The 188,851-nt window shown below is 28.9% G+C and carries 169 protein-coding genes, 1 tRNA gene, 2 rRNA genes, 1 other RNA gene and 1 other annotated feature (1 of these 174 running past the window's edge); of the genes, 138 read left to right on the top strand and 35 right to left on the bottom strand.

Going from position 1 to position 188,851, the window contains the following annotated elements:
- The 6 genes from I4U66_RS06120 to I4U66_RS06095 form a co-directional block, all read left to right on the top strand.
- Positions 1-79: ribosomal RNA gene (locus tag I4U66_RS06120) — 23S ribosomal RNA — on the top strand; the annotation flags it as partial.
- A 59-nt stretch (positions 80-138) separates the two neighbouring features.
- A tRNA-Gly gene (locus I4U66_RS06115) sits at positions 139-212 on the top strand.
- 11 nt (positions 213-223) lie between these two features.
- Positions 224-340, top strand: a 5S ribosomal RNA gene (gene rrf / locus I4U66_RS06110).
- 641 nt (positions 341-981) lie between these two features.
- Positions 982-2,961, top strand: a complete 1,980-nt coding sequence (uvrB, locus tag I4U66_RS06105; RefSeq protein ID WP_092922272.1) for an excinuclease ABC subunit UvrB — start codon at positions 982-984, stop codon at positions 2,959-2,961.
- Complete coding sequence (uvrA, locus tag I4U66_RS06100) at positions 2,951-5,776, top strand: excinuclease ABC subunit UvrA (RefSeq protein ID WP_195928600.1); 2,826 nt, start codon at positions 2,951-2,953, stop codon at positions 5,774-5,776. Before uvrB ends, uvrA begins: the two co-directional genes overlap by 11 nt.
- Positions 5,777-6,009: 233 nt before the next feature.
- On the top strand, positions 6,010-7,539 hold the full coding sequence (locus I4U66_RS06095; protein ID WP_092922278.1) for a YfcC family protein: 1,530 nt from the start codon (positions 6,010-6,012) through the stop codon (positions 7,537-7,539).
- A 178-nt stretch (positions 7,540-7,717) separates the two neighbouring features.
- Here I4U66_RS06095 and I4U66_RS06090 read toward each other — a convergent pair whose 3' ends face one another.
- The 5 genes from I4U66_RS06090 to I4U66_RS06070 form a co-directional block, all read right to left on the bottom strand.
- Positions 7,718-8,674, bottom strand: coding sequence for an ABC transporter ATP-binding protein (locus I4U66_RS06090; protein ID WP_166504685.1), 957 nt, complete (start codon positions 8,672-8,674; stop codon positions 7,718-7,720).
- Positions 8,667-9,692 carry an ABC transporter ATP-binding protein gene (locus tag I4U66_RS06085; protein ID WP_092922284.1) on the bottom strand — a complete coding sequence of 342 codons (1,026 nt, stop codon included), beginning with the start codon at positions 9,690-9,692 and terminating at the stop codon, positions 8,667-8,669. The genes I4U66_RS06090 and I4U66_RS06085 overlap by 8 nt, the downstream gene beginning before the upstream one ends.
- A gap of 21 nt (positions 9,693-9,713) precedes the next feature.
- Complete coding sequence (gene opp3C, locus I4U66_RS06080; protein WP_092922287.1) at positions 9,714-10,745, bottom strand: oligopeptide ABC transporter permease; 1,032 nt, start codon at positions 10,743-10,745, stop codon at positions 9,714-9,716.
- Between the two features lies 1 nt (position 10,746).
- Positions 10,747-11,688: an ABC transporter permease gene (locus tag I4U66_RS06075; protein ID WP_092922290.1), complete on the bottom strand. Its 942-nt coding sequence runs from the start codon at positions 11,686-11,688 to the stop codon at positions 10,747-10,749.
- A 91-nt stretch (positions 11,689-11,779) separates the two neighbouring features.
- A complete protein-coding gene (locus tag I4U66_RS06070) occupies positions 11,780-12,142 on the bottom strand; it encodes a DUF3899 domain-containing protein (RefSeq protein WP_195928599.1) in 363 nt (120 codons plus the stop codon).
- 215 nt (positions 12,143-12,357) lie between these two features.
- Here I4U66_RS06070 and I4U66_RS06065 point away from each other — a divergent pair, with 215 nt between their 5' ends.
- From I4U66_RS06065 to hprK, 3 genes are all read left to right on the top strand, one after another.
- Positions 12,358-14,010 carry an ABC transporter substrate-binding protein gene (locus I4U66_RS06065; RefSeq protein WP_176698630.1) on the top strand — a complete coding sequence of 551 codons (1,653 nt, stop codon included), beginning with the start codon at positions 12,358-12,360 and terminating at the stop codon, positions 14,008-14,010.
- Between the two features lie 218 nt (positions 14,011-14,228).
- Positions 14,229-16,040, top strand: coding sequence for an excinuclease ABC subunit UvrC (uvrC, locus tag I4U66_RS06060; protein ID WP_092922299.1), 1,812 nt, complete (start codon positions 14,229-14,231; stop codon positions 16,038-16,040).
- Between the two features lie 4 nt (positions 16,041-16,044).
- Positions 16,045-16,980, top strand: a complete 936-nt coding sequence (hprK, locus tag I4U66_RS06055; protein WP_092922302.1) for an HPr(Ser) kinase/phosphatase — start codon at positions 16,045-16,047, stop codon at positions 16,978-16,980.
- 156 nt (positions 16,981-17,136) lie between these two features.
- Here hprK and I4U66_RS06050 read toward each other — a convergent pair whose 3' ends face one another.
- From I4U66_RS06050 to I4U66_RS06030, 5 genes are all read right to left on the bottom strand, one after another.
- On the bottom strand, positions 17,137-18,930 hold the full coding sequence (locus I4U66_RS06050) for an NADH-dependent [FeFe] hydrogenase, group A6 (protein WP_195581452.1): 1,794 nt from the start codon (positions 18,928-18,930) through the stop codon (positions 17,137-17,139).
- 25 nt (positions 18,931-18,955) lie between these two features.
- Positions 18,956-20,836: an NADH-quinone oxidoreductase subunit NuoF gene (locus I4U66_RS06045; protein WP_195581453.1), complete on the bottom strand. Its 1,881-nt coding sequence runs from the start codon at positions 20,834-20,836 to the stop codon at positions 18,956-18,958.
- Positions 20,837-20,848: 12 nt separating this feature from the next.
- Positions 20,849-21,346 carry an NADH-quinone oxidoreductase subunit NuoE family protein gene (locus tag I4U66_RS06040; protein ID WP_195581454.1) on the bottom strand — a complete coding sequence of 166 codons (498 nt, stop codon included), beginning with the start codon at positions 21,344-21,346 and terminating at the stop codon, positions 20,849-20,851.
- A gap of 379 nt (positions 21,347-21,725) precedes the next feature.
- Positions 21,726-23,210, bottom strand: a complete 1,485-nt coding sequence (gene cls / locus I4U66_RS06035; protein ID WP_207733567.1) for a cardiolipin synthase — start codon at positions 23,208-23,210, stop codon at positions 21,726-21,728.
- Between the two features lie 201 nt (positions 23,211-23,411).
- The gene (locus I4U66_RS06030) at positions 23,412-24,278 is read right to left on the bottom strand and encodes a formate/nitrite transporter family protein (protein ID WP_092922317.1); all 867 of its coding nucleotides are present in this window, start codon (positions 24,276-24,278) and stop codon (positions 23,412-23,414) included.
- A gap of 303 nt (positions 24,279-24,581) precedes the next feature.
- Here I4U66_RS06030 and I4U66_RS06025 point away from each other — a divergent pair, with 303 nt between their 5' ends.
- From I4U66_RS06025 to htrA, 32 genes are all read left to right on the top strand, one after another.
- On the top strand, positions 24,582-25,370 hold the full coding sequence (locus tag I4U66_RS06025; protein ID WP_195238087.1) for a formate/nitrite transporter family protein: 789 nt from the start codon (positions 24,582-24,584) through the stop codon (positions 25,368-25,370).
- Between the two features lie 186 nt (positions 25,371-25,556).
- The gene (gene murB, locus I4U66_RS06020; protein ID WP_092922322.1) at positions 25,557-26,480 is read left to right on the top strand and encodes a UDP-N-acetylmuramate dehydrogenase; all 924 of its coding nucleotides are present in this window, start codon (positions 25,557-25,559) and stop codon (positions 26,478-26,480) included.
- Positions 26,481-26,483: 3 nt separating this feature from the next.
- Positions 26,484-27,197 carry a PHP domain-containing protein gene (locus I4U66_RS06015; protein WP_092922324.1) on the top strand — a complete coding sequence of 238 codons (714 nt, stop codon included), beginning with the start codon at positions 26,484-26,486 and terminating at the stop codon, positions 27,195-27,197.
- Between the two features lie 21 nt (positions 27,198-27,218).
- Positions 27,219-28,076: an RNase adapter RapZ gene (rapZ, locus tag I4U66_RS06010; RefSeq protein WP_092922327.1), complete on the top strand. Its 858-nt coding sequence runs from the start codon at positions 27,219-27,221 to the stop codon at positions 28,074-28,076.
- Positions 28,077-28,089: 13 nt separating this feature from the next.
- On the top strand, positions 28,090-29,199 hold the full coding sequence (locus I4U66_RS06005; protein WP_166504690.1) for a gluconeogenesis factor YvcK family protein: 1,110 nt from the start codon (positions 28,090-28,092) through the stop codon (positions 29,197-29,199).
- Positions 29,200-29,264: 65 nt separating this feature from the next.
- Positions 29,265-29,693 carry an NUDIX hydrolase gene (locus I4U66_RS06000; protein WP_092922332.1) on the top strand — a complete coding sequence of 143 codons (429 nt, stop codon included), beginning with the start codon at positions 29,265-29,267 and terminating at the stop codon, positions 29,691-29,693.
- A gap of 12 nt (positions 29,694-29,705) precedes the next feature.
- Positions 29,706-30,650, top strand: a complete 945-nt coding sequence (whiA, locus tag I4U66_RS05995; protein ID WP_166504691.1) for a DNA-binding protein WhiA — start codon at positions 29,706-29,708, stop codon at positions 30,648-30,650.
- A gap of 191 nt (positions 30,651-30,841) precedes the next feature.
- Positions 30,842-34,390: a DNA polymerase III subunit alpha gene (locus tag I4U66_RS05990; protein ID WP_195581455.1), complete on the top strand. Its 3,549-nt coding sequence runs from the start codon at positions 30,842-30,844 to the stop codon at positions 34,388-34,390.
- 309 nt (positions 34,391-34,699) lie between these two features.
- Entirely contained in the window at positions 34,700-35,659 is a 960-nt protein-coding gene (gene pfkA, locus I4U66_RS05985; RefSeq protein WP_092922341.1) for a 6-phosphofructokinase, read from the top strand.
- Positions 35,660-35,677: 18 nt separating this feature from the next.
- Complete coding sequence (pyk, locus tag I4U66_RS05980; protein ID WP_092922344.1) at positions 35,678-37,438, top strand: pyruvate kinase; 1,761 nt, start codon at positions 35,678-35,680, stop codon at positions 37,436-37,438.
- 224 nt (positions 37,439-37,662) lie between these two features.
- On the top strand, positions 37,663-39,228 hold the full coding sequence (locus I4U66_RS05975) for a sodium-dependent transporter (RefSeq protein ID WP_195928598.1): 1,566 nt from the start codon (positions 37,663-37,665) through the stop codon (positions 39,226-39,228).
- Between the two features lie 232 nt (positions 39,229-39,460).
- Positions 39,461-40,153 (top strand): hypothetical protein, encoded by a 693-nt coding sequence (locus tag I4U66_RS05970; protein ID WP_092922350.1) that lies wholly within the window; start codon positions 39,461-39,463, stop codon positions 40,151-40,153.
- Positions 40,154-40,228: 75 nt separating this feature from the next.
- On the top strand, positions 40,229-41,587 hold the full coding sequence (gene rlmD, locus I4U66_RS05965) for a 23S rRNA (uracil(1939)-C(5))-methyltransferase RlmD (protein WP_092922353.1): 1,359 nt from the start codon (positions 40,229-40,231) through the stop codon (positions 41,585-41,587).
- Between the two features lie 269 nt (positions 41,588-41,856).
- Entirely contained in the window at positions 41,857-43,878 is a 2,022-nt protein-coding gene (ligA, locus tag I4U66_RS05960) for an NAD-dependent DNA ligase LigA (RefSeq protein ID WP_195581457.1), read from the top strand.
- A gap of 127 nt (positions 43,879-44,005) precedes the next feature.
- On the top strand, positions 44,006-45,355 hold the full coding sequence (rph, locus tag I4U66_RS05955; protein ID WP_092922359.1) for a ribonuclease PH: 1,350 nt from the start codon (positions 44,006-44,008) through the stop codon (positions 45,353-45,355).
- Entirely contained in the window at positions 45,355-45,825 is a 471-nt protein-coding gene (locus tag I4U66_RS05950; protein ID WP_092922362.1) for a metallophosphoesterase family protein, read from the top strand. Before rph ends, I4U66_RS05950 begins: the two co-directional genes overlap by 1 nt.
- A 144-nt stretch (positions 45,826-45,969) precedes the next feature.
- Positions 45,970-47,256 (top strand): trigger factor, encoded by a 1,287-nt coding sequence (tig, locus tag I4U66_RS05945; RefSeq protein WP_166504695.1) that lies wholly within the window; start codon positions 45,970-45,972, stop codon positions 47,254-47,256.
- A gap of 79 nt (positions 47,257-47,335) precedes the next feature.
- Complete coding sequence (gene clpP / locus I4U66_RS05940) at positions 47,336-47,926, top strand: ATP-dependent Clp endopeptidase proteolytic subunit ClpP (protein WP_092922368.1); 591 nt, start codon at positions 47,336-47,338, stop codon at positions 47,924-47,926.
- 15 nt (positions 47,927-47,941) lie between these two features.
- A complete protein-coding gene (clpX, locus tag I4U66_RS05935; RefSeq protein WP_092922371.1) occupies positions 47,942-49,189 on the top strand; it encodes an ATP-dependent Clp protease ATP-binding subunit ClpX in 1,248 nt (415 codons plus the stop codon).
- A gap of 462 nt (positions 49,190-49,651) precedes the next feature.
- Positions 49,652-52,000 carry an endopeptidase La gene (gene lon / locus I4U66_RS05930; protein WP_166504696.1) on the top strand — a complete coding sequence of 783 codons (2,349 nt, stop codon included), beginning with the start codon at positions 49,652-49,654 and terminating at the stop codon, positions 51,998-52,000.
- Positions 52,000-52,611, top strand: a complete 612-nt coding sequence (gene yihA / locus I4U66_RS05925; protein WP_166504697.1) for a ribosome biogenesis GTP-binding protein YihA/YsxC — start codon at positions 52,000-52,002, stop codon at positions 52,609-52,611. The genes lon and yihA overlap by 1 nt, the downstream gene beginning before the upstream one ends.
- A 213-nt stretch (positions 52,612-52,824) precedes the next feature.
- On the top strand, positions 52,825-54,180 hold the full coding sequence (locus I4U66_RS05920) for an APC family permease (protein ID WP_092922377.1): 1,356 nt from the start codon (positions 52,825-52,827) through the stop codon (positions 54,178-54,180).
- A gap of 258 nt (positions 54,181-54,438) precedes the next feature.
- Positions 54,439-55,512, top strand: a complete 1,074-nt coding sequence (locus I4U66_RS05915; RefSeq protein WP_195928597.1) for a PRK06851 family protein — start codon at positions 54,439-54,441, stop codon at positions 55,510-55,512.
- Between the two features lie 366 nt (positions 55,513-55,878).
- Positions 55,879-57,102 (top strand): GspE/PulE family protein, encoded by a 1,224-nt coding sequence (locus I4U66_RS05910; RefSeq protein ID WP_092922383.1) that lies wholly within the window; start codon positions 55,879-55,881, stop codon positions 57,100-57,102.
- A 31-nt stretch (positions 57,103-57,133) separates the two neighbouring features.
- Entirely contained in the window at positions 57,134-58,243 is a 1,110-nt protein-coding gene (locus tag I4U66_RS05905; protein ID WP_092922386.1) for a type II secretion system F family protein, read from the top strand.
- An 11-nt stretch (positions 58,244-58,254) separates the two neighbouring features.
- Positions 58,255-58,641, top strand: a complete 387-nt coding sequence (locus I4U66_RS05900; RefSeq protein ID WP_092922389.1) for a prepilin-type N-terminal cleavage/methylation domain-containing protein — start codon at positions 58,255-58,257, stop codon at positions 58,639-58,641.
- 357 nt (positions 58,642-58,998) lie between these two features.
- The gene (locus I4U66_RS05895; RefSeq protein ID WP_166504698.1) at positions 58,999-60,051 is read left to right on the top strand and encodes a YecA family protein; all 1,053 of its coding nucleotides are present in this window, start codon (positions 58,999-59,001) and stop codon (positions 60,049-60,051) included.
- 173 nt (positions 60,052-60,224) lie between these two features.
- Positions 60,225-60,605 carry a hypothetical protein gene (locus I4U66_RS05890; protein ID WP_092922396.1) on the top strand — a complete coding sequence of 127 codons (381 nt, stop codon included), beginning with the start codon at positions 60,225-60,227 and terminating at the stop codon, positions 60,603-60,605.
- A gap of 4 nt (positions 60,606-60,609) precedes the next feature.
- The gene (locus tag I4U66_RS05885; protein ID WP_092922399.1) at positions 60,610-60,927 is read left to right on the top strand and encodes a hypothetical protein; all 318 of its coding nucleotides are present in this window, start codon (positions 60,610-60,612) and stop codon (positions 60,925-60,927) included.
- A gap of 87 nt (positions 60,928-61,014) precedes the next feature.
- Entirely contained in the window at positions 61,015-62,607 is a 1,593-nt protein-coding gene (locus tag I4U66_RS05880) for an NAD(P)/FAD-dependent oxidoreductase (RefSeq protein ID WP_195928596.1), read from the top strand.
- Between the two features lie 298 nt (positions 62,608-62,905).
- The gene (locus tag I4U66_RS05875; RefSeq protein WP_092922405.1) at positions 62,906-64,252 is read left to right on the top strand and encodes a glucose-6-phosphate isomerase; all 1,347 of its coding nucleotides are present in this window, start codon (positions 62,906-62,908) and stop codon (positions 64,250-64,252) included.
- A gap of 193 nt (positions 64,253-64,445) precedes the next feature.
- A complete protein-coding gene (htrA, locus tag I4U66_RS05870) occupies positions 64,446-65,522 on the top strand; it encodes a serine protease HtrA (RefSeq protein WP_092922408.1) in 1,077 nt (358 codons plus the stop codon).
- A gap of 61 nt (positions 65,523-65,583) precedes the next feature.
- Here htrA and feoB read toward each other — a convergent pair whose 3' ends face one another.
- Together feoB and I4U66_RS05860 are read right to left on the bottom strand one after the other, a co-directional pair.
- A complete protein-coding gene (gene feoB / locus I4U66_RS05865) occupies positions 65,584-67,518 on the bottom strand; it encodes a ferrous iron transport protein B (protein ID WP_195928595.1) in 1,935 nt (644 codons plus the stop codon).
- Between the two features lie 12 nt (positions 67,519-67,530).
- A complete protein-coding gene (locus I4U66_RS05860; protein ID WP_092922414.1) occupies positions 67,531-67,749 on the bottom strand; it encodes a FeoA family protein in 219 nt (72 codons plus the stop codon).
- 231 nt (positions 67,750-67,980) lie between these two features.
- Between I4U66_RS05860 and I4U66_RS05855 the strand changes: the two genes are divergently transcribed.
- The 19 genes from I4U66_RS05855 (at position 67,981) to I4U66_RS05765 (ending at position 89,337) form a co-directional block, all read left to right on the top strand.
- Positions 67,981-68,145 (top strand): aspartyl-phosphate phosphatase Spo0E family protein, encoded by a 165-nt coding sequence (locus I4U66_RS05855; protein ID WP_092922417.1) that lies wholly within the window; start codon positions 67,981-67,983, stop codon positions 68,143-68,145.
- 137 nt (positions 68,146-68,282) lie between these two features.
- Positions 68,283-69,128, top strand: a complete 846-nt coding sequence (locus I4U66_RS05850) for a mechanosensitive ion channel family protein (protein ID WP_166504701.1) — start codon at positions 68,283-68,285, stop codon at positions 69,126-69,128.
- 50 nt (positions 69,129-69,178) lie between these two features.
- On the top strand, positions 69,179-69,838 hold the full coding sequence (locus I4U66_RS05845; protein WP_092922423.1) for an MgtC/SapB family protein: 660 nt from the start codon (positions 69,179-69,181) through the stop codon (positions 69,836-69,838).
- 48 nt (positions 69,839-69,886) lie between these two features.
- Positions 69,887-70,732 carry a DegV family protein gene (locus tag I4U66_RS05840; RefSeq protein ID WP_166504702.1) on the top strand — a complete coding sequence of 282 codons (846 nt, stop codon included), beginning with the start codon at positions 69,887-69,889 and terminating at the stop codon, positions 70,730-70,732.
- A 126-nt stretch (positions 70,733-70,858) separates the two neighbouring features.
- Positions 70,859-72,649 (top strand): oligoendopeptidase F, encoded by a 1,791-nt coding sequence (gene pepF, locus I4U66_RS05835; RefSeq protein ID WP_092922429.1) that lies wholly within the window; start codon positions 70,859-70,861, stop codon positions 72,647-72,649.
- Positions 72,650-72,958: 309 nt separating this feature from the next.
- A complete protein-coding gene (locus I4U66_RS05830) occupies positions 72,959-73,783 on the top strand; it encodes a phosphate ABC transporter substrate-binding protein (protein WP_195238060.1) in 825 nt (274 codons plus the stop codon).
- Between the two features lie 362 nt (positions 73,784-74,145).
- On the top strand, positions 74,146-75,069 hold the full coding sequence (pstC, locus tag I4U66_RS05825; protein ID WP_166504705.1) for a phosphate ABC transporter permease subunit PstC: 924 nt from the start codon (positions 74,146-74,148) through the stop codon (positions 75,067-75,069).
- A gap of 1 nt (position 75,070) precedes the next feature.
- Complete coding sequence (gene pstA, locus I4U66_RS05820; RefSeq protein WP_092922438.1) at positions 75,071-75,895, top strand: phosphate ABC transporter permease PstA; 825 nt, start codon at positions 75,071-75,073, stop codon at positions 75,893-75,895.
- 22 nt (positions 75,896-75,917) lie between these two features.
- Complete coding sequence (gene pstB / locus I4U66_RS05815) at positions 75,918-76,679, top strand: phosphate ABC transporter ATP-binding protein PstB (protein WP_166504706.1); 762 nt, start codon at positions 75,918-75,920, stop codon at positions 76,677-76,679.
- A 25-nt stretch (positions 76,680-76,704) separates the two neighbouring features.
- Positions 76,705-77,358: a phosphate signaling complex protein PhoU gene (gene phoU / locus I4U66_RS05810; RefSeq protein WP_092922444.1), complete on the top strand. Its 654-nt coding sequence runs from the start codon at positions 76,705-76,707 to the stop codon at positions 77,356-77,358.
- Positions 77,359-77,630: 272 nt separating this feature from the next.
- Positions 77,631-78,983 (top strand): NADP-specific glutamate dehydrogenase, encoded by a 1,353-nt coding sequence (gdhA, locus tag I4U66_RS05805; RefSeq protein ID WP_092922447.1) that lies wholly within the window; start codon positions 77,631-77,633, stop codon positions 78,981-78,983.
- A gap of 213 nt (positions 78,984-79,196) precedes the next feature.
- Positions 79,197-79,751, top strand: a complete 555-nt coding sequence (locus I4U66_RS05800) for a nucleotidyltransferase domain-containing protein (RefSeq protein ID WP_195928594.1) — start codon at positions 79,197-79,199, stop codon at positions 79,749-79,751.
- 18 nt (positions 79,752-79,769) lie between these two features.
- The gene (locus tag I4U66_RS05795) at positions 79,770-80,657 is read left to right on the top strand and encodes an FUSC family protein (protein ID WP_092922452.1); all 888 of its coding nucleotides are present in this window, start codon (positions 79,770-79,772) and stop codon (positions 80,655-80,657) included.
- A gap of 113 nt (positions 80,658-80,770) precedes the next feature.
- On the top strand, positions 80,771-82,153 hold the full coding sequence (locus tag I4U66_RS05790; protein ID WP_092922455.1) for a [Fe-Fe] hydrogenase large subunit C-terminal domain-containing protein: 1,383 nt from the start codon (positions 80,771-80,773) through the stop codon (positions 82,151-82,153).
- A 26-nt stretch (positions 82,154-82,179) separates the two neighbouring features.
- A complete protein-coding gene (locus I4U66_RS05785; protein ID WP_195928593.1) occupies positions 82,180-82,983 on the top strand; it encodes a polysaccharide deacetylase family protein in 804 nt (267 codons plus the stop codon).
- A gap of 87 nt (positions 82,984-83,070) precedes the next feature.
- Positions 83,071-83,377 (top strand) — a binding site (T-box leader).
- A 157-nt stretch (positions 83,378-83,534) separates the two neighbouring features.
- Positions 83,535-86,201: a valine--tRNA ligase gene (locus I4U66_RS05780; RefSeq protein ID WP_271933036.1), complete on the top strand. Its 2,667-nt coding sequence runs from the start codon at positions 83,535-83,537 to the stop codon at positions 86,199-86,201.
- A gap of 138 nt (positions 86,202-86,339) precedes the next feature.
- A complete protein-coding gene (locus I4U66_RS05775; protein ID WP_092922464.1) occupies positions 86,340-86,963 on the top strand; it encodes a PH domain-containing protein in 624 nt (207 codons plus the stop codon).
- 166 nt (positions 86,964-87,129) lie between these two features.
- Complete coding sequence (locus I4U66_RS05770; RefSeq protein WP_092922467.1) at positions 87,130-87,915, top strand: GNAT family N-acetyltransferase; 786 nt, start codon at positions 87,130-87,132, stop codon at positions 87,913-87,915.
- 114 nt (positions 87,916-88,029) lie between these two features.
- Positions 88,030-89,337 (top strand): bifunctional folylpolyglutamate synthase/dihydrofolate synthase, encoded by a 1,308-nt coding sequence (locus I4U66_RS05765; RefSeq protein WP_092922470.1) that lies wholly within the window; start codon positions 88,030-88,032, stop codon positions 89,335-89,337.
- A gap of 190 nt (positions 89,338-89,527) precedes the next feature.
- On the opposite strand, the gene I4U66_RS05760 is transcribed toward I4U66_RS05765, so the two are convergent.
- A complete protein-coding gene (locus I4U66_RS05760) occupies positions 89,528-89,773 on the bottom strand; it encodes a TIGR03905 family TSCPD domain-containing protein (protein ID WP_092922473.1) in 246 nt (81 codons plus the stop codon).
- A 148-nt stretch (positions 89,774-89,921) separates the two neighbouring features.
- Here I4U66_RS05760 and I4U66_RS05755 point away from each other — a divergent pair, with 148 nt between their 5' ends.
- A complete protein-coding gene (locus I4U66_RS05755; RefSeq protein ID WP_092922476.1) occupies positions 89,922-90,785 on the top strand; it encodes a YncE family protein in 864 nt (287 codons plus the stop codon).
- Between the two features lie 2 nt (positions 90,786-90,787).
- On the opposite strand, the gene I4U66_RS05750 is transcribed toward I4U66_RS05755, so the two are convergent.
- The 3 genes from I4U66_RS05750 to I4U66_RS05740 form a co-directional block, all read right to left on the bottom strand.
- Positions 90,788-91,324, bottom strand: coding sequence for a DUF4364 family protein (locus I4U66_RS05750; protein ID WP_092922479.1), 537 nt, complete (start codon positions 91,322-91,324; stop codon positions 90,788-90,790).
- Positions 91,325-91,495: 171 nt separating this feature from the next.
- The gene (locus I4U66_RS05745; RefSeq protein WP_092922482.1) at positions 91,496-91,699 is read right to left on the bottom strand and encodes an alpha/beta-type small acid-soluble spore protein; all 204 of its coding nucleotides are present in this window, start codon (positions 91,697-91,699) and stop codon (positions 91,496-91,498) included.
- Positions 91,700-91,817: 118 nt separating this feature from the next.
- Positions 91,818-91,985, bottom strand: a complete 168-nt coding sequence (locus I4U66_RS05740; protein ID WP_166504717.1) for a hypothetical protein — start codon at positions 91,983-91,985, stop codon at positions 91,818-91,820.
- Positions 91,986-92,110: 125 nt separating this feature from the next.
- Between I4U66_RS05740 and I4U66_RS05735 the strand changes: the two genes are divergently transcribed.
- The 10 genes from I4U66_RS05735 to srtB all read left to right on the top strand — a co-directional run bounded on the left by I4U66_RS05735 (position 92,111) and on the right by srtB (position 100,787).
- Entirely contained in the window at positions 92,111-92,878 is a 768-nt protein-coding gene (locus I4U66_RS05735; RefSeq protein ID WP_092922485.1) for a polysaccharide deacetylase family protein, read from the top strand.
- A 79-nt stretch (positions 92,879-92,957) separates the two neighbouring features.
- Entirely contained in the window at positions 92,958-93,593 is a 636-nt protein-coding gene (locus tag I4U66_RS05730) for a single-stranded DNA-binding protein (protein ID WP_092922488.1), read from the top strand.
- 109 nt (positions 93,594-93,702) lie between these two features.
- Positions 93,703-94,272: a class I SAM-dependent methyltransferase gene (locus I4U66_RS05725; protein ID WP_240276208.1), complete on the top strand. Its 570-nt coding sequence runs from the start codon at positions 93,703-93,705 to the stop codon at positions 94,270-94,272.
- Between the two features lie 77 nt (positions 94,273-94,349).
- Entirely contained in the window at positions 94,350-94,490 is a 141-nt protein-coding gene (locus I4U66_RS05720) for a hypothetical protein (protein ID WP_166504718.1), read from the top strand.
- Between the two features lies 1 nt (position 94,491).
- A complete protein-coding gene (locus tag I4U66_RS05715) occupies positions 94,492-96,261 on the top strand; it encodes a sigma-54 interaction domain-containing protein (RefSeq protein WP_195581467.1) in 1,770 nt (589 codons plus the stop codon).
- A 280-nt stretch (positions 96,262-96,541) separates the two neighbouring features.
- Complete coding sequence (locus I4U66_RS05710; protein ID WP_092922497.1) at positions 96,542-97,846, top strand: L-cysteine desulfidase family protein; 1,305 nt, start codon at positions 96,542-96,544, stop codon at positions 97,844-97,846.
- Positions 97,847-97,916: 70 nt separating this feature from the next.
- Complete coding sequence (hpt, locus tag I4U66_RS05705) at positions 97,917-98,456, top strand: hypoxanthine phosphoribosyltransferase (RefSeq protein ID WP_092922501.1); 540 nt, start codon at positions 97,917-97,919, stop codon at positions 98,454-98,456.
- A gap of 164 nt (positions 98,457-98,620) precedes the next feature.
- Entirely contained in the window at positions 98,621-99,028 is a 408-nt protein-coding gene (locus I4U66_RS05700; protein ID WP_092922504.1) for a VOC family protein, read from the top strand.
- A gap of 67 nt (positions 99,029-99,095) precedes the next feature.
- Positions 99,096-99,698, top strand: coding sequence for a DUF4397 domain-containing protein (locus I4U66_RS05695; RefSeq protein WP_176698632.1), 603 nt, complete (start codon positions 99,096-99,098; stop codon positions 99,696-99,698).
- 297 nt (positions 99,699-99,995) lie between these two features.
- On the top strand, positions 99,996-100,787 hold the full coding sequence (srtB, locus tag I4U66_RS05690) for a class B sortase (RefSeq protein WP_092922510.1): 792 nt from the start codon (positions 99,996-99,998) through the stop codon (positions 100,785-100,787).
- 40 nt (positions 100,788-100,827) lie between these two features.
- On the opposite strand, the gene dapD is transcribed toward srtB, so the two are convergent.
- The 7 genes from dapD to I4U66_RS05655 all read right to left on the bottom strand — a co-directional run bounded on the left by dapD (position 100,828) and on the right by I4U66_RS05655 (position 108,365).
- A complete protein-coding gene (dapD, locus tag I4U66_RS05685; RefSeq protein WP_092922513.1) occupies positions 100,828-101,544 on the bottom strand; it encodes a 2,3,4,5-tetrahydropyridine-2,6-dicarboxylate N-acetyltransferase in 717 nt (238 codons plus the stop codon).
- Between the two features lie 16 nt (positions 101,545-101,560).
- The gene (gene dapB / locus I4U66_RS05680; protein WP_166504723.1) at positions 101,561-102,307 is read right to left on the bottom strand and encodes a 4-hydroxy-tetrahydrodipicolinate reductase; all 747 of its coding nucleotides are present in this window, start codon (positions 102,305-102,307) and stop codon (positions 101,561-101,563) included.
- On the bottom strand, positions 102,301-103,194 hold the full coding sequence (gene dapA / locus I4U66_RS05675; RefSeq protein WP_092922519.1) for a 4-hydroxy-tetrahydrodipicolinate synthase: 894 nt from the start codon (positions 103,192-103,194) through the stop codon (positions 102,301-102,303). The genes dapB and dapA overlap by 7 nt, the downstream gene beginning before the upstream one ends.
- A 48-nt stretch (positions 103,195-103,242) precedes the next feature.
- Entirely contained in the window at positions 103,243-104,241 is a 999-nt protein-coding gene (locus I4U66_RS05670) for an aspartate-semialdehyde dehydrogenase (RefSeq protein ID WP_092922522.1), read from the bottom strand.
- A 312-nt stretch (positions 104,242-104,553) separates the two neighbouring features.
- Complete coding sequence (gene baiCD / locus I4U66_RS05665; RefSeq protein WP_092922525.1) at positions 104,554-106,482, bottom strand: bile acid Fe-S flavoenzyme BaiCD; 1,929 nt, start codon at positions 106,480-106,482, stop codon at positions 104,554-104,556.
- 59 nt (positions 106,483-106,541) lie between these two features.
- A complete protein-coding gene (locus I4U66_RS05660) occupies positions 106,542-107,288 on the bottom strand; it encodes an SDR family NAD(P)-dependent oxidoreductase (protein WP_092922528.1) in 747 nt (248 codons plus the stop codon).
- Between the two features lie 303 nt (positions 107,289-107,591).
- Positions 107,592-108,365: an IclR family transcriptional regulator gene (locus tag I4U66_RS05655; RefSeq protein ID WP_166504727.1), complete on the bottom strand. Its 774-nt coding sequence runs from the start codon at positions 108,363-108,365 to the stop codon at positions 107,592-107,594.
- A gap of 438 nt (positions 108,366-108,803) precedes the next feature.
- Here I4U66_RS05655 and I4U66_RS05650 point away from each other — a divergent pair, with 438 nt between their 5' ends.
- The 14 genes from I4U66_RS05650 to secG all read left to right on the top strand — a co-directional run bounded on the left by I4U66_RS05650 (position 108,804) and on the right by secG (position 124,095).
- Positions 108,804-110,789, top strand: a complete 1,986-nt coding sequence (locus I4U66_RS05650; protein ID WP_092922535.1) for an FAD-dependent oxidoreductase — start codon at positions 108,804-108,806, stop codon at positions 110,787-110,789.
- A gap of 22 nt (positions 110,790-110,811) precedes the next feature.
- Entirely contained in the window at positions 110,812-111,327 is a 516-nt protein-coding gene (locus tag I4U66_RS05645; protein WP_092922538.1) for a nuclear transport factor 2 family protein, read from the top strand.
- A gap of 178 nt (positions 111,328-111,505) precedes the next feature.
- The gene (locus tag I4U66_RS05640; protein WP_092922541.1) at positions 111,506-112,624 is read left to right on the top strand and encodes an amidohydrolase; all 1,119 of its coding nucleotides are present in this window, start codon (positions 111,506-111,508) and stop codon (positions 112,622-112,624) included.
- 156 nt (positions 112,625-112,780) lie between these two features.
- Positions 112,781-113,023: a small, acid-soluble spore protein, alpha/beta type gene (locus tag I4U66_RS05635; protein WP_092922544.1), complete on the top strand. Its 243-nt coding sequence runs from the start codon at positions 112,781-112,783 to the stop codon at positions 113,021-113,023.
- Positions 113,010-113,756: a class I SAM-dependent methyltransferase gene (locus tag I4U66_RS05630; RefSeq protein ID WP_092922547.1), complete on the top strand. Its 747-nt coding sequence runs from the start codon at positions 113,010-113,012 to the stop codon at positions 113,754-113,756. Before I4U66_RS05635 ends, I4U66_RS05630 begins: the two co-directional genes overlap by 14 nt.
- Before the next feature lie 22 nt (positions 113,757-113,778).
- Entirely contained in the window at positions 113,779-114,660 is an 882-nt protein-coding gene (gene hslO / locus I4U66_RS05625; protein WP_195928592.1) for an Hsp33 family molecular chaperone HslO, read from the top strand.
- Between the two features lie 106 nt (positions 114,661-114,766).
- Positions 114,767-116,113, top strand: a complete 1,347-nt coding sequence (rpoN, locus tag I4U66_RS05620; protein WP_092922553.1) for an RNA polymerase factor sigma-54 — start codon at positions 114,767-114,769, stop codon at positions 116,111-116,113.
- Positions 116,114-116,254: 141 nt separating this feature from the next.
- On the top strand, positions 116,255-117,280 hold the full coding sequence (locus I4U66_RS05615) for a sugar-binding transcriptional regulator (protein WP_092922556.1): 1,026 nt from the start codon (positions 116,255-116,257) through the stop codon (positions 117,278-117,280).
- A gap of 59 nt (positions 117,281-117,339) precedes the next feature.
- Positions 117,340-118,347 (top strand): type I glyceraldehyde-3-phosphate dehydrogenase, encoded by a 1,008-nt coding sequence (gene gap, locus I4U66_RS05610; protein WP_092922559.1) that lies wholly within the window; start codon positions 117,340-117,342, stop codon positions 118,345-118,347.
- 166 nt (positions 118,348-118,513) lie between these two features.
- Positions 118,514-119,713: a phosphoglycerate kinase gene (locus tag I4U66_RS05605; protein WP_166504735.1), complete on the top strand. Its 1,200-nt coding sequence runs from the start codon at positions 118,514-118,516 to the stop codon at positions 119,711-119,713.
- A gap of 164 nt (positions 119,714-119,877) precedes the next feature.
- A complete protein-coding gene (gene tpiA / locus I4U66_RS05600; protein WP_166504736.1) occupies positions 119,878-120,621 on the top strand; it encodes a triose-phosphate isomerase in 744 nt (247 codons plus the stop codon).
- A gap of 12 nt (positions 120,622-120,633) precedes the next feature.
- Positions 120,634-122,163 carry a 2,3-bisphosphoglycerate-independent phosphoglycerate mutase gene (gene gpmI, locus I4U66_RS05595; RefSeq protein ID WP_166504737.1) on the top strand — a complete coding sequence of 510 codons (1,530 nt, stop codon included), beginning with the start codon at positions 120,634-120,636 and terminating at the stop codon, positions 122,161-122,163.
- Between the two features lie 179 nt (positions 122,164-122,342).
- Positions 122,343-123,635 (top strand): phosphopyruvate hydratase, encoded by a 1,293-nt coding sequence (gene eno / locus I4U66_RS05590; RefSeq protein ID WP_166504738.1) that lies wholly within the window; start codon positions 122,343-122,345, stop codon positions 123,633-123,635.
- A 232-nt stretch (positions 123,636-123,867) separates the two neighbouring features.
- Positions 123,868-124,095 carry a preprotein translocase subunit SecG gene (gene secG / locus I4U66_RS05585; RefSeq protein ID WP_166504739.1) on the top strand — a complete coding sequence of 76 codons (228 nt, stop codon included), beginning with the start codon at positions 123,868-123,870 and terminating at the stop codon, positions 124,093-124,095.
- A gap of 89 nt (positions 124,096-124,184) precedes the next feature.
- Here secG and I4U66_RS05580 read toward each other — a convergent pair whose 3' ends face one another.
- Complete coding sequence (locus I4U66_RS05580; protein ID WP_195928591.1) at positions 124,185-124,541, bottom strand: hypothetical protein; 357 nt, start codon at positions 124,539-124,541, stop codon at positions 124,185-124,187.
- Positions 124,542-124,844: 303 nt separating this feature from the next.
- Here I4U66_RS05580 and I4U66_RS05575 point away from each other — a divergent pair, with 303 nt between their 5' ends.
- From I4U66_RS05575 to I4U66_RS05550, 6 genes are all read left to right on the top strand, one after another.
- Positions 124,845-125,156: a DNA-binding protein gene (locus I4U66_RS05575; RefSeq protein ID WP_092922577.1), complete on the top strand. Its 312-nt coding sequence runs from the start codon at positions 124,845-124,847 to the stop codon at positions 125,154-125,156.
- A gap of 359 nt (positions 125,157-125,515) precedes the next feature.
- Positions 125,516-127,687: a ribonuclease R gene (gene rnr / locus I4U66_RS05570; RefSeq protein WP_195928590.1), complete on the top strand. Its 2,172-nt coding sequence runs from the start codon at positions 125,516-125,518 to the stop codon at positions 127,685-127,687.
- 134 nt (positions 127,688-127,821) lie between these two features.
- Entirely contained in the window at positions 127,822-128,277 is a 456-nt protein-coding gene (smpB, locus tag I4U66_RS05565; protein ID WP_092922583.1) for an SsrA-binding protein SmpB, read from the top strand.
- Between the two features lie 150 nt (positions 128,278-128,427).
- Positions 128,428-128,776, top strand: a transfer-messenger RNA (tmRNA) gene (ssrA, locus tag I4U66_RS05560).
- A gap of 78 nt (positions 128,777-128,854) precedes the next feature.
- Positions 128,855-129,550: a hypothetical protein gene (locus tag I4U66_RS05555; protein WP_092922586.1), complete on the top strand. Its 696-nt coding sequence runs from the start codon at positions 128,855-128,857 to the stop codon at positions 129,548-129,550.
- Between the two features lie 106 nt (positions 129,551-129,656).
- Positions 129,657-130,739, top strand: coding sequence for a ComEC/Rec2 family competence protein (locus I4U66_RS05550; protein WP_092922589.1), 1,083 nt, complete (start codon positions 129,657-129,659; stop codon positions 130,737-130,739).
- Positions 130,740-131,336: 597 nt separating this feature from the next.
- Here I4U66_RS05550 and I4U66_RS05545 read toward each other — a convergent pair.
- Both I4U66_RS05545 and I4U66_RS05540 read right to left on the bottom strand, forming a co-directional pair.
- Positions 131,337-132,638, bottom strand: a complete 1,302-nt coding sequence (locus I4U66_RS05545; protein ID WP_092922592.1) for a conjugated bile salt MFS transporter — start codon at positions 132,636-132,638, stop codon at positions 131,337-131,339.
- Positions 132,639-132,748: 110 nt separating this feature from the next.
- Positions 132,749-133,777, bottom strand: coding sequence for a YeiH family protein (locus tag I4U66_RS05540; protein WP_092922595.1), 1,029 nt, complete (start codon positions 133,775-133,777; stop codon positions 132,749-132,751).
- A 217-nt stretch (positions 133,778-133,994) separates the two neighbouring features.
- On the opposite strand from I4U66_RS05540, the gene I4U66_RS05535 reads away from it, so the two are divergent.
- The 4 genes from I4U66_RS05535 to I4U66_RS05520 all read left to right on the top strand — a co-directional run bounded on the left by I4U66_RS05535 (position 133,995) and on the right by I4U66_RS05520 (position 138,273).
- Complete coding sequence (locus I4U66_RS05535) at positions 133,995-135,236, top strand: MFS transporter (protein WP_176698633.1); 1,242 nt, start codon at positions 133,995-133,997, stop codon at positions 135,234-135,236.
- 179 nt (positions 135,237-135,415) lie between these two features.
- Entirely contained in the window at positions 135,416-135,610 is a 195-nt protein-coding gene (locus I4U66_RS05530; protein ID WP_092922601.1) for a hypothetical protein, read from the top strand.
- Positions 135,611-135,679: 69 nt separating this feature from the next.
- Entirely contained in the window at positions 135,680-137,299 is a 1,620-nt protein-coding gene (locus tag I4U66_RS05525) for an amidohydrolase (RefSeq protein WP_195928589.1), read from the top strand.
- An 80-nt stretch (positions 137,300-137,379) separates the two neighbouring features.
- A complete protein-coding gene (locus I4U66_RS05520; protein ID WP_195928588.1) occupies positions 137,380-138,273 on the top strand; it encodes a LysR family transcriptional regulator in 894 nt (297 codons plus the stop codon).
- 177 nt (positions 138,274-138,450) lie between these two features.
- On the opposite strand, the gene I4U66_RS05515 is transcribed toward I4U66_RS05520, so the two are convergent.
- Complete coding sequence (locus tag I4U66_RS05515; protein ID WP_195928587.1) at positions 138,451-138,819, bottom strand: hypothetical protein; 369 nt, start codon at positions 138,817-138,819, stop codon at positions 138,451-138,453.
- A gap of 380 nt (positions 138,820-139,199) precedes the next feature.
- Between I4U66_RS05515 and I4U66_RS05510 the strand changes: the two genes are divergently transcribed.
- The 9 genes from I4U66_RS05510 to I4U66_RS05470 all read left to right on the top strand — a co-directional run bounded on the left by I4U66_RS05510 (position 139,200) and on the right by I4U66_RS05470 (position 146,360).
- Entirely contained in the window at positions 139,200-139,826 is a 627-nt protein-coding gene (locus tag I4U66_RS05510; RefSeq protein ID WP_166504748.1) for a hypothetical protein, read from the top strand.
- Positions 139,819-140,583 (top strand): ABC transporter permease, encoded by a 765-nt coding sequence (locus I4U66_RS05505; protein WP_092922615.1) that lies wholly within the window; start codon positions 139,819-139,821, stop codon positions 140,581-140,583. Before I4U66_RS05510 ends, I4U66_RS05505 begins: the two co-directional genes overlap by 8 nt.
- Positions 140,570-141,283 carry an ABC transporter ATP-binding protein gene (locus tag I4U66_RS05500; RefSeq protein ID WP_195928586.1) on the top strand — a complete coding sequence of 238 codons (714 nt, stop codon included), beginning with the start codon at positions 140,570-140,572 and terminating at the stop codon, positions 141,281-141,283. The genes I4U66_RS05505 and I4U66_RS05500 overlap by 14 nt, the downstream gene beginning before the upstream one ends.
- A 32-nt stretch (positions 141,284-141,315) precedes the next feature.
- A complete protein-coding gene (locus I4U66_RS05495) occupies positions 141,316-142,284 on the top strand; it encodes an ABC transporter substrate-binding protein (RefSeq protein WP_092922621.1) in 969 nt (322 codons plus the stop codon).
- Positions 142,285-142,297: 13 nt separating this feature from the next.
- On the top strand, positions 142,298-142,843 hold the full coding sequence (locus tag I4U66_RS05490) for a hypothetical protein (protein WP_092922624.1): 546 nt from the start codon (positions 142,298-142,300) through the stop codon (positions 142,841-142,843).
- Between the two features lie 295 nt (positions 142,844-143,138).
- Positions 143,139-143,801, top strand: coding sequence for a response regulator transcription factor (locus I4U66_RS05485; RefSeq protein WP_195928585.1), 663 nt, complete (start codon positions 143,139-143,141; stop codon positions 143,799-143,801).
- Positions 143,802-143,860: 59 nt separating this feature from the next.
- Positions 143,861-144,784, top strand: coding sequence for an ATP-binding cassette domain-containing protein (locus I4U66_RS05480; RefSeq protein WP_092922630.1), 924 nt, complete (start codon positions 143,861-143,863; stop codon positions 144,782-144,784).
- On the top strand, positions 144,777-145,466 hold the full coding sequence (locus I4U66_RS05475) for an ABC transporter permease subunit (RefSeq protein ID WP_195928584.1): 690 nt from the start codon (positions 144,777-144,779) through the stop codon (positions 145,464-145,466). Before I4U66_RS05480 ends, I4U66_RS05475 begins: the two co-directional genes overlap by 8 nt.
- Positions 145,467-145,487: 21 nt before the next feature.
- Positions 145,488-146,360, top strand: coding sequence for a sensor histidine kinase (locus tag I4U66_RS05470; protein WP_195581488.1), 873 nt, complete (start codon positions 145,488-145,490; stop codon positions 146,358-146,360).
- A gap of 256 nt (positions 146,361-146,616) precedes the next feature.
- On the opposite strand, the gene I4U66_RS05465 is transcribed toward I4U66_RS05470, so the two are convergent.
- A complete protein-coding gene (locus I4U66_RS05465) occupies positions 146,617-147,102 on the bottom strand; it encodes a DUF2798 domain-containing protein (RefSeq protein WP_195928583.1) in 486 nt (161 codons plus the stop codon).
- A 157-nt stretch (positions 147,103-147,259) separates the two neighbouring features.
- On the opposite strand from I4U66_RS05465, the gene I4U66_RS05460 reads away from it, so the two are divergent.
- Both I4U66_RS05460 and I4U66_RS05455 read left to right on the top strand, forming a co-directional pair.
- A complete protein-coding gene (locus tag I4U66_RS05460) occupies positions 147,260-147,691 on the top strand; it encodes a MarR family winged helix-turn-helix transcriptional regulator (RefSeq protein ID WP_092922642.1) in 432 nt (143 codons plus the stop codon).
- A 602-nt stretch (positions 147,692-148,293) separates the two neighbouring features.
- Entirely contained in the window at positions 148,294-149,469 is a 1,176-nt protein-coding gene (locus tag I4U66_RS05455; protein WP_166504751.1) for an amidohydrolase, read from the top strand.
- A 371-nt stretch (positions 149,470-149,840) separates the two neighbouring features.
- On the opposite strand, the gene I4U66_RS05450 is transcribed toward I4U66_RS05455, so the two are convergent.
- Positions 149,841-150,002 (bottom strand): hypothetical protein, encoded by a 162-nt coding sequence (locus tag I4U66_RS05450; RefSeq protein WP_166504752.1) that lies wholly within the window; start codon positions 150,000-150,002, stop codon positions 149,841-149,843.
- Between the two features lie 650 nt (positions 150,003-150,652).
- Between I4U66_RS05450 and I4U66_RS05445 the strand changes: the two genes are divergently transcribed.
- The 21 genes from I4U66_RS05445 to I4U66_RS05340 all read left to right on the top strand — a co-directional run bounded on the left by I4U66_RS05445 (position 150,653) and on the right by I4U66_RS05340 (position 172,652).
- The gene (locus I4U66_RS05445; RefSeq protein WP_195928582.1) at positions 150,653-151,612 is read left to right on the top strand and encodes a DUF4474 domain-containing protein; all 960 of its coding nucleotides are present in this window, start codon (positions 150,653-150,655) and stop codon (positions 151,610-151,612) included.
- Positions 151,599-152,516 carry a metallophosphoesterase gene (locus tag I4U66_RS05440; RefSeq protein WP_195928581.1) on the top strand — a complete coding sequence of 306 codons (918 nt, stop codon included), beginning with the start codon at positions 151,599-151,601 and terminating at the stop codon, positions 152,514-152,516. Before I4U66_RS05445 ends, I4U66_RS05440 begins: the two co-directional genes overlap by 14 nt.
- Before the next feature lie 358 nt (positions 152,517-152,874).
- The gene (locus I4U66_RS05435; protein ID WP_166504754.1) at positions 152,875-153,360 is read left to right on the top strand and encodes a hypothetical protein; all 486 of its coding nucleotides are present in this window, start codon (positions 152,875-152,877) and stop codon (positions 153,358-153,360) included.
- 244 nt (positions 153,361-153,604) lie between these two features.
- Positions 153,605-154,300 carry a response regulator transcription factor gene (locus I4U66_RS05430; RefSeq protein ID WP_092922657.1) on the top strand — a complete coding sequence of 232 codons (696 nt, stop codon included), beginning with the start codon at positions 153,605-153,607 and terminating at the stop codon, positions 154,298-154,300.
- 124 nt (positions 154,301-154,424) lie between these two features.
- Positions 154,425-155,345: an ATP-binding cassette domain-containing protein gene (locus I4U66_RS05425; RefSeq protein WP_092922660.1), complete on the top strand. Its 921-nt coding sequence runs from the start codon at positions 154,425-154,427 to the stop codon at positions 155,343-155,345.
- Complete coding sequence (locus I4U66_RS05420; protein ID WP_092922663.1) at positions 155,338-156,117, top strand: ABC transporter permease; 780 nt, start codon at positions 155,338-155,340, stop codon at positions 156,115-156,117. The genes I4U66_RS05425 and I4U66_RS05420 overlap by 8 nt, the downstream gene beginning before the upstream one ends.
- Before the next feature lie 30 nt (positions 156,118-156,147).
- Positions 156,148-157,047 carry a sensor histidine kinase gene (locus I4U66_RS05415; RefSeq protein WP_092922666.1) on the top strand — a complete coding sequence of 300 codons (900 nt, stop codon included), beginning with the start codon at positions 156,148-156,150 and terminating at the stop codon, positions 157,045-157,047.
- 196 nt (positions 157,048-157,243) lie between these two features.
- On the top strand, positions 157,244-157,912 hold the full coding sequence (locus tag I4U66_RS05410; protein WP_092922669.1) for a response regulator transcription factor: 669 nt from the start codon (positions 157,244-157,246) through the stop codon (positions 157,910-157,912).
- Positions 157,909-158,919: a sensor histidine kinase gene (locus I4U66_RS05405; RefSeq protein ID WP_092922672.1), complete on the top strand. Its 1,011-nt coding sequence runs from the start codon at positions 157,909-157,911 to the stop codon at positions 158,917-158,919. The genes I4U66_RS05410 and I4U66_RS05405 overlap by 4 nt, the downstream gene beginning before the upstream one ends.
- A 98-nt stretch (positions 158,920-159,017) precedes the next feature.
- Positions 159,018-159,785: an ABC transporter ATP-binding protein gene (locus I4U66_RS05400; protein WP_092922675.1), complete on the top strand. Its 768-nt coding sequence runs from the start codon at positions 159,018-159,020 to the stop codon at positions 159,783-159,785.
- Positions 159,775-161,856 (top strand): ABC transporter permease, encoded by a 2,082-nt coding sequence (locus I4U66_RS05395; RefSeq protein ID WP_195928580.1) that lies wholly within the window; start codon positions 159,775-159,777, stop codon positions 161,854-161,856. Before I4U66_RS05400 ends, I4U66_RS05395 begins: the two co-directional genes overlap by 11 nt.
- Positions 161,857-162,102: 246 nt before the next feature.
- The gene (locus I4U66_RS05390) at positions 162,103-162,453 is read left to right on the top strand and encodes a GIY-YIG nuclease family protein (RefSeq protein WP_092922681.1); all 351 of its coding nucleotides are present in this window, start codon (positions 162,103-162,105) and stop codon (positions 162,451-162,453) included.
- A 798-nt stretch (positions 162,454-163,251) separates the two neighbouring features.
- On the top strand, positions 163,252-163,683 hold the full coding sequence (locus I4U66_RS05380; RefSeq protein WP_271893384.1) for a peptide deformylase: 432 nt from the start codon (positions 163,252-163,254) through the stop codon (positions 163,681-163,683).
- 210 nt (positions 163,684-163,893) lie between these two features.
- On the top strand, positions 163,894-164,334 hold the full coding sequence (locus tag I4U66_RS05375; RefSeq protein WP_092922687.1) for a MarR family winged helix-turn-helix transcriptional regulator: 441 nt from the start codon (positions 163,894-163,896) through the stop codon (positions 164,332-164,334).
- Positions 164,335-164,414: 80 nt separating this feature from the next.
- Entirely contained in the window at positions 164,415-165,794 is a 1,380-nt protein-coding gene (locus I4U66_RS05370) for an MATE family efflux transporter (protein ID WP_195928579.1), read from the top strand.
- Positions 165,795-165,987: 193 nt separating this feature from the next.
- Entirely contained in the window at positions 165,988-166,386 is a 399-nt protein-coding gene (locus I4U66_RS05365) for a YbaN family protein (protein ID WP_092922693.1), read from the top strand.
- A 26-nt stretch (positions 166,387-166,412) separates the two neighbouring features.
- Positions 166,413-166,727, top strand: a complete 315-nt coding sequence (locus tag I4U66_RS05360) for a hypothetical protein (RefSeq protein WP_092922696.1) — start codon at positions 166,413-166,415, stop codon at positions 166,725-166,727.
- An 18-nt stretch (positions 166,728-166,745) separates the two neighbouring features.
- Positions 166,746-168,515: an ABC transporter ATP-binding protein/permease gene (locus I4U66_RS05355; RefSeq protein ID WP_195928578.1), complete on the top strand. Its 1,770-nt coding sequence runs from the start codon at positions 166,746-166,748 to the stop codon at positions 168,513-168,515.
- Positions 168,508-170,190, top strand: coding sequence for an amino acid ABC transporter ATP-binding/permease protein (locus tag I4U66_RS05350; protein ID WP_330617297.1), 1,683 nt, complete (start codon positions 168,508-168,510; stop codon positions 170,188-170,190). Before I4U66_RS05355 ends, I4U66_RS05350 begins: the two co-directional genes overlap by 8 nt.
- 54 nt (positions 170,191-170,244) lie before the next feature.
- Complete coding sequence (locus tag I4U66_RS05345) at positions 170,245-170,544, top strand: nitrous oxide-stimulated promoter family protein (protein WP_195581500.1); 300 nt, start codon at positions 170,245-170,247, stop codon at positions 170,542-170,544.
- Between the two features lie 164 nt (positions 170,545-170,708).
- Positions 170,709-172,652: a carbohydrate-binding domain-containing protein gene (locus I4U66_RS05340; RefSeq protein WP_195581501.1), complete on the top strand. Its 1,944-nt coding sequence runs from the start codon at positions 170,709-170,711 to the stop codon at positions 172,650-172,652.
- 52 nt (positions 172,653-172,704) lie between these two features.
- Here I4U66_RS05340 and I4U66_RS05335 read toward each other — a convergent pair whose 3' ends face one another.
- The 4 genes from I4U66_RS05335 to I4U66_RS05320 all read right to left on the bottom strand — a co-directional run bounded on the left by I4U66_RS05335 (position 172,705) and on the right by I4U66_RS05320 (position 176,123).
- The gene (locus I4U66_RS05335) at positions 172,705-173,901 is read right to left on the bottom strand and encodes a sensor histidine kinase (protein WP_195581502.1); all 1,197 of its coding nucleotides are present in this window, start codon (positions 173,899-173,901) and stop codon (positions 172,705-172,707) included.
- Positions 173,894-174,574: a response regulator transcription factor gene (locus I4U66_RS05330; protein WP_195237964.1), complete on the bottom strand. Its 681-nt coding sequence runs from the start codon at positions 174,572-174,574 to the stop codon at positions 173,894-173,896. Before I4U66_RS05330 ends, I4U66_RS05335 begins: the two co-directional genes overlap by 8 nt.
- Before the next feature lie 116 nt (positions 174,575-174,690).
- Positions 174,691-175,377, bottom strand: coding sequence for a DUF4956 domain-containing protein (locus I4U66_RS05325; protein WP_195237962.1), 687 nt, complete (start codon positions 175,375-175,377; stop codon positions 174,691-174,693).
- Entirely contained in the window at positions 175,371-176,123 is a 753-nt protein-coding gene (locus I4U66_RS05320) for a polyphosphate polymerase domain-containing protein (protein WP_195237960.1), read from the bottom strand. The genes I4U66_RS05325 and I4U66_RS05320 overlap by 7 nt, the downstream gene beginning before the upstream one ends.
- Positions 176,124-176,458: 335 nt before the next feature.
- On the opposite strand from I4U66_RS05320, the gene I4U66_RS05315 reads away from it, so the two are divergent.
- The gene (locus tag I4U66_RS05315; RefSeq protein WP_195581504.1) at positions 176,459-176,683 is read left to right on the top strand and encodes a helix-turn-helix transcriptional regulator; all 225 of its coding nucleotides are present in this window, start codon (positions 176,459-176,461) and stop codon (positions 176,681-176,683) included.
- 106 nt (positions 176,684-176,789) lie between these two features.
- Positions 176,790-177,452 carry a B3/B4 domain-containing protein gene (locus I4U66_RS05310; RefSeq protein ID WP_195581505.1) on the top strand — a complete coding sequence of 221 codons (663 nt, stop codon included), beginning with the start codon at positions 176,790-176,792 and terminating at the stop codon, positions 177,450-177,452.
- Between the two features lie 171 nt (positions 177,453-177,623).
- On the opposite strand, the gene nagA is transcribed toward I4U66_RS05310, so the two are convergent.
- Together nagA and I4U66_RS05300 are read right to left on the bottom strand one after the other, a co-directional pair.
- Entirely contained in the window at positions 177,624-178,778 is a 1,155-nt protein-coding gene (gene nagA / locus I4U66_RS05305) for an N-acetylglucosamine-6-phosphate deacetylase (RefSeq protein WP_195581506.1), read from the bottom strand.
- Between the two features lie 38 nt (positions 178,779-178,816).
- The gene (locus I4U66_RS05300) at positions 178,817-179,542 is read right to left on the bottom strand and encodes a GntR family transcriptional regulator (RefSeq protein WP_166504776.1); all 726 of its coding nucleotides are present in this window, start codon (positions 179,540-179,542) and stop codon (positions 178,817-178,819) included.
- 231 nt (positions 179,543-179,773) lie between these two features.
- Between I4U66_RS05300 and pfkB the strand changes: the two genes are divergently transcribed.
- From pfkB to I4U66_RS05255, 9 genes are all read left to right on the top strand, one after another.
- Entirely contained in the window at positions 179,774-180,703 is a 930-nt protein-coding gene (pfkB, locus tag I4U66_RS05295) for a 1-phosphofructokinase (RefSeq protein WP_195581507.1), read from the top strand.
- Between the two features lie 274 nt (positions 180,704-180,977).
- Entirely contained in the window at positions 180,978-182,147 is a 1,170-nt protein-coding gene (gene agaS / locus I4U66_RS05290; protein WP_092922732.1) for an SIS domain-containing protein, read from the top strand.
- 48 nt (positions 182,148-182,195) lie between these two features.
- Positions 182,196-183,047: a class II fructose-1,6-bisphosphate aldolase gene (gene fba, locus I4U66_RS05285; protein ID WP_092922735.1), complete on the top strand. Its 852-nt coding sequence runs from the start codon at positions 182,196-182,198 to the stop codon at positions 183,045-183,047.
- Positions 183,048-183,375: 328 nt separating this feature from the next.
- On the top strand, positions 183,376-185,277 hold the full coding sequence (locus I4U66_RS05280) for a BglG family transcription antiterminator (protein WP_195928577.1): 1,902 nt from the start codon (positions 183,376-183,378) through the stop codon (positions 185,275-185,277).
- A 2-nt stretch (positions 185,278-185,279) separates the two neighbouring features.
- Entirely contained in the window at positions 185,280-186,323 is a 1,044-nt protein-coding gene (gene ypdE, locus I4U66_RS05275) for an aminopeptidase (RefSeq protein WP_092922741.1), read from the top strand.
- A gap of 15 nt (positions 186,324-186,338) precedes the next feature.
- On the top strand, positions 186,339-186,644 hold the full coding sequence (locus I4U66_RS05270) for a PTS lactose/cellobiose transporter subunit IIA (protein ID WP_092922744.1): 306 nt from the start codon (positions 186,339-186,341) through the stop codon (positions 186,642-186,644).
- Positions 186,645-186,734: 90 nt separating this feature from the next.
- Complete coding sequence (locus tag I4U66_RS05265) at positions 186,735-187,070, top strand: PTS sugar transporter subunit IIB (RefSeq protein ID WP_092922747.1); 336 nt, start codon at positions 186,735-186,737, stop codon at positions 187,068-187,070.
- Positions 187,071-187,101: 31 nt separating this feature from the next.
- A complete protein-coding gene (locus I4U66_RS05260) occupies positions 187,102-188,433 on the top strand; it encodes a PTS sugar transporter subunit IIC (RefSeq protein ID WP_092922750.1) in 1,332 nt (443 codons plus the stop codon).
- A 9-nt stretch (positions 188,434-188,442) separates the two neighbouring features.
- Positions 188,443-188,851, top strand: partial view of a M24 family metallopeptidase gene (locus I4U66_RS05255; RefSeq protein WP_195928576.1) — the 5' end (the start) only. The gene runs 662 nt beyond the window's last position; only the first 409 of its 1,071 coding nucleotides appear in the window; it begins with the start codon at positions 188,443-188,445; the stop codon falls past the right edge of the window.

Genomic DNA, 188,851 nt, shown 5'->3' with positions numbered 1-188,851 from the left:
TACCTGGTTGATAGGTCGAAGGTGTAAGTGCAGTAATGTATTTAGCTTATCGATACTAATAGGTCGAGGACTTGACCAAAATAAAATGATTAACTCTAGATGGTATACAGTTTTGAAAGTACTAATAAAATTAAATATGCGGGTGTAGCTCAATGGTAGAGTTCCGGCCTTCCAAGCCGGCTGTGAGGGTTCGATCCCCTTCACCCGCTCCAAATAAAGATTATGTGGTTATTATAGCAAAGAGGATACACCTGTTCCCATACCGAACACAGAAGTTAAGCTCTTTAGCGCTGATGGTACTTGGGGGGTGACCCCCTGGGAGAGTAAGACGTAGCCACGTAATCTTTTTTATTGATAAAGACACACAAAAATGTAAAAAGAGATATGAATTTAATTCATATCTCTTTTTATTTATAATGAAATTATAAATGATTATTATTATATATTTAATTAAAATAGTAAGTGACTTATAAGAGTAAATAAAAACAATCATTTTAATCCTTTTACAACATGAAAAATATTTATAAAAATATCTAAGTATTTATGAATATTTTTTGTAAAGCAGGAGATAATTATAATGTAAAACTTAATATAAATAAATTACTCAATCTCCCCCATTTTAAAAAGGTCTCTATCCCCCATAGAGGCCTTTATTTTTTTATAAAATATAGTGAATTAAAGCAGATTACATATACATTCATTAACAATATCATAAATAGTTAAGCAAGCAGATTCAAATTAACACTACTGCTATATAATGACATTATATAATTCTTCATTAAATAAAAGTTGAATTTCATATCGTTAAAAGACTTATATAAATAAGGTTGAAATCGTAGGATAGTGGGTAATATATAAAGAATATATTACGACAAATGGATGATTTATGTAAATTTTATTAAATAAAGCACAAGATATATATAGATATATGTTATAATTAAATGGTAAAGAACGAATGTTCGTGAGAGAGGAGTGATATTGTTGGAATTTAAATTAAAATCGGAATTTAAGCCTACGGGAGATCAGCCTGAGGCTATAAAGTCAATAGTAGATGCTATAAATAACAATGAAAAGTTTTCTACTCTTCTAGGGGTAACAGGATCTGGTAAAACCTTTACTATGGCTAATATTATAAAAAACGTAAATAAGCCAACATTGATATTAGCTCATAATAAAACATTAGCAGCTCAATTATACAGTGAATTTAAAGAGTTTTTCCCGGAGAATGCAGTAGAATACTTTGTAAGTTACTACGATTACTATCAGCCAGAAGCATACGTAGCTCATAGTGATACATATATAGAAAAAGATGCAAGTATAAATGATGAAATAGATAAGCTTAGACACTCTGCAACAGCAGCAATATTAGAAAGAAGAGATGTTATAATAATTTCATCTGTATCCTGTATATATGGATTAGGGGATCCAGAAGACTATAGACAACTTATGGTATCTCTAAGACCAGGAATGGAAAAGGATAGGGATGAAGTTATAAAGAGATTAATAGATATACAGTATGAAAGAAATGATGTTAACTTTGTTAGGGGTACTTTTAGAGTTAGAGGAGATATTTTAGAAATATTCCCTGCAAGTAATGATGAAAAGGCTATAAGAATAGAATTTTTTGGTGATGAAATTGATAGAATAACAGAAATAGATTATGTTACAGGTAAAATGGTAGGGGTGAGAAATCATGTAGTAATATTCCCGGCATCTCACTATGTAACAACACCAGAAAGAATAGAAAAAGCTATAGTTGAAATAGAAAAAGAGCTTGAAGAAAGAATAAATGAATTTAAAGACAATGATAAATTACTAGAGGCTCAAAGAATTGACCAAAGAACTAGATATGATATAGAAATGTTAAAAGAAATAGGATTCTGCCAGGGTATAGAAAATTACTCAAGACATATAACAGGCAGAAAGCCAGGAGAGAAGCCATATACATTAATGGATTTTTTCCCAGATGATTATTTAATAATAGTTGATGAATCTCATGTTACAGTACCACAAGTAAGAGGTATGTATGCCGGAGATAGATCTAGAAAAGGTTCGCTTATAGATAATGGATTTAGATTACCATCAGCTTATGATAATAGACCTTTAAATTTTGAAGAATTTGAAGAAAATATTAATCAAATACTATTTGTAACTGCAACACCAGGACCATATGAGATACAACATTCAACAACTATAGCAGAACAAATAATAAGACCAACAGGTTTACTTGATCCTATAATAGAAGTTAGACCTATAGACAATCAGATAGATAATTTAGTAGGTGAAATAAATAAGGTAATTGAAAAGAATGAAAGAGTTTTAATAACAACTCTTACTAAGAAAATGAGTGAAGATTTAACCAACTACCTTAAAGAAATTGGTATAAAGGTCAAGTATTTGCATTCAGATATAGATACTCTTGAAAGAGTAGAGATTATAAGGGATCTAAGATTAGGTAAGTTTGATGTATTAGTTGGTATAAACTTACTTAGAGAAGGATTAGATATTCCAGAAGTTTCCTTGGTGGCGATATTAGACGCAGATAAAGAAGGATTCTTGCGTTCTGAAACATCATTAATACAAACTATAGGACGTGCAGCTAGAAACTCAGAAGGTAAAGTTATAATGTATGCAGATAGAATAACTAGGTCTATGCAAAGTGCTATAGAAGAAACAAAAAGAAGAAGAGAAATACAATCACTATATAATAAAGAGAATAATATAACTCCTACAACTATTAAAAAGAGTATTAGAGATGCTATAGAAGCTACGAAAGTCGCTGATGAAGAAGTTATATACGGAGTTAAAGAAACTGATGATATAGATGAAATAAAAGCTAATATAGCTAAATTACAATCAGAGATGATGGAAGCAGCTCAAAATTTACAATTTGAAAGAGCAGCAGAACTTAGGGATAAGGTAAAAGAATTAGAAGAAAGGATAGAAATTAATGGAAGATAAAATCATAATAAAAGGCGCAAAAGAGCATAACTTAAAAAATGTTAATATAGAACTTCCGAGAAATAAATTTATAGTATTTACTGGATTATCAGGATCTGGTAAATCTTCTTTAGCTTTTGATACTATATATGCAGAAGGTCAAAGAAGATACGTTGAGAGTTTGTCAGCTTATGCTAGACAATTCTTAGGTCAAATGGAAAAACCAAATGTAGAATATATAGAAGGATTATCACCAGCTATATCTATAGATCAAAAAACAACATCTAAAAATCCTCGTTCTACTGTGGGTACAGTAACAGAAATATATGATTATTTAAGATTATTATTTGCTAGAGTAGGAGAAGTACATTGTCCTACTTGTGGTAAATTAATTAGTCAAATGACAGTCCAAGAAATTGTTGATAAAATGATGGAATTTGAAGAAAGAACTAAACTTCAAATATTATCACCAGTAGTAAGAGGTCAAAAGGGAACTCATAAAAAGATACTAGAGAATATAAAAAAAGAAGGATTTGTCAGAGTTAGAGTTGACGGAGAAAACTATGAAGTTACAGATGAAATAGAATTAAATAAAAATCAAAAACATAATATAGAGGTTGTGATTGACAGAATAGTTATAAAAGATGGAATAGAGGCTAGACTAGCAGATTCAATAGAAACAGCTATAAAATTATCTGATGGTCTTGTTATTGCTCAAATAATAGGTGGAGATGAAATACTTTACTCAACTAAATTTGCATGCCCAGAGCATGGAGTAGGTATAGAAGAACTATCTCCAAGAATGTTCTCATTTAACAGTCCATTTGGAGCATGTGATGCTTGTAATGGTTTAGGAGAAAGTAGAGAAGTAGACCCAGATTTAGTTATACCGAATAAAGATTTATCTATAAAACAAGGTGCTATAGCAGCGTGGGGTTCTGTAAGCACAAGTGATGATACATATTATAGTAAAATGGTTAGAAGTTTAGCAGAACATTTTAACGTATCACTTGATACACCATTTAAAGATTTGCCTGAGGAGTTTGTTCAAGAGTTACTTTATGGAAAAGACAATGTGATAGTTGAATTTATATTTGAATCAAAGTTTGGAGGAAGAAGAGAATATAGAGCGCCATTTGAAGGAGTGATAGTTAATTTAGAGAGAAGATATAGAGAAACTAACTCAGAATATTCAAGAGAAAAAATAGAAGAATTTATGGCTGAAACTCCTTGTCCAAAATGTAAAGGAGCAAGACTTAAAAAAGAAGTATTATCAGTATTAGTAGACAACAAAAATATAATGGATGTAACTAATTTTTCAGTAAATGAGCTTATAGATTATATAGAAAATATCAATTTAAGTGAAAAGCAAAAGTTTATAGCAAATGAAATACTAAAAGAAATAAGAGGAAGAGCAGCTTTCTTAAGAGATGTTGGTTTAGATTACTTAAACCTATCAAGAAAAGCAGGAACTTTATCAGGAGGGGAAGCACAACGTATAAGACTTGCTACTCAAATAGGTTCAGCTTTAGTTGGAGTTTTATACGTACTAGACGAGCCAAGCATAGGGCTTCATCAAAGAGATAACGATAGATTAATAGGAACATTAAGACATCTTACAGATATAGGTAATACTCTTATAGTAGTAGAACATGATGAAGATACAATGAGAGAAAGTGATTATATAGTAGATATTGGTCCAGGAGCTGGGGTACATGGAGGTAATATCGTTGCACAAGGTACTTTAGATGAAATATTAGACAATGAAAATTCTATAACAGGACAATATTTAAGCGGTAAAAAACAAATTACTATACCAGAAGAGACTAGAGAAGGAAATGGTAAATACTTAGAAATAGTTAAAGCTACTGAAAATAACTTAAAGAATATAAATGTAAAGTTCCCTTTAGGTAAATTTACTTGTATAACAGGAGTTTCAGGTTCTGGTAAAAGTACATTAATCAACGATATACTTTACAAAGGAATAGCTGGAAAGATAAATAGATTAAGAGAAAGACCAGGAAAGCATAAAGAAATAAAAGGGATAGAAAATATAGACAAAATAATAAATATAGACCAAAGTCCAATAGGAAGAACACCTCGTTCAAATCCTGCAACCTATACGGGTGTATTTGATATGATAAGAGATTTATTCGCATCAACTAATGAAGCTAAAGCTAGAGGATATCAAAAAGGAAGATTTAGTTTCAATGTGAAAGGTGGAAGATGTGAAGCTTGTAAAGGTGATGGTATTATAAAAATAGAGATGCACTTCTTACCAGATGTGTATGTACCTTGTGAAGTATGTAAGGGCGAAAGATATAATAGAGAAACACTACAAGTTAAATATAAAGATAAAACAATAGCTGATGTATTAGATATGAATGTTGAGGAAGCTCTTAAATTCTTTGAAAACATACCTAATATAAAAAGAAAATTAGAAACATTAATGGATGTTGGACTTTCATATATAAAATTAGGACAACCATCTACACAATTATCAGGTGGAGAGGCTCAAAGAATAAAACTTGCTACAGAATTAAGTAAAAGACCAACAGGTAAGACTTTATATATATTAGATGAACCTACAACAGGACTTCATATGGCAGATGTAGACAAGTTAATACAAGTACTTCAAAGATTAGCAGACACAGGTAATTCAATAGTAGTTATAGAGCATAACTTAGATGTTATAAAAACTTGTGACTACATAATAGATTTAGGACCTGAAGGTGGAGATAAAGGTGGTCAAATAGTTGCCACAGGGACACCAAAAGAAGTATCTAAAGTTGAAGGGTCTTACACAGGGATGTTCTTAAAGAAATATTTTGAATAAATAAGTGAAATGAACTCAGTGAATTTTAAGTAACAGACGTGGATGAGTGAATTTAAAAGAATATATAATAATTTTAATAAAATTAATTTTTTATTTAGCCAATTTTGTAATTTTAATTGCAATATTGGCTAAAACTATATAAGTAATATTTAGAATTGTAAGAAATTTAACATATATGTAAAAATATGTTAAAATATAAATGAGAAACTTAGACAAAAAAGGAGATGATTTATATGTCAGCAAAAAAGAAATCTAAATTCTCATTTCCAACAGCCTACACTGTAATACTTATAGTAATGCTATTAGTGTTAGGACTTACTTATGTAATACCTTCAGGAAAGTATTCAAAATTACTTTATGATGCTGAAGCAAACGTATTCGTAATAGAATCGCCTACAGGTCAAGTATCAGAAAAAAAAGCAACTCAAAAAACACTGGATGAACTAGGGGTAAAAACTAATCTAAGTAAATTTACAGATGGTTCTATAAGTAAACCAGTGGCAATACCAGGGACTTATGAACAACTACCAAAAGAAAAACCAACAGTATTTAAAGCATTAACAACATTTTTAAATGCACCTATACAAGGTTTATATGATTCAATAGATATAATTGCTTTCGTTCTTGTAATAGGTGGTATAGTAGGAGTAATAAATAAAACAGGAGCATTTACAGCGGGTATAAGTGCTTTATCAAGAAATCTAAAAGGAAAAGAAGCTTGGTTAATAGTAATAATAACAGTAATAATAGGAATAGGTGGAACAAGCTTTGGATTAGCAGAAGAAACAATAGCATTTTATCCAATAGTAGTGCCGATATTCTTGGCAGCAGGATATGATGCATTAGTAGCAATTGCAGCAATATATCTTGGTTCTTGTATGGGAACAATGGCATCAACAGTAAATCCTTTTTCTACAGTTATAGCATCAAATACAGCAGGAATTGATTTTACAAGTGGAATGCCTTTAAGAATATTTATGTTAGTTGCAGGTCTTGCAGTTTGTATATTCTACACAGTTAAGTATGCAGAAAAAGTAAAAAAAGACCCAAGTCAATCATTAATATATTCACAAAAGAAAGAATTAGAAGATCACTTCCTAAAAGGTCATAATGAAGAAAATGTACCTGAGTTTACATGGGGAAGAAAATTAATGTTATTAATATTTGCATTATCATTTGTTGTAATGGTATATGGTGTAAAAGAATTAAAATGGTCATTTAAAGAAATGACATCATTATTCTTATTTGTAACATTCATACTAGCTATATTTGCAAAACTTAGTGAAAAAGAATTTGTTTCTGAATTTGTTGCAGGAGCAGCAGATTTACTAGGAGTTGCACTAATAATTGGTCTTGCGCGTGGTATCACTATAATAATGGATGGTGGTATGATAAGTGATACTATATTATATGGATTAAGTAATGTAGTATCAAATATGAGTGGTATAGTATTCTCAACAGTAATGTTCTTTGTTTATATATTACTAGGATTCTTTATATCTTCATCTTCAGGACTTGCAGTTTTATCAATGCCTATAATGGCACCTCTTGCAGATGTTGTTGGAGTAAACAGAGACGTAATAGTAAGTGCATATCAATTTGGACAAGGACTTATAAGTTTTATAACTCCTACAGGATTAATACTTGCATCACTTGCTATGGTAAATGTAACTTATGATAAATGGCTAAAATTTGTAACACCATTAATTATAATGATATCAGTACTTGCAATAGTAGTACTTGGTATAGGTGTAATTATATAGATTAATACTAAAGGAGTGTTTTAAAATAATTTTTGAGATTTATTTTAAACACTCCTTTTTAATAAATTCTAATAACTGATTTTAATAGAAGAGTGTATATTATAACATACATTACATAGTCTAAAAGTATCAAAATGAGCTATCTCTTTTGGAGATAGCTCTATATGAAAAAGAGGAATTAATTACTAGTAATTTCTTTTGCAGAAAGTTCTTTTTCGTAACCTGCTATTTCAGATTTTGATGCATATATAAAATGTCCAGGTCTTATTTCTACCCATTCAGGATTTTCAGTAGAATAGTCATGAATACTTGGATCATATTTTATACGGACTCTGTTTTTTTCATAATCAGGGTCTGGTAAAGGTATAGCAGATAGTAAAGATTTAGTATAAGGATGAAGTGGATTTTCATACAATTCATCAGCAGTAGTAAGTTCAACTAACTTACCTTTATGCATAACCCCTATTCTATCGCTTATATATTTAACCATTGAAAGGTCATGGGCGATAAATAGATAAGTTAAGCCATTTTCTTTTTGAAGCTTTCTAAGTAAGTTAACAACTTGTGCTTGGATAGAAACATCTAGTGCAGATATAGGCTCATCAGCAATTATAAATTTTGGTTGTATAGCTAGAGCACGAGCAATACCTATACGTTGTCTTTGCCCACCAGAGAATTCATGAGGATATCTACTAGCATGTTGTTCATTAAGCCCTACAGTTCTTAACAACTCATAAACTTTATCTCTTCTTTCTTCTTTAGTTTTACATAGGCCATGTACATCTAAACCTTCGGCAATTATATCAGTAACAGTCATACGAGGATTTAGACATGCCATAGGATCTTGGAATATCATTTGCATATTTTTATTTACATGATTTTTCTCATCTTTTTTCAATTTTTTAGAAGAGATATTTTTACCATCAAATTCTATTTCTCCACTAGTTGGATCATAAAGTCTTATTATAGCTCTACCAGTAGTAGATTTACCAGAGCCAGACTCCCCAACCAAACCAAATGTTTCACCTTCATATATTTCAAAAGAAACATCATCAACAGCTTTAACAGTAGTATTTCTATCTATTCTAAAGTGTTGTTTTAAGTTTTTAACTTTTAATAGAACTTTTTTACTCATCTGCTTTCACCTTCTTTCTACCTACGTTATTAGGTCTTTCAATCTTTGGAGCCAATGGATGTAATAACCATGTAGCTGCATAGTGTGTATCGCTAACTTTAAACATAGGTGGTTCAGCTAAGTGATCTATTTTAAGAGCGTAATCACTACGAAGAGCAAATGCATCTCCTTTAGGAGGGTGCATTAAATCTGGAGGAGTTCCAGGTATATTATATAAATCATTATCTCCTATATCTAAAGTTGGCATAGAACCTAAAAGTCCCCAAGTATACGGATGCTGAGGATTATAGAATATATCATTAGTTGTTCCATGTTCTATGATTTTACCAGCATACATAACTGCAACTCTATCAGCCATATTAGCAACAACTCCAAGGTCATGAGTTATAAATATAAGGGCAGCTCCGGTTTTTTCCTGAAGAGCTTTCATAAGCTCTAATATTTGAGCCTGTATAGTAACGTCTAATGCAGTTGTTGGTTCATCTGCTATTAGAACTTTAGGATTACAAGCTAAAGATATAGCTATTACTATACGCTGTCTCATACCACCTGAAAATTGATGAGGATATTGTTTAAACCTTTTTTCAGGTTCAGATATACCAACTAAATCTATAAGTTCTATAGCTTTAGCCTTAGCTTCTTCCTTACTAAGACCTTGATGCTTAATAATACCTTCCATTATTTGTTTTCCTATGGTCATAGTAGGATTTAAAGAAGTCATAGGGTCTTGGAATATCATTGCAATATCTTTACCTCTTAATTTTTCCATCTCAGGTTCACTAAGTTTAGTTAAATCTTTACCGTTAAATAATATTTCACCATCTTTTATATAACCATTTGCAGATAGTATTCTCATTATAGTTTTACAAGCAACGGATTTACCAGAACCAGACTCACCAACTATAGCAAGTGTTTCACCTTTATGTAAGTCGAATGTAACGCCTCTAACAGCTTGAACTTCTCCACCATATGTATTGAAACTAACGCACAGGTTTTTAACTTCTAATAATTTTTCCAATCAACTCATCTCCCTTACTAATTATTGATTACGCATTTTAGGGTCAACAGCATCTCTTAGACCATCAGCTAATAAATTAAGAGCAAATATCAAAGAACAAACTACTATTGATGGGATAAACATCATATATGGGTAGCTTTGTAATGATTTAAATCCTTCATTTATTAATACACCAAGTGATGCTTGAGGTGGTTGAAGACCTAACCCTATAAAACTTAAAAATGCTTCATAAAATATTGCTTGAGGTAGTGAGAACATGATCATTACCACAATAGGACCAATAACATTAGGGAAAAGATGTTTAAAAATAACTCTAAAATCAGAAGAACCTAAAGTTTTAGAAGCTAATACAAACTCTTGATTTTTAAGTCTAAGTACATGAGAACGAACAACTCTAGCCATACCAGTCCACCCAGATACAGCCATTGCTAAAGAAATTGATAATATACCTGGATTAAATACCATTATGAAAAGTGTAACAATAACCAACTGAGGAATACCTGTAATTATCTCTATTATACGTTGCATTACAAGGTCTACTTTACCTCCATAGTAAGCAGATATACCACCATAAGCAACACCTATAAGCAAATCAAAAATAGCTGCTAAGACTGCTATGAATAAAGAAACCCTAGCACCAGTCCACGTACGAGTCCAGATATCACGTCCAAGTGCATCTGTACCAAATAAATAGTTTTCTTTTATATTTTTCTCAGCATAAACGTCAACACCATTTGAATCTTTACCATCCATTATACCTAAAGAAGATACTATAGGCATTTTAGGTGGAATCTTAACGTTTCTTATGTTTTGAGATTTATAATCATATTTAGAAAAAATAGGTGCGAATATAGCCATTAACACTATAGTAAAAAGTATTATTAATCCAACTACAGCCCCTTTATTTTTAAATAATCTTTTTCGAGCATCTTGCCAAAAAGTTAGACTTTCTCTAGTAATAGCTTCATTATCTCCTGACTGTATAGGAGTAGGTTCAAATAAATCAGCTGTTAACTCTACTTCTTGACCATCAATTATTACTTTATCAACCATTTTATTTACCTCCTGCCAAACGGATTCTTGGATCTATTACACCGTAAAGTATATCTACTATTAATATAACTGCTATGTAGAATGCACTATAAAGTATAGCAACCCCTGAAATTATGAATAAGTCATTTATAGATATAGCATTAACTAATAAGTCACCTATACCAGGTACAGCAAAAACTTTTTCTACAACTAAAGAACCTGTAAGAAGTCCTGCAGCTAAAGGACCTAATATAGTTATAACAGGAATTAATGCATTTCTAAGAGCGTGCTTTAAGATAACTGTGGATTTTTTTAAACCTTTTGCTTTAGCAGTAATTATATAATCAGAGTTTAGAACTTCAACAAGTTCTGTTCTAGTAAAACGAGCAACGTTTGATATTGTAAAAAATGAAAGTGCAATTGATGGAAGAATAGTCCAAACATATCTAAAATCTGAACCTAAAGGAACTCCCCAAGCTATAGGTAGTATTTTTAATTTACTTGCAATATACAATTGGAGTGAAGCTGCAAATACAAATGATGGAACAGAAACTCCTATTACTGAAAGTATAGTACAAGTATAGTCCCAAATAGTATTTCTCTTAAGTGCAGCGACAATTCCAAGTGCTAAACCTATGAAGGTACCTAAAACTAAAGATTGAGCACCTAACATAGCAGAAGGGCCTATACGACTGGCAATGATATCTTCGACTTTCTTATTAGATTGTTTAAATGAAATGCCAAGGTCACCTTTGAACACACCTGTAAGATATCTTACATATTGGACTGGAACAGGATCATCTAATCCATAAGTAGCTTCCAGTCTAGCAATTTGTTGAGGATTTAACTTTTGTTCATTAAATGGACTGCCTGGAAGAAGTCTTACCAAGAAAAATGTAACTGATATGACTATAAATAAAGTTATAAACATATATGCAATACGTTTTAATACATAGCGAAACATCGCTACCCCCCCTTTTTTGAATTTTTAATTAAAATCACTAGTTTTAAGTGATATAGAATCTAAGTATAATAATTAATTTAGTTTTATATAATTATGATATAAACATAAAACTTATACCAATAGTAATTGTTGATATTAACAAACCAGATATTAATAAACTATTTGTAAGATAAAAGCTATTTTCTCTATTAACGTAATCTTCAATTGTCATGTTAATATCTTCTGTTAATACGCCTTTTCTTCTTTGAAATTCTTGACTTAATTTATTAAAAGAGAAAAGTGTGATATTAAAAAATCCTTTTTCCCAAACGAAACATAATAGTCCGAAAAGGAAATAAATCATACCAACAATAAATGCACAATTTAAAAATGAATATGCACTAAATTTGTTGATAATTGAATATAATAAACTGATAATAGCATTAATTGCAAGAAGTTGCAAAGTATTTTTCATATTTGAACCGCCTTTCGAGCTTGTTTATTATTTTAATTGTAGTAGCATAATAAAGTATTTTCAAGTTAAAATTAATATTTTCATATAAAAAAATTTTTTTAATTAAAAAATCAGAAAATTTAAAAAAACAAATGATTTTTATTATAACATGTTATATAATAAACTTTAAATATATGAGTTTATTTGTAAATTGGATATAGGGGAGGATGTTTACTATGTTTTTAAAAAGAAAAATATCAGTATTAGCAACAATAGCATTAGTAAGTTCAAGTTTACTTGTTGGATGCAGTAGCACAGGAGGATCTAGCTCTAGTGGTGGAGGAGAAGCTACTTCAGAAGAAGTTCTTGCAAATAAAAATGCAAGAAATGCTATAGCTATGGCTATAGATAAGCAAGCCTTATGTGATGTTATATTAAATAATGGATCAATTGCATCTGATACATTTACACCATCTAACTTAGCATTTGACAACGGAAAAGATTACGCAGAGTACACAAAAGATAAAGGTGTAACTTATGATGAAGAAAAAGCTAAAGAAGCATGGGCAAAAGCTAAAGAAGAAGTTGGATTTGATACTGTTACACTTGAGTTATTAACTTTCGACCATGACTCAGGAAAAAGAACAGGTGAATTTATCCAAGCAGAATTATCTGATGCATTAGAAGGATTAAATGTAGAAGTTAAAAATCTTCCTTTCAAGCAAAAGTTAGCAGAGGAGACAGCTGGAAACTTTGACTTAGCTTACTCAGGATGGGGAGCTGACTATCCAGATCCATTAACATTCCTACAAACAATGCAAACTGGAAACCAATTCTCTAAGCAAGTTGGATATAAAAGTGATGAATTTAATAAATTAGTAGATGAAGCTACAAAAGCAGAAACTACAACTGAAGCATATGAAAAATACGCACAAGCAGAAGAATTAATGTTATCTGATGGATTCTTAGCTCCAATTCAACAAAAAGGAAGAACTTATTTAGAGAAGCCTTATGTTTCAGGAATAATAAATTATTCTTGGGGAGCTGACTATGATTATAGATATGCAGATGTAGATAAACCAGAAAAAGTTCTTAATATAGATATAAGTTCAGATATACCTACAATGGACCCAAGTAAAGCAACAGACGTTTCATCTTTCACAGTTATGAATAATACTATGGAAGGATTAACTAGAATAGATAAAGATGGTAAAGTTGAGCCAGGTGTGGCTGAATCTTGGGAAGTTTCTGAAGATGGATTAACTTGGACTTTCAAGTTAAGAAAAGATTCTAAGTGGTCAAATGGAGACCCTGTAACAGCTAAAGATTTTGAGTATTCTTGGAAAAGAACTTTAAACCCTGATACAGCATCTGAGTATGGATACATAATGAATGATATAGCAGGGGCAGCAGAAGCAGCTGATAAAGGTTCAGAAAATGTAGGGGTTAAGGCTGTTGATGATTATACATTAGAAGTTAAATTAAACAGAAAAGTTTCTTACTTCCCTGAATTAGTATCATTCCAAGTATTCTTCCCACAAAATCAAAAATTTGTTGAAGCTCAGGGAGATAAATATGGTACTACAGCAGATACTCAAATATATAATGGACCATTTACTTTAACAAATTGGAAAGTAGAAGATCAATATACTATGGAAAAAAATCCTAACTATTGGAATAAAGATATAATCAAATTAGATACTATAAATACTAAAGTAGTTAAGGAAACTAGTGCTTCAGTTAACTTATATGAAGATGGTCAAATAGATAGATGTCTATTAGATTCTGACTTTGTTGATAAATATAAAGATAGTAAGGAAGTTCACAACTACGGTCAAGCGTCTACATTCTTCTTACAAGTAAATGGTGGGAGAGGAGCTTCTAAATAAAATAAATTAAAAGCTTTATAATGTAGCCTAAGTACTTTAATAATAAATAATTTTAAAAAATTTAAAAGTAAATATATTGATTTTGCTAAAGCGTAGGTATAAATTAGTTTTGACTGTTTTATATCTACGCTTTTAATTTTAATAAAATAATCTATGGGAATAATTTATTTTTTTAGGGTATAATTCTAATATGAAAATATAAAAGTGGAGGTAATAAATTGTTTGACATACAGGATCATTTAAAGAAACTTCCAGCACAACCTGGTGTATATTTAATGAAAGATAAGTTTGATAATATTATATATGTAGGAAAGGCTGTATCCTTAAAAAATAGAGTAAGACAATATTTTCAATCATCTAAAAATCATCCTTCAAAAGTAAAGTCTATGGTTAAAAATATATATAAATTTGAGTATATTATTACAGATTCAGAATTAGAAGCACTTATATTAGAATGTAATCTGATTAAGCAATATAGACCTAAATATAATGTTTTATTAAGGGATGATAAAACATACCCATATATTAAGGTAACAACTAATGAAGATTTTCCTAGAGTATTAAAAGTTAGAAGAGTACTAAAGGATAAGGCAAGGTATTTTGGTCCATATACTAATACAACAGCAGTGAATGATACATTAGAGATAATAAGAAATACTTATCCAATAAGAACTTGTAATATAGATATAGATAAAGCTATAAAGAACAAAATGAGACCATGCTTAAATATGCATATAAAAAAGTGTGTAGGCCCATGTACAGGAAATGTAAGCAAGGAAGATTACAATAAAATGATAGAAGAAATAATACTTTTCTTATCAGGTAAAGAAGAAAAATTAATTGAAATACTGACTGAGAAAATGAATAAATGTGCTATGGAATTTAATTTTGAAGATGCAGCTATGTACAGAGATAAAATTAGAAGTTTAGAAGAAATGATGCAAAAGCAAAAAATAGATGCCACTACATCAGACTTAAATCAAGATGTTATAGCAATGGCAAGAGCACATGATGAAGCTTGTGTTCAAGTATTCTTTATTAGAAATGGTAAAATAGTAGGTAGAGAACATTTTATATTAGAAGGGGTTATGGAAAGTGAGAGAGCATCTATATTATCATCCTTTGTTAAGCAGTTTTACATGGAACAAGAGTATATACCAAAGGAATTAATAATAGAAGATGAAATAGAAGACAGTTTTATACTAGAAGAATGGTTATCTGCTAAAAAAGGGCAAAAAGTTACTATAAGGGTTCCTCAAAAAGGAGAAAAGAAAAATCTAGTAGAAATGGTAAGAAAAAATGCTGTAGAATATCTTGAGAAATTTTCCGATATGAACAAGAGAAAGTACGAAAAAAGTATTGGAGCTTTAGATGAGTTAAAAAATATATTAGGATTAGACAAAAGACCAAAAAGAATAGAGTCCTTTGATATATCAAATATACAAGGTGTAGACTCTATTGGTTCTATGGTAGTATTTACTGATGGAAAAAAAGATAAAAAGGAATATCGTAGATATAAAATAAAAACAGTTATAGGTCCTAATGATTTTGATTCTATGGCAGAAATAGTAGAAAGAAGATTGAAGTATGGAGATTTACCAGATTTAATTCTTTTAGATGGAGGAAAAGGACAAGTTAGTGCAGTAAAAAAAGTTTTAGAAAGATATAATGTAGAAATACCTCTATGGGGAATGTATAAAGACGATAAACATAGAACAAAGGGACTTATTTCCCAGGAAAAAGAGATTGAACTAGATAAAACATCTAACTTGTATAGATTTGTCGCAAGTATTCAAGAAGAAGTTCATAACTATGCTATAACATATCACAGAAGTTTAAGAAATAAATCTTTGACAAAATCAGTTCTAGATGATATACAAGGAATAGGGGAAAAAAGAAAAAAAGCTCTATTAAATCACTTTAAAGATATAGAATCTATAAAAAAAGCTAACATTGAAGAATTATTAGAAGTGGAAGGAATGAATAGAGCAGCCTGTGAGAATGTTTACAATTATTTCAGAAAGGGATAATAATATGAATTTCATCGATAAGGTTTCAATCAAAGAAATTATAAAGGATTTAGAATTAGAAGTAGTATATATGCCTGATAATAAAGAGTACTATGTATATTCTCAGGATGTAAATAGGCCAGGATTACAATATGCTGGATATTTTGAACATTTTGCTTATGATAGAATTCAAATAATAGGAAGAGCAGAATATAATTACTTTAGTTATTTAGATGCAGAAAGAAGAGAAAATGTACTAGATAAATTATTTTCTTATGAAATTCCTGCACTTATAGTAACAAGAGGATTGGAAGTTAATTCTGATGTCATAAAATATGCTAAGAAGTATGGAAGAATAATTTTAAGCACAAAGAGAAATACAACTAGATTTATAAACAGATTATCAAATTATTTAGATGATAGAATGGCACCTCATACTACATTGCATGGTGTATTAGTGGATGTATATGGTATAGGAGTATTAATAAAGGGAGAAAGTAGCATTGGTAAATCAGAAACAGCTTTAGAATTAGTTCAAAGAGGTCATAGATTAGTTGCCGATGATGCAGTAGAAATAAGAAGATTAGATGAAAGTGTACTTTTAGGGCAATCCCCAGAGTTACTTAGACATTTTTTAGAAATAAGAGGGATTGGTATAATAGATGTGAGAAGCTTGTATGGTGCTGGCGCTGTAAAAAATAGTAAAACTATTGATTTAGTAGTGCACTTAGAGGCTTGGAATGAAGATAAATATTATGATAGATTAGGATTAGACAAAGAATTTGAAGAAATTTTAGAAGTAAGTGTCGAGAAGTTAGTTGTACCAGTTAAACCTGGTAGAAATACAGCTATGATAATAGAAGTTGCAGCCATGAACTTTAGGCAAAAGGGAATGGGATATGATGCAGCACAAGAATTTACTAAAAAATTATCTCAACTTATAGATACTAAGAAGTGCTAAGTAAAAATATTTAAAAAGATGGTGTAGGTAGGAATAAATAATAAGCTTATCTACACTTTTTATTTGTAAAATATTATAGTATGTAAATAAAAAGTGAATTGACCAATATTATTTAATTAGCTCAATTCACTTATATTAAAATTTTACTAATTTAGGTTAAACTGTTGCATCAGACTCTTTTATACAAGTGCATTCTCCATTATTTACATTGTAAACTAAGCTCTTATCAAAATAGTGAGTATGAAGGAATTTATGAGCAACTTTTCCATGAGGTTCTCCTAAGAATTCATCATATAATGCTACTATAGCAGGATTTTCATGAGATTTACGAAGTTTTTTATTTCTATCTATATTATATAACCCTAAAGCCCTTTTCTTAACAATATCATAATCACCATGATGATATGGTTGACCAGCACCAGCAATACATCCACCAGGACAAGCCATTACCTCTATTATATGGTACTTAGAGTTTCCGTTTTTAACTTCATCCATGACTTTTCTAGCATTTCCAAGGCTACTAGCTATACATACATTTACAATAGTACCATCTATATCTATACTAGCTTCCTTTATACCTTCCATCCCTCTAACTTGAGTGAAGTTTACATCAGCAAGTTCTTTATCAGTTACCCATTCATAAGCAGTACGAAGAGCAGCCTCTAAAACACCGCCAGTAGTACCGAATATATCAGCAGCCCCAGAAGATTTACCTAGTGGGTTATCAAAATCTTTTTCATCTAATGTTAAGAAATCTATACCTGCTTCTTTTATCATTTTAGCAAGTTCTCTTGTAGTTATAGAAACATCAACATCGAGAACCTCTTCTTGACCTAATTCAGTTCTAGAACATTCATATTTCTTAGCTACACAAGGCATCACTGAAACAATATACATATCTTTTGGTTTTATATTTATAACTTTAGGAGCAAAATAATTCTTAGCTATAGCTCCAAACATTTCTTGTGGTGATTTACAACTTGAAGGAAGATTTAGAAATTCTGGATAGTTTTTTTCAACAAAGTTTATCCAAGCAGGGCAACAACTTGTTAAGATAGGAAGATTTTTACCTTTTTTAAGTCTGTGTAAGAACTCAGAAGCTTCCTCTAATATAGTAAGGTCAGCAGAGAAGTTAGTATCAAATACATATTTAAAGCCAAGAGCTTTTAACGCAGATACCATTTTTCCTGTAGTTATAGTACCTGGCTCTAATCCAAATTCTTCTCCTAAAGCAACTCTTACAGCAGGAGCAACTTGAACGGCTACAGTCTTTTCTTTTTGATTTAAGGCATTCCATACAGTAGGTATATTATTTACCTCTGTTAAAGCTCCTGTTGGACATACTGCTATACATTGACCACAGAAAGTACATTCAGTTTCACATAAATAAGAATTGAAGAAGGTGCTAACTTCTGTGCCAAATCCACGATTTATGCCAGATAAAACGCCTACACTTTGTATATCATTACACATTGTTTCACATCTTCTACATAAGATGCATTTGTCATGGTCTTTTACTATTGATTCTGTTGAAGTGTCTTTTGGAGAAGTTGATTGTTCGCCTTTATATCTGATTTTTCTTATACCTAAATCAGCGGCTATACTTTGTAATTCGCAGTTTCCATTTTTCTCACAAACTAAACAATCTTGAGGATGGTCTGATAATAATAATTCAACAACATTTTTACGAGCCTTTAAAGCTTCTTTAGTATTGGTTTGAACATCCATACCTTCTTTAACTAAAGTACCGCAAGCAGGAACTAAACCTCTTCCAGCACTAACCATACATACACGGCAAGATGCGCATTGGTTAATCATATTTATTTCTTTCATTTTTAGGTGACAAAGATTAGGTATTTGAACATTTACTTCTTTTGCAGCTTCTAAAATAGTACTGCCTTTAGGAACTGAAACAGACTTGCCATTTATAGTTAAGTTAACTAAACTCATTTTTATCCCCCCAATAAAGCTAAATTTATTGTTTTATGATAGCATTAAATTTACAATTATCCATACAAGCACCACACTTTAAGCACTTAGAAACATCTATTACGTGTTTTTCTTTAGGTTTACCAGATATACATCCAGCAGGGCATATTCTGCTACACTTAGTACATCCCTTACAGTCATCAGTTATGATGTAATCAAGAAGTGCTTGACACTTTCCAGATGGACATTTTTTATCTACAACGTGAGCAACATACTCATCATAGAAGTTATCAAGTGTACTTAAAACTGGGTTAGGAGCACATTTACCAAGGCCACATAAAGAAGTAGTCTTTATAGTTGTTGCCAACTCTTTTAAATCAGCTAAATCTTGTAAAGTACCTTTACCTTCTGTTATTTTTGTAAGCATTTCAAGTAATCTCTTATTACCTATACGGCAAGGAGTACATTTACCACAAGATTCTTCTACAGTAAATTCTAAGAAGAATTTACATATATCTACCATACAATCGGAATCATCAAGAACGAGCATACCACCTGAACCCATCATAGAACCTATAGAGCTTAATGATTTAAAATCTATAGGAGTATCAAGGTTGTTAGATGCAATACATCCACCAGATGGTCCTCCAGTTTGAACAGCTTTAAACTCTCTTTCATTAGGTATACCGCCACCTATTTCATATACTATTTCTCTTAAAGTAGTGCCCATAGGAACTTCAACAAGACCTACGTTATTTATTTTTCCGCCAAGTGCGAAAACTTTAGTTCCTGGAGAATTTTCAGTACCGTACTTAGTAAACCATTCGGCACCTTCATTTATTATTGCAGGGATATTAGCGAAAGTTTCAACGTTGTTTAAGCAAGTTGGTTTATCCCATAAACCACGCTTAGAAGAACTATAAGTCTTCATTCTAGGCTCTCCACGTTTACCTTCTATTGAATTAATGAGGGCAGTACCTTCACCACAAACGAATGCTCCAGCACCATACTTTAAGTCTATATTAAAGTTAAAATCTGTACCTAATATATTGTCTCCAAGAAGACCAATTTCTTGGGCTTGAGATATAGCAACTTTTAACCTTTCTATTGCAAGAGGGTACTCAGCCCTTATGTATATGTGACCTGTATCAGCACCTACAGCATAGCCACATATAGCCATAGCTTCTAATACGCTGTGAGGGTCACCTTCAAGTATAGATCTATCCATGAATGCACCTGGATCACCTTCATCGGCATTACATACAACATATTTTTGACCTGGAGGAGTTTGAGCAGTAGATTCCCATTTAACTCCTGTAGGGAAACCGGCACCACCCCTGCCTCTAAGGCCAGAAGCTTTTATTTCTTCAATAACTTGTTCTGGTGTTAATTCATTTATACATTTACCAAGTGCAACGTATCCTTGACATCCTAGATATTCGTTTATACTTTCAGGATTTATATGACCACAATTTCTAAGGGCAACACGAGATTGCTTTTTATAGAAGGACATATCGTCATGTTTTTCAACTTTTCTATGACCAAGAGCAGGTTCTTCAAATAATAGTCTTTCAACAACTTCATGCTTAACTAGATGTGTATCAACTATCTCCTTAGCATCGTCTGGAGTTACTTGAACATAGAAAACATTATCAGGGAAGACCTTAACTATTGGACCCTTAGCACAGAATCCAAAACATCCTGTAAGATGAACTTCAGCTTGACTTTCAAGACCTGCATTTTTTATTTCATTTCTCAAATTTTTTATTATAAGATTACTATCTGCAGAAGTACATCCAGTACCTCCACAGACTAATAATTCTCTTTTTGTTAAGTTCCCTTTAGAATGATTTTCTCTCATATCAAGGGCTGGTTTATACTTTGCAACCAGGCTTTTTAATTCTTCAAAAGATTTTATCTTACTCATTTATTTCCCCCCTTAGCAATTTATTTCTGTTTCTCTATAATTGTCTAAGATACTAGTAACATCTTCAGGCTTAACTTGTCCATAAACTTTACCATTTACCACAACAACCGGAGCAAGGCCACATGCACCAACACATCTTAATCCCTCAAGAGAGAATTTAAGATCCTTTGTAGTTTCTCCAGATTTTATACCAAGTTCTTTTTCAAATTGTGCTAATATTTTATCTGCACCTTTAACGAAGCAAACAGTACCTAAACATACACTTATTTTATATTCACCTCTTGGCTCAGTGGTAAAGTAAGAATAGAAACTAACAACACCGTACACTTTAGATGGAGCAACATCTAAAGCTTTAGCTATATAAAGTTGTACTTCTTTAGGCAAGAAGCCAAATATACCTTGAGCATGGTGTAGTACTTGGATTAAAGCGCCCTTTCTAGTTTCAAGAGAATCAATGAAGTTGTCTAATTGGTCAAATAAATGCTTGTTACGTGAATAAAAGTCACACATACAAATCCCCCTTATCGTATAAAAAATTTAAACTAATAAAACTTTAAGGTATAATAAGAGTTTTATTAAAAATTAACTTCATAAAATAATACTTATCTTATAATAGTAGATTTTATATTATTTTATGCCAAAAAGTTAACTAAAATTAAGATATACCCATTGGAAATATGTTAAATCAGTAAATCTAAGATGAAAAATTAGATGAGTATTACGATGTTAGTAAAGATGTGATAGTTTAAATGATAATTATATTATAATATATAAAATAGTTAAAAAGTTAAAATTTAAAGAATTAGTGAAAGAATATTTTGAATTGTCTAAAAATATACAATAAATAAAAGTATGCATCAAGTTAAAACTCAATACATACTTTTATTTATTACAATACAGGAGATAAAAGTCTAGAAATAGACTGCTTTATTCTCACTATATTTGATCTTGAATTATATATATCTAAGGTAATTTCTTTAGATTTTAGAATGTCATTTTCAAATATTTTCTTTTGTTTCTTAGCAACTTCAGGAGAGTACATAAATGCATTAACCTCAAAGTTTAACTCGAAACTTCTTATATCCATATTAGCTGTACCAATAGAGCAGATAGTATCATCAATAACTATGGTCTTAGCATGTAAAAATGCATTCTCGTCATAAGTATACAGTTTTGCACCGAATTTTAATAACTCACCTGCATAAGAGTAAGATGCCCAATATACAAATGGGTGGTCAGGTTTAGATGGTATCATTATTCTAACATCAACACCAGATAGACATGCTACCCTTAGTATATCTACTAAAGTTTTATCTAAGATAAAATAAGGGCTTTGTATATAAAGGTACTTCTTAGCTCCCTGAATCATTTTCATATACCCATATTTTATTTCATCTAATTCTGTTATATCAGGACCACTAGATACAATTTGAACACCAACATTGTCACAAGAAGTCTCAGTTGGAACCATAGTATTTTTTTGAATGAAATACTTATCCATATCTAAATTTTCCTGAGTTGTAAATCTCCAATCAAGCATAAATCTAATATTTAAATCTCTTACACATTCTCCTGTAAGTTTAAGGTGAGTATCTCTCCAGTAACCAAATTTAGGGTCTTTACCTAAATATTCATCACCAACATTATTCCCGCCAACGAAACCAACATTACCATCTATAACAACAATTTTACGATGATTTCTATAGTTTAGGTTGAAGTTTACTATTTTCATAAAAGAAGGGAAGAAGCAACCAACTTTAACTCCGGCTTTTTTTAACTTAGCTATAGATTTATCTGAGAAGAGTCTACTTCCTACAGCATCATATAGAAGCCTTACTTCTACACCCTCATCTAATTTTTCTAATAGAATATCTATTACTTTATTTCCGATGTCATCATCTTTAAATATATAAAACTGTATATTTATATACTCCTTAGCCTTTTTTAATTCATCTAATAGAGAATCAAAAAATTCCTTAGGTTTTTCATATATATCAACAGAGTTATTAGTTGAATAATGTGCATAGTTAGAATTAGCTAGAGCATAAATAATATCCTTATTAGCTAATAAGCTAGGATCTAGACTGTTATCACATTCTAATTTAGCGTGAGTGTTAACTATATTATCTTTTAAAATCCTATCTTCTTCTTCTTTAATCTTAAACATATTATCTTTGGAGATTCCATGTCCAAAAGTAATATATAATACAAAACCTACAGCAGGAATGGTTAAAAGTATAAGAATCCATGCCATTGTAGTTTGAGTATCTCTTTTTTCTCTAAATATAAGATGTATAACTGCAGAAAAGTTTAATATATAGATTAGTGTCACAAACATTTCATAGGCCGAATCTTTAATAAAAGATAAGTTCATCACAAAACCCCCTTCTAGAATAAGTACGAATAAATATATATTTTAATACTATTTATAGCACATAGTCAATAAATAAGGTATAAATTTAACGTAAATACAAAAGAATGTCGAAAAAATAAGGATTAGCTAACAGAATGTATTAATAATAAAAAAAGAGATTATACTGTGATTATAGTATAATCTCTTGAATATTTATATTAATTAAGCTGCTTTCTTAGCTTCTGAAGATTCTTCTTTATTAGCATATAAGAAGAAGTATATACCAGCAACGAATATTGCCCCTCCTAATATGTTACCTATTGTAACTGGTATTAAGTTATTCATGAATATGCTTGGTACGTTTATAGCAGCTGCATCAGCGGCAGTTTTGTGAGCTGCTTCTAAGAATGCAGTATTTCCTTTAGCGAATAAACCTGCGAATAAGTATCCCATGTTAGCAACACTATGCTCAAATCCAGCACAAACAAATAAGAATATACCGATGAATCCAGTTAAAACTTTACCAGATATATCCTTAGCTCCGTAGCTCATCCATACAGTAACACAAACTATCCAGTTACATAATATACCTGATATCATAGCAGATATCCAAGGGAAACCTAATTTACCGATAGCATTTTTAACAACAACACCACCATATAGTCCGTTACTCCAATCGAATACACCAGACATACTAACCATCCATGCAACTAATACTGCACCCAATAAGTTACCTATCCAAACTAAAGCCCAGTTCTTGAAAGCTTGTCCCCAAGTAACTTTTTTCTTGAAAGCTGCTAAAGCTACAAGTATATTTCCTGTGAATAAGTCCGCACCAGCTATTAAAACAAATATAAGTCCAGCAGGGAACATAAGTCCAGCTACCATTTTACCTAATCCGTAAGTAGCAGGGTTTGCTAATAAGTTGTAAGCAGCTGCAACTGATCCTAAAGCACCGAATGCTATGTAAGCACCAGCTAAGAATGCAGAAGCTAAAACTTTTTTAGTTGGCGTAGTAGCCTTTTTTATACCAGTGTTGATAGTGTACTCTGCTATTTCAGCTGGCATAAGCATTTTCTTATCTGACATATAAAGTCCTCCTCTAAAATATATAAATATTATTAAATAATAAATTTCAAACTTGTTATGAAATTTTAATTTTTCTGTCGAAAAACACAACAGTAGTAATTATACAATAAAAATTTAACTTTGTATACATAAAACATTCAACTTAATAAAATGTGAAATTAATCTACAAAAACGTCTTTTATAATGTGAGTAACTATATTCAAAAATATATATTTAGTATACATGGTTTGTATTTGTAGATAAATTAACTACGATGGTGCTATAATCTTTTTAAGTGCTTATATAAAAATAGGGGGTGGATTTATGGACAAAAGATTCTTAACACCCAGGGAAGTAGCAAATGCTACTGTAAATGTAGGTATAAATAAAGCTAACTTATCTACTAGCTCATGTATTAGGTTAGGTATACTTGCAGGTATTTTTATAGGCTTTGGAGGATTAGGAAACATACTATTCGGTCAAACTATATCTAATATAGACCCAGGGCTAGGTAGATTTGTTGGAGCGATGGTGTTCCCTGTTGGACTTATGTTAGTTGTAATATGCGGAGCAGAACTTTTTACAGGAAACAATTTAATGACCTTAGCAGTTTTAGAAAAGAAAATAACTATAGGTCAAATGTTTAGGAATTGGAGCTTTGTATATTTGGCAAACTTTGTAGGATCTGTAGTTCTAGCTTTAATTGTATTTTATTCAGGTACATTATCTGGTGATGCAGCTACTAAAGCAATAGCTATAGCAGAATCTAAAGCAAATCTTGATATTTTGCAGATGTTCTTAAGAGCTATAATGTGTAATATTTTAGTTGTTTTAGCAGTATGGATGGCTACAGCTTCTCAAGATATAGCATCAAAAATATTTTCATGTTGGTTCCCAATAATGCTATTTGTATTATGTGGATTTGAACATAGTATTGCGAATATGTTCTTCATACCTATGGGAATGTTATTAGGTGCACAAGTTAGTATAGTAGGATTACTAATAAATCTAGTTTTTGTAACATTAGGAAATATTGTAGGAGGGGCTATAATTATTCCCTTTGCATATCATAGATGTTACCTTAAAAAAACAACATCAAAAAATACTAATTAGGAACATTGCGTTGATATAGCTATATCAACGCTTTTTTAATTTACTTTAGACCTTTATATATTGTTATTTTTTTTTTAATACATTATTATATATAAGATAGATGAAATTAATAAAATACAAGTAAATGAATATAAATAAGTATATAAATATGTATAATTAGTATAAACTAGGAGGAAATATAGATATATGAATAAGGAATTTATATATAACAGTTTATTAGATATATTAGGCGAAGAAAATAAAGGAAATATAATGGTAGATGAGCCGATGAAAAAACACATATCATTTAGAGTTGGTGGACCTGCCGATATATTAGTAAAGCCAAATACAGAAGAACAGATAAGAGATATTATAAAACTATTAAAGGAAGAAAACGTTCCATATATTGTAATAGGAAATGGTTCAAACTTATTAGTTAAAGATGGTGGAATAAGAGGAGTTGTTATTGAAATATCAAATAATTTCAATGACTTCGAAATAGAAGGAACTACTGTAAAAATTAAATCAGGAGCAATGCTTTCTGTAGTTGGGAAAGCTGTAATGAGGGAAGAGTTAAAAGGCTTTGAATTTGCGGCTGGAATACCAGGTACATTAGGTGGGGCATTAGCTATGAATGCAGGTGCTTATGGCGGAGAAATGAAGGATATAGTTAAATCTGTAAGACTTATGGATACAGATGGTAATATATTTGAGTTTACAAATGAACAAATGGAATTTGAATATAGAAAAAGTATTTTAACTAGAACAAACTATATAGTATTATCAGCAGTAATAGAATTAGAAAAAGGAAACTATGAAGAAATAAAAGAAACAATGAAAGACTTTACTCAAAGAAGAGTTACAAAGCAACCTTTAAGTTTACCAAGTGCGGGAAGTACTTTTAAAAGACCAGAAGGACACTTTGCAGGTAAATTAATAGAGGACTGTGGATTAAAAGGTCTTACATTAGGTGGAGCACAAGTTTCTGAAAAGCACAGTGGATTTGTTGTTAATATAGGCAATGCTAAAGCTAAAGATTTATTGGATTTAATGTATGTAGTAAAAAGTACTGTTAATGCTAAGTTCAATGTTTTACTTGAAGAAGAGGTTAAGATACTTGGAGAGGACTAAAATATGCAAATATTAGCAGATTATCATACACACACTATATATAGTCATGGAAAAGGTACAATAGAAGAGAATGTTAAGGTGGCTATGTCTAAGGGTATAAAAAAAATCGGAATATCAGACCATGGATATAGACATATGACATATGGTGTTAAACTAAAAGATATACAAAAAATGAGAGAAGAAATTGATAAATTGAACCAAAAATACCCTAATATAGATATCCTTTTAGGAATGGAATGTAATATACTAGATAAAAATGGTAACATAGATATAAATGAAAATATTATACATTTTTTCGATTACGTAATGGCAGGGTATCATTTTGGATCAGCTCCAACATCATTAAAAAGTATGATGAATCATTTTAATAATTACATTATAAAAAATGAAAAGGCAAAAGAGTATAATACTCAAGGCATAATAAATGCTATGAGAAACAATGATATTTTTATTATAACGCATCCTGGAGATAAAGGAGATGTGTATATAGAGGAAATAGCTAAGGTGGCAAAAGAGACTAATACAAGACTTGAAATTAATAGTAGTCATGGATATTTAAATGTAGAACAGCTAAAAAAAATAAAACATTTAGGAAATACATTTATAATAGGATCTGATGCACACATACCTAATAACGTAGGAAATTTTGACAAAGCTATGAAGACTATTAAAGAAGCTAAATTAGATTTATCATTTGTTGAAAATATAAGAGTATAAAGATTTAAGGGGGTAAGTTAGATGAAATTTGTAATAGTTACTGGACTTTCTGGGTCAGGAAAAAGTGAAACTATGAGAGCTTTAGAAGATATGGGATTTTATTGTGTAGATAACTTACCACCTGCTTTAATAACAAAATTTGCAGAGTTATGTTATCAACCAAATTCAAGTATTGATAAAGTTGCTTTAGGTATAGATATTAGAGGAAGAAGATTTTTCAAGGAACTTCATGAGAGTTTAGAGTATTTAAAAAAAGAAAACTATAAATATGAAATGTTATATTTAGATTGTTCAGATAGAGTATTATTAAATAGATATAAAATGACAAGAAGAAATCATCCTCTTTCTATGAACGTATCTTTAACAGAAGGTATAAAAATGGAAAGAGAGATAATGGAACCCTTAAAAGAAGTATCTGATTCTATTATAGATACGACTAATATGAAGCCTAAGGATTTAAAGGAAGAGATAAGCAAGATATACTCTCAAGGAGAAGAAAATAATAAATTAACTATATCTGTATTATCATTTGGATTTAAACATGGTATACCAGCAGATTGTGATTTAGTATTTGATGTAAGATTCTTGCCAAATCCATACTATCTAGAAGAATTAAGACCTAAAACAGGTGACGAACAAGATGTAAGAGATTATGTTATGAATTCTAAGATAAGTCAAGAATTTTTTTACAAATTAAATGATATGATACAATTTTTAGTACCACAGTATATAGAAGAAGGAAAGCAACATTTAGTTATTGGTATAGGTTGTACTGGAGGTAGACATAGATCTGTAACTATAGCGAATCTTATATATGATGAGCTGATGAAAAAAGGATATAGGGTCGTAAAGAAACACAGAGACTCTATGATTAGATAATCTGGAGGAAAAAATGAGTACTATATTTTTTATAGTAGGGGTAACAGGGTGGGTTTCTTTATTAATATCATTTTATTTATATAGAAGAATTGTAAATGAAAGAATCAAGCCAAGATATCTTAGAAGTAAGGAAAGTGTAGAACCAAAAGTTGTTGTTATAGGAGGAGGTACAGGTCAATCAATTTTCTTGAGAGGTCTAAAATACCATACTAAAAATATAACTGCAATAGTTACTGTTGCAGATGATGGTGGAGGATCTGGAGTATTAAGAGAAGACTTAGGGATGTTGCCTCCAGGGGATATAAGAAATTGTCTGTTAGCTCTTGCCAATATAGAGCCTACTATGGATGAAGTTATGAAGTATAGATTCACAGAAGGTGGCTTAAAAGGTCAAAGTTTTGGCAATCTGTTTTTGGCAGCAATGAATGGTTTATATGGAAATTTTGAAGTTGCTGTATATAAAATGAGTCAAATATTTGCAATAACTGGAAAGGTATTGCCAGTAACATTAGAAGATATAAATCTTGTAGCAAAGCTAAAAGATAAAAGCATAGTAAAAGGGGAATCGAATATTCCAAAGGAAGTAAAATCTAAAAATACATCTATAGAAAAAGTATTTTTAGAACCATCTAATGCAAAACCGTTGGACGAAGTTATTAACTCTATAGAAAATGCTGATATAATAGTTATAGGTCCAGGAAGTTTATATACAAGTATAATTCCAAATCTTTTAGTTGATGGAGTAGTCGATGCAATTAAAGCGTCAAAAGCCCCAAAGGTATATATATCTAACATAATGACCCAACCAGGGGAAACAGACGAATACAATGTTTTGCAACATGTAAATGCAATAATAAAACATTCAAGTGAAAATATTATTGATTATGTGATATCAAATAATGAAATATTACCAGAATATATATATGAAAGATACCAAAAAGATGGTGCTAGTCAAGTTTTACTAGACAAAGGGCAAAAAAATACCCTTAAAGGTATGGGGGTAAAATCGATAGAAGAAAACCTAATTGAGATAAAAAATAATTATATTAGACATGATGCAGATTGCATTTCTAGTATAATAGTTGATTTGGCACTAAGTCATAAAAATGACACTATGAAGTAAAAAAGGATTTTAAGTATTTATGTAGAAATCCTTATTATTATGTTAGTTTTAAGGAGTGAACATCTATGAGAGAAGAGGTTAGTGCCGGAGGTGTAGTACTATTTGGCAATGCCATACTTTTACTTAGAAAATTCAATGGAGATTGGGTTTTACCGAAAGGAAAGGTAGAAGAAGGCGAAAATAGGCAAGAGGCAGCGTTACGAGAAGTTTTAGAAGAAACTGGGGTAAAAGCTGAAATACTGAAATATTTAGGTGAAATTCATTATACATTCAAAGAAAACTGGGATGAAAACAAAGCGGTTCATAAAACTGTATTTTGGTATTTAATGCATGCAAGAAATATGGATACAATACCTCAAAAAGAAGAAGGGTTTATAGATGCTAAGTTTATACATTTAGATAGGGTAGTAGACTTGGCTAGATATGATGATGAAAAGGAAATCATCAAAGTTGCTTTACAAGAAATAAAAAAACGATTAAAAAAGAACAGTTAATAGGTGATAATTATGTCTTTTTCAGCTGAAACGAAAAATGAGTTAGCAAGAATTACGTCAGATAATGATAATTGCAACATAGCTGAATTAGCTGCTCTAGTAAGATTATCAGGAAGTATACAAATTGTAGGATATAAAAAATTAAATTTAAAGATAACTACGGAGCTAAACTCTATAGCTCGTAAGGTATTTAGACTACTAAAACAAAATTTTGGTATAAACACAACTATATCGGTAAATAAGAATCAAATGCTAAAGAGAAATAATAGCTATGTTCTTATGGTTACTAGTGAAATGGGAGCACAAAAACTTATAAAGGATTTAGGGATATTAGAGCCAGGAGATGGATTTTATCCTTTAAATAAAGTACCAAGTCATCTTTTAAAAGATGATGAATGTATAAGAGCTTTTATAAGAGGTGCATTTCTTGGAGGAGGATCTATAAGTGATCCGGGGAAAAATTATCATATGGAGTTTGTAACTAACAATGAGGAATTTGCAGAATCCCTACAGAACCTTATAAATTCATTAGGATTTAATTGTAAAATAGTTCTTAGAAAGAATAACTATGTAGTGTACTTAAAGGAAAGTGAACAAATATCGGATTTATTAAGTATAATAGGAGCTCACAATGCACTTTTAAGTCTTCAGAACACAAAAATTGTAAAAGCAATGAGAAATAATGTAAATCGTATAGTTAACTGCGAAACTGCGAATCTTTCAAAAACTGTTAATGCAGCAGTTAGACAGGTGGAAAATATTAAGTTTATACAAGAAACTATCGGAATAAATAGTTTACCTGAAAACTTGCAAGAAATAGCTAAAGTTAGGCTAGAATGTGAAGACTTAACATTAAAGGAATTAGGAGAAATACTAAATCCTCCAATAGGTAAGTCTGGTGTAAATCATAGATTAAGAAAAATAGAAGAGATAGCTAACAATCTTAGGAATAAGTAATATAGGGGTTATATTTATATAACCTCTTTTTGTATATAAAAATACGGTATATATTAACTAATAGTTCGTTATTTTAAGGATATATACTGATTAAAGGTATAAATATGATAGCTCAATAGATAAGTGTTAAAATTAAAGTTTTATCACCTTATTTTATGGTAATATAAGAAGATAAGACAGGAGGTGGTTTAGTGAGCAAAGATTTCGCACATCTTCATGTTCACACGGAGTATAGTTTACTTGATGGTTTTTCAAGAGTAAAGAAGCTTGTGAGTAAAGCAAAAGAATTGAATATGAGTTCTATTGCCATAACAGACCATGGTTGTATGTTTGGAGTAATAGATTTTTATAAAACAGCTAAAAAAGAAGGAATAAAACCTATAATAGGTTGTGAGGTATATACAGCACCTCGTAGATTAAGAGATAAAGACCCTAATTATGATAAAAATCAAGGACATTTAGTTTTATTAGCAAAGGATATGGAAGGATATCAAAATCTTATAAAACTAGTATCTACTTCTTATGTAGAAGGATTTTATTATAAACCAAGAATAGATATGGATGAACTTAGAAAATATAGTAAGGGAATTATAGCTTTATCAGCATGTTTAGCAGGAGATATAGCACAATCTCTTATGGATAGAAATTATGAAAAAGCAAAAAAATACGCTTTAGAATATGAAAGTATATTTGGAAAGGGTAATTATTATTTAGAAATACAAGACCAAAACATAGAAGAGCAAAGGTCTGTAAATGAAGAAATAATAAAACTTTCAAGAGAAACAGGTATACCATTAGTTGCTACAAATGATGTACATTATGTTAATAAAGAAGATGCAAAGATTCATGATGCACTTATGTGTATTCAGATGGGTAAAACTTTAAACGATCCAAATAGAATGAGGTTTGGTAGTGATGAATTTTATCTAAAATCAAGAGAAGAAATGGAAAGGGTATTTCCAGACGTCATAGAGGCATTAGATAATACTGTAAAGATAGCAGAACAATGTAATGTAGAATTTGACTTTAATACAATACATTTACCACAATATGAAGTTCCTAAAGGTTATACACCAGATAGCTATCTTAGAGAACTTTGCTTTAAGGGATTAGAAGAAAGATATGGTACCGCAAGTCAAGAAGTTATAGATAGACTTAATTATGAATTAAGTGTCATTGAAAAAATGGGATACGTAGAGTATTTCTTAATCACATGGGATTTTATAAACTTCTCTAAAGAAAATAATATAATGGTAGGTCCAGGTAGAGGTAGTGCGGCAGGTTCTATTGTTGCATATACCCTTAAAATAACAGATATAGACCCTATAAAATACTCACTGTTATTTGAAAGATTTTTAAATCCAGAGCGTGTATCCATGCCCGATATAGATATTGACTTCTGTTATGAAAGAAGAGAAGAAGTTATAGATTATGTAAAAAGAAAATATGGTGAAGATCACGTTGCACAGATAATAACTTTTGGAACAATGGGAGCTAAAGCTGCTATAAGAGATGTTGGTAGAGTTTTAGATGTACCATATAACAAAGTAGACAAAATAGCAAAAGAAATTCCATTTGCTTTAGGGATGACAATAGATAAAGCTCTAGAAACCAATCCAAATCTAAGAGCATTATATGAACAAGATAAAGAAACAAAAGAAATCATAGATATATCAAAGCAAATAGAGGGAATGCTTAGACATGCATCTACCCATGCAGCAGGTGTAGTTATATCTAAAAATCCAGTAGATGAATATGTACCACTATATAAACACCAAGATGCTATAACAACTCAATTTACTATGACTACATTAGAAGAGCTTGGTCTTTTAAAGATGGATTTCTTAGGACTGAGAACTTTAACTGTAATAAGAGATGCACTTGAATTGATAGAAAAAAATCATGGTGTAAAAATAGACTTTTCTAAAATGGATTATGATGATAAAAAAGTATATGAACTTTTATCATCAGGTAATACGCTAGGTGTATTCCAATTAGAAAGTGCTGGGATGAGAAGTTTCATGAAACAATTAAGACCTGATAATTTCGAGGATATAGTGGCAGGAATATCTTTATACAGACCGGGTCCAATGGATTCTATACCTACTTATATAGAAAACAAGAATAATCCAGATAAAGTTAAATACCTACATGAGTCTTTAAGACCTATAATGGATGTTACCTATGGATGTTTAGTATATCAAGAGCAGGTTATGCAGGTTGTTAGAGATTTAGGTGGATATACTTATGGCCGTAGTGACTTAGTTAGAAGAGCTATGGGTAAAAAGAAGATGGATGTAATGGAAGAAGAAAGAAGATACTTTGTCCATGGTAAAGAAGATGAAGACGGAAATATAGAAATAGCTGGGTGTGTAAGGAATGGTGTTCCAGAAGAAATCGCTGAAAAAATATTTGATGATATGATAGACTTTGCAAAATATGCTTTTAATAAATCGCATGCTGCTGCATATGGTGTATTATCATATGAAACAGCCTACTTAAAAGCACACTATCCAGTAGAATTTATGGCAGCTTTAATAACAAGTGTAATGGGTAATACTGATAAAGTTGTTGAATATATAAGAGAATGTAACGCATTAGGAATTGAAATATTAAGGCCAGATATAAATAGTAGTTTTTCTAAATTCTCAGTTGAGGGAACTAACATAAGATTTGGACTAGCAGCTGTCAAAAATGTCGGTGTGAATATTATAAATAATATAATAAGAGAAAGAGAAGCTAATGGCAGATTTACAGATATATCAGATCTTCTAAAAAGATTAGATTCAAAAGATATAAACAAAAGGGTCATAGAGAGTTTAATAAAGTGTGGGGCTTTTGATGAAATATCTGAAAATAGAGCAAGTCTAATGGCAGGGTATGAAGGCTTAATCGATAGTGTCTCTATGGACAGAAAGAAAAATCTTCAAGGTCAAATATCTTTATTTGATGCATTTGGATCTCAAGGCGAGTCTACTCAATTACAAGAAGTTAGTAAGTTACCAAGTTTAAAAGAATATGAGGAAAGAGAAAAGCTAAACTTAGAAAAAGAAGTCCTAGGAATGTATGTAAGTGGACACCCTCTTTCACAATTTGAAGAAGAAATAAGTAGAAGAACTTCTATTGATAATGGAAAACTAAATGCTTTAAAAGACGATGTTGAAAATTATTTAGCACTAGATGAAAAAGAAGTTATAATGGGTGGTATGGTAGTTAATAAAATAATAAAAACTACAAAAAGAAATGATATTATGGCATTTATAGAACTTGAGGATTTGTATGGAACAATAGAAATAATAGTATTTCCTCAATTACTGCAAAAATACAATCATATACTAAATGAAGATAATATTATATATGTAAAAGGTACTCTAAGTATAAAAGAGGATGAAAATGCAAAACTTATAGCTAGAGAGATAAAAGATATAAGTGACACTTCTAAGTTTGAAGAGTCTAGATATAAAAATAGAGTAGATAGCAATCAAAGACAAAGATCACAGGTAGGCAACAATTCTAAACTTGGTTTATACCTAAAGGTAGATAGTCATAAAAATCAAGATATTATAAACCGTATAGGTGATGTATTTAAAAATCACTTAGGAAAAGAAAATGTATTTTTATATGCAGAAGATACAAAACAATTATACAAGTGGAATGGTCTAAGTGTAGATATATGTGAAGAGTTGATGTATAGCTTAGAAAAAATACTACCTAAGAGTTGTATCAAGATAAAGAAATAAAGATAAAGAAATAAAGATAATAATGAAGTTTTATAATAAAACGTTAGATAAAATATTTTAATAAAGTACATTTTAGGAGATTATATTTACTATAAAGTTAAAATAGGAATATAATTTCCTATGTACTATAAAGAATAAAAATAAAATAGAAGAATATTAATAATATTATTAAAAAAGTAATGTATATTATGGTATAATATCAGAAAAGAATATATTAGCATGTTTAATTTTTTTAACTTTGATGGGATAAAAAAAAGATACAGGGACGATTAATGTCCCTGTATGTAATATATACTAGGAGGTATCATTATGAAAACTATAGGTATATTAACAAGTGGAGGAGATGCTCCAGGAATGAACGCAGCTATAAGAGCTGTTGTCAGATCTGCTATTTATTACGGATGCAAAGTATATGGAATTAACAGAGGATATAAAGGGTTAATAGAAGAAGACCTAGAAGAAATGAACTTATCTTCTGTAGGTGACATTATACATAGAGGTGGAACAATATTAAAGTCTTCTAGATGTGAAGAGTTTAAAACTGAAGAAGGAAGAAAAGTAGCAGTTAAAGTTTTAAAAAAATATGGTATAGATTGTTTAGTTGTTATAGGTGGAGATGGATCATTTAATGGTGCATTAAAATTAACAGAGTTAGGTTTCCCTGCAATAGGATTACCAGGAACTATAGACAATGACTTAGCGTATACAGACTATACTATAGGATTTGATACAACAATTAATACTATAATAGATGCCATAGGTAAAATAAGAGATACTTCTTCATCTCATGAAAGGGTTAACATAATTGAAGTTATGGGAAGACACTGTGGAGACTTAGCTTTATATGCTGGTCTTGCAGGAGGAGCGGAAACTATAATAGTTCCAGAAATTAACTATAATGTAGATGATGTATGTAATAAGTTAGATACAACAAAGAAAAGGGGTAAAAGACACAGTATAATAATTTTAGCAGAGGGTGTTGGAAATGCCCAAGACCTTGGAAAAGAAATAGTGGCTAGAACAAATGCAGATTTAAGAGTTACAATACTAGGACATGTCCAAAGAGGAGGAAGTCCAACGGCATTTGATAGAATATTAGCTAGTAAGATGGGCGTTAGAGCGGTAGAATTGCTTCTAGATGGTAAAGCTGGAAGAGTTGTAGGTACTAGAGCAAATGAAATAATTGACATGGATATAACTGAAGCTTTATCAATGACTAGGGATTTTGATAAGGAAACTTATGAGATGGCAAAAATACTATCTATATAATTTAGGAGGAGCATATATATGTTAAATAATATGAAGAGAACAAAAATAGTTTGTACATTAGGACCAGCATCAAGTACGGAAGAAGTATTAACACAACTTGTTGAGAGTGGGTTAAACGTTTGTAGATTTAACTTTTCTCATGGATCTCATGAAGAGCACAAAGAAAGATTTGATGTTGCTAAAGGGGTAAGAGAAAAATTAGGAAAGCCAGTAGCGCTTTTATTAGATACTAAGGGACCAGAAATAAGAACAGGAAACTTTGCTGACCCAGAAGTATTATTAGAAGAAGGGCAAACATTTACTATAACGATGAAAGATGTTATAGGAACAAAAGAAATTTGTACAGTAAGTTACAAAGATTTAGCTAAAGATGTTGTTTCAGGAGATACTATACTAATAGATGATGGATTAGTAGGACTTAGAGTTAAAGAAGTTAATGGAGATGATATCGTTTGTGTAGTTGAAAACTCTGGAGTAGTTAAAAATCACAAAGGTGTAAATGTTCCGGGTGTTAAGATAAACTTACCAGCTATAACTGAAAAAGATGCAAGTGATATAGAATTTGGTATATCTCAAGGTATAGATTACATAGCAGCTTCATTTGTAAGAAAAGCATCAGACGTATTAGCTATAAGAGAATTATTAGAAAAAAATAATGCTACAGATATACAAATAATATCTAAAATAGAAAATCAAGAAGGTGTAGATAATATAGATGAAATATTAAAAGTTTCTGATGGTATAATGGTTGCAAGAGGGGATCTTGGAGTTGAAATACCAACAGAAGATATACCTGTAGTTCAAAAGATGATAATAAGAAAATGTAACGAATTAGCTAAGCCAGTAATAACAGCTACTCAAATGCTTGATTCTATGATAAGAAATCCAAGACCAACAAGAGCAGAAGTTACAGATGTTGCAAATGCTATATACGATGGAACAGATGCTATAATGCTATCAGGAGAAACTGCTGCTGGTAAATATCCAGTTGAAGCTGTTAAGACTATGGCTACAATAGCTAAAAGAACTGAAGAAACATTAGATTACGATAACTTATTAAAGCAAAATACTAATAATAACTCAACAGTAACAGATGCAATAAGTCATGCTACTTGTACAACTGCAATAGATTTAAATGCATCAGCTATAATAACTTCTACATCTACAGGATACACTGCTAGAATGGTATCTAAATTTAGACCTAAGTGTCCAATAATAGCTACTACTGATGATGAAAAAGTTATGAGAAGATTAGCTCTTACTTGGGGAGTATATAGTGTTAAAGCATCTAATGCTCACAATACAGATGAAGTTATAGAAAACTCTATAGAAGCAGCTAAAAATGCTAAATACATAAACAATGGAGAATTAGTTGTTATAACAGCTGGAGTACCTGTTGGAGTAAGCGGAACTACTAACTTAATAAAAGTTCATGTTATAAGTGAAGAAATAGCAAATGGTATAGGTGTTGGAAGTAAGACTGCTGAAGGTAATGTACGTATAGTTAGAAATGTAGGGGAATGTGTAGAGTTTAACGAAGGAGATATATTAGTTACAACCATGACTGATATAGAAATGAATCCATATATAGAAAAAGCAGGAGCTATAGTAACAGAAGAAGGCGGAATGACTTCACATGCAGCAATAGTTGGACTAAACTTAGATAAACCAGTTATAGTTTCAGCTAGAGATATATTAAGTATAGTAAAAGATGGAGAGGTTATAACTGTTGATGCATCAAGAGGAGTAATATATAGAGGATCAAGTAGAGTTCTGTAGTAAAAAGAATTAAAAAATAATTTTAAATTTTCTAAAAACTTAAAAATAACAACTTTAAAATGCCTAAAGTCAGTTATACTATATTTTTGAGTTATATATTAGCCACTAAGTTTAATAATTAAACTTAGTGGCTATTTTTTGTATTCATATTCTGTAACAAATTGATATGTAACAGTAATATGCACCTCATTTAGAGCATAACTATAAAAAAAGGGGGGATACAAATGTCAGAGAGTAGAGAGAATTGGGGTTCTAAGGTTGGCCTTATATTGGCTATGGCGGGTAATGCTATTGGGCTAGGGAACTTCTGGAGATTTCCATATGTAGCCGCTTCAAATGGTGGAGGAGCATTTATGATACCATACTTCTTCGCACTAATAGTTATAGGTATACCTATAATGTTAGTTGAATGGAGTATTGGACGCCATGGAGGTAAATATGGGCATGGTACAATAGGTCCTATGATGTATTTACAGGCTAAGCAAGCAATGGCTCCGAAAAAAGCAATTATAGTTGGAGCTTTATGTGGAATGATAGCTTTTGGAGTTACTATATTAGTTAACTCTTACTACAATCACATAATAGGATGGTCATTAGGGTTTGCATTCAACTCATTAACAGGAGGATACAATTCAGATCCAAGAGCTTTCTTTGGAAGTTATATACAAGATCCGAAGAATTTAATATTCTGGGTTATTTCATTACTCTGTCTAGCATTTGCTGTAATGAAAGGTATACAAAAAGGTATAGAATCATGGGCCAAAGTTATGATGCCTACGCTTTATGTATTTGGTATTATACTAGGTATAAGAGCGTTGACACTAGGGGCACCAGTCAATCCAGATTGGAGTTCATTAGCAGGTCTTAACTTTATATGGAATCCAGACTTTAGTCAATTATCATGGTCATCTGCAATAGCAGCAGCAGGTCAAATATTCTTCACATTATCTTTAGGTATGGGTATAATACACAATTATGCATCTTACTTAAAGCCAGATGAAGATATAGTAACAGCTTCTGTAGCTACAGTATCATTAAATGAATTTGCAGAAGTTATATTAGGTGGTACAGCTGTTATACCTATAGCTTATGCATTTTTAGGACCAGAAGGTATAAAAGGAAGTATAGGTCTTGCATTTATGGTATTACCAAATGTATTTAGCACTATGACTGGTGGAGGAATATTTGGAGCTCTGTGGTTCTTATTGTTATTCTTTGCTGGTATAACATCTGCAATAGCAATGTACAATTATTTAGTTGCATTACTAGAAGAAGATGCAGGTATAGATAGAAAGAAAGGTGCTTGGATAGTATTTGTTGGATATCTAATAGTTGGGGCACCAATAGCATTAGAGTCAATACTAACTCAAAGTGCTAACTTAGTTTACTTTACAGAAATTGACAACTGGATAGGTAACTACTTACTGATAGTTCTTGGGTTAATAGAGATAATAGTAATAGGTTGGTGTGTTAAAGATAAGGCTTTACAAGAAATGAATAGAGGCGGATTATGGAAAGTCCCTAAGTGGTTCTTTAGATTGTTCCATCAGTTCTTAACACCAATAACTATAATAACTTTCCTAGTATTCTTCACAAGAGATTACTGGATGGCTGGTAACTTTAAAATAACACCAAGCTATATAGAAGGTATACCAGAGTTTGCCGTTTGGGTAAATTTAGGTAGAGCAGTTGTTTTTGGAGTATTATTGATTGGCTTTATTCAATCATATAAATCTATCAAATCTAAATATAAAGAGGAAATAGAATCAAATAAAGTAACAACTTCATAAAATAAAGGAGGTTGAACTTATGACAGGCGCTGCATGGGTATTTATGGGGACAATATGGACTACAATATTTGTTTGTATAGGAGTATCTATGAAAACTATAATTAAAGATCAAAAGTAAGATAAAATATAAAAACCCTACTTAATTTTACTGTAGGGTTTTTTGAATAAAACACATATATAATAAGGTAAAAATAGATTAAGTATATTAATATATATTTAAGGGGGGATTTTAATGGGCGGAAAATTAGTTATGACAACTATAAATCAAATAAGAATAGAGGTTGAGAAATCTAAGAGGATAAAGGATAATAAAAAGGAAAAATACATAAAACAGCTTAAAACATTATATACAAAGTATGAGGACATAGAAATAAATGAAAATTTTAAAAAGCAGTATCAGCAACTAAATTCAAAAGGAACAGAGCTTTTAAAAGAAATTAAAGGATCTAAAGATGAAAACAAAATAGAAGGAAGTATAGAAGTTTACATAAGATATTTAAAAGCATCTTTATGTGACTTTGAGGGAAAGACAAGTTACTTAAGAAAGTATATTACGAGTTTTTTATTTAGTTCCATATTGTTTTTAGCACTATCTCCACAGTTTTATGGATTTATATTGCCAGTGATATTTTTCTTACCTATATACATGGGTCTAAAAGGTGTTAAACAAAGAACCATGACGGGATTTTATATGACTATGAGTGTTGTACCTGTAGCTATAATGACTTCTTTTACATGGATAAGATATGGAATTAATGCCAAGGCAGACTACACAGGCGCAGTTAAGGCTATTGTAGATAGTGGGGTAGCAGAACGTTTAGCAGAAAAATTAGTATATATAGGCCCTATATTTGGTTTTATATTATTATTATTTGCTTGCTTACAAATGTATAGGGGCTATAAAAGTAGAGATTTATTTATATAAGGGCTTTATAAGGCTCTATTTTTTTGGTAAAATAAATTCTTGTAGCTTTAAAATATACGGACGGAGGATACTTTGATGTTGACAAAAAATAAAGAATATATTGTAGATATAGTTGATATAGGTCAAGGTGGAGTAGGAATAGGAAAACATGATGGATTTACAGTCTTCGTAGAGGGCGGATTAGTAGAAGACAAGGTAAAAGTTAAAATAAACAAATCTAAGAAAAACTATGCAGTTGGAGATATAGTTGAAATAATAGAAAAATCACCATTTAGAGTTGATAGAAAATGTAGTGATTCACTTAAAGATTGCGGTGGATGTCAGGTACAAGAATTAGAATATCAAAAGCAATTAGATATAAAAACAAATGAAGTAAAACAAGTTATAACGAGAATCGGAAAATTAGATAACGTAGAAATACACAATACTATAGGAATGGAAAATCCTTTTAGGTATAGAAACAAAGCACAATTTCCTATACAAAAGAGTGGAAATAATCCAGTAATAGGTTTTTATAAGAAAAAAAGCCATGATATAATTCCAATGGACAAGTGTATAATACAACATGACATAAATGATAAAATAGTGAAAATAATAAAGACTTATATAAATGCATATAATGTAAGTGTTTATGATGAAAAAACACACACTGGAGTATTAAGACATTTAGTAACTAAAATAGGATTTACGACTAATGAAGTAATGGTTGTATTAGTAGCTAATGGCAAAAAGTTGCCATATTTAAAGGAGTTAGCATCAGTACTAGAAGAAAATATACCAGGATTTAAAACTTTAGTGGTTAATGTAAATAGAGAAAAAACTAATGTTATATTAGGAAAAGAAAATAGAGTTATATATGGAAATGGAAAAATAAATGATTATATAGGAAATTTAGTATTTGAAATATCTCCATTATCATTCTTCCAAGTAAATCCAGTTCAAACAGAGGTTTTATACAATAAAGCTTTAGAATATGCTGATTTAAAAGAAAATGATACTGTATTTGATATATACTGTGGAATAGGGACTATATCATTATTCTTAGCTCAAAAGGCAAAAAAGGTTTATGGAATAGAAATAGTGGAAGATGCTATAAAAGATGCTAAAATAAATGCTCAGATAAATAAATTAGACAATGTTGAATTCTATGTAGGTAAGGCTGAAGAAGTTGTTCCTAAGATGTATAGCGAAGGAAAAACAGCTAATGTAGTTGTAGTAGACCCTCCTAGAAAAGGATGTGATGAGAAAGTATTAGATACAATAATATCAATGCAACCGGATAGAGTGGTATATGTATCTTGTAATCCATCTACATTAGCAAGAGACCTAAATTACCTAGATGAAAGAGGGTATAGATGTACTGAAATACAACCAGTAGATATGTTCCCTCATACTATGCACGTAGAATGTGTAGCAAAATTAGAAAAGAAATAAAAATGCAAATAAATATAGTGGAATTTGGTTAGAATAGTATTAAATAAATGTATATAGCACCTCAGAACTTATCATCGCAGTCATATATACATTTATTTTTAAATAGATTGGTCCTTCAAGCAATTGAAGGACTTTTATTTTTTTATTATAGAGAAATTATAATATGAAATAATTAAACAAATGATAAGGTTATAGTGATATACTAAAATATATTAAAGTTATAAAATGGCAATAATAAAAAATAAGATTTTACATAAGAGGTGATAATAGTGAATGTAGAGAATAGAATAAGTGAATTAATAGATTTAATAAATTATCACAATGATAAATACTATAATGAAGATACTCCTGAAATATCTGATTATGAATATGATAATCTAATGAAGGAGCTAATAAAGTTAGAAGAAGAAAATCCTAAGTTAAAAAGAGTAGATTCTCCATCAAGTAGGGTTGGAGGAAAACCATTAGATAAGTTTGAACAAGTAGTTCATAAAATACCAATGTTAAGCTTAGCAAATGCATACTCTGCACAAGACTTAAGAGATTTTGACAAAAGAGTAAGAGACATGGTAGAGGGTGAAGTAGAATATGTTGTAGAGTTTAAGATAGATGGTTTATCTGTAGGACTTACATACAATAATGGATTATTTGAAAAGGGAGCAACTAGGGGAGATGGTATTGTAGGAGAAGATATTTCTCAAAATCTTAAAACAGTAAAAAGTATACCTTTAAGAATAAAAGACCAAGAAGAAGTTGGTGTAAGAGGCGAAGTATTTATATCTAAAGATGATTTTAAAAAGGTTAATGAACAACAAGAAAAACAAGGATTACAATTATTTGCTAATCCTAGAAACTTAGCTGCAGGCTCATTAAGACAATTAGATCCTAAGCTAACAGCAAAAAGACCTTTAGATATATTTATATTTAATTTAGAGTATGTACAAAACACAGATTTTAAGAATCACAGCGAAGCCTTAGATTATCTTAAAGAGTTAGGATTTAAGGTAAGTCCAAATTATAAAGTATATAATAATATACAAGATGTAATTGATCATATAAAATATTGGACAGATAATAGGGGTGAGCTAGGATTTGAAATAGATGGTATGGTTATAAAAGTAAATAATTTAGCTCAAAGAGAAACTATGGGGTATACTGCTAAAAGCCCAAGATGGGCAATAGCATATAAATTCCCAGCAGAACAAAAGAAAACCAAAATATTAGATATAATAGTCGAAGTAGGTAGAACTGGAACAATAACCCCTACAGCAGTATTAGAACCTGTAAGACTAGCAGGAACTAGTGTAAGCAGAGCTACACTTCATAATGAAGATTATATAAGAGAAAAAGACATAAAAATAAATGATACAGTATTGGTTCAAAAGGCTGGTGATATAATTCCTCAAGTTGTAGAAGTTATAAAAGAAGAGCGTACTGGAGATGAAATAGATTTTGAAATGCCGAAAAAATGTCCTGTATGTTCTGAACCAACAGTAAGATTAGAAGGGGAGTCTGCTGTTAAGTGTATTAATATATCTTGTCCAGCTCAAATTAGAAGAGGGATAATTCACTTTGTATCTAGAGATGCTATGAATATTGATGGATTGGGAGAATCTATAATAACACTTTTACTAGATAAAGGGTTAATTAAAGATATAGCTGATTTATATACATTAAATAAAGATGAAGTTGTAAAACTAGATAGAATGGGAGAAAAATCAGCAAATAACTTATTAAACTCAATTGAAAAGTCTAAATCAAATGATTTATGGAGGCTTATAAATGGATTAGGAATAAAATTTGTTGGAACTAAGGGAGCTAAAATACTAGCTAACAACTTTAAGGATTTAGATTTAATAATGTCTGCATCAAATGAAGAGTTAGTTAACTTAGAAGAGTTTGGGGGAATAATGGCAAATAGTGTTGTGAAATTCTTCCAAGAAGAAAAGAATATAAAATTAATAGAAAAATTAAAGAGCTGTGGTGTAAATACAAAGTCAATACAAGATGAAAGTTCTGATATTGCTAAAATATTTGAGGGGATGAAAATTGTACTTACAGGGACATTGCCAACTCTTAAAAGAAATGACGCAAAAGAGATGATAGAGTCTAGGGGAGGAAAGGCTACTTCAAGTGTAAGTAAGTCTACAACATTTGTATTAGCTGGAGAAGAAGCAGGTTCAAAATTAACTAAAGCCAATGATTTGGGTGTAAAAGTAATTGATGAAGATAAATTTATACAACTAACAGGCTTACAGTCTAAAGAAGAAGTAGAAAATGAATTAAAGTAATAAATAAACTATTGTAGAAAGAATATTTCATCTACAATATTACGAATGTAGAAAGCTATTAACAATATATGCTAATATTATTAGTATATATAAAAGCTAAGCATACAAGGTTAAGAGAGGTATTTATATGGCGAGAATTAATAATAGAAAAAATGATGAAATAAGAGATATAAAAATAACTAGAAATTATACTAAATATGCAGAAGGTTCTGTGCTTATAGAAATGGGAGAAACAAAAGTAATATGTACAGCTTCAATAGAAGATAAAGTACCACCATTTTTAAGACACACTGGCACAGGATGGATAAATGCTGAGTATTCTATGTTACCAAGATCTACTCATCAAAGAAAAATAAGAGAAGCATCAAGAGGAAAGCTAGACGGGAGAACTCAAGAAATACAAAGACTAATAGGAAGAACTATAAGATCTGTTGTAGATTTATCTAAAATAGGCGAAAGAACTATATGGGTAGACTGTGATGTTATTCAAGCTGATGGTGGAACTAGAACAGCATCAATAACAGGGGCATTTGTAGCGGTTGTAGATGCTTTAAATAAATTACATAAATCAAAAGCAATAAAAGAAATGCCAATAACAAACTTTGTATCTGCAATAAGTGTTGGTATAGTTGGCCAAGAACATATGCTTGACTTATGTTATGAAGAGGACTCAAATGCACATGTAGATATGAATGTAATAATGACTGATAAAGGTGAATTTGTTGAAGTTCAGGGAACTGGAGAAGAAAGACCTTTCTCAAGAAATGATTTAAATAAATTATTAGAACTTGGTGAAAAAGGAAATAAAGAATTAATAAAAGCGCAAAGAGCTGCTTTAGGTGAAATAGCAGATGAAATATTAGGTATGGAGTATGGAAATGAAGTTGTTATAGCAACAAATAATGCTCATAAATTAGAAGAAATAGGTGCTATACTAGAAGACTTTGAATACAATGTATATTCATTAAAAGATGTAGATTTAGCGGGAATAGAAATAGTTGAAGATGGAAAAACATTTGAACATAATGCACTTATAAAGGCAAGAACTATAGCAAAGAAAACAAATATGATAACAATAGCTGATGATTCAGGATTAGAGGTAGATGCTATAGGGAAAAAACCAGGAATTTATTCTGCTAGATTTGCAGGAGAAAATGCAACTGATGAAGAAAATAGACAAAAGTTAATGAAATCTTTAAATAATGTGGCTGCAAGTCAAAGAACTGCAAGATTTGTATCAGCTATAGCTGTAGTATTCCCAGATGGAAAAGAGTTTGTAGTTAGAGGAACTTGTGAAGGGGCTATAGGATTTGAAGAAAAAGGTAAAAATGGATTTGGATATGACCCATTATTTATAGTAAGTGGATATAATAAAACATTTGCAGAAATGCCAAGTTCTGTAAAAAATAGTATAAGCCATAGAGCTAATGCATTAAAATTAATGAAAAGTGAGTTTTCTAAAAGGGTAGTGAGATAATGAAAATAGGTATAGTAAGTGATACACACATGATAACTAAGTTTATAGATAAAGCTATACCCTACTTAAAAGATTGTGATTTACTAATTCATGCAGGAGATAATTTTTCTGATTCTAAGTATATACACAATATGACTAATGTTCCTATTATGGCTGTAAAAGGAAATTGTGATTTTGAAAATGTAGAAGATGAATTGGTATTTGATATAGAGGATAAAACTATATTCTTGTGTCATGGGGATAAGTATGGGGTAAAGTATGGATTAGATGAACTAGAAATAAAAGCAAAGTCTGTAAATGCAGATATAGTTGTATTTGGTCATACTCATACACCTTTATGTAAAGAAAAAGGTGAAATTTTATATATTAATCCTGGAAGTGTATCTTTTCCAAGGGGAGTCGCATATAAAAGTTTTGTAATATTAGATATAGATAATGGAAAAATAAATATGACAGAAATTAAGATATAAACAAGTATTCAAAAGTTTTATAAACTAAGTGAATACTTGTAAATAAAAAAACTTATGTGATATAATTAAAGAGTTAAACTATAATATTGTAAATTAAAATCAATATAAATTAATTACATAACAATAACTAGGAGGATTAAGTTAATGAAAGCAGAATTATTAAAAAAAGAAGGTACTAAAGTATCTTTAAAAATAACTGTAGAAAATGATAAATTTGAAGCAGCAGTAACAAAAGCATACAATAAAAATAAAGGAAAGTTCAATATACCAGGATTCAGAAAAGGTAAAGCTCCAAGAGTTGTAATAGAATCTCAATACGGTAAAGGGGTATTCTACAACGATGCTATAGAATTATTATTCCCTGAAGTTTATCCAGAAGCTATAAAAGAATTAGATATAGATCCAATAGATAGACCAGACTTAGATGTAGAAGAAATAAGCAAAGACAACGGATTAGTTATGGTTGTTACTGTTGAGGTTAAACCAGAGTTTGAATTAGGAGCTTACAAAGGTATAGAAATAGCTAAAGTTGATAATAATGTAACTGAAGCAGAAGTTGAAGTAAGCCTACAAGAAATGCAAAACAAGCACGCTAGATTAGTAAGTGCAGAAGATAAAGCATTAGAAAAAGGATTCACAGCTATAATAGACTTCGAAGGATTCGTTGATGGTGTAGCATTTGAAGGTGGAAAAGGTGAAAACTATAGCTTAGTTATAGGATCAAACACTTTCATACCAGGATTTGAAGATCAATTAGTAGGAAAGAAAGCTGGAGAAGAAGTAGAAGTAAACGTTGAGTTCCCAGCAGAATACCATGCTGAAAACTTAGCTGGAAAGCCTGCAGTATTCAAAGTTAAAGTAAATGATGTTAAGGTAAAAGAATTACCAGAATTAGATGATGAATTTGCTAAAGATTCAAGTGAGTTTGATACATTAGCTGAATTAAAATCTGACTTAAGAGCTAAGTTAGAAGAAAACGCAAAAGCTTCAGCTGAAGCTGAAATGAGAAATGCTATAGTTGAAAAAGTTTCTGCAAATACAGAAGTAGAAATACCAGAAGCTATGATACAACATCAAATAGACAATATGTTAATGGAACTTAACATGCAATTACAATACCAAGGATTAAACTTACAACAGTTATTACAAATGACTGGAAGAAGCATAGAAGAGTTAAGAGAAGAAAGAAGAGAAGATGCTGCTAGATTAGTAAAATCTTCATTAGTATTAGAAGCAATAGCTAAAGCTGAAGCTATAGAAGTTTCAGAAGAAGAAATGAACGAAGAATTAGAAAAAATGGCTAAAATGTACAACATGGAATCTGATAAAATAAAAGCATCTTTAAGAGAAACTGATATAGAAGATATAAAAGGTCAAATAAAGATAAGAAAAACTATAGATTTATTAGTTGATAATGCAGTAATAGCTTAATTTTTTACAGTAGCCTTTTAGGCTACTGTAAATTATATATAAACAAAATAAATATAAACATATAGAGGGGGTATGATCTATGGCATTAGTACCTGTAGTTGTTGAACAAACAGGAAGAGGAGAAAGATCTTACGATATATATTCTAGATTACTAAAAGATAGAATAATATTCTTAGGAGACGAAGTAAATGATGCTACAGCAGGTCTTGTAGTGGCACAATTACTTTTCCTAGAAGCAGATGACCCAGATAAAGATATACATTTATATATAAATTCACCAGGTGGAAGTATAACTGCTGGAATGGCAATATATGATACAATGCAATATATCAAACCAGATGTAAGCACTATCTGTATAGGTATGGCAGCGTCTATGGGAGCATTCTTATTAGCAGCAGGAGAAAAAGGAAAGAGATTTGCATTACCAAATAGTGAGATAATGATACATCAACCATTAGGTGGGACTAGAGGGCAAGCAACTGATATAGAAATACACGCAAAAAGAATATTAAAAATGAAAGACACTTTAAATAAAATATTATCTGAAAGAACAGGTCAGCCATTAGAAACTATTCAAATGGATACTGAACGTGATAACTTCATGAGCGCACAAGAAGCTAAGGAATATGGTTTAATAGATGAAGTAATCACACAAAAAGACCGTAGATAGGAAGAGGTGCTTAATATGTCAAAAAATGAAGACAAAAGACAGTTAAAATGTTCATTCTGCGGCAAAAACCAAGAGCAAGTAAGAAGGTTAATTGCAGGTCCAAGTGTTTATATATGTGATGAGTGTGTTGAACTTTGTGATGAAATAATCCAAGAAGAAATAGAAGACACTGTTGAAGAGGATACAACATCTCTACCTAAGCCAAAAGAGATGATGGATATCTTAAATGGTTATGTAATTGGTCAAGAAACAGCTAAAAAAGCTTTATCAGTAGCAGTTTATAATCATTATAAAAGAATATACAGTAAAAAGGCAAGCAATAAAGATGTAGAAATACAAAAGAGTAATATACTTTTACTTGGGCCTACAGGTTCAGGGAAGACATTATTAGCTCAAACACTAGCAAAAACTCTAAATGTTCCTTTTGCAATGGCTGATGCAACATCTTTAACAGAAGCTGGATACGTTGGAGAAGACGTAGAAAACATACTACTAAAGCTTATCCAAGCGGCTGACTTTGATGTAGAAAAGGCTGAGAGAGGAATAATATATATAGATGAGATAGATAAGATAGCTAGAAAATCAGAAAATCCATCTATAACTAGAGATGTTAGTGGAGAAGGTGTTCAACAAGCTCTTTTAAAAATATTAGAAGGAACAACAGCTAACGTTCCACCACAAGGTGGTAGAAAGCATCCACATCAAGAATTCTTAAAAATAGATACAACTAATATATTATTTATATTAGGTGGAGCTTTTGATGGTATTGAAAAAATAATACAAGGCCGTGGTAAAGAAAAAACTCTAGGATTTGGAGCTAAAATTGAAAGTAAAAAAGAAATGGATTTAGGAAAGGTATATGCCCAAGTACTTCCAGAAGATTTACTTAAATTTGGTTTAATACCAGAGTTTATAGGAAGGATTCCTGTTGTTGCAACTCTAGAATTATTAGATGAAAATGCTTTAGTTCAAATATTAAAAGAACCTAAAAATGCTTTAGTAAAACAATACAAAAAGCTTTTAGAAATAGATGACGTTGAACTAGAATTCGAAGATGACGCACTTCGTGCAATAGCTAATAAAGCTATAGAAAGAAACACAGGTGCAAGAGGTCTTAGAAGTATAGTTGAAGGAATCATGATGGAGAGCATGTTTGAAGTTCCATCAAGAGATGACGTTAAAAAAGTTGTAGTTACAAAGGAATGTGTAACTAAAGGAGAACAACCAGTATTTATATTAAAAGATCAAGAAGAAAGTGCATAATAAAAAAGAGGAGCCTTAAAAGCTCCTTTTTAAATGTAAGGATTTTATAACTATAATTAATGGGTATTAATAGATTAATAAACTTTAAAAAGTATAAAATATCATTAATTAGATAAAAGAGGATCATTACATATAATAGTCAAAACTTGTTTATTATTAAAATATCATATAAACTATTCATATAAAACCTATTTAAAGTTTATCATAAAAATTATATAAGAGTATATTTATAAATATATATTATCTTAAAATAGAAAATATAAAGTTTATTCATTAGTATATTACATTCAATATTACAACATAATAAAATAAGAGAAAAATGATAAAAGATTTTATCAAATCAATAAATTTGTTTATACATTCTTTAAGAAAAGTGAATTTTTCTATAAATGTTGAAAATTAGGGATTGTAAATATATAATATATAAAGCAATAAAATCTAGCACTTTAAGGAGTGATATTAGTGGAACAGAATTATACGAAGATAGAACATGAATTACCGCTAATTCCACTGAGGGGATTAGCGATATTCCCATATATGATACTAAACTTTGACATAGGAAGAGAAATATCTTTAAAAGCTTTAGACCAAGCTATGTTAGCTGATGAGTTAGTATTCTTAACTTCTCAGAAAGCAGCAGAAGTTGATGAGCCAACAGAAGATGATTTTTATCATGTAGGAACTATATGTAAAGTTAAACAAATGATAAAACTTCCTGGGGATACAGTACGTGTATTAGTAGAAGGAATTTCAAGAGGTAAAATAAAAGAAGTAAGCAATGAAGAAGGGTATTTTAAAGCAACAATAGAGGAAATAGCATACGATGATGAAAATGCAGAAGAAGATATTGAGGTAGAAGCACTTGTAAGAAATGTGTTTGATGCATTTGAAGAGTACATAAACATAGGAAATAGAGTATCACCAGAAATATTAATATCTCTAGGTGAAATAGAAAATGTAGATCGTTTTATAGACACTATAGCTGCTAATATCTATCTAAAACCAGAACAAAAGCAAGAAGTTTTAGAAGAGTTTGATATTAAGAAAAGATTAGAATTAATATACAAAACTCTTTTAGAAGAGATAGATATACTTAAAATAGAAAAGAAAATAACTCTAAGAGTTAAAAAGCAAATGAATAAGGTTCAAAAGGAATATTACCTAAGAGAACAATTAAAAGCTATACAAAAAGAATTAGGAGAAGAAGAAGACATAAATTCTGAAGCTGACGAGTATAGAGCAAAGCTTAAGAAAATAAAAGCTCCTAAAGAAACAAAAGAAAAGATATCTAAAGAAATAGATAAGTTTTCTAGAATATCACCAATGTCTCCAGATGTATCAGTTTTAAGAGGGTATTTAGATAATATATTCTCATTACCTTGGAACAATGAAACTAGAGACAAGCTTGATATAGAAAAAGCTAAAGAAATATTAGATAATGAACATTATGGATTAGAAAAAGTAAAAGAAAGAATACTTGAGTATTTAGCTATAAGAACATTATCAAAATCACTAAAAGGACCTATCATATGTTTAGTAGGACCTCCAGGTGTTGGTAAAACATCTATAGCAAAATCGATAGCGAACTCATTAGGAAGAAAATTCGTTAGAATATCTTTAGGTGGAGTTAGAGATGAAGCTGAAATAAGAGGTCATAGAAGAACTTATGTAGGAGCTATACCAGGAAGAATAATAAATGGAATAAAAGAAGCCAAAACTAAAAATCCAGTATTCTTACTAGACGAGATAGATAAAATGTCAGCAGATTATAAGGGAGATCCATCTGCTGCAATGTTAGAAGTTTTAGATCCAGAGCAAAACAAAGATTTTGTGGATCACTACATGGAAGTTCCTTTTGATTTATCAAAAATATTATTTGTTACAACTGCAAATAGCTTAGGAACTATTCCAAGACCTTTATTAGATAGAATGGAAATAATAGAGGTATCTGGATATATAGAAGAGGAAAAGCTTAATATAGCTAATAAATATTTATTACCTAAACAAATAAAAGAACATGGTTTAGCACCTGGTTTTGTTAAAATAAATGAAGAAACTATGAGAGAGATAATAGGATCTTATACTAGAGAAGCAGGGGTAAGAAACCTTGAAAGAACTATAGGTAAAATATGCAGAAAAGCAGCTAAAAAGTATGTAGAAGATAAATCTTTAGAAGAAATAGTTATAAATAAATCTGACCTAGATGATTACTTAGGTAAGAATAAATATAGACATCAATTAGCAGGAACTAAACCAGAAGTAGGTGTTGTAACAGGTCTTGCATGGACGTCTGTTGGAGGAGAAACTCTAACTGTAGAAGTAAATGTTGTAAAAGGTAAAGGCCAAATAGTATTAACTGGTAAACTAGGTGATGTAATGAAAGAATCAGCTAGAACAGGTATATCTTATATAAGATCAATTGCTGACAAATTTGATATAGATCCTGATTTTTACCAAAATAAAGATATACACATACATTTACCAGAAGGTGCAGTACCTAAAGATGGTCCATCAGCAGGTATAACAATGGCTTTAGCTGTTTTATCAGCATTAACAAATATACCAGTAAGAAATGATGTTGCTATGACAGGAGAAATAACTCTTAGAGGAAGAGTTTTAGCTGTAGGTGGAGTTAGAGAAAAACTATTGGCTGCACATAGATCTGGAATAACAAAGGTATTACTTCCAAAAGAGTGTGAAGCTGATTTAGATGAAATACCTGAAAATGTAAAAGAAAAAATGGAATTTGTACTTGTAGACCATATGGACCAAGTATTAGAGCAGGCATTAGTAAGGAATGGTGAAAAGTAATGAAAATTAGAAGTGCAGAAATAACAATGAGTGCAGTAAACAGAGCTCAATACCCAGACGAAGGTATACCAGAAATAGCTTTAGTTGGTAGATCTAACGTTGGAAAATCATCAACAGTAAACACATTATTAAATAGAAGAAATTTTGCTAGAACAAGTCAGACGCCTGGTAAAACTAGAACAATAAACTTCTATCTTATAAACCAAGAATTTTTCTTTGTTGACCTTCCAGGTTACGGATATGCAAAGGTTGCAAAATCTGAAAAAGAAAAATGGGGAACTATAATGGAAAGATATCTAGCTGATAGAGAAGAATTATGTGCAATATTCTTATTAGTAGATATAAGACATGAACCTACAAGTGATGACGTTATGATGTATGAATGGATAAAGCACTTTGGATATAAATGCGTAGTAATAGCTACTAAAGCAGATAAAATAGCTAAAGGTAAATACCAAAAGCATTTTAGTATGATAAGAAAGAAATTACAATTAGATAAAGATGAAAAGATACTTCCTATATCTTCTCTTAAGAAAACTGGAGTAGAAGAAATATGGAAAGAAATAATAAGCCAATACAATGAAGCTGGTTATGAAATAACTGTTGACTAGTATGAAATAGACTATCTCAAAACTGAGATAGTCTATTTTTTTATATTATTTATAGAAAAATAATTTATAAATTTATATTAATTAAAGTAAATATTTTAAAATTAAAAAAATTTAAAAAATTAAAACTAAAATGTCAATTTATATTGATATTTATTAAATTAAATAGTAAAATATGTAAAATAACACGAAATAGAGCAACTTGGGGGTGAAACAATGAGTAACAATAATCAAAAAGGATTAAGAAAGACATTAGGCTTAAGTGCAGCACTTTCTACGGTAGTAGGAATGCTAATAGGTTCGGGAGTATTCTTTAAACCACAAGCCATATATGAATCTACAAATGGAGGAGCAGGTCTAGGACTTTTAGCATGGTTAATAGGGGGACTTATAACTATAGCTGCTGGGCTTACAGCAGCTGAAATATCTTCTAGTATAGTAAAACCAGGTGGATTAATAGTTTATTTAGAAGAAATTTACGGTGAAAAAGTAGGATTTTTAACAGGATGGATGCAATCTATACTATTTATACCTGCAATAACAGCAGCGCTAGGAATTATATTTGCACAAGAAGCAGTGAGCTTATTGAGTTTACAAAGTGACATATATGTAATTTTAATTGCAATAGGAGTAATAGTGCTTATAGCTTTATTAAATTCTCTAGGTGCCAAATTTGGAGGAGGAATACAAACTGTATCTACAATATGTAAGTTAATACCTTTAGCACTTATAGTTATATTTGGATTTATAAAAGGAGAACCATCAACAGATATAATGACACCTCTGGTAGGTGAAAATACGAATATGGTTAGCGCCATATCTCAAGTACTTATAGCAACTTTATTTGCATACGATGGATGGATATATGTGGGAGCATTAGCAGGTGAGATGAAAGATCCAGCTAAGCATTTACCTAAAGCTATAGTAGGCGGAATTTCTTTAGTAATGGGAGTATACATAATTATAAATGTAGCATACTTATGTGTTGTTCCAGCATCAGAGATGGCAGCAGTAAGTGCACCAGCTACACTTGTAGCAAGTAAATTATTTGGAGAATCAGGAGCTAAGGTGATAAGTGTAGGTATATTAATATCGGTATTTGGAACATTAAATGGTTTCTTGATGACCGGAGGAAGAATACCTTATATAATGGGATGTGACGGGAGAATACCTTTTTCAAAAACTTTTGCTAAGTTAAATAATAATGGTGTTCCATTAAATGGAATGTGGTTAATAGCTGGGTTAGCAATAATATATTCTTTATCAGGTCAGTTCAATTTCCTATCTGATTTAGCAATATTTACAATATGGATATTCTACACAATGTTATTTGTAGGAGTTATAAAACTTAGAAAAGATAAGCCAAATATGAAGAGATCATATAAAGTACCGTTATATCCAGTAATACCTATAATAGCAATAATAGGAGGAGTATTTATTGTTGTTAGTACATTTATCACTCAAACACAAAATGCTATATTAGGACTTATAATAACATTAGCTGGCTTGCCAATTTATAATATAATTAAAAATAAGAAGATAAAACAAGAAATACAAAATAATGTAGCGTAGTATAAGGAGCCGTCTCAAAATTGAGACGGTTCTATTTTTATTTAAGATTATTTAGTTAGATATAGCTATATTACAAAATTATTAAATAGATATTATAAGTAAATAAGAATATAACTATAAAAAGCATTCATTGAATTTTAATATTAAAAAATGTATTAAAATAATTAGTTATAGACAAAATAATTTTTAAGATAGTAACAAAATAAAATGCAAATTAATATTTTATAAAGTAGAAGAAAAATATGAGGGGGCTAAATCATGGCAGGTAGAGTTAGGAAGTTATTCCCAGGTGGAAATACGGCAAATGGATCATTTAATTTTTTTGATAATATAATACCTCAAAATGTTAATAGAATCTTTTGCTTAAAAGGTGGACCAGGAGTTGGAAAATCATCATTTATGAAAAAAATAGCAAAAGAATTTATTGAAAAAGGGTATGATGTAGAGCTACACTACTGTCCATCAGATCCAAGCTCTTTAGATGGGGTTGTGATACTTAAATTAGGAGTAGTTCTGCTAGATGCAACTGCACCGCATATTGTAGACCCAAAAGACCCTGGTGCTATAGATGAAATATTAAATTTTGGTGAATATTGGGATGTAGAAAAATTAGAAAAAAATAAAGATACTATTGTAGAATGTGGAAAAGATATAAGTAACTCATTTAAAAGAGCATATAAGTATTTAAAAGCTGCTGAGTCAATTTATTATGATATAGAAGAAAAGTATAGAGATTGCATGGACTTTGGTCAAGTAAATCTAAAAATAGAGCATTTTATACACGATATATTTAAAGATTCTAGTAGTACTGGTATTTATAAATCACCAAGACATTTATTTGGAACAGCTATAACACCAGTCGGACATTTAGATTATGCAGATAGTATATTAAGTCAAGTTAATAAGGTATATCACTTGAAAGGTAATATAGGAACAGGTAAAACTACGTTTTTACGAAATATATGTGATAAAGCCATTCAAAAGGGAATGAATGTGGAAATTTTTCATTATCCACTTATTAAGGATAAGATTGAAACTGTAATAATAAAAGATTTAGATATAGGTATAACCGTAAGTAGTTTATTTGAAGGTAAGAATACTATAAATTTAAATGCTTACCTAGATGAAGAAAAATTAGAAAAATATATAGAAGAAATTAAGTTTGATAAAAAAGTATTTGATGAGCTATTAAATTATGCTATATCAAACTTAAAAAAGGCTAAGGCAAAGCATGATATTATAGAAGCATACTATGTGCCTAATATGAACTTTGATAAAATGGAAGAGTTAAAAGAAGAGATAATAAATAGAATTTTGAAGTATGAAGAATAATAAAAAAAGAGAAAGGCACAACGTGTCTTTCTCTTTTTTTATTAGAATTAAACTACATATTATTTAATATACTTAGAACTCTAAAGAGTTATTAAAAATATGGATGATATTATTAGAAATTAAATAACATAAAAATTAATTTATAGGGAGTATAGTTGTATGAAAGACAAATATATGTTGATAATATTAACTAGTATATATTAATAAGTAGCATGATGGCGATACTAATTAGAGAGTATCAAATTGGAAAAATTAATTATCAAGGTAAATTTGAGTATATAGGAGGTAAATAAAATAAAACTAAATAAAATTGAGAGTATATCTTTAAAAAATAAAATAATTAGAAACAAATACAAAGTGTTTAATATGAAACATAAACACATACAAAATGATGTAAAAGAAGAAGTTCTAAAAAGACCAGAAGAAGAATTGTACATAGGAAATAATATAAATTTAAATGAAACTTATGCAAGAGACATTTTTAAAAGTATATTAGACAAAGCTATAATAAAAAATGCTAGTGATATACACATAGAACCATTTAAAGAGCATATAATAGTTAGGTTAAGGATAGATGGATTCTTAGTAGAAGATATAAAAATAGAATATGAAGTATATCAACAACTATTAGTAGTAATAAAATTAGATACATTTATGAATATAACTGAAAAAAGATTACCTCAAGATGGTAGACTTGCCATTGAGGTAAAAGGTCAAGTGATTGATATTAGAGCATCAACTCTACCAACTGTTTATGGTGAAAAAATTGTTTTAAGAATATTAAATAGAAAGTCATTTCTAAAAAGAAAAGAAGAACTTGGATTTTCTAATAAAGCTATAGATAAGATAGAAAGTATTATAAATAAAAAGTCAGGGATATTATTAGTAACAGGATCAACAGGAAGTGGAAAAACCACAACAGTATACTCTATAATAAATGATTTAAAATGCACAAGTAAAAACATAGTGACTATAGAGGATCCTGTAGAGTACAAAATAGAAGGAGTAAACCAGATACAAGTAAATAATAAAGTAGGCTTGAGTTTTGAAAATGGATTAAGGTCTATATTAAGACAAGACCCAGATATAATTATAGTTGGAGAAATAAGAGATATAGAAACAGCAAAAATAGCAATAAAAGCAGCTACTACAGGCCATTTAGTGATAAGTACTATACATACTAAAGATGCAGTATCTGCCATATCTAGATTATTAGATATGGAAATACCACAATATTTGATAAGTGCATCTCTAATAGGAATTATATCTCAAAAGCTCATAAGAAAAGTATGTACCACTTGTATTATGCAGAAGGAAGTAAATGAATTAAACCAAACTAATGAGAAACATACAAATAGGGAGTGCGAAGAATGTAATGGATTGGGCTATAAAGGAAGAACTGCTATTTATGAAATACTAGAAATAGATAATGATATAAGAAAAGATATACAAAATATGCAAGATTATAACACCATAAAAGATACTGCAATAAAAAATGGCATGATAACATTTGAAGAAAGTGCAAAAGATTTAATCGATAATAATATAACTACTGAAGAAGAATACATAAGTTTAGAAATAGGTATTTAAAATTATAATTTATACAATAAACGAGGATAAAATGGATTCTAATATATATGAGGATTTTACTGAAAGTAAAGTAGTAAATAATAAAAATAAAAAGTTAAAAGAGAAATCATACAAATTAAAAGATAGAGAATTAAAAGATTTATGCAATGAAATGGGTATATTATTAGATTCAGGATGTCATATAATAAATGCATTTGAATTAATAAGAAATCAATCAAGCCCAAAGATAAGAAGAGTCATAAATAAAATAATACAAGATATACAAAAAGGTAATTCTATAAGTCAATCATTTCAAAATACAAATTCATTTTCAATGTTTTTTATAAGTACTATAAGAGCAGGTGAAGTTACTGGAAAGTTAGAATATGCTATGAATAATCTAGCTAAGTATTATGACAATCAATATAAGTCCAAGTCTAGGATAAAAAATATGTTGATATACCCAGCATTTGTTTGTATATCATTTTTAATCTCTGTAATAGTTGCAATAACTATGATAATACCAAATTTTGAATCTATTTTCATAGTAAATGATATAGATATTCCAGTATTAACAAAGGTACTTATAAATTTAGGAAAATTCTTCAGAAATAACTTTAGTACAATAATATTTGGTTTATTATCAATAGTATCTGGGATATTTTATTTATATAAATATACTTACACATTTAAAGCTATACTATATATAGTAGCATTAAGATTGCCAATAATAAGAGGTATAATAGAATTATTAGTGGCTAGTAGATTTTGTTCAACACTAAGGCTATTAATAGAAAGTGGTATACAGATAACTGAGGCAGTAGAAATATCTGCAAGAGTTATTGATAATAAATATATTTATAAAAAAATTTTAATTTCAATAGATCATATCAACAAAGGGAATAGTATTTCATATTCAATAAGCTTATCAAATATATTTCCAAAATCGCTCATAAGTATAATAAAAATAGGAGAAGAAAGTGGGCGATTAGATAGATGTTTAAAATCTAGCGAAGATCTATACACAAGCAAACTAAGTACAAAAATAGAGAAAGTAATCAAATCTATAGAACCTACAATAATAGTCATAATAGGTATTTTTGTGGGGGTATTTGCTATAGCAATGATAACTCCTATGTTTGATTTATCAAGTTCATTTTAAGAGGTGAAATTATGATTAATAAAAAAAGCAAAAAGAAGCAAGGATTCACACTAGTAGAAATGGTTATAGTTATAACTATTTTAGGAATATTATCTGGGATAGGATTTCTGAAGTTTGGAGAAGTTCAGCAGACGGCAAAAATTAATGCCGATAAGGTAGCAGCATCAGGTTTAGTTACGGCTACAAATTTAGCCATACAAAGTGGAGAAATTGAAATAAATAAAATAAATAATGAGACCGACATTATCCAAGAGTTAGTAACAAAAGGATTTATTACAGTAGCTCCAAGACCACAGAGCAAAGATAAAGAATCTAGTTTTAAGGTTGAAATATCTGAGAAGGGAGACGTATCAGTTTTAATTGATAAAGAACCTTTTTATCCAGAAAAAGAATCTTAAAAAATAGAATACAAAATAAAAAATAAGAACTATCTATAAATTTAGATAGTTTTTTTGTATATTAGGATAGATTTTGAAAAGAAAAACATATTTTAAGAAAGGATAGTGTATATATACAAAGTCTTATAAGATATTTAATAGTATTAAGTATAAAAATGACAAAATAAATATGAAGGAATATTTAAAAAATCTGTAGAAACACTATATATATCCAAAGGTCAATTTTATATACCAAAACTTAACAGTATACATAAATTTAATAAAATAATATGATATTTATAGAATCATTTAATAAAAAATGGTATAATAATAAATTGTACTTTAATCTAATATAAAAATGAAGGAGTGACAGTCACATTGTTAGGGAGAAATGAGTTATGCCCTTGTGGAAGTGGCAAAAAATATAAAAAATGCTGTTTAAATAAAGATGTTGTTATGGAGAGAGCTGAGAGAAAAGTTAGTTCTACACAAAAACAATATTCACAATTATATACAAGAATACAGGAATTTGCTAAACAAGATAAATTTAAAGAAGAATGTGAAAAAGCTAAGGAAATGTTCTATATAGTTGAGGATGAAGCAACTAATGAAAAATTCGAAAGATTCTTCAACACTTATTTTATCCAAGACCACATAATGGAAAATAAGAAAGTAATGACAGTTGAATTTTATGAAGAAAATAGAGATAACTTAACAACTCAAGATGTTGAAGTGTTAAGAAGCTTATTTGAATCTTACGTAAGCGTATATGAAGTTACAGAAATATTAGAAGGTAAAATAGTATTAAAAGACTGTTTAACTGAGAGAGAAATTTCAACAGAAGACATCAACTTATTAAAAGACTTTAAAGTTGGAAGTTGCATGATAGCTAGAATAGTTGAAATAGAAGGAACTAGTATACTAATAGATGTAACTATAAGCATATCTAATGCAGTTAAGGATGTAATATGCAATGATGTTAGATATCTATTCAATCAATATGAAGATCTATATAAAGATATGAAGACATTCTTAATACATCATACACACATATTATATAAGTATATGCAACAATTACTTGATCCAAGTATAGCAGAATATTTAAAAGAACAAAAAGAATCAAAAATGAAAAAAGTACAAGAAGAAGTAGCTTTAACTTCTGAAGATGGACAAGAAGATGATTGTAAAGTATGTTCTGTTCTTAGACAAAATGTTGAAGCTGAGCATATAGATGCTTGTGTATCATTCTGGAAAGAGTATACAAAAACAAACTCAGATGTTAAAGGATCTGAAAACGGATGGGCAGCTGCTGTTGAATACCACATAAAGAAAAATGCTGGTGAAAGTATAACACAAGCTCAAATATCTAAGAAGTATGAAATAAGCCCTAGTACATTAGGAAAAAGATATAAAGACCTTAAAGTATCTTAATAAAAAGCATAAACTAAAATTTTAGGAATTATATTTAAATATAATTCCTAAAATTTTATCCAAAAATATAAAAATATCTGTATAAATTTTATATTTTTTATTAAAAAAAGGTTTTAATATGTTCAAATAATGTATAAAATAAAGATATAAAATATACAGAAAGAGGTACATGTATGAGTCTTAAGTTAGGAAGCGCAATTGCCGTATCAACAAATTACATAAAATCTAATCCAGCAGTTCCTGTGTATAATGGAGAAGAAAATCCAAATAACCTTTATGCGGTTATTTATCATATAGAAATAGGATATAATGAATCTAGTGTTCAAAAAACTAAACAATATATAATAATAGATTATAAGGAATTTGACTTATCTCAAGATAAGAAAAATGAATTAATAGAAATAGGAAAAGAATACTGTAAAAATAAAGGTATATCTGAAAATGATGAATTACAAATAGCTCTTTTAGATGATAATGAAGAAGCTGAAATATTCTTAGAAAAAATATTCAACAATATGAAGGTTATAAGAGGACTTATAACTAAAAAGGACTAACAATATGAATTTAGCAGGTATAGAAGAAATAACACCTTTTGAAGGTGTAACAGAATTTAAAATTTATAAATACGACGATAGAATAGACTTAAGTGATAAAGAACAATTTATATGTGATCTAAAATTAGTTAGTATTAAAGTTAATCCTATTTATGTAGAGAAAATAGGTAAATCAATGGATATGTTAGCTTTAGTGAAAAATGTAAACCCCAAATTAGATAAATCAAGTATAAAAGAAGATATTAAAGCGTTTATATTAGATGAAATTTGGGAAGAAAGTCTAAAAAAAGAGAATATAGATGTAATATTTATAGAAAGCTAGGTATATACCCTAGCTTTTATATTGTTTAATGTATTTTTAGATATAAAGAAAAATACAAAATATTAAAACTTAAATAGGAGGAAAGTTATGTTAAGAGTATCTAATTTAAAAATAAGCATAAATGAAGATATATTAGTATTAAAGAAACTTATATTAAAAAAATTGAAAATAAAAGAAAAAGACCTTATAAAGTACACTATATATAAAGAATCTATAGATGCAAGAAGAGGGAAGATTGATTTTGTGTACACTGTAGATGTAGAGGTTAAAAATGAAGATAAATTAATAAAAGCTAATATAAAAGATGTAATAAAATTAAAAGAGACAAGATATATAGGAGTTCAAACAGGAGAAGTAAAATTAAAGCATAGACCTGTAATAATAGGTAGCGGTCCAGCTGGATTATTTGCAGCACTTTTATTAGCACAAAGAGGATATAATCCACTTCTTTTAGAAAGAGGGTTAGACGTAGACCAAAGAACTAAAGATATATATAATTTTTGGACTAACAGAAAGTTTAAAAATAATTCTAATGTACAATTTGGGGAAGGTGGAGCAGGAACTTTCTCAGATGGTAAGCTTACTACAAGGATAAAAGATATAAGATGTAGAAAAGTTCTAGAAGAACTTGTTAATTTTGGTTCTCCAAACGAAATATTATACTCTCATAAGCCACATGTAGGGACAGATATATTAAAGGGTGTAGTTAAGAATATAAGAAATGAAATAATAAGAATTGGCGGAGAAGTTAAGTTTGATGCTAAGGTTACAGATATTGAAATTGAAAATGGAGAGATAAAATCAGTAGTAGTAAATGATGTGGAAAAAATAGAATCAGAAGTTATAATACTTGCAATAGGTCATAGTGCAAGAGATACTTATAAAATGTTAAATAAAAGAGGTGTAAAAATAATTCAAAAACCTTTTGCTATAGGAGCGAGAATTGAGCATCCTCAGGAATTGATAAATAAGTCTCAGTACAAAGAGTATTATAATCATCCTAGATTAGGTGCAGCAGACTATAGACTTATAGATCACGCATCAAATGGTAGAACTGCATATACATTCTGTATGTGCCCAGGAGGTACTGTAATAGCCTCAGCATCTAATGAATTTGAAGTAGTAACAAATGGTATGAGTGAGCATGCAAGAGATCAGGTAAATGCAAATAGTGCTTTCTTAGTAAATGTGCTTCCTGAAGACTTTGGAAGTGATGATCCATTAGCAGGAGTATATTTCCAGGAGAAATATGAAAGACTAGCTTATGAATTAGGTGGAAAAAATTATAATGCTCCAGCTCAACTTGTAGGAGATTTTTTAAATGATAAAGTATCTACATCATTAGGTAGTATAGAACCATCATATAAACCAGGAATAGAGTTTGTCGACTTAAGAGAATGCCTTCCGGAGTTCGTAACTACAACTATGAAAGAATCATTAATTTCTTTAGATAAAAGATTAAATGGATTTGCTATGCATGATGCAGTTTTAACAGGTGTGGAAACTAGATCATCAGCTCCTATAAGAATAGTTAGAGATGAGGAAACTTTAGAGTCTGTAAATGTTAAAAATCTATATCCATGTGGAGAAGGCGCAGGATATGCAGGTGGTATAGTTACAGCTGCAGTAGATGGAATAAAGTGTGCAGAAAAAATTATAATGAAATATTCAAATATATAAGTAAAAATACTATGAACTAATTCAATTCTAGTTCATAGTATTTTTTTATAGATAAATAGAATTTATTATAAATTATGGTTAAAATTTTAACGATTGATAATTATTAAACTGTAAAATTATTAAAAAAATACATAAATATAATAGTATAAATAATGAATAAATAGAAATTATACTAAGATTGTAAAATATGATTATAATATGTATATGAATAAATAATTTACTTGTTATTTTTTTATTAATGTAATCTATATTTTATGTTATAATTTCATTATACTAAAAAAAGAAGAGAGGTACGTTTATGGGAACTATAAAGTTTGATTATAGTAAGGCATTAGGTTTTTTTAAACAACATGAAATCGATTGTATGCAAACGTATGTAGATGCAGCACACCGTATGATACATGAAAAAACTGGTTTAGGAAATGATTTTTTAGGATGGGTAGAACTTCCAAATAATTATGATAAAGAAGAGTTTTCTAGAATAAAAAAAGCAGCCGACAAGATAACGTCAGATTCAGATGTATTGCTAGTTATAGGTATAGGGGGTTCTTACCTGGGAGCTAGAGCAGCAATTGAAATGGTAAGTCATTCTTTTAGAAACAATTTAGAAAGAGAAGATAGAAAATCTCCTCAAATATATTATGTAGGTAATAATATAAGTTCAACATATATGATGGACTTATTAGATGTTATAAAAGATAAAGATGTATCTATAAATGTAATATCTAAATCAGGTACAACAACAGAGCCTGCTATTGCATTTAGAATATTTAAAGATTTCTTAGAAAAGAAATATGGAAAAGAAGAAGCAAGTAAAAGAATATATGCAACAACAGATGCTAAAAAAGGTGCTTTAAGACAATTAGCAAATGAAGAAGGATACGAAACATTTATAATACCTGATGATGTGGGTGGTCGTTTCTCTGTATTAACACCAGTAGGATTATTACCTATAGCTTGTGCAGGTCTTGATATAGATGCAATGATGAAGGGTGCTCAAGATGCATCACAAGAGTTTAAAGCATCAGATTTAAAAACTAACTACAGTTATCAGTATGCAGTTGTCAGAAATATTTTACATAGAAAAGGCAAAGATGTAGAAATGCTAGTTAACTATGAGCCACAATTACATTATGTAGCTGAGTGGTGGAAGCAATTATATGGAGAAAGTGAAGGAAAAGATAACAAAGGAATATTCCCAGCATCAGTAGACTTTTCAACAGATTTACACTCAATGGGTCAATATATTCAAGAAGGAAAAAGAATATTATTTGAAACTGTTCTTAATGTAGAAAAGTCAAAGAGAAATATAACTATAGAAGAAGCTGATGTAGATTTAGATGGATTAAATTATCTAGCAGGTAAAACAGTAGACTTTGTTAATAAAAAAGCGTTTGAAGGTACAATGCTTGCTCATACAGATGGACAAGTTCCTAACTTAATAATAAACATACCTCAATTAGATGAATATAACTTTGGATATCTTGTTTACTTCTTTGAAAAGGCATGTGCATTAAGTGGATACTTATTAGGGGTAAATCCATTTAATCAACCAGGAGTTGAAGCATATAAGAAAAATATGTTTGCTCTTTTAGGCAAGCCAGGATTTGAAAAAGAAAAAGAAGAATTAGAAAAAAGACTTTAATCAGTTAAGGTTAAGTTAAGAATATAGTAATATAATAAAATCATCAGTAAATAGTTATCTATCTGCTGATGATTTCTTTTTATCTATTGAATCGAAAGTATATAGGTATTAAGAATATTATAGAGTTAAAAGTATAAACAATATAAAGTAAGTAAAAACTAAATATTATGATTAATATATGGGAGGTATTTATATGTCAAATAAGAAAGGCATAGGATTGATAGTAATAGTTTGTATAATAACTGGGGTATTAAGTAGTTTATTCACAGTAGTATTGATGAAAAATAACTTAGTAAGTTCAACAAAAGAAAATTCTACACAAATAGTTGTGAATAATAAGGGAAAAAGTCAAAATGTGTATCATGCCGTAACTGATAAAGCAATGCCATCAGTAGTAGGAATTACAACAACAACGATAGATAATAATAATATTTTTGCTATACCTACACAAAGCCAAGGGGTTGGTACAGGTGTAATAGTTGATGCAAATGGATACATATTAACAAATTCGCATGTTGTTTCAGATGGGAAAGCATCAGATGTTAATGTACTTTTCAATGATGGATCTACATCACAAGGAAAAGTATTATGGAATGACTCTAATTTAGATTTAGCAATGGTTAAGGTAGATAAAAAAGGGTTAACTCCAGCAGAATTAGGAAATAGTGATGATGTTAGAACTGGAGATATATCAATAGCTATAGGTAATCCATTAGGTCTTGAGTTCCAAAAGAGTGTTACACAAGGTATAATAAGTGGATTAGATAGAACTATCAAAACAGAAAAATCTAACATGACAGGGCTTATGCAAACAGATGCTAGTATAAATCCAGGAAATAGTGGAGGACCATTATTAAATGAAAAAGGTCAAGTAATAGGTATAAACACAGCTAAGGCATCACAGGCAGAAGGTTTAGGATTTGCAATACCTATAAATACAGCAAAACCAATAGTAGAACAAATAATAAAAAATGGTAACTTTGAAAAAGTTACTTTAGGAATAAGTGGAGCAGACTTACAAATGTTTGAAGCATCAACAGGAACTGATTTAGCAGCAGAAGATGGCGTATATGTAGTAGAAGTTATGGACAACAGTGCAGCTAAAAAGGCAGGTATACAAGCAGGAGATGTTATTGTTAAAGTTGGAAATGATAAAGTAAGTACAATGTCAGATTTAAATAAAGCTTTATATCAATATTCTTTAGGGGATAAATCTGAAATTACAGTAAATAGAGGTGGAAAAGAAGTAAAATTACAAGTTAATTTTTAATAAATAAAGGGTGAATCTAAGATTCACCCTTTATATTTTTATACTAAATTATATTTAATTTCTATTTAGCTTTACTTTTAACTTGTGATGGACAAGATCCGCTACTAGCGCATCCAGAGCATCCACTACAACCAGAAGATACATTTTTAGAAGTAAACTTTCTAAATATGAATATAACTGATATAGCTATTATTAATCCACCAACTGCAAGTTCCGCAATTGAGCTACCAGATTCTACTGCAAATAAAGTTCCTCCGATTATTCTAACTATAAATGCACCAATCCATGCAATTACAAATTGATATATAAATGATATCCACATCATTTTGCTTCCGTACTCTTTTTTCATTGTAGCAAGAGCTGCAATACAAGGAGTATATAATGATGTAAACACTAAGAATCCATATGCACTAAGGGCAGTGAATACTGTTGGTAAAACAACCTTTAAATCACCATAAAGTACACCCATAGTATTAACAACTATTTCTTTAGCTCCAAGACCTGTAAGTATAGATACAGCAGCTTTCCAATCACCAAATCCTAATGGTGCAAATATAGGAGCTATTAAATGTCCTGCATAAGCTAAGAAACTGTTATTTAAATCTGGTGTATATCCACTGAAGTTAAATGATGATAAAACCCAAATTACAACTGACATTGCAAACATAACAGTAATTACTTTAGTTAAGAATCCTTTTGATTTACTCCAAGCATTTTTAAATAAAGAACCTATAGTAGGTAATTTATACTCAGGAAGTTCTAGTATAAAAGGTTCAACTTCTGCATTAAAAGCAGTTTTATTTAATATAAAAGCTATTATTATAGCTACTACAATTCCTAATAAATAAAGAGATAAAGTAACTAATGCAGCATTTTTAGGGAAGAATATACCAACAAATAATGCATATATAGGTAATCTAGCACTACAAGTCATAAGTGGAGCTATAAGCGCTGTTACTTTTCTATCTTTTTCGCTTTCTAATGTTCTAGTTGCCATTATAGCAGGAGAAGAACATCCAAATCCCATAACCATAGGTATAAATGCTTTACCAGATAGGCCAACTTTTCTCATTATGTTATCCATTAAGAAAGCTGTTCTTGACATATAACCACTGTCTTCTAAGAATGACATACCAAAGAATAAAGCAAATACTAGAGGGAAGAAAGGTAAAGTACCTCCAACACCACCAATTATACCGTCTATAATTAATGATCTAAACCAAGGACTAGCATTAGCTAATAAAACATCAGCAGGGCCTGCTACATATGTTTCTATTAAACCACCTAATCCTTCTTGTAAAGGACCTCCAACCCAATCAAATGTAAATTTGAATAATAACATTAGTGCGGCTATAAATATAGGGTAAGCTAAAACAGGATTTAATACAAACTTATCTATTTTATCAGTGATAGTTTTTTTATTGTTATGAGGTAGATTACAACATCTACTTAATATATCTTCTATTTCTTTATAAGTTTCACTTTCAGATCCGAAATTAGTATTATAATTAGGTTTATTGTTAGCGACTTTTCTTATAGCAGGAGCTATTTTATCAGTTCCTTCTTTCTTTTTAGCTATTATAGGAATTACTGTCATATTAAGTTCTCTAGATAGTTTATCCACATCTATATGAATTCCTTTAGTCTCAGCTACATCCACCATATTAAGAAGAAGTATTATAGGCTTTTTAAATTCCATAAGTTGAGTTGTTAAGTAAAGGTTTCTAGATAAACTAGATGCATCAACTACATTTACTATAACATCTACATTTCCTTCTTCTAAAAATCTCTTTGATACTTTTTCTTCATTAGAGAAAGTATCCATAGCATAAATACCAGGTAAGTCTACTATATTAATATCTTTTTCTAAAATACCTTCTTTTTTATCTATAGTAACTCCAGGCCAGTTACCAACGTGTTGGTTAGCACCTGTAAGCAGATTGAAAACCGTAGTTTTACCAACGTTAGGGTTTCCAAGTAACGCAACGTTAATCATTTTATCACTTCCTTATTTTAATGTAATGTTTTTAGCGTCAGATTTTCTTATAGCAAGATCTAATCCTCTAAATCTAACTACTATAGGGTCTCCTAAAGGAGCAATTTTTTTTACTTCTATTTCCGTATTATTTATACATCCTAAAGCTAATAATCTCTTAGCTAATTTTTCGTTTCCATTTATATTATTAATAGTACCTCTTTGACCTACTTTTAAATCGTAAACAGTCATTTTTATACCTCCTAATGAAATTCATTATCACTTAAATTGTATCAATAATGATTTTGATTGTCAACTAATAACTAATATTTAAGAATAAATATTTTCGTACAGTAAGAAAACTGATGAAATAAAATTAAATTGGTTAAAAAATAACGTTTTACCGCTATAATATTGACAAATAATGGTTTTATTTGTTATTATATAATTGAAATTATATAAATTTGTAATAGTGGTGATGATATGGCTAATGGTGAGTTAGAAGCATTAAAAAAAGAAATAGAAGCACTAAGAGATGAGATTAATACTTATATAGAATATCCAGAGATATTTAAAGAAGAGATAGTCGATACGAGTAATAAGATAGATATATTAATAAATAAGTATATGAATTTGAGTAATAAGTAACCCACATTAAAGTGGGTTTTTTTATACTCAAAAATCATATGTTCATCCTTAATATTGTATATGTTTAGTACAAAGTGAGAATATTAAATAATTATATGATTTAATAACAAAATTAATTTGTAAGGATGATATTTATTATGATAGGTAGTTTTTTAAGATCAATAGCAATTATAGCAGCATCATATTCAATATTGAAACTTATACAATATAGTCTTAACAAGATATGTAAAATAACTAAATTTGATGTAAGATACGAAAATACCCTTTGTAGCGTATTATCATCAATTTCTTATTACATCATATTCTTGACAAGTACAGTTCTCATATTAAGGGAATTTCAAATAGTGGATATAACTAAATTTGGGACATTAGTTACTGGTGCTAGTATAGTAGGTATACTAGCAGGGGTTGCATCTCAAAGTATATTAAAAGATATATTTAATGGATTTTTTGTATTATTTGAAAAGCAAATGCAAGTAGGAGATTTTGTAATAATAAATGAAACTTTTAGAGGAACTATAGAAGAAATAGGAGTTAGAAGCACTAGTTTAAGGGATTGGGATTTAAAAAGAATTACTATTCCAAATGGTAGTATAAGTAGCATAAGAAATTTTAGCAAGGAGAGAATGAGGGTTGTAGTACATGTAAGGGTACCTTATGAAGAGGATCCAATGAAGGTGCTAGAATCTTTAGAAGAAGTATGCAATATAATGAATGAACAATATAAAAATTATCTATTTAAATTACCATCAGGTAAACCTAAAGGTCCTTTTAATGTATATGGAGTAACAGATATAGAAGATAGTCCAGTGGGAGCAAAATATACAATAACAGGTATAGTATATTCTTATAAGTATTTTAATGCACTTAGAGATACTAAATTACAGATACTTATTGTATTTAGAAATAACAAAGTACGAATAGCTTACCCGACACATATAAATATATTACACAACGATAATGAATATAGAGGAGATTTTTAGAGTATAAATATTTCTTATATATTGTTTATATGAAATAGGGGGGGATTTGAGTGGCAGACCATAAAGAAGTGATTCTGAGGTTACTTATAGCGTTAGTTATAGGGGGGTTAACAGGGCTTGAAAGAGAAAAGTCACATCAATTTGCAGGATTTAGAACACACATCTTAGTATCTGTTGGCTCATGTATAACAGCAATAACATCTTTGTATTTATTTTTTGATTATAGAGAATATGCTAATGTTGATCCTGCAAGATTAACTGCACAGGTATTATCAGGAATTGGTTTTTTAGGTGCAGGTGCTATACTAAAAACCTCAAATGGAATAAGAGGATTAACGACTGCCGCAGGTATATGGGCAACTGCATGTATTGGTATAACAATAGGGTATGGATATTATGTCTTAAGTATAAGTGCTTGGCTATTTGTTATGATAACACTATACATATTGAAGAATATAGACAAAATACTTTTTAGAAAAAAATATACTATTTTTAATGTTGTTATAGATAACATGGGAAGTATATCTATGCTATATTCAATCTTTAAAAAATCTCAAATAGAAGTTAAAAGTATTGATATAGAAGCTGAGGGAGAATCCCTTTGGAAATTGAGCTTTTTTCTAGTTCATGATAGAAGAATAATAGTAGATGAGTTAGTAAAAGAATTGAATATGTTAAAAAATATAATAAGTGTAGATTATTTACACTAAAATAATATAGAATAAGTATAATTAAAAATTTAGGTTGAGGTGTATAAATTGACAAAAAAAATAAGAATAATAACAGATGGATCATGCGATTTTCCACAGGAAGTATTAGATAGAGCAAGACCAGATGTAGTAGGAATAAATGTAGCTTTTGGAGAAGATAGTTATATAGGGGGAATTGATATAGATTCTGAAACTTTCTATAAAAAAATGAAAGAAAGTAAAGAATTACCTAAAACTTCAAGTCCATCTCCAGATAGATTTTTAGAGCTTTATAAAGGTGATGATGAAGAGCTTTTAGTATTTACATTAACTTCTAAGCTATCTAGCACTTATAATAATGCTGTTTTAGCTAAAGAAATGTACTTAGAAGAAAATCCATATAAAAGAATTGAAGTTATAGATAGTGCAAGTGGGTCTATTGGGGTTGCATCAATGATATTAAAATGCAGCGAACTTATAGATGCTGGTAAAAATATGGATGAAATACTAGAGCACATAGAAAGATACAAAGAAGAAATTGTATTCTTTGGAGCTTTAGAAACATTAGAAAATGCAATAAAAGGTGGTAGAATAAACAAAGTTGCTGGAAAGATAATAAATGCATTAAACTTTAAAGTTATAATAAAAATAGAAGATGGTCTTGTTAAACCTATAGACAAAGCAAGAGGCGGAAGTAATAGTATAAAAAAAGCCTTAGAGTATGTAGAAAACAATGTAGGACACCAAGATGAAAAAACAGTTATAATAGGTCATGCTAATTGTATAGATAAAGCAGAAAAAATAAAGAGCATAGTAGAAGGAAATCTAAACTTCAAAGAAGTATTAATAGCAGAGATAGGTCCTATAATGGGAACGTTCACATCTGAAGGTGCTATATTAGTATCTGTTTTATAGTATATATTAGGTAATATTTACTCAAAATATTAGTATAAAAATTTTTACATTAATAGTGTAATAAGAATATTAGATTTAAGAACCATAAACTCTAGATAAAAATTAATATATTAAAGGAGAAAAGCTATGGGATTAGATAGAAGTAAAATAGAAGATAAATTCAAATGGAATTTAGAGCAGATGTATAAGAATAAAGATGAAGTAGAAAAAGACATAAGTAAGGTTAAAGAACTTATACAAAAGGCTAAAGAATACAAAGGAAAGCTAGCAGAGAGTTTTGAGAATTTATATAACGCACTAAATATATCAGAACAAGCATCAAGACTTTTACAAAACTTATATGTATATACTCATATGAAGCAACATGAGGATACAAGAATAAATGAAAATCAAGGTTTAGCTACAAAAACAGATATGTTAGCTACTGAATTATCTACAGCTACATCTTATATGGTACCTGAAATAATAGCCATAGAAGAGGAGAAGTTAAAAGAATTTATGAAGGATGAAAAATTATCTTTCTATGAAAAACATATAAAAGAAATTTTAAGAGAAAAGCCACATACATTAAGTGAATCAGAAGAAGAAATATTAGCTGCAGCATCTGACATAACTAAAGTATCAGAAGATGTATATGATATGTTTTCTTTTGCAGACTTAGAATTTCCAGAAATAGAAGATGAAGAAGGTAATAAGGTTAAACTTACACACTCTAATTACTCTGTATTTTTAAAGAGTAAGAATCCTAGAGTTAGAAAAGATGCTTTTGAAGCTATGTACTTAGTATATGGTAAATATAAAAATACATTTGCATCAACGTTATATGGAGGCATAAAGTCAGAAATATTCTACTCTAAAATAAGAAAATACAAATCAGCACTAGAGGCATCATTATTCCAGGATGATATAAGTGTGGATGTATATAATAATCTTATAAAAGCTGTAGATGAAAGTTTACCAACACTAAATAAATATGTAGATCTAAAGAAAATGTTTTTAGGATTAGAAGAAATACATATGTATGATTTATATGTTCCTTTAACTGACAAATTTGATATGAAGATAACTTATGAAGAGGCTAAGGAAATAATATTAAATGCTTTAAAACCATTAGGAGATGAATACTTAAAGCTAATACAAAGAGCCTTTGATGAAAGATGGATAGATGTATATGAGAATGAAGGTAAGCAAGGTGGAGCGTATTCTTGGGGTAGTTACGATTCTCATCCATACATATTAATGAGTTATAAAGATGATTTAAATTCTTTATTTACGTTAATACATGAATTAGGTCACTCTATGCATAGTTACTACTCAAGAACTACTCAGCCATATATATATTCAAGCTACAAAATATTCGTAGCAGAAGTTGCATCTACTCTAAATGAGCTATTATTAATAAACTATTTATTAGAAAATTCTAAGTCTAAGGAAGAAACATTATATCTTCTAAATTATTATTTAGAGCAATTTAGAACAACTGTATATAGACAGACTATGTTTGCTGAATTTGAAAAAATAACTCATGAAAGTGTTGAAAGTGGAGAGCCATTAACGGCAAAAGAGTTTACTGATATATATTATAAATTAAATGAGAAATACTACAAAGAATCTTGTGTGGTTGATGAGCAAATAGGATTAGAGTGGGCTAGAATACCTCATTTTTATTCAAACTTCTATGTATATAAATATGCAACAGGATTCTCAGCGGCAAGTGCTTTAAGTAAACAAATACTTGAAGAAGGTAAGCCAGCAGTAGAAAGATATATAGAATTTTTAAAGAGTGGAGGGTCTGAATATCCATTAGATCAACTAAGAAAAGCTGGAGTAGACATGGAGAAAAAAGAATCTGTTGAAGAAGCTCTACAAATATTTAAAGGACTAGTTGATAAATTAGAAAAAGAATATAAAGGATAAAACAGAACATTAAAAAGGCTTAAGTTATTAATAACTTTAAGCCTTTTTATAGTTTGAGCAATATATATTTAAGTGTTTCGTGGAAGCATCGCTTAAGGCGAATTTAAAGTCATGTTGTTGGTGAAATGAACTATATTGAATTTTACTTTTTCTTAACATAATTTACATCCCTTTAACTTGTTCATAATATTTACTTAACAAAATAACTGTAATATTAAAGTATAAAGAAAAGCAAAATAAACAAAGAATTGTAGCATAAATATGAATAAAAATTAAAGTAAATTATCAAATACATATGGAGGGAATATTATGTTCAAGAAAAAAATAGCAGTTTTATTATCAAGTACAATATTAGTAGGAAGTTTAGCAGTAGGATGTGGGTCAAGCTCGGAATCAAATGGAGATAAGATTACAATGTCAGGTTCAACTTCAGTAGGGCCAGTAGTAGAGATACTAGCACAAGATTTTCAAAGTAAGAATGAAGGTGTATCTATAGAAGTTCAGCAATTGGGATCTTCAGCAGGTATAAAAAATGCAATAGATGGAACATCTCAAATAGGTATGGCATCTAGAGATTTAAAGGATGAAGAAAAGCAAGCAGGATTAAAGGAAACTGAAATAGCATTAGATGCTATAGCAGTAATTACTAATAAATCAAATGAAGTAAAAGATTTAAGTATTGAGCAAATAAAGGATATATACACAGGGAAGATAAATAACTGGAAAGAAGTTGGAGGAAAAGATGCTCCAATAGTAGTAGTATCAAGAGAAGATGGATCAGGAACTAGAGGGGCTTTTGAGGAAATAGTTGGATTTGAAGCAGATGAGTTAACTCAAGATGCACAAATAAGTGATGGATCAGGAAATATAAAATCTACAGTAGAAGGTAATGAAAATGCAATAGGATATATATCATCTTCATATGTTGATGATAAAGTAAAACAATTGACAGTAGAAGGACAAGAATTAACAGTAGAAAATGTTAAGGATAAGAAATATCCTCTAGCTAGACCATTTTTACTAGTTAGTAAAGAAGAAAATATTACTGAAAAAGGAAATGAATTTGTAGAGTTCATATTAAGTGAAGAAGGTCAGAAAATAGTAGAAGGTGAAGGGCTTATAAGCATAAAATAAATATCCTCATTATTTTAAGAAAAAAGGCACATATAGTTATGTGTCTTTTTTCTATTTTAATATGCTAAGTGATTGGAAATTATCTGATCTATGAAAATTTCTAATTTTAAATTGCCAAATTGAGTAACAGACGTATTCATAGTAAGTGTACTAACATATCATTGGTGAAATTAAGCAAATTTTTACATAAATTTAACGAAAACATAAAAAGTAAAATCTATGTTAAAAAAATGCCTTTTATTTTACTTCAAGTTAACGGAAATCTAATATGGATTTAACCTAGAAATAATACTATATGTGTGTAAGGAATAATAAAAAATAATGAATAAGAAATATATTGAGGATTTTTGAGGAGGATTTTTATGTTAGTTAAGTCTCGTATAGTAAGCATAGAACAAAGAGACAATAAAAATAGCAACAACAAGAATAAATATATAGCAGAGAAAATATCTAAGAACGTATTTATGATAAGTGCATTAATAGCAGTTGCAAGTTTACTTTTAATAATAGGATTTGTATTCTATAAAGGTTTAACACCATTTTTATTTAAAGATTATTCATTTATAGAATTTATAACTGGAAGTAAATGGATACCAAGTGCAGATAAATTTGGAATTTCATCAATGGTAGTTGCATCATTAATTGCAACGACAGGAGCTTTAATAATAGGAGTACCAGTAGGTATACTTACAGCAGTATTTATAGCTGAACTAGCTCCAAAAAAATTAGCTAAAATAATATCTCCAGCAGTTGAACTATTAGCAGGTATACCATCAGTTTTATATGGAATATTTGGTTTAGCAGTTATAGTACCAGCAATACAAAACATATTTAATTTACCAAAAGGCCAAAGTTTATTGGCAGTGATAATAGTTTTAGCAATTATGATGTTACCTACTATTATCTCGGTATCTGAAACAGCAATAAGAGCAGTACCAAAGGCATATAAAGAAGGTTCATTAGCATTAGGTGCATCGAATATAGAGACAATATTTAAAGTTGTATTACCAGCTGCAAAGTCAGGAATATTAGCAGCAGTTATACTTGGAATAGGTAGAGCATTAGGTGAAACTATGGCAGTAATACTTGTTGCAGGGAACTCTCCAGTAATGCCATCATCTCTAATGGATAGTGTAAGACCACTTACTACAAACATAGCACTAGAGATGGGATATGCATTTGGGACACATCAAGAAATGTTATTTGCAACAGGAGTTGTATTATTCACGTTTATATTAATCTTAAATATAGTATTAAACAAAGTTTCAAATAAGGCGGTAGATTAGCATGAGAAAATTTAAAGAAAATATATTAAAAACATCAGTTTATTTATCTGCGGCATTTACAGTAACAACATTAATTGTGATAGTCGGATATATATTTATGCAAGGTATAAAAGGAATAAATCCATCATTCTTATTTAGTGATTATTCGCCAATGGGTGGTGGAGGAATACTACCGATGATAGTATCCACAGTTTATATGGTACTTTTATCAATAATAGTGGCAACGCCAATAGGTATATTATCAGCAATATATCTACAAGAGTATGCTAAAAAAGGAAGATTAGTAACAATAATAAGATTTGCGACTGAGAGTTTAGCAGGTATACCATCAATAATATATGGATTATTCGGGGGAATATTTTTTGTAGTTACCTTAGGAATGAAGTACTCAATACTTTCAGGGGCATTGACAGTAGCAATAATTATATTGCCAGTAATAATAAGAACAACAGAGGAATCTTTAAAGACAGTACCACAAAGTTATAGAGAAGCATCATTAGCTTTAGGTTCAACTAAGTTCCAAACCTTATATAAAGTAGTACTTCCCAGTGCAATACCAGGGATACTATCAGGAGTTATATTATCAGTGGGTCGTGTTATCGGAGAATCAGCGGCTATATTATTAACAGCAGGAACAGTTGCACAAATGCCAGGAACTATATTTGATAGTGCTAGAACATTAACAGTTCATGCATATTTACTTACAAAAGAAAAAGGAGATATACAAGGAGCAGCAGCTATAGGAATTGTGTTAATAATAATGGTACTAATATTAAATACATTAGCTAAAGTAGTGGCTAAGAAATTAAATAAAGCAAATTACTAAGAAATTTTACGAGGTGTAAAAGATGAGTTTAAATAATACAAAGATAAGTATAAAAAATTTAGATTTATATTATGGAAATAATCAAGCATTAAAGAAAATAAATATGAATATAGAAGAAAGGAAGGTTACTGCATTAATAGGTCCTTCTGGATGTGGTAAGTCAACATTTTTAAGAACTTTAAATAGAATGAATGATTTAATAGACAATGTCAGAATAGAAGGACAAATAGAGGTAGATGGAGAAGATATATATAAAAGTGAAGATGTAATAAAATTACGTACTAAGGTAGGAATGGTATTTCAAAAGCCAAACTTATTCCCAATGAGTATATATGATAATGTAGCCTATGGACCTCGTACACATGGAATAAAAGATAGAAAAGTTTTAGACAAGATCGTTGAAGAAAGCTTAAGAGGGGCAGCTATTTGGGATGAAGTAAAAGATAGATTAAAATCATCTGCACTAGGGCTATCTGGAGGTCAACAGCAACGTATATGTATAGCAAGAACAATAGCTATGAAACCAGAAGTAATACTTATGGATGAGCCCACATCAGCGCTAGATCCTATATCTACAGCAAAGGTAGAAGAGTTAATAGAGTCTTTAAAAGATGAATATACTATAGTAATAGTTACACATAATATGCAGCAAGCGGCACGTGTATCTGACCAAACAGCATTCTTCTTAACTGGAGAAGTAGTAGAGTTTAGTGACACAAAAACTATGTTTACAACTCCAACGGATAAGCGTACAGAAGATTATATAACAGGAAGATTTGGATAAAACTTATAAGAAAAGGAGTAAATATATGGTTGATACAAGTTTAGAGTTAAGTATAAACACACTTAAAAACTACACATTAGCAATGATAAAAAGGTGTAGGGAAGCAGTAGATAATTCTATTAACTCTATGATCAATAAAGACTTAGAGGGAGCAAAAAAAGTAATAAAAGAAGATGATGAGATAGATACTCTAAGAGAATATATAAGAGATAGAAGTATTGAACTTATAGCATTAAAACAACCAATGGCAAAAGATTTAAGATATATATATGCTCTAGGAAATATAGCACTTGATTTAGAACGAATAGGAGATTATGCAGTTAATATAGCACAAGAAACTTTAAAAATAGGTGATGAAGCCTATATAAAGGAATTAATTGATATACCAAAATCAGCTAAAATATGTACTGATATGCTTAATGATATTTATAAAGCTTTGGAAAATGAAGATGAAGACCTTTGCTATGATATAGCAAAAAGGGACGACAAGATAGATAATTTATACGAACAAATACACGTAGATTGCTTAGAAGTTATGAATAAGAATTCAACTACTATAAATCAGGGAGTAAGGCTTTTATTTGTAGGAAGGTACTTAGAAAGAATAGGTGATCACAGCACTAATGTATGTGAAAAAATAATATATGCTATAAAAGGTGAAATGGTTGAGATAGGATAAAGTAAAAGCTTTATCCTATTTATAATTTGAGATAATTTATGATTTAATTTACAAATAAGCTATAAATTAAAAATTTTAGAGATTAGTCAAATTAAGAATCAAGATAGATAAAGGAAGCAAAAAAATATATATAATTTTTATATGGGAATTTAAATAGTCCTAATTAAGGAAGATTCAGAAAATTTCAATAAATTAGAAGGTGTTGATATTATAGATATAGTGGAGTACTATTTAATTGAAAATGTTTTCAATTTCAAAGGGGGCTAATAAAAATGGGGAACAATGTTAAAGAAGTAATAGAAAAAGTTATCGATGATGTAAAAGCTAGAAATAATGGAGAACCAGAATTCCATCAAACAATAGAAGAAGTTTTACATTCATTAGAAGGTGTTTTAGAAAAACATCCAGAATACATAGATGCAAGTATATTAGAAAGAATAGTTGAACCAGAAAGACAAATAATGTTTAGAGTGCCTTGGGTTGATGACAATGGAAAAGTACATGTAAATAGAGGATTTAGAGTACAATTTAACAGTGCAATAGGACCATACAAAGGAGGACTTAGATTCCATCCATCTGTTAACTTAAGTATAATAAAATTCTTAGGATTTGAACAAATATTCAAAAATTCTTTAACTGGATTACCAATAGGAGGAGGAAAAGGTGGATCTGACTTCAACCCTAAAGGAAAATCTGATAATGAGATAATGAGATTCTGTCAAAGTTTTATGACTGAATTATATAGACACATAGGTAAAGATATAGACGTACCAGCTGGAGATATAGGAGTTGGAGCTAGAGAAATAGGATTCCTATTTGGACAATATAAGAGAATAAGAAATGCTTATGATGCTGGAGTATTAACTGGTAAAGGATTAACTTATGGAGGTTCTTTAGCTAGAAAAGAAGCTACTGGATTTGGAGTTGTATACTTTGTAAACGAAATGTTAAACTATCACAAAGATACATTTGAAGGCAAGAGAGTTGTTATATCAGGTTCAGGAAATGTTGCAATATATGCAGCTCAAAAGGCTATGGAACATGGAGCTAAAGTAATAGCTATGTGTGACTCTTCTGGATATATAGTAGATGAAAATGGTATAGATTTAAGTATAGTTAAGCAAATAAAAGAAGTAGAAAGAAAGAGAATAAAAGAATATGTAGCTAGAAAAGAAGGTGCTACATACGTTGAAGGTCAAAAAGGAATATGGACTGTTAAGTGTGATATAGCTATGCCTTGTGCTACTCAAAATGATATAAACTTAGAATCAGCTAAGATATTAGTTGAAAATGGAACTAAAGTAATTGGAGAAGGAGCTAACATGCCTTGTACAAATGAAGCTGTTGACTATTTCTTAGAAAAAGGATTATTAGTTGCTCCTGCTAAAGCTGCAAATGCTGGTGGAGTTGCTACTTCTGCTTTAGAAATGTCTCAAAATAGTATGAGATTATCTTGGACATTTGAAGAAGTTGAAGAAAAATTACAAGTAATAATGAAGAACATATTTGAAGCATCTAAAAATGCTGCTGAACAATATGGTCATGCTGGAAACTATGTTGTAGGTGCTAACATAGCTGGATTCTTAAAAGTTGCAGATGCTATGATGAGTCAAGGTGTAATATAAGTTAAACTTATATCGTTATAAATAATATAGATTTTTCAAATTCATTGAATAAAAAAGAGAGGTATCCTTTTGGATATCTCTTTTTTATTTGTAATAAAAATAAATCAATATTTCTCATGTTATAATATAAATCTAAAAAATAAACAAATAATAAGGATTAATTATAAACATGATTAATAAGAAATATATTATAAAGATAGGAGTTTAAAAAATATGGACATTTTAAAGAAAATTGCAGAGATATTAAATAAATTAGATTGTACTTGGGCTATAGGTAGTTCTATAATGCTAAAATTTAATGGATTAGTAAAAAATCCAAGGGATATAGATATATTAATAGAGGCAAAAGATTCACAAAAAATAAAAAAGGCTATGGATAATATAGGTCAAAGTCTAGATTTGCCATCTAAATATCCATTTAGAACTAAAGAGTTTTTTGGGTATAATATAGATGGAGTAGAAGTAGAATTTATGGGTAACTTTAGTATAGAGTTAGAAAATAAATCTATATACAAGTTTATACTAGATGAAAAGTCTATAAAGTATTTAACAAATTTAGATAAAGTAGTTATACCTACAACAACTTTAGAAGATTGGTTTGTAGCATATTTAGTCATGGGAGATCCTAAAGGAAGAGTACCTATTATAAAAAAATACTTAGTTAAAAATGGTATAAAACATGAAGAATTATTAAAAAGAAATTTAGAGCAGGACTTACCAAATGATATAAAAAATGAAATAATAGAATTATTAAATATAAATAAATAACAAATTGGAGGGAAAATTTTGAAATTAGAAAAAGTCGGCATGAGGACCTTTAAAACAGGATTAAGTGTAGCTGTTTGTGTTGTATTAGGTTCAATGATTGTCCAAAATCCATTTTACTCAACCATAGCATGTGTAGTATCAGTGCAAGATACAGTTAAAGGTTCGCTAAAAGCAGGATTTAACAGAGTAAAAGGTACGATACTTGGAGGTATAATAGGCTTTCTAATTGTGCTAATTAAGCCAGGAGATGCATTACTTTGTGGTCTTGGAGTAATTATTACAATATATCTATGCAATATGTTTAAACTCAATAAAGCAGTAGTTGTTGCATGTGTAACTTTTTTATCTATACATCTTGGAGTTATAAATTCTAGCCCCGCAGAGTATTCATTCTTTAGAGTGTTAGATACTTCAATAGGAGTAGTTGTAGGGGTATTTATTAATTATATATTAGCAAGACCAGACTATTTAGATACTACAAAAAATGATTTTCAATCTATAGAAAAATTAACAAAAGAATTTCTAGAACTTAAGATATTAAAAAAAGGAAGTTTTAATATAAAAGAACTAGAAAAAGAGATAAAGAAAGTAGAGGGCTCTTATTCTAAGTTGATAGATGAGCTAGATTATAGCAGAGATAATATAGATATAGAAAAAATAGAAGAAACAATAATTATATGTAGAGAGATATATTTCCATGTACAGTCAATAGAATTATTAGATAAAAAACTATACTTAAGCAAAGAAAATTATGCAATTCTAAGAGAAATCTATGAAATAGAAGAAATAGAATGGGATTTAGATGAAAGTAAAAGTCCTGTATTCAATTATCATCTAAGAAAGATAATAGAAGAAGCAGAAATACTTCATACTATTAATAGTAACAATCAATATAAATTATATTAAAACGCTTTAGTGAATCAAAAGATTAATTTAATATATTCAAATTACAAATTTAATAAATAAAATTTAGTGCCTTCGTAAATATTACCTATATAGTATTTAAGGAGGCATTTTTCATGGAATCAATTAATTTAAATACGAAAATATTAGATACTTATAAAATGAAGCTTTTTAATGAACTTATAAAAGCTATTTGGAGTGAGGAATTTGATGATATAGATAATATACCTAAAAAAGTGCTAGATAAAAGCGTATATAATGAATTTGGGGAAGAGGCCATATTAAATTTAATGAGAATAGTTATGGGGCTAGATCCAATAGATAAAATAGATGAAACAATAAAAGAAATGCTAAATAAAGCTATGTGCACAAAGGAAATAAGCACACCAATAATATCAGTAATATCTCAAGTGTGTAATCATTGTGTTAACAAAGAAGATGGAAAGGAATGTTTAGTAAAAGAGAAGCATATTAATTGTAATAAGGACAATACATGTAATTCATGTGGAGGGTGTATAAGAGAATGTAGCTTAGGGGCAATATCTGATAAAATTCAATTCATACCTATTTTAAAGTTACTAAAAGATAAAAAACATCCTGTGTACGCAACTGTAGCTCCATCATTTGTAGGACAACTTGGAAATGATGTAACTCCTGGTAAGCTAAGAAGTGCTCTTAAAAAAGTAGGTTTCAAAGACATGATAGAAGTAGCTTTAGCAGCAGATATACTTACTGTCAAAGAAAGTTATGATTATTGTAATCATATTAAAGAAAATAAAGAAGAATGTTTTATAACTAGTTGCTGTTGCCCGATTTGGATTAGTTTAATAAAGTCAAGTTACCCTGAAATTGTAGACAACATATCTAAGTCAGTATCTCCTATGATTGCCTGTGCAAGGATTATAAAGGTTTTAAACGAAGATGCTAAAGTAGTTTTTATTGGACCTTGCGTAGCCAAAAAGAAAGAAGCTATAGCAGAAGATATAAAAGGAGCAGTAGATTTTGTATTAACATTTAAAGAATTAGAGGAGATATTTAAGGCTTTGGATATAGAAGCGGATAAAGAAGTAGAAGAAAATAGAATAGAATCATCAGCTCTTGGAAGAATATATGCTCATGCAGGAGGGGTAAGTAAATCTATTGAAGAGTGTGTAAAAAAAATAAATCCGAAAGCTAATTTTAAAGCTATTACTTTTCAGGGAGCTAAAGACTGCAAAGCAGGGCTTGAAAAAGTTATAAATAAAGACATCGATGTAACTTTTGTTGAAGGTATGGGATGTATAGGTGGATGTGTAGGAGGGCCAAAACGTATTTTAGACACAGAAAAAGGTAAATCATTTGTACAAGAATATTCTAAAGAAACAAATATAAAAACTCCATTTGAAAATATAAATGTAATTCAATTTTTAGCAAAAATGGATATGAAAAAAATAGAAACACTAAGAAGTGAAGACAGGGAGAAATTGTTAGGATTATTTAACAGAGATATAAGATTATAAAGTAATAAAAAAAGGGGATTAGGGGGATGAATATAAAAAAAAATTACAAAATTTTAGCTATAATTTTAGTAGGATTTATTGTATTAAGCATAGTTATTTTTAATATACCAAAGGAAGATGAGGATAGAAAATATACTTTATTAGAAAATTATATAGTAACGAGTACTTTAACTCAAACTATAAACGAAGCTACAACACAAAAAGAAAAAGGTCCTGTTTTATTACCACAGAAGATAGCATATATAACTATAGATGATGGTCCATCTAAATACACTAACTCGATATTAGACATATTAGAAAAAAATCAAGTTAAAGCAACTTTTTTTATGATAAATGATAATATGAAGAAATATCCAGATGAATTAAATAGAATGCAAAAAGAGGGCCATGGCATGGGATTTCATAGTGTAACTCATGATATACATAAGCTCTATAAAACACCACAAGCAACATTAAATGAATTTAAAACCTGCCAAGAAACTCTTTATAATATAACAGGAGATGTATCAAAATTAATAAGGCTGCCTTATGGAAGCAAGCCTTATATGCCTAAAGAATCTTATGATATGTTAGTAGAAAATAATTATAAAATATGGGATTGGAATCTAGACACACTAGACTGGAAATCTACAACAGACAATATTTTAAGTAGTTTATTATATTATGGTAGGAATAAATCTAATTTAATAGTATTAATGCATGAAAAAGAACAAACTGTAGAAGCTTTAGATAATATTATAAGAGTATTAAAAGAAAGAGGTTATAAGATAGAACCAATAAGTGAAGATACACAAGAGCGAAACTATTGGAAAGGAAATTTTCAAAGCTAATTAAAAAAATCAAAGTAGTACATATATTATTATAAATAATTGACAATAATAATATTAATTGGATATAATTAAAGAATAAATAATAAGATAAAAACTATGATAAAGAGGAGTATGTAAATACTACTAAAAGAGATGAAGACTCATAGGCTGAAAGGTCTTCTTAGTATAGGTTTGCAGAAGGTAGCTTTGGAGTTTCTAAGCTGAACTAGCAGTAGGTTTAGACGGTGGGAATCGTTAAAATCCATAAAGAGCCCAAATTATTAAGTATCTGTATTATAGATTAGTGAAGTTATGATTAAGAGATGTAGCTAAGTAAATACGGAATATAACTCTTAAAGGATGAATGAATTCAATTTGGGAATTAAGGTGGTAACGCGAGCTTTTCGTCCTTATAAGGATGAATGGCTCTTTTTTTATTTATACTATAAAATATATAAGTTTAAGACTTTTAGTCGAAGTGAAATTTTTAAGTTACTTGTATTATTAATAATTTGAGTAAGACAAATTTTTAATAAAAATAAAATTTTAAATAAAATGAGGAGGAAATGAAATTGGAAAACACTAATTTACCAAAAACGTATAATCCAAAAGATTTTGAATCAAGATTATATTCAAAGTGGATTGAAGATGGATTATTTAAATCTAAACCAAATCCAAACAAGAAGCCTTTCACTATAATGCTTCCACCACCAAATATAACAGGACAATTACACATGGGTCATGCCCTTGACCATACTTTACAAGATATACTTATAAGATGGAAGAGAATGGACGGATATGAAGCTTTATGGCAACCAGGAACTGACCATGCTTCTATAGCAACTGAAGTTAAAGTTGTTGAAAGAATAAAAGAGCAAGAAGGAAAGTCTAAGTACGATTTAGGAAGAGAAGAATTCTTAAAGAGAGCTATGGATTGGAGAAATGAATTTGGTAGAAAAATAGTAGACCAAATGAAACAATTAGGAGACTCTTGTGACTGGGATAGAGAAAGATTCACAATGGATGAAGGATGTAACGAAGCTGTTATTGAGTTCTTCATTAAGTTATATGAAAAAGGTCAAATATACAGAGGAAACAGAATAATAAACTGGTGCCCAGATTGTAAAACAACTTTATCAGATGCAGAAGTTGAACATGAAGAACATGATGGAAAGTTCTATCATATAAAATACCCAATAGTTGGTAGTGACGAATTCTTAGAAATAGCTACTACTAGACCAGAAACAATGCTTGGAGATAGTGGTATAGCTGTAAATCCAGAAGATGAGAGATACACTCACTTAGTTGGAAAGAAAGCAATACTTCCATTAGTAAACAGAGAAATAATAATAGTTGCTGATGATTATGTTGATTTAGAGTTCGGTACTGGTGCAGTTAAAATGACTCCAGCTCATGACCCTAATGATTTTGAAGTTGGTCAAAGACACAACCTTGAAAAGATAAACGTAATGAACGAAGATGGAACAATGAACAAATTAGCTGGTAAGTATGAAGGTATGGACAGATATGAGTGCAGAAAGCAACTTATAGCTGACTTAGATGAAGCTGGATACTTAATAGCTATAAAAGATCATAATCATAATGTAGGTTCTTGCTATAGATGTCATACAGTAGTTGAACCAAGATTATCAGATCAATGGTTTGTTAAGATGGATGAATTAGCAAAACCTGCTATAGATATATTAAAGAAACAAGAATTAAAGTTTGTACCAGATAAGTTTGATAAAACTTACTTACAATGGTTAGAAAACATAAGAGATTGGTGTATATCAAGACAATTATGGTGGGGTCACCAAATACCAGCTTACTACTGTCAAGAGTGTGGAGAAGTAGTTGTTGCTAAAGAAATGCCTACTACTTGTCCTAAGTGTGGACATCATGAATTTAAGCAAGATGAAGATGTATTAGATACATGGTTCTCTTCAGCATTATGGCCTTTCTCAACATTAGGTTGGCCACACAATACAGAAGAATTAAACTACTACTATCCAACAAGCGTACTTGTAACTGGATACGATATAATATTCTTCTGGGTTGTAAGAATGGCATTTGCAGGAATGTTCTGTATGGGAGAAACTCCATTTGAACATGTATTAATCCACGGACTTGTTAGAGACTCTGAAGGTAGAAAGATGAGTAAGTCTTTAGGAAACGGAATAGACCCATTAGAAGTAATAGACCAATACGGAGCTGATGCTTTAAGATTCATGTTAGCTACTGGAAACTCTCCAGGAAATGATATGAGATTCTATATGGAAAGAGTAGAAGCATCTAGAAACTTCGCAAATAAATTATGGAATGCATCAAGATTTGTATTCATGAACATAGATGAAGAGATAATGAATGGTGTAACTAGAGAATCAGTTGAAAGCTCTATGACTTTAGCTGATAAGTGGATAATATCAAGAGCTAACAATGTGGTTAAAGAAGTTAACGACAACATGGACAAGTTTGACCTTGGTATAGCTGCTCAAAAAATTTACGACTTTGCTTGGTCTGAGTACTGTGACTGGTATATAGAAATAGTTAAGCCAAGATTATACTCTGACGATAAAGCTGCTAAACAAACAGCATTATATACATTAACATATGTATTAGAGAAGATATTAAAACTTCTTCATCCATATATGCCATTTATAACAGAAGAAATATACACTCATCTTCCAACAGTAGAAGGAAGTATAGTAGTGGCTCAGTGGCCTCATTACACTGAAGAAGACAACATGGCTAAAGAAGAAGAAATGATGAACTTAACAATGGATGGAATAAGAAACATAAGAAATGTAAGAGCTGAAATGAATGTTCCACCATCAAAGAAAGCTAAAGTTATAATAGTTCCAACAGCTGAAAAGAAAGAAGCTATGGAAGCTGGTAGAGATTACTTTGTAACATTAGCATCTGCATCAGTTGTTGAAATAGTAGACAATGAAGCTGGTATACCAGAAGATGCAGTAAGTGTTGTTATAGATGGAGTTAAAATATTTATACCACTTGATGAATTAGTAGACTTCACTAAAGAATTAGATAGATTAAATAAAGAAAAAGCTAAATTAGAAGGCGAAATAAAGAGAGTTAACGGAAAGCTTTCTAACCAAGGATTCTTAGCTAAAGCTCCAGAAAGCTTAGTTAATGAAGAAAAGGCTAAAAAAGAAAAATTCGAAGAAATGATGAAATCAGTTCTTGAAAGAATAGAAAATATAGAAGCTAAAATAAAATAGTTTATATAAAAAGAGCTACCTCTAAATAGAGATAGCTCTTTTATTATGTTATGAAAAATCTTTGAGATAAGTGGATAATTATAGTTTATAATATAAGTAAGAGAATTGAAATACTTATTTATATTAGGAGGTAGAAAAATGGCAAAAAATATATTAGGAAGAATGGCAGCCGATACATTAGGACTATCAGATATAGGAAAGATTATATCTCCTCAAGATTTTGATAAAGTTGATGGAGACGACTACATAATGCATGAAGATGGAGAAAAAATATACTTTGTTATAAAGTCAAAATCAGATGAATACGTATTTACTAATAGAGGCCTTTTACATGTAGATGGAGCAAATGCAGTTAGTAGGAAAAGGGTTGTAAAAAGACATGAATTTTACTATGAAAGAGTAGATGAAGTTACATTAGAAACTGCAGGTACAGTAGATTTAGATATAGAAATAAAGTTTAATTTCGGTAATGAAAGGTTTAGCATAGATGTAGATAAAAAACAACTAGAACAGTTAAAAGATTTATATAAAGCTCTAGTTGAAATAAGTATGATACAAGGCAGAAATTATACATCTGTAGAAGATGGTATAAATGGACTTAAGATGGCTAATGATGCAATATCAAGAAATCATCTAGAAGGAAATCCGGTAAATATAGTAGAAGACTTAGCTAAGTTTAACTTCAACTGGATGGAAAACTTAAGAAATACATATAACAATAAAGATTTTGGAGAAGTATTTGAAAAATATATAAATAACTAATAACTCATAGAATTTTATAAAAGTTATTGATGATTTATAGAGCATAGGTATACTACCTATGCTTTTATATTTATTAGATAAAGTACAATGTAAAATATTTTAAAGGATATTATTTCCGAAAAAAGGAATATATATAATCTATATATTTAAGATTGGAGAGAATGCTATGATATTGAAACTAGAAGATAAACATAGAAATATAGTCTTAGATTATGTAGTAAAGGAGCCTAGTAAAAATTTATTTATAATAGGAGATATTGAACAGCATGGGTTTAATAAAGATTTCCAAGAAGTATGGGGAAAGTTTGATGAAGATAACAATTTAAGAGGTATTTTATTAAGATACACAAATAATTTTATACCATATATTGAAAAACTAGATGAAGATGTATATGAATTTAAGGATATTATAAGAAAATATAAAGGCAAAAAAATAATATCAGGAAAAGATACTATAATAGAAAAATTTAAAGATGTATTGGAAGATTACGAAGAAAAAATTACATATTTTTGTGAATTAAAAGATGATAAAAAACTTTTAAAATGGGATGATACTATAAAACTAGGCATCGAAGAGGATGCACAAAGGATATATGATTTATTAAGTACAATAGAGGAATTTTCTGTAGAATATAGTGTTGATACAATAAGAAGTAGAATAAAAGATAATAGCACAGTATCTTATTATATAGAAAATGACAACAAAGAAATAATAACTATATCACAAATAACGGCAGAGAATAGTAAATCTGCTATGGTTGTAGGGGTAGCAACTAAAAAAGAATATAGAGAACAAGGATATATGGGTAAATGTTTATCTAAACTATGTAGTGATTTACTTAAACGCAATAAGACATTATGTCTATTTTATGATAATCCAAAAGCGGGAAGAGTATATCGTAGGATAGGATTTAAAGAGATTGGAATATGGACTATGTTAGTAGAAAAATAATTTATTATTATGATGTAATTAAATATCATATTATAAACTAAATTAGTAAAAAATATACTATAATAAAAAGTAGATAAATAATAACAAAAGAGAAATGACTAAGGGGGATAATAAATGAACTACCAAGAATCATTACATTACATAGAAGAAACTCACAAGTTTGGTGTAAGGTTAGGACTAGATAATATATCTAAACTATTAGAACTATTAGGAAATCCACAAGATAAGATAAATATAATACATGTGGCAGGAACTAATGGAAAGGGTTCAACTTGTTCTTTTATAACAAGTATATTAAAGGAAGCTGGATACAAAGTTGGATTATATACATCACCATTTTTAGAGACTTTCACAGAGAGAATAAGAGTAAATGGAGAAAATATACCAGAAGATGATGTAGCTAGAATAGTTACCTTAATAAAAGAAAAAATAGAATATATGGTGGCAAATGGATATTCATATCCTACAGAATTTGAAATAGTAACTGCCATGGCATTTTATTATTATTGTGAACAAAATGTAGATTTTGTAGCGCTAGAAGTTGGATTGGGTGGAAGATATGATGCTACTAATGTTATAAGCAAATCAGAAGTAAGTGTAATAACATCTATAAGCTTAGATCATGTAGGTATATTAGGAGATACAGTTGCTAAAATAGCCTATGAAAAAGGTGGAATAATAAAAGAAAATGGAGTAGCTATAGTATACGATCAAAGTGATGAAGCAAAAGATGTTATAAAAAATATATGTAAAGAGAAAAATGCTAAATATATAGAAGTTACATTTGATAGTATGAAAATTAAAAAATCAGATATAAATTCTCAAGTATATAGCTGTAAGGTTATGAATAAAACATATGAAGACTTAGAAATAAAGTTAATAGGAGAACATCAAGTTAATAATTCCATGTTAGCTTTAAGTGTGGTAGAGTACTTAAAAGAAGCTAAAAATTTAGATATAAATGAAGAAGATATTAGAATAGGTCTATTAAATACAAAGTGGCCAGGTAGAATAGAAAAGTTAATGGAAGATCCTATATTTATAATTGATGGAGCACACAATGAAGATGGAGCAAGTTCTTTGGCTAAATCTATAAGTGAAAATTTTGGAGACAAAAAAGGAACTCTTTTAATAGGAATGTTAGAGGATAAAGATATAGATAGTGTGTTAAAAATAATTATGCCTTATTTTGATAAGGTAATAACAACAACTCCAGATAATCCAAGAGCTATAAGCTGTGAAGCTTTAAAAGAAAAAATATCTAAATATGTGGACGATGTAATTTCAATAGAAAACATAGAAGAAGCTGTCAATTATACACTAAGAAACTCTAAAAAAGAAGATATAATAATAAGTGCAGGATCTTTATATATGATAGGAGCAGTTAGAACAATAGTAAATAATACATTAGAGTTAGCATAGTAGTATAAAACAAAGTGCCTTAAAATAGTAATAATAGCTATTTTAAGGCACTTTTCAACTTTAAAAACGATTAAAAAATAGTTTATAAATATATTATTTAAATGAACTAAAAATTTATAGAATATATTTTATACAAATAAAAAAGAGTATCAAATAAGGTAAAATACCTAAAGATACTCATAAATAAACATTATAGAGATTGGCGTATAGCTTTAGATAATTGGTCTGGGCAAGAAGTAGTTTTTCCGCCACAAGGTATATTAGCTAACTTATCAGCTACTTCAAATGCATTTTGACCAATTACTAATTGCTTAAGTCCTATTAAATTACCTGGACATCCACCTATAAACTCAACGTTAGTTATAACATTGTTATCATCTACTTCAAAATTCATTTCTCTACAACAAACGCCACTTGGCTTAAATGTTATTTTCATAATAAAACCCCTAACTTAATATATTATTTTCAATCCTATCATATCAAATATATATTCAATATTGCAATACTAAAAGATAGTAATAATATATAGATACAAAAGAATATACTATTATAGTATATGTATGAATAATAAAGGGGGCTAAAGTTTGAAGCTATATATTTCAAATTATCTATCGAATAGCATAAGTATATTAGATTATAAAGATTTTAAAACTGAAGAAATACTATTAGATGATGGGACTTATCCGCATCATTTTTGCATAAATAAAAAGCAGAAATTAATGTATTTACCCAGTTCAAGTAATGGAATAATGTATATACTAGACCTGGAACTAAAGAAAATAATAGATAGTATGTCTATAGGTGGTAACTTAAGTCAGATAGGTATATCTAAAGGAGAGCTTTATATATCTAATGAAGATTCTAATAGTATTTACATAATAAATGAACATACGCTAGAGCCAGTAGGTATAATTAGTGTAGGAGAAACACCGCATGGATTTGATTTTAATGAAAAAGAAAATAAATTATATGTACCTTGTAAAAATTCTATATACTGTATAGATACCTTAAGCAAATGTATAGATAGGGAGATTAAGATAGACTTCAAAGCATGGCATATAAAGGTAGATACTAAAAAAAATGAAGTATATGTATCTACATTAGATGGAAGTGTAATAGTACTAGATGGATTTAATATGAAGATAAAGCATATAATAAATCAGTTTTTGATACCAGTAGAAATATGCTTTAACTATAGCAAAAGTGAGGTATATATAGCTGATTTAGGACATAAAAAAGTAGTAATATTAGATTATAATAACTTAGAAATTAAAGGTGAAATTAAGATAAATGGGAATCCACAAGGTTTAGCTATTTCTAGAAATGAAGAATTATTATTTGTATCTGATACTCAAAATAACTCTATAAAAGTATATAATGCAATAAATCACATGTTTATAAATGAAATTAAAACAGGAAAAGAGCCTACAACAATAATATGTTTATAGGCTTAGTGGTTATCACGTATAAGTAAATCTATAACTTCTGCATACATATATGATGCATTTTTCTTCCAATTGTTACAAATAAGCTTGGCCTGTTTCTCTGATGAAACATTTAAGTTTAAATCTATTAAGTTAGATTGATTTTCAATAACTCTCAAGTTAACAATAAATTCATGATCACTTTGTTTTACAAAGCTTGATTTTACTTGTGTATCAGATAACAGATTCTCTTTATTATTTATTATATACTCGTCTATTTTTTTAGCTGTATCTTCAGGTATTCTAGATAAGAAGTACTCTAATATTTCTAACCCTTTTTGAGTAAGAGAGTAATATTCTTTACCAGAATCCTCATAAGTAACTAAAAATTTAGATTCCATAAGTTGACTTAAAAACTGTTGAAGAGAAAAATAATTCATAGTCTCAGTTTCTAAGATAACTTGAGTAATTTGAGAATTAGTTAAATCCATATTAATTTTATTTAAAATATATAAAATTAAAAGCTTGTGAGAAGCTAATTCTTCAGATGAGTTTTCAAACATTGTACCATCCTCCGTAAACTATTTCTATATAATATATTAAACCAAAATATACAAAAATAAAAGTAGAATTTGAATATATTCAATAAATAAAATATCTTTTTTTATTCGTAAAAATATAAGAGACTACCATTTAGGTAGCCTCTTATCACTTAGATGTCAGAATTTACTATACTATTTACCAGCCATTTGGTTTTCAGCCATTTCAACTAATTTTTTAGTCATATAGCCACCAACATAACCGTTTTGTCTAGCTGTTAAGTTACCTTTGTCTATTGTGTCATAGTTAGCTAATCCTATTTCATTAGCTATCTCTAACTTCATTTGATTTAATGCAGCCTTAGCTTCTGGAACAGCTTTTCTGTTGTTGTTTGCCATAGTAAATTTCCTCCTTAGATGTTGTGTACAATACATATTGTATTGTTGATACTAATTTACCCTGGAATCAAATTTTATATACGTTTTTTTAAAAATTATTTGTGCTTTGTATCAATTTTTATTGTTTGAACTTTGTATCAATTTTTATTTTTTTATCTTTACGTACACCTTCTTCAATTCCATGTGCTTCTCTTAGATAGTGTCTACCTTCAAGTTTAAATGTCTTTCTAGCTGTTTCAACTTGATGACCTTTAATATTACCAAAAGAACTTTTTATAATTGACATAATAGCACCACCTTATATTAGTATTAACTTTAATTTGCCCAAATAATAAATTTAGTTTAATAGTAATTTTTTGAAAAAAATAAAAATAAGTTTTAAATATAGGACAACAAAAAGGAGGTGTAAATATGAAGTATAAGTCTAAAAAAATAAAATATTTTAGATCTAGTACTTTCTTTTTAGGAGTAACAATAGTTTTTATAATAGCTTTAATAGGTGGAATTAGATATGTATGTTATGAAAAAGAAGTAGCTAGTATGCCAATACATAGTGTTGATACAAATGATAAAGAAATAGCTTTAACCTTTGATGTAGCATGGGGAAAAAATAATATAGATGAAATTTTACAAGTTTTAGAAAAACATAATGTAAAATCTACGTTTTTTTTGCTGGGCAGTTGGATAGAAGATAATAAGGAATTAGTTGAAAAAATACATAATGCAGGTCATGAAATAGGAAATCATTCTAATACACATGCAAGTTTTAAAAATTTATCAAAAGAATCAAAAGTTCAAGAAATTAAGTTAGTATCAGAAAAAATATATGATATAACAGGAGAAAAAACAAGTTTATTTAGACCTCCATTTGGTGATACAGATAAAGAAACTTTAGAGGTGAGCAATTCATTAGATCATCAAACCATTAAATGGAGCCTAGATTCTATGGATTGGAAGGGATTTGGTGCAAATCATGTTATTGATAGAGTAATGAAAAATTCTGAACCAGGATCTATAGTATTATTTCATTCAAATGTAAGTAATGTGGAAAATTACATAGACACTATAATACTTAATTTAAAGAAAGATGGATATAAAATAGTTCCTGTATCAGAAATAACATACAAAGAAAATTTCAAAGTGGATAGTAATGGAGTTCAAAAGCTACAGAATAAGTAGTAATAAAAGTAAGAATTTATAAATATATTTATTATATAAAAGATAAAATATACAATTAACAAATTGTGGGGGGATAAAGATGGTAACAGTTAAAGAAGAAACGAATGTAGTGAATTTAAGAGGGGAACTGAGTGAAAACTTAGAATTCAGTCATGAAATATTTGGAGAGAAGTTTTATAACACTACTATTAAAATAAATAGACTTAGTGATTCTTATGATATACTTCCTATTACAGTTTCAGAAAGACTTTTAGAAGATATAAAAATAGAGGAAGGGAATTTATGTAGTATATTGGGGCAGTTAAGGTCTTATAATAAAAATATTGATAATAGAAATAGACTAGTTTTAACTGTTTTTGTTAGAGAAATAAAGACGATAGAAGAGGAAAATAAAGATCCAAACAGTATATTTTTAGATGGTTACATATGTAAAGAGCCCGTTTATAGAAAGACTCCATTAGGGAGAGAGATAACAGATTTATTAGTAGCAATAAATAGACCATACAATAAATCAGACTATATACCATCAATAGTTTGGGGAAGAAATGCAAAATTTGCTAAAGGGTTAAAGGTTGGAGATAGAATACAAATGTGGGGAAGAGTTCAAAGTAGAGAGTATGAAAAAAAAGGTGAAGATGGAAATAGTATAAAGAAAGTTGCTTATGAAGTTTCTATATCGAAAATAAAAAAAATGAGTGAAAATAATAATGAATAGGGTTTCATAAAAAAACTAAAAATTTACTAGTTGAATAGTTGCTCCTTATTTATTATAATTTATTCTATGATGTTAGTTATAAATGCAGAAAGTAAAGAGGGGGAGCACTGTGAAAAGCGTATTATATCATGATTACGACCCTAGTATTAGTTTGACAGATAACTCTGATGATATAACTTGTTTTTTAGATACGATAAAGTATAATGTAGGCAATCATATACTACTTGTAGGAAAAATAGGTGACCTAGGGAAAAGATTAAGAAGGCTAGGAGTATATGTAACAATACTTGAGAATAGCCCTTATGAAGACGTATGTTATTCCTTAATACACAACGGAAACTGTAATGTTATAAAAGGAACACTTGAACTATTGCCTTTTGAAGATAGACATTTTGACAAAGTTATAATATTAGATCACTTTAATAACACTGGAAATTTCGAGCAAGCATCTAAAGAAATTAACAGAGTACTAAAGATCAATGGTGAGTTAATATTAGAAGATTTAAATTTAAAAAATATTAAAGTTAAGTTAAAAAATCTAAAGCATAAACTGTGCGGAGAAAATATCAAGTACCATTATCCAAATGATGTTGCAAAGTTATTTTCAACTTTAGATTTTGAAGGTAATGTTAAAGAAGTAGAAAATGAAAGATACATTTATATAGGAAAAAGAAAATAGAGATTTTACTAATATATATAAAGACTAGGTTAGCCTGGTCTTTTATATATTAAACTAAAAATAGGAGCCATATAGTTATGAGTATAAATTATCAATTAATAATAGTAGTAATGATGTTTGTTATATTAATATCTATACAATTTACGCTAAATAAAATATATTTAGTATTAAAGGATATAAAAGAAATACTTAATTTAAAAAGATTAAGAAAGGATTAATATGGCAAACTTAAAATACATAAGAGAAGATATTCAAAATATAGCAGAAGCAATAGTAGCTGTTTTAGGTATAGATGTAACCATAGTAGATGATGACTTAACTAGAGTTGCAGGTACAGGTATATATTTAGAAAAAATAGGAGAAAAAATAAGTGGATACTCTGCTTTTAATAAATGTCTAATAGAACAGATAGAAATAATAATAGATGATCCAAGTTGTAATGATATATGTAATGAATGCTCCAATAGTGGAGCTTGTAAAGAGTTTGCAGAGGTTTGTTGCCCTATAATAAGCGAAGGAGTAACCTATGGAGTTATAGGCCTTATAGCTTTTACAGAGGAACAAGCTAAAGTTATAAAAAACAATAACAATGTATTAATGAATTTTTTAGGTAAAATGGCTGATTTAATATCTAATAAAATTAAAGCTCAAGTAAAAGCTTATGAGTTAGAATTAGAAAAGAAAAAGCTAGAGACTTTAGTAAATGGTATAGATAAGGCTATAGTATCTATTGATGTAGATGGAAATATAGATAAATATAATTTAAAATTTAAGAAAGTATTCAATTTAGAAAATAATATAAATGGTAAAAATATATTTAAGCTTTTAGAGTTCATAAAAAAACCATCAAGAGATAATTTTAAAAAAGAAAAATCACATAGTTTTAACTATAAATTAGATAGATATGAATTAAAAGGAATATACAATATAAATGAAATTATTTTAAAGAAAGAATTAAAAGGATATGTTATAGACTTTATAGATAACAAAGATGCTATTAAAAACTATAATAAAATAAATAAAGATTATAGTATAACATTAGAAAATATAATAGGAAATAGTAGCATTATAAATAGTGTTAAAAAGGAAGCGCTAATAGCTTCTAAGTCCACTTCTACAGTACTAATTACAGGAGAAAGTGGTACTGGTAAAGAGTTATTTGCAAGAGCTATACATAACCATAGTAATAGATGTGAAAATCCATTTGTAGCTGTAAATTGTGCAGCCATACCAGATAATTTACTAGAAAGTGAATTATTTGGTTATGAAGAAGGAGCTTTTACAGGAGCAAAAAAGGGTGGTAAATTAGGTAAGTTTGAAATAGCTAATAAGGGTACTATATTCCTAGATGAAATAGGAGATATGAGCTTGCATCTACAAGCAAAATTACTTAGGGTATTACAAGAAAAAGAGCTAAATAAAATTGGAGCAAAATCAAATAAATTTATAGATGTAAGGATAATAGCAGCTACCAATAAAGATTTAGAAAAAATGGTATTAAAGGGAACTTTTAGAGAAGATTTATATTATAGGCTTAATGTAATCCCTATATCACTTCCAAATTTAAGACAAAGAAAAGATGATATACCAGATTTAATAGATTTTATGATAAAAGAATATTCTAGAAAGTTAGAAAAGCATGTAACTGGTATTGACAAAAATGTGCTAGATGTGATGTTAGAATATAAATGGCCAGGAAATATAAGAGAGCTTCAAAATATAATAGAGTATGGCGTGAATATGTCTATAGGAGAAATTATAACATTAGATGTAATACCTAATAAATTAAAAAATGTAGAGTTAGAAGAAGTATTAGTTCAAAATGATAAGATAAGAACTTTAGAAGAATTAGAAAAAGCAGAAATCATTAAAGCATTACATAAATATAAAGATTATAAAAAAGACAAAGAGCTAGTAGCAAAAGCATTAGGTATATCTAGAGCTACTCTATATAGAAAACTAGAGAAATATAAAATTATCTCAAAATGAGAAAAAATCTCATTTTGAGATTTTTTTTACTCAAATTGAGATAAAAATATAAATTTATACACAAAATTAATATTTAAATGCAGATTTAGAAAAAAACTAAAAAATAATAATCTTAATTATAATGTAGAAAAATGATGACAAATGCGTACATATAAGCATTTTACGGAAACGTTTTAACTAGATAAATTAAATAATAGAAAAATAATAATTAATTTAAAAAGTTGGCACATATATTGCTATATATAAAAGTATAAACTTAATTTATGTGGGAGGAAATGTTATGAAGGATGTAAGAAATCAAATAGTTAATATATTAAAGGCAGAAGTAAAGCCAGCTCTAGGATGTACAGAGCCAGTTGCAGTTGCATTAGCTTGTGCTAAAGCAAAAGAATTATTAGGGGAAGAAATAGTTAAGCATAACGTATTAGTTAGCCCAAACGTATATAAGAACGGAATGTGTGTAGGAATACCAGGAACAGAAAGATTAGGATTAAAAATATCAGTAGCTTTAGGATTTATAGGTGGACACTCTGAAAATGGATTAAGAGTATTAGAAACTTTAACTGAGGAAGAAGTTAAAAAGGCAGAAGAGTATATGGATACTCATCCAATATCAATATCACCAGCGGATACAAAGGAAAAGGTATATATAGAAGTAAACTTAGAAGGAAAAACTAGAACTTCAAGGGTTATTATAAGAACTAAGCATGATAACTTTGTTTACTTAGAAGAAAATGGAAATGTTTTATTAAATGAAGAAGGTTTAGAAGAAATAGCAGTTACAACAGAAAAAGAAGAAAACATAATGGACACTATAACTATAGAAGAATTAGTTAAAAATGTAGAAGCATTAGATCTTAAAGACATAGAATTCTTATTAGAAGGAATAGCTATGAATGAAGAAATAGCTAACTATGGATTAAATCAAAAAGTAGGTATAGGTGTTGGATACGGAATAAAGAAATCTATGGAAGATGGATTACTTGGAGACGACTTAATGAACCAAGCTATGATGATAACAGCAGCTGCATCAGATGCTAGAATGGCAGGAGTTAAAATGCCAGTTATGAGTTCAAATGGTAGTGGAAATCACGGTTTAACTGCTATACTTCCAATAGTAGCATACAACAAGAAATTCCCTCAATCAGATGAAAGATTAGCAAAAGCTTTAGCTATATCTCACTTAGTTACAGCATACATTAAAAATTACACAGGAAGATTATCAGCAGTATGTGGATGTGGAGTTGCTGCATCAACAGGAGCTACAGCAGGTTTATCTTGGTTAATGAGCGGAGATGAAAGACAAATAGAAGGTGCTATAGAAAATATGGTAGCTAACTTAAGTGGTATGATATGTGATGGTGCAAAAGCAGGTTGTGCATTAAAATTAGCATCAGCAGCATCAGCAGCAGTACAAAGTGCTATAATAGCTAAACAACAATGTTTCGTACCACCAATGAATGGTATAGTTGGAGCTAAAGTAGAACAAAGTATACAAAACCTAGGAAGAGTAAGTGATAAAGGTATGTCTGTTACAGATGAGGTTATAATAAATGTAATGGATGATATGAACAAGGTTAAGTAATTCTCCTTGCAAAAACATCTAATCTCCTATAAAATTGAAAGTATCATTTATACATAATGGAGGATTTATTATGAATATCGAAACTAAAAAGTGGGAAGTTTTATGTTCTGAAGAACAAATTGCTACTAGACTTAAGGAATTAGGTGCACAAATATCTAAAGAGTATGAAGGAAAGAATCTTTTAGTAGTATCTTTATTAAAAGGAAGCTTTATCTTCTGTGCTGACTTAGTAAGAAACATAACTGTTCCAGTTAAAATAGAGTTTATGACAACTTCAAGCTATGGTCACGGAGAACAAAGTAGTGGGAACGTAAAGGTTGTATCAGATGTAAATTCTAGTTTAGAAGGATATGATGTATTAATAGTAGATGATATAACAGATACAGCATTAACTATGCATCATGTTATGAATCATTTAAAAACTAAAAATCCAGCAAGCGTAAAATGCTGTGTATTACTTGATAAGCCAAGTAGAAGAAAAGTTGAATTAGTTCCAGATTACTGTGGATTTGAAATAGAAGACAAGTTTGTTGTTGGATATGGATTAAACTATGGTGATTATTACAGAAACGTACCATACGTATTCAATGTTACAAATGAAGATAGATAAATAAAAAGTTGCTCTTAGGAGCAACTTTTTATTTACAAAGATTTTGTAATTTATATAAACTATATAAGTAAACTAAGCTAATATATATTTATACACATATCAACTGTAAAAATGGTTGAAAAGTGGATAACTTCAAAATGAAAATGGTTGCAGGAGGATTAAGTATGGGGATAAAAATGATACATCATATATGCATTCAAACAGAAAAATATAAGGAATCATTAGATTTTTACACAAGAATACTGGGATTTGAAGTAGTTCAAGAGAGTAAAAATTTCCACAACAGAGAATATAATACGTGGATAAAACAAGGTACCTTTATGATAGAACTTCAGACGCCTAAAGCTGGGGATAAGTTTAAAAAGTGGACATCTTTAAATGAAGGCCCAGTGCATATGGGATTTATTGTGGATAATGTGGAAGAAGAGTATAAAAGGATAAAATCGCTAGGATATACTAATTTTAAAGTTAAAAATGGAGAAATTGTATATAAAGTAGAAGGTGAAAGTTTATTTAAAATAAAAGCACCAGAAGGAACAGAAATAGAAATTAGAGATACTGATATAGCTTAGTATCAAAAACACCCTTCTATTAATATGATATTAGTATGAAAGTATTATAATTAATGGGGGGATTTTTTTGAGAAATTTCAATGAGAAATATTCATTGGTTAGAGTATTACATGCTTTGGTAAGCGGAGAAGAATTAGATGTATATATAGATGGATTTCCTTTTTATATGGATGTAAGATTTGCTCAATTTACACCATATATATATGTACCAGAAGGAGAGCATATATTTAGCGTTTATTTAAAAGATGAAAGGGATAGTCCTTTGAGTGAGGTTAGTATCGATGTAAAAAATGATGAGCTTATAACAGCAGCTATTATAGAAAAAAATGATAAAGTAGATATACTTCCTATACCAGAGAAAATGGGAGTTCCAGAAGATAATACATCGAAGATTAAGTTTGTACACTTAGTTCCAGAAGCACCAAATGTTAATATACTAATGGGTGGAGAAGAAATATTTAATAATGTAGGTTATACAGATTATACAGAGTATGAAAATGTGCCAATAGGAGAGTATAAGATGGATATAGAATTGACGGAAAATAAAAAAACAGTTTTAAGCAACTTAGTAAATATAAATCCAAATAGAATATATACATTTTATGTTATTGGGATATCGCCTAATATAGATATGATTCAGACATTAGATGGAGCAACTTTCTTACAGTGATAGATATAAACTATAAAAATTTGTTATTATTAAAAGTATAGATAAATTTATCTATACTTTTTTACGCTTAAGGAAATTATCATACTTCAAAAACTATAGATAACTATTGTAGCTAAGCAATACCAATTAGTTTAGTAAGCGCAAAAAAGACAATTTGAAGCGCTTCGCGATACGTCGCTCAAGCAACGGATGAAGTGTAGCGCCCACGTAGTGGCTTAAGCGAAGCGAATTTTTTATGTTCAAAGTTATATTTATGTGGTATATAATATAATTAGTTTAATTAGGAGTATAAATACTATGAAGAAAGCAAGGATTTTAATAAATATAGTCTTAATAATAGCATTATTATTTGGAAGTTATAAGGTTATAAGCAAGGTTTTAGACTATAAAAAGGCAGATAAAGTATATGATGATATAAAGAAAATAAAAGAAACAAGAGAAAAACAACTTGTATCAAAAGTACAAAGTAATAATAATTATAAAGTAGGCAATAGTGAGGTAGATGATAATAAAGAGGTTAAACAAAATAGTCCTTATAATAAGACTACTTTAGATTTATCTGATATAAATAAAGATTATAGAGGCTGGATAGACATTGATGGAACTAATATAGATTACCCAGTTCTTCAAGCTAAAGATAATAGCTATTATCTTAAAAAGGATATAAATAAAAATTATTTACCATCAGGTTCTATATTTTTAGACTATAGAAATAACAGATTTGAGGATAGTAATACAGTTATTTATGGTCACTATATGAGAAATAATACAATGTTTGGTGAGTTGAAGAAATTTAAAGATAAAAAATTCTTTGATAAAAATAATAAAATATACATAGAAACGCCAGATGGACAAAAATTAGAATATAAAATTTTCTCAGTTTATACAACTGATGCAAATTATAATTACATACAGACTTCTTTTAATTCTAAAAGTGATTATAAACAATTTCTTAATAAAATAAAAAACAAGTCTTTATATAACACTAATGTAGAAGTAAGTGAAAATGATAAAATACTAACTTTATCTACTTGTAGCTATGAATTTGAAAATGCGAGAACTGTAATTCATGCCAAATTAGTAAATTAAAAGGCTCAAATTAATATTTATTAATTTGAGCCTTTTATATTTAATCCAAATCTCTAAGACCGTCCATTAACTTAGTTTTATCAGCTGTTTTTTCGTCTTTTATTTTTATGACTTTTGCAGGAGAGCCAGCAACTACCTCTCCTTCTAACACGTCATGGGTAACAACTGAACCTGCTGCCACAATAGCGCCCTTTTTTACTGTTACACCTTCAAGTATCACAGCATTTGCTCCTATTAAAACATCATCCTCAATTATAACAGGAGAAGCAGAAGGTGGCTCTAAAACGCCAGCAATAACCGCTCCGGCACCTACATGAACATTTTTTCCGATTATACCTCTTGCTCCTATAACTGCGTTCATGTCAATCATGGCATTATCACCAATAACAGCTCCAATATTTATAACAGCTCCCATCATGATAACCGCATTTTTTCCTATAGTAGCCATATCTCTTATTATAGCTCCAGGCTCTATACGAGCATGTTCATGAAGGTAGTTGTATATAGGTATAGCAGAGTTCCTTCTATCATACTCAATATATATATCGTTTATAAGATTTTCCTTACCTTTTAGAAAATCATTTATTGTATCATAGTCACCAATAAGTATATAAGAACCATTAGAACCAAATACCTTAAATTCCTTAGCTTCTTTGAAGCTGATAAGATTAGTATTTATATAAACCTTAACAGGTGTTATTTTTTTTGATTCTTTTATATATTTGGCTATTTCATAAGCATCGTTTAAATTTATCATTAGTTACCTCCATAGATTAACTTAGTAAATTATCCATATTATAATACCCAGGACTTTGGTTAACTAAAAATTTAGCAGCAGTTATAGAGCCTTTAGCAAAGATATCCTTAGATTGAGCTATATGTTTTAACTCTACAACTTCATCATGACCTGCATATATGACATTATGCTCACCAACAATAGTCCCACCTCTAATAGCGTGTATTCCTATTTCATTTTCACTTCTTTTCGCCTCGCGGCCATATCTTCCATAATTATATTCAATACTAGGTAGTACATCTTTTATTGCATTAGCAATCATAATAGCAGTACCACTTGGTGCATCAACTTTTTTATTATGATGTTTTTCTATTACTTCAATATCAAAACCATTTAACACTTTAGTAGCTTCTCTTACTAATTTTAATAAAACATTAACTCCTAAGGACATATTAGAAGAGTGGAAAATAGGAATTATATTAGAGGCATCTTTTATTTTATTTAACTCTTCTTCATTATATCCAGTAGTAGCAATAACCAAAGGGGTTTTAGTATTTAAAGCATAAGATAAAACATTATCTAAAGCTAAGTGATGAGAAAAATCTATTATTACATCACCTTTTTTAGAAATATCAGACATAGTAGAGAAAACGTTAAAAGATGTTTTTTCTTTTTGGCTAGGAGATACTCCACAAACTAATTCTAAATCAGGATCTTGTTCTATACATTTAGTTAAAACTCTACCCATTTTTCCAAAGCATCCATTAACTATAACTTTTAGCATGATTTTTCTCCTAATGATAATCCTTGATTTTTTAATTCTTGTTTTAAAACTTCTAAGTTTTTATCTTCCATTTCAGCTAGAGGTAGTCTTAAATTTCCAACATTAAATCCAAGTAAATTCATAGCAGTTTTAACAGGTATAGGATTAACTTCTATAAATAAAGCATCTATTAAAGGCTTTAATTTAAGTTGTAATTCTCTAGATCCTTTTATATCTCCTTCTAAGAATTTATAAACTAAATCATGAGTTTCTTTAGGACAAACATTAGCAAGAACAGATATTACTCCATGACCTCCAACTGATAATAATTGAATTATACTATCATCATTTCCTGAATAAATAGCAAAGTCATCTGGAACTAATCTAGCTATTTCTCCAACTTGAGATAAATCTCCACTAGCTTCTTTTATAGCAACTATATTATCTATTTTAGCAAGTTCTGCTACTAAGCTAGGTTTCATATTCATAGATGTTCTTCCCGGAACATTGTACATAATTATAGGAAGATTTACGCTTTTAGCTATAGTTTCAAAATGAAGCTTAAGACCATTTTGGTTAGCTTTATTGTAGTAAGGTGTTATAACTAATAATCCATCAGCTCCAAGTCTTTCAGCTTCTTGACTTAAATAAATAGAATGTGCAGTGTTATTTGAGCCAGTTCCAGCTATAACAGGTATTCTTTTATTAACTTTATCAACAGTATATTTTATAACAGCAAGCTGTTCTTCATCGCTCATAGTAGTGGATTCCCCTGTAGTTCCACAAACAAGTATTGCATCAGTACTATTTTCTATGTGATATTCAATTAATTTTCCAAGAGTCTCAAAATCTACACCATTTTCATCAAAAGGTGTAACTAAAGCAACTGCAGAACCTTTAAATAACATATACAAAACCCCTTTATATAAGAATTTACCTAATTAGGTATTAAAGTATTAAACTAAATCACAAGCAACTAATAATTCTGCTATTTGAACAGTATTAGTAGCAGCACCTTTTCTGATATTATCGGCAACTACCCATATATTTACTCCATTATCTACACTAAAATCTCTTCTTATTCTTCCAACGAAAACTTCATCACGACCAGTAGAATCTACTGTAGTAGGATATTTATTTTCTTTAGGATTATCCATGACAATTACACCATTCATGTTTTCTAAAGTATTAACTAAATCAGAAAGCTCAAATGGGTTTTCAAATTCAATATTTATAGATTCACTATGGCTATTTTTTACAGGAACTCTAACTGTAGTAGCTGTAACCTTCATATCGAAATCATTAAATATTTTTTTTGTTTCATTTATCATTTTTAATTCTTCTTTTGTATAACCATTGTCTTCAAAAACATCTATATGAGGAAGACAGTTGTAAGCTATTGGATGAGGATAGAAACTATTAGGTTTTCCATCAACACCATCTTCTAAATCTTTAATACCTCTTACACCTGAACCAGATACAGCTTGATAAGTAGAATAAACTATTCTTTTTATTTTATATTTTTCATGAAGTGCCTTAAGAGGAACTACAGCTTGTATAGTAGAGCAATTTGGATTAGCAATTATTCCTTTATGTTTTTTTATATCTTGTGGATTAACCTCAGGAACTACTAAAGGTACATTTTCATCCATTCTCCAATAACTAGAATTATCAATAACCACAATACCCTTTGAAGCTGCTATAGGAGCATATATAGAACTTATTTCACCACCAGCAGAGAATAAGGCTATTTGTATATCTCTATCAAAAACATCTTTATTTAATTCTTCAACTACATATTCTTTTCCATTAAATACTACAGTAGACCCAGCAGACTTAGCAGAAGAGAATAAATATAGTTGATTTATAGGGAACTTTCTTTCTTCTAAAACTTTTAAGAAAGTTCTTCCAACCATACCAGTAGCACCAACAATAGCTACATTAACTTTTTTCATAAAATCACCCCAAATAAATTGATTAAGTATCTATATAAAATTATTCAAGGAGATTAAAATATATTCTATTTGTTGATAATAAATCCCTTTAAAAATATTTTCTATAAAAGAGGTAGAAAATATAGCTTTTTTGTTAAGCTTTTCAGAGAATAGAAAAATAATAAAAAAGGACTATAACTAAATAGTCATAGTCCTAAGTAAACTTTAATTTATATTATCTAACTCAATCTTAAGAATACACAGTTATATTTTAAGACTCAAATTATATTATAAATTTATCTACATCCCTTATTAAAAAGAGGATCAAATTACTTACACATTAAGTGCATTTTCACTATCTATATTAAGTGCAACTTCAATACCTTCAAGAGTAGAATTTAAAGCTACACGTGGACTTTTTGCATCACCAATCACATGGAAAGGAATTTCTAAATCTCTACATTTTAATTGAACATCTTCTAAAGCTACTGAAGTTGCACCAAGAGCAACGACTACAGCATCACAATTAATACTTGTTTCAGTTTCATCTTTAACATATACAACTTCATTTTCTTTTATTTCCACAACCTTGGCACCAGGAATTTGATTAACACCTATTACATACATATTTTCAAGCATATTCATACTTCTAATCCAGCCTAAATCTCCACCGAATCTGTCAGATTCATCAATAACTGTACATTTTATACCTTTGTCAGTTAAGTATTGAGCAGTTTCTAAACCTACCATTTTTCCGCCAAGTATAACTACATTACCAGAAAGTTCTATATTACCAGATAAAACTTCTTCATAAGTAAATACATTTTTACTTTCTATACCTTTTATTTCAGGTTTTGAAGCAACAGCACCAGTTGCAATTATTACTTCATCAGGATTAATTTGAGATACCAACTCAGGAGTTACAACTGTATTTAACCTAACATCAACACATAAACGAGTAGCTTCTTTAGCTTCCCAGTTAACAGCATCAAGCATCTCACCTTTATATGGAGCAGCGCCAGCTAAGTTAAATTGCCCACCTAATTTATTGCTAGCTTCACATAAAATTGGGTTATGCCCTCTAACTTTTAGCATGTTAGCAGTCATCATACCACCCATACCACCACCAGCTATTAAAACTGTTTTAGGGTTAGTTGTTTTAGTAATAGGTTGACCTTCTTTACCAACCATAGGATTTCTCATACAAGTAATTGTAGGAATATTTGGATTCATTATAGAGTCAAAGCAGCCCTTCAAGCAACCAACACATAAACGTATACTATCAGTTTTACCATCTTTTGCTTTATTACAGAATTCATGATCTGTAATTTGAGCACGACCTATAGCAACCAAATCACACTTTTCTTCTTCTATAAATTTATTTGCAATTTCTGGATGATTGATTCTACCAACTCCAACTACAGGCATTTCAATAGCATCACGTATCTTTTTTACATTTTCAATGTTATATCCGCGAGGAGTATCAATTGAAGGAACTTCATATTTTAGAGCTGCAGACTTATTATTACCTCTTGAAATATCAATTATATCAACACCTTCAGCTTTAGCCATCTTTAAAAACTCAATTACATCTTCTATAGTAAGTCCATTTTGAACATAATCATCTAATGCATCTACACGCATAAATAAAGGCATAGTTTCTGGCATATTAGCACGCATAGTACGAATAACTTCAAGTGAAAATCTTGCTCTATTTTCTAAAGAACCATTATATTCATCATCACGTTTATTAAAAGCAGCACTTAAGAATGTATGAGGAAGATAAGTATGAGCAGCATGGAATTCAATAGCATCACAGCCAGCTTTTACTGCCATTTTAGTGGATTTTCCATAACAATCAACAATTTCTTTTATATTTTCATGAGTCATGCCTTCTGTAACCATAGGAGTTCTATCTTTTGGAAGTAGAGCTATTGCAACTTGACCACCATGCCAAATTTGAACACCTATTTTACCACCAACGCTATGTACGCTATCTATAAGTTTTTTCATACCTTCAAAATGTTCATCTTTATAAAGGGCTACATAACCATTACCATGAGTACTTGGGTGTATAGCACAAACCTCAGTAAAATTAAGTCCACAGCCGCCTTTTGCAATTGCTACATGATAATCAATTAAATTTTGTGTAACAAGTCCAGTAGGAGAAGCCATTTTTGTCATCATTGCTGGAAGTATTACACGGTTTTTTATTTCTAAATCTTTTATTTTAAATGGAGAAAACAAAGAATTATAGTTCATAATCATATCACCTTTCACTATTAAAATTTATTATTTAGCTATACGTTATATTTATAAAATTACATTACAATTCCACCATCAATATTTAATATTGCACCAGTTGTATATGAAGAATCCTCTGAAGCAAGGTATACAAAAGCACCAGCCATTTCATAAGGCTCAGCCATTTTTCCAAGTGGAGTTACTTGTCTCATATGTTCAACCATTTGATCTGTAACAAACTTTTTTACCATTTCAGTAGCCACAGAACCAGGAGCAACAGCATTAACTCTTATATTGTATTTACCAAGTTCTCTAGCAAATGATCTTGTAAGGCCATTTACAGCAAACTTAGAAGCAGTATAAGCACATTGTCTGCCAGCACCATTTACACTTACTAAAGAGCTTGTGTTAATTATATTACCACCGCGGGCTTTCATAATTTTAACCGCAGCTCTTGTGCAACGGAACATTCCTGTAACATTTACGTCCATAACTTCTTCAAATTCTTCATCTGTCATTAAATCGATATCTTTTGTAGCTGTAATACCAGCATTATTAACTAATATGTCAACATAGCCCCATTTATCAACTACTTGTTTAAACATTTCATTGATTTCATCAGTACTTGACATGTTTGCGTGAACTGCTATAACATCAGCATTAGGATATTTTTTTTTGATAAGATTTAGTGCGTTATTTGCAGTTTCAGCTCTACTTCCACATATTGCAACTTTAGCACCTTCTTTGACATATCTATCAACTATAGCAAAACCAATACCACGTGATCCGCCAGTAACGATTGCAACTTTATTTTTTAGTTTCATAAAATTAATTCCTTTCAAAGTTAGTTTATATGTTAATTACAAAACAATTACAATGGAGTTATAAATTAGATAAGATAAAACAAAACTAAAAAATTTAATTTAATGTGATAAATAAATTTTTATTCAATTAATAGAATTGAGTATTCGAAATAATTACATTATTAGAAATGATTAAATTTTCCAAAACAACTATTGAGATAATCGTAGGACACAAAATTTAATTTGTCAATAAAATTTTAAATTTGAAATTGTAAAGTTTTATAAAAAATAAAAAAGCTGCAAAATTTAATATTTACAACTTTTTTAACTATTAGAAAGTAAATCAGATATTGTTTTTGAAATATCTAATAAATCTTTAATAATATCTTGTTTATGAAACTTATTTAAGTAAGATTTGTGACCGTATATACTAAGTGTTGCTATAGCTTTCTTATTATTTAAAATAGGTACACAGTAGCAAAGTTCATCAAAGTGATACTCACCAGATTCATAAGCATAGCCATCATTTTTTACCTTTTTTAAGTAAGCAACTAAATCATCAATGCTTGTGAAGAAGTTACCTTTAAATCTGCTATTAGATACTTTTGAAAGGTAAATTTGTATTGCTTCATTAGAAGATTCCAACTGGCAGTTATAAGCTAACATACAATGAGCTACGGCAGGACGATAAGCCTCACAATTTAGAGGATCCTCATGTAGTGAATAAAAAGTTGTAGTGTAGTAACCAGAGTAGTTTCCTATCACAAAAACATTTGAACCTTCAATTACGGATAGAGAAACTGAGTTGCTATATTTTTCTGCTAAAAATGCCATATATGGTCTTGCAGTAGTAGCTATTGGTAAATTATTAGCAGCTGAAAATCCAAGAATGAGCGCTTTACTACCTATTGTATACAGACCTGTTTTAGGATCTTTTGATAGAAAATCTTTTTGATACATTGTGGTTAAAGTTCTATGAACAGTACTTCTGTGTAAGTTCATAACTTCAGCAATAGAAGAAACGGACATTTTACCACCATTTGAATGAATAAGACTTAATATATCTAAAGCCCTATCTAAACTTTGTAAAGAAGACAAACTTATATAAACCCCTTTCGAAATATATAATTTTTTTCTTATAGTATAGCATAATTTAAATAAAAAAATAAAAAATAATTGTTCCATATAGTGCGACATTAAGAATGCAATGATATAGAAAATTTATAAAAAATAAGTTGAAATATATGTAAAAATTGAACTTTTAGCATATTTATAGTTTATTTTTAATAAAATAACTTTAAAATAGTGTTGCGGTATATGAAAAGGGTTGCTACAATGAAATTGAAATATACTTTTAATACTTAAAAACATATTATTTTCAATAAAATTCAAAACAGTTACATTTTATACTATTCAAATATTCAGATTAAACTTAATTAATTCAAAATAATAGAATTTAAAACAATTAAATTCCAAATAATTACACCTAATAAAATTCAAAACAACTATTAAAATTTATTTAAGGGAGAAGTAATTATGGATAATTTTAAACTATATACACCAATTAACATAGGCAATGTTGAAATAAAAAATAGAGTTTTAATGGCGCCTATGAGCCTTGGCTATGAAGAAAAAGATGGAAATGTAAGTTCAAGACTTCAAGACTTCTGGATTGAAAGAGCCAAGGGTGGAGTAGGTCTTATTGTTGTAGACGCAGTTACAGTGGATAGCTCAGTTCCATATTTAGGATTTACAATTAGTTTAGGAGAAGATAAATTTATCCCTAAATTCAAATCGTTTGTAGATGAAATTCATGCAAATGGTTCAAAATTATTTCCTCAAATTACACATCCAGGACCTGAATCTATTTCATGGATGTTTGGTAAAACACCAGTAGCTTCTTCAAACTATATAAATAGTTTAGGAAAATCAGTTAGAGAACTTAAAGTAGAAGAAATTGAAGCTATAGTTGAGCAATATGGTGATGCTGCAAGAAGAGCTAAAGAAGCAGGTTGCGACGGGGTAGAGTTTCACTGTGCCCATGCATATATGTTAGCAGGTTCTTTCTTATCTCCACTTAGAAATAAAAGAACAGATTGCTATGGAGGTAATTTAGACGGTAGAGCTAAATTTGCTTTTGATGTAATTAAAAATATAAAGAAAAAAGCTGGAGATGATTTCCCTATACTTATGAGAATTTCCGGCGATGAAAGAGTATTAGGTGGAAATACATTAAATGATATGTTGTATTTAGTACCTAAATTTGTAGAAGCAGGGGTAGATGCTTTTGAAATTTCTGGAGGTACTCAATACGAGTTATGTTGGAAAATAATTCCTTGCCATTATGAATCACCAGGAGTAAATATAAAAGAAGCTGAAGCTATTAAAAAAGTTTCTAAAGTACCTGTATTTGTAGTTGGTAAGATTAATGATATAAAACTTGGTGAAAATTTAGTTGAAAGAGAAGTTGTAGATGGAGTAGTATTTGGTAGACCTTTACTTGCAGACCCTGAACTTGTAAATAAAGGGTTTGAAGGAAGATATGAAGATATAAGACCATGTGCAAGTTGTGGCGGACCTTGTATAACAAGAGAAAGATCTAATCCAGTTGCAAAATGTGCAATAAACCCTGAACTTGGTCGTGAAAAAGAAATGACTATTACAGAAGCAAAAATAAAGAAAAATGTAGTAATAGTAGGTGGTGGACCAGCTGGCTTAGAAACTGCAAGAATTGCAGCTAAAAGAGGTCATAAAGTTACTTTAATTGAAAAATCAGATAGGCTTGGAGGCCAAATAAATCTTGCAGCTATTCCTCCTCACAAACAAGATTTAACAAGATGGGTTAAATATTTAAAAACTCAAGTTGAAAAATCTAATGTAGAAGTAAAATTAAATACAGAAGCAACAGCTGAGTATATAAAAGAATTAAATGCAGATGTATGTATTATATCAACTGGTTCAACTCCATTTATACCTAAAGTAAAAGGAATAGAAAATATTGAGGTTATTACAGGTAGTGATGTATTATCTGCAAAAGTTAAAGATGCAATACATGGAAAGGTTCTTGTAGTTGGAGGAAGTCTTGTAGGATGTGAAGTTACTGAAACAATATTACACAATGCAGTAGGACCTGTACAAATCCATATGATTGAAATGTTAGGTGAAATTGCACCAAATCTATGCCCAAATAATAAAGTACCTCTTATGAAAATGCTTAATGAAAAAGGCGTTGTAATGAGTACTAATACAAAGCTTTTAGAAATTACAGAGGATGGTACAGGAGTTATAGTTGAAAAAGATGGAAAAGAAGAAGTACTAAATGGTTTTAGTAAAATAATTTTCTGTTGTGGTGCAAAACCAATAAATAATTTAGCAGAGGAATTAAAAGATGTTGAAGTACACCTTATAGGAGATGCAAATAAACCAGGACAAGTACATCATGCTATTGAGGCAGGAGCAATACTTGCAAGAAAAATAGGAGATGTAGAAAATTTAGATGGCGAAAAAGAGCTTGCAAATTAAAAATTAAATAGGGGGAGCCAGTATGAGTACTATTGAAAAGCTAGAACAAAGATTAATAGAAATGGAAAAGGAAATTACAAGACTTAAAGATATAGAATTTATAAAAAGTTTGAAGGGAAAGTATCTACGTTGTTTAGATTCAAAGTTATGGGATACAATAGGAGAATGTTTTTGTGAGGATGTAACTACAAGTTACTCAGATGGAAAACTTTCTTTTACAGGGAAGGAAGAAGTTGTAAATTTCTTTAGAACTTGCATGCCGCAAGAACATATAACTATGCATCAATGTCATACTCCTGAAATAGAATTTGAAAGTGATACTAAAGCTTTTGCATATTGGTACTTAGGAGATAATTTAATATTATTAGATAGAAATATGGGAATTAGAGGCGGAGCATTTTATCGTGAAAGTTATGAAAAAGTCAATGGAGAATGGAAGATAAAAACAATTGGATATAAGCGTACATTTGAAGAAAGATGGGATAGAAATGATCCCCAAAATGCAAAAATTACTTACAATATGCATAGTAAAGAATAAAATAGTCAAGTGATTAACTCTTATGTGGGATATAAAGCTTTTGTATTAAATATAAAACTGTCCTTATTTTTAATAATATATATTATTTTTAAAGATCCTTACGAGGGTCTTTTTTTATATCTTTAAAAATAGATTATAAGTATAATCAGATTAATTGAATTTTTAAGGGAGGGAGTATATGATAAAAAATATACCTTTGGAAAGTAAGATTAATAAACATAGAAAGATATTAAATTCCATTGCGGAGATAGGAAGAAAAGAATTTAAGACATCAAAATATATAAAGCGTTATTTAGATGAAATAAATGTATCATATAAAGAATATTTAGACACATCTATTGTGGGAATTATAAAAGGAAATAATAGTAAAAAAACTATAGCATTTAGAGCAGATATGGATGGATTGTTAACGGATGATGGACCAAAGCACTTATGTGGACATGATGGACATATGAGCATATTATTAGGCCTTATAGAGTTTATCAGTATAAATAAAGATAAATTGCAGGATGATATAGTATTCATATTTCAACAAGCAGAAGAAGGTCCAGGTGGAGCTAATGATTTGATTGAATCAGGAATAATAAAGGAATATAATATAGATGAAATTTATGGGCTTCATATATATCCAGATATAGAAACAGGATATATAGGAGTAAGAAGTGGATATTTCATGGCACAAGCAGGGGATTTAGATATAGACATATATACTAAAAGTGGGCATGGTGCAATGCCTCAAAATGGAATAGATGGAGTTGTAGTTGCCTCAAACTTAGTTACCAGCCTGCAAACTATAATATCTAGAAATGTAAGCCCCATTGATACAGCTGTACTTAGTATAGGTGTTATAAATGGAGGAATAAGAAGAAATATTATAGCTGAAAATGTTAGTTTACAAGGTACAATAAGAACATTTAAGCCAGAAGTATATAGCAAAATTAAAAAAAGAATAATAGATATATGTAAAGGAATAGAAGTTTTATATAATTGCAAAATAGATTTAAAAATAAGAGATGATTATCCAGCTGTTAACAATGATAAAAAGTTATATGAAGAATTTACAAATATAGTAGATAAAGATAAGTTAATACAACTTGACCCACTTATGATATCAGAAGATTTCTCATATTATCAAAAAGAAGTACCGGGATTATTTTTTATGTTAGGAGCAAGAAATATAGAAAAAGGTTTTGTCAATGGCCTTCATAATATTAATTTTAACTTTGATGAAGAAGTTTTAATAAATGGACTAGAAACTTTTATAAAATTATTAGAGTATAAGAAGTCCATATATTAGAATAAATTTATTTTTTTATATTAAGATCATCAAATAAGTATAATCTAATATATAATTCAAGAAATGAATTTTTTATAAGTGAAGTATACCCCTATAAATATTTGTATAAATTTTGTTTAAATGACAAAAATACGAATATGTAAAGGGGTGTTTTTTATGGATTTAAATAAACCAGGTAAAAAAAGTGCAAGTAAATCTAAAAAGAAAAAAATATTGACAGACAATGATATAATGAAATATGAGATAGCATCAGAACTAGGTCTAATAGACAAGGTAAATGAATTAGGCTGGGCAGGTCTTACAGCTAAAGAAGCTGGAAGAATTGGTGGAATACTCACATCTAGAAAAAAACAAAAGAAAAAGATGGAGGAGTCAAATAAAGAGGATGGATCAGTATAAAGATTTTGCATTTATTTATGATGAGCTTATGAATGAAGTTGATTATAATGGATGGGTTGATTATATAGAAAAGATAATAGAAAAAGAAGATACTAAAGTACAAAATATATTAGAATTAGCTTGTGGTACAGGTAACTTAACTATACCATTAACTAAGAAAAACTATGATATCGCAGGAATAGATATATCAGAAGAAATGCTTGGGGTAGCTAGAGAAAAAGCAGAAAAAGAAGGTGTAGAACTAGTATTACTACAACAAGATATAGCTGAACTAGATTTTGATATAACAAATTTAGACTGTGTATTATGTGCTTGTGATGGATTCAATTATATAACATACGATGAAGATTTAGAAAATGTATTTAAAAAGACATACGAGCTTTTAAAAGAAAATGGATTATTTATATTTGATATAAGTTCATTTTATAAGTTATCATCTGTACTTGGAAATAACATGTATGGAGAAAATAGGGAAGACATAGCTTATATGTGGCAAAACTACTTTGATGATGAAGAAAATCTAGTAGAAATGGAATTAGCCTTCTTTGTAAAAGATGAAGATGGTAGATTTGAAAGATTTGAAGAGGTTCATCAACAAAGAGCATATACAGAAGAAGAGATATTAGACATGTTACAATCAGTAGGATTTAAAGATATAAAAGTATATTCAGATTTTACATTTGAAGCACCAAAAGAAGATAGTGAAAGAATATTCTTTGTAGGTAGAAAATAAAGGCATATATGGAGGAATTGTTATGAAGGATTATGTAATAAGAGCAACTGCAGGAGAAGGTCAAGTTAGAGCTTTCGTAGCAACTACTACTAACCTTGTAGAAAAAGCAAGAGAAGTACATGGTACAACAAAGGTTGCAACAGCGGCTTTAGGGAGAACATTAACAGCAACATCAATAATGGGGTTAATGATGAAAAATAAAGGTGACAAGGTTACTGTTATAATAAAAGGTGGAGGTCCAATAGGAACTATACTTACAACATCTGATTCTACAGGAATGGTAAAAGGATATGTTCAAAATCCACAAGTAGAAGTACCAGATTATGAAAATGGAAAGCTTAACGTGGCTGCAGCAGTAGGAACTGATGGAGTAGTTAAGGTTATAAAGGACTTAGGTCTTAGAGAGCCTTACAATGGAGCATACCCACTTGTAAGCGGTGAAATAGCAGAAGACTTCACACATTATTTTGCATTATCAGAGCAAACACCATCTGTAGTATCATTAGGTGTTCTTACAACAGAGTATGAAGTAGAACATGCAGGAGGATTTGTTGTTCAGCTTATGCCAGATGCAACAGAAGAGATAATATCTCAACTAGAGCAAAATATATCTAAGTTAGACTCAATAACAAATATGATGTTAGAAGGAAAAACTCCAGAAGATATATTAAGTATAGTATTAGAAGGACTAAAACCAAGAATATTAGATAAAATAGAAGTTGGATTTGAATGTGAATGTTCAAAAGAAAAAGTTGGAGAAGCGCTAGTTTCTATAGGAAAGAGACAACTTCAAGAAATAATAGAAGAAGATAAAAAAGCTGAAATAGGATGTCAATTCTGTAACTCAAAATATAATTTTAATGAAGAAGAATTAATAGAACTATTAAATAGCTTAGAAAACTAAAAAATAAGCTCTTTTGCTAAGTACCTTATTAAATGGTAAAATATACTTATGCAAAAGAGCTTTTTTATTATAAAAAATTACATATAACAATGGGGTGAAATAGGTAATGAACTTTAACCAAGGACTGGAACTAACTCAATCTCAAAGCCTAGTAATGACGACTCAGTTAAAGCAATCATTAGCTATACTAAATATGAGTAAGTTAGAGCTAGACGAAGAAATAAAAAGAGAATGTGAAGAAAATCCTTTAATAGATGCAGAAAAAACTACAGAAATAGATTGGGAAGCATATATTAAAAATATTGAAAAGTCCAACTTATATGATAAAAATGAGGTTAGCTACAACAGGGATAATGAAGTTAGCTTTGAAAATATGGTAAAGTATTCATCAAGCTTATATGAAGACTTACATTTTCATATAAGTTTATATAAGCTAAGTAAAAAAGAAATGGAAGTTTGTGACTATATTATCGACAGTCTAGATGAAGATGGATATTTAAGAGTAAATGAAGAAGAAATAATAAGTGAATTAAATATAGATAAAGAGTTATTTGAAAGCTGCTTATTAAATATACAACAATTAGAACCAAATGGTGTAGGAGCAAGAAACATATCAGAATGCTTAATTATACAAATAAGAAATTTAGGTATAGACAATGAAATATTAGAAAAAATTATATTAAATGACTTAGAATTGATAGGAAATAATAAATATAGGGATATTAGTAAAAAATACAAAATATCTCTGCAACAGTGTGTAGATATGATGGAAATAGTTAAAAGTCTAAATCCAAAGCCAGGTATATCTGTTAGTAAAGAAAGTAGTATGTATATACATCCAGATGTAATAGTCGAAAAATTAGATGGGGAGTTTATAGTATATAGAAATACTAACGATAACTATCAATTAAACATAAATAATTTTTATAAAGAAATACTAAAAAATGCAAGCTCAGATAATAGTGCAAAGTCGTTTATAAAGGAAAAATTAAATTCAGCGACAATGCTAATTAAGAGCATAGAAAGTAGAAATAGTACAATTATGAAAATAGCAAAAGAAATTGTAAAGTCTCAACGAGAGTTTTTTGAAAATGGAGTCAGGTATATAAAGCCTATGAGGATGAAAGATATTGCTGATAGATTAGGTTTTCATGAATCTACAATAAGTAGAGGTGTAAATGGAAAGTATATGCTAACAACTTTTGGAATATTTGAATTTAGATATTTTTTTAGTAGCGCTATAGAATCTAATAAAGATGAGGGTACATCTAGCTTAAGCATAAAAAAAATGATACAGGATAAAATAAAAGCGGAAAATAAGAAAAAGCCATTAAGTGACGACAAGATAGCAAGTATGTTAAAAGAAGAAGGGATTAATATAGCTAGGAGAACGATTGCTAAATATAGAGAAGAGCTTAAAATACCATCTTCAAGTAAGAGAAAACAATACTAGTATTAGAAAATAAAAATAAAAATATCTCAAAAACTATTGAAATATATTTACATTTCATTTACAATAAAATTATCTTGTGGGACTAAAAAAATACACGGGGACATAAAAAGTCCCTCGGTGGACGTTGATGAAGGAGACAATATGAATAACTTAATAAAAATTCAACAAAAACTAATTCCACAAGTTATAGAGCTAATGGAGAAAAGATACTCTATTTTAAGACAGATATCCTTGAGTGAACCAATAGGTAGGAGAACCTTATCAAATGTTTTAGGAATTAGTGAAAGGGTCGTAAGATCAGAAACTGAGTTTCTAAAAGAACAAGGTCTTATAGAGGTAGCAGTATCTGGAATGACCATGACTCAAGAAGGTATGGATCTTTTAGAAGAGCTTAAAGATATCATGAACGATATCATGGGATTATCAACGCTACAAGAAAAGGTAAAAGAAAAGCTTGGAATAAAGAAAGTTTTACTAGTGCCTGGTAGCTATGATCAAAATCCTAGCTTAATAAAAGATATAGCAAAACTAGGATCAGAGTATTTCTTAAGTATCTTAAAAGATGGAGATGTAGTTTCTATAACAGGTGGAAGTACTATGTTAGAGTTTTCAAATGCTATAAAGACTGACAAAAAATACGAAAATACAACTGTAGTACCTGCAAGAGGTAGTATGGGAAAAGATGTAGTGAGTCAATCTAATAACATAGTAGCGACAACAAGTAAGAAATTAGGAGCAAACTACAAATTATTACATATACCTGATGAACTAGGTACAGAGGCTATGAAAACACTTACACAAGAGCCTCAAATAAAAAATACTTTAGATATGATCGAAAAAACTGATGTATTAGTGTTTGGAATTGGAATTGCACTGGAGATGGCCAAAAAAAGAAGGCTTCCAGAAGAAAGAATACAAGAACTTATTGATAAAGATGCAATAGGGGAAGCATTTGGACACTATTTCAATAAAAATGGTGAAATAGTATGCAAGCTAAATACTGTAGGGATACATCTAGATACTTTCAAAAAAGCTAAAGAAAACATAGCTATATTTGCTGGAACTCAAAAAGCAGAATCTTTTATAGCTATGACAAATATCAATAAAAACATATCATTAGTAACAGATGAAGAAAGTGCAAATAGAATATTAGAGTTATTACAATAGTTTACAACTAGCAATTGCTAGTAAAAATATATTTTATACACAATTTAGGAGGTAGCATTATGGTTAAAGTTGCTATAAACGGATTTGGTAGAATAGGAAGATTAGCTTTAAGAAAATTAATGGAGCAAACAGATAAGTTTGAAGTTGTTGCTATAAACGACTTAACAGATGCTAAAACATTAGCTCACTTATTTAAGTATGACTCTGCACAAGGAAGATTCAATGGTGAAATAGAAGTTAAAGAAGGTGCTTTCGTAGTTAATGGACATGAAATAAAAGTTACTGCTGAAAGAAACCCAGCTGATTTACCATGGGCTGAGCTTGGAGTTGATATAGTATTAGAGTGTACTGGATTCTTTACTTCTCAAGAGAAGGCTGGACTTCATTTAGAAGCTGGAGCTAAAAAAGTTGTTATATCTGCACCAGCTACAGGAGATTTAAAAACTGTAGTATTCAATGTTAACCATGATGTATTAGATGGAACAGAGACTGTTATATCAGGGGCATCTTGTACAACTAACTGCTTAGCACCAATGGCTAAAGCATTAAACGATGCATTTGGATTACAAAAAGGATTCATGACTACAATACATGCATACACTAATGACCAAAATACATTAGATGGTCCTCACGCTAAGGGAGATTTAAGAAGAGCTAGAGCTGCTGCTGCAAGTATAGTTCCTAACACTACAGGTGCTGCAAAAGCTATAGGTTTAGTTATACCAGAATTAAAAGGTAAATTAGACGGAGGAGCTCAAAGAGTTCCAGTTATAACTGGTTCTTTAACTGAATTAGTTTGTACATTAGACAAAAAAGTTACAGTAGAAGAAATAAACGCTACTATGAAAGCTGCTTCAAATGAATCATTTGGATATACTGAAGAGCCATTAGTATCTTCAGATATAATAGGAATAGACTTTGGTTCATTATTTGATGCAACTCAAACAAGAGTTATGGAAGTAGACGGACAACAATTAGTTAAAGTTACTTCTTGGTATGACAATGAAATGTCTTACACTGCTCAATTAATAAGAACATTAGGATACTTTGCTGGTTTAGCTAAGTAATTTAATATAGAGTCCAGGCTTGTAGTTTAAACTACAGGCTTAGGACTTTTTTAAAAGAGACTTACAACAAATAACAACTAAAAATAAGGTATGCTAAATTCGGTGTTATGGAAAGATTATTCATTTTAACAATGGGTTAGCTCGATTTAAAAGGAGAGAGATAAATATGTCAATGCTTAATAAAAAGACTATAGAAGATATAAATGTATGTGGAAAAAAAGTTTTAGTAAGATGTGATTTCAATGTGCCTCTAAAAGATGGCGTTATAACAGATGAAAACAGATTAAACGGAGCTTTACCAACAATAAAATACTTAATAGAAAATGGAGCAAAAGTTATATTATGTTCTCACTTAGGAAAACCAAAAGGAGAAGCTAAGCCAGAATTATCTTTAGCACCAGTAGCTACTAGACTATCAGAAATGTTAGGTAAAGAAGTTGTATTTGCAGCTGATGATAACGTTGTAGGAGAAAATGCAAAAGCTGCTGTAGAAAAGATGGAAAATGGTGATGTAGTATTACTACAAAACACTAGATATAGAAAAGAAGAAACTAAAAACGAAGAAAATTTCTCAAAAGAATTAGCATCACTTGCTGAAATATTTGTAAACGATGCATTCGGAACTGCTCATAGAGCACACTGTTCAACAGTAGGAGCTGGTGAGTTCTTAGAAGAAAGAGCTTGTGGATACTTAATCCAAAAGGAATTAAAGTTCTTAGGAGAAGCTGTTGAAACACCAGTAAGACCTTTTACTGCTATACTTGGAGGAGCTAAGGTATCTGATAAGATAGCTGTTATAGAACAATTATTAGAAAAAGTAGACAACCTAATAATAGGTGGAGGAATGGCTTATACATTCTTAAAAGCACAAGGATATGAAATAGGAACTTCTCTAGTAGAAGAAGAAAAAGTAGACTATGCTAGAGAAATGATGAAAAAAGCAGAAGAAAAAGGCGTTAAGTTATTATTACCAATAGACAACGCTGTTGCTGATAAATTTGCTGATGTTAAACCAGTTATAACTGAAGATGCAAATATACCAGAAGGATTCATGGGACTAGATATAGGACCTAAAACAATAGAGTTATATGTAAATACAGTTAAAAACTCTAAAACAATAGTATGGAATGGACCAATGGGAGTATTCGAGTTCGAAAACTTCAATAAAGGTACATTAGCTGTTGCTAAAGCTATGGCAGATTTAACTGATGCTACTACTGTAATAGGTGGTGGAGATAGTGCTGCTGCAGTTAACCAATTAGGATTTGGAGATAAGATGACTCACGTATCAACAGGTGGAGGAGCTTCTTTAGAATTCTTAGAAGGTAAAGAATTACCAGGTATAGTAGCTTTAGATAACAAATAAATTTGAAAATTATCGTAAGACATTTATTTGTCAAACATTTATATATATGACCACAGTTTAGTTTTACCTTAATAGGTAGAGCTGCCTTAATAAATATTTATTAAATCTAGGGAAATCTTAAATAAGGTTTCTCTTGGGTTTAATCAAAAGTGGAGGAGTAAAAAATGAGAAAGCCTATAATAGCAGGAAACTGGAAAATGCACAAAACTATAGCAGAAGGTATAGCTTTTGTGAATGAAGTTAAAGATAAAGTAAACAATGATAAAGTAGAAGCTGTAATATGTGCACCTTTCACTTTATTAAAAGACTTAAAGGAAGCAACTAAAGGAACTAACATAAAGATAGGTGCTCAAAATATGCACTTTGAAGAAAAAGGGGCATTCACTGGAGAAGTATCACCACTTATGTTAAAAGAATTAGATATAGACTATGTTGTAATAGGACACTCAGAAAGAAGACAATACTTCAACGAAACTAATGAAACAGTAAATAAAAAAGTTTTAAAAGCTTTAGAAGTTTCAATAGATCCAATATTATGTGTTGGTGAAACTTTAGAAGAAAGAGAAGCCGGAGAAACTAAAGCAGTTTGTAAAGTTCAAGTTGAAAAAGCTTTAGAAAACGTGGCTAAAGAAGATTTAGCTAAGGTTGTTATAGCATATGAGCCAATATGGGCTATAGGAACTGGAAAGACTGCAACTAGTGAAGATGCTAATGATGTAATAAAATACATAAGAGAAGTTGTAAAAGATATATACGGAGACCTAGCTAACGAAGTTAGAATTCAATACGGTGGAAGTGTTAAGCCTGCTAACGTAGCTGAAATAATGGGTCAAAGTGATATAGATGGAGCATTAGTTGGTGGAGCTAGCTTAGAAGCAAGTGACTACACTCAACTTGTTAACTACTAAGGAGAGGAAACTATGAAAAAGCCTATAGCATTAATAATAATGGATGGTTTTGGAGAAAGCAAAATAGTAGACGGAAACGCTGTACTAAATGCAAATACTCCTAATCTAGACAACTTAATAAAAGAATATCCGCACACTTTAATAAGTGCTAGTGGACTTGATGTAGGTCTTCCAAATGGACAAATGGGTAACTCAGAAGTAGGACACACTAACATTGGGGCAGGAAGAATAGTATATCAAGACTTAACTAGAGTTAGTAAGGCAATAGAAGATGGAGATTTATTCAAAAACGAAGTCTTACTAGAAACTATGAAAAATGCTAAGACTAGCGCACTTCATTTAATGGGATTAGTATCTGATGGTGGAGTACATTCACATATAGACCATTTAAAAGGCATTTTAAAGATGGCCAAAGAAAATGGTGTTGAAAATGTATATGTACATGCATTCACAGATGGTAGAGATACAGATCCTAAAAGCGCATTAAAATATATACAAGATGTAGAAGACTACATGAAAGAACTTGGAGTAGGTAAATTTGCTTCAGTTTCTGGAAGATACTATGCTATGGACAGAGATAAGAGATGGGATAGAATTAAGCTTGCATATGATGCAATGGTTAATGGAAAAGGATTAACTGCATCTAGTGCAAAAGAAGCTGTAGAAAACTCTTATGCAGAAGATAAGAATGATGAATTCGTTCTTCCAACAGTTATAGTAGAAAATGGACACCCAGTAGGTCTTATAAAAGAAGGGGATTCAATAGTATTTGGTAACTTTAGACCAGATAGAGCTAGGGAGATAACTAGAGCAATAGTAGATACAGATTTTACAGGATTTGAGAGACCAAACATGAAAACATACTTTACATGTTTAACTACATATGACATAACTATAAAAAATGTACATGTAGCATTTAAACCTCAAAGCCTTGAAAATACATTAGGGGAATATTTAGCGAAAAACGGTAAAAAGCAATTAAGAACAGCAGAAACTGAAAAATACGCTCACGTTACATTCTTCTTCAATGGTGGAGTTGAAGAACCTAATGAAGGTGAAGATAGAGAACTAGTACCATCGCCAAAGGTTGCAACTTATGATTTACAACCAGAGATGAGTGCTTATGAAGTAACAGATAAGTTACTTGCTAAAATAGATGAAGACAAATACGACTTTATAGTTGTAAATTTCGCAAATCCTGATATGGTAGGACATACAGGTGTAATAAAAGCAGCAATAAAAGCTGTTGAAACTGTAGATGAATGTGTAGGAAAGGTAGTAGAAAAGATACTTTCTAAAGGTGGAGAGGCTATAATAACTGCTGACCATGGTAATGTAGAACTTATGCAAGACCCAGAAACTAAATCTACTATAACAGCACACTCTACAAATCCAGTACCATTTATATTAGTAGGAGAAAAAGATAAATCATTAAGCCTAAGAGAAGGCGGAAGATTATGTGATATAGCACCTACAATATTAGAAATGATGAATTTAGATAAACCAGAACAAATGACTGGTGAATCTTTAATAATAAAATAAATTTTAAAATTAAAACTATAAAATAATAAAATATAAAACCCCATCAAAGAATTTTTTTATTAAATATAAGATATTATATTCTTAAAAATAGGTATAATATTAAGTAGTTTACTTAATTTTTAAAATTTAGACATTAAAAGTAGCAAATAAACCATTTAAAATCGAAGGGAGATACAAACATGTCAGTTATAGAATTAGTATATGCTAGAGAAGTATTAGACTCAAGAGGAAATCCAACTGTAGAGGTTGAAGTAGCTTTAGAAAGTGGAGCTCAAGGTAGAGCAATAGTTCCATCAGGAGCATCAACAGGAGCTTTTGAAGCTGTTGAGTTAAGAGATGGCGACAAGTCAAGATACTTAGGAAAAGGTACTGAAAAAGCTGTTGCTAATGTAAATGAAATAATAGCTCCTGAATTAGAAGGAATGGATGCATTTGACCAACCAGGAATAGATGCATTAATGATAGAATTAGATGGAACTCCAAACAAAGGTAAGTTAGGAGCTAACGCAATATTAGGTGTTTCTATGGCTGTAGCTAGAGCTGCTGCTGATGAAGTAGGATTACCATTATTCCAATACATAGGTGGAGTAAATGCTAAGCAATTACCAGTGCCAATGATGAACATATTAAATGGTGGAGAACATGCTGATAATAACGTTGACGTACAAGAGTTCATGATATTACCAGTTGGAGCTAAAACATTTAAAGAAGGATTAAGAATGGGTGCAGAAGTATTCCATTCATTAAAGAAAGTTTTAGGAGAAAGAGGATTAGCTTGTGGTGTAGGTGACGAAGGTGGATTCGCTCCAAACTTAGGATCAAACAGAGAAGCTTTAGAATTAATAGTTGAAGCTATAGAAAAAGCTGGATACAAGCCAGGAGATGACGTAAGATTAGGTCTTGACGTTGCTGCTACAGAAATGTACAACAAAGAAACTAAAAAATATGTTTTAGCTGGAGAAGGTAGAGAATTAACTGCTGAAGAAATGGTTAATTTATATGAAGATTGGGCTAACAACTTCCCAATAATAACTATAGAAGATGGATTAGATGAAGAAGATTGGGATGGATGGAAGTTATTAACTGATAGATTAGGAAACAAATTACAATTAGTTGGAGACGATTTATTCGTAACTAATACTGAAAGATTAGAAAGAGGAATAGAAGCTGGTGTAGCTAACTCTATATTAGTTAAAGTTAACCAAATAGGAACAATAACTGAAACTTTAGATGCTATAGAAATGGCTAAGAGAGCTGGATACACTGCAGTTATATCTCATAGATCAGGAGAAACTGAAGATACTACTATAGCTGACTTAGCAGTAGCAGTAAATGCTGGGCAAATAAAAACTGGTGCTCCATCAAGAACTGATAGAGTAGCTAAATACAACCAATTATTAAGAATAGAAGAAACAGTTGGTGAGCAAGCTAGATACTGTGGATTAAAATCTTTCTACAACTTAAAAAAATAATTAAATAAAAGTAATATAAAAGGGGTTTAGATTATCTAAGCCCCTTTTTACATATAATAAAATTTATTAATATTTTATGGATTGCAACATAGTGTTACAAAAGAAAAGATACAATATAAAACAATTACAGAAAACATCAAACTATACTGTATACCTTGAATACACTAGGGTTATATGATATATTAAAGTGTAAGACAAACCTACAATTAATGAAGGAAAGGAGGGAATATAGATGGATTTAGGTATGATATTAATGGGAGTACAAGTAGTACTATCTATAATTCTTGTAGTAAGCATAATGCCACAAGATACAAAAAGTGCAGTTCCTTCACAATTTGGTGGAGAAGGTAACCAAAGTTACTTCAAGCCGAAAGGAAAAGAAGCATTCTTAGCAAGAACAACTAAGGTAGCAGGGGTACTATTCTTTATAAATGCAATAGCAATGCTTTTAGTAAAATAATATTAAATAATTGGCCATTATTTAATAAAAATTAAGATTTAAAAATTAAATTTAATTTTTAAAGAGGCAGCTACAACTAGTAGTTGTCTTTAATTTTTTTCATCAATTTCTTCTATATAAATATCAGCCCAAGTAACACGATTACAAAAAGGACACTTTAATCTAGATTGAAGAACAGAATTTATAGCAAACATCTGATGAAACTTAATATAAAACTTATGACTACAATTTTTACATACATAAGGAATATGCTTAATTTTATTATAAACAGACACAAAAAGCATAGTAATTGAAACGATGGTAATAACTAAAAAACAAAAATTTTGATTAGGAAACTCATAAAACTCAAAAATTAATCCAATTATAAAAAAAAGGACAGACCGAATAATGATAGGTTTGAAAGTAAGACGATTATAAAAAGAAAATTTATCCCAAAACTTACTCATAAAAACACTCCCTATAAACTAATTAACTAAATAGTAGCACTTGCAAATCAAGAAATCTACCTAATAACCCATAGTTATCTAAAAAAAATAAAGTAAAATAAAACAATTTATGATATCAAAACAAAAAGTATAACCTTAAAGTACTAATATCTAAGAATATATTGAAATTTACTAGTTGAAAGTGTTGAAAAATACAAGAATTTTATACACTCTTATCTTGAATTTAACAAGGATTTTTTAGGTTACATAAAGAAATAAATGATTAAAGATGTTACAAAACAATGGAAACAAGGAGGTATAACTATGGCTGTGTTTAAGATGAAGCAAGATGATGAATGGAAAAGAAACTATATATTAGAATTCAATGATATGAGAGATAATTATGAGTACAAACTACAATTAAAAGACGTAGAAATAGAAAGATTAAAATCAGAGATCTTAAGATTAAGAGACAGTAAAAATACTCTAAAACCAAGAGATAAACAAATTTCAGATAGAGATATACAACTTATAAAAGACTTAAGAGTTTGTAAGCTAAGCTATAGTGAAATATCAAAGAGAACAAAATGGAGTAAAGCAACAGTAAGTAGAGTATTAAATGGACTTTATGATTAATAAAAAAAATATAAATTATATAATATAAAGCTCATGCGTTATAAAAATATATAAACATGAGCTTTTTAATATGAAAATACCTATAATTACATGAATAAATATATAAACTCATATAAAAATAAAATATAAATTACAAAATATGGCTATTGTATTGGAATAAATTGCTTTTTTATATACAATAGACTAATAAGAATAGTTTTCTTTAACATAAAATTTTTTATAAGTATTATATTTACTAAAAAAGTATATATTTTAAATATAAGTAGTAAAAAATAAATAAAATTATAATACTAATAAAGTATGTAAATACACAAACTAAGTAATAACAAATTTAAAAATAAATTTAGGAGGAAGCACAAATGTTACCAGGACTTAAAGAACGTTTATTAGGCTTAATAAATGACAAAGCATACAATCCTCTAAAAAAAGAAGAATTAGCATTAATATTTGAAATACACCCAACTGAAATGCCAATGTTTTATAATTTTTTAGAAGAATTAGAAGAAGACGGATATATATGTAAAACTAAAAAGGGAAAAATAACATCTCCAAAATCAATGGGATACTTTGTAGGAAAATTCGTAGCTCATAGAAAAGGATTTGGATTTGTAGAATCTGATGAAGAATACACTCAAGACTTATTCATACCAGCAAGTGAAACAAATAGTGCTATGCATAACGATAGAGTAGTAGCTGAAATAATAAAACCAGCAACAGATGAAAGAAGAGCAGAAGGTGCTGTAATAAAAATACTTGAAAGAGAAATAACAAAAGTAGTAGGATTATTCCAGCCAAGTAAAAGCTTTGGATTTGTAATCCCAGATGAAAAGAAATTTAACCAAGATATATATATACCTAAAAAATACTTTAGTGGTGCAAAGGCTGGAGATAAAGTAGTTTGTCAAATAACTATATGGCCACAAGAAGGAAGAAAGCCAGAAGGTAAGATAGTAGAAGTATTAGGACCAAAAGGAACTAAAGAAGTAGAAATACTATCAATAATAAGAGCACATGGATTACCAGAGGAATTCCCTAAAAAAGTATTACAAGAAGCTGAAAGTGTAGCACAGCCAATAACACAAGAAGAAATAAGAAGAAGATTAGATATAAGAGATATGAACATATTCACAATAGATGGTGAAGACGCAAAAGACTTAGACGACGCTATATCTATAGAAGTACTTCCAAATGGAAACTTTAGCCTAGGAGTACATATAGCAGACGTTACTCACTATGTACATGAAAAAAGCAAACTAGACAAAGAAGCATTAAAAAGAGCAACTTCAGTATACTTAGTGGATACAGTAATACCAATGCTACCTAAAACTCTTTCAAATGGAGTATGTAGTTTAAATCCAAATGAAGATAAGCTTACATTATCAGTATTTATGGAAATAGATAGAAAAGGTAATGTTAAAAAGTACGATATAAAAGAAACAATAATAAACTCAAAAGCTAGAATGACTTATACAGAAGTATCAGACATATTAGAAAAAGATGATGCAGAGTTAAAAGAAAAATTCGCTCACGTAGTAGAAGAATTTAAAAATGCTGAAATATTAGCTAAAATACTAATGAATAGAAGAAAGCAAAGGGGAGCAATAGACTTTGACTTCCCAGAAGCTAAAATAATATTAACACCAGAAGGAAAAGTAGCTGATATAAAACACTACGAAAGAAGAATATCAAACAAAATAATAGAAGAATTCATGCTTATAACAAATGAAACAGTAGCAGAGCATTACTTCTGGTTAAACATGCCATTTGTTTATAGAATACATGAAACTCCATCAGCAGATAAAATGCAAGACTTAAGTAGATTTATATCTACATTTGGGTATACTATAAAAGGAGACTTAGAAGAAGTACATCCCAAAGCACTACAATCAATAATAGAAAAAATAAAAGGAACAAGAGAAGAAGAAGCTATAAGTACAATAATGCTACGTTCACTAAAACAAGCTAGATATTCACCAGAATGTAGTGGACACTTTGGTCTAGCAGCACAGTACTACAGTCACTTCACTTCTCCAATAAGAAGATATCCAGACCTTCAAATACACAGAATAATGAAGGAACATATAAATAATAAAATAAACAATAAAAGACAAGAACAACTTACACACACAGTAGAATATGCATCAACTCAATCATCAGAAAGAGAAAGAGCAGCAGAACTTGCTGAAAGAGATGTAAAAGACTACTACAAAGCTGTATATATGGAAGACAAAGTAGGAGAAGAATACAATGGTATCGTATCAAGTGTAACATCATTTGGTATGTTCATAGAACTTCCAAATACAGTAGAGGGATTAAGTAGATTAGCAAATATGGGAGATGACTATTATATTTATGACGATATGACATATACTATAATAGGAGAAAGAACTAAAAAGACTTACAAAATAGGTGACCCAGTTAGAATAAAGGTTGCTAATGTAAATGTAGATTTAAGAGAAATAGACTTTGAAATCTTATACAAATTAGAAGATGAAAATGAAATAGAATCTAAAGAATCTATTGAAGAATAGATGATATAATAGTCGAAATACTACCCTCCGTCGGAGATACCGACAGAGGGGGGTGGTATTGACTATTTAATGCACTTATGGTATATTTTTACTAATAAATGTTAGTAAATAATTTATAAGTAAGAGGTGAGAGTATGGCAGGAACAAAAACACTTGCAACAAACAGAAAAGCAAGACATGAATATTTCATAGAAGAAACATATGAATGTGGAATAGAATTAAAAGGTACAGAAGTAAAATCTATAAGAGCAGGTAAGGTAAACTTAACTGATGGATTTGCATCTGTAGATAACAGTGAAGTATTTTTAAAACAAGTTCATATAAGCCCATACGAGCAAGGAAATAGATTCAACGTAGATCCTCTTAGAGTTAGAAAATTATTACTTCACAAGCATGAAATAAGAAAGCTTATAGGAGCAACTACTGTTAAGGGATATTCATTAATACCTTTAAGTATGTACCTTAAACATGGTAAGGTTAAGATAGAATTAGCCCTAGCAAAAGGTAAAAAGCTATATGACAAGCGTCAAGATTTAGCTAAAAAAGATGCTCAAAGAAACATAGAAAGAGAATTAAGAGGAAAATATTAATAGTAGTTACAAATACTAATTTAAATTCCATTAGATAACATTGCTTTTTATTTTAAAAAGTATTATATTATATATATCAACAACACAACTTAATATAAATGGTGAAAACAAGGTTTGCGAAAGTAAAGTCCAAGGACTATAAAATACCACGGGGGCGTAAAGGTTTCGACGTGGGTTTGGAACTTGGGGTTGCGTGTCGTGTTACTCTGGGTCACGTAAAAACTGGGGAACTTAAAATAAACGCAAACGATAATTACGCTTTAGCAGCATAGTGCTGCTAGTCCCGCCTCGCCCTCCTGCCGGCTAGGCCTGGACTTCATCTATGCAGGGAACTACTCTCGGGGTGTCTCGACCGAAAGTGGACTAATTGGGACTGGTCAAGCATATAGCCTGCCACTGGGCGATATGTAAGACGAGATACTAGTACAGTTGGCTACACACGTAGAAGCAACGAGGAAAGGACTTGCGGACAGGGGTTCGACTCCCCTCGTCTCCACCATTGAAATCCACGAAAAACGTATTGAGTATTTAATCAATACGTTTTTCGTGGTTTAATTAAATTTATAAGGGGAAAAATATGAATAATATAAAAGATTATAGAGAGAAGGAATTAAAATTATATATAATAGCTAATATATTACTTATTTTAGTTATGTCGAAGATTATATTTTATAATGAAACTACAGGTAATATAGATTATGTGAAGAGCGTAATAGACTTCTTAAATATATCACTAATTTCAGGGTTTATGTCTATAATTACTTTCTTACTGGATTCTATGTATAGCAGTGGCATTAAATCTAAGTTTCTGAATCTATGTGGATTAATTTCACAACCAGGGGAGAGTGTTTTTTCTAATATATTTAATGACACTCATAAAGATAATAGAATAAACAGAATTGATGCAAGTACAGAATATATCGAGATAAAAAATAGAATAGCAAACTTAGATGAAAAAAGTAGAAAAAAATATGAAAATAGCCAATGGTATAAAATCTACCATAAATATAGAAATGAAGATATGATATTTATATCAAATAGAGATTATTTATTATGTAGAGACTTGTATATATCTAGCATTAATATTATAGTTATGTACTTGATATTTTCACAAATTTTCAGAATGATTGATTTTTCTATTATGTATTTTATATCCATACTAATTATAGCAATAATAAGTAATATTTCTGCGCAGAGCAAATCTAAAAGAATGGTTTATAATGTAATAGCTTATGATTTAAGTGAAAAATCAAAATCTAAAGTGAATAACTAACAATGATATTGTCATATAAAGTAAGTTATTATAGCAAATATATTTATATGCTATGTATTGTTTATTAAGGTATAAAATAATAACATCAAGTTAGGGAGGAATATAATTGGGATACGAGTTAGAATTTATAGGGGTTAATGAAGAAACTAAAGATGCAACATCCATTTGTGTAAGGTGGAAAAAAGATGATAATTATTATGTGAAAGGAGTTTTTGATGGAGGTTTTAAGAAACATGGGGAACAAGTAGTAAGTCATTTGAATCAATATTATTTAAGCGATGAAAATGATAGTATTGATTTTGTTATTTGTTCACATCCTCATAAAGATCATAGTTCAGGGCTTAAAGAAATTTTAGAAAATGTAAAAGTTAAAACTCTATATATGAATAGGCCTTGGGTTCATATTGAGAGTTTATATGATAAAGTTAACGATGGAAGAATAACAAAAGAAAGCCTTAAAAAAAGACTAAAGGAGAGTTATACATATATATCCGAATTAGAAAGTATTGCAGAAGAGAAAAACATTCCCATATTTGATATCTTTCAGGGAGATGTTATAGAAAATAAATTAACTGTTTTATCGCCAAGTAAAGAGTTTTACTTAGATTTACTAGTAGAGTCAAATAAAACACCTCTTGAAGAAGATAGGTCATTAATAGAATTTTTAGAATCACAATTTACTAAAATTATTAGTAAAATTAAAGAAAGCTGGTCAGATGAGAAGTTAAGGGAGGATGTAGAGACAGAACCTGATAATGAAACAAGTACAGTTATTTTAGGCGATATGGATAAAGAAAGGTTTTTATTAACAGGGGATGCTGGAATTAGAGCTCTTAGGGAGGCAATTGATTATTCAGAGTCTATTTCAAAGTCCATAAAGGAAAATGTACAAATATATGAAATGCCTCATCATGGAGGTAGACATAACGTTAGCCCATCAATACTTAATGATTTATTAGGTGATATAGTTACAGAGGGAGAGTTAGTGAATAAAAAAGCTTTTGTATGTTCAGGTAAAAATTCAGATCATCCTTTACAAATGGTTGTAAATGCATTTATAAGAAGAGGTGTAAAAGTATATAATGCATCAGGAAATACTATAAGGCATAGTAGAGATATGGATGATAGAAGTGGATGGACTACAGCAAAAAATTTAGCTTTTAATTCAGATGTAGAAGAGTGGCATTAAAACATATATTAGCAGTTATTAGAAATATAGTCGTGGATATGATTTTTGTGAATCGTCTCCACCATTGAAATCCACGAAAAACATATTGATATAATAGTCAATATGTTTTTTTATACTTCAAAAAAGTATTTATGATGAATCTAAAATACGTCAAATTCTTTATAAAAAATGATAAAGTACTAAAATAGTTCAAAGATTCATGAGAGAGATTAGTTTAAAATCAGTTATTGTAAGTGAATTTAAGTATCATACTAAAATAGTAGGTTATTCATTTTAGAAATCAATGGCTACAGATTTAAGTATAAAAATTTTAGATAAGCCTGTCGGTACAATTGACAGGCGAGGTATTGATATTTCAATTAGACTTAATTATGCATTTTAGTAAAGAGGCACTAATGTAAATTAAAATGGTTTACTAAGAGAATTTTATTATAAAAAAGTTAACTTTGCCATAATAACTCAATATGATATTTATGTAATTGTAAGTATAATAAATAATAGATATTGCAGTGTCTTGGATATAAAACATTGCGGAGGTATTTGATACAACATAAATATAAACTATTGTACTTGTATTGAAAATTATAATTTAAAAGTTTATGATATTTTTTTAGTTTCAATTACATTATTATCTTTATTCATTTTTACTATCGAACTAGTAGAATATAATAATCCTGCATAAGCTATTACAGCATAGATTATTGTAGATATCCATGCATTTGTAAAGCCAGACTTATCAACTATAAATCCAAATACTGTAGAACCTGAACCAAATCCAACCGCAAAGAATATTTGTACAATACCTAATATAGTACCAAATTCTTTGTTACCAAATAGAGCACTAGTCATATAAGATGGTCCTATTATATATGAAAACATAGATATGCCTAGACAAACTGCAAATACAAATCCAAGTGCATTTATCTTACCAATAAATATTAAAGATAAACCACAAATTATAACTAATAATTCCGCTAGTACAAGAGATTTTGTTATACCAAATTTATCAAACAGAACGCCACCACAAAGGTTTCCAAATATTGAAAATAGTCCAAATAGAGAGGCAATTAATGCTGATCCTAAAGTTAATACATTAGATTGTTCTAATATTTGTAGGTATGGTATAAATTGTAATGCCATTCCACCAACATATAATCCTACAAATACAAATGATATTGCGAAAATCCAGAAGTATTTTATTTTGCTAACTTCTGCAAAAGTATATCCCCAGTTAGAGCTTTGTGAAGAAGTTTTTTTAGATTTCTTTGATTTATTCATTTCTAATTCAGATTTTGACTTTGGTAATCTCATTACAAATAATGCTATTGGTAATGCTACTATTATAGCTAATAATCCGAATCTTAAATAAGCACCTTTATAGCCAATTGATGGATTAGATAGCCATTTACCTGCAAATTGTTGAAGAATCATGTTACCAAGTCCTCCACCAGAGAATGCAAGACCCATTGCAATACCCTTATTTTCTGTAAACCAACTATTTATAAGTGTAGGAACTCCTATAGCTGATATTATAGCTGAACCTATTTGAACTAATATAGATAGCGCATAATAAGCGAATATATTTCCTTTAGCTAAAGACATAGATGCAAATCCAACACCTACTAAAATAATACCTATTACATATAGCAATTTTATATTTGCTTTAGGAGTGGAGTATAATTTTCCAATGAAAGGAGAGCATAATGCAGATACTATAGTACCAATTGTGAATATTAGTGAAAATTGAGTATAAGTAAAGCCCTCTCCTGAAGTTACATAACTTGTAAATGCAGGTTGAATATTAGCTGCTAATGAGTATGGAACTGCTTGGATAAGCATACAACCTACAACTATTAACCAGCCATAAAAAAATGTGCTTTTTTGTTTTGTTTGTTCCATGATGAATACCTTCTTTACTTTTATATTTAGAAAAGTTTAATAAGCTTATTAAACTTTTTATCTAATCTGTTGTAATAGTTATTTAACTTTCACGACAGGTTAGATTATACTTATAATAATATTCCAATCAAAGTTATTGCAGAGACAATTTGTAATAACCCTATAAATAATCCATACAGAGATACTGATTTTCCTTGCTTAATTAAATCTTTTACATTAACCCTTAATCCGATAGCAGCTAAAGCAATTATTTCAAATTTATTGCTTATTTCTTTGCAAAGAATTGAAACATCATTGCTTATTATATTTAAAGAGAATAAGGCACAAGTTATAAAGAAGCCTATTACATACCATGGAACCTTTATTTTTCCTTTTTCCATATCTTGTACTTCTTCTTCTATAATTTCTTTATTTGATTTATGTTTTAAATGACCTAATACGAAAACAACAACAACTAAAAATATTATACGTACAATTTTAAATATTGTAGATAAATCTTTTACATGTTCATTTACCATTGCTCCACTAGCGACAACTTGTCCTACAGATTGTAATATACCTCCGACCATGGCAGATGTTTGAGTAATCTCATTATTATATAAGAATTGAGATATTATAGGTAATAAGAACATAAGGACTATACCAGTTACGTTAACAATAGTTATTGATATTCCTTTTTCCTTATCATCAGCTCCAATTACAGGTGATGTTGCTGCTATTGCAGAAGATCCACATACAGCATTACCACTTGCCATCATATATCTGAAGTTATCTGAAAAACCTAATTTTTTCCCAATATATAAAGCTCCTATTATTGTAATTGCCATTTGTAATACTATAAATATTACTCCAGAAAATCCAATTTCAGATATAGTAGATATACTTAATGTTGCACCTAATAACACTATTGAGTATGACAACAAATCAGTTTCTGAAAACTTATATCCCTTTTGAAATATATTATGATTTAAAAATACATTACCTACAAACATACCTAAGAATATAGCAATAGATGCTGCTCCAAGCTTTGGAACAAATTTTGCAATAAGTATACTTAAATATGCTACTAATATAGAAACTATAAATCCAGGTAATATACCTTTTATATTTTTTATAAAATTATTATTTAATTTTTTCATTATAGTACTCCTTTTATTATGATATAAATTTAATTTTAAATTCATATTTACAATTTGTTAAATATGTTTTTTTTATAATAAATATAAGTATTTACCTATATATCGCATATAAGTATTTAGTTATATGTGATATAAAATTTACGTATTTAACAAATTAAATAAAAATATTTATAATAAAGTTATGAAATTTAGCAAAGAAAAGGAAAGTGAGAGTATTATGAAAAACGAACAAAATAATAAGAGAAGATACTTAATAGTATTTATTTGTATGTTAATTCAAGCAATACCATATTGTATATCTCAAAATTTACAAAGTCAGATGCAAACACCAGTATCTCAATCAGGTGTAGTATCTGAGGTAGGATTTACATTACTATATTTATCAGGAACAATTCCGGCATTATTCAATCCAATAATAGCTAAAGTATATGATAAATTCAAAATTAAATATATATATGTAGCAGGTTTAATAATATCAGGTATAGCATTCGCATCATATGGAATGGCTCAAAATGCAATAATGTTTAACGGAAGTGCATTCTTTACACAAGTAGGAACAATATTATTTACAGGTTTATCATTACCAATAATGATGAGTCATTGGTTCCCAGGCGAAGGTAAAGGGACAGCATTAGGAATAGCATTAGCAGGTGGATCATTAGGTAATGTATTTTTACAACCAATAACTGTTAAGTTATTAGCTAACGTTGGATGGAGAGGAACATATATGGCATTAGGGGCAGCTATGATAATAATAGGTGTGCCACTAGCATTATTATTCATAAGATATCCAAGAAAAGAAGAAGTCGTAATAGAAACATCATCTAATAAGTCAAATGCGAAACCAGCAAGAGCAAAATTTGATGGTTTATCAGACAAAGAAAATGATAAAAATCCAATATTCTGGACTTTCTGTGTAGGATGTGCATTAATATGTTTTGCAGTTGTTGCAGTATCGACACAAGCAATACCAGTATTAGGACGAAAAGGATTTGAAGCAGGGAAATTAGGAATCGCAGGATCAATATTTGGAGTATCATGTTTAATAGGTAACGTAGTAGGTGGTAAATTATTCGATAAACTAGGATCATTTATTCCGATGGTTTTATCAGGTATATCTACAGTAATGGCATTATTAATAATGGCATTTATGCCAGAGGGAAGTGCAATAGGATTTTTAGTACCTATATGTTCAGGATTAACTGTATATACAATAACATCAGCACCAGCATTTATGCCAGCAGATGTATTTGGACAAAAAGATGGAACAATGAAATTAGCAAAAGTAGGTATGTTCTATGCATTAGGTAGTTCAATATCAGCATTATTATTCACAACTATATCAAACAAGTTAGGATTAACTGGCTCATGTATGTTATTTATAGTTGTTGGTGTAGTAGGATTTGGATTAAATTTATTTGCTCAAATAAAATCAAAAAAAATGTTCGCACAAAACTAATGATTGATAAACCTATAAAATATAGATTATTAATAATTTAAAATTTTATAGATGGTCTAAAATAGCTTATTTGATTAATATTAATTTGAGGATATTTTGAATACTTAATGCAATAATAGCAATTGCTATATCAGTATTAAGTATTCAATATGCAACATATTTTACAGGAAGAGCTTGGAATGAGTTCAATATTAGTTGGGACATTAGGTTCAGTATTTACTCTATTTTGTTTAATAGGAAATGTAACTGGAGGAGCTTTATTTGATAAAATAGGTATATTAAAAACAATGTCTATATCATTAGTACTTTCAGTTGTAGCTGTAATAGGATTAATAATATTTACTACTTACATCAATAAAAAAGTCAAAGATTAAAATAAAAATTAGCATAAAGTATATATTTACTTTAAGAAATAAATTAAATATGCATTAGGAGTGAATAAAATGAGAAAAATATACTTCAATGGAGACATTATAACAGTTAATGATAAAAAGCCTATAGTAGATGCTGTTTTAGTTGAAAATGGGAAAATAATAAAAACAGGATTAAAAGAAGAAATACTAAAATTAAAAAATGAAGATACAGAACTAGTAGATTTAGATGGTAAAACCATGTTACCAGGTTTCATAGACTCTCATAGTCATATTATTGCAGTAGCTCAGACTTTAATGATAGTAAATTTAAGTGATGCAAATTCTAAAGAAGAATTTATAGCAATATTAAAAGATTATGTTAAAAATAATCCACCTAAAAATGGAGAGTGGATAATAGGATTTGGTTATGATAACACAAGATATGAAAATGAAGAACATCCAACTAAATTTGATTTAGATTTGGTAAGTAAAGAGATACCAATATTTATAAGTCATGCGTCAGGTCATATTGCAACTACAAACTCAAAGGCGCTAGAAGCTTTTGGATATGTAGGAACAAACTATGAAGTACCAGAAGGTGGGGTTGTTAGAACTGTAGGAGAATCAAATGAGCCAAATGGAATATTAGAAGAGAATGCTTGTTTATCTCCTGAAAAGAGAAAGGTAATTCCTACACCATCTGTAGATACACTTTTAAGCTGTATAAAGAAAGCGCAACAAATATATTCATCTTATGGATTAACAACAGCTCAGGATGCAAGTATAGATGAAAATTTAAATCAACTTTTAAATTTAGCAGCTCAAAAAAATGAATTAATAATTGATATTGTTGGTCAAGCTGTTCAACATACAACATTAAAATTATTAAAGAATGAAGGAATACCAAAGAGAAAATACTATAATCATTATAAGTTACTAGGTGGAAAAACTTGGCTTGATGGCTCACCACAAGGAAAAACAGCTTGGTTAACTAAGCCGTACTATGAAGTTCCAGAAGGGGAACCTAAAGATTACTGTGGGTATGCAACTCAAGAAGATAAAGACGTAATAGAATATTTTAAATCTTTAATTGAGAATAATATACAGGTAAATGTTCATTGTAATGGTGATGCGGCATCAGATCAATTTATAAGATGTTATAAAAAAGCTTTAGAGATGACAGATAATAAAACTGATTTAAGACCAGTAATGGTACATGCTCAAACAGTTAGAGAAGATCAATTAGATGATATGAAGGAACTTGGTATAATACCTACATTCTTTTTAGATCATATATGGTTCTGGGGAGATTATCATTATGAATCAGTATTTGGACCAGAAAGAGCTAATAGACTTAGTCCAGCAAAATCTGCATTAAGAAGAAATATAAACTTTACATTACATCAAGATTCGCCAGTAAAGATGCCAAATCAAATACTAGCAATGCATAATGCGGTTAATAGACAAACTCAAAGCGGTAGGATATTAGGAGCTGATCAAAGATTATCTACTATGGAAGCAATAAAAGCTTTAACAATAAATGCAGCATATCAGTATTTTGAAGAAGATGAAAAAGGATCTATAGAAGAAGGTAAAGTTGCAGACTTTGTAATACTTGATAGAAATCCTTTAGATGTAAATTCATCTGAGATTAAAGAAATAAAAGTATTAGAGACAATAAAAGAAGGTAATACAATATATAAAAAATAGTAAAATTAAGAAAGAGGTGAAACTTTATTTTCACCTCTTTTTGCTAGATATAGTAATATAGATATGAGGAGGATATACTTATGAATATTAGAAAATTAGAGATTTTTTATAAAACAGCTAAGTGTTTAAATATGAGTCAAGTAGCAAAGGATATGTATATTAGTCAACCATCAATAAGTCAATGTATATCTGAAATTGAGTCAGAAATTGATACAAAATTGTTTGATAGAATAGGTAAAAAACTGTACTTGACACATGAAGGTAAAATTTTTTATGAATATACAAGGAGAATATTAAATATTTATGAAGAAGGAATAAATGTAGTACGTTCATCTAAATCTAATAAAGGAAAATTAGTTATTGGTGCAAGTACAACTATAGGTACATATATAATGCCCTATATAATACATAAATTTAATAAAAAAGAAAAAGATATTGAAATATCTATGATTATAGATAATAAGCATAATATAGAAGAACTTATATTGAATAACAAAGTAGACATTGCATTTATAGAAGGCACAGTAAATTCAAAAGAGATAATATTAAAAGATATATGGACAGATGAGCTTGTATTTATAAGTTCAATAAATCATGAATGGAATGGAAAAAAATACTTAGACATAGAGGATTTAAAAAATAGTAAATTTATTATAAGGGAAGATGGCAGTGGAACAAGAGAACGATTTGAAGGTTTTTTAGAAAATAATGATATTAAATTTAATTCATATATAGAATTAAGTAATTTAGAGGCTATTTTAAATTATGTTAAATTAAATATAGGAGTAAGTTGTGTACCTTATATGTCTGTTTTATCTGAAGAAAATTCAAAATCAATAAATGTATATAGGATAAAAGATCATAAGATTAATAGATCTTTATATAGTGCTATACACAAAGATAAGTATATTTCTAAACCTATAGAATGTTTTATGAAATTTTGTGAAAAAACAGATATTTTAAATAATAAATAATCATATATGAAAAACTATAATTGACATATTAATTATTTTACTACAATTTATTACATAATAATCGTGGGTATTATTCTTGTGATTTGTCTCCACCATTGAAATCCACGAATACCTATATCCAAAAGGATATAGGTATTTTTATTTTAAGATAATAATATAACAAAAGAAATTTAAAAATCAATTAATATTAACCATAAAGAAAGCATAGCTCCAGATAAACCAACTTGAGTGTACCAAGGTATTAATTGTGTGTTTAAAAAAGAAATCTGATAAATAGAATACTCCATAGAATATAAGAAGTATAAAAATAATTTTACCGACGCGTTTGGTTTTATCAAGATTACATTGTTTAGAATTTTGCGATTTAGAACTATCATATGCTCTAACTTCACCGTTTTTATCGATGAATATATCACCATGTGAGGTATTCCAAGCACAAGAACTAGCACTTAAATTTATTGAATTTTCCTTAAGGTTTTCTTTTTTAAAAGGGTATATATTTATGTTCTTAGAAAACTCTTCAATTATATCTATTTTACTAAGCATTAATCCTCATTTAATTTATGGATTAAAATTATGTATATATTTATCACAAATATTTTAGTTTAATTTGTATAAATTACATAATTATTTGTGATTAAAAAAAAGCGAAAATGATATTGATTATCTATATCAAATGCTATATAATGTATTAAAAATAAACGATAATGATGAATAAAAATAATTAATTGGATGCTCATGAATATTTAAGAAAATAAATAATAGTTATAAGACATAATAGAAAGGAGACAGCTATGGAATATATTTTTATTAATTAACAGATTAGACTATAGATATAGCGATGAAATATAATTATGAGGATTTAATGATAATGAGTATCGATATCTACAAATTGAAATATAAGACATGATAGAAAGGAGACAGCTATGAAATATATTTTTATTAATCCAGTTGTAGATAATATGTATATAAAAGAAGATCTAGATAAATTATTACTTAATAATGGTTACTCAAGGGTAGAAGTTGAAAATGATTGGCATAAGGTTGTAAAAGAAAAGTATAATGAAGCTCTTAAATCAACAGAAAAGGCACTTTTAGATCGAAGGTGTCCTTTAGCTATTGATACAATTAATGAATATATAAATGAGCAGGATGTTTTTATTCCTAAAATTGATCCAATTCTAATACATTGTGGTATAGAAATTGCAAATAGAGAGGATCTAAAAGGAAAGAAAAAGGTAATTACTACGCCATGTAAAAGTCTAGCTTCATATGGAAACAAAAAGGGTTTAGAAGATACAGTATTTATAAGCTGGAAAGAATTTATAAAGAAATTAAATTTATATGAAAAAATTCAAGTAAAACTACTTGATGAGAGTCCTATTCCACTGGGTTATTTTAATTCATTAGAAGCTAAAATTAGTAGTATCTCAGGAGAAGAAAATATAGAAGCGTATTTTAAAAATAACCTACATAAGGAAAGCGACTTGGTTGAGATGCTTTATTGTAAGGATGGATGCAACAATGGAGATGGAGTATTAATAAATGAATAAGAATAAAGTTATAAAAACATCAATTTCTATAATAATTTTGGTTTTAATATGGAGTATAGTTACTAAAATGGATATAGTTAGTTCTTATATTTTACCATCTCCATCAAAGGTATTAGACAGCTTATTAAAAATGATTAAATCAGGAGAAATCTTTGAAGATATTTACATAAGTTACATAAGAGTTTTAAAAGGATTTTTCATAGCAACTTTATTAGCTTTTTTATTAGCAATGGTGAGAGTTATTTTACCAAAATTTAATGATTACTATGAAAATATAGTTCAATTTTTAAAGAATGTACCACCATTAAGTTTAATATCATTATTAATTTTATGGTTTGGTATAGGAGAAACAACTAAGATTGGGATAATAGTTTTAACTGCGTTTTTCCCAATATACCTAAATACAGTAAAGGGATTTGTAAGTTGTGATAAAAAACTGTTAGAAGTTGGAGAAATTTATGGATATTCAAAAGTAAATAGCTTTTTTAAGATAAGAATTCCATATGCTATGTCAGATATATTAGTTGGAATGAGAATAGGACTAGGTTATAGTTGGAGAGCTATAATAAGTGCAGAAATGATTGCTGCGTCAACTGGTCTAGGTCATATGATTTTATTTGCTCAGCAAATGTCTAGAACAGATAAAGTTATAGTCGGTATTTTAGTAATAGGTGTAGTTGGTTATATAACTGATAGATTGTTTGCACTTATAATCGATAAGGCTTTGAAAGGATCAGAAGAAAATGGATGGGATTAAATTAGTAAATGTAAGTAAGTTCTATACTGTTGAAAAAGAAAGTATGAAAGTTCTAAATGGAATTGATTTAAATATACCAGCAAATAAGATAACTGTAATCTTAGGTCGAAGTGGATGTGGAAAGACTACTTTATTGAGACTTGTATCAGGTTTAGAAGAATTTGATCAAGGAGAGATATTAGGTACTAATTCAAAAAGAAAGGCATATGTATTCCAAGAGGATAGATTAATGCCATGGCTAGATGTAAAAAAGAATATAACATTTGGTATACATAATAAAAATATAGATAATAGAAAAATTGATAGGATTATTGAAACTGTAGGTCTTAAAAAATTCTATAGTGCATATCCAAGACAATTATCAGGTGGAATGAAACAAAGAGTCTCGATTGCAAGAGCATTTGCATATGATCCAGACTTTATAATGATGGATGAGCCTTTTTCGGCATTAGACTTTTTTACAAGAGAGCAAATGCAAAATGAATTATTAAAGATTCACCAAACATCAAAATGCTCAATTTTATTTGTAACTCATAGTATAGATGAGGCACTTATCCTTGGAGATAAAATAGTAATTTTAGAAAAAGGTGCTATTAAATCTCAATATGAAATTAAAGAAAAAAGTAGCACAAGAGACTTATTAGATGATAAGTTTGTTAAATTAAAAAAACAAATAATTGATGATTTAAAAGTTATTTAATTAAAGATATATAAGTAATGGAGGATAAATTTATGAAATTAAGTAAGTCAATAAAAATAAAATTAACATCGGTACTTGCAACTGGTGTATTAATGATATCAATGGTTGGATGTACAACAACAAAAGAAGCAAGTTTAGATAAGTTAGTAATAACACATGTAACTTCACCTTTAAATGTACCAAGTATAATACAAAAAAATAAAAATGTTTTTGCTAATGAGTTCAGTGAAAATGGTAAAGATATAGCTATTGAGTATGCTGAAATAACATCGGGGGCTGATCAAACTCAAGCATTAGCATCAGGAGATGTTGATATATTATACGCTGTTGGAGGAACTTCTGTAGTTTCAGCAGCAGCAAATGGTGCAGATATAAAAATATTAAATATGTACAGTAGATCACCAGAAGCATTCTGTATGTATTCGCTTGATGAAAACATAAAATCAGCACAAGATTTAAAAGGTAAAACTATAGCAGGACCAGTTGGAACTAACTTACACCAACTATTAATAGCATACCTTGAAAAAGCTGGAATGACTATAGATGATGTTAACTATGTGAATATGTCTATAGCTGATGCAAAAGCAGCTTTAGATGGAAAAAGTGTTGATGCAGCATTAGTTGCAGGACCTACTGCATATAAAGCAGAACAACAGGGATATAACTTAGTTACTAATGGAAAAGGATTAACAGATGCAGTAATAGCAGTTGCAGTTAGAGAAGATTTCTATAATGAGCACAAAGAAGAAGTTGAATTATTCATGAAAGCTCAAGAAAACGTAAATAAATACATGAATGAAAACTACGATGAAACTATGGAAATAGTTTCTAAAGAACTTGATTTAGATAAATCAGCAGTTGAAGAAATGTATAAACAATATGATTTCAGTATAGAAACTACAGATGCAGACCGTAAAGCATTTCAAAATGTAGCAGACTTTATGTTAAAAACTGGAATGATAGAAGAAGAAGTTAAGACAAATGAACTTTTTATAAAATAGTAGGTGAATATAAATGATACAAGAAAAAGTTATAGTAAAAGATCAAAATGATATTATAGAGATAACTTACGATGATATATTAAAATATCATGGTAGAGAAATGATAGGTGGAGCAGCTTTAGCATTTAAAATAATGCTTATGACTTTTCCTAAACTTTCTGATGAAATACCGCAAAGAGGAAAGTTTAGTTTTTATAGTGGAATAGGGAAAAATGGAAAAGGTATAATAGATGCAGCAGAAATGGTTATGCGTGTAAAAACTTATGGAAATTTAGAACTAGATATTGATTATTCTAATGATAAGATGGGACAAGAAGCACCAGGTGGTGGAAGATATTATTTTGAAATAGGATATGATGATAAACTAGTTAAATTGTACTTAAAAGAGGGGGTTATACCTAGTGAATTTATAAATTATTCAAAATTATCACATAAGTGCAAAACAGAAAATATTTCTATGAGAGTAGAAGATCAAGAAAAATTATTATCATTGAGAAAAGAACTAGCTATCAAAATTATGGCATCTGACCCAGAAGACCTATTTGTAATAATAAAATAAAAATCAGTAGCATAATAAATAATATTACATTAAATTAACTTGTGTATTCTAGGTTAAAAATTAATCGTGGGTATTATTCCTGTGATTCGTCTCCACCATTGAAATTCACGAAAAGGTATTGGCTAAATAGCCAATATCTTTTTTTATGGAAAATAATATTATATTTATACTAGACTTAATAATATATACATTTACAAAATAATTAATGGAATATGCTATAATAGCTTTGTATTAGACTAAAATGATTTTATTGATAAATTTATAAACAATATTTATGTTGCATAGGGGAAATGGCATGAAGAATCGAATTTTAATTATAGAGGACGATAATGAAATATCTAATATGATTGCAGATTATCTTGGTAAAAATGGATATGAAACACATATAGCTAAAGATGGAATAAGAGGGATTAAATATGTGATAGAAAAGAAGCCTGACTTAATTATCTTAGATATTATGTTGCCATATAAAAGTGGTGATGAGATTTTAAGAGAAGTGAGGGAAATTTCCGATATTCCAATAATAGTAGTATCAGCAAAAGAAAATGTACAGTTTAAAGTTGATTTATTTAAAATAGGAGTAGATGATTATGTAGTCAAGCCATTTGATTTATTAGAACTTCTAGCAAGGATCGAAACAAATTTAAGACGCTACTTAAAACTTACAAGTCAACAAACACTTTATAAACACAAAAACATAACACTAAACTATGATTTAAAGGAAGTCTTTGTTGATAATAATGTTGTCAAACTTACATCTAAGGAGTTTGAGATTTTATACTTATTTATAAAATATCCAAACAAAGTATTTTCTAAGAAAAATATATACGAAACAGTGTGGAAAGACTCATATGCATATGATGATGATACGATAAACACTCATATAAGTAATATAAGAAAGAAAATTGATAGTGAACTAATCGAAACTGTTTGGAAAATGGGATATAAGTTAAAGTGATTATTTTAGAAATTCTTATATTCTAAAATATATCATATAAGGCAGAGGAGATGATAAATATGTCAGAGATAATTTGCCAAACAGTAAACTTATCAAAAAAATATAAAGATAATATAGTACTTGATAACGTAAATATCAACATTAAAAGAGGCGACATTTATGGTCTTATAGGGGAAAATGGAGCAGGTAAGACTACATTAATAAAAATAATCGCTCAGTTAATAAACCAAACAGAAGGGAAAGTAAAGCTATTTGGAACAACTGATAAAAATCAATTGTGCAAATTACAAAAAAATATTGGGTATACAATTGAAAATCCAGCACTGTACATGGACATGACAGCAAGAAAAAACCTAGAAGTAATACGTATGCAAAAAGGAATACCTGGAACATACGATATTGAGAGGGTATTAAAACTTGTAAACCTAGATATTAATGATAAAAAGAAGGTAAAAAACTTTTCTCTAGGAATGAAACAAAGATTAGCATTAGCTATGGCATTGTTAGATGAGCCAGAATTATTAATTTTAGATGAGCCTTTAAATGGACTAGATCCTACAGGAATTTTAGAATTAAGGCAATTGTTAATAAGATTAAACTTAGAAAAGGGAATTACAATAGTTTTATCTAGTCATATTCTTAGTGAACTATATAAGCTATCAACATGTTATGGAATTATGCACAAAGGAAAGTTAATAGAAGAGATATCGTCTAAGGAATTAGATGAAAGATGTAAAAAACATATATATCTAAATGTTTCAGATAGCAAAATTGCATCTATTATTTTAGAAAAGGAACTAGGTATAAATGATTTTATTGTTTGTAATAACAATATTATAAAAATATATAGCCACCTTGATGAATGTTCAAAAATCAATTCAACTTTAATATTAAATAAAGTCTTAGTCGAAGAGATTAGTATTAAAGGAGATAGTTTAGAATCATATTTTGCAAAAATAATTGGAGGTGGGGCTAATGTATAATATTTTAAAAGTAGAAATATATAAATTAAAATACAGTAAAGAACTTATGATATGTTTGATAGGACTATTAATACTAGCTATCATAAATACTTACTACGGTTCAGTAGAATTTGGTGCGAAAGGTGCATTAGTCCATCCAAGTAGAGAAATAATTGGAATAATGGATTGTAGTTTATTTGCGGCTACATATGTAGGAAAAGATTTAGTATCAAAAACTATTAATCACACACTAACATCAGGACATGAGAGAAGTAAAGTTTTTCTAAGTAAGTATTTGTGTTATTTGATTGGTTGTGTGATTATTTTACTTGCAAACTATGCATTTATAGGAAGTACATATGGCTTATTTTACGGATGGGGACAAGTATTTAATAGCAGTGAGTTATATTTTTTAATTGTATATGTAGTAGTTGGGATATTTTTTAATATATGCATTTCTTCAGTTTCATTTTTTATTTGTATACTTGTAAAAAACTCAAGTGTATCAATTGCCTTATGTGGAGGAACTGTAGGATTGATACTAGCACTAACTCAGTTACCTTGGAACACTATTACTTATTATGTTGCAAATAAAGATTATTCTTTAGGAATGATGCCACTTATCTTTGCAATAAGTTTTGGATTAGGTACGGGTATTTTATATTTAATTTTCAATTATTGTTTTAACAAACAAGATATTTAATATGAGAGGATGGATTATGATTTGATAACAATTTTATTAATTATAGGATTTACATATATCGTAATCCGTTTCATATCTATAAAAAAACAACTAAGAAAAATTAAGATTCAACTTAATAAGAAAGAACGGATAAATATAATATTAAATGATAAAGATGTAGAAAAAATAGCTGAATCTTTTAATATTTTTCTGCAAGAACAAAAACAACTAGAGATAAATATAAGAAACAGAGAAGAAAATCTAAAACAATCTATTTCTAATATTTCACATGATTTAAGAACACCACTTACAGCTATTAGAGGGTATATTACACTTCTTGAAAATTGTACTGAAGAAGAAAGAAATATGTATATTGGCATTCTTTCTAAAAAATCAGAAGAACTAAATAATTTACTTAATAATTTTTATGAGCTTTCTATTTTTGATAATGATAGTTACCAAATAGATATAAAAGCTATTGATATAGTAGAAATAATTATGGGGACTGTTATTTCTAACTATGCCTTAATTAAAAATAAAGAAATAGAAATTGATAATAGACTTCCTTCTAAACCAATAGAAGTTCAAGGCGAAGAGGTGGTTTGTTCAAGGATTATTCAAAACTTAGTTTCTAATGCAATAAAGTATTCAACAGGCTATATTTCTATTGAACTTAAAGAGTTTGATGAGTATGTTATTTTTAAGATTAGAAATAGTGTTTCGGATTTAACTCAAGATGATTTGAAATATTTATTTGATAGGTTTTATACTGCAGATAAATCTCGAAACCGCAGTGGAAGTGGTTTAGGGTTATTTATTGTAAAGGTATTACTTGATAAGATTGATGGAGAAGTTTATGAAGTTAGTTTAAATGATGATATATTAAGTATAAGTATTTTATTTAGATATTTTTAAGGATAATTATATAAGTTATTTGATATTTATCAAGAATTATTAGATGAATTAATTATGGGTATGATTGTGAAGAATCACCTCTACCAATTACATAATTTTTATCGTCAAACCAATTGGAATTGTTAGAGTTTAAAATCTATTAGTTCCTTTTTTATTAAAATAAATTAAAGAAATATAGGATTTATATAATAGGGAAATAAATAATTTATAACAAATAAAAGTGAACCCTATCACAAGTAAGGGATAGGGTTGATTATTATATAGCATTTGTTTGTTCATTAATACCTGAAATAGGTGGAAACATCTTAAAAAATAAAAATCTCATTAAAGGAGATACAATTAATAAATTTAAAGGAATTGCAAAAATAAAGTTTGTAACTATAGCAACACCATAAGCAGAAATAAAATTAGAATCTAATCCTACATTAGCAATTACTCCGAATAATGACATCCAAATAACCATACCACATGATGTAAAAAATGACATACACAGTCCTACTTTTTTCATAGTGTCATTTGGCTTTAATATTTTACTTGTAATGACCTTAACAATTCTACCAACTATAAAAATATCTCCTATTAGTGCATATATAAAAGCCAATGGAAACCCTAGTGCTGCATGCTTAAATATATTTAATGAAAATCCTTCAATTATAGCTATATTGTAGCAACTCATAATAAATACCATTGTTGCAGCAATCATTAATATGAATATAAAATATTCTTTTTTGTTTTTAAACAAGTTAAATACCTCTCTTCTAATAAATTGTCAACTAAGTTGACTAATGTATAGTATCATTTTTAACTCTATAATGTCAACTAGGTTGACTAAAGTTGTATTATTTATTTTAAAAATTATATAATATAGATAGATTTGATTAAAATAAAGGAGTATTTATATGAGTTCATATTTTAAAAATTTAAATATAATAGATTTAATAAGTGAAAAACACGCAAAGCTTAGAAAAATGGTAATAGAAACTTGGGTTGAAAGGGGAGAAGAAAGGGTTAGTGATACAGAATCGTATATGATTGCATTAGTAGAAAGAAATGAATTAACAGTGGCACAGATTGGAAGGATAATAGGAATATCACGCCAAGGAGCTCATAAATGCGCAAAAGGCTTAATTGAAAGAGGATATATTATTATAGAAAATAAAGACGTAAATTCTAGGGACAAGATACTTTCTTTAACTGAAAAGGGATCAAGATTTTGTAGAGAGACATTAATTTTAAAAGAAGAATTTGAAACAAATATTATAAATTCTATAGGTGAGGATAAATTTAAAATATTAAAAGAGTGTTTAAGTGAAAATTGGTTTGCAAAATAAGTATTGTGCAAAACTAACTCTAATATAAAATTCTTTAGGTTATATTTTAGAATACCCAAAAAGCAAGGTGTAATAAAAGACTTAAAAAGTTACTTTATATAATAAAAACACGCTCCGTAAAGTAGATACGGAAAAACTATATCATAAGTAAGAGAGTATGGCTTGTGAAAATAGCTTGTTGTAAAGAAATGCTAAATAAAATTAAAATAAATACTAACGTAAAAGATTTGTCACCTTAATATACTTGCAAGTACTTCTGACCCAAAGTTATATTATTATGCCTTTTATTAAAAAATCCAAGTGATGCAATGAAAAATCTTTGAAATCAGGGGTTTGACCATTGGTTTTAGCTTTTATTATCATTTCAGATAAACCCAAAACATGAACTAAAAATTAACAAATAGATGCGTATATAAATTTAAGGATTGTGAATAATATATTACATAGTTATACTCAGTAATATTAACTAGTATGATTAACACAAATAAAATAAATATTTTGATAATAAAATATCCTAGTTATTACATATAAGATTCAGAAGCAATATTAGTTAATAATAAGTTCGAATATAATAAGTTAGTCTATAAAGGAGAATAAAGGTTATGCTATTAATAAAAAATGGGAAAATAATAACCATGGCTGATAAAAATTATAATAGTGGATCTATTTTAATAAAAGATAAAAAGATTGTAGAAATTGGAGAAAATATTAATATAAATAGTAATGAGGATTGTAAGATAATTGATGCAGAAAATTGTTGGGTTATGCCAGGCATAATAGAAGCTCATTGCCATATTGGAATTCAAGAAGAAAGAAAAGGATTTGAAGGCAATGACTGTAATGAAACAAATGAATCAATTACACCATATCTTAGGGCTTTAGATGGTATTAATGTTATGGATTCAGCTTTTCATAATGCTTTGACTGCTGGTATTACAGGAGTAATGGTAGGACCTGGAAGTTCAAATGTAGTCGGAGGACAGTTTGTTTTTATAAAAACTCATGGTAGAACAATAGATAACATGGCTGTCCTTGAACCAGCAGCAATGAAAATTGCATTTGGAGAAAATATAAAAACAAATTATAATCAAAAAAATATGATGCCATCAACTCGTATGTCAATAGCTGCACTTTTACGTGAGGAATTGTTTGAAGCTCAAAAATATAATCAAAACAAAAAAAATGCTATGAAAAATGGTGATAGTTTTGATGAGGTATTTAGGAGAGAGTGTTGGTTACCTGTAATTAACAGAGAGATTCCTTTAAAAGCACATGTACATAGAGCAGATGATATTTTAACAGCAATCCGTATAGCTAAAGAGTTTAATTTAAGATTAACTTTAGATCATTGTACAGAAGGACATCTAATTTCAGAAGAGATTAAGGAAGCTGGATTTCCGGCAATAGTTGGACCTTCATTAGCAATAAGAAATAAGATAGAGACTCAAAATGCAGATTTTAAAACAGCTGGTATATTACACAAGGCTGGTGTGAAAGTAGCTATTACTACTGATCATCCAGTTACAAGAATACAAGATTTACCTATTTGTGCTGGATTTGCAGCAAGAGAAGGACTAGGAATAGAAGAGGGACTTAAAGCAATTACAATAAATGCGGCAGAAATATGTAATGTATCAGATAAAGTTGGAAGTCTGGAAATAGGAAAAGATGCTGATATTGCAATTTTTGATGGGAATCCAATGGAGGTATTTACAAAAACAATGTATACCATAATTGATGGTGAAATAGTTTATGAAGCAAAAGATATAGATAATTAGCTATTAAAAATAAGAATGGTAGATAGTTTTATATAACAAGCTATCTACTTTTTTATATTAATTATTAATAGTTTTAGATAAATATATTATATAGATTAATAGTATGTATTATAGCAAATAGAAATTATATTAATTTTGAATAAGATTGTAGGTAAGAATTTCGGGAATTTACTTGATGAAGTTAGCTTGGTTAAACTTTGTGGTAGAAAGGATTGGTTTGAATAATTTATTAAGTAGAATAATAATTAAAATTTTCTTATAATTTTTATAATAAAGCGATAACAAAGTCAATTTTATAATGACTTTGCTATCAGCTTATCAATTACATAGAACTTGCTTTACTAACTTCTATGTAAGTTTTGTCAATAAAACTATCTATTGTTGTTGTTTCTATTATTTTCGTTGTTGTTGCAGTTATTATTGTTTCTATTATTTTCGTTATTATTTCTATTATTGTTGTTGTTGCAGTTGTTATTGCAGTTATTGTTGTTGTTATTGTTTCTATTATTGTCGTTGTTGTTTGACTTTATCATGATTATCACCTCCTCGAAAATATTATTGGCAGAAAGGTATCGTAATATACATAATCAATAAAAATAATTTTTTATTAATAATGCTAGAATTAGTTTAATTAATTTGTAGATAATATGGATGTTAATTATCGAATTACATGAAAATGAGGATAGGATTAAGGTAGTTTTACCAGATATAAGGAATTTTCAAAATGTCAAATAGAAATTAAACTATAATATATACTTATCCTAAAAATTGAAATTTTAATGCTATGAAAATAGTGAGGTTGCATACTTTTTATGAAATAAACTATCTATATTTTTTAGTATTTTGCTATATTGAATTGAAGATTTTTAGCATAGGTGAAGGAATCCTACACATAGAATACATTTATCTTTTACCCAAGTGGACTTCATATTGGGCATTTCTATCACTTTAATAGGACATTTTTTTGTATAAAGGCTGCGACAAATACAATTATTTTTTAGATGGAATCTATCTGTTTTTCTCATTTCTTCATATCTTGGGATAATACATATTACATATTTATATTTTTATCTATTTTGTTTGGATTATGGATTGTTTATTATCAAAAAATTTAAAAATGTAACAAAAAATGATATATAGAAATATAATAATATGAAACATATTGTTTATGGAGGTTGAGTATATGGAGTTAAAATGGACTATAGTTATTATTATAATTATACTTGCCTTACTCTTATATATATGGATAATACAAAGAAAACAAGTTATTAATAATGTGTTACAAAGAAGTGATGAAGAAAAAATTAAAGATATTAATAATGCACTAGAGTTATATGGTTTTGTATATGATAAAACTAATGATATTATATGTTCAAATATGTATCCTTGGCAAAGAGAAGTAGGATATTGTAGGTTTTATGATGAAGCAGCACCTACCTTAAATATGATTATTGATAGCGAGCCTATTTATTTTGAATATGATAATAGAAGATGGCTTATTGAACTTTGGAAAGGTCAGTATGGAATGACTACTGGTGGTGAAATTGGTATATATGTAAGTGAAATGGATGATATTAATATACCAGGTATTTTTTCAGGTCCTTTTTTCGAAGCCGTATCAGATGAAGAACTATTAAATATGGATTTTAAGCTTAAAATAAATGAAGAAGAATTATTTCAAAGACAAGATTATCATTGGTGGCTAACAGGTTTTGATGTAGGTGTATTTTCTAATCCTAATAACTTATCAATGAAAATTAGAATAATTTTTCCAAATTCAATTATGAAAGATGCATTTCTTGGTGGATTAAAAAGAGCAGGTTATAAAGAAGATGAAATTAAAATAACTAAGAATATAATTTATTTTAATTTTGATAAACCTAAATCTGATCAACCATATAATCGTTATAAATTAATAATACCTTTTATCCAATTTATGAATAAAACTTACTGTAAGATATACAATTTAATTACTAAAGATTTTGAACGTACAATAGATAAAATTGATTTTTTACGATTATACTATCCTAATTTGCTTAGATTGATTGCAGGTAAAAATAGAATGAAAAAATTAAAAAAATCTTATAAAGTGATTTCATCTTATATAAGTGGAAATGAGATGAGAAGTAATGAGCATTTATAAACGCTTATCCAAAATCTATGAAAATTCTAAAGTTATTCCTTATGATTATTCTTCAAAATTTGTCATAATGAGTGATTGTCATAGGGGTAGCGGAAATTTAGGAGATAATTTTATAAAAAACCAATATATATTTTTCGCGGCACTTAATGACTACTATAAAAAAGGATTTACTTACATTGAATTAGGTGATGGAGATGAACTTTGGGAAAACAGATCTATGGAACAAATTATGGAAGTACACAGTAGTACATTTGAATTACTATCTAAATTTTATGAGTCAAACAGAATGTATATGATTTATGGTAATCATGATATGCAAAAAAGTTATACAGAATTTTTAGAGTGTCATTATAAAGGATATTATTGTGGAATAAGAAAAGATATTTTTTCATTATTCAATTATATAAGAGCATATGAAGGAATAATTCTAGAAAATGAAGACAATAATCAATATAGAACCTTTCTTGTACATGGTCATCAAGGAGATTTGATTAATGATAGACTATGGAAGCTAGGTAGGTTTTTAGTTCGTTATATCTGGAGACCACTAGAGATATGGGGATTTAATGACCCTACAAGAGCAGCTAAAAATTATAAAAAGAAAAATAGAATAGAACGACAACTGATGGCATGGTCAAAAGAGAATAACATAATGTTAATTGCAGGTCATACTCATAGACCTAGCTTTGCTAACTTAGATGAAGCTATGTACTTTAATTCAGGAAGTTGCATACATCCAACAGCTATTACAGCTATAGAGATTGAATGTGGTTGTATTAGCTTGGTGAAATGGAGTGTTATGACAAGAGAAGATAGTAGTATGTATGTAGGAAAAAAAGTTTTAAAAGGACCAGTAAAATTAGAAGATTACTTTGTAAGAAATTTAAAAGTAGAAAGTTTTTAAGTATTTAAAAGCTGATTCCTGTATTGATAAGGAGTCAGCTTTTTTAGCATTAGTATTACATTAAAAAGGAAAAGTATTATGATATAAGAATGGCAAAATCAAATATAAAAGGTATTAATATTTTAGTTAATGCTTTAGGTAATTCTTTAATGAATGGACAGTATAATCTATATAGATATCCAAATATAGGTTTTTTATACATATTTTTTTAATCTATTTATTTTTTATTATCATATTATAAGCAAATAGTATATATGGAATTTTTAAGGTAAATTATCTTACATAAATAAGAACCATTGTCTAGTATTTACATATAATATAGAGAACAATATTTATATCAGAAAAAGGGGAATCAACAATGGACAGAAATTATTGGCAAGATTATTGGGAAAATTATTACAAGTTTATGGCTGTATATCTTAGAGAGTTACAAAATGCATATCCTGATGCGGATATAAAAAATGAATACGCAGAAGTTGCTAACTTATTTGAACCTCCTATGTCTCTTGAAGATTACGAGGATTATGATGAATATGACGATGATAATGTCTATGCACAAACAGGTAACGATCCAAATTTTACATTACCTGGTGGTGGGCAATCTCCTACTCCTTTTATATCACCTGGTGGTGGTCAATTTACTATAAATAATTGTAGGAGAATGGCAGTAGTTAGAATAGTAATGAGAAGAGGCTTTACTCCTTCTAATTTCTTTATGCTAGTAGATAGAGCTGATAGAAGAAGTATTCAAGGATTTAGGATATCTTGTGAAGGTAGTAGAATTAGATTTGTACCAATGGCTGTAGAATATAGAAATATTAATCTTATAGAATGTGCATTTTAGATTAAATCTAATAATAGGGGAAATGATAATTTAATGAGTTATGTTGTGCTCATAGAGAGTATAGGTGACTTAAGTAATAAAATAGAAATAATAGTATAAGTTGATTGTGGGTTTGATTTTGCGAATCGTCTACAATATTGAAATCAAAGAAAAGATATTAGCTACTTAGCTAATATCTTTTTTTAGTATGCAAATATAAAGTATGATATTATAAAATAAAATACAAGTTAGGGAGAATGTATATATGTACAAAGAGAACATTTTAGTAGTAGAAGATGATGTAGATATAAATAACCTAATAACAAAAACACTAGAAAAACAGAACTATAAAGTAACGCAGGCATTTTCAGGGAGTGAAGCGCTGTTACAACTATCTATATCAGAATTTAAATTGATGCTACTAGATTTAATGTTACCAGGTATGAGCGGAGAAGAGATAATCAGTAAAATTAGAGATGAAAAAGAAATACCAATAATAGTAATTTCAGCAAAAACGTCTTTAAAAGATAAAGTAAATGTTTTGAATATAGGAGCAGATGATTATATAACTAAACCTTTTGAATCAGAAGAAATAATAGCTCGAATAAACTCACAGTTAAGAAGATATAGAAAGTATGAAATAAGTACACAATCAAATGAAATATACAAATTTAAAAATCTTACTTTAGAAGAAGAAACAAGAAAAGTAAAGGTTAAAGGAGAAGAGATACATTTAACTGGTCATGAGTTTGATATTTTAAGCATTTTAATTAAAAATCCTGATAAGGTATATTCAAGGGAATCATTGTATGAACAAGTATGGAAAAATGGATACTATGGGGAAGATAACTCTGTAAATGTTCATATTAGCAATATTAGAAAAAAAATTAAATCAGTATCACAAGATGAAGATTACATAAAAACAGTGTGGGGAATAGGATTTAAATTAAATAATAATTAATAAAAATCTTTATGCTTTCTTTAAACTTTCTTGAATATTTATTAAAAAAATTTTTATATCATAGTTATTGTAAGTTAGTTAATAAATGGTACTTAATACTGCTTAAATAAAGAGGGAGAAATATATGAAGGAAGTTATAAAAACGTATAATTTATCTAAGAAATATGGAAATTATGATGCATTGTTAGATGTAAATATTAATGTAAAACAAGGTGATATATATGGTTTAGTAGGTGATAATGGAGCAGGTAAGACTACTTTACTTAGAATATTATCTGGGCAGTCACATGCTAGTAGTGGTAGTTTTGAACTTTTCTCAGTTTCAGATGAGAAAGAATTAAATGAAGTTAGAAAACATACAGGTGTTATTATTGAATCGCCAAGTTTTTATCCTAATCTTACTGTTGAAAAAAATATGGAGTATTATCGTATTCAAAGAGGTATACCAGGAAAAGACAAAGTTATTAAAGCTCTTGAAGATGTTAATTTGAGTCATGCTAAAAAGAAAAAATTTAATCAATTATCTCTTGGTATGAAGCAACGACTAGGATTAGCTCTTGCTATTATGACAGAACCAGAGTTATTAATACTTGATGAACCAATTAATGGCTTAGACCCATCAGGAATTATTGAAATTAGAAATCTACTATTAAAATTAAATAAGGAAAAAAATATTACTATAGTTATATCAAGTCATATACTTTTAGAGCTATCAAATATTGCAACTTGCTATGGATTTTTAAATAAGGGAAGATTAGTCAAAGAAATATCTTCAACTGAACTTAATGAAAAATGTAAAAGCTATTTAGAAATTAAAGTTACTAATGCCAATAAGTTAACTGCACTATTAGAAGAAAAATTAGGTTATAGTGATTATAAGGTTTTACCTAATGATATAATACAGTTATTTGATAGAAATAGAGACCCTCAAAAGATAAGTGAGCTTATAGTTAAAAATGGAATTGGATTAAATTGCATAGAAGAAAAAACTATAAATCTTGAAAATTATTATATGTCTTTGATTGGGGGATATTGCAATGCTTAATTATATAAAAAGTGAATTTTACAGAAATATAAATACTAAAGGAAATTATATATTTTTATTTGGAAGTATAGCATTTGTAATATTTATAAATGTAGCCTTAGGTTTATTTGCACAAAGCCAAGTGAATTTTCCGTATGGAAATACAAAATATTCTCTTAGTAGTTTTTATACTTATATGGGATTATTAATACTTATATCTATTTATTTAGTTTCATTAATTTTTGGTCAAGAATTTAAGAACTCTACACTTAAAAATTCTATTGCCTTTGGAATTTCAAGAAGTGAAATATATTTAGGCAAATTTTTAGTAGAAGTAGTAATTTGTACAATAAATTTAATATTAATTAGTAGTGCATACGTTATAGCTGCATACGTAATGCTAGAGGATAGCGGTATAGTATATTTAAAAGATTTTATAAATGCAATAGTAGCATGCTTTCCACTGTTATTGGTTAGTATGACTGCTGCTCATTGTTTTTACTTCATATTTGATAATGAGAGTATAGCTGTGACATTTTGGTCAATTTTTATAGTATTTGTGCCACTATTAATATCAATGGCTGGACGAAAAATAGATATACTAGGTAAAATAGCAAGATGGCTACCTTGGAATATAGTTGGAAATGCTACATTTGACAGTAATACTAATCGAATAATCATGGCATGGAATACTACTGATGGTTTTGTAAGATGTTTTATAGTAGGATTTATAGGAGTTGTATTATTTTATACATTAGGATTAATTATGTTTAAGAAAAAAGAAATAAAATAGATAAAAAGGGGCGTGTGGATGATGGAATGAATGTTAGTAATTTTATTAATACCAAGTGTGTATTTTTCTGTACGCTTTTTCTTGCTTTCTAGAAATATTAAAACATCAGTTAAGGACTTTAAATATATTTCTGAAAATATAGATACAAATCGTAAACTTAAGTTAAATCATCCAGATAAGAATTTTGAGAAATTATTATCTGAAATAAATCAGTATTTAGAAGATACACAAGTAAGTAAATTAAAGTACATAAAAAGAGAAGAAGAAATTAGAAAAGAAATCGAAAATGTTTCTCATGATTTAAGAACACCTTTAACTTCTATTAGGGGATATTTAGAGTTAATAAATGATGAAACTATTACATCTAAAGAAAAGAAAGATTACCTTTGTATTGTAGAAAAAAGAGCTAAGGTTCTTCAACATTTAATTCAGGATTTTTATGATTTAAGTAGGTTTGAAAATAATGATTATAATTTAAATATGGAAATTATAGATATTAATAAGGAGCTAAGAGAGCATATACTGGTATTTTATAATGATTTTGAAAAGAAAAATATTGAAGTGGATTTAAAGTTAGATGAAAATCCAGTATTAGTAAGGTTAGATGAAAGTGCTATTAAAAGAGTTTTTAATAATTTAATTCAAAATTCTATTAAGTATAGTAAGAGTCATTTTTGTATGTCAATAAACAATAAAGGTAGAGAAGTTATTATTGAGTTTAAAAATGATGTCCAAGATATTAATAAAGATGAGTTAAACTTACTGTTTAATAGATTTTATATGAAGGATAAATCAAGAAGTAGTGATAGTTCTGGTTTAGGTCTTACAATAACCAAGCTTTTAGTTGAATCTATGAATGGTGAAATTGATGTTGATATGGATAAAGAATGGATTATATTTAGAATAAAGTTTTTATCAGAGATATATTAAATATATGAAAAATTAATTACTTAAATAATTTTATCGTGGGTATGATTTTTGAGAATCATCTCTACCATTGAAATTAAAAAAACACATTGAGAATATTATCAATGTGTTTTTTATTTTATAAAGTAGTTAAGCTAGTCTAATATAATATATAATTAAACATAGGCAAATATAATATGATAATATATGGAGAAAAAGTATGTTTACTATAATGATAATAGAGGATAACGAACTAATAAGAAATGAAATTCATAATTTATTAGATTTAAACAGATATAAAACAATAAAGGTAAATGATTTTAATAGTATTACAAAGCAAGTGAAAGAATACAATCCAGATTTAATACTACTAGATATAAATTTACCAGATGAAGATGGCTTTAAAATCTGTACAGAAATAAGAAGTTTTTCAAAAGTTCCTATAATATTTGTAACTAGTAGAAATACAAATATAGATGAACTTATGGGAATAACATTAGGAGCCGATGATTTTATAACAAAGCCTTATAATACACAAATACTTCTAGCAAGAATAGCATCATTACTAAAAAGAGCATATCCTAACGAAAAAACAATAGATAATATAGAACATAATAGAATAACATTAAATATATTAAAAAGCACAATAGAAAAAAATGATAAATCAGTAGAGCTTACAAAAAATGAATTTAAAATATTACATTACTTACTTATAAACAAAGGTAAGATAGTTTCAAGAGTAGATATATTAGAGTATTTATGGGATAGTGCATTATTTGTAAATGATAATACTCTTACAGTTAACATTACGAGAATAAGAAGTAAGGTAGAGGAGTTAGGGGTAAAAGACTATATAATAACTAAAAGAGGACAAGGTTATATGGTATGAATATAAAAGATTATTTAAACAAAAGGATAGGTATAATTAGCTTAAACATTATATCTTTGATAACATTATCAATATTTTTATTTAGTGTAGGAAACCCTTTTAAAGTTATAAAAATAGTGGCAATAACATGGATCATAGTATTATTAATATATCTTTTGTATGAATATAAGGCTATAAGAAAACATTTTGATGAAATAAATAAATACATTGAAAACACAGATAAAAAATATTTACTAAGTGAAATAATAAAAGAACCTAAGTATATAGAGGCAATGCCATATTACTATGCTTTAAAAAAGGCGAGTAAATCTATGAGAGACGAAATAAACACAATAAAAAAACAAAGAAAAGATTATAAAGAATATATAGAAAAGTGGGTACATGAAGTTAAGACACCTATTTCAGCTATTAAATTAATAGAAGAAAACAATAAAACATCTACGTCAAGACTAGTACTTCAGCAGTTAGAGGAAATAGATACATATGTAGAACAAGCATTATTTTATGCTAGAAGTGAAGATGTAGAAAAGGATTATTTAGTAAAAGAAATATCTTTAGATGAGTGCATTAATAGAGTTATCACTAAAAATAAGCAAGTGCTTATACTTAATAATATAAATATTGAGATAGATGATATTAATAAAAGCGTATATAGCGATAGTAAATGGTTAGAGTTTATAGTAAATCAAATTATAGTAAATGCAATAAAGTATAGGAGAGATAACAATCCTACCATAAAGATATATACTAATGAAATAAAAAATGCAGTTGAATTAATTATTTATGATAATGGTATAGGAATACCTAGTTATGAAATAGATAGAGTATTTGATAAAGGGTTTACAGGTAATAAAGGTCGCCTAAATTATAAATCAACAGGGATAGGATTATATTTGTGTAAAAATTTATGTGATAAGTTGGGGTTATTAATAAAAATAGAATCAAAAGAAGACAAATGTACAAAAGTTAGAATTATTTTTCCAAAAGGAAATTTTTCTAAATTTTAATAATTACCTCTTAACGTTACAATAACGTAACATTAATGAAAGGTTAAATCAAATCAAAACAAGGATAAATCATATAAAATAACCTTGAGGTGATAAATATGGGTGAAATATTAAAAATTGATAGTATAGAAAAATACTATGGAAATAAGGGAAATATATTTAAGGCAATTGATGATATAAGCTTTAATGTGAGGGAAGGTGAGTTTGTAGGGGTTATGGGACCTTCTGGTTCAGGAAAAACGACTTTATTAAACCTAATAGCAACTATTGATGAAGTAAGTTCTGGTCATATCTACTTAAATAAGCAGGACTTAACTGAAATAAATAAAAAGAATATAGCTAGATTTAGAAGAGAAAATCTAGGATTTATATTTCAAGATTTTAATTTATTAGATACTTTAACAATATATGAAAATATAGCTTTAGCACTTACAATAAATAAAACTAATAAAAATGAAATAGACGATAAAGTAAAATCTGTAGCAAAAGAATTGGGAATAATAGAAATACTAAATAAGTATCCTTATGAAGTATCAGGTGGTCAAAAACAAAGGACAGCTTGTGCAAGAGCATTGATAACAAATCCAAAGCTAATACTTGCAGATGAACCAACAGGAGCTCTAGATTCTAGGTCGGCTCAAATTCTAATAGAGATGATATCAAGTCTAAACAAGGATTTTAATGCAACAATATTAATGGTAACACATGATTCGTTTACGGCAAGTTACTGTGATAGAATTTTGTTTATTAAAGACGGAAAGATATTTACAGAATTAGTAAAGGGAAATAATACACGAAAACAATTTTTTAATCAAGTATTAGATGTAGTTGCATTGTTAGGCGGTGATGTAAGGGATGTACGTTAAATTAGCCATAAATAATGCAAAAAAATCTATTAAAGATTACTTAATATATTTTATAACTATAACAATGTGTGTAAGTTTGTTTTATGCTTTCACATCTTTATCAAGTTCTAGTTATGAACTTATAACTGAGGATACTTTCAACTTTGAATCTCTAAAAAAGATGTTAAAATACTCAACTTATATAATTACAGCATTATTAGCAATACTTGTTGCATATGTAAGTAAATATATGATTAAAAGAAGACAAAAAGAATTTGCTACTTATATATTATTAGGAGCAGAGCAAAAGAGTATAGCACTTATGTTTTTTGTAGAAATGTTGATAGTTGGAATATTATCCATAGCATGTGGGATATTTATTGGAACACTTTTCTCACAAGTTGTTACAGCTATGGTATATATAAGTGCTAAACAAGAAATAGTATTTTCATTTAAACTTTACTTAGACACAGTTTTTATAACATTTATATTCTTTATAGGAATGTTTTTAGTAGTAGGTATTTATAATATTAGAGTTTTAAATAAGTTAAAGCTTATAGATATGATGAATAATAGTAAAATAAGTGAATTTAAGTTTAAAAAAAGTAAAAAAGTTTATTCAATAGTATTTTTAATATCTTTAATATTATATGGTATATTTATATATTCAATTAAATTTATTATAAATATTAAAAAAGGAATAAATAGCACTAATCATTTAATTAGTGCAAATCAAATGATGTTTGCAGAAGTTATTTCAATAGTTTCATTTATAATAGCAACTTATGCTTTATTTTACTCAATATCATATATTCTTATAAGAATAAAAGAAAAACACAAAAAATTTAGCTATGAAGGTACAAATCTTTTTTTATTAGGAACAATAGTATCTAAAATAAGAACAACTCCAATACTTATGGCTACTATATCATTAACATTTTTAGGTGCTTCAATAAGCTTTATACTTACATTATTAATCTCTCAGTGGTCTTTAGGGTACTTAGATTATAGACTTCCTTTTGATATAGAGTTAAGGAGTGAATATTCATATAGACCTGAGAAAGAGTACAGTATAAACAAAATAGAAGATATGCCAAAGTTTAATTATTCAGAGGTTATAGACTATCTAAAAAACTCTGGTTTAGATATTAATGAGTATGAAGAATTAGAAAAGTACTGTATAAATAAAGAAGATTTTTACATAAGAGATAATAGAGAAAAGCCTGCCTTAGCTATAAGTTTAAGTGATTTTAATAAACTAAGAAGTATGAAAGGTTATGATACAATAAGTTTAAAAAATGATGAATATACAACTCAATGGGATAATACTACTGATCAGCAAGAAATTGACAAGTATATAGAAGAAAATAAAGTTATAAATGTAGAAGGAAAAAGTTTAAAAGTTAGTAAAGATGCATATTATAAAGAAACTTTAGGAGAAGGTATATATAATTATCCTACTACAAATATTATTATATTACCTGATGATATATGTAAAGATCTTGTAAGTGCAGGGGTAGATTTATTTATTACATCTAATAATGAGCTAAGTTATGAAGAAGCTACTAAATTTGAATTAGAGTATATACCGAAGTGGTTTGAAGAAAATAATCCAGAATTAATGAAAAAATATGATAGATCTTATTATTTTATACACGGAAGAATTAAATCAGCAGAAACTAGTGAAATTATAAATTTTACTCTAGGAATGAGAATCTTAGGATTATATTTAGGTACAGTTTTACTTATGATAAGTTTGACAGTGCTTGCTCTTCAACAGCTTACAGATTCAATAGAACATAAAGATAGATTTAATGTTTTACGAAAACTGGGGATAGAAGAAAATGAAATTAATAAAATAGTATTAAAGCAAATAAGTGTGTATTTTACTATTCCTGTAATAATAGGCATGATAGGATTTGTAGTATTTATATATAATTTTTATTTAATATATGAATCCTATATTAGTGCTTATATTGGAGATAGTATGTTTGTATTAAATATGAGTACAGGTATATTTATTATGGTAATTATTTATGTAAGTTACTTTATTGGAACATATTATACTTTTAAGAGGAATATAAGAAATTAAGAAAGGGATAATAAGAAAATTTAAAATATATTATCTATGATAGTTATATTTTTTAAAATTAACTAAATAAGTATATTAGAATTTTTTACTAAACAATAAATGCTCCAAAGAGTCTAACTCTACGGAGCGTTTATTGTTTAGTAGTGTGAAATCATATAAATTAATAAGTATAATGACGACACATATATATAAAGCGATTTCTAAAAGATTTTTAATATAGAACTAATAATAGATAGGAGATTAATTATGGATAGATTAAGAAGAAAAGAATTATTACAACAATACAAAGAAATGAAGCCAGAAATGGGTGTATATATGTTTAAGTCTATAAAAACAAATACAGTTTATTTAGGTTGTGACAAAAATATAAAAGCAACTATAAATGGTGATAGATTTAAATTAAATTCTAATAATCATAGATGTAAAAAGTTGCAAAAAGATTGGAATGAAAATAAAGAAGAGAACTTTGAGATAACAACAGTAGAAGTATTACCTTATGATAAAGATGAAAGTAAGGTAGATTATAGTGAAGATTTAAAAATATTAAGAGAAATGTGTAAAGATAGATTTACAGAAGAAAATGTGGAAGAAATATAGAAATAGAATTTAAATCAGTTATAAAAAATTACTTTAGCGGATGAATTTAATAAGCAAGGTGAATTATTAGGTGAAAGATTTTAAGGTAATTGTAGAAACACTAGAAGAGTTAGGATGATCACTGTTAATCTCCTCAAATATTGAAATTTACGAAAACACATTGATAATTTTATCAATGTGTTTTTTATTTAATCATATTATTTTATAAATGAAAATAAGAAAACTAACAATATAAAAAATAATAACCTAGAAATAATTATCAAAGACAATTTTTAATAAAATAAGGATGCCTTTTTTCTACAACATATTTTATACACATATGTTCTTTGAAATCATCAAACTTCAAATGATATCGTTACCTCATAGAACAAAACAAAACGAAATAGGAGGTAGTAATGAAATACAAAATAAACACAGAAATAATAAAACTACAAATGTTAAGAAAAAGGCTATTCAATAACCAAACTAGCAAAAGATAGCAACCTATCAAAATCAACAGTATCATTTTTGGTGTACTGTATTTAAAATATAGAAAAATAGTGTAGTCTAAAATATTTAGTACAGTAGGTACACTATAGCTAATAAAATTTTATATATTTACTTAGTATGTATAGTTTTATAGTTTAGTAGATTGTTAATGTACTTAGTGTACATGCTTTTTTCACTAATGAAAAATAACTTGATAATAAAGGATATTATAGATTAGTAGTGAAAATAAATTAAAAATGATAAATTAGGAAGTTATTAGAGTATAATTTAAAAGTATAGAATATAAACTTATATTAATTAAGTAAAGAAATTAGAAAGGTTGGAACACAGATGATAAGAACAATTGTAAAAGATATATCATTTTTAAAACAAAAATCAGAACCTGCGACAAAAGAAGATGTAGATGTTATTAATGATTTAATCGATACATTAAGAGCAAATTTAGAACATTGTGTGGGTATGGCAGCCAATATGATAGGAGTAAAAAAACGTATATTGGTATTTACTGTAGGTAATATTATAGTTCCTATGGTGAACCCAGTTATATTAAAAAAAGAAAATCCTTATGAGGCTGAAGAAAGTTGTTTATCTTTAGATGGTTTTAGAAAAACAACAAGATATGAAACTATAGAGGTTGAATATCTAGATATAAATTTCAAGAAGCACAAACAAATATTTACGGGATTTACTGCACAGATTATTCAGCATGAGGTAGATCACTTCGAAGGTATAATAATCTAATAGATAATATTGTAAGCATTATAATATGGATTTTTCTATAAAAATTATATAATGATATAACCTTTAAAGTATTTAAATTACCGCATTAATATGTGTGGTAATTTTTTATTTTATTAATAATAAAAGTAAACGATTTTTATTGACATAAGTAGCTATAATAGTTAATATAGTTTAGTACAAAACAAAATTTAATATGGAGGTGTTTCCATTATGAATAAAAATAAGCTTAAGCTAGGACTTGATATTAGCAAAATTCATCATATAATTTCAAGGAAGATGGATGCTTCTGTAATTAGTGCAATTGATGATAATTTAACTGTATCACAAGCTTATGTAATAGATTTTATTTCTAATGAAGGTAAGGATAAAGAAATATTCCAAAAGGATTTAGAAAAAGCCTTTGATTTAAAGCGCTCATCTATTAGCTTGATGCTAAATAATATGGAAAAGAGTGAGTTAATAGAAAGAGTACCTGTTACAGAGGATGCACGATTAAAGAAAATAATTTTAACTCAAAAATCTATAAAGCTTTATGAAAAAATTTCAACTGCAATTGATTCAATAGAGGATAAATTATCAGAAAATATAACTCCAGAAGAAATAAAAGTATTTCAAAGTGTACTTGAAAAAATAAGAAATAGTTTAGAATAACCGTTTGAAATTTCAATAACGGTTATATTTATATAAATATTGTTTTGCACAAAACATAAATAAAAATAGGAGGATGATATATGTCAAAAGTATCTAACTTTACAGAAGGGAAGATATTCTCCCCTTTATTAAAATTTGCAATACCTATACTACTTGCATTATTTTTGCAAACCATGTACGGTGCAGTTGATTTACTTATAGTAGGGCAATTTGGTAATGCAGCAGATGTGTCTGCCGTTTCAACAGGTAGTCAAGTAATGATGACTATAACTGTAATAATTACAGGGTTAACTATGGGGCTTACCATATTAATAGGACAAAAACTTGGAGAAGGGAATTCAAAAGAAGCTGGAAATGTTGTAGGAAGTGGTATTTCAATATTTGCTATTATAGCTATAGTTATTACTGTTTTAATTGTTAGATTTGCTTCACCTATTTCAACTTTTATGCATATTCCAAAAGAAGCTTTCGATAGCACTGTAATGTATATAAAAGTTTGTGCTTCAGGATCTATTTTTATAGTAGCTTATAATATTATAGGAGGCGTATTTAGAGGATTAGGAGATTCAAAAACTCCACTTATTACAGTAGGGATTGCATGTGTTACAAATATTATAGGAGATTTAATATTTGTTGGAATATTTAAAATGGCTGCTACAGGTGCAGCACTTGCTACTATAATGGCTCAGGCAATTAGTGTTATACTTTCTGTAATAATTATTAAAAAGCGTGGACTTCCTTTTGAATTTTCTAGAAAAAGTATAAAGTTTCATAAAGGTTTAACATCAAAGATAATTAAATACGGTACTCCAATAGCTTTACAAGATGGACTTGTACATTTATCTTTCCTTGTAATTATGATTATAGGCAATTCAATGGGAGTAATTCCATCAGCAGGAATTGGTGTCGCAGAAAAACTTGTTGGATTTATAATGCTTATACCATCATCTTTTTCTCAAGCAGTATCTGCGTTTGTTGCACAAAACTATGGAGCTAAAAAATACCATAGATCAAGAAAAGTTCTTGTTTATGCAATTTCGGCTTCTTTATGTTGTGGAGTTGTAATGTTTTATATTACCTTCTTCCATGGAAATTTACTTGCAGGAATGTTCTCTAAAGATAAAGATGTAGTCTTAGCAGCTTGGGAATACATGAAAGCATACGGAATAGACTGTCTTTTAACTGCAATTATGTTCTGTATGGTAGGGTATTTTAATGGATGTGGAAAAACAACTTTTGTAATGATACAAGGAATAATAGGTGCTTTTGGGGTAAGAATACCAGTATCATATATTATGAGTAAAATATTACCAGTATCGTTATTTAAAGTAGGTCTTGCAACACCAATGTCTACATTTGTACAAATTATATTATGTGTAATTTACTTTATGATTTTATCAAAGAAGTTGTCAAAAGAAGAGACACCTGTAGATATAACTTATCAAGTACAAGAGCAGTAAATCTTTAATTTTAATAATTGAAGTACACGAATACCTATATCCTTTTGGATATAGGTATTTTTTATTATGAATTTTTATATAAGTTTTCAAAAAGTACATAATAATTATTTTTATTTGATTTTAAAATGTTATTGATATTGATTATTAATAATGATAGAATTGTTATAGTAAATTAAATTAGGGGGAAAAGCTAGTGAGTAAAATTAAAAAGTTTATATATGTAACAGTAGGATTAATATCATTTGTGTTAGGCGCGATAGGCGTTGCACTTCCAATACTTCCGACTACTCCATTTTTATTATTAGCGTCATATTGTTTTGTTAGGGGCTCTGAAAAGTTTGATAGATGGCTTAAGTCAACAAAAATTTACAAAAAACATTTAGAAAGCTTTGTAAATGAAAGAGCTATGACTATGAAACAAAAGATAGGTATATTATTATTCGCAGATATAATGTTAGCATTTCCAATTATAATATTAGATAGTTTACATATTAGGTTATTTTTAATAGCTTTAGCATGTTTTAAATATTATTACTTTATGTTTAAAATAAAAACAATAAAACAAGATGATTTAAAAGTAAATTCTCAATAAAGGTAAAAGTAGAAAGGAAAACATGAATGTTACATAGATTAGGATCAATGTTATTTTTGTTAGCTATAATAACATATTTTTTTAAGTATTTAAAATTTATAAATAATAAACTAATTTTAAAGTTACATATTTTAACTGGAAGTTTAGGATCACTAGCAATGATTGTATATTCAATAACAGATTATATTAAGGATAAGGAAGTTACAATACTGCCAGTAGGTATAGCTAGTTTATTAATAATATTATCTGGGACTAATAAGGTCAGAAAAAAATATAAATGGTTACATTTAATGTCGGTTATAGGATTTGCAGTTGCGCTTGCATATCATATAATCAACTAATATGCAGGAGGGAATATTATGGTAAATAAAAGATTACTTTCGCTTAGCAAAGAATCTCAAAAATATGTATATTTTACAGTTTTAATGAACTGGATATCAATAATTTGTAATATAGGAATAGTTTTATTTGTTGGAAATATAATAGACAAATTATATAATAATGATTTGAATTTTAATATGGTAGCTTATGTGGCTTATTTAGGTTCGTTAATATTGATAAGATTTATATGCAATTATATGTCAGGAATATTTTCTTATAATTCTTCAGCAAAGGTAAGAGCATCAATAAGAGAAAGTATTTATAAGAAATTATTAAAATTAGGTGTAAATTATAATGACACAATATCAACATCATCAACTGTTCAAATAGCAGTAGATGGAGTTGAGGCACTTGAAATTTATTTTGGTAGATACTTACCTCAATTATTTTATAGTTTATTAGCACCGCTTACATTATTTGCTGTTATAGCACCTATAAGCTTTAAGGCAGGTATAGTACTTTTAATATGTGTTCCATTGATACCAATATCAATAGCGTCAGTTATGAAATTTGCTAAAAAACTTTTAAGTAAATATTGGGGGATATATACTAATTTAGGAGATTCATTCCTAGAAAATCTTCAAGGTCTTACTACTTTAAAGATATTTGATTTAGATAAAGAAAAAAATGATGAAATGAATAAAGAAGCAGAAACTTTTAGAAATATAACAATGAAGGTTTTATCAATGCAATTAAATTCTATAACAATAATGGACTTAATAGCATTTGGTGGTTCTGCTATAGGTATATTAATAGCTGTTAATGAATTTTCTAAAGGCAATATTACTATAGGATCTACAGTAGTAATAATATTATTATCATCAGAGTTCTTTATTCCGATGAGGCTACTTGGGTCATTTTTCCATGTCGCTATGAATGGATTAGCTGCTGCTGATAAGATATTTGATTTACTTGATGCTAAGGTTGAAGAAGAAAAAGAGTTATCAGATAAGAATAAAGCAAAATTAAAAGATATTTCTATATCAATAAAAAATGTTGATTTTAGTTATGATAAAGAAAGAAAAGTCTTACATAATGTAAATATAGACATAGAAAATAAATCAATGGTTGCTTTAGTCGGAGAAAGTGGTTGTGGAAAAAGTACAATAACTAATTTACTTTTAAAGTTAAATAAGGTCGATAAAGGTGAAATTCTATTAAATGAAGTAAACTTAAATGATATACCATTTAATGAATTAAGAAAAAAAGTAAGCTTTATAAGTCATAGCTCGTATATATTTAACTCTACGATAGAGGCAAATTTAAGAATGGGTAAAGAAGATGCAACTGAAGAAGAACTATATATAGCTTTAAAGACAGCAAATCTTTATGATTTTGTAATGGGACTTGATAAAAAATTACAAACTCCAGTTGGTGAAAATGGATCGTTCTTATCAGGAGGGCAAAAGCAAAGATTAGCTTTAGCTAGAATGATACTAACGAATCCGGAAGTTTATATATTTGATGAAGCAACTTCAAATATTGACGTTGAAAGTGAAGACTCAATACTTGAAACGATATATGCTTTAGCAAAAGAGAAAACTGTAGTAGTTATATCACATAGATTAGCTAACATAAAAAATGCGGATAAGATATATGTGTTAGATAAAGGATATATAGCTGAAAGTGGAAATCATGAGGAATTAATGAACAATAATTCAGCATATGCGAATCTATATACTAATCAAGAAAACTTAGAAAATATATATAAAGAAGATATAGTTAGGGAGGTGGCTATAAGTGAATAATGAAAGAAAAAGATTGTCAGGTAGTAAAATAATGCTTAGACTTATAAAAATACTAAAGCCACTAGTACCTGTAATGATGATAACAATAAGTTTTGGTATATTAGGATTTTTAGCGGCTATAGCAATAACTACATTTGGAGCAGTTGCTATGGGAGATATTATAGGTCTTGATATGGGTTATACTTTTAAAAATGCAGTAAAAATAATAATAGTATGTGCAGTACTTAGAGGTATATTAAGGTATATAGAACAATACTCAGGTCATTATATAGCATTTAAAATACTTGCTATACTAAGAGACAAGGTATATAAAGCTTTAAGAAAGTTAGCACCAGCTAAGCTTGAAAGTAAAGAAAAAGGAAATTTAATATCAGTTATAACTAGTGATATAGAATTACTTGAAGTATTTTATGCTCATACAATAGCACCAATAGTTATAGCCATAATTACATCATCAATAATAGCATTATTTTTATATAATATAAATCCATACTTTGGGATTATAGGATTAGTTTTTTATGTAATAGTAGGATACATAATACCAGTTTTATCTTCTAAATTAGGAAGTGAAGCAGGACTTGATTATAGAAATGAATTTGGGCAAGCTAATAGTTTTTTACTTGATTCATTAAGAGGTATAAAAGAAATATTATTATTTGGTCAAGGCGATAATAGACTAAACTCAATAAATAAAAATAGTGATAAATTAAATGAAAAAATGAAAGTTATAAAAAGTCATGAAGGTTTAATAAGAGCTTTAACTGATATAACTATAATGATAGCAATACTTATAACTCTTTACGTAGGTGTTGAATTATTTAAAGCTGATATTATAAACTTAGGTCAAGTAATAGTTGCTTTAGTTTTACTTTCTAGTTCTTTTGGACCAACTGTAGCGTTAAGTAACCTATCAAATAACTTAATGCATACATTTGCTTGTGCACAAAGATTATTCGATATATTAGATGAAGTGCCTGCTGTTGAAGAAGTATCTGGAAATTGTGATTTAGAAATGAATAATACTAATATAAATGATTTAGAATTTAAGTATGCAGATAGAGATGAAGTATTACTTAAAGATGTCAATCTTAACATTAAAAAAGGGGATAAGGTTGCAATAATAGGAGAAAGTGGTTGCGGAAAGAGTACACTTTTAAAGCTTATGATGAGATTCTGGGATGTAGAGAATGGAAGTATTGAAATAGACAATAAGAATATAAAAACTATTCCAACTAAAGCATTAAGAAAAACTCAATCATTAGTAAGTCAAGAAACATTCTTATTCAATGATACTATTATAAATAACTTAAAAATAGGTAAAAAAGATGCAACTATTGAAGAGGTAATAAGTGCTTGTAAAAAAGCCTCAGTACATGAGTTTATAGAAACTTTACCTAATGGATATGAAACTAATGTTGGAGAAATAGGTTCTAATCTTTCATCAGGTGAAAAGCAAAGATTAGGTATAGCAAGGGCATTTTTACATAATCCACAAGTTTTAATACTTGATGAGCCTACAAGTAATTTAGATACACTTAATGAGGCACAAATATTAAAAAGTATAAAAGAAGAATCAGATGATAAAACAATAATAATGGTATCACATAGAAAATCTAGTACATCAATATGTGACAAGAAGGTTTATGTAAAAAATAATACACTTAAATTCAACTAATATAAAAGGGCTATTTTAGCCCTTTTATATTAGAGATAATTAGGGAGAAAGAGTATGACTAGAATAGAAAAAGAGAAAAATATTATTAATCTTATGATAAATATATATTGCAATAAAAAGCATAGGCATAAAAACGGAAGCTTATGTAATGAATGTAGTGAACTTTTAGAATATGCTAATAAAAGGTTGGATTTTTGTAAATTTGGAGAAGAAAAGAAGTTTTGTAGTAAATGTCCTATACATTGCTATAAAAAGGATATGAGAGCTAAGATTAAAGAAGTCATGAGGTTTTCAGGTCCAAGGCTATTACTTCATGAGCCAATAGAAGTTATAAAACATATTTTTGAGAGATAAGATAAATTAATAATATACTTAGAAACTAAAATAGATTTGTAGATGTATATATCATACTTGATTATTTTTAAGTTTAGTTTAAGGTAGAGTTGCTATTATATCCTAAGAAAAAGAATACAAATAAAAATTCAAATTAAATAGATATAATTTTCGGAGGGTAAATTATGAACAAAAAACTATTAACAACGTTATGTGCACTTTCCTTAACAGTAAGTGTAACAGGATGCTCAGTAAAAACTAATACAACAACATCTACAAATACAAACAAAACTACAGTAACCGATCAAACAATAGATTCAACAAAAAGCGAAGAATTAAAAGAAGTAGATACATATATAGAACTTGGAGATAGCATAAGCATAAACGGAGAAGGTGCTAAGGTAGAAAACAATGTAGTAACAATAACTTCAGCAGGTACTTATAGCATAAGCGGAGAATTAAAGGACGGGCAGATAGTAGTAAGTTCAAGTGAAGAAGATAAAGTTCAAATACAATTAAACAATGCAAATATAACAAGCTCAAATAGTGCACCTATATATGTAAAAAGTGCTAAAAAAGTAGTAATAGGGCTAAGTGAGGGAACTAAAAATACTATAACAGATGGAGAAAATTATGTATTTGAAGATGCTACAACAGATGAACCAAATGCGGCAATTTTTAGTAAAGATGACCTTACTATAATAGGAACAGGTTCATTAGTAGTAAATGCAAACTACAACAATGGTATCACTAGTAAAGATGACTTAAAAATAGAAGGCGGACAAATAACAGTAAATGCAGTATCAGATGGACTAAGAGGTAAAGACTCTATTACAATTTTAGATGGTAAAATAACTATAGATGCAAAGGAAGATGGTATGAAATCTAGTAATACTGAAGATGTAGAAAAAGGATATATACATATTCAAGGTGGGACTTTAAACGTCACGTCAGGACAAGATGGAATACAAGCTGAAACTAATGCAGTAATATCTAATGGAGAAATAAATATAGTCTCAGGTGAAGGAAGTAAAAATAGTAGTAGTAAAAATGAAAACTGGGGTAACTGGGGAGGTAAGCAGCCAGCAGAAATGCAATCACCAGGAGTGCAACCACCAGAGAAGAATAATACAACTACTACAGAAGAAACGGATTCTACTAGTGCAAAAGGGATAAAAGCAACTTCTAACATTACAATATCTGGAGGTGACATAAATATAGATTCATCTGATGACTCTATTCACTCAAATGACACCATAATGATCAATGGAGGTAATATCAAAGCATCTTCTGGAGATGATGGTGTACATGCAGATTCTAAAATAGAAATAAACGATGGAGATATAGATATTACAAAATCATATGAAGGGATAGAGAGTCAGTCTATAGCAATTAACGATGGGAATGTAAATGTAGTATCAAGTGATGATGGAATAAATGCTGGTGGAGGCAATGATGCTTCTTCAACTAGTGGTAGACCAGGAGAAAATAATTTTAATTCATCTAGCAAATGTGAAATAGTTATAAATGGCGGGTATACAGTAGTAGACGCTAGAGGAGATGGTATAGATGCAAATGGCACAATAACAATAACAGGTGGTACAACAATAGTAAACGGTCCTGAAAATAACGGAAATGGTTCTTTAGATTATGATGGAAGTTGTGATATAAGTGGAGGAATATTAATAGCAGCAGGTAGTGCAGGTATGGCACAATCACCTAGCGCCACTTCCTCTCAAAACTCAGTAAACGTAGCTTTATCATCACAACAAGCTAACACAATAATTCATATAGAAGATGAAAAAGGAAATGAAGTAATTACCTTTGCACCATCAAAACAATATCAGTCAGTAATAGTATCATCACCTGAATTAAAAACAGGTTCAACATATACAGTATCTTATGGAGGAACTTCAACTGGAGAAGCTAAAGATGGATTATACACTGGTGGTAAATACTCAGGAGGAACAAAATCTACGAGCTTTACAGTATCAGAAAGTGTAACTAACCTAGGTTCAGCAGGAGGTTCTATGGGAGGTGGAAAAGGTGGCATTAGACCAGATAGAAATGGTAGTATGCAACAACCACCAACACAAAATAGCATGGAAAACAATATTCAAACACAATAACAAATACTAAAAAAGAGGAGCAGTAGCTCCTCTTTTTTAAGTGTTTGTTATTTTATTGAAGAGGAAGCTCTACTATAAAAGTAGTATCTTTTCCTACGTTACTTTTAGCATATATCTTACCTTTATGTTGAGCTACTATAGACTTAGCAATAGATAATCCTAATCCATAACCTCCAGTTTCTCTTACCCTGGAAGTATCAATTCTGTAGAATCTTTCAAAAATTTTCTCTAGATACTCAGGTTCAATACCTTCACCAGTATTTTTAACTATTAGCTTAACTTTATTTTTATCTTTAAATAAATCAACAGTAATTTTACCACTCTTATTACTATGCTTTATAGCATTGTCCATTAATATATTAAATAATTTTTTGATACCCTCAGTATCTCCATTAATAAAGATATCATTTGAGATATTTTCTTCTAATTCAATACCATTTTCATAGATAATAGCATCAAATCCAAGCATCATACTTTGGACTATCTTACTAATATTAATAGATTGGAGTTCAATTTTATTTTCTTCAACATCTAGCTTAGCAAGAGATAACATCTCATTAACTAACTCAGACATTCTGTCACATTGAGAGTTAATGTAGTTAATCCATTTAGACTGATTTTTTACAGCATCATTTGGATTACTTAGTACTAATGAAGTATTGGTCTTTATAATGGTAAGAGGGGTTTTTAACTCATGAGAAGCATCAGCAATAAACTGTTTTTGCTTTTCAAAAGTTTCTTTTATAGGTTTTAGAGCCTTGTTAGTTAAATAAAAACTAATAAATAATAAAGCTATTAAACTTATACAGCCAACTAATAAGAAACTCTTTAAAAGCTGAGTTACTGTATTTTGCAGATAAGTTCTATTTAGTAAAACAATTTTACTGCCCATAGGAGTATCTTCTTTTGTATAAGAATATTTAGTATCACCTATTTCTATTTTGCCAGATCTACTTTTATTGTTTAGTATTTGTACTACAGATTCCTTTAGATTATTGTTGTCAATTTTAGTATTAAAACGAGTAAAAGTATTTAATATATTTTTGTCCTTATCATACTCTGCAATTATATAGTCATAATAAGGTTTAGGTTTATGACCACCCCTTAATAAAACTTCCATTTCACCATTCATTTCATTAACTATATTAGTATAAGTTATGGCAAAAATAGTTCCAAAAATAGCTACAAAAACTGTAGTAAGCAATGTCATATTAATAAGTATAAATTTTTTCTTTAGCTTATCAAACATTTTGCTCCTCCAGTTTGTACCCAACTCTTCTTAAGGTAGTAATTTGAACATTTGACTTTACATAGGCTAATTTTTTTCTAAGGAAGGAAATATACACTTCAATATTATTGTGCTCTACATCAGAATCAAAGCCCCATAGTTTAGTGATTAAATCATCCTTAGTTACTATAGATGTAGGTCTTTCCATAAAATATTTTAGTATATCAAACTCCTTAGAAGTTAGAGTAAGAGAAGTACCATTGACTTCCATATTATAGGTAGAAATATTTAATTTAATATCTCCAAATTCCAATATATTATTATTTACCATAGGACCTTTTCTTCTAGTTATAGCTCTTAGTCTAGCCAATAGTTCTTCAGGAGAAAAAGGCTTAGGTAAATAGTCATCAGCACCATAATCAAGTCCTAAAATTCTATCTTCAACACTACCTTTAGCAGTAAGGAGTATAATAGGAGTTGAAATTCCTTCTTTTCTTAAGTCTTTTAATACATCTAGACCATTCATTTTAGGCAACATTATATCTAAAATAATAACATCATAAACATCTGTTAAACCATAATCAAGTCCATCTTCACCATCAAATACGGCATCAACAGAGTAATTATTTTTTATTAAAATCTGAGTTAAAGCTTCGGAAAGTTGTTTTTCATCTTCTACTAATAATAATTTCATAAAAATATACCTCTTTATATATTGTCTAATAATATATTACCAAATAATTACACATTTATTATCTAAATTTAAAATTATAAAATAAATCCCCTTAAAATTACTTTAAGGGGTTAATATTAACTGTAAGTATTATTTTCAAATCCAGCTAACGTTAAGACTATATTTAAATTTCCATTTCTACATCTTAATTCATCAATGAATTTCTTTTGATTTACATTAGGCTTTAATTGAACTTTGTAATTTAATTCAAACAATGCACCGAAATCTCTAGTCCTGATTCTTTCTATATAAAATGAGTCAGTGTATTTGTTTAATATATCTTCAAAAGCATCTTCATAGTTTAAATCTTCAGGAATAGTAATTTTAAGTTGCATATTTTTATTTTTAGGTGTTGCGAACTTAGTCAATTCAAGGATTGCCATAACTGCACATAATATAGTAGTGAATATTACAGCATATCCAATATATCCCATACCACAAGTAAGACCAACAGCTAAAGTAAAGAATACATAAGCTATATCTTTAGGATCTCCAGGAGCACTTCTAAAACGAATTATTGAAAATGCACCAGCTAAACTAAATGCTCTAGCTATGTTGTTTCCTACTAATAAAATTATTATAGCTATAACCACAGGTAGCATAATAAGAGTAGTAGTAAAACTTGAGCTATAAGTGTTTTTGTTTGTCTTCATATATATAACGCTAATTAAAAGTCCTAAAACAATTGATGATATTATTACAATAAAAGCATTTATCAGAGTAAATGACTCCCCACTTGTTGATGAAATTATTGTTTCTAACATACTTTTTCTCTCCCTTTTATATCTATATTTGAATTGTTTAAGCAGTAATTCATAAATTCACTCCCGTACTTTGAAAAATGAGTGTTGTAAATTTCTAGTTCAGTAAGTATTCTAGTAAACCATAAAGGCATAGCACCTAAAATTTTTACTTCCATTAAATACTTACTTTCGCCTAAAATATCTTGTCCAAAACTTCCAGACTCTAAAGCTAAATCATCTCGTCTAGTAATAATTTGAGAATCAAAAGTTAATCTAAAATCTCTATCATCGTTAGCAAAAAATGCCTTTCTAGAGTAGCTAATATATACTTTTGGATAGACTTTATTTTTTTTTAGATAATACTGTATCTCATTAATAACTTGTTTATTGATATAATCATTAGAAGTAGGTGCTATACCTTGGTTTACAAATTTATAGGCTTCATCTAAAGTAAGAACAACTCTTCTTTTATTAACAATACCGTTGATTTTCTTTTTAAGTTCTAAAAAGACACTATCATCTATACTATTAGGTACAGTATAACTTCTAAGTCTTAGCTTTTCCTTATAATAAGGTTTAGCAATAGAATGTCTAATAACATCGTTGTTATCTGTATCGTAATATATATTGTAGATAGAGTAGTTCTTACCAGACTTACAATGTTCATCTGGATTCATATACTCTAGTAATCTTGGTATTAATGCATCATACTGTTTTTGAGTTAAAATAAACTTCTTTTCATAACGTTTAAATGACTTAATCGCCATCAAAATACCTCCTAAAAAATATTTCTATATCTCTGTGATTTTATTGTATAAATTTAACCTTAAATGAATCTTAAAATAAAATTTGCTTTGTTTAAGTAACCCTATTGAAATCCATGAAAAATATATTGATATTACTACTAATGTGTTTTTATATTTTAAAATGATATAATTAATATGCTAATTAGCTAATAAAGAAAAAATATAAAAAGGAAGTACAAGAAATTATATTTAATGATAAGTGGAAGGCAGTAAAACATTTATTTTTAAGCGAAATAAATAATAAGTATAGCTCATCTTCAATAAATAATTTATTTTTATATTGTTATGAGATGATTATGTGTGAAAAGAAATTTGCATCAGTAGAATATATAAATGAGCATTATATGAATGATATAGATTTAAAAAATTTAGCTCAAATTGAAGATTATAATATGAATTATTATACTGAATGGTTTAAAAATAATATGGGTGTATCTCCAATTGAATGTCTCCAAAAGTTAAGAATTGATAAGAAAATATTAGACCAAAATAATTCAAGAAATATTCTAAATAAGTGCTAAAAAGTATCTGTATATGAGATAAGAATATTTTTACTGCATAGTATAATAATTTATAAATCAATAAATATCAATAATTTATTACCATTGAGAAAGGAATTGATATACTATGATAGATATTAAAGTTTCAGAAAAGCTAAAAGAAGTATGTCCAGATATTACATTAGGATGTATACAAGCAAGTGTAAAAGTGGAAAGTAGTAGTGAAAGCATATTAAAAGAAATAGATAAATATTGTGAAGATCTAATTAAAAAAATTTCTTTAGAAGATATAGCAAGTTTACCGAGAATAAAGGATGCTAGAGAATTATATAAAAAATTAGGCAAATCACCTAGTAAATACAGAGTATCTTCAGAATCTTTAATGAGAAGAATTTTACAGAAAAAAGGACTTTATAAAATAAATAACATTGTAGAAATTAATAATTTAATATCTTTAAAATCTGGTTTTTCGGTAGGGAGTTATAATATAAACAATACACAACCTCCAATATGTTTGACTATAGGGAAAGAAGGACAAAAATATAAAGGTATTGGTAAAGATCTTATAAATATTGAAAATCTGCCAGTATTATCGGATGAGATATCTACTTTTGGTAGTCCTACAAGTGATTCAGAAAGAGCAATGATAACTAATGATGTGAGTGAGATAATTATGTGTATTTATTCTTTTAGTGGAAAGCAAGAAATAGAAGAGTATTTAAAATACGCAAAAGAATTATTAGAAAAGTATGCAAGTGCAAAAAACATTTCGATTAAAGTAATTAGCTAATGAATTAAGGTGTTGGTAGAAATACTAACATCTTTTTTAGTATAAAATTAAAAGGGGGAAGTTAAGTTGATTTTGTAAGATTATTTAAAATAATAAAAAGAGTGTAGATAAGCTTGTTTTTACACAAATCTATCTACACTCTCATACTTAGATATTTCTCTCTATATAAATTTACTTATCAGATTTATATTTACATACACCATTTATATAAGTTTCATGTACATTTAAATTATTATCTATAACTATAAAATCTGCATCCATACCTTGGTCTATACAACCACATACATCATTAATATTACAACTTAAAGCAGGTACATATGAAGCCATTTTTATTGCCTCTTCTAAAGTTGCTATATTCCAATCAATTACATTTTTAATAGCATTATTCATTGTTAATACGCTTCCAGCCAAACTTCCGCTACTTAATCTTGCAACTCCATTTTTTACATTAACATCGAACTTCCCAAGAATATACTCACCATCAGGCATAGCACCAGCTCTCATACAATCTGTAATCAAGGCAATATTATCTCTAGATTTAATATCCATCATTATTTTAGCAGCAATAGGGCTTACATGATGTCCATCGCATATTAGCTCTGCATATGTATCTTTTAATGCCATAGCTGCTCCAACCATTCCAGGTTCTCTATGATTTAATGGGCTCATACCGTTATATGTGTGTACAAATATTTTAGCACCTGAATTAACTACTTTCTCGGCTTGTTCAAATGTAGATGAACTATGCCCAAGTGCTATTGATATATTGTTTTTAGTAGCATATTTAGTAAATTCTACTGCACCTTCACGTTCTGGGGCAATTGCTATTTTCTTTATTAAGTTTCCTGATTTCTCTTGCCATTTTTTTAGGATATTAATTTCAGGGTCCTTAAAATATTTTTCATTCTGGGCACCTTTATGTTTTTCAGTAAAAAATGGACCTTCTAAGAAAATTCCTTGTATTTTTGCGCCCTCAACTTTTTTGTAATTATTACTTATATTTTCTATAGATTCACTTAGTGTTTCTATAGAATCAGTCAAAGTTGTTGGTAGAAAAGAAGTTACTCCATATTTTAGTAATCCTTTTGAAATTGTATTAATAGCCTCAAATGTGTTATCCATAACATCTGCATTTAAAAGACCATGTATGTGAGTATCGACTAAACCTGGAGCAATATACTTACCTGAGTAATCTATGATATTGTCATTAACATCTGGTTTTTCTTTTTGAAATTTGCCAAATTTACCATCAATTATACTAAGGTATCCTTTTTCCTCTATACCATATTTCATAAAAAACTTATCTGCATAAATAAAATTTTTCAAAGTTGATCCCCCTAATCATATTATATTTGGTATGTTTCTTATCTCAAATGTCTTATTTTATATACAAATTTATCACTTCTAGCAACGCTTAGAGTAAATTCAATAACTATATTATTATCATTATATGTAGTACGAAGTAACTTTAAGCATGCTGAATCTATTGGTACTTCCAATAGCTCCGCCTCTTTATCAGATACTATACCTGCAGAAAATTCCTCATCAGCCACCTTGATAATTTCTCCATAGTCTTCTCTAAATATTTCATATAAAGGTTTTTGTATAACTTTTTCTTGTGTTAATCCCGCAAACTCTCTCATAGGAAGATATGTTCTTTCAAGCATCATAGGAATATTATCTGCAAGTCTTAGACGCATTATTTTTATTATTTTTTCGCCAGGGTTTATACCTAACTTTTCAGCAAAATATTTTGTACTTTCTACTATCTCAAAGGATAATACTTTTGTACTTGGATTTTTTCCTTGAGCTTTCATATGATCAGTAAAGCTATAACTATCCATTAAATTTTGTGAATTTTGATTAAGTGCAGCTACGAAAGTTCCTTTTCCATGTCTTTTGTATATATACCCCATATGTTCTAAGTCAGCCATGGCCAATCTAACTGTGGTCCTACTTACTCCGTATTCATCACAAATTTTTCTTTCTGATAGCATCCTATCATTAGGCTCCATCTCATTTTCGATTTTATTTCTTAGTATTTCAACTAATTGATCATATATTGGTCTTTTATCATTTCTGTTTATCATAAAAATTTTAATCCTCTCTAAGTGGTTATTACCACATTTTAATTATAAAATGAGCAACTATTTCTGTCAATGAATAAAGTATAGAGATAACTGAGCAAGGAAAATTATTAATTTATGCTAAAACTACATAGTATTGACAAAAATAATAAAATAATTTATATTCAAAGTGGTAGTAACCACATTGAAGGTTATAGATTAGGGGTTTGTATATTAATAAAAGGAGAAGTAATTATGATTACGACAATAACATTCAATCCATCTATAGATAGAATGTATAGAGTAAATAGTATAAATATAGGTGAAGTTCAAAGAGTAATAAGTACAAATGCAACTGCTGGAGGAAAGGGTCTAAACGTAACGAAAGTATGCAAAATTTTAGGAGAAAATCCGCTAGCTATGGGATTTATAGGGGGATTTAATGGAGCATTTATAAAAGATGAACTTAGAAAATTAGGTATAAAAAACAAATTTACAGAAATAAAGCAAGAGACTAGAAATTGTTTAAATATAATTGAAGATAATAAGGTAAGTACAGAGTTCTTAGAAAAAGGTCCAATAATAGGAAATAGTGATTTAGAAAAGTTTGAAAATGATATAAAAGAAGTAATAAAAGATACTAAAATACTAATAGCTTCAGGTAGCTACTGTCAAAATATGCCGCTAGATTATTATGAAAAGATAGGTCATATATGTAGAGAAAATAATATAAAATTTATATTAGATACATCAGGAGAACCATTAAAAATAGCACTAAAATCAAAACCATATTTAATAAAACCTAACACAGATGAAATAAAACAGATATTAAGAACCAATGTAGAATCAAGAGATGAGGTTATATCTGCGGGGAAAAAACTTCTTGAAATGGGAGCACAAAATGTGTGTATATCTCTAGGAAAAGATGGAATGATTTACTTAAATGAATATGGAGTATATGAAGCAAAAGTACCAAAGATAGAAGCTGTGAATACTGTAGGTAGTGGAGATAGTACAATAGCTGGATTTAGTGTAGGTATTTTGAGAGGATATGAAGTAGAAGACTTGCTTAAACTTTCGAATGCTTGTGGTATAAGTAATGCTCTTAACATAGAAACTGGATTTGTAACTTTAGAAGAAGTTAAAAAATATCAAGGCTTAGTTAAAGTAACAAAATTAAGTTAGTAAAATCTGAGATAAATAGGTTCATAATAATTATTTTTAGCATATTTTTATAATTGTAAACTTAATTATAATTAAAGCATAAAGTTTATAAGGAGAGTAATATAAACTTTTTCTTATTGACAAAAAATTCAAATTAATTTATATTTGGATTATTGGTAATTACCACTTGGGAGAGAATAAAATAGTTTAAGTATGATATATATTTTTTTTAAAAATAACTGGTTATAACCTTATTACCAGATTTAAATTTGAAAATATGAAAGGGGAAAGTAATATGTTTAAATTAGAAGAACAAAAGTTACAAGATTTAGGTGCAATAATAACAACAACAGAAATAAAGCAACAACCTGAGTTATGGTTAGAAGCTTATGAAATATATAAGGATAATAAAGAGCAATTAAATAAGTTTATAGAAAATATAGGTAATAAGCATGGACAATTTAGAGTTATATTTACAGGTGCTGGAACTTCAGCTTATGTAGGAAATTCAATACTTCCATATCTTAAAAATAAAAATGATATAAGAAAATGTATAATTGAAGCAATACCTACTACAGATATAGTTTCTAATCCATATGATTACTTAAAAAAGGATGTACCAACATTATTAGTTTCATTTGCAAGAAGTGGAAATAGCCCTGAAAGTTTAGCAGCTCTAAATTTAGGAAGACAAATTGTAGATAATTTTTATCATTTAGCTATAACTTGTGCTCCAGAAGGAAAACTTGCTCAAGTAACTAAAAATGATGAAAATAATTATTTATTATTAATGCCATCAAGATCAAATGATAAAGGTTTTGCTATGACAGGAAGTTTCTCATGCATGATGTTAACTGCAATGTTAATATTTGATAACTTAGAAGAAGATGTAGAGAAATCTTATATAGATGCAATAATAGAAATGGGTAAAAATGTATTAGATAGAAAAGATGAAATACACGAGTTAATAAATAAAGATTTTAATAGAGTAGTATACTTAGGATCTGGAGGTCTAGGAGGATTAACACAAGAAGCACAGTTAAAGTTATTAGAACTTACAGCGGGGAAAATAGCTACAGCATATGATTCTCCTATGGGATTTAGACATGGTCCAAAGTCGTTCATTGATGAAAATACACTTATATTTGTATTTGTATCCAATAATGTATACACAAGAAAATATGATTTAGATGTTTTAGAAGAAATAAATGCAGATAAAATTGCTAAACTTACTTGTGCAATATCAGTAGAAAATGAAAATAATTTCTCAGGTACAACATTTGGATTTGAAAGAGAATACGATAAATTACCAGATGCATACCTTGCATTCCCATATGTATTATTTGCACAAACTATATCACTATTTGCATCAGTAAAATGTAATAATAAACCAGATACACCATCGCCAACAGGGACAGTAAATAGAGTAGTAAAAGGTGTAATAATACACGAATATGAGAAGTAAGAAATTGAAAATTTATAAATATTTAGATTAAAATTAGGGGGTATAAATATGGCATTAGTAACGACAACTGAAATGTTTAAAAAAGCACAAGAGGGAAAATATGCAGTAGGGGCTTTTAATGTAGAGAATATGGAAATGGTAATGGCTGTTATAGAAGCTGCAGAGGAACTAAATTCTCCAGTCATACTACAAACTACTCCATCTACTGTAAAATATGCAGGTCTTGACTATTATTTAGCAAATGCAAAAGTTGCAGCAGAGAGAGCGAAAGTACCTGTAGCAATGCATCTAGATCATGGTTCAAGTTTTGATCTTGCAATGAGGGCTTTAAGAACAGGTTATACATCAATAATGATAGATGGTTCCCATCAAAGTTTTGAAGAAAATATATCATTATCAAAAGCAGTGGTAGAAGCTTGTAATCCATCTCTTATACCAGTAGAAGCTGAACTTGGAAAAGTTGGGGGAAAAGAAGATGATCTAGATGGTGGAGAAGGAAGTGCTCATACAGATCCACAAGAAGCAAAGGAATTTGTTGAAAGAACAGGAGTGTCTTCATTAGCTATAGCCATAGGTACAGCACATGGTTTATACAAAGGAGAACCTAAAATAGATTTAGATAGATTATCAGAAATTAAAAAATTAGTTTCAGTACCATTAGTATTACATGGAGGATCAGGAATACCTGATGAAACTATAAAAGAAACTATAAGAAGAGGTATTGTTAAAGTTAACTATGCAACTGAATTAAGAATTGCATATAGTAACGGTGTAAAAAAAGTTTTAAGTGAAGATCCTGAAGTTATAGATCCAAAGAAATATGGAAAAGCTGGACTTCAATCAGTAAAATCATTTGTAAAAGAAAAAATGGTTGTATGTGGGTCTATAAATAAAGCATAAAAATAAAAATATCCTAGATTTATTTTAGATAAATCTAGGATATTTTTATTTTTGAAAAAGGTATGTCATTTATTTAAATAATGGTATAGTTTTTTCATATAATTGTTGAAAAATATCGGCTTTTATTGGAAAAAGATTGAAGATATAATTAAAATATAATAAAAAACAAACTATAGGTTTTATTGTTGTATCAAACATATATTTTATTATGATATATTAAGATACATAAATTTCGCTATAAATATAGAAAAGATCGACTTTTTAAAGAAAGTGTTTTCAATTCATAACATTATTTAAAAGTATAAAAATAACTGAGGGAGGTGGGTATATGAGAGAGCGTGTTATTCTTGAATGCTTAAGAAACAGTGGTGACTATCTAAGTCTAGATTATTTTGCAGATAAGCTAGGGGTATCTACTAGAACTATTAGAAATGAAATTAAGAATATAGAAAGTGTAGAAGAACGCAATGGTTTTAAATTAGAATACAAGACTAGACTAGGATATATTTTAAATCTTAAAGACCAAGAAAAGTTCGAGAATTACCTAAAAAACTTACCCTCATATTCAATTGAAAATCCAGAACAACGGATAGAATCTATAATAGTAGAACTATTAGTAAATGAAGGTTACAAAACTATAGATCAGCTAAGCAAAAAATTCTTAGTAAGTTCATCTCAAATTAAAAATGATTTAAAAAAAGTAGATAAAAAGCTAAGAGATACAGAATTGAAGTTAGAGCGTAAGGCTCATTATGGAATTAAGATAGAAGGTACTGTTAAATCAATTCAAAAAATATTAGTAGAAAATTATTTTAAAGAAAATAGAAATATAACGGAATATAGAGATAAATTTATAGATGATTTCAAATTAGATGATATTAGAAGCACAATAAAAAATGTACTTAATAAGCATGATTTGGAAGCAAACCTAACGGAACTTGAAGAAATATTAGCTCAAATTGTTACTTTATATATAAGGGTCAATTTGAGAGTATTAGAAAATATTAATGAATTAAAGTTAGATACAGAAGATTTAATAATAAATGATTTACTAGATAAAATTTTTAAAGACAAAAAATATTATCTTACTTATGAGGAAAATGATTACTTAAAGCAACTTATAAAGCTAAGGACTAAAGATAAAAAAGCTACCATAATGAATGCTGACAAAAGTAAACTTCAAGATATAATATACGAATTTTTTAAAGGTATAGATAAAAAATATAGTACTAGTTTTTTAGAAGATAAAGAATTCTTTAATTTACTTTATTTACATATCGCGTCTTTAATAGAACGTGTAAAAAGGAATCATAACACAAAAAATCCTTTTTCGGTGAAGATAAGTCAGCAATATCCAACAGTTTTTAATTTAGCTATTCAACTTTCCAAAGTTATAGAAAGTGAATATCAGATAAAGATAAGTCAAGAGGAAATAGGTTTTATAGCCACTCATATAGCTGTACCATTTGAGAAAAGAGAAGAAGCTAGTTTTAATCAAAAATATAAAATAGCAGTAATATGTTCATCAGGAGGGGGAAGTGCATTTCTAATAAAATTAAGATTAAGAGAAATTTTTCCAAATGCTGAAATAAAAAACTTTTCTTTGTTAGATGAAGAAGAAGTAGTATGTTTTGAGCCAGACTTGATTTTTTCAATAACAAATCCACAATTCAAAACAAATGCTCCAGTTATACTTATAAATGAAATTTTAGATGAATTAGATTATCTAAATATTAAAGAAAGTGTACGATTTGCAGACCAGATAGGGAGTTTGTCAAATCCTAAGAAATATATATTAAGTCTGTTTAATAAAAATCATTTTAGATGTATAAAAGAAAAAATTGATTATAAAGATATTCTTGATAATATGTCACAGTGTATAGTTGATGAAGGTGCTTGTTCTCCAAGTTATCCTCAAGATGTATGGGAAAGAGAAAGTTATTTAAGTACCATTTATACAAATGGGGTATCAATACCTCATCCAATTGAAATGACAGGTAATAAAAATATAATATCAGTAGCTTTGGTACACTCTGATATTATTCATGAAAATAGAAAACCAAAAATTATTTTTATGATTTCGCTAATAAAGGGAAATCTAGAGCTTCACAAACAAATATCTAAATACTTAACTAAGATTATGGCAGATAAAGATATAGTAGATATGCTAAATAGATCACAATCTTATGAAGAGTTTATGTATAAATTAAAAATCTACATAGGGGGGTAGATATGAATATAGATTTTTTTAAGAAATTATCAGAAGCAGATGGGATAGCCTCTAATGAAGGAGAAATTAGAGAAGTCTTATTAGAAGAGTTGAAAGATTATAGTGATGAAATAGTATGTGATGGATTAGGGAGTATAATTTTTTCTAAGATAAAAAATGAAAAAGCACCAAATGTAATGATCTGTGCTCATATGGATGAAGTAGGGTTTATGGTAAGAAGTATAGATAAGCTTGGTATGATTCATTTAATAACAATAGGAGGAGTAAAACCTCTTGCACAATTCACACAAAAAGTTAGAATCACTACAAGCGAAGGGAAGAAAATCCCTGCTATCATAAATGGAACATATAATGATGGTAAAGTTGAGAAGGTGTATGCAGATGTTGGAGCATATACAGCAGAAGAAGTATACAATTTAGGTATTCAAGTTGGGGACATGGTAACATACACTACTGATTTTGAAGAATTTACTTTAGAAAATAGATTAGTAGGTAAGGCCTTTGATGATAGAATTGGATGCTTTGTAATGGGAGAGGTCTTAAAAAGACTAGAGAAAAAAGATATAAATTGTAATGTTCATTTTGCAGCTACGAGTAGTGAAGAAGTTGGTATAAGAGGTGCAAAAACAGCAACTCAGTTAATAAATCCTGATGTAGTATTTGTAATAGATGTAGCATGTGCTAAAAATGAATTTTTAAGAGATCATACAAATCAAAAACAAATAGATAAAGGCATAATGCTAATGCATAGAGATAGAACCTTAGTTCCAAATAGAAAAATGATAAATTACATAATAGAAACTGCTGATAAAAACAATATACATCTTCAACATGATATGTTTGAATCAGGTGGAACTGATGGTGGAGAGGCACATCTTATAAATGAAGGTAAACCTTGTGCAGTAACTTGTGTCCCAGTTAGATATGGACATTGTGCATTTTCTATAGTAAGTAATAAAGACTTAGAAGCTATTATAGAGTTGTATACTCAGTTAATTTTAAATTTTGATGAAGAAAGATATAAAAATATAAAGAATTTTATTTAAAAGGAGAATAAAAAAATGTCAACAGAAATGCAAATAATGGAGCTTATATCAACGGCAGGTGACAGTAAAGCAAAAGCTTTCGAAGCTTTAAAAAAGGTTAAGGAAAAGGATTTTGAGGGAGCAAGAGCATTAATAAATGAAGCTCGTAAAATAGATATTGAGGCTCACAGAATACAAACAGAATTAATAACTCAAGATTTAAATGAAGATGTTGAAAGTCCAGCAATGAGTCTTTTAATGGTTCATGCTCAAGACCACTATATGACTTCTCAATTAGCAAAAGATTTAATAGAAGCTTTAATAGAAGTTTTTGATAAGTAGTAGATAAACAAATTAATTATACAAATACTCCTTTAGAAAGGCAAGCTTTCTAAAGGAAAATAAAAAATATAAACTTTAGGAGGAATTGTTATGAAAATATTATTATGCTGTGCAGGTGGATTCTCTACAAATATGTTAATGCAAAATATGAAGAAGGTAGTAAAAGAAAGTGCTAAACTTGATGAAAACGATTTCGAATTTACCGCGATACCAGCAGATTCAATAGAAAGTCAAGTTGATGAGTGGGATATAGTACTTATAGGACCTCAAATATCTCATAAGTTAGACTTCTTAAAAGGAATATTAGATCCAAAAAATAAACCTTATGCAGTAATAGATAAAGATGTTTATGGAAAAATGGATGGAGCTACAGTTATGAAGTTAGCTTTAGTAACTTATAAAAAACATCAATTAGCTCAAGGATAATAAAAATAGTATAGGGAAAAGGGGATTAAATATGTTTGCTAAGTTTGAAGCGTTTATGAATCGAGTATTTATGCCTTTAGCTCACAAGGTTGACAATCAACGTCACCTTGGGGCTATAAAAGCTGGTATGGTTGCTATGACGCCATTCACAATACTGGGGAGTATATTTGCAATACTTCCAGCACTTCCAAATATGCTTGGAAAAAGTAATCCAATAAGTCAATTTATATTAAAAAATGCAGCAGTATTAGATTTACCAGTAAGTCTTTCTATAGGATTAATAGGATTATATGCCTGTATGTGTATTGCCTTTAACTTAGGTAATTATTATAAATTATATATACCAGGTTGTGTTACACTTGCAACTTTCTCATTTTTATTCTTAGTAGCAACTTTTACACCAGATGGTGCATTAGAATTAGGAAATCTAGGTGCTAAAGGTCTATTTACAGGTATGATAGCAGGTCTTGGATCTGTAGAGTTATATAACTTCTGTAAGAAAAAGAATATTACAATAAGAATGCCAGAAGGAGTACCAGATTTTGTATCTAAATCTTTTGAATTAATACCAACTACTATTATAGTTTGTGGTACTTTCATAGCAGCTCGTTTTATTTCATTAGCTGTATTTGGAGAATTACCTCCACAAATACTTACTCAATTCCTATCTCCGTTAGTAGGAAGTATGGATAATCCATGGGCAGTTCTTGCACTTAACTTTGCTATATGTACTATATTCTTCTTTGGTATACACTCATCAGTATTTAAGCCTTTAACAGGACCTATAATGGTTACATTTATAGCTGAAAATATAGCAGCAATGCAAGCAGGAGAAGCAATACCTCACTTCTTTACAGGAGGGGTTTCAAGTGCATTCTTCGGATTTACAGGTTGTGGTATTAGTATAGGATGTGTAGTAGCTTGTATGTTATCTAAAAACCAAACTTATAAGAAGATAGGACGTGTATCATTATTCCCAGCATTATTTGGAATAAATGAACCAATATTATTTGGTGCTCCAATAATATTAAACCCAATAATGTTTATACCACATGTATTTGGTGGAGCTATAATAGGTACATTACCAATGTTTCTTATGCACTGGGGATGGCTAGCAAAACCAGTATTTGACCCTCCATATGTAGGAGTATTCTTAGAAGGATTCTTAACTAATGGAGATTGGCGTTCTATAGTAGTTAATGCTTTACAATTAGTACTAGCAGTTGCGCTATATTGGCCATTCTTCAAGATAATGGAACGTCAACAAGAAGCTAAGGAACAAGAAGAAGCTAAAAATGCAGCTAAGAATATATTCTCTAAAGAAGACGAAGATTTATTAGGAGATTTAGAATTAGATTTCTAATATTTTATTATGGATAATAGAGTAAAAAAAATAATAGATTTAATTGAAGAAAGAGGCGTTGACGCTCTTTTAATTAAAGGGAAAAATAATAAAAGATATATAGGAGCATTAACCGGTAGTGGTGTTTATGTGCTTATCACAAAAGAACAAAAATATCAAATTCTAGATGGTAGATATACTGATGAAGCAGATAAGAAAACATCTGGATTTATAAAAAGGGTTGTATCTCAGGGATCTTATATAGAAAATATAATTGAATTGTTAGAAGAAATGAATATAAAAAATATAGCAATAGAAAGCCAAACTATGAGTATACAAGAGTATATTTTATTAGATAAGGCAGGTTTTAATATTAACTTAATAACTAACGAATTAGGTAAAGTAAGAGCTGTAAAATCTAAAGAGGAAATTGAGCTTA

Origin of the sequence: Romboutsia sp. D33t1_170424_H2 (assembly GCF_015669105.1) — a bacterium.
In the GTDB taxonomy this organism is placed as follows: domain Bacteria; phylum Bacillota; class Clostridia; order Peptostreptococcales; family Peptostreptococcaceae; genus Romboutsia_C; species Romboutsia_C hominis.
Note: the sequence above shows the minus strand (reverse complement) of the source record. Positions and strands in the feature narration are given on the sequence as shown.

What these genes read in the sequence shown, in the direction of transcription:
- uvrA (WP_195928600.1), top strand. Translation starts at nt 2,951, where the DNA reads ATGGAAGATAAAATCATAATAAAAGGCGCAAAAGAGCATAACTTAAAA.
- I4U66_RS06095 (WP_092922278.1), top strand. Translation starts at nt 6,010, where the DNA reads ATGTCAGCAAAAAAGAAATCTAAATTCTCATTTCCAACAGCCTACACT.
- I4U66_RS06090 (WP_166504685.1), bottom strand. Translation starts at nt 8,674, where the DNA reads ATGAGTAAAAAAGTTCTATTAAAAGTTAAAAACTTAAAACAACACTTT.
- opp3C (WP_092922287.1), bottom strand. Translation starts at nt 10,745, where the DNA reads ATGGTTGATAAAGTAATAATTGATGGTCAAGAAGTAGAGTTAACAGCT.
- I4U66_RS06075 (WP_092922290.1), bottom strand. Translation starts at nt 11,688, where the DNA reads ATGTTTCGCTATGTATTAAAACGTATTGCATATATGTTTATAACTTTA.
- I4U66_RS06070 (WP_195928599.1), bottom strand. Translation starts at nt 12,142, where the DNA reads ATGAAAAATACTTTGCAACTTCTTGCAATTAATGCTATTATCAGTTTA.
- I4U66_RS06065 (WP_176698630.1), top strand. Translation starts at nt 12,358, where the DNA reads ATGTTTTTAAAAAGAAAAATATCAGTATTAGCAACAATAGCATTAGTA.
- hprK (WP_092922302.1), top strand. Translation starts at nt 16,045, where the DNA reads ATGAATTTCATCGATAAGGTTTCAATCAAAGAAATTATAAAGGATTTA.
- I4U66_RS06050 (WP_195581452.1), bottom strand. Translation starts at nt 18,930, where the DNA reads ATGAGTTTAGTTAACTTAACTATAAATGGCAAGTCTGTTTCAGTTCCT.
- I4U66_RS06045 (WP_195581453.1), bottom strand. Translation starts at nt 20,836, where the DNA reads ATGAGTAAGATAAAATCTTTTGAAGAATTAAAAAGCCTGGTTGCAAAG.
- I4U66_RS06040 (WP_195581454.1), bottom strand. Translation starts at nt 21,346, where the DNA reads ATGTGTGACTTTTATTCACGTAACAAGCATTTATTTGACCAATTAGAC.
- cls (WP_207733567.1), bottom strand. Translation starts at nt 23,210, where the DNA reads ATGAACTTATCTTTTATTAAAGATTCGGCCTATGAAATGTTTGTGACA.
- I4U66_RS06030 (WP_092922317.1), bottom strand. Translation starts at nt 24,278, where the DNA reads ATGTCAGATAAGAAAATGCTTATGCCAGCTGAAATAGCAGAGTACACT.
- I4U66_RS06025 (WP_195238087.1), top strand. Translation starts at nt 24,582, where the DNA reads ATGGACAAAAGATTCTTAACACCCAGGGAAGTAGCAAATGCTACTGTA.
- murB (WP_092922322.1), top strand. Translation starts at nt 25,557, where the DNA reads ATGAATAAGGAATTTATATATAACAGTTTATTAGATATATTAGGCGAA.
- I4U66_RS06015 (WP_092922324.1), top strand. Translation starts at nt 26,484, where the DNA reads ATGCAAATATTAGCAGATTATCATACACACACTATATATAGTCATGGA.
- rapZ (WP_092922327.1), top strand. Translation starts at nt 27,219, where the DNA reads ATGAAATTTGTAATAGTTACTGGACTTTCTGGGTCAGGAAAAAGTGAA.
- I4U66_RS06005 (WP_166504690.1), top strand. Translation starts at nt 28,090, where the DNA reads ATGAGTACTATATTTTTTATAGTAGGGGTAACAGGGTGGGTTTCTTTA.
- I4U66_RS06000 (WP_092922332.1), top strand. Translation starts at nt 29,265, where the DNA reads ATGAGAGAAGAGGTTAGTGCCGGAGGTGTAGTACTATTTGGCAATGCC.
- whiA (WP_166504691.1), top strand. Translation starts at nt 29,706, where the DNA reads ATGTCTTTTTCAGCTGAAACGAAAAATGAGTTAGCAAGAATTACGTCA.
- pfkA (WP_092922341.1), top strand. Translation starts at nt 34,700, where the DNA reads ATGAAAACTATAGGTATATTAACAAGTGGAGGAGATGCTCCAGGAATG.
- pyk (WP_092922344.1), top strand. Translation starts at nt 35,678, where the DNA reads ATGTTAAATAATATGAAGAGAACAAAAATAGTTTGTACATTAGGACCA.
- I4U66_RS05975 (WP_195928598.1), top strand. Translation starts at nt 37,663, where the DNA reads ATGTCAGAGAGTAGAGAGAATTGGGGTTCTAAGGTTGGCCTTATATTG.
- I4U66_RS05970 (WP_092922350.1), top strand. Translation starts at nt 39,461, where the DNA reads ATGGGCGGAAAATTAGTTATGACAACTATAAATCAAATAAGAATAGAG.
- rlmD (WP_092922353.1), top strand. Translation starts at nt 40,229, where the DNA reads ATGTTGACAAAAAATAAAGAATATATTGTAGATATAGTTGATATAGGT.
- rph (WP_092922359.1), top strand. Translation starts at nt 44,006, where the DNA reads ATGGCGAGAATTAATAATAGAAAAAATGATGAAATAAGAGATATAAAA.
- I4U66_RS05950 (WP_092922362.1), top strand. Translation starts at nt 45,355, where the DNA reads ATGAAAATAGGTATAGTAAGTGATACACACATGATAACTAAGTTTATA.
- tig (WP_166504695.1), top strand. Translation starts at nt 45,970, where the DNA reads ATGAAAGCAGAATTATTAAAAAAAGAAGGTACTAAAGTATCTTTAAAA.
- clpP (WP_092922368.1), top strand. Translation starts at nt 47,336, where the DNA reads ATGGCATTAGTACCTGTAGTTGTTGAACAAACAGGAAGAGGAGAAAGA.
- clpX (WP_092922371.1), top strand. Translation starts at nt 47,942, where the DNA reads ATGTCAAAAAATGAAGACAAAAGACAGTTAAAATGTTCATTCTGCGGC.
- yihA (WP_166504697.1), top strand. Translation starts at nt 52,000, where the DNA reads ATGAAAATTAGAAGTGCAGAAATAACAATGAGTGCAGTAAACAGAGCT.
- I4U66_RS05920 (WP_092922377.1), top strand. Translation starts at nt 52,825, where the DNA reads ATGAGTAACAATAATCAAAAAGGATTAAGAAAGACATTAGGCTTAAGT.
- I4U66_RS05915 (WP_195928597.1), top strand. Translation starts at nt 54,439, where the DNA reads ATGGCAGGTAGAGTTAGGAAGTTATTCCCAGGTGGAAATACGGCAAAT.
- I4U66_RS05910 (WP_092922383.1), top strand. Translation starts at nt 55,879, where the DNA reads ATGAAACATAAACACATACAAAATGATGTAAAAGAAGAAGTTCTAAAA.
- I4U66_RS05905 (WP_092922386.1), top strand. Translation starts at nt 57,134, where the DNA reads ATGGATTCTAATATATATGAGGATTTTACTGAAAGTAAAGTAGTAAAT.
- I4U66_RS05900 (WP_092922389.1), top strand. Translation starts at nt 58,255, where the DNA reads ATGATTAATAAAAAAAGCAAAAAGAAGCAAGGATTCACACTAGTAGAA.
- I4U66_RS05890 (WP_092922396.1), top strand. Translation starts at nt 60,225, where the DNA reads ATGAGTCTTAAGTTAGGAAGCGCAATTGCCGTATCAACAAATTACATA.
- I4U66_RS05885 (WP_092922399.1), top strand. Translation starts at nt 60,610, where the DNA reads ATGAATTTAGCAGGTATAGAAGAAATAACACCTTTTGAAGGTGTAACA.
- I4U66_RS05880 (WP_195928596.1), top strand. Translation starts at nt 61,015, where the DNA reads ATGTTAAGAGTATCTAATTTAAAAATAAGCATAAATGAAGATATATTA.
- I4U66_RS05875 (WP_092922405.1), top strand. Translation starts at nt 62,906, where the DNA reads ATGGGAACTATAAAGTTTGATTATAGTAAGGCATTAGGTTTTTTTAAA.
- htrA (WP_092922408.1), top strand. Translation starts at nt 64,446, where the DNA reads ATGTCAAATAAGAAAGGCATAGGATTGATAGTAATAGTTTGTATAATA.
- feoB (WP_195928595.1), bottom strand. Translation starts at nt 67,518, where the DNA reads ATGATTAACGTTGCGTTACTTGGAAACCCTAACGTTGGTAAAACTACG.
- I4U66_RS05860 (WP_092922414.1), bottom strand. Translation starts at nt 67,749, where the DNA reads ATGACTGTTTACGATTTAAAAGTAGGTCAAAGAGGTACTATTAATAAT.
- I4U66_RS05855 (WP_092922417.1), top strand. Translation starts at nt 67,981, where the DNA reads ATGGCTAATGGTGAGTTAGAAGCATTAAAAAAAGAAATAGAAGCACTA.
- I4U66_RS05850 (WP_166504701.1), top strand. Translation starts at nt 68,283, where the DNA reads ATGATAGGTAGTTTTTTAAGATCAATAGCAATTATAGCAGCATCATAT.
- pepF (WP_092922429.1), top strand. Translation starts at nt 70,859, where the DNA reads ATGGGATTAGATAGAAGTAAAATAGAAGATAAATTCAAATGGAATTTA.
- I4U66_RS05830 (WP_195238060.1), top strand. Translation starts at nt 72,959, where the DNA reads ATGTTCAAGAAAAAAATAGCAGTTTTATTATCAAGTACAATATTAGTA.
- pstC (WP_166504705.1), top strand. Translation starts at nt 74,146, where the DNA reads ATGTTAGTTAAGTCTCGTATAGTAAGCATAGAACAAAGAGACAATAAA.
- pstA (WP_092922438.1), top strand. Translation starts at nt 75,071, where the DNA reads ATGAGAAAATTTAAAGAAAATATATTAAAAACATCAGTTTATTTATCT.
- pstB (WP_166504706.1), top strand. Translation starts at nt 75,918, where the DNA reads ATGAGTTTAAATAATACAAAGATAAGTATAAAAAATTTAGATTTATAT.
- phoU (WP_092922444.1), top strand. Translation starts at nt 76,705, where the DNA reads ATGGTTGATACAAGTTTAGAGTTAAGTATAAACACACTTAAAAACTAC.
- gdhA (WP_092922447.1), top strand. Translation starts at nt 77,631, where the DNA reads ATGGGGAACAATGTTAAAGAAGTAATAGAAAAAGTTATCGATGATGTA.
- I4U66_RS05800 (WP_195928594.1), top strand. Translation starts at nt 79,197, where the DNA reads ATGGACATTTTAAAGAAAATTGCAGAGATATTAAATAAATTAGATTGT.
- I4U66_RS05790 (WP_092922455.1), top strand. Translation starts at nt 80,771, where the DNA reads ATGGAATCAATTAATTTAAATACGAAAATATTAGATACTTATAAAATG.
- I4U66_RS05785 (WP_195928593.1), top strand. Translation starts at nt 82,180, where the DNA reads ATGAATATAAAAAAAAATTACAAAATTTTAGCTATAATTTTAGTAGGA.
- I4U66_RS05775 (WP_092922464.1), top strand. Translation starts at nt 86,340, where the DNA reads ATGGCAAAAAATATATTAGGAAGAATGGCAGCCGATACATTAGGACTA.
- I4U66_RS05770 (WP_092922467.1), top strand. Translation starts at nt 87,130, where the DNA reads ATGATATTGAAACTAGAAGATAAACATAGAAATATAGTCTTAGATTAT.
- I4U66_RS05765 (WP_092922470.1), top strand. Translation starts at nt 88,030, where the DNA reads ATGAACTACCAAGAATCATTACATTACATAGAAGAAACTCACAAGTTT.
- I4U66_RS05760 (WP_092922473.1), bottom strand. Translation starts at nt 89,773, where the DNA reads ATGAAAATAACATTTAAGCCAAGTGGCGTTTGTTGTAGAGAAATGAAT.
- I4U66_RS05750 (WP_092922479.1), bottom strand. Translation starts at nt 91,324, where the DNA reads ATGTTTGAAAACTCATCTGAAGAATTAGCTTCTCACAAGCTTTTAATT.
- I4U66_RS05745 (WP_092922482.1), bottom strand. Translation starts at nt 91,699, where the DNA reads ATGGCAAACAACAACAGAAAAGCTGTTCCAGAAGCTAAGGCTGCATTA.
- I4U66_RS05740 (WP_166504717.1), bottom strand. Translation starts at nt 91,985, where the DNA reads ATGTCAATTATAAAAAGTTCTTTTGGTAATATTAAAGGTCATCAAGTT.
- I4U66_RS05735 (WP_092922485.1), top strand. Translation starts at nt 92,111, where the DNA reads ATGAAGTATAAGTCTAAAAAAATAAAATATTTTAGATCTAGTACTTTC.
- I4U66_RS05730 (WP_092922488.1), top strand. Translation starts at nt 92,958, where the DNA reads ATGGTAACAGTTAAAGAAGAAACGAATGTAGTGAATTTAAGAGGGGAA.
- I4U66_RS05720 (WP_166504718.1), top strand. Translation starts at nt 94,350, where the DNA reads ATGAGTATAAATTATCAATTAATAATAGTAGTAATGATGTTTGTTATA.
- I4U66_RS05715 (WP_195581467.1), top strand. Translation starts at nt 94,492, where the DNA reads ATGGCAAACTTAAAATACATAAGAGAAGATATTCAAAATATAGCAGAA.
- I4U66_RS05710 (WP_092922497.1), top strand. Translation starts at nt 96,542, where the DNA reads ATGAAGGATGTAAGAAATCAAATAGTTAATATATTAAAGGCAGAAGTA.
- hpt (WP_092922501.1), top strand. Translation starts at nt 97,917, where the DNA reads ATGAATATCGAAACTAAAAAGTGGGAAGTTTTATGTTCTGAAGAACAA.
- I4U66_RS05700 (WP_092922504.1), top strand. Translation starts at nt 98,621, where the DNA reads ATGGGGATAAAAATGATACATCATATATGCATTCAAACAGAAAAATAT.
- srtB (WP_092922510.1), top strand. Translation starts at nt 99,996, where the DNA reads ATGAAGAAAGCAAGGATTTTAATAAATATAGTCTTAATAATAGCATTA.
- dapD (WP_092922513.1), bottom strand. Translation starts at nt 101,544, where the DNA reads ATGATAAATTTAAACGATGCTTATGAAATAGCCAAATATATAAAAGAA.
- dapB (WP_166504723.1), bottom strand. Translation starts at nt 102,307, where the DNA reads ATGCTAAAAGTTATAGTTAATGGATGCTTTGGAAAAATGGGTAGAGTT.
- dapA (WP_092922519.1), bottom strand. Translation starts at nt 103,194, where the DNA reads ATGTTATTTAAAGGTTCTGCAGTTGCTTTAGTTACACCTTTTGATGAA.
- I4U66_RS05670 (WP_092922522.1), bottom strand. Translation starts at nt 104,241, where the DNA reads ATGAAAAAAGTTAATGTAGCTATTGTTGGTGCTACTGGTATGGTTGGA.
- baiCD (WP_092922525.1), bottom strand. Translation starts at nt 106,482, where the DNA reads ATGAACTATAATTCTTTGTTTTCTCCATTTAAAATAAAAGATTTAGAA.
- I4U66_RS05660 (WP_092922528.1), bottom strand. Translation starts at nt 107,288, where the DNA reads ATGAAACTAAAAAATAAAGTTGCAATCGTTACTGGCGGATCACGTGGT.
- I4U66_RS05650 (WP_092922535.1), top strand. Translation starts at nt 108,804, where the DNA reads ATGGATAATTTTAAACTATATACACCAATTAACATAGGCAATGTTGAA.
- I4U66_RS05645 (WP_092922538.1), top strand. Translation starts at nt 110,812, where the DNA reads ATGAGTACTATTGAAAAGCTAGAACAAAGATTAATAGAAATGGAAAAG.
- I4U66_RS05640 (WP_092922541.1), top strand. Translation starts at nt 111,506, where the DNA reads ATGATAAAAAATATACCTTTGGAAAGTAAGATTAATAAACATAGAAAG.
- I4U66_RS05635 (WP_092922544.1), top strand. Translation starts at nt 112,781, where the DNA reads ATGGATTTAAATAAACCAGGTAAAAAAAGTGCAAGTAAATCTAAAAAG.
- I4U66_RS05630 (WP_092922547.1), top strand. Translation starts at nt 113,010, where the DNA reads ATGGATCAGTATAAAGATTTTGCATTTATTTATGATGAGCTTATGAAT.
- hslO (WP_195928592.1), top strand. Translation starts at nt 113,779, where the DNA reads ATGAAGGATTATGTAATAAGAGCAACTGCAGGAGAAGGTCAAGTTAGA.
- rpoN (WP_092922553.1), top strand. Translation starts at nt 114,767, where the DNA reads ATGAACTTTAACCAAGGACTGGAACTAACTCAATCTCAAAGCCTAGTA.
- I4U66_RS05615 (WP_092922556.1), top strand. Translation starts at nt 116,255, where the DNA reads ATGAATAACTTAATAAAAATTCAACAAAAACTAATTCCACAAGTTATA.
- gap (WP_092922559.1), top strand. Translation starts at nt 117,340, where the DNA reads ATGGTTAAAGTTGCTATAAACGGATTTGGTAGAATAGGAAGATTAGCT.
- I4U66_RS05605 (WP_166504735.1), top strand. Translation starts at nt 118,514, where the DNA reads ATGTCAATGCTTAATAAAAAGACTATAGAAGATATAAATGTATGTGGA.
- tpiA (WP_166504736.1), top strand. Translation starts at nt 119,878, where the DNA reads ATGAGAAAGCCTATAATAGCAGGAAACTGGAAAATGCACAAAACTATA.
- gpmI (WP_166504737.1), top strand. Translation starts at nt 120,634, where the DNA reads ATGAAAAAGCCTATAGCATTAATAATAATGGATGGTTTTGGAGAAAGC.
- eno (WP_166504738.1), top strand. Translation starts at nt 122,343, where the DNA reads ATGTCAGTTATAGAATTAGTATATGCTAGAGAAGTATTAGACTCAAGA.
- secG (WP_166504739.1), top strand. Translation starts at nt 123,868, where the DNA reads ATGGATTTAGGTATGATATTAATGGGAGTACAAGTAGTACTATCTATA.
- I4U66_RS05580 (WP_195928591.1), bottom strand. Translation starts at nt 124,541, where the DNA reads ATGAGTAAGTTTTGGGATAAATTTTCTTTTTATAATCGTCTTACTTTC.
- I4U66_RS05575 (WP_092922577.1), top strand. Translation starts at nt 124,845, where the DNA reads ATGGCTGTGTTTAAGATGAAGCAAGATGATGAATGGAAAAGAAACTAT.
- rnr (WP_195928590.1), top strand. Translation starts at nt 125,516, where the DNA reads ATGTTACCAGGACTTAAAGAACGTTTATTAGGCTTAATAAATGACAAA.
- smpB (WP_092922583.1), top strand. Translation starts at nt 127,822, where the DNA reads ATGGCAGGAACAAAAACACTTGCAACAAACAGAAAAGCAAGACATGAA.
- I4U66_RS05555 (WP_092922586.1), top strand. Translation starts at nt 128,855, where the DNA reads ATGAATAATATAAAAGATTATAGAGAGAAGGAATTAAAATTATATATA.
- I4U66_RS05545 (WP_092922592.1), bottom strand. Translation starts at nt 132,638, where the DNA reads ATGGAACAAACAAAACAAAAAAGCACATTTTTTTATGGCTGGTTAATA.
- I4U66_RS05540 (WP_092922595.1), bottom strand. Translation starts at nt 133,777, where the DNA reads ATGAAAAAATTAAATAATAATTTTATAAAAAATATAAAAGGTATATTA.
- I4U66_RS05535 (WP_176698633.1), top strand. Translation starts at nt 133,995, where the DNA reads ATGAAAAACGAACAAAATAATAAGAGAAGATACTTAATAGTATTTATT.
- I4U66_RS05530 (WP_092922601.1), top strand. Translation starts at nt 135,416, where the DNA reads ATGAGTTCAATATTAGTTGGGACATTAGGTTCAGTATTTACTCTATTT.
- I4U66_RS05525 (WP_195928589.1), top strand. Translation starts at nt 135,680, where the DNA reads ATGAGAAAAATATACTTCAATGGAGACATTATAACAGTTAATGATAAA.
- I4U66_RS05520 (WP_195928588.1), top strand. Translation starts at nt 137,380, where the DNA reads ATGAATATTAGAAAATTAGAGATTTTTTATAAAACAGCTAAGTGTTTA.
- I4U66_RS05515 (WP_195928587.1), bottom strand. Translation starts at nt 138,819, where the DNA reads ATGCTTAGTAAAATAGATATAATTGAAGAGTTTTCTAAGAACATAAAT.
- I4U66_RS05510 (WP_166504748.1), top strand. Translation starts at nt 139,200, where the DNA reads ATGAAATATATTTTTATTAATCCAGTTGTAGATAATATGTATATAAAA.
- I4U66_RS05505 (WP_092922615.1), top strand. Translation starts at nt 139,819, where the DNA reads ATGAATAAGAATAAAGTTATAAAAACATCAATTTCTATAATAATTTTG.
- I4U66_RS05500 (WP_195928586.1), top strand. Translation starts at nt 140,570, where the DNA reads ATGGATGGGATTAAATTAGTAAATGTAAGTAAGTTCTATACTGTTGAA.
- I4U66_RS05495 (WP_092922621.1), top strand. Translation starts at nt 141,316, where the DNA reads ATGAAATTAAGTAAGTCAATAAAAATAAAATTAACATCGGTACTTGCA.
- I4U66_RS05490 (WP_092922624.1), top strand. Translation starts at nt 142,298, where the DNA reads ATGATACAAGAAAAAGTTATAGTAAAAGATCAAAATGATATTATAGAG.
- I4U66_RS05485 (WP_195928585.1), top strand. Translation starts at nt 143,139, where the DNA reads ATGAAGAATCGAATTTTAATTATAGAGGACGATAATGAAATATCTAAT.
- I4U66_RS05480 (WP_092922630.1), top strand. Translation starts at nt 143,861, where the DNA reads ATGTCAGAGATAATTTGCCAAACAGTAAACTTATCAAAAAAATATAAA.
- I4U66_RS05475 (WP_195928584.1), top strand. Translation starts at nt 144,777, where the DNA reads ATGTATAATATTTTAAAAGTAGAAATATATAAATTAAAATACAGTAAA.
- I4U66_RS05460 (WP_092922642.1), top strand. Translation starts at nt 147,260, where the DNA reads ATGAGTTCATATTTTAAAAATTTAAATATAATAGATTTAATAAGTGAA.
- I4U66_RS05455 (WP_166504751.1), top strand. Translation starts at nt 148,294, where the DNA reads ATGCTATTAATAAAAAATGGGAAAATAATAACCATGGCTGATAAAAAT.
- I4U66_RS05450 (WP_166504752.1), bottom strand. Translation starts at nt 150,002, where the DNA reads ATGATAAAGTCAAACAACAACGACAATAATAGAAACAATAACAACAAC.
- I4U66_RS05445 (WP_195928582.1), top strand. Translation starts at nt 150,653, where the DNA reads ATGGAGTTAAAATGGACTATAGTTATTATTATAATTATACTTGCCTTA.
- I4U66_RS05440 (WP_195928581.1), top strand. Translation starts at nt 151,599, where the DNA reads ATGAGCATTTATAAACGCTTATCCAAAATCTATGAAAATTCTAAAGTT.
- I4U66_RS05435 (WP_166504754.1), top strand. Translation starts at nt 152,875, where the DNA reads ATGGACAGAAATTATTGGCAAGATTATTGGGAAAATTATTACAAGTTT.
- I4U66_RS05430 (WP_092922657.1), top strand. Translation starts at nt 153,605, where the DNA reads ATGTACAAAGAGAACATTTTAGTAGTAGAAGATGATGTAGATATAAAT.
- I4U66_RS05425 (WP_092922660.1), top strand. Translation starts at nt 154,425, where the DNA reads ATGAAGGAAGTTATAAAAACGTATAATTTATCTAAGAAATATGGAAAT.
- I4U66_RS05420 (WP_092922663.1), top strand. Translation starts at nt 155,338, where the DNA reads ATGCTTAATTATATAAAAAGTGAATTTTACAGAAATATAAATACTAAA.
- I4U66_RS05415 (WP_092922666.1), top strand. Translation starts at nt 156,148, where the DNA reads ATGTTAGTAATTTTATTAATACCAAGTGTGTATTTTTCTGTACGCTTT.
- I4U66_RS05410 (WP_092922669.1), top strand. Translation starts at nt 157,244, where the DNA reads ATGTTTACTATAATGATAATAGAGGATAACGAACTAATAAGAAATGAA.
- I4U66_RS05405 (WP_092922672.1), top strand. Translation starts at nt 157,909, where the DNA reads ATGAATATAAAAGATTATTTAAACAAAAGGATAGGTATAATTAGCTTA.
- I4U66_RS05400 (WP_092922675.1), top strand. Translation starts at nt 159,018, where the DNA reads ATGGGTGAAATATTAAAAATTGATAGTATAGAAAAATACTATGGAAAT.
- I4U66_RS05395 (WP_195928580.1), top strand. Translation starts at nt 159,775, where the DNA reads ATGTACGTTAAATTAGCCATAAATAATGCAAAAAAATCTATTAAAGAT.
- I4U66_RS05390 (WP_092922681.1), top strand. Translation starts at nt 162,103, where the DNA reads ATGGATAGATTAAGAAGAAAAGAATTATTACAACAATACAAAGAAATG.
- I4U66_RS05375 (WP_092922687.1), top strand. Translation starts at nt 163,894, where the DNA reads ATGAATAAAAATAAGCTTAAGCTAGGACTTGATATTAGCAAAATTCAT.
- I4U66_RS05370 (WP_195928579.1), top strand. Translation starts at nt 164,415, where the DNA reads ATGTCAAAAGTATCTAACTTTACAGAAGGGAAGATATTCTCCCCTTTA.
- I4U66_RS05360 (WP_092922696.1), top strand. Translation starts at nt 166,413, where the DNA reads ATGTTACATAGATTAGGATCAATGTTATTTTTGTTAGCTATAATAACA.
- I4U66_RS05355 (WP_195928578.1), top strand. Translation starts at nt 166,746, where the DNA reads ATGGTAAATAAAAGATTACTTTCGCTTAGCAAAGAATCTCAAAAATAT.
- I4U66_RS05345 (WP_195581500.1), top strand. Translation starts at nt 170,245, where the DNA reads ATGACTAGAATAGAAAAAGAGAAAAATATTATTAATCTTATGATAAAT.
- I4U66_RS05340 (WP_195581501.1), top strand. Translation starts at nt 170,709, where the DNA reads ATGAACAAAAAACTATTAACAACGTTATGTGCACTTTCCTTAACAGTA.
- I4U66_RS05335 (WP_195581502.1), bottom strand. Translation starts at nt 173,901, where the DNA reads ATGTTTGATAAGCTAAAGAAAAAATTTATACTTATTAATATGACATTG.
- I4U66_RS05330 (WP_195237964.1), bottom strand. Translation starts at nt 174,574, where the DNA reads ATGAAATTATTATTAGTAGAAGATGAAAAACAACTTTCCGAAGCTTTA.
- I4U66_RS05325 (WP_195237962.1), bottom strand. Translation starts at nt 175,377, where the DNA reads ATGTTAGAAACAATAATTTCATCAACAAGTGGGGAGTCATTTACTCTG.
- I4U66_RS05320 (WP_195237960.1), bottom strand. Translation starts at nt 176,123, where the DNA reads ATGGCGATTAAGTCATTTAAACGTTATGAAAAGAAGTTTATTTTAACT.
- I4U66_RS05315 (WP_195581504.1), top strand. Translation starts at nt 176,459, where the DNA reads ATGTGTGAAAAGAAATTTGCATCAGTAGAATATATAAATGAGCATTAT.
- I4U66_RS05310 (WP_195581505.1), top strand. Translation starts at nt 176,790, where the DNA reads ATGATAGATATTAAAGTTTCAGAAAAGCTAAAAGAAGTATGTCCAGAT.
- I4U66_RS05300 (WP_166504776.1), bottom strand. Translation starts at nt 179,542, where the DNA reads ATGATAAACAGAAATGATAAAAGACCAATATATGATCAATTAGTTGAA.
- pfkB (WP_195581507.1), top strand. Translation starts at nt 179,774, where the DNA reads ATGATTACGACAATAACATTCAATCCATCTATAGATAGAATGTATAGA.
- agaS (WP_092922732.1), top strand. Translation starts at nt 180,978, where the DNA reads ATGTTTAAATTAGAAGAACAAAAGTTACAAGATTTAGGTGCAATAATA.
- fba (WP_092922735.1), top strand. Translation starts at nt 182,196, where the DNA reads ATGGCATTAGTAACGACAACTGAAATGTTTAAAAAAGCACAAGAGGGA.
- I4U66_RS05280 (WP_195928577.1), top strand. Translation starts at nt 183,376, where the DNA reads ATGAGAGAGCGTGTTATTCTTGAATGCTTAAGAAACAGTGGTGACTAT.
- ypdE (WP_092922741.1), top strand. Translation starts at nt 185,280, where the DNA reads ATGAATATAGATTTTTTTAAGAAATTATCAGAAGCAGATGGGATAGCC.
- I4U66_RS05270 (WP_092922744.1), top strand. Translation starts at nt 186,339, where the DNA reads ATGTCAACAGAAATGCAAATAATGGAGCTTATATCAACGGCAGGTGAC.
- I4U66_RS05265 (WP_092922747.1), top strand. Translation starts at nt 186,735, where the DNA reads ATGAAAATATTATTATGCTGTGCAGGTGGATTCTCTACAAATATGTTA.
- I4U66_RS05260 (WP_092922750.1), top strand. Translation starts at nt 187,102, where the DNA reads ATGTTTGCTAAGTTTGAAGCGTTTATGAATCGAGTATTTATGCCTTTA.